This window comes from Achromobacter sp. DH1f (assembly GCF_000633435.1).
GTDB classification, from domain to species: Bacteria; Pseudomonadota; Gammaproteobacteria; order Burkholderiales; family Burkholderiaceae_B; genus Achromobacter; species Achromobacter deleyi.
Map to the genome: position 1 here is coordinate 392,840 of NZ_AYMF01000006.1, position 213,603 is coordinate 606,442.

Sequence of the window (213,603 nt, forward strand, 5' to 3'; positions counted from 1 at the left end):
TTCGAGATTTCGACGTTGGTGCGCAGGTCCTTGATGCGGCTCTGGTCCAGCACGTAGGAACGGATCTGGTGGCCCCAGCCCACATCGGTCTTGGAGTCTTCCAGCTTCTGCTGTTCGGCCATGCGGTTGCGCATTTCCAGCTCGTAGAGCTTGGATTTCAGCATCTGCATGGCTTCGGCGCGGTTGCGGTGCTGCGAGCGGTCGTTCTGGCACTGCACCACGATGCCGGTGGGTATGTGGGTCAGGCGCACGGCCGAGTCGGTCTTGTTGATGTGCTGGCCGCCCGCGCCGGACGCGCGGTAGGTGTCCACGCGCAGGTCGGCGGGGTTCACTTCGACTTCGAAGGAATCGTCGACTTCCGGGTAGACGAACACGCTGGCAAACGACGTATGGCGGCCGCCCGACGAGTCGAACGGGCTCTTGCGCACCAGGCGGTGCACGCCGGTTTCGGTGCGCAGATAGCCAAAGGCGTATTCGCCTTCGATCTTGATCGTGGCGGACTTGAGGCCGGCGACTTCGCCTTCGGATTCTTCAAGGATCTCGGCCTTGAAGCCCTTGCGTTCGGCGTACTTGAGGTACTGGCGCAGCAGCATCGAGGCCCAGTCCTGCGCTTCTGTGCCGCCCGCGCCTGCCTGGATGTCCAGGAAGCAGTTCAGGGGGTCGGCCGGATTGGAGAACATGCGGCGGAATTCCAGGCCTTCCAGTTTTTCCTGGAACGCGTCGGCGTCCGATTCGATGGATTCCAGCGTGGCGTCGTCGTTGTCGGCGGCGGCCAGTTCGAACAGTTCGTTCGAGTCGGCCAAGCCCGTGCCCAGGCCGGTCAGCGTTTCCACGACGTCTTCGAGGGCTTTCTTTTCACGGCCCAGGTCCTGGGCGTGCTTGGGGTCGTTCCAGACGGCCGGGTCTTCGAGCTCGGCGTTTACGACTTGCAGGCGTTCAGTTTTGGCATCGTAGTCAAAGATACCTCCGTAGAGCCTGTTCGCGCTCCGCGTAGTCGGCGAGGCGGGCTGCGAGCTGGTTCTGACGTTCGGCTTCCATGATGATCCTGTCTGATGACTTTTGTGCGAAACCTGGCATTTTACCGTGGATGGAGCCGGCTTGCGGGCCGGGGTGGCAAGAAAGGGGACGGATTGGTCGGAAATGCCTTCTAGGGGTTTGCGCGCAGAGGGGCGAGTTGTTCAGTTTTTTGTCAACTGCGGGATTCTAGGCTTGGTGGCCGGCCCATATGTCCCCTGTCCGGGGACCGGGACCGCGCAAGATGCCGGCAACCAGCCGGCCTATCCCGTTAGAGGAGGAGACGTTGATGGAACACACTATGGCCCCCGGGGTCTCGCCGGCGATCCCGGCGGCTGAGGAGGACCGGATCTACCGCAAGGTGGGGTGGCGGCTGGTGCCGCTTTTGGTGGTTTGCTATGTCGTGGCCTACCTGGACCGCGTCAATGTGGGCTTTGCCAAACTGCAGATGCTGCAGGAGCTTCAATTCAGCGAGACGGTCTACGGCCTGGGCGCAGGGATATTCTTCATCGGCTATTTCCTGTTCGAGATTCCCAGCAACATCATTCTTCATAAAGTGGGTGCGCGCGTCTGGATTGCGCGGATCATGATCACGTGGGGCATCATTTCGGCCTGCATGATGTTCGTGTCCAGCGTGCACATGTTCTATTTCCTGCGCTTTCTGCTGGGCGCGGCCGAAGCCGGGTTCTTCCCGGGCATCATTCTTTACCTGACCTACTGGTATCCCGCCGCCCGCCGCGGCCGCATCACGACCTTCTTCATGACGGCCGTGCCGATGTCCGGACTGATCGGCGGCCCGATCTCGGGCTGGATCATGAGCACCTTCCATGGCGACCACGGCCTGTCCGGGTGGCAATGGCTGTTCCTGCTCGAAGGCATTCCGTCGGTGATCATCGGCGTGCTGGTGCTGATCTACCTGGACGACCGCATCAACAAGGCCAAGTGGCTGACCGCCAACGAAAAGGCCGTGCTGATCCGCAATATCGCGGCCGAAGAGCAGCACAAGGAAGATCCGCCGATCCGCGCTGCGCTGACCCGTCCGCGGGTGTGGGCGATGGCACTGATCTACTTCTCGTTCGTGATGGGGCTGTACGGGGTGGGGTTCTGGATGCCGACGCTGATCAAGAGCACCGGCGTGCAAAGCCCGCTGGCGATCGGCCTGTTGACCGCGGTGCCGAACCTGTTCGCGGTGATCGGCATGATCCTGATCGCGCGCAACTCGGACCGCAACCGCGAACGCCGCTGGCACGTGGCGATTCCGGCGCTGTTCGGCGCGCTGGGCCTGCTGTTCTCTGCCATCTGGAGCGGCAACACGGTGCTGGCGATTCTGGCGCTGACGGTGGCCAACATCGGCATCTGCACGGTGCTGCCGCTGTTCTGGAGCCTGCCGACCGCCTTGCTGGGCGGCACCGCCGCCGCGGCCGGCATCGCGCTGATCAACTCGGTGGGTAACCTGGCCGGCTTCGTCAGCCCGTATCTGGTGGGCTGGCTCAAGGATATGACCGGCACCACCAACACCGGCCTGTACATGCTGTCCGGCTGCCTGGTGGTGGGCGCGCTGGTGGCGCTGGCGCAACCGGCCAAGCTGGTCAACAAGTAACGCGCGGGGCTTGATAAGACAAGGGCGCTTCCCGAGGGAAGCGCCCTTGCTTTTCTAGCCGGCGTGTTCGATGACCAACTGCACCGACACCATCCCGTTCCACACGTTCTGCTCCAGCCGGTACGCCGCCTGGATGTGTTCCGGCAGCGACTGGTCGTGGCCGAACCAGATGGCGTCAAAGCGCTGGTGGCCGCGTTCGAGCGACAGCTTCAGGTGCTTTTCGCCGACCAGGCGCTGGTTGCGCACCACGAATTCGTCCAGGAACAGCGGCGCGGCAAAGCCTGCGCCCCAGACCTGCTGCTGCAGCATGCCGGCCACTTCGGCGTTGGCATAGCCCGATTCCAGCGAGCCGTCGGTTTCGATGACGGGTTCGAAGGTGTCGCGGCCGGTCAGTTCGCGCACGGCGGCATCGAAGGCGGGAGCGAAGGCGGGGAAATCGTCCTTGCCCAGCGTCAGGCCGGCCGCCATGGCGTGGCCGCCGAACTTGCGGATCAGGTTGGGGTGGCGTTTGGACACCAGGTCCAGCGCATCGCGCAGGTGCACGTCGGGAATCGAGCGGCCCGAGCCGCGGATCTCGTCGTCGCCCGCGGGGGCGAAGGCCAGGGTGGGGCGCCAGAATTTTTCTTTCAGGCGCGAGGCCACCAGGCCCACCACGCCCTGGTGCCAGCCCGGGTCGAACACGCAGACCGTGGCGCCGGCCGAGGCGTTGGGTTCTTCCATGGCGGCCAGCGCCTGTTCGCGCATTTCGGCTTCGATGGTGCGGCGTTCGCGGTTGATGTTGTCGAGCTCGCGCGCCATTTCCAGCGCCTGGGCTTCGTCGTCGGTGGTCAGGCAGGCGATGCCCAGGCTCATGTCGGCCAGGCGGCCGGCGGCGTTGATGCGCGGGCCCAGGGCAAAGCCCAGGTCAAAGCCGTTGGCGGTGCGCGGTTCGCGGCCGGCCACGGCGAACAGGGCGCGCAGGCCCGGCTGCAGGCGGCCGCTGCGCATGCGCTGCAGGCCCTGGGTGACCAGCAGGCGGTTGTTGGCGTCCAGCTTGACCACGTCGGCCACCGTACCCAGGGCCACCAGGTCGGACAGCGCGTCCAGCCGCGGCCCGCCGTCGGCCGCGTAGACGCCGCGGCGGCGCAGCTCGGCGCGCAGCGCCAGCATCATGTAGAAGATGACGCCTACGCCCGCCAGGTTCTTGGACGGGAAGCCGCAGCCCGGCTGGTTCGGGTTGACGATGGCCAGGGCCTCGGGCAGCGTGTCGCCGGGCAAGTGGTGGTCGGTGATGACCACGCCGATGCCGGCGTCGTTGGCCGCGGCCACGCCGTCGACGCTGGCGATGCCGTTGTCCACCGTGATGATGATGTCGGGCTTGCCGCTGCGGTGGCGGCAGGCCAGTTCGACCACGGCGGGCGACAGGCCGTAGCCGGTCTCGAAGCGGTTGGGCACGAGGAAGTCGACGTCGGCGCCCATGGCCGACAGGGCGCGCAGGCCGACGGCGCAGGCGGTGGCGCCGTCGCAGTCGTAGTCGGCCACGATCAAGAGTTTCTTGCCGGCCTGGATGGCGTCGGCCAGCACGCCGGCCGCGTGCGCCGAATGCGTCAGCCCAGCGGGCGGCAACAGTGACGGCCAGGCCAGCTTGGTCTGGTCGGGATGGGTGACGCCGCGGGCGGCCCACAGGCGCGCCAGCAGGGGATGGATGCCCGAGGCTTCCAGGACGTGGCAGGCGGACAGGTCGGCCCGGCGGATGGTTAAGCGGGGTGAGACCACCAGGCGCTCCAGTTTTTCTTGGGGGCGGGCAGCAAGCCCAGCAGGCCCCCGCGCGGTTTCAGGGTGAGGGCGGCGCTGCGGTCGTCGCCCAGCAGCAGCAGTTCGGCGGGCGTGGCGGGCAGGCCGTTGGGGCCGGCCAGCGGTTGCAGCTGCGTATCGAGTTCAGCCAGGGCATCGAGCCAGGCGGCCCAGTCGCCCGCGCGTTGCGGCGCGTCCAGGGCGGTCAGCACGTGCGCGCTGGGGGCGGCCGGGCGCTGCGGCCACGGCGTGCCGCCGCCATACAGCCACAGGGCATTGACGGGCGGCAGGCCGCGCGCGGCGCGGGCGTCGTTGACGGGATGCTCGTGCCAGGCCATCTGGATTTCATTGAGCAGGCGGCGCCAGGGGCGGGTTTCGGTGTCCTGGCGCCACCAGTCGTTCAGGCGCAGGCCGGCCACGGCCAGCGGGCTGGCGGTCTGGGGCCGCAGGCCGTCGGGCAGTTGCAGGCGCCAGCGCGCCGCCGACAGCGGTTGGACGGTGAAACCGGTGCCTTCGAACAGCGGGCGGGCGGTGTCCAGCAGCGCGGCGGTTTCTTCGTCGCGCAGGTCCATCTGGGCCGGGTCGAGCAACGTGGCCTGGTCGGTGCCCAGGGCCAGGTGCACCAGCTCGGCCAGCCAGACGGGGCCATTGCCGGCCGAGTCGTCAGTCAGCAGCGGGCCCAGGCCGGCGCCTTGCAGCAGGCCGGGTTCGGGCGCGTAGCCGGCCCGGTCCAGCTGCCAGGATTCGAAGGGGGTACAGCCGTAGGCGCGGATGTCGTGGGCCTGGACCCGGGCGCTGGCGGCTTGCAGCCAGCGGTGCAGCGTGGGCGCGCGCTGGGGCAGGAGCTTGGCCAGTTCGGCGGCAACGGGAAGGGCGGGCAAGGCGCCCGGAATGACGATCAGCATGGGCGCGATTGTAGTCGCTGGCCGCCCGGGGAACTAAGGCCGGCCCCGATTGCCATACGTTGACACGGCTGGTCGTCCAATCCCACATCCGCGGGGCGGTTTTCCAGTCGGTTAATGCCATAATGCGCACGTGCTGAAAATACCCTACGAACTCTGGATCGGCGCCCGCTATGCCGGGTTGGCCCGAATCCGCCAGCGAGGCGGCCGCCGCGATCGCTTCATCTCTTTCATCGCTGCCAGTTCCATGGCGGGCATCGCGCTGGGCGTCGCCGCCCTGATCGTGGTGCTGTCGGTCATGAACGGCTTCCAGAAAGAGGTCCGCGACCGCATGCTGTCGGTGCTGCCGCACATCGAACTCTACATTCCCGGCGCTGCGCCCGAGCGCGTATTGGAGCAATGGCAGCAGTTCTCCGATGCGGCCAAGCGCAATCCCGAGGTCAAGGCCGGCGCGCCCTTCGTGGCGGCGCAGGGCATGCTGGTGCGGGGGCAGGCGCTGCGCGGGGTGCAGGTGCGCGGCATCGATCCGGGCACCGAAGGCAATGTCTCGGACCTGCCGCGCCAGATGGTCTCGGGCAAGCTGACCGACCTGAAACCGGGCGGCTTCGGCGTGGTGCTGGGCAACGAGCTGGCCGACGGCATGGGCGTCAAAGTGGGCGATACGCTGCTGATGATGGCGCCGCAGGGCTCCATCAGCCCGGCCGGCTTCGCGCCGCGCATGCGCCAGTTCACGGTGGTGGGCGTGTTCTCGTCGGGCCACTATGAATACGATTCGTCGCTGGCCTTCGTGGACAACGACGACGCGGCCAAGGTCTTTCGCGACAGCGGCACCGCCGGTGTGCGCCTGCGCATCGCCGACATGCAGAAGGCGCCCGAAGTGGCCGCCGAACTGCGCAAGGTGCTGCCGCCGTACGTCATGGCCAGCGACTGGTCGCGCAACAATCGCACCTGGTTCGCGGCGGTGCAGACCGAAAAGCGCATGATGTTCCTGATCCTGGCGCTGATCGTCGCGGTGGCGGCGTTCAACCTGCTGTCCTCGCTGGTGATGGCCGTCAAGGACAAGCAATCCGACATCGCCATCCTGCGCACCCTGGGCGCGGGGCCGGGCGAAGTGGCCCGCATCTTCCTGGTGCAGGGCGCCCTGATCGGCGTGATCGGCACTTTCCTGGGCGTGGTGGGTGGCATCATCATCGCCTACAACGTCGACGTGATCGTGCCCTTCATCGAGCGCATGCTGGGCGTGCACTTCCTGCCGCGCGAGGTCTATTTCATCAGCGCCTTGCCGTCTGACCCCCAGATGGGCGACATCATGGTCATCGGCCTGACGTCCCTGGTGCTGTCGCTGCTGGCGACCTTGTACCCCAGTTGGCGCGCTTCGCGCCTGCAACCCGCACAGGTGCTGCGCCATGATTGATTCCCTGACGCCGGCGCTGCATGCCGACAACATCGTCAAGGTCTATGACGAAGGCCCGGCCCGCATCGAAGTCCTGAGCAATGTCACCCTGACGGTGGCGCGCGGCGAAATGGTGGCCATCGTGGGCGCATCCGGGTCCGGCAAGAGCACCTTGCTGCACATCCTGGGCTTGCTCGACGTGCCCACCAGCGGCGCGGTCTCGGTGGATGGCCAGTTGGCCGTCGGCCTGTCCGAAGCCCGCAAGAGCGCGGTGCGCAACCGCAGCCTGGGCTTCGTGTACCAGTTCCACCATTTGCTGCCGGAATTCTCGGCGCTGGACAACGTGGCCATGCCGCTCATCGTGCGCCGCGAAAATCGCGACAAGGCGCGCGAGGCGGCACGCGAAGTGCTGGGCCTGGTGGGCCTGGCGGCGCGCGAAGGGCACTACCCCGGCCAGTTGTCGGGCGGTGAACGCCAGCGCGTGGCGTTGGCGCGCGCGCTGGTGACGCGTCCGGTCTGCGTGCTGGCCGACGAGCCCACCGGCAACCTGGACCGCCATACCGCGCACAACATGTTCGAGCTGCTGACCCGGGTCAACAAAGAATCGGGCACGGCCTTTGCCATCGTCACGCACGATCCCGAACTGGCCGCGCGCGCCGATCGCCAGCTGTTGATGGAAAACGGCCGGCTCGTCTGACGTCTCGGCCCCAGGCAGTATCCGCCCGCCCCATGGCGGGGGGATAATCCTCCCAGGAGGCCCCGCCATGCTGATCGACACCCACTGCCACCTGGACGCTGCCGAGTTCGATGCCGACCGCCGGCAGGTCGCCGAGCACGCCTGCGAGGCCGGCGTCCAATCGATCGTCATTCCCGCCGTCGAACGCGCCAATTTTTCGGTGGTGCGCGACCTGGCCGCGCAGGTGGCCGGCGGCGCCTACGCGCTGGGCATCCATCCCCTGTACGTGCAGCGGGCGTCAGAGGACGACCTGGACGCGCTGCGCAGCGCCGTCAAGCAGGCCCTGGGCGATCCGCGCTTCGTGGCCATCGGCGAGATCGGGCTGGACTTCTTCGTGCCCGAGATCGCGTCCGGCGAACCGCGGGCGCGGCAGGAACGCTTCTATGCCGCCCAATTGGCGCTGGCCGTCGAGTTCAAGCTGCCCGTGCTGCTGCACGTGCGTAAATCGCAAGACATCCTGCTGAAGTACCTGCGGCGCCATGACCGCGTCGGCGGCATCGCGCACGCCTTCAACGGCAGCGCCCAGCAGGCCCAGGCCTTTGTCGACCAGGGCTTTGCGCTGGGGCTGGGCGGCGCCATGACCTACGAGCGCGCGCTGCAGATTCGCCGCCACGCCACCGACGTGGGGCTGCAGCACCTGGTGCTGGAAACGGATGCGCCGGATATACCGCCAGCCTGGCTGCACCCGCCCGAGCGGCGCAACCGGCCCGGGGAACTGGTCCGCATCGCCCAGGTGCTGGCGGACCTGCGGGGCCTATCCCCTGCGCAGGTGGCGCAGGCCACGACCGCCAACGCCCTGCGGGTGCTGCCGCGCCTGTCTGCCGCCATTCTGGCCGACGCTGACTGAAATTCCGTCCCTGTTTGATACGGTGCAATGCATGACGTTGTCGTGCGGATGCATCATTTTTGTCTGAAATTTCGTAATTCTGTCTGATTCCTGAATAAATTCTGACATTTAGTTGAATTGGTGAATAGCAATAACTATCATTGCCGTTCCTAGAAAATCAGAACGTTGTCGCGGAGCCTGTCGCGGGGCAGGTTCCCAGGAATCCCATGAAAAAGACTGAATCGGCTGTAGCCAATGCCGGAGGTACCGGCTCGTCCACGATTTATGCCGCCATGTGCGGCGCCGCCCTGATGTCCCCGGGGCTGGTGCTGGCGCAGGGCAGCGCGGCGCCCGGCGCCGTGCACCAGTTGTCGCCCGTGCACGTGCAGGGGCAGGCGGTCAGCGATGGCTATGAAGCCAACGTCGCCTCGTCGCCCAAGATGACGGCGCCGCTGCTGGACACGCCGCGCTCGGTCACGGTGATCACCGAGCAGTTGATGCGCGATCGCGCCGCGACCTCGCTGATGGACGTGCTACGCACCGCGCCGGGCATCACCTTCGGGGCCGGCGAAGGCGGCACGCCGACGGGCGACCGGCCGTTCATTCGCGGCTACGAGGCCAGCACCGACATGATGGTCGACGGCATGCGCGACCTGGGCCGGTTCTCGCACGAGACCTTCAACCTGGAATCGGTCGAGATCCTGAAGGGCCCCAGCTCGGCCTATTCCGGCCGCGGTTCGACCGGCGGCAGCATCAACCTGGTCAGCAAGAGCCCGAAGCTCGAGGATTTCGTCGAAGGCTCGGTGGGCTATGGCACGGACAACAACTGGCGCCTGACCGGCGACGCCAACTGGGCGTTCAGCGAAAGCTCGGCCTTCCGCCTGAACGTGATGAAGCAAGGTGGCGACGTGCCCGGCCGCGACCACGTCGAGACCGACCGCTGGGGCGTGGCGCCGTCGTTTGCCTGGGGCTTGGGCACGCCCACCCAGGTGACGCTCAGCTACTACCACCTGCAGAACGACGACACGCCCGACCTGGGCATTCCGTTCAAGAACGAATCGCGCCCGGGTCGCGTGACGCCGCCCAAGGTCGACCGCGACAATTACTACGGCCTGATCGGCCGTGACTACCGCAAGAACCAGGCCGACATGGGCACGCTGATGGTCGAGCACAAGTTCAGCGACTCGCTGAAACTGCGCAACGGCACACGCTACAGCGAATCGCGCAACGAATACGTGATGACGCGCCCGTCGTTCGACAATTGCGCGGCCCGCGTCAGCAACCGCCCCAATCCGGCCTATGGCAGGGCGCCGTGCTCGACCGAAGCGCCCGGCCTGCAGATCAGCAAGGCCTTGCGCACGCTGAACCAGACCAACCGGTCGTTCATCAACCAGACCGACCTGTTCGGCGAGTTCGCCACCGGCGCCATCCGCCACAGCTACGCGGCCGGCCTGGAATACAGCACCGAAAAGATCATCAAGCGCGACGGCATTTCCAGCGGCGGCTTTGACCGCACGCTGCTCGATGACCTGTACCGCCCGAATCCGCACCAGGCCTACACCGGCAGCCTGGCATGGGGCCCCAAGTACGACGCGGCCAAGACCAGCACGCGCGCGGCCTACGTGTTCGACACGATCAAGTTCAGCGAGCAATGGGAAACCAACGTCGGCCTGCGCTACGACAACTACCGCGTGTCCAGCGGCGGCGCGGACCGTACCGATGACATGTGGAACTACCAATTGGGCCTGGTCTACAAGCCGGCGCCCAATGGCAGCATCTACGTGTCGTACGGCACCTCGTCCAACCCGTCCGGCGAAACTGCCGGGCAGTCGGGCGGCGCGGACGGTGCGGCGGGCGGCCGCCTGACCTCGGCCACCGCGGCGCTGGCGCCGGAAAAGAGCCGCAGCATCGAACTGGGCACCAAGTGGGATCTGTTCGACGAGCGCCTGTCGCTGACCGGCGCGGTGTTCGAGACCCGCAAGACCGATGCCCGGTCGGCCGACCCGCTCACGGGCGACATCACCTTGGCGGGCAGCAACCGGGTGCGCGGCGTGGAACTGAGCGCGGCGGGTTCCATCACCCGCAAGTGGCAGGTGTGGGCGGGCTACAGCTACATGGACCCGACGGTCACGAACTACACCAGCGGCGGCACGGACTTCAGCGGCAAGCAGATGAAGTTCATCGCGCGCCAGAGCGCGAGCCTGTGGACCACGTACAAGTTCCTGCCTGAACTGACCGTGGGGGCGGGCGCAACCTACACCGGCAAGCGCTACGTCGACGATGCCAACGTGTACCAGCTGCCGTCTTACTGGCGCTACGACGCCATGGCGGCCTACCAGTTCAACAAGAACTTCGGCCTGCAGCTGAATCTGAACAACCTGACCGACGAAACGATCTACGAGGCGTCGCACGTGGGCCTGTTCAGTTACGTGGCGCCCGGCCGGTCGGCCATGCTGACCGCGACGTTCCGCTACAACTGAACGGACGGCGGCGCCTCAGGGCGCCGCGCGCGGCAGTTCGATGCGCACGCTGAGCCCGCAAGGCGCGGCGTTGCGCGCCGAGATGCGGCCCTTGTGCGCGGCCACCGCGGCGCGCGCGATGCTCAGGCCCAGGCCCGCGCCGCCTTTGGGGGCGGCCGGGCCTGACTGGCTTTGGTAGAAGGGTTCGAACAGGTAGGCCAGTTCTTTTTCCGCCACGCCGGGGCCGCTGTCTTCGATTTCCAGGCAGGCCTCGCCGGCATCGGCCAGCAGGCGCACCTGGATGCTGCCGCCCGCCGGGGTGAAGCGCAGCGCATTGCGCAGCACGTTTTCGATGGCGCTGGCCAGGCTGTCGCGGTCGGCGGTGACCCAGAGCGGCGCCGGACGCGTCCAGGTGATGCCCAGCTTGCGGTCGCCGGCCTCGAAGCGGGCATCCTGCACCACGTCATCCACCACGTCGGCGAGGTCCAGCGCGTCGGTGGGTGAGGGCAGCGCGCCCATGCGGGCCAGCCGCAGGGTGCTGCCCACCAACGCATCCAGCCGTTCGCATTCGCGTTCGATGCGGTCCAGCTGCAAGTCCTGGCGTTCGTCCTTGCGGCGCGCCAGTTCCACGCCCAGGCGCAGGCGCGCCAGCGGCGAGCGCAGTTCGTGGGCGATGTGGCGCAGCAGTTGTTCGCGCGTGTCCACCAGCGCCTGCAGACGGCCCGCCATGGCGTCGAAATCACGTGCCAGCAGGCCCAGTTCGTCCTTGCGATGCGAGAGTCTTGCGGGCGTGCGGGTATCCAGGCGGCCGGCCGACAGCGTGCGCGCGGCCTGGCGCAATTGGCCCAGCGGGGCGGCCACGTGCCGGGTCAGCGCCCAGCAGAAGGGCGCGGTCACGGCCAGCGCAAACAGCAGCAGCGCCAGCGTCACCGGGGTCAGCCCCAACACCTCCCAGTGCGATGAGTCATAGGGCAGGAACAGCATCAGCAGTTCGGTGCGGTCCGGCAGCACGAGCAACTGCGGGTCCCACCAGGAGACGCGCAGGACGGACGGATCGGCCGGGGTGTCCAGCGCAGCAATCAGGCTGGCTTCGTGCGAACCGCGAAAGGCGGTCAGCCAGTCGTGCAGGCGGGTGGGCAGGCGCCGTCCGAGAATGTCCTGGTCTTGCGCGTCGACCACGTAGATCTTCAGCGCCGAATAGCGGCTGTCCATCGCTTCGAGCCAGCGGCGCAGGCCATCGGCGCCTTCCGCACGGGCGATCTGGGCGGCGTCGCGGGTCAGGTTGCCGGGGTTCAGGCCGTCCAGCGAATCGACGCGGTACCAGGCCACGGCCGCAGTCAGCATCATGCCGCAGACCATGATGACGGCCATGGCGCCCCAGAAGGTCAGGAAGGCGCGCCAGAAGAGGGAACGGACGGGCAGCCAGGCCATTCAGGCCGAGCCTGCCAGCACATAGCCCAGGCCGCGCAGGTTGCGGATGGCAGGGGCGTCGTCGGCGTGATCCAGCCGCAGCTTCTTGCGCAGGCTGCTGATGTGGGTGTCGATGCTGCGGTCATAGCGGTCGGCCGTGCGGCCCAGCGCGTACAGGCTGATCTGTTCGCGTGGCACGACCTGGCCGGGGGCGCGCATCAGCACTTCCAGGATGCGTTGTTCGGCACCGGTCAGCAGCACTTCCTGCGTGTCCAGCCGCGCGCGGCCGCTGGCGGCATCCAGCGAGAGCGTGCCGACGTTCAATTCGGCCGTGGGCGCCTCGGGCGTTTCCTCGAAGCGGCGCAGCACCGCGCAGATGCGCGCCTTGAGCTCGCGCGGGCTGAAGGGCTTGGCCAGGTAATCGTCGGCGCCCAGTTCCAGCCCCAGCACGCGGTCGGTTTCGCCGCCGTGCGCGGTGAACATGATGACCGGGCGGCGCGAGCTTTGGCGCAGGCGCCGCAGCAGATCCAGGCCATTGCCGTCGGGCAGCATGAGGTCGAGCAGGATCAGGTCATAGCCGTCCTGCAAGGCCAGGGGCAGGCCCTGGGCGCTGCTGTGCGCCAGCGTCAGGTCGACGTGGTGAGGGTCGAGATACTCGCGCAGCATCAATGCCAGGTCGACGTCGTCGTCGATCAACAGGATGCGGCGCGTCACCATTTGGGTAGGAATGGACATGCGCTTGGGTTCTGTTGCCGCCGGCAGCATAGCGGGTGTGTGGCTGCCGAAGTGTCAAGAAGTGCGAAGAAGATAAAAGTTGAGGAAAGCGTGTTGCAGCGTTCCAGACCCCTCAATTCTAATATGAGAATAGTTTTCATTAAAAATACGAAGCGGACGGCGGCGCTGCGCACGGGGCGCGGCAGCTGTCCGGGACGGGAGAGTCTGAAACATGAGCAGCATCGATCTGGCCGCGCGGCGCGCATTCGGCCCGCGTACCCGCCTGACCGTCGCCTTGTGCGCGGCGGGCCTGGGCATGGGCCAATCGGCCTGGGCGCAATCGGCGGATTCGGCCGCGCCCAAGGTCATGGACACCGTGGTGGTGACGGCCAGCGGTTACGAACAGCAGATCCAGGACGCGCCGGCGTCCATCAGCGTGATCACGCGCCAGGACCTGGAAAAGAAGTTCTATCGCGACGTCACCGATGCGCTGGTCGAGGTGCCCGGCGTGGTGGTGACCGGCGGCGGCGACCGCCAGGACATCAGCCTGCGCGGCATGGGTCCGAAGTACACGCTGATTCTCATCGACGGCAAGCGCCAGAACTCCCGCGAAACCCGCACCAACTCGGATTCGAGCGGCGTGGAAGGCGGCTGGACCCCGCCGATCTCGGCGATCGAACGCATTGAAGTGGTGCGCGGGCCGATGTCGTCGCTGTATGGGTCGGACGCCATGGGCGGGGTGATCAACATCATCACCCGCAAGGTGCCCAGCGAGTGGGGCGGTGAAATCCGCATGGACACCACCCTCCAGGAAAGCAGCAAGTCGGGCGATATCTACCAGGGCAACTTCTACCTGGCCGGCCCGATCAAGAATGACCTGCTGGGCCTGCAGATCTACGGCCAGGCAACCCAGCGCGACGAAGACAGGATCGTCGATGGCTACCGCAAGCGCAACGCCACCAACATCACCGCCAAGCTGGCGCTGACGCCGAACCGCGACCACGACATCGTGCTGGAAGCCACGTCCAGCCGCCAGAAGTACGAGAACACGCTGGGCAAGACCGTGGCGCCGTTGCCGCCGGGGCAGGCTTGCGCGCGCACCGGTTGCCCGGCGTCGTCCGAGACCGATTACCGCAGCAGCAAGTGGGCGCTGTCGCACACCGGCCGCTGGGGCTGGGCCGTGTCCGACAGCTATGTGCAGCAGGAAGAGTTCGACAACCGCTCGCGCCAGATGAAGATCAAGAACCTGGATCTGCAGACCAGCTGGTCGCTGCCGCTGGGCTCGCACATGCTGACGCTGGGGGGCAGCTACCTGTCGCAGCGCCTGACCGACCAGACCGGCAACCAGCTGGCCGGCGGCCCCAGCAAGGTGGACCGCTACCAGTGGGCCGTGTTCGCCGAAGACGAATGGCGCCTGACCGACAGCTTCGCGCTGACCGGCGGTCTGCGCATGGACCAGGACGAGAACTTCGGCAGCCACTTCAGCCCGCGCCTGTACGGCGTGTGGCACATGGCTGAACGCTGGACCCTGAAGGGCGGCGTGTCCACCGGGTTCCGCGCACCGGATCTGCGCCAGACGGTGGCCGGCTGGGGCCAGGTCAGCCGCGGCGGCAACATGTACGGCAACCCGGACCTGACGCCGGAAAAGTCGGTGACCGAGGAAATCGGCCTGCTGTATGACGACGGCGAAGGCTTCAATGCCGGGCTGACGCTGTTCAACAACAACTTCAAGGACAAGATCACCCGCGTGGCGTGCCCGCTGTCGCAGTGCACCGAGGGGCCGAACCAGTTCGGCGCCAACCCCACGACCTACATGAACGTGGACAAGGCGGTGTCGCGCGGCGTGGAAGCCAGCATGAAGCTGCCGCTGGCGCGTGACTGGTCCGTGACCAGCAGCTACACATTCACGAAGTCCGAGCAGAAGTCGGGCCAGTACGCTGGCCAGCCGCTGAACCAGCTGCCCAAGCACCTGTTCACCACCACGGTGAACTGGCAGGCGTCGGACGCCCTGGAAGCCTGGGCCCGCGTCAACTACCGCGGCAAGGAAAGCCAGCCGATCACCGGCCCGTCGTCGTCATCGCTGGTGGCGCCGTCCTACACCTTCATGGACCTGGGCGGATCGTACGCGGTCAACAAGAAGGTGTCGGTGTACGCCGGCATCTACAACCTGTTCGACAAGCAGGTCGGTTATGACGACTACGGCTACGTGGAAGACGGCCGCCGCTACTGGCTGGGCGTGGGCGTGAAGTTCTAAGCCCTCGGGGAGGGGCAACATCAGCGCGCACCGCCGCCAGGCCGTGCGCGCGCAACATTCAGAGGCAATGACGATGATCAAGCAAGCACAAGCAGGACACGCCGGCCGTTGGCTGGCGCGCTTTGGCGCCGCCCTGGCGCTGGGCGCAGCCAGCGCGGTATGCGCGGCCCAGACCGTGCCGGTCAAGCACGCACGCGGCGAAACCGCCGTGCCGCAGAATCCCGCCAAGACGGTGGTGCTGGACCTGGCGGTGCTGGACACCCTGCACGCGCTGGGCGTGGACGTGACCGGCGTGCCCACGGCGGCCAAGCTGCCGCCCCAATTGAGCCAGTACGCCGACAAGCGCTACCTGAAGGTCGGCAGCATGTTCGAGCCGAACTACGAAGTGATCCACGCGGCCGCGCCGCAGGTCATTTTCGTGGCCGGGCGCTCGGCGCCGAAGTACGACGAACTGGCCAAGCTGGCGCCCACGGTCGACCTGACGGCCGACGCCAAGGACCTGGTGGGCAGCGTGGTGCGCAATACCGAGACGCTGGCCGCGATCTACGGCAAGCAGGCGCTGGCCAAGGAAAAGCTGGACGCGCTGCGCGCCTCGATCTCGGCGCTGCACGGCAAGGCCGCCAACGCCGGCACGGGCCTGATCGTGCTGACCACGGGCGGCAAGATGAGCGCCTACGGTCCGGGCTCGCGCTTTGGCGTGATCCACGATGCCTTCGGCATTGCGCCCGCCGCCAAGGACCTGAGCGTGTCGAACCACGGCCAGGCGATCTCGTTCGAGTTCATCGCCCAGACCGATCCGGACTGGCTGTTCGTGATCGACCGCGACGCGGCCATCGGGCGCGAAGGCACGTCGGCCCAGCGCATGCTGGACAACGACCTGATCCGCCCGACCAAGGCCTGGAAGCAGCAGCGCGTGGTCTACCTGAACGGCTACAACTGGTACCTGCTGGGCAGTGCGGGCCTGACCGCGATGCAGCAGAACGTGGACGATATCGCCCGCGCGCTGTCGGCGGCGAAGTAAACGCATGGCGCGCAACACGGGGTCGGGCAGGTGAAGGCTGGCGGGGCCATCAAGGGCTGGGCGGGGCTGGCGGCGTTGCTGCTGTTGCTGCTGGGGCTGTGCGCGGCCAGCATCAGCCTGGGCGCCGGTTCGTTTTCGTTCGCCGCGCTGACCGGCGGGCAGGACGCCGAGCGCGCCTGGCGCCTGCTGCTGGTCAGCCGCGTGCCGCGCACGCTGGCCCTGCTGCTGGCCGGCATGTCGCTGGCGGTGGCCGGGCTGATCATGCAGATGCTGGTGCGCAACCGTTATGTGGAACCGACCACGGCCGGCACTGTCGAGTCGGCGACGCTGGGCATCCTGGTGGTGACCCTGCTGGCGCCGGACACGCCGGTCATCGGCAAGATGCTGACGGCCACCGGGTTCGCGCTGGCCGGCACGCTGCTGTTCCTGGCGCTGCTGCGGCGCGTGCCGCTGCGCACGCCGTTCATTGTGCCGCTGATCGGCCTGATCCTGGGCGGCGTGATCCATGCGGTGACCACCTTCGTGGCCTATCGCTACGACCTGCTGCAATCGCTGCATGCCTGGACCACCGGTGATTTTTCCGGCGTGCTGCGCGGCCGCTATGAATTGCTGTGGATCGGCTTCGGCCTGGCCGCGGCGGCCTACCTGGCCGCCGACCGCTACACGGTGGCCGGCATGGGCCGCGAGTTCGCCGCCAACCTGGGCCTGAACCACGCACGCCTGACGCTGATGGGCCTATTGATTGTGTCGGCGATTTCCGCCGTGGTGGTGGTGACGGCGGGCGGCATTCCGTTCCTGGGCCTGATTGTGCCCAACGCGGTGAGCCTGCTGCTGGGCGACAACATGCGGCGGTCGATTCCGTGGGTGGCGGTGCTGGGCGGCGTGTTCGTGCTGGCCTGCGACATCATCGGCCGGCTGGTGATCCACCCGTATGAAATTCCGTTGGGCACGGTGGTGGGCGTGGTGGGCAGCATTCTGTTCCTGTGCCTGTTGCGCAGCCGCAGGGGGCGCCGTGGCTGATACTGTGCTTCGGACCGCCTTGCACGCCGTGACCCCGCGTTCGCCGCAGGCGTGGCGCCTGGTCCTGCTGGCCGTGGCGGCCTTGCTGTGCGTGGCCGGCTTCATGACGCTGGGCGCCAACGGCCAGTGGTCGTTCGTGATTCCGTTTCGCGGCGGCAAGCTGGCGGCGATGCTGCTGGTGGCCTACGCGGTGGCGGTGTCGTCGGTGCTGTTCCAGACCATCACGCACAACCGCATCCTGACGCCCGCCATCATGGGCTTCGATTCGCTGTACCTGCTGATCCAGGCGGTGGTGGTGTTCGGCTTTGGCCAGATGGCCGGCGCGGTGAATCATCCCGTGGCGGCCTTCGCGCTGGAAGTGTGCGCCATGACCGCTTTCGCCTGCCTGCTGTTTCGCTGGCTGTTCACCGACGCGGTGCGCAGCCTGCACCTGATGATGCTGGTGGGCATCGTGTTCGGCCTGCTGTTTCGCAGCCTGTCCAGCTTCGTGGTGCGCCTGATCGATCCCAATGAATTCCTGGTGCTGCAAGACCGCATGTTCGCCAATTTCAATTCGGTGCGCACGGGCCTGTTGCCGTTCGCCCTGGCGGCCGTGGCGGCGGCGACGCTGCTGGTCTGGCGCATGCGGCGCCGCTACGACGTGCTGGCGCTGGGCCGCGAGATCGCGCTGAACCTGGGCGTGGACTACCGCCGCACGCTGTTGTTGACGCTGGCCGCGATTGCCGTGCTGGTGTCCGTATCGACGGCATTGGTGGGGCCGGTGACGTTCTTCGGCCTGCTGGTCAGCAACCTGGCCTATCAGGCCATGGGGTCGGACAAGCATCGCTACACCGTGCCGGCCGCGGTGCTGCTGAGCGTGATCTTCCTGGTGGGCGGCCAGACGTTGCTGGAACGGGTGCTGGGTTTGAGCACGACCGTCAGCGTGGTGATTGAATTCGTGGGCGGAGTGATGTTCCTGGCCCTGATCTTGCGCAGGGGACGCCAATGATCGATATCCAGCAAGTCAGCAAGCAATACGACGACACCGTGGTGGTGGACCAGGTGACGCTGGCGCTGCCGGCCGGCGGCGTGACCGCCATCATCGGCCCGAACGGCGCGGGCAAATCGACCTTGCTGTCGATGATCAGCCGCCTGTTGCCGATGTCGGCTGGGCAGATCCAGGTCGATGGCCTGGACGTCACCCGCACCGACAGCCGCGAACTGGCGCGGCGCCTGTCCATCCTGCGGCAGGACAACCACTTGCCGCTGCGGCTGACGGTGCGCGACCTGGTGGCGTTCGGGCGCTATCCGCACACGGGCGGGCGCCTGACGCTGGACGACAAGGCGCACATCGACCGCGCCATCGACTACCTTGATCTGGGTCCGCTGGTGGATCGCTATCTGGACCAGCTGTCGGGCGGCCAGCGCCAGCGCGCCTTCGTGGCGATTGTGCTGTGCCAGGACACCCGCTACGTGCTGCTGGACGAACCGCTGAACAGCCTGGACATGAAGCACGCCGTCGCCATGATGGGCACGCTGCGGCGCGCGGCCGACGAGCTGGGCAAGACCGTGGTGCTGGTGCTGCACGACATCAATTTCGCCTCGGCCTACGCGGACCGCATCGTGGCGATGAAGGCGGGCAGGGTGGCGCACTACGGACCGCCAGCCGATCTGATCCGGTCCGAGGTGCTGGGCGCCTTGTATGAACTGCCGATCGACGTGCACGAGATCGGCGGCAAGCGCATCTGCGTGTATTACCGCTGAAGGGTCGTCATGGCGGCGGCCTGTGCATCGCCGCCGCCATGACGCCGCGGCTTACTGGGTCAGGTCCACCGCGTAGCGCGAGAGCTGCGTCACCGGGTCAGGCGTGGCGTCGTAGACCGACACGTTGTTGACGCCGTGCGCGTTGGCCAGCCCCAGCGTGCCGGGCACCGACGAGAACACCACGGGGCCGGCCAGCGCGGCCAGCGGCTTGAAGCCCCAGCTGCGGGCCAGGCCGTAGGTGGCCAGGTCCAGCACGGGGTGCTTCTTGATGTAGCTGATCAGCACGTCACGGCTGGCGTCCGGCGCTTGCAGCACGATGTCGCCCTTGCCGCCTGCCAGGCCCGGGAAGTCGCCGCCACCGCTGGCGCGGTAGTTGTTGGTGACGACCAGGAACTGCGCCGCCAGGTCCAGCGGCGCGCCCTGATACGTCAACCCCGTGATGCGCGAGCCCTTGGGCTGGGTCACATCGATCTGGTAGCGCAGCGCATTGCCTTCGGCGTACAGCACGTCGAAATTGAAGGTCGGGAAACTGGTGTCGACCAGATCCTGCGGCGCGACCTGGGCGGGATCGATTCGCTTGAACTGTTCGGCGGTCTTCTCCAGCCACTGGCGCACGATGTCGCCGCTGACCCGCACCACCTGCAAAGTGTTGGGATACAGGTACAGGTCGGCGGCGTTGTTGATGGCGATGTTGCCTTGCTGCACGAAGGTGAAGTCGCCCGGCCCGTTGCGTCCGCCCTTGAACGGCGCGGCCGCCGACAGGATCGGCAGGGCGCCATAGGCGGGGTTGTTGCGGGCGATGTAGTCCTTCAGGTAGTCGATCTGCGCCATGTTCACGACTTGCAGCGCCGACACGTCGCCCGTCAGCGCGTAGTAGGTGGCCATGTCGAACTGGCTCTGGCCGATGGGCGTCTTGACGTAGGCGATGGTGGCCGCGTGTTCCGCCTGCACCAGTTGCTGCGTGGCGCTGTCGGACTCGACGTAGGTGGCCGGGGTGTTGCCGCTTTGCGCGGTCAGGCGGGTGGAGATGCGCTGCACCTGGGTGGCGTCCTTCTGCACCTTCCAGCCCTTGTCATAGGCCAGCTTCAGCTTGATCTGGCCCAGGTTGTTGCCCCATTGGCCGGCCTGCACCGCCGGCACGCCGTTGATCAGGCCTTTTTCCAGGTCGATGCCCGGCTGCCCCGCGAATTGCGACTTGGGATTGGTGTCGGGAAACAGCAGATGCTGGTGGCCCGTGATCAGGGCGTCGATGCCCGCGACCTGGCTCAGGTAGCCGGCGCCGTTTTCCATCGACGGGCTGTAGGGCGTGGTCATGTCGATGCCGCCGTGCGCCAGCGCCACGATCAGGTCGGCCCCCGCGGCCCGCATTTCCGGCACGTAGCGCGCGGCCGTTTCCTTCCAGCCGGCGACGGTGACGTGGCCTTCGAGGTTGGCCTTGTCCCACTGCATGATGGGCGGCGGCGCAAAGCCGATCACGCCCACCTTGAGCGACACGTCGATGCTCTTGCCGGCGGGGTCGGTGGCCTTGAAGGTCTTGGTCAGCAGCGTCCAGGGCTTGAAGATCGGTTGCTGCGTGGCGGCCGACACGACGTTGGCCGACACGAACGGGAAGCCCGGCGCGGCGCATTCCTTGGCGCCGCCCGGGTTGGTCTGGGCGGTGCCCTTGGTGATGCCCGCCAGGCCGAAGTCGACGTTGGTGACTTGCGACAGGAAGGGCAGGCCGTAGTTGAATTCATGGTTGCCCATCGTGGCCGCGTCGTAGGCCAGAAGCTTCATCTGCTTGTAGATGGCCAGCATGCCCGAGCACTGCACGGGCGCGACCAGCGCCTGGTAATCGGACAGGGCGGTGCCCTGGATGGTGTCGCCGTTGTCGAACAGCAGCGTGTTCGGGTTCTGCTTGCGGGCGTTGGCGATCAGCGTCGCGGTGCGGTCCACGCCGTAGCTCTTGTCTTCGGCCAGCTTGTAGTAGTCATAGCCCAGCACGTTGGCGTGCAGGTCGGTGGTGCCCAGGATGGCCACGTCCAGCGTCGCGCCCTGGGGCACGGAGACCGCGGGCGGGGTGGCGTCGTCGTCATCGTCGTCACTGCCGCCACAGGCGGCCAGGCCGGCCAGCAGCGTGGCGCTGGCGGTCAGTGCAAAGATCCTTCGGATGGGGTGCTTCACCGTCGTTCCTTTTGTGTCGGGAGAAGCAAAATTCTGGGGACAGGGTGTGACCCGGGCATGACATTCAGCCCGCCGACAGCGTCGCGCCCGCGTGCCATGCACAAGCTGAAAAGCATCTGAATTAGACGGGCGTCTTATTTATCGTGGCCTGCCGGCAACGAAACGATAAAACGATTGCGACCGATTCTCATTGTCAAGAGAATGGCGAATCCTTTGATTTCAAACGACTTCAGAAAGACCTCGCTGGCCATGCACGCCCCTCGCTCCCTCTCTGCCGCCTTGCTTGCCCTGGCGCCCCTGGCCGCCTCGGCCCCCGCCCACGGCCAAAGCGCCGCACCCACCGCCACCTTGCCCGCCATCAGCGTCACGGGGCAGGCGGACCCCGAACAGAGCTATAACCCGCCGGCATCCACCAGCGCCACCAAGATCGACGCGCCGCTGCGCGACATTCCGCAGACGGTGAACGTGGTGCCGGCGCAGGTGCTGCGCGACCAGCATGCGATGTCGGTGCAGGACGCCCTGAAGAACGTGCCGGGCGTCAGCTTTTCCACCGGCGACGGCCAGCGCGACCAGGTGTCGATTCGCGGTTTCACCGCCATCGCCGACCAGTTCGTCGACGGCTTTCGCGACGACGCGCTGTACTACCGTGACCTGTCCAACGTCGAGCGCATCGACGTGATCAAGGGCCCCGCGGCGGTGCTGTACGGCCGCGGTTCGTCGGGCGGCCTGATCAACCGCGTCACCAAGAAGCCGGGCGAAGACATCTCGCAAGTGGGCCTGAGCTATGGCTCGTGGAACGACCGCCGGCTGGACGTGGACCTGGGCCGTTCCAACGAAAGCGGCAGCATGTCGTGGCGCCTGACCGGCGCCGTGGAAAAGGGCGACAGCTATCGCGACAAGCAGTTCATCGACCGCAAGGCCATCGCGCCGTCGGCCCAGTTCAAGCTTGGCGAAAGCACCACCTACCTGATCCAGACCGAATTCCTGGAAGACCGCCGTCTGACCGACTTCGGCATTCCGGCCTATCACGGCCGCCCGGTGGACGTGGACCCGTCCACCTACTACGGCGCCGAGAACGCCCGCGACACCGACTACACCCAGACCCGGGTGCAGTCGTACGCCGGCACGCTGACGCACCGCTTCAACGACAACTGGTCGTTGCGCAACGCCACCCGCTACTACCACTACACGCTGAACCGCAACAACACGCTGCCGGGCACGGTCAACGAGGCGGCGCAGACGGTGTCGCTGACCCACGGCAACGTGCTGCGCGACGAACACGGCTGGACCAACCAGACCGAGCTGATGCAGCGCGTGCAGTGGGGCTCGGTGCGCCACGACATTCTGTACGGCGTCGAAGTGGGCCAGCAGAACAAGGACCTGGTGAACTATTCGGCCGCCAACGTCGCCACGGTGAACCTGTTCGACCCGCAATTGCCTACCTTGCAGCGCCAGGTGAAGGGCGCACCGGGGTCCGACAGCCTGGGCCGCTTCAATACGCTGGGCCTGTACGTGCAGGACATGGTGTCGCTGGGCGAATACTGGAAGGTGCTGGGCGGCGTGCGCCACGACCGCTTCGAGCAGAAGACCGAAGACCGCCGCACCGGCCAGAACCTGTCGCGCACCGACTCGAACCTGAGCCCGCGCCTGGGCCTGGTGTTCCAGCCGGACACGGTGCAGTCCTACTACGTGTCGTGGAGCCGTTCGTATCAGCCGTCGGGCGAAGCCTTTGCGCTGGCCGCCAACAACGTCGACCTGGCACCGGAAAAGACCACCAACTACGAAGTCGGCGCCAAGTACGACTTCCTGGATGGCAAGCTGTCGACCACCGTGTCCGTGTTCCGCCTGGAGCGTACCGACATCAAGGTCACCAACCCCGTGACCAACACGCTGGTGCCGGTGGGCACGCAGCGCACCGATGGCGCCGAGTGGACGCTGTCGGGCGACTTGTCCAACGGCTGGCGCGCGATGCTGGGCTACGCCTACCTGGATGCCCGCGTGACGCAGTCGGTGGCCCGTGACGCCGGCAAGGATGTCGAAGGCAAGCGCGCCACGCTGACGCCGCGCCATGCTGGCAACGTCTGGGTCACCAAGGACCTGGGCGATGGCTTTGGCGTGGGCGCCGGCCTGAACCTGGTGGGCGGGCGTTTCGCCAATCCGGGCAATACGGTCAAGCTGCCGGGCTACGTCACCGCGGACGCGGCGGCATGGTGGCGCCAGGGGCCGTATTCGGTGCAGCTGAATATGTACAACCTGTTTGACGCCGGCTATATCGTGTCGGCGCACGGCAGCAGCCCGAACCTGAACATGCCCGGCGCGCCGCGCAATGCGATGCTGAGCTTGCAGTACCGGATGTAGGAAGGGCTACAGCGCCTGCATGATCGCCTGTCGGTCATGCGGGCGTTTGTGTCGTCTGGGTGCTGTCTGCTTGCCGTTTTCGTGCCGTCTGCGGCGGGCTGGGCAATGGCGTGGGCAGGCTGCCGTTGGCACCTTAGCGCAGCGGCGATTCCCGCGTCAGGCTGTCCGTTTCCAGGGCGGCCAGCGCATCCAGGAACCGCCAGGCGAACGAGCCCGGGCCGTCAGCCAGTTCCCCGGCACGGCGGCCGGCGATGCCGAAGCAGGACAGCGCCGCCACGGCCGCAGCGTAGGCATCGCCTTGCGATACCGCCACGAACGCGCCGACTACCGCCGTCAGCGCGCACCCCGTGGCGGTGACCTGCGGCATCAACGGCGAACCGCCGGTGACGCGCACTTCCCGCGTGCCATCCGTCACGAAATCCACTTCTCCCGTCACCGCCACCACGGTCTGTTGCGCCCGCGCCAGGTCGCGCGCCGCTTGCTCGGCCAACTGCACCGGGTCGCGCGCGTCCACGCCCTTGCTGGCGCTTTGGCCGCCGGCCAGCGCGATGATTTCCGACGCATTGCCGCGGATCACCGCCGGGCGCAGGGCCAGCAGCCGCTGCACCGCGTCGCGGCGAAAAGCCGTGGCATGGTGGGCCACCGGGTCCAGCACCCAGGGCGTGCCGGCATCCGACGCCGCCGCCGCGGTCTTGAGCATGCTTTCCAGCCAAGGGGCCGACAGGGTGCCGATATTGATCACGACCGCGCCGCTGATGCGAGCGAATTCCGGGGCTTCTTCCACCGCGTGCACCATCGCGGGCGACGCGCCGATGGCCAAGAGCGTGTTGGCCGCCGTGTTCATGGACACGAAGTTGGTCAGGCACTGCACCAGCGGCGCGTCGCGGCGCACGGCGGCGTAGAGGTCTTGCGAGGCCTGGGCCAATAGGGAAGGGGTCGATTGCGTCATGCCGGCGGGTCCTTGCGTAAGAGAAGGACTGGGCAGGAAGGGCGGGGATGCGTCGCACCGGGCTTCGGGCGCGCTTGCGGGGCCGCACCATCCCTACGCCAGTATTGTCTGGATCAGGTTCAACGGGTCTACGCGCCGCTGGGGTTGGCGTTTGCACGCCGGCCCCGCTATCGGATTCTCAGCTTCTTGCCGAAGCTCCCCGGGTGGATGGGGGTATGTTCGGAGGGGGCGGAGGGATTGTCAAGGCGAGGTGGCCGGGTGAACCACGATTGCGCGGTGTTCCGGATTGCCATTAGAATGCGAACGCTTCGCATTATCTAAATCAAACCCTCGCATCGCTACTGCCGGACGTGCGGCCGGAGAGAGCTTCCCGTGGCCAGCGCCGAAACCGCCCTGCAAAAACAACTGCATGCCTTCTACAGCAGCCATCACCGATGGCTGCTGGGGTGGCTGCGCCGCAAGGTGGGCAACAGTTTCGACGCAGCGGACCTGACGCAGGATACGTTCGTGTGCCTGCTGGGCGAGGGCCGTACGGCCGATATCCGCGAACCGCGTCCGTTCCTGGCCACCATCGCCAATCGCCTGTTGTTGCGGCGACGCCGGCGCGAATTGCTTGAAGCGGCCTACCTGGACGCGCTGGCGACGCTGCCCGTCGGCACCGCGCCTTCCCCCGAAAGCCTCAGCCTGGCGCTGGAAACGCTGGAGCAACTGGACGCGGCCCTGAGCGAGTTGCCCGTGCCGGTGCGCACCGCGTTCCTGCTGGCCCATATCGAAGAGCTGTCGTATGCCCAGATCGCCGAACGGCTGAAGGTGTCGGCCAGCTCGGTCAAGCAGTACCTGACACGGGCGAATCGGCATTGCCTGTTTGCGCTGGCGGTCTGAGCGCATGAATTCGGATAGCCACGCAGACGCCTTGCGCCGGCCGCCGATGGCGCAGGGCGCGCCGATTGCCGACGAGATCGCCGATGCGGCCGCGCATTGGCTGACGTTGCGCATGTCCGGGGAAATGAGCACGCAGGATGAAGCGCGTTGGCAGGCCTGGTGCGCCGCAAGTCCTGAACATGAGCGGGCGTGGCGGCATATCGAGGCGGCCTTGGCGCGGCTGGGGACGCTGGCGCGACCAGCGGCCCTGCGCAGCCTGGCGTCTGCCGGCCCGCCGACATCGCGGCGGCGCCGGGCCGCGTTGCTGGCCTTGTTGTCGGCGGGGACGGCAGCAGCAGGCGGTTGGTCGGTCTTGAATTCGCAGCGCGGGCGTCAATGGACCGCCGACGTGCGCACGCGCAGCGGCGAGCAGCGCAGCGTGACGCTGCAGGACGGCAGCCAGGTCATGCTCAATACGGATACGGCCATGGACGTTGCTTTCGATGCCCAGCGCCGCGTGCTGCGCCTGGTGGCCGGCGAGATCATGGTGACGACCAGAGCGGGCGACCGCCGGCCCTTCAGCGTGGAAACACGCGACGGTTCGATCCGCGCGCTGGGTACGCGTTTTATCGTGCGCCAGGACGACGCCCAGACGCGGGTGGCCGTGCTGGAAAGCGCTGTCGAGATCACGCCGGTGGGGGCCACGCGACCATTGGCCGTGCTGCATGCGGGCGAACGGCTGGCGTTCGACCGCCAGGGCACCGGGCCGACGACGGCGCTGGACATGCAGACGACCGCCTGGACGCGAGGCCTGTTGATCGCCGAAGACGCGCGGCTGGGGGATTTCGTCGCCGAGCTGGCCCGCTTTCGCCCGGGCGTGCTGCGCTGTGATCCGGCGGTGGCCGACCTGCGTTTTTCCGGCGTGTTTCCGGTGGCCGATACGGACCGCATCCTGGCGCTGCTGCCCAATTCGCTGCCGGTCGCCGTGCATCGACGCACCGCGTATTGGGTCACGGTCGGGCCGGCGGATTGACGGCTGTCCATGCTGTATTTTTTTATTTCAAATTGAGGGGCCCCACGGCCTGCCCGATTCTGTGCCTCGCTGCACCTACTCAAGTGATGGCTTCACTTTATCCATAGCATCCTTTGAGGGGACTTCATGCCACAGCATGAGCAGAAACGGGCCGCGGCGATGGTCGCCGCGTTATTGGCGCTGGGCGGCACTGCGCTGGACACGCGGGCGCAAGCGCCTGCGGCATCGACCCAATCCGCTGGCCAGGCGTCGTACGACATCGCCGCCGGCGCGCTGGCGCCCGCGTTGCGCAGCCTGGCCGCCACGGCCGGCGTTCCGCTGACGTTCACCGCGGATCAGACCGATGGCCTTGCGACGGCGGGGCTGCAAGGGCGCTACACCGCAACCCAGGCGTTCGAGCAATTGCTGGCCGGCACCGGCTTGCAGGCGGTCGTGCTGGGCAATGGCGGCTACGTGCTGCGCAAACGCCCCGCGAGTGATGTACCGGCCACCACGCTGCCCGCAGTGACGGTGTCGGGCCGCAGGCTGTACGAATTGCCCGACGCCTTTGCCGGCGGCCAGGTGGCGCGCGGGGCGCAATTGGGCTTGCTGGGCAATGCCGACTATATGGATGCGCCGTTCAGCATCGTCAGCTACACCGCGCAGACGGTGCGCGACCAGCAGGCCACCAGCGTGGCCGAAGTGCTGACCACCAGCGATTCGTCCGTGCGCGCGTCGATCGGCAGCGGCAACCGCTACGATGCCCTGACCATTCGCGGGTTCCGGGTCGATAACGATGAATTGGCGCTGAACGGGCTGTACGGCCTGGTGCCCGCGTATCGCATCAATCCCGATCCCGTGGAACGCATCGAGTTGCTCAAAGGCCCCGGCGCCTTTCTCAACGGCATGCTGCCCTGGGGCAGCGTCGGCGGCAATGTCAACATCGTCACCAAGCGGGCCGACGACGCGCCGCTGACGCGCTTTACCGCCGAATATGCATCCGACTCGCGCTGGGGCGGGCACCTGGACCTGGGCCGCCGCTTTGGCGACCAGAACCAGTTCGGCTTGCGCCTGAACGGCGCGTTTCGTGGCGGCGAGCCGCGCATCGACGGGCAGTCGACGCAGAACGGCGCCGGTTCGCTGGGCCTGGATTTTCGCAATGATCGCCTGCGGCTTTCCGCCGACATCATCTACCAGGACGACTGGATGCGCGCCGCGGCACGCGGCTACAACGTGGCGCCGGGCGTGGCGGTGCCGGATGCGCCGGACCCCAAGATCAACCTGGCGCAACGCTTTGACAAGTCCAGTGCACAAAGCCTGACCGGCCTGACCCGCGCCGAATACGATCTGTCGGACCGCGTCACGCTGTTCGGCGCCGTGGGCGCCAACCGCTTCGACTATGACAAGCGCGAAGCCCCCGGCGCCACCATCCTGAACGTGAACGGCGATGCTTCGTCCACGTCGACTCACCAGCATGGCAAGACACAAGCGGTGTCGGGCGAGGCGGGCATCCGGGCGCGGATCGAGACGGGGCCGGTATCACACCAGCTGGTCGTGAGCGGCAACCAGCTCGATACCGGCAGCTGGCAGGGGCAGACCCGTTATGCGGCATACCAGACCAACATCTATCGCCCGGTGCGGCTGGACGACCCGGGCGCGCCCATTGCGCATTCGCCGGAATACAAGACCAGCGAAAGCACGTTACGCAGCCTGGCGGTAGCCGACACGTTGTCGGTGCGCGACGGGTTGGTGCAGCTGACACTGGGGGCACGGCGCCAGAGCGTCGATACGCGTTCGTTCTCGGCCACGGGCGAGACGGTCAACCGCTACAAGCAAAGCGCCACCACGCCGTCTGCGTCGCTGGTGCTGAGGCCGGCCGACAAATGGTCGCTTTACGCCAATTACATCGAAGCCCTGACCGCGGGTGCGTCCGCGCCGGTCGATGCCGCCAACGCCGACGAGGTCTTCGCGCCTTACCGATCCAAGCAATACGAGATCGGCGCCAAGGCAGACTACGGCACCTTCGGCGCGACGCTGGCGTTGTTCCGCATCAGCGTGCCCGGCGGCATCGTGGACCCGATCAGCAAGATCTACAGCCTGGATGGCGAACAGCGCAACCAGGGCGTGGAACTGAACGGCTTCGGCGAGCTGGCCAAGGGCGTGCGGCTGATGGGCGGCGTGACCTGGCTGGACGCCGAGCAGCGCAAGACCCAGGGCGGCACCAATGACGGCAAGCGCGCGGTGGGCGCGCCGAACCTGCAGGCCAATCTGTCGGTGGAATGGGATACGCCGTTCGTGCCGGGCCTGACGCTGCTGGGCCGCGCCATCCATACCGGGCGGGGTTATGTCAGCGCCGACAACACCCAGCATGTGCCGGCGTGGACGCGCCTGGACGCAGGCGGCCGCTACACCACGCGCGTCTCCGGCAAGGAAGTCGTGCTGCGCGCTACCGTTACCAACCTGACGGACAAGCGCTATTGGGAAGCCAACCCGTCCGGCTACCTGATCAGCGGCATGCCGCGCACGCTGTGGCTGTCGGTGTCGACGGACTTCTAGGGGGGAGTGTCCCTGCGGCCGGTCCGCAGGGATGAAATGCTGCACTGGCGGCATGCCGTGGCGGATGGACGACCTACGCTGGTTCGTTTCAGGAGACGGACATCAACGGTCGGCTGTTTTGCCTGGCTTTCGTGGCGGGGGCGGGAGGGGTGCAACTGCTGCCTGCGCTGCCTGGCGTGGCGGCGTATGCGGTGGCGGCGGGGGCTTGCATCGTGGCGCTGGTGGCCTGGCGGCGTTGGCCGGGGCGCGCCATCGGGCTTTGCGCGGCCGCGTCTGTCGGCCTGTGCCTGGGCGCCCTCAACGCCGCCGCGCAAGCGCAACTGCGGCTGGACGACGCACTGGCCGACGAACATCAGAACGAGGTCGCGCGGCTGGTGCTGCGGGTCGCGGAACTGCCCGATGGCGATGCGCGCGGGCAGCGCTTTGTCGGCGAGCAGGTGGCGCCCGCGCGTGCCGGCATGCCGTCCCGCATCCTGGTGTCGTGGCTGTCGCCGCCCGGTGGGCAGGCGAACCAACCCCTGTTGATGCCCGGCCAGGTATGGCGCATGGCGCTGGTGCTGCGCCGGCCCAGCGGCTTGCTCAATCCCGACGCGCCCGACAGCGAAGCACGGATGTTCGCGCGCGGCTTGCGGGCGACGGGCACCGTGCGGGGGCAACCCCGCTTGCTGGACGACCAACCCTGGGCGTCGCCGGGCATCGCCATTGAACGCGCCCGCCATCATGTGCGGCAGGGCCTGCGACTAGCGCTGGGCGAACACCGCTACGCGCCGGTGCTGATCGCGTTGGCGATTGGCGACCAGGCCGGCGTGGCGCGTGAGGACTGGCGCCTTTTCAACCGCAGCGGCATCACGCATCTGGTGTCGATCAGCGGCATGCATGTCACGTCCATTGCCGGCATCGCGGGGCTGCTGCTGGCCGCGTGGTGGCGGCGCGCGCGGTGGCGCGGGACGGGCTTGGCGGAATTCATTCCGTCGCGCATCGCGGGCGGCGCTGCGGCGGCGGTGGTGGCCTTGTTCTATTGCCTGATCGCGGGATGGGGCGTGCCGGCGCGGCGCACGTTCTTCATGTTGTCGGTGGTGCTGGCCGCAGCGGTGTCGCGGCTGAGGATGTCTGCCGGGCGCATCCTGGCCTGTGCGGCGGCCGCGGTGGTGGCGCTGGACCCGTGGGCGCCGATGTCGGTGGGGTTCTGGCTGTCGTTCGGCGCGGTGGCGATTCTGCTGCGCATTGCCGACGCGCCGCGCGATGCGGACGCGGGCTGGCGCAAGCGTTGGGCCACGACGCTGGGGCAGGCGACGCGCTTGCAGCTGGTGGTGACGCTGGGCTTGACGCCGCTGTTGGCGTATCTGGTGCACCAGGTGTCGCTGGGCTCGCCGTTGGCCAATGCGGTGGCGATTCCCGTGGTGACGTTTTTCGTGACGCCCCTGGCGCTGCTGTGCGCGGCCTTGTCGGTGGCGCCGGGGTTGGCGGCTGCCGCGGCGCTGGCGGGCCAGGCGGGGCTGTACGGGTTCGACCTGATGATGGTCGTGGTGGCGTGGGTGGGCAATGCGCGCTGGGCCAGTTTTTCAGTGGCGGCGGCGCCGTGGCCCTGGCTGGCGTTGGCGGTGGCGGGCATGGTCTGGGCGCTGCAGGCGCCGGGCTGGCCGGCGCGGCGGCTGGGGTGGCTGTGCATGGCGCCGCTGTTGTGCTGGCGGCCGGACCGTCCCGAACCGGGGTATTGGCGCATGAGTGCGATGGATATCGGGCAGGGCAGCGCGATTCTGGTGGAAACGGCCAGCCAGGCGCTGCTGTTCGATGCCGGGCCGCGCAGTTTCAGCGGCAGTGATGCGGGCGAACGGGTGATCGCGCCGTTTCTGCAAGCGCGCGGCATAGGTGAACTGGATGTGCTGGTGCTGTCGCACGCAGATACGGACCATGTGGGTGGCACGCGGTCGGTGCTGGCGGCGGTGCCGGTGGCGCGCAGCTACGCGTCCTTTGACCTGGCGGCTTTTCTGCGGCGCGATGCGCGCTTGTGGCCGGACGGTGCAGGCTTACCGACGCCGCAGCCGGGCGAGGTACTGGGCTGCGCGCGTGACGTGGGCTGGGAGGTCGATGGCGTCACGTTCACCTTCCTGCACCCGGCGGGCGGCACCAGCGGGCGGGTCGAGGATCGCAATGCCGATAGCTGTGTGCTGCGTGTCGAGGGCTTCGAGCACGCGCTGTTGCTGACGGGCGATATCGGCGTGGCGCAGGAAAGGGAACTGGCGGCGCAGGGCCTGGCCCCGGCGGATATCGTCATGGCGCCGCACCATGGTTCGGCATCGTCGTCCAGTCGGGAATTGGTTGCGGCGTCCGACGCGGCGCATGTGATTGCGCAGGCGGGGTATCTGAATCGATTCCGGCATCCGGCGCGGGCGGTGGAACTGCGCTGGACGCGTGCGGGGGCGGTGTTCTGGCGCAGTGATCGGGATGGCGCGGTGATGGCGCGATCCCGGGCGGGGGCGTTGGATGTGTGGGCGCAGCGGGATGTGGGGCGGCGTTACTGGCATGGCCGTTGATGCGCATCAACGCCGATCCACAATCACCGTATCCCGAATCGCCCGGAACGTCGCCAATGCATCGGGCATGGCGTCGCGCGTGGTGGCGCAGGCCAGGCGGATGCGGCCTTCGGGGCGGACCCAGTCGGCGATGTACTGGCGGGCGTCTTCATGGCCCGGACCGGCTCCCGGCGCAACGATGTAGTCGATGCCGCGCCGGCCGGGCTGGTCGAAGACGTCGAGTTGTTCGATGGTGCCGCGCAGCTTGCGCTGCTGGCTGGTCGCGGCGGCGACCAGGGCGTCAAAGGCCTGCGTGCCCTGGGGGGCCTTGGCCGTGGGGGCGCCGGCCGCCGTGGCCGTGAAGCCTGCCCGGCACAGGAACTTGGCGCCGGGGGTCATGGGCGGAAAGCCCTCGGGGGCGGAAATCTCGATCAGGGCGTCGTAGCGGCCCGACTCGCGCGCCGCGCCGATCTGAAATGGGGCGGATACGGTTGCCCCAAAGCCGGTGGCCGGGTCGACGTAGCGCCTGGGGGCGGCGGCCGGGGGCGCGGGATCGGCGTCTTCCATCTGGAAGCGCACCGGCAAGGTGAGCGAGGTTTTCTCTTCCGTCATGTCCGCGGAAAACACGGGCAGGGGCGCGGCGCGGCGGACCATGGCGATCGTGGCCTTGTCGACCGCTTCGTAGCCTGACGAGCGTGCGATGGTGACGTCGTAGATGGCGCCGTTGCGCAGTACCGTGATGTTCAGCGACAGCGCCAGGCTGCCGCTGATGTGCTCGGCTTCGCGCGGGAAATCCAGGCGGGAGATCAAGCGCCGCTGCACCGCTTTGCTCCATTCGGCCTGGTTGGCAGGCGCGGCCGCCAGGGTCGGGGCAGGGGGGGCCAGTGTGATGGCAAGGATCATGGCAACGCGGGATGCGAGAGACCGCCAGCGCATAGAGAGTTCTCCGGGTGGGGGTGGGCGATGCTGCCCGAGCGTTGTTGCGAGCATACCCGAGGGGACGCGGGAGGCTGCGCCAGTGCGAAGGCGCCACCGCTTGCGGACATGCCGGTTGTGCCACTGCTTACGGGTACAGCCGGTTATGCCACCTCTTACGCAAGCGCTTACGCAAACGCCGCCTGCACCGCCGCGAACGCCGCCGCCACCAAGGGGTCTTCGCGCCGCGACGCCAGGGTGATGAAAGCCAGTTCCGCCTGGATCGCCAGGCCCGGCGCGAGCACCAGGCCATGCGCCTGCGATTCGCGCAGCGCGATGGAGTCCCGCGCCAGCGTCAGGCCGACGCCCGAACGCACCAGGTCCAGCATCGAGGCTTCCTGGTCGACTTCGGCAACCGTATTGGGCGTGACGTCCAGTTCGCCAAATTTTCCGGCCAACAGGCGATGGTGCACGGAGTCGGGCGGCGTCCAGATCCACGGCAAGGCGGCGATTTCACGCCAACCGCGCCCGGCCACCTGCGCGCCCCAGCCCTTGGGTGCCACGACGTAATACGAGAACGCCGCCAGCGGCAGCGCGTGCAGGGCCGGCTGGCCGCGGGTATCTTCTTGCGGCCCCAGGAAAAAGCCCACGTCCAGCTCGCCCGTGCGCACCTGCCGCCCGACGGAACCGGACATGCCGTGGCGCAGGGTGGGGCGGATCTTCGGATAGTGTTCGACCAGGTATTGCAGCGTGGCGCCCAGGCGCAGGAATTCGGGGTCGAGGATGGTGCCCAGGCGCAGTTCGCCCTGCACCGTCGTGCGCAGCGCGCCGATGGCGCGTTCGAAGTCGTCCAGCGCGTCCAGCACGCGCTGGGCCGAAGGCAGCAGCGCGCGGCCGTCGGCATTGGGCGCCAGGCCCTGGGCGGTGCGGGTGAACAGCGGCAGGTCCAGCGCTTCCTGGAAGCTCTTGAGCTGCAGGCTCAGCGCGGGTTGGGTCAGGTGCAGGTGTTCGGCCGCGCGGGTCAGGTTGCCCACGCGCGCCACGGCGGCGAAGGTGCGGATGTGCTTGAAGTCCATGGGGCGAGTCCGGCGGCGATGCCCCAGCGGGGCGATACCCATTATTAAAGAGACTTATAAAGCGCTTTTCAACAATTCATTGGACAGCCCCCGCGGGCTGCGCGACAGTGGCGCAGCCACTACACACCTAAAAGAAGAAGCGCCAATGGAGACATACGACTACATCATCGTGGGGGCGGGGTCGGCCGGCTGCGTGTTGGCCAACCGGCTGAGCCGGGACCCGGCCACGCGCGTGCTGCTGCTGGAAGCCGGCGGCCGCGACAACTACCACTGGATCCACATTCCGGTCGGCTACCTGTACTGCATCGGCAACCCCCGCACCGACTGGATGTACCGCACCGGCGCCGAGCCGGGCCTGGGCGGGCGGTCGCTGATCTATCCGCGCGGCCGGGTGCTGGGCGGGTGCTCGTCGATCAACGGCATGATCTACATGCGCGGCCAGCGGCAGGACTACGACGAGTGGGCCGACATCGCGGGCGATCCGTCATGGCGTTGGGACGAGGTGCTGCCGGTATTCAAGCGCAGCGAAGACCACTACCGCGGCGCGGACGATTGCCATGGCGCGGGCGGTGAATGGCGGGTCGAGGCGCAGCGCCTGCGCTGGGACATCCTGGACGCCTTTGCCGACGCGGCCCAGCAGGAAGGCATTCCGCGGGTGCAGGATTTCAACCGCGGCGACAATTTCGGTGTGGGCTATTTCGACGTGAACCAGCGCCGCGGCTGGCGCTGGAATACGGCCAAGGCGTTCTTGCGGCCGGTGCGCCAGCGCCCCAATCTGCACGTGATGACGGGCGCGCATGCCGAACAGCTGCTGTTCGACGGCACGCGCTGCGTGGGTGTGAAGCTGCGGCGCGAGGGTCAATCCATCAGCGTGCGCGCCGCGCAGGAAGTGGTGCTGGCGGCGGGTGCGGTGAATACGCCGCAATTGCTGGAACTGTCGGGCATTGGCGAACCGGCGCGCCTGCGCGAAAGCGGCATCACGCTGCGCCACGCCTTGCCGGGCGTGGGCGAGAACCTGCAAGACCACCTGCAATTGCGCGTCATCCTGAAGGTGCGGGGCGTGAAGACGCTGAACCGCATCGCATCGACCTGGTGGGGCAAGGCGGGCATCGGCCTGGAATATCTGCTGAACCGCAGCGGGCCGATGAGCATGGCGCCGTCGCAGCTGGGGGCGTTTGCCAAGTCGGACCCGGGCCAGGCACGCGCCAACGTGGAATTCCATGTGCAGCCCTTGTCGCTGGGCGCTTTCGGCGAACCGCTGCACGGCTTCGATGCGTTTACGGCCAGTGTCTGCAACCTGCGTCCGGTGTCGCGCGGCAGCGTGCATGCGCAGGGGGCGGACGGCGCGCAGCCGCCGGTGATCACGCCGAACTACCTGCGCGAGGAACAGGACCTGAAGGTGGCGGCGGATGCCATTCGCCTGGTGCGCCGGATCAGTGCGGCGCCCGCGTTGCAGCGTTATCAACCCGAGGAATGGCTGCCCGGCCCGTCGTACCAGACCGAGGCCGAGCTGCGCGAAGCGGCCGGCAAGATCGGCACGACGATCTTTCACCCGGTGGGCACCTGCGCCATGGGCCGCAAGGCGGACGAGGGTGCGGTGGTGGACGCGCGATTGCGGGTGCACGGCTTGCAGGGCCTACGCGTGGCGGATGCGTCCATCATGCCGACCATCACGTCGGGCAATACCAATTCCCCGACGATCATGATTGCCGAACGGGGGGCGCAGATGATCCTGGAAGACGCCGCCGCATAGCCGGACGGCGTAACCGGGACGCTTGCGCGGTTTGGCCCGCGCAAGCGCCGCCGGGGCGGCAGAATCAGCGCAGCGACCGGTACATTTCCTGGCGCTGCGGATGCGTCAGGATCACTTGCCACAGCTGGCCTTCGCGCGACCGGAAAAAGCCCGCGCAACACATCAGGTAGTACTGCCACATGCGGTAAAAGCGCGTGCCGTAGCGCTCCTGCAGTTGCGGCCATGCGCGCTGGAAGCGGTCCCACCAGGCCATCAGCGTGCGGTCGTAGTCGGCGCCGAAGTTGTGCCAGTCTTCGACGATGAAACGGCCTTCGACGGCGGTGGCGATCTCGCGCGCCGACGGCAGCTTGCCGTTGGGGAAGACGTAGCGGTCGATCCAGGGGTCGGTGCTTTGGCTGGTCGAGGCGATGCCGATGGTGTGCAAGAGGAAGATGCCGCCGGGCGCCATCAGCCGCTGCACGTTCGTGAAGTAGGTGTCGTAGTTCTTGGGCCCGACGTGTTCGAACATGCCCACCGACACGACCTTGTCGAAGCTGCCTTGCAGGTCGCGGTAGTCTTGCAGCAGCAGTTCAACCGGCAGGCCGCGCACGCGTTCCTGGGCCAGCGCCAGCTGTTCCTTGGACACGGTGACGCCAGTGACCTTGACGCCGTAGCGTTCGGCGGCGAACTTGGCCAGGCCGCCCCAGCCGCAGCCGATGTCCAGCAGCGTTTCGCCGGGCTTGAGCTGCAGCTTGCGGCAGATCATGTCCAGCTTGGCTTCCTGCGCGTCTTCCAGCGTTTCGGCGTTTTCCCAGAAGGCGCAGGAATAGATCATGCGGCTGTCGAGCATGGCTTCGAAGACGTCGTTGCCGGCGTCGTAGTGCTGCTCGCCCACTTCGAAGGCGCGGCTCTTGGATTGCAGGTTGAACAGTTTGTGGCGCAGGTGTTCGGCGATGAGCTTGACGCGGGCCAGGCCGAGCGCGGCGGACCCCATGTCGGCGCGCAAGAGGCGGGTGAACAGTTCGTCGAGCTGTTCGCAGTCCCATTCGCCGTCCATGTACGACTCGCCCAGGCCCAGCGACCAGCTGGCGAAGACCCGTTCGTACATGTGCTTGTCATGAACCTGGATGTCCCAGGGGCGCGACCCGTTGATCTGGACGTCCGCTCGCGCCAGTACGTCCTGCAGTACTTTGGGCGGCTCAGGCGGGGCGGTTTCGGTGTGTTGAGTGCTTAGCTGAGATGACGGACTGCTTTGTTGCATAGTGACTCCAAATCAATTCGGGAATGACTGATGTGGCAATGCTCGAAGCGCATAACTCTGGCCGGTTCGGCACAGGGTTTCCAATTTAATGATTGAATCGTGCCGATAGGCAATCTAATTTCAGCGGGCCGTCAGCGCCGCACGCTGGCGGTCGCCGAACCGGGACCCGCCAATCTTAACCAACGTATGCTGCTGCGCAAGGCCCAGACGCATCCTGCCAGCAACAGGGCGGCGGCACCGATAAAAACCATGGAGGCGATGGTGTCGTTCAGGACGATGGCGGCGTCGTAGCGGTGGCGCGACAGATAGTCCAGCAGGCCGAACAGCGCCAACGCCAGGATCACCAGCAACCAGGGTTTGCGCGGCAGCGGGGGCAGGGCGGGATGCCGCGCCTTGAACGCGCGGATGCTGCGCCGCAACCACCACAGCGCCGCCACGGCGGGGATGGCCAGGGCGTAGCGGGCGATCGTCACGACCCCGAAGATGTCGCCGTCGGCGGTCAGTGCCAGCAGCCAGGGCGGCAGCAGGATCAGCGCCAGCAGCCAGGCCAGCAGCAGTTGCCGGCGGGTGCCCGGGCGGGCCAGCTTTCCTGCGGCAAGGCCCAGCACCAGCACGCCGAACAGCACGGCGATGAAGATCAGGGCCGGGGCGACATAGTCGCCATTGAGCATGTATCCGCCGGGCATGGCGCGAGGGTTCCTGAAGACGGGATTAGGGTAACGGCGCCATTCTAGGCCAGGGCGGCAAGGCACCGGGGGGGCTCCTGGTTTGCTCCTGGCTTACGCCTGCCTTGCCCCGGATTCAGGCGTTTCAATGACACAGAAATCGCCATGCGCACCGCTACACTGGCAGGCTTGCCGGCAGGCTCGATTTGCCCGCCGCGTTCATGTCAGTCCTGTTTCAAGGAGATCGCCCCATGGCCACGCGCATCCACCTGTTCGGCGCCTCCGGCAGCGGCACCACCACGCTGGGGGCGGCCCTGGGCGAACGGCTGGGCATCCCGCACCTGGAAGCCGACGACTATTACTGGCTGCCGACCGATCCGCCCTTTACCGACAAATACCCCAAGGCCGAGCGGTGGCGTCGCATCCGCGAGCGCTTGCAGGGGCACGACGACTGGGTGCTGAGCGGCGGCTCGGTCTATAACTGGGGCCCGGGTCTGATTGCGGAATTCACGTTGGCGGTGTTCCTGCGCCTGCCGCCAGACGAGCGCATGGCGCGTTTGCGCCGGCGCGAGGCCGAGCGCTATGGCGCACAGTTGGACAGCGATGCGGCCATCCAGGAAAAAAGCCGCAAGTTCCTGGCCTGGGCAGCCAGCTACGACACGGCGACCGAGGGCACCCGCACGCCCGGCCAGCATCGGCAGTGGATCAGCACGCTGCATTGCCCGGTCCTGACGCTGGATTCGCGCGCCAGCGTGGTGGACCTGGCGGATCAGGTGCTGGCGACGATCCGATAAGATACCGGCCATGCGCGGCGCCGTCATCTGGGCGGACGCCGGCCATTTGGAGCACAACGATGTCGGACGCAAGCCTGGAACCCCGTTTGGAATTCGTCACCTGCGCCAGCCCCGCGGGCCTGCACCGCATGGCGTACTGGGAGTGGGGCGATCCGGCCAACGACCAGGTGGTGGTCTGCGTGCATGGCCTGACGCGCAGCGGCCGCGACTTCGATACCCTGGCGCGCCGGCTGGCTGACCGCTACCGCGTGGTCTGCCCCGACGTGGTGGGCCGGGGCCGTTCCGATTGGCTGGTGAACCCGGCGTTCTATACCGTGCCGCAGTACGTGTCCGACATGGTGACGCTGGTGGCGCGGCTGCGGCCCGCCCGCCTGTCGTGGGTGGGTACGTCGATGGGCGGCCTGATCGGCCTGGGCCTGGCCGGCGCCGCCGCGTTCGCGCGGGCAATGCTGCCGCTGCGCCCGCACGTGGGCATGCTGCCGCCGCAAGCCGGGGTGCGCCTGGACAAGCTGGTGCTCAACGACGTCGGCCCGCGCCTGGAAACCGGCGCGCTGGCCCGCATCGGCCAGTATGTGGGCGAACCGGGCGCGTTCGGCTCGTTCGCCGAGGCCGTGGCCAACATGCGCGCCAATTCCGTGACCTTCGGGCCGCATACCGATGAACAGTGGGAACACCTGGCCCGCTTCGTCTATCCCGAGCAGGACGGCAAGTGGGTCAAGCACTACGACCTGGCGCTGGCCCAGCCGATGGCGATGACGCCCGAGGAACTGGCCGCGGGCGAACAGGTGCTGTGGCGCTCGTATGACGCGATCGATTGCCCGATCCTGATCGTGCGCGGCGAGCAATCCGACCTGCTGACCCGCGCCACGGCCGAAGAAATGCGCCAGCGCAATCCGCGCGCGCAGGTGCTGGAAGTGCCCGGCGTGGGCCACGCGCCGACGCTGATGGCGGACAGCCAGGTGACGCCGGTAGCGGATTTCCTGTTGGCGTGAGGCGGGGGCAGGGCGATGGCGGCGGCGTCGGGCCAAGCGCTCAAGTGACGCGCCGGCCGCCGGTTCCTGCTAATGGGGACACCGCCGGCCGCCCGCGCTATCCAGGGGCACGGGCCTTCTCTACAATAGGCCTCATGAAAACCCCTGTCCTGAACATCGATCTGCATTGCCATTCCACCGTGTCGGACGGCGCGCTGGCGCCGCGCGACGTGGCGCAGCGCGCGCATGCCAACGGTGTCGATGTCTGGGCCCTGACTGATCACGACGAAGTCGGCGGCCTGGCCGAGGCCGCGGCCATGGCACAGGAACTGGGCATGCGTTTCGCCACGGGGGTCGAGGTTTCCGTCACCTGGGCCGGCCTGACGGTGCATATCGTCGGCCTGCGTTTCGATCCTGCCAATACGGCGCTGGTCCAAGGCCTGCGCCAGACCCGCTCGGGCCGCGCCGAACGCGCCAAGCGCATCGGCGACCGACTGGCCGAAATGGGCATGCCCGGCGCCTACGAAGGCGCGCTGCCGTTTGCCGGCAACCCGGAACTGATCAGCCGCACGCACTTTGCGCGCTACCTGGTCGAAGCCGGCTACTGCCCCGATGTGCAGACCGTATTCACCAAGCACCTGGGCGACGATCGCCCCGGCCACGTGCCCATGCAGTGGGCCACGCTGGCCGAGGCGGTGGGCTGGATCCGCGGCGCGGGCGGCATTGCCGTCATCGCGCATCCGGGTCGCTACAAGTACACGCCCTTGCAGTTCGCCGCGCTGTTCGACGAATTCCTGCAGTTGGGCGGCTTGGGCATTGAAGTCACCACGGGCAGCCACACGGTGGAAGAAGCCCGGCAGTACGCCGACGTGGCGCGCCGCTATGGTTTCCTGGCCTCGCGCGGGTCGGATTTCCACAGCCCGAAAGAAAGCCGGATGGACCTGGGCCGCTTGCCGCCTTTGCCGTCCGATCTCAAGCCGGTCTGGCACGACTGGTTCTAGGGGCGACAGGCCCTATGCGGGCGGTGCGATGCCGCCTGGCTCATGGCACGGTGCGACCGTGCCGCCCTTGATCTGAATGTGCGCCCCAGGCGCTGCCGCCATGAACAAAGCTTTTGTCAAAGAATCCGACAACGAGGACGACGACGACCTGCCGCAGGCCCAGGCCTTGCCGGCAGGCACCAAGAACTACATGACGCCCGAAGGCTACGAACGCCTGCGGGCTGAATTGACGCATTTGATGAACGTCGAGCGCCCGTCGGTGGTGCAGGTGGTGTCGTGGGCCGCGTCCAACGGCGACCGGTCCGAGAACGGCGATTATCTCTATGGCAAGAAGCGCCTGCGCGAAATCGACCGGCGCATGCGCTTTCTGACCAAACGGCTGGACATTGCCGAGGTCGTCGATCCGGCCATCCAGCCCAACCGCGACCAGGTCTTTTTCGGCGCCACGGTGCTGTATTCCGACAAGGCCGGCGAAGACCACACCGTCACCATCGTGGGCGTGGACGAGGCCGAACCTCTGGCCGGCAAGATCAGCTGGATATCCCCGGTGGCGCGCGCGCTGATCAAGGCCCGCGAAGGCGATACGGTGGTGCTGCGCACCCCGGGCGGCATCGAGGAACTGGATATCCTGGAAGTGCGCTATCCCGAGTAGCGTGGTCTGAAAGGGCGTGCATGGGGTGAGGGCGGCTTCGCGCGCGTTACCCCAGCGTTACTCCAATCAGACAGCCGCAGTCAGACAGCGACAATCAGACAGCGACAATCAGACAACCGCATCAATCCCACCCTAAAAAGGCGACGGGCGCCGGCTTGTGGCCGGCGCCCGTCTTTTGGTGGGCGGGATCTGGCGTCCCTGCCTCGGTTGGCGGCTTGCGCCGCCGTTCCCCTGGGGCTTGCTGCTTATTTCTTGCGGGCGGCGATGGACTTCTCGGCCATGTTGACCAGGTCTTCGCCGATCTGCTTTTTCCACTTGTCGTAGACGGGCTGGGTGATCTTGGCGAACGCGTCGTGGTCGGCCTGGCTGAGCGAGGTCACGGTCACGCCGTGGCCTTCGATTTCCTTGAGCAGCGACGGATCTTCCGGCGTGACGCCCTTGCGCGCGATCACGATCTGCTGCTTGCCGGCGTCCAGCGCGGCCTGGCGCACGATGTCGCGGTCTTTTTCCGACCACGAATTCCAGACCTCGCGGTTGACCACGAAGATCAGCGGATCGGCCACGTAGTTCCACAGCGTCAGGTACTTCTGGCCCACGGTGTAGAGCTTGGAACCGGTGTAGATGGACAGGGGGTTTTCCTGGCCGTCGACGGCGCCGCTGGCCAGCGCCGGCTGGGCGTCGGCCCAGCTCATCTGCGTGGGATTGGCGCCCAGCGCGGTGAACGTGTCGATGTACAGCGGCGAACCCACCACGCGCAGCTTCATGCCCTTCATGTCTTCGGGGCGCTTGATCTCGCGCTTGGAATTGCTGAGCTGGCGGTAGCCGTTCTCGCCCCAGGCCAGCGGCACCACGCCGGCTTTTTCGATGAGCTTGAACATCTCTTTGCCGACGTCGCCCTGCACCAGCGCGTCGATGGCGGCGTAGTCGGGCATCAGGAAGGGCAGCGAGAACAGGTTCAGCTGCTTGACCTGCGGCGACCAGTTGATGGTCGAGCCCACGGCCATGTCGATCACGCCCTGGCGGATGGCGGTGAATTCGCGGGTCTGGTCGCCCTGCACCAGCGAGGTGCCGGGGTAGACCTTGATGTTGATGCGGCCCTGGGTGCGCTCGCGCACCAGGTTGGACCAGATCTCGGCGCCCTGGCCCCACGGGAAGGTGGTGCCCACGACGATGGAGAGCTTGTATTCGGCCTTGTAGTTCTGCGCCAGCGCAGCCGGCGCGCCGACCACGGCGGCGGCGCACAGGGCGGCGCCGATCAGATTGCGGAATTTCATGTTGCGTCTCCTCTCTTTGCGGGTTTGTCTGTTGTTGTCATGCATGCCATGCCTGCCCGGGCGCATACCCGGCCAGGCGCCCTCAATAGCCCAGCTTGTGCGGCAGCCACAGCGCCAGTTGCGGAAACGCCAGCACCGCCACCAGCACCAGGAACATCGCGCCCAGCAACCACACCACCCAGCGCACCGTGGATTCCATCGGCACGCGCGCAATGCGGCACGACACCATCAGGTTCACGGCCAGCGGCGGGGTGAACTGGCCCAGCGCCACCTTCAGCGTCAGGATCACGCCGAACCACACCGGGTCCCAACCATAGGCCTTGGCGATCGGCATCAGCAGCGGCACGAAAATCAGGAAGATCGAGATGCCGTCCAGGAACATGCCGACGGTCATCAGCAGCAGGATCAGCAGCGCCAGCACGCCCCATTCGCCCAGCCCGGAATTGACGATGGCGTGGGTGATGGGGTCGATCACGCTCAGCGTGGACAGGGCCCAGGCGAAGATGCCGGCCAGCGTCACGACCAGCATGATCACGGCGGACAGCTCGGCGGCTTCGCGCAGGATGGTGTACAGGTCGCGCAGCTTGATGGTGCGGTGGATGCACATGCCCACGAACAGGCCGTAGAACACGGCCACGACCGCGGCTTCGGTGGGCGTGAACCAGCCCATGCGCATGCCGCCCAGGATCAGCACCGGCGCGGCCAGGCCCCACGAGGCCTCGCGCAGGCTCTTCCAGAACGGCGGGCGCGGCAAGTGCGCCTCCAGCATGCCCATCTTGTGCTTGCGCGACAGCCACACGGCCGGCACGATCAGCGCCAGGCCGGCCAGGATGCCGGGCACCATGCCGGCGGCAAACAGCGCCGGCACCGAGGCTTCGGGCACCAGCACCGAATAGATGATGAAGGCGACCGACGGCGGGATCAGGATGTCGGTGGCGGCGCCCGCGGCCACCACGGCGGCCGAGAACGGCCCGGGGTAGCCGGCGCGCGACATGGCGGCGATCATCACCGCGCCCACCGCGGCGGCGCAGGCCGGGCCGGAACCCGAGATGCCGCCCAGGAACATGGCCACGGCAATCGACACCAGCGGCAGCATGCCCGGGCCGCGGCCGACGATGGCGATGGCGAAATCCACCAGCCGCCTGGCCACGCCCGAGCGGTCAAAGATGGAGCCGACCAGCACGAACATCGGAATGGCCAGGAGCGGGTACTTGGCCAGGCCCGCGTAGAAATTCTGCGGTACGGTCAACAGGCCATACCAGGGCGTATCCAGGTTGGACAGCACGATGGCGACGGTGCCGCCGATGCCCAGCGCCACGCCGACCGGCACGCCGATCAGCATCAGCGCGATGAAGACCGCGAACAGGATGCCGGCGATCATGCCTGGCCCCCTTGGCCCGCTGCGTCCTTGCGCCGGATCAGCCGGCGCAGGGTGCCCAGCGTACGCAGCGAGATCGCCGCGGCCATGACCGGCAGCCAGATCGAATACCACCAGGTGGGCACGCCGATGGCCGGCGAGGTTTCTTCGTAGATGTATTCGTCGGCCACCAGCTTGACCGACAGTACGGTCAGGAGCACGAAGAACGCCAGCACGCAGCCATTGGAAATCAGCGCCATGATGCGCTGGCGGCGGGGCGAGCCGTTGTCGGCCAGGATCTCGATGCGGATGTGATGGTTGCGCACGAAGGCGACGCTGCCGCCGACCATGGTCAGCACGATCAGCAGGAAGACCGAGATTTCCTCGGTCCAGGCGAACGACTGGTCGGTGAAGTAGCGCACCAGCACGTTCAGGAAAGTAATGGTGGCCAGGGCCCCCAGCAGGATCACGGCCAGCCAGTCCTCGATGGCCAGCGGCACTTTCACGGCGGGATCTGTTTCGGCGGGGATGATCGGTTCAACAGGCTCGACGGGGGCTTCGGGGCGTGACATGTGAGGCAACGGCCAGCGCGGCAGGGCGCTTTCTAGTTATAGGGTCGCTGCATCCTACCGTCGGGGCGCGGGCGCGGGTGTTCGTGTTTTCCCGCGCTGCGGTATGGCCGCAACATGGTGCGTTGCAATAGCGGGGCCGGCGGCGCGCAGGCGGCTGGCGGGAAAAACCGCGCTGGGGGCGGGGGTTTGTTCGCGATATTGCTTTGCAGCAGGACCGCCGTTGCGTCGCGGAATTCTTTTGTAACATCGGACGGAATACCGTTGTGAGGGGCCGGATCGGGGTTGCGGTAATCCCGGCTCCGGGAAAACCCCTTAAACAGGTAAAATCCCTTCTTTGCTCCCCTCCTTATACGGCGCCCGCATCGTGTCCCTAGTTCAGCATCTGCCTGGTTCCTCTGTCCTGTCCTCCTTTCGTCGTGATCGCCTGCTGGCGCAATTGAAGGAAGCCGGCCTGCCCGTGGCCGACATTTCCGCCCGCTACGAGCACTTCGTCAGCACCGACGCCGCCCTGACGGCCGAACAGCAGCAGCACCTGGCCCAATTGCTCGACTACGGCACCCCCGCCACCGGCGAGGCCCCCGCCAAGAGCCTGGCCCTGTTGGTCATTCCGCGCCTGGGCACCATTTCGCCGTGGGCCAGCAAGGCCACCGACATCGCCCACAACTGTGGCCTGTCGGCCGTGCACCGCATCGAACGCGGCGTGCGCTACACCATCACCCCCGAACGCGGCCTCTTGGGCACCAAGTCGTTCGACGACGCCATGCTGGCCCGCGCGGCAGACTGCCTGCACGACCGCATGACCGAAACCGTGGTCGACGCCAGCTTCGACGGCCAGGCGCTGTTCCAGGCGCTGGCCGGCAAGCCGATGCGCCAGGTCGGCGTGCTGGCGCACGGCGTCCAGGCGCTGGAAGAGGCCAACGTCACCCTGGGCCTGGCCCTGTCCGACGACGAAATCGAATACCTGGCCAAGTCGTTCACCGACCTGGGCCGCGATCCCACCGACGTCGAACTGATGATGTTCGCGCAGGCCAACAGCGAACACTGCCGCCACAAGATCTTCAACGCCCAGTGGGTGATCGACGGCCAGGAACAGCCCAACACGCTGTTCGGCATGATCCGCGCCACCCATAAGGCGCAGCCCGAAGGCACCGTGGTGGCCTATTCCGACAACGCCGCCATCATGGCCGGCGGCCCGGCGCAGCGCTTCCAGGCCGGCGTGCCCGGCGTCACGGGCGAGGGCGTCGACGGCGCCAGGTACATCCGCCGCGACACCACCGTGCACACCCTGATGAAGGTCGAAACGCACAACCACCCCACCGCGATCGCACCGTTCCCCGGCGCCTCGACCGGCGCGGGCGGCGAAATCCGCGACGAAGGCGCCACCGGCCGCGGCTCCAAGCCCAAGGCGGGCCTCACGGGCTTCACCGTGTCGCACCTGCGTTTCGACGACGCCCTGCAGCCCTGGGAAGCCGACCACCACGGCCTGCCCGAGCGCATTGCTTCGCCCCTGTCCATCATGATCGACGGCCCCATCGGCGGCGCGGCGTTCAACAACGAATTCGGCCGTCCCAACCTGCTGGGCTATTTCCGCTCGTTCGAGCAAAGCGCCGGCGGCACGCGCTGGGGCTACCACAAGCCCATCATGATCGCGGGCGGCCTGGGCAGCATCGACGCCGGCCTGACCCACAAAGACGTCATTCCTCCCGGCGCGCTGCTGATCCAGCTGGGCGGCCCGGGTTTCCGCATCGGCATGGGCGGCGGCGCGGCATCCAGCATCAGCATGGGCAGCAACTCGGCCGAACTGGACTTCGATTCGGTCCAGCGCGGCAACCCCGAACTTGAACGCCGTGCCCAGGAAGTCATCGACCGCTGCTGGCAGCAGGCCGAAAACAACCCCATCATCGCGATCCACGACGTGGGCGCGGGCGGTTTGTCCAACGCGTTCCCCGAGTTGGTCAACGACGCCGGCCGCGGCGCCATCTTCGACCTGAAGCGCGTGCCCCTCGAAGAATCGGGCCTGTCGCCCGCCGAAATCTGGAGCAACGAGTCCCAGGAACGCTACGTCCTGTCGATTCTGCCGAGCGACCTCGAGCGCTTTGACGCCATCGCCCGCCGCGAACGCTGCCCCTATGCGGTGGTAGGCGTGGCCACCGAAGAACGCCAACTGCGCGTGGTCGACGGCGAAGGCCTGCCCGGCCTGGATGCCATTCGCCCGCAAGGCGAAGCCGAAGTCCGCCCGGTCGACGTGCCGATCGACGTCATCCTGGGCAAGCCGCCCCGCATGACGCGCGACGTGCGCCGCCTGCCCGGCGTGTCCGAACCGCTGGACCTGGCCGGCATCGACCTCACCGAAGCCGCCTTGCGCGTGCTGCGCCACCCCACCGTGGCCAACAAGTCGTTCCTGATCACCATCGGCGACCGTACCGTGGGCGGGCTGTCCAGCCGCGACCAGATGGTCGGCCCGTGGCAAGTGCCGGTGGCCGATTGCGCCGTCACCCTGGCCGACTACGAAGGCTTCCGCGGCGAAGCCATGGCCATGGGCGAACGCACCCCCATCGCCATGCTGAACGCGCCCGCCTCGGGCCGCATGGCCGTGGCCGAAGCCCTGACCAACCTGGCCGCCGCCGACGTGGCCCGCCTGGAAGACATCAAGCTGTCCGCCAACTGGATGGCCGCCTGCGGCGTCGACGGCCAGGACGCCGCGCTGTACGACACCGTGTCCGCCGTCAGCGAACTCTGCCAGGCCGCCGGCCTGTCGATTCCGGTCGGCAAGGATTCCCTGTCCATGAAAACGTCCTGGCAACAGGACGGCGAGCAGCGCCAGGTGGTGGCGCCGGTGTCGCTGATCGTCACGGCCTTTGCGCCGGTGGGTGACGTGCGCGCCAGCCTCACGCCGCAACTGCGTACCGACGCGGGCGACAGCGTGCTGATCCTGATCGACCTGGGCCGCGGCCTGCACCGCATGGGCGGCTCGATCCTCGCCCAGGCCTACAACCAGGTCGGCGAAACCGTGCCGGACATCGATTCGCCCGAAGCCCTGCGCGCCTTCTTCGTCACCATCCGCACGCTGGCCGAAGCCGGCACGCTGCTGGCCTACCACGACCGCTCCGACGGCGGCCTGTTCGCCACGCTGGCCGAAATGGCCTTTGCTGGCCGCACCGGCATCTCGGTCAACCTGGACATGCTGACCTTCGACCCGCAATCGGCCGATTGGGGCGACTACAAGATCCGTCCGGAACAAGTGGCCGTGCAGCGCGAAGAACTCACGCTCAAGGCGCTGTTCTCGGAAGAAGCCGGCGCCGTCATCCAGGTGCCGGCCGCCCAGCGCGACGCCGTCATGCAGGTGCTGCGCGGCGCGGGCCTGTCGGCCCACTCGCACGTCATCGGCGGCTTGAACGGCGCCGACGAAATCGAGTTCTACCGCGATGGCAAGAAGGTCTGGGGCCAGCCGCGCGCCGAACTCGCCCGCGCCTGGAGCGAAGTGTCCTACCGCATCATGTCGCGCCGCGACAACCCGGCTTGCGCGCAAGCCGAGCTGGACGTCTGGAACGACACGAAAGACCCGGGCATGACGCCTGCTGTCGCCTTCAATCCGCAAGAAGACGTGGCCGCGCCGTTCATCAACACCGGCAAGCGTCCGCGCGTGGCGATCCTGCGCGAGCAGGGCTGCAACAGCCAGGTGGAAATGGGCTGGGCGTTCGACACCGCCGGTTTCGAGGCCGTTGACGTCCACATGACCGACCTGCTGTCGGGCCGCGTCGACCTGGGCCTGGTGCAGGGCCTGGTGGCCGTGGGCGGCTTCAGCTACGGCGACGTGCTGGGCGCCGGCGAAGGCTGGGCCCGCACTATCCGCTTCAATAGCAAGCTGTCGGACCAGTTTGCCGCGTACTTCGCGCGCCCCGACACCTTTGCGCTGGGCGTGTGCAACGGCTGCCAGATGATGGCCGCGCTGGCCCCGATGATCCCGGGCGCCGAGCACTGGCCGCGCTTCACGCGCAACCAGTCCGAAAAGTACGAAGCCCGCCTGTCGCTGGTCGAACTGGCCAAGTCGCCGTCGATCTTCTTTGCCGGCATGGAAGGCGCGCGCATTCCGGTCGCCGTGGCGCACGGTGAAGGCTACGCCGACTTCTCCCAGCAGGGCGACGCCGGCCGCGTGCTGGCCGCCGCGCGCTTCATCGACAACTACGGCAATGCCACCGAGGCCTACCCGTTCAACCCGAACGGCAGCCCGGCCGGCCTCACGTCGGTCACCACGGCCGACGGCCGCTTCACGGTGATGATGCCTCACCCGGAACGCGTGACCCGCAACGTCATGATGTCGTGGGCGCCGGAAAAGTGGGGCAATGCGGATACCGGCGGGGCGTACAGCCCCTGGATGCGCATGTTCCGCAACGCCCGCGTCTGGACTGAATAAAGGCTGTTCCCGCCGACAAAGACCTCACCAGTTTCTGGTGAGGTTTTTTTTCGCCTGCTGGGTAACCCACGATGTAACCCAATGAGATATTTAACTTTTCATTGCATTGGGCCGTAAAGCAGGGGGACAGCCCGTCGCGGCTGCCTCATGCAAACCCGGAAAGGCCCCCCCATGTTCAAGAATCTGAGTATCCGCGCGGTCCTGACGACCGCGCTTGGCGTTTTTTTCGCGCTGTTCCTGCTGACCGGCATTGCCGTCTATCAGCAGCTGACGTCCAACCGTACTTCCATCGAAGTGCTGCTGGACACCAACCTGGTGCGATCCAACGCCATGGACGACGCAGGCGCCGAATTGCTGCGCGCCCGCCTGGTGCTGCTGGCCGCGCAGAGCGCGTTGCTGGAAGGCAAGCGCATCGACAGCCTGGCCAGCATGCAGCGGCTGGACGGCTATACCAAGCGGGCGGCCGACCTGGTGCAGAGCGCGCGCCAGACGCCCGAAACGTCGCCGGTGGGCAAGCCGCTCTTCGAGGCCGCGCTGGTGGCCTATGACGTGTACCTGCGCGACGCGGTCCTGCCGATGATCGCTGCCATTCGCGCCAGCAATGCCCAGGAAGCCAGCCGGCTGAACCTGGACAAGGTGACGCCGCTGGGCATCACCTTCACGCAGGCCAACCAGAAGTATTCCGACTTTGCGGACGAGGTCGGACGCCGCGTGGCGAACGAGTCGTCGACGCGCATCAATGGCGCCATCGCGTTCCTGATCGGCCTGCTGGTCGTGGTGGCGGTGCTGGTTGTCGGCCTGTACGCCGTGTTCGCGCGCTCGGTGTTCCGGCCGCTGCACGACGCCGGCCGCCTGTTCGACCGCATCGCCAGCGGCGACCTGACCAACCGCATCGAGCAGCGCGGCAACAATGAGATCGGCGTGCTCTACGCCGCCGTCAAGCGCATGCAGGACAGCCTGGCGCGCACCGTGGCCGCCGTGCGGCTGGGCGTCGAGGAAATCCATACGGGTTCGCGCGAGATCGCGGCGGGCAATATCGACCTGTCGTCGCGCACCGAGCAGCAGGCCGCCTCGCTGGAAGAAACCGCCGCCAGCATGGACGAGCTGTCGTCCACGGTGAAGAACAACGCCGACAGCTCGCGCAGCGCATCGCAACTGGCCGTGGCCGCGTCCGACGTGGCCACCCGCGGCGGCCAGGCGGTGGGCGACGTGGTGGGCACCATGCGCGCCATTGCCGACAGTTCCAACCGCATCGCCGACATCGTCGGCGTGATCGACGGCATTGCCTTCCAGACCAACATCCTGGCGCTGAACGCGGCCGTGGAAGCCGCCCGCGCCGGTGAGCAGGGCAAGGGCTTTGCAGTGGTGGCCAGCGAAGTGCGCGCGCTGGCCCAGCGCAGCGGCCAGGCCGCCAAGGAAATCAAGGGCTTGATCGACGACTCGGTGCAGAAGGTGTCGATCGGTTCGGACCAGGTGGAAGCCGCCGGCGCCACCATGCAGGAAATCGTGACGTCGGTGCGCCGGGTGACGGACATCATCAACGAGATTTCCAGCGCGTCCGAAGAGCAGTCGCAGGGGATTCAGCAGGTGAACCAGGCCGTGTCGCAGATGGACAGCGTGACGCAGCAGAACGCGGCGCTGGTCGAGCAGGCGGCCGCCTCCGCGGCGTCGCTTGAAACCCAGGCGCAACGCCTGCGCGACGCGGTGGCGGTGTTCAAGCTGCAGGCCGGCCGGGTGATCGATGCCGATGCGCAGGCGTTGGGGCGTGACGGCGAGCCGGTATTGCTGGGCGCCTGAACGGGCGCTTTCCGGTCGCGGAAGGGCGCGTTCAGGCCAGCGCGCGCGCCAGCCAGTCGACCAGCGCGCGGGCGCGCGCCGGCAGGCGCGGCAGGCCGCTCAGCGCGTACAGCGTGACCGGCTTCATCTCCCATTCCGGCAATACCGGTACCAGCCCGGCGCCATGTCGGGCCGCCGTACCGGCGGCATGCAACGCGGCGATGCCGACGCCGCGTGCGGCCAGTTGCATGGCCATCGCGGGTGTATCGACGCCATAGCGCTCACGCACCATGACGACGACGCGTTCCGATCCGCGCCACAACCGCCAACCCACGGGCCGGGGGGCGTCGCCGCGTTGCGGATCGACGTGCAAACCGATGCAATCGTGCATCGCCAGTTCGATGGGGTGTTCAGGCGGCGGCCGCCCCGCCAGGTAGCCGGGCGCGGCATACAGGCAGGTGCGCAGGGCGCCCAGGCGATGCGCCACGCGGGCGGGGTCCGCCGGCGGTTCCAGTCCGATTGAAAGATCACAGGGCCCGCTCGCTCCCCCCGCATTGCCGCCAGCCCGGCCCAGTTGCACGCGCACGTCCGGATGCCGTTCGGCGAAGGCCGCCAACGCCGGGGCCAGCGCATCGTGCACGCGGGCATCCGGCAGGGTCAGGCGCAGCGCGCCGGCTTGGGGTAAATCCATCGTTCCGCTTTTCGATGGGTGTTCAGAAGGCGTAGACCACGCCGACGCTGCCGAACATGTTGGTGCGGCGTTCGGTCAGCGGGCTGTCGCGCGCGTCGCCCAGCAGCGTGGTCACACCCACCGTGGTGAGGGTGCTCCAGCTGGGATTGATCCGGTAAGCCCAGGTGACGTACAGATCGGTGGACTTGAAGCCGGACGAAGGCGAATAGGTCGACAGCCCTTCGCGGCTGCGGGCGGCCTGGCTGGCGGTGACGCCGTACCAGGTCTGCATGGCGTCGCCGTTGGCCCATTGGGTGCTGGCGCCCAGGTTGACGCGGTGGCTGCCGCTCTGCCAGGCGGCATAGGTGGCGCGCAATTCCAGCGTGCCGCCGTAGCCGCTGTGGGCGGCCTGGCGATAGGCGGCGGCCAGCGACCAGCGGCTGGGCGTCCATTCGACGAAAGCCCCGTAGGCGCCGTGGAAATCGATGTCGTCCAGGCCCTTGGTGCGGTCGGCGTCGTTGGAATCGCGGCCCAGCGACATGCCGACGAAGACGCCGGCTTTCCAGTCCGGCGCCAGGTGGGTCTGCAGGCCCATGGCGGGCAGGCCCGCGCGAGGCGTGATGAAGAAGCTGCCGGAACGGTAGTTGATCAGCGGGACGGGCAGACTGCGGTATTCACTGGATCCTTCGTAAACGGGGACGTAACCGACTCCCAGGCCGATAAAGTTGGTCCGCGGTTGATCGGCGTGCGCCGGGGCTGCGGCGCAGACCAAAGCGACGGCGGCGGCGCCTCTTGCTAACATGATCAGCTTCATTGCGGGGAATCTTCCTTTCTGGTGGGCTTGCACGCGGCATCGGCCATCGCGCGGTAAGACGCGCATTGTCGAAGCACGTTTTTAAAAATTCTTTAAAGCCGGGGCGGCACAATGCCGTCCATGGATAGTCAGGGAGCGTTCGTGCAAGTCTTGCTGGTGGAAGACGACGCCATGCTGGGAGATGCCTTGCGCACCAGCCTGGCGGCGTCGGGCATGCAGGTCGATTGGGTCCGCGATGTGCCGGCGGCGCGCCTGGCGCTGGTCGAACACGCCTACGGCGCGGTGCTGCTGGACCTGGGGCTGCCCGGCGGCAGCGGCCTGGCGGTGTTGAAACACCTGCGTTCGCGCTACGACGCCACGCCGGTCCTGATCATCACCGCCCGTGACCGCCTGACCGAACGGGTGCAGGGGCTGGATGCCGGCGCCGACGACTACATCGTCAAGCCATTCCAGCTGGACGAACTGCAGGCGCGGTTGCGCGCCGTGGTCCGGCGCAGCCGCAATTCGGTGGTGTCGGCCTTGCGGTGCCGCGACGTGCTGCTGGACCCCGCCAGGCGCGTGGTCACCAAGGCGGGCGTCGAAGTCGTGCTGAGCGCCAGTGAATACCGCACCTTGCTGGCGCTGATGGAGCGCGCCGGCCAGACCGTCAGCCGCGACCAGCTCGAAGCCGACGTGTACGGCGGCAGCGGCGCCATTGAAAGCAATACCGTCGCGGTCTATATCCATCAACTGCGGCGCAAGCTGGGCGATGACCTGGTGGTGACGGTGCACGGCCTGGGCTATCGCATCGCGGCGGAAGACGGGCGATGACCACGCTGCGCCGGCGCCTGACGGTCATGTTGCTGCTGCCGCTGCTCTTTACCTGGGCCGCGTCGTTCGTGTTCCAGTACCTTGTCATTACCGAGGCACGCACGGGCATCCGCGACCAGTCGCTGGTGGACGCCGCCAACCAGGCCATCCTGTCGCTGCGGAGCAATTTGCTGGCCGGCGAGTCGGACGAACGCTTCGAATTGCCGCCCTCCAGCCAGTATCGCGGCGACCGCAGTGTCATCCAGATCTGGTCATTGAACGATCGCCGCCTGGTGCTGTGGTCGCCGGAGGCGCCACTACAGCCGCTGAACCCGACTTTCAATGATGGCTTCAGCGACGTGGATGTCGGTGGCGAGGTTTTTCGTGTGTATACGATCAGCGACGCCTTCGGCCAGGTGCAGGTGCAACTGGCCCGTGACGATAGTGAACTGCGCTACGAGGCGGTGGCCGGTTTCAAGCGTGGCCTGGTGATTGTGTCTACGCTGTTCCTGGCGTTGGCCGCGGTGGTCTGGATCGTGTTGCGCCAGGCATTCCGGCCGTTGAACCTGGCCGGCGATTCCATTCAGCGCCGCGCGCCGTTCGATCTGGCGCCCTTGCCGCTGGACGGGCTGCCTGGTGAATTGCACCCCTACGTGCAGTCCATCAACGCGCTGCTGCTGCGACTGCAGGCCGCCATGGACCACGAGCGGCGCTTTTTGGCGGATGCCGCCCACGAACTGCGCACGCCGCTGGCGGCCTTGAGCGCCCAGACCGAGCTGCTGCTGCAAGGGATCGCCGGCACGCCGGCCGCCGAGGCGGGCGCCAAGCTGCGCGCCGTGGCGCAGCGCACCGCTCGGCTGGCCGAACAACTGCTGGACCAGGCGCGCATGGACGCGGTCAGCGAAAAGGACTCCGACCTGGAAACCGTGGCGCTGGATCAGTTGGTGGTGCTGCTGGTGCGTGACAGCGAAGCGGCGGCCACGCGCAAGCGCCAGCGCATCCAGCTGGACGTGCAGGCCTGTGAAGTGCGCGGGCGCATGGATACCCTGGGCATGCTGGTGCGCAATCTGGTGGATAACGCCTTGCGCTATACGCCCGAAGACGGGCAGATCGCGGTGGCTTGCGGTCCCGCGGAGGGAGGGGGCGCCTGGCTACGGGTCGCCGACGACGGCCCCGGCATCGCGCCGCAGGAGCAGGCGCGGGTATTCGACCGCTTCTATCGCGGCCCGGGCGTGGGCGCCGGGGACGGCGGCAGCGGCATCGGCTTGTCGTTGGTGGCGCAGATCGCGGCGCGCCATGGCGCCACCGTGACGTTTGCGCCGGGCCTGAATGGCCGCGGCGTGGCGCTGGTGGTGACCTTTCCCGGCGACGCGGCGCCAGCCGGTACATGAAAACACCCCAAGGGGGGACCGGCGTGTCCCACCCTTGAGGTGCGTTCATCGCAGGGCGTCCGCCTGACGACCCGCCGCGCGATCAGGCGCCGCCTCGGGTCCAGTCCAAGGGCGCCACAGGATTACTGATCCAGCTGGATCTTGGCGTCGGCCGCCACGTTCTTCCACTTCTTCACGTCGCTGGCGATCACATTCTTGAACGCGTCCGACGTGCCGGCCACCACCGTGCCGCCCAGGCTGGCCATCTTGGCCTTCACCTCGGGGTTGTTCAGCGCCTTGACCGAGGCGTCGTGCAGCTTCTGCGTCACGTCGGCAGGCAGGCCCTTGGGGGCCAGCAGGCCGTTCCAGGCATTGGCTTCATAGCGCGGCAGGCCGGCTTCCTTGAAGGTCGGCGTGTCCGGCAGTTCGGGCGAACGCGTGTCGGCCGCAATGGCAATCGGGCGGATCTGGCCGCCCTTGATGTACGGCAGCGAGGCCGGCACGGGTTCCCAGATCATCGACACCTGGCCGCTGATCACGTCGGTGAACGCCGGGCCTGCGCCGCGGTAGGCGATGTGCATGAGCTTGGCACCCGTCATCGACTTCATCAGTTCCATGGCCAGGTTGCCCAGGCCGCCCGCGCCCGACGAGGCGTAGGTGTATTTGTCCGGGTTGGCCTTGGCCGTCGCGATCAGCGCGTTCAGGTCGGCGGCCGGAAAGTCCTTGGTCACGCTCAACACGCCCGGCACGGTGACCAGCTGCGTGATGGCGGTGAAGTCCTCTACCGCGTCGTACGTCAGGTTCTTGTAGACGGCGGGGTTGGTGCCGTGGGTGCTGGACGAGGCCAGCAGCAGGATGTAGCCATCGGGCGCGGCATCGGCCACGAAACGCGTGCCGATCGAGCCGCCTGCGCCGGCCTTGTTCTCGACCACCACGGTGGCGCCCAGTTCGGTGCCCAGCTGCGCGGCGAACACGCGGCCGATGATGTCGGCGGTGCCGCCGGGGGCGAACGGCACGATCAGGCGTACGGGCTTGTTGGGGTAGTCGGCCTGCTGGGCCGAGGCCGCGCCGGACAGCAGCGAGGTGCCGGTCAAGAGCGCCACGGCCAGGGTGGTTTTCGTCAATGTCATGAGTGTCTCCAGGCGAAGGTTAGTCGAGGCCGTTGAGCCAGTCGACGATCAGTTCGGCGATGCGGTCGCTGTTGCGGTCCAGCATGCAGAAATGCGAATTGCCGGCGATGCCGGCGGCGGGCAGGTCCAGCACGTCGGCCCGCTTGCCCGCGAGTTGCACGGCGTGCCAATAGGCGTCTGTCTGGGCGCGGTAGCGCTGCCAGGTGTCGTTGGCGGCGAAGTGGTCGCCCCAGATCAGCAACTGCGGGGGCAGGGGGCCGTCGACCGTGGCGGGCGTGCCGGTGGGTTCCACCGCCACCACCGCGCGGATCGGGCCGGGGCAGTCGCGCGCCAGTTGCGTGGCGTAGCCGCCGCCCTGGCTGTGGCCGATGACGATGCAGGGGCCGGCCAGGTCCAGCAGCAGGCGGTAGGCGTCCAGCGCCATGGCGTCATGGTTCAGCCAGCGCGGCACGAATTGCTTGGCGAAGGTATCGAAGGCGTCTTCGGGAAACTGCTGCCCCGGATAGGCGCGGCGCGCCTGGCCGGCGGGCGCGTAGCCGTCGGCCGGGCCGATGCGGAACAACTGCCAGGCTTCTTCCTTGGAACGGAAGATGGGGGCGGTGTCGTAGACCTGCGGCGACATGGCCCACGATGCGCGGCCGCGTTCGGGCGCATCGGCCACGAACACGTCGTAGCCCGATTGCAGCAGGCGCCAGAGCCAGCCCTGGCGGCCGTCGGGCGTGCTTTCCCATTGGGCGCCGGTCATGCCGCCGCCGTGCCAGAGCAGCACGGGGTAGGGGTGGCGCGGCTGGGCCAGCCGGTATTCCTGCACGTAGAGCTGGCCGGCGCTGTAGTTGCCGTTCATATCGATGGCGCGCGCCGCGCCATTGCCGACCACTTGCTTCTGCAGCACGGGCAAGCCGCTGGCCACGGCATCGCTGCCGCCCAGGAAATGGCTGCGCAGGGATTTCAGCAGAACAGGGGCGTCGGGCATCGGCCTCTCCGGGGTGGGACGCCGTAATACTAATTGTAACTGACGCGAGCCTTGTGCAAAATGCGCAGAGGCTGTGCCGGATCGGCACAGACCCAGAAGAAGAGGCAGGAGACAGGATGGACATCAAGTGGCTGGAAGACTTCGTGGCGCTGTCGAAGTCGCGCAACCTGTACCAGGCGGCCGAAGCCCGCAACATCACGCATCCGGCGTTCGGGCGCCGCATCAAGGCGCTGGAGGACTGGGCCGGCGTGCCGCTGGTGGAACGCGGCCATCAGGTTTCCACCTTGAACGCGGCGGGCCGCAGCATGCTGGCGGCGGCCATCGATGTGCTGGATATCCTGCGCGAAACGCGGCAGGGGCTGCAAAAGCCTGAACTGGAACGCAGCCGCAAGATATCCATCGCGTCGGGCAAGACCCTGGCGCATTCCGTGCTGCCGGGGCTGATGGCCAGCGTGCAGCAGGGCATGCAGCCGTTTCAGCTGAAGGTGATCACCACCACGCTGAACTATGGCGTGGACATGCTGGCCGATGGCGAGGTCGATTTCCTGCTGTGCCATGCGCACGAACCGCTGTACGCCCAGATCGACAACCCCGGCTACCGTTGCCGGCGGGTGGGCGCCGACAAGCTGGTGGCGGTGAGCGCGCCGCTGACGCCCGGCAGCAAGCATCCGCGCCATGCCGTGCCCAAGCTGGCGTCGGACCCGGCCGTGCCGTTCCTGGCCTATGCCGACAGCATGTCGCTGGGCCGCATCCTGCGCGACCGGCTGCGCGGGCTGTGCGTCACGCCGCTATTGCAGACCCAGTATGAATCGGACCTGGCCGATGCCCTGCACGCGATGGCCCGCCAGGGCTTCGGCCTGGCCTGGCTGCCGCACACGCTGGTCGAGGCCGACTTGCGCGCGGGCAGCCTGGTGCGCGCCGACAGCGCGCGCAACGACATCCATATGGAAATCCGGCTGTACCAGTCGGTGGACAACGCCAAGCCGCTGGCGCGGCAGGTCTGGAGCCGCATCGAGGCCTACGCGGCGCGCTAGGGGCGACGGCCCCCGCGCCTGGCGGCACCGTTTTTCAGCCTTGCCGCCAGAAACAGGGACAAAAGATGCCGACCACGGATGCCAGCCGCGCCCGGCAGGCATAAAATGTCGGATTCCCTCCGCCATCCCAACTCCAGGATCCCGCGCCATGAACGCACGCATCCCCGACGACGCTCTTCCTCCTACCCTCGATCCGAAGGCTCTGCAGGCTTTTGTCGACGACAAGTGGGACAACGAAATCATCCCCGCGCTGACCGACTACATCGCCATCCCGGCCAAGAGCCCGGCGTTTGACGCCGACTGGGAAAAGAACGCGTTCATCGAACGCGTGGTGCGCGATGCGGCGCAGTGGGTCGAAGCCCAGAAGGTCTCGGGCCTGAAACTGGAAGTGGTGCGCCTGCCGGGCCGCACGCCCGTCATCTTCTTTGACGCGCCGGCCACCCGCAGCGACAACGGCGACACGGTGCTGCTGTACGGCCACCTGGACAAGCAGCCGGAATTCTCGGGCTGGCGCGCCGGCCTGGGCCCCTGGACCCCCAAATACGAAGACGGCAAGCTGTACGGCCGCGGCGGCGCCGACGACGGCTACGCCGTGTACGCCTCGCTGACCGCCATCATGGCGCTGGACAAGCAGGGCATTCCGCGCCCGCGCTGCGTCGGCATCGTCGAAACCTGTGAAGAATCCGGCAGCTACGACCTGCTGCCCTATGTGGACGCGCTGCGCGACCGCCTGGGCAACGTGGCGCTGGTGGTGTGCCTGGACTCGGGCGCCGGCAACTACGACCAACTGTGGATGACCACGTCGCTGCGCGGCATGGTGTCGGGCACGCTGGAAGTGCAGGTGCTGGACGAAGGCGTGCACTCGGGCGATTCCAGCGGCGTGGTGCCGTCGTCGTTCCGCATCCTGCGCCATCTGCTGGACCGCCTGGAAGACAGCGGCACCGGCCGCCTGCTGCCGCAAAGCCTGCACTGCGAAATCCCGGCCGAACGCATTGAACAGGTGTCCGCCACCGCCCGCATCCTGGGCGACGAAGTGTGGCGCCGTTTCCCCTGGAGCTGCGGCGCCGAAGGCGGTTTCGTGCTGCCGATGACCACCGAACCCGAACAGGCCCTGCTGAACCGCACCTGGCGTCCGACGCTGTCGGTGACCGGCGCCGAAGGCCTGCCGCCGCTGTCCAGCGCCGGCAACGTGCTGCGTCCGCGCACGGCCTTCAAGCTGTCGCTGCGCCTGCCGCCGCTGGTCGATGCCGTGGCCGCCTCGCAGGAAATCAAGGAACTGCTCGAAGCCGACGCGCCCTACAACGCCAAGGTCATCTTCAAGGCCAACGAAGGCGCCGCCACCGGCTGGAACGCGCCCGCATCCGTGCCGTGGCTGACCAGCGCGCTGGACGCCGCCTCGCAGCAGTACTACGGCTCGCCCTGCGGCTACATCGGCCAGGGCGGCACGATTCCGCTGATGAGCATCCTGCAAAAGGGCTTCCCCAAGGCGCAGTTCATGGTCTGCGGCGTGCTGGGACCGAAGTCCAACGCCCACGGTCCGAACGAATTCCTGCACGTGCCCTACGGCAAGAAACTCACCGCCGCGGTCGCCCAGACCATGGCGGCCATGCCGACGGCGTAAAGGGCGGGGCGGTAAACGCAACGCGGACCCGTAAGCGGGTCCGCGTTTTTATTGGTCGCTGCACTGATGGCGCAGCCTGAGGCGTCAAGCCGTTGCCCGCGTGGCCGAGCGAGAAAACGCCACACTGAGCGATGTGTTCGAGGTGGCGCGCAATGTGACATCGCTGCGCGGCCGGGCCAACAGGGCTGAACCCCGTGCCATGACCCAGAGCCAACCGATGACGGGAATCATGGGCAGCAGCGTGTCGGTAAACGAGGCCGGCCCGTTGATCGGGGTGAGTTCGACCGTGCTGGACAGGCCGTCGCGCGCCAGCAAGGACTGGATGCGTTGGGTGGCGTCGTTCAGCGTGTCGATGTTCTCGAGAAAGAAATCCTGGCGCTGGCCCAGCAACGAGACCAGTTCGTCGTCGTGCATGCGGTTCAGGAAATACGTGCGCGCTACAGACATCAAGACCTCCGCGATTGGGGTTCCGTCACTCTACACCAGGCGTATCGGCCCCGCTGACCGGTCGCCTATACTCCCTTTTTTCTAGGACTTATCGTCATGATTTCCACCTCCGACGCCTACGCCAATGTGGTCGCAGAAACCCGCCACTGGCTGACCCAGGCCGTGATCGGCCTGAATCTCTGTCCGTTCGCCAAGGCGGTTCAGGTCAAGGACCAGATCCGCTTTGCCGTCAGCGACGCGACCGACGCCGAAGGCGTGTTGACCGACCTGCAGGACGAACTGGCCCTGTTGGCCGAGACCGATCCGGAAAAGATCGACACGACGCTGCTGATCATTCCCGACGCGCTGGACGACTTCCTGGATTTCAACGACTTCGAAGAATTGTCCGACCGCCTGCTCAAGCGCATGCGCCTGGTGGGTGAATTGCAGGTTGCGACGTTCCATCCGCAGTTCCAGTTTGCCGATACGCAGCCGGACGATATCGAGAACTACACCAACCGTTCGCCGTACCCGATCCTGCACCTGTTGCGCGAAGACAGCATCGACCGCGCGGTGGAATCCTTCCCGGATGCCGCCGAGATCTACGAAAAGAATATCGAGACGATGAACCGCCTGGGTCTTGAAGGCTGGAAGCGCCTGATGACCAAGGCGTGATGCCCACCGGGATATCCCTAGATAGCCCCGGCGCCCTATTGCATACAAGATACCGTCATTGAGACCCCCGCCGTTCGGCGGGCGGCCTGTGCCTCCTTCCCCCCTTGTCGTTGATCGCATGGCTCGCCGCGGCCGGATGCCGTGCGCCTGCCGTGCACGCCTGTCCGGAGAGCCTTATGCCGTTCACCCGCCGCCATGCCCTGGGCGCGCTTGCCGCGCTGCCGTTGATGCCTCGCCCCGCCTGGGCGCAGGCTGACTTTCCTGCCCGCCCCGTGCGGCTGCTGGTCGGCTTTGCGCCGGGCGGCCTGACCGACATTGCCGCGCGCGCGCTGGCCGAGCGCATGGCCAAGATATTGAAGGGCAACGTGGTGGTGGAAAACCGCCCGGGCGGCCAGGCCATCATCGCCACCGTGGCCGTGGCGCGGGCCGAACCCGACGGCTACACGCTGGGGTTTGCCGGCACCAACGGCATGATCCTGAACCCCTTGCTGTACAACAACCTGCCGTACCAGGTGTCGGACTTCAAGCAGTTGGGATCGATGGGCAAGTCGCCCATGCTGCTGATCGTGCACCCGGCGCTGGGCGTGAAGAACGTGCAGGAATTCATCGCGCTGGCCAGGAAAAAGCCGGGCGATCTGACCTGCGCGCACGCCGGGCGTGGCGTCATCAACCATCTGGCGCTGCTGCACTTCCAGTCCAAGACCGGTACGCAGTTCCAGGACGTGCCCTACAAGGGCAGCGGCCCCGCGCTGCTGGACCTGATGGCCGGCACGGTGCAAAGCACGTTTGATTTTCCGACCTCGGCGCTGCCCAACATCCAGTCGGGCAAGTTGCAGGTGCTGGCGGTAACGGCCGACAAGCGGCTGTCCAGCCTGCCCGACGTGCCCACCATGAAAGAGGCGGGCGTCGACGGCATGGAGCTGTACACCCGCATGATGATCTCGGGCCCGGCCGCGATGCCCGGCAGCGTGGTCCGCATCCTGGAAAACGCGGTACGCGAAGGCACGCGCGACCCTGGCCTGGTGCAGCAGTTTGCCGCGCAGGGCGTGACGGTGGAATTCACCTCGTCGGCCGACCTGGACCGCGTCATTGCCGAAGAATCCGCGTTGTGGGCCGGCGTGATCCGCGCCAACAACGTGCCCAAGACCGACCTGAAAGGCTGAGAACCCGCCATGACCGAACAGCCCCGCATCACCGTCAGCCCGGAATTCGCGCTGATCGACGTTGCCCGCGAGATCCGCATCGACGGCTTCGCGCCCTATGCCTTCGTGACCGTCACGGCCCGCATGCGCATGTGCGGCGCGCCATGGCAGTCACAGGCCGTGTTCATGGCCGGCCACGACGGCAGCCTGGACCTGGGGCGCGACTGCCCGGTGTCCGGCAGCTACGCCGAGCCGTCGGCCATGGGCATCGTGTGGTCGATGGTGTGCACCGACATGGAACGGGTGGTGTTTCCGCCCGACCGCACCGAGCCGCTGATCGTCGAGTTGCATGCCACCGACGGCCAGCGCAGCGCCACTGCGCAGCTGGTGCAGGACTTCCTGGCCGATGGCGTGACGCACCGGCCGGTGCGCGAACAGGTCGGCGGCATGATCGTATCGGGCGAACTCTACACGCCCGCTGGCCCCGGCCCGCATCCGCTGGTGATCTACATGAACGGCTCGTCCGGCGGCGTCAATGCGCCGCGCGCCGCGCTGTTCGCCGCCCGCGGCTACCAATGCCTGGCGCTGGGCATATTCAACTACGAGGGCCGGCCCAAGTACCTGAACGACATGCCTTTGGAATACTTCGAGCATGCGCTGCGCTGGGCCCGCGACACGTTGCAGCCACGGGACGGCTTCGTGGCACTGTCGGGCATCAGCCGGGGCGGCGAGACCTCGTTGCTGGTGGCGGCGCATTATCCCGAGCGGGTCAGCGCGGTGGTGGCTTACGTGCCGTCGCCCGTGACGCACGGCGTGGTCAGCGCGGGTGAGCCGGGCACCGGGCGCAATGCGCAGGTCTGGCGCAAGGCCGGCGAGCCGCTGCCGCACCTGTGGCAGGACAACGCCACCGCCGATTGGGACGCGGCCTATGCGTCCGACCCGCCGTATCGGCAGACCCACGCTTTTCTCAGCGCCAGCCGCGACGCCGCGGCGTTCGAACGGGCGCGCATTCCGGTCGAGCGCTATCCGGGGCCGGTCATGCTGGTCAGCGCGTCCGACGACGGCTTCTGGCCCAGCACGGCGTATTCCGAAATCGTGATGCGCCAGCGCCAGGCGCATGGCCTGCCCACGTTCCACCATGTCTGCATGGGGGCGGGGCACCACGTGCACTATCCCTATCTGCCGGCCACGCTGATCAGCAAGCCGCACGCCATGTCCGGCCTGCTGCTGGACGCGGGCGGCACGCCGGCCGCCAATGCGGCGGGCAACGAAGGGTCTTACCTGGCGGTGCTGGATTTCCTGGGGCGTGCGTCGGGGGGCGCCCGTTCGCAGCAGGCCTGAAGGCCGGGCAGTGGCGGGCGCGCGGCCCGTGTGCCCGCGGCAGGCTTCAGTCGCCGTGCTTGAATAGTCGTTCGCTGATGAAATCCACGAACACGCGCACCTTGGGCGACAGGTTGCGGTTGGACGGCCACAGCGCCTGAAAGCGGCCTTCGCCTTGCACATGGTCGGCCAGCACGACCTGCAAGGCCCCGCTCGCCACGGCGTCGTGCACCAAGAAGTCGGGCATGCAGCCGATGCCGAAGCCGCTGACGGTAGCGCCCAGCAGCGCTTCCATGTTGTTGCAGGTGAATGCCGTGGCCAGGCGCGGCGGCGCGTCGCCCGCGGGCAAGATCAGCGGCCATTCCTGCAGCGTGCCCGCGTTGGGATAGCGAAAGCGCACGGCGCGGTGCCGTTCCAGGTCGCGTGGCCGCGCAGGCACGCCATGCTGCGCCAGGTAGGCCGGCGCCGCGCATAGCTGCAACCGGTATTTGCCCAACGTGCGGGCCGCCAGGCGCGAGTCGGGCAGGTCGCCGCTGCGGATGGCCACGTCGACCCGTTCGCCGATCAGGTCGACGATACGGTCGTTGAAATCCATGTCCAGTTCGATGCCCGGATAGTGCGCCGCGAAGGCCGGCAGCACGGGCAACAGGAAGTGGTAGCTGACCAGCGGCGCGCTGACGTGCAGCCGCCCGCGCGGCACTTCCAGCGTCTGCGACAGCATGGCGTGGGCATCGTCCAGGTCTTCCAGAATGCGTTTGCAGCGCTCGTAGAACAGCTGGCCTTCTTCGGTGAGCTGCATGCGGCGCGTGCTGCGCTGGAACAGGCGCACGTGCAGGTCTTTTTCGAGCTTGGCCACGGCCTTGCCGACGGCGGACGGCGATAGGTCCAGGTCGCGGGCGGCGGCGGCGAAACCGCCGAGTTCGGCGCTGCGGACAAACGGCATCAAGCCGCTCAAGCGGTCCATGGAGGCTCCATTGCGGAAATTAATTCTCTTGTGTGTGGATTTTTACCCTATTTATCTCGAAGTCGTGCGCAAGTATCTTCAATGCCGTCGCGTCCACTTCTGGTTTCCTCATGTCCTCATCCGCTGTTGCCCCGCTTGCCGCGGCCCGCAAGACCCTGATCCTGATCGCCGTGTGCCTGGCTTGCGCGGCCATGCCGCTCAGCTTTACCGGCCCGGCCGTCGCGCTGCCGTCGATCGCCCGCGCGCTGGGCGGCGAACCGGTGGCGCTGAACTGGGTCACCAATGCCTTCATGCTGGCGTTCGGCAGCGCGCTGCTGGTGGCCGGCGCCCTGGCCGACCGCTATGGCCGCCGCCGGGTGTTCCTGGCCGGCACGGCCTTGTTCATCGCGGCCTCGATCGGCCTGGTCTACGCGCCCGGCATCGTCAGCTTCGATTGGCTACGGGCCGCGCAAGGCCTGGGCGGCGCGGCGATCTTCTCGGGCGGGGCCGCTGCCCTGGCGCAGGAATTCGATGGCCTGCCGCGCATGCGGGCGTTCAGCCTGCTGGGGGCGAGCTTCGGCGCGGGCCTGTCGTTCGGGCCGATTTCGTCGGCCTGGCTGATCGAACACTACGGCTGGCGCAGCATTTTCTTGCTGGTGATCGGCCTGGCGGTGGTGGCGTTCGTGTTGGGTGCGCGCAGCCTGCGCGAATCGCGCGACCCTGACGCGGGCCGGCTGGACTGGCCCGGCGCAGCCGCCTTCACCGCGGCCCTGGCGCTGCTGACGTGGGGCATCATGCGGGTGCCCCAAGAAGGGTGGGGCGATCCGCTGACGCTTTCGATGCTGGCGGGCGCGCTGCTGCTGTTCGTGGCGTTCACGCGGATCGAGCTGCGCACGGCGCGGCCGATGCTGGACCTGACGCTGTTTCGCTACCCGCGCTTTGTCGGCGTGCAGTGGCTGGCGGCCGCGCCGGCCTATGCCTTCGTCGTGCTGCTGATCCTGCTGCCGGTGCGTTTCATTGCCGTGGACGGCCTGAGCGAAGTCGCCGCGGGCCGACTGATGATCGCGCTGTCGGCGCCGTTGCTGCTGCTGCCCGTGGCGGCCGGCTTGATGACGCGCTGGCTGGCGCCCGCCGTCATCTGCGGCGCCGGCCTGCTGGTGTCTGCGGGCGGCCTGGCGTGGCTGGCCGTGGCGATGGCGGCCGGTGAACCCCAGGCCTTCATCGGCCCGATGCTGATGATCGGCGTGGGCATCAGCCTGCCGTGGGGGCTGATGGACGGCCTGGCGGTCAGTGTCGTGCCCAAGGAACGCGCGGGCATGGCGACGGGCATTTTCAGCACCACGCGGGTGGCGGGCGAGGGCGTGGCTCTCGCCATCGTCAGCGGCGTGCTGGCCGGGCTGACGGCGCGGCACATCGGCGCGGCGGTTCCGGGCGGCGCGGCGCACGCCGCCGAGGCCGCCCAGCGGCTGGTGGCGGGCGATTTCGCCGCCGCCGCGCAGTGGCTGCCTGCGGCCGGACGCGCGGCATTGGTGCAAGCCTCGGGGCAGGCATTCGCCAGCCTGCTGTGGGGGCTGGCGGCCGTGACCGTGCTGACCGCGCTGATCGTGTTCCTGTGCCTGGGGCGAACGGAACCGAAGCGCGCGGCGCATCAGCCCAGCCGCATCGACACTTCCACGTCGCCGCTGAACGGCGTCGATAGATAACCCGATGCCGGCGACCGCACGCGGGCCAGGTATTCGGGGCAGTAGTCGGCGTTGTCGGCCACGATCATCGCACCCGGGCGCAGGCGGCTTTCCAGCAGCGCCAGGATGTCGGAATACAAGGCCTTGGCGCCATCGAGCAGCACCAGGTCGATCGACGCCGGCAGGTCGGCGGCCAACGTTTGCAGCGCGTCGCCCTGGCGGAATTCCACCAGGTCGGCCAGGCCGCCCGCCGTCAGGTTCTCGCGGGCGCGCACCACCTTGGACGGCTCGAACTCGCTGGTGATCAGGCGGCCGCCGCCGTTGTCGCGCAGCGCGGCCGCCAGGTGCAGCGTCGAGATGCCGAACGAGGTGCCGAATTCCACGATGTAGCGTGCGTTGCCGCTGCGCGCCAGCATGTAGAGCAGCGTGCCGGTTTCGGGCGAGACGGCCAGCGGCAGGTCTTTCATGCGGCCGTAGAAATCGAGGTAGTCAGTCTTGCTGCGCATCAGCCGGGTCTGTTCGGCATCCGACATCGTGGCCAGGGCCGGGTCGGCGGCGGACCACGACGCGTCGGCCTGCGTGAACAGCAGGTCCAGGAGCGGGGCGACGGGGGAGGAAGTCAGGGTGTTGGTCATGCGAAGGTTCCGATATCAAGTGAGCGGTTGCGGCAGCATCAAAGGGCCTGTCGGATCGGTCCGTTGAAGCGCTGCCAGTGCCGGTTTAGAATACGACGAATTCATCGCATTTCTCTATTCGCATTTCCGGATACCCCATGCCCACCCGCCGCAACGCCCGGCTTTCCGAGCGAAAACAGCCCCAACAGGCCCGTTCGACGGAACTGGTCGCCGCCATTCTGCAAGCCGGGGTTCAGGTTTTGGCCCAGGAAGGGGCGCAGCGCTTCACCACGGCGCGCGTCGCGGAGAAGGCGGGCGTCAGCATCGGGTCGCTCTACCAGTACTTTCCCAACAAGGCGGCCATTTTGTACCGCCTGCAGATGGAGGAATGGGCGCAGACGTCCGGCCTGCTGCGCGGCATTCTGGAAGACGCCAGCCAGCCGCCGCCCGAGCGCCTGCGCACGGTGGTGCGCACGTTCCTGCATTCCGAATGCGAAGAAGCGGTGATGCGCGTGGCGCTCAACGACGCGGCGCCGCTGTACCGCGATGCGCCCGAAGCCAAGGCCACCAAGGAAGAGGGCGCCCGCATCGTCCAGGCCTTTCTGCGCGAAGCGCTGCCGCAGGCTTCCGAGGCCACCCGCGCGCTGGCCGGCGACCTGATCACCACCACCTTCAGCTCGGTCGGCAAGCAATTCTCGGAAAGCCCGCGCACTGCCCAGGAAATCGACGCCTATGCCGATGCGCTGGGCAACATGCTCTGTGCCTACCTGGACAGCCTGGCGTCATCCGCCCGGGGGTAAGATTGCCGCTCATTCCGGCGCCTGCGAGGTTAGGCCATGCATTCTCGTTTTGACGTCGCCAACGGCCATGCCGTGCTGGCTGGCGAAACCGTTGGTCGTGGTGATCCCGTCGTGTTTCTGCATGCGTCCATCTGCGATCGCCGAATGTGGCGGCCCCAGATGGCAGGCATCGCCGCAAGCTGCCAGGCCATCGCCTACGATCGTCGCGGCTTCGGCGACACACGCGGACAGGCCGAGGAACATTCGGCCGTGGCTGACCTGATGGCCGTCATCGAGGCAGCCGCCGGGGGCAAGCCGGTGATCCTGGTGGGGTGCTCGCAGGGCGCACGCATCGCCCTGGACGCGGCGCTGCTGCATTCGGCCTCGGTGCGCGGCCTGGTGCTGATATCGCCGACCGTGGCCGGCGCGCCCGAAGCGGCGCTGCCGCCCGCGCTGCAAGCGCTGATGGCGCCGTTGAAGGCGGCCGAGGCCGCGCGCGATATCGATCAGGTCAACCGCCTGAAAGCGCGCTTGTTCCTGGATGGCCCCCTGGCCGCCGAAGGCCGTGTCGCCGGATCGGTGCGCGAGCAATTCCTGGACATGCATGGGCGGGCGCTGCGCGCAGCGCCCGCGGGTGCCAGCCAGGACAACGTGGCGGCGTACTCGCGCCTGCCGGAATTCACGGCGCCCGCGCTGGTGATGTGGGGCAATCTGGATTTTCCCCACATCCAGGAACGCGCGCGCCGCGTGGCGCAGATGCTGCCCCAGGGCGAGGCGTACGAATCGGTCGACGCCGCGCATCTGCCCAGCCTGGATCATCCGGCGGCCGTCACGGAACGCCTTCTGGCCTTCATTCGCCGCTGTCCGCCAGGCGGCGCCAGCCACGCTTTTTCATAACGGACGCTCATGCCGCATTCCGCTCCCGTCGCGCTGGTCACCGGATCCACGTCCGGCATCGGCGCCGCCATCGCCCGGCGCCTGTCGCGTGACGGCTATTCCCTTGTGTTGCATTCGCGCCGTTCGGCCGATGCCGGCCGCGCGCTGGCCGCCGAACTCGGTTCGGCCGTCTACGTGCAGGCCGACCTGGCCGTCGACGCCGACCGGGTCCGGCTGGTGCGCGAGGCCGTGGCCGCCTGGGGCCGGCTGGACGTGCTGGTCAACAACGCCGGCATCAGCCGCGTCATCCCGCATGGCGACCTGGCCGCCGCGACACCGGAAATCTGGCACGAGATGCACGAAGTGAACGTGGTGGCGCCGTTTCGCCTGGTGGCCGAAGCGCAGCCCGCGCTGCTGGCAGCGGCCGCGGGCGGCAAGCCGGCGTGCGTCGTCAATGTCAGTTCGCATGCCGGGGTGCGGCCCAAGGGCGCGTCCATTCCCTACGCGGCGGCCAAGGCTGCGCTGAACCACGTGACCCGGCTGCTGGCCGTGTCGCTGGCCCCGAACATCCGCGTCAACGCGGTGGCGCCGGGCCTGGTGGATACGCCGCTGACGCAGGACTGGACCGCGGCGCAGCAGCTCTGGAAAGAACGCGCGCCGATGCGCCGCGCGGCCAGCCCGGACGACATCGCGCAGGCGGTGGCGCTGTTGGTGCAGTCCGATTATCTGACCGGGGAAATCCTGCTGTCGGATGGGGGCTTGAACCTGACCTGACGGGTCTAGGTTGCGGCGCCTGGCGCGCGTGGGCCAGCGGCGTCGACGTCATTGGCAGGCGGTACGCCGGGCACGCCACGGCGGATGTTGTGGGAATACTGCGCCGGGTCCGTGGTGGCCCGCGCCCGCTCGGTATAGCGCCCGGCGCGCCGATAGGCCGCCGCGCTGTCCGCGCCTTCCAGCGTGCCCAGCCGGTACAGGTATTCGGGCAGGTAGCCCGACAGCAGCAGCCGGTAGTTCAGCGGCAGGCCGGGCACGATCTTGTCGGCCAGCTGGTAGATGATGGTGATGCAGTTGGCGGTCAGCGTGTTGTAGAAGCGCGGGTGGCGCGCCAGCTGGCTGGCCGTGTCCACATACGACAGCAGCAGTTTGCGCGCCGCGCCGTCGGGCATGTGCACGCGGTACAGGTAGCCGTCTTCTCCGCGGATATTGGTGCGCACGCGCAGGCTGTCTTCTTCAGCCGAGGCCAGTACCGACAGTTCATACTGGCGAAAGAACCCGCCGATTTCCGAAAACTTGTCGTGCCGCTTGCGGCGGATTTCCACCGAAAACACCACCTGCTGACCATCGGTAAAGCCGAACGACACCAGCGCATGCGCGATGGCCGGGCGGCCCCAGTACGACAGCGCCAGATCCACCGAGGCCAGGCGCGACAGGTCATAGGTGCGCGTTTCCCAGCGCACGTCGTAGTCGGTGGCGCTGCGCCAGTTGAAGTTGCGCACGTTGCGCAGCGTCAGCGTGTCGCCCTGCACCGAGCCTTGCGTGATGCGGGCGACTTCCGGAATCCAGTCGCGGTCGTTGGACGGGCGCACGCCCCAGCGCCACCAGGCCAGCAGCGCCACGAGCAGCGCGCCGAACACCCAGGCCGGCCAGGCGTGGCCGGTGGCCAGCCCGACCAGTGCGGCGGCCGCCAGCGTCAGCCAGGCTGCGGGCAGCAAGGGCTGCCGGCGCGTACCCATCAAGGGCTGGAACCACAGCGCCAGCGCGCCCCAGGCCGCGCCCGCCGCAATGGCCAGGCCCGCGACAATGGCCCAGATCATGGCTGGGCCTGCGCGCTGCGGGCGCCTGCCTCGCGGTCCTGGCGGCGCCAGCCGGCGCGCAATGTCGCGATCTGCCGAAGGGCGGCCTGCGACATCTTCCACCAGCCGAACGGCCGCGGGTCGGCCAGCATGCTCAGCGCCCGGGCATAGTCCAGCGTCAGCCCCGGGGTCCAGGCCATGGTCAGGGCGCGCTTGCGGATCTGCGCGGCCACCCAGAGTTCGGGCGTCAAGAGCAGGCGCAGCAGCACGCCCCAGCCGGCGCGCGGGCCGTGCAGGCGGCCCACCACGCCGTCCAGCGCGGCTTCCAGCGCCGCCGACACCGAACTGGAGCAATTGCGGTGCGTCAGGTTGTAGATCTCGGTCTGGCGGTAGACGTCCCAGAACGCCTGCAGCTTGGCCGCGTCGTAGTTGCGGATGCGCACCTGCATGGTGGACGGGCACCAGGCGCGGGATTCGGTGGCGTAATCGGGCTGGTACACGCCGGGCACGTTGTTGTCGGCGGTGGCGCGCAGCAGCGTGCCGAACTGCTCGGGCGAATGGTCGATTTCCTGCGCGGGGTACAGGCTGATGTACACGCCTTCGGGCGATTCCAGCGCGGCGTGGCCGGTGGATACCACGCCGTTGATGTCGACGGCGGCGATGTAGCGGTCCAGCACCGGGTAGTTGCGCGTGGCCGTCTTGGCGGAACCGGACGGTGTCCACACGTGCACCGTCAAGGCGCGTTCGCTGGCCAGCGGCGGGCCGTCGAACACGGTCTGGGCCGGGCCATCGACACGGGTCGGCATGAATTCGGGATGCGGGTTGTCGGCCAGTGCCGGGTTGGAATCCAGGCTGCGCACCCGGCGCGCCAGCCACACCAGCTTCATGCCCGAAAACGCCAGGAACAGGCCCAGGCAGTACGGCACCGTGCCCACGTAATGCGTGGGGTAGGGCTGGAAGAAGAAGATCGCCAGCAAGATCTCGACCACGCCGGCTGCAAACACGTAGCGCCAGCGCGGATAGCGCACCACATAGGCGGCAATGCACTGCAGCAACCCGTCCGCCAGGAACAGCAGGCCGAAGATCATCGACAGCAGGAAATGGCCGTGATGGTGCCCGGCCAGGATCAGGACGCCGGCGGCCAGCACGAACAGGCCCTTGGCGTAGCGCAGCACCCGTTGGCCGCCGACGCCGGACGTGGCGATGGCCAGCGTGGCCAGCCCTTCGATGACGAACAGCGTGGCAAACAGGTACAGCGGAAAATACAGCGCCCCGTCCAGCGCGTCGATGAAGATCGTGATGCCGGCGGCCAGCACCAGCCAGCCGATGATGGCGAGCGTGCGCGCGCGCTTGTGCAGGTAATCAACGCCGAGCAGCAGCAAGACCAGGTGGCTCATGTTCCTAGCGCTCCGTGAGTAGGGGCAGGCATTGCGGTTCGGGCTTGGCGGGCGGCGCTGGGCGGAATAGGTCGCGGCGCGGCTGCCAGGGCGGTACTAAAGTATCACGACGGGTATCCCGGGTATCACGGGCGCCACGCCGTACGGGCGGCGGGCCGACGTCGCCAGGACGCCGGCGTCAGGTCAGCCTAGCGAGGGGTCACGGCCTGCAGCCAGTGGCTGGCCAGGTCGAGCACGATGCGTTCCTGTTCGCGGTGCGGTACGTGGCCGCAGTTTTCCAGCAACGCCTGCTTGCCGCCGGTCAGGCCCGCGATGCGTTCGGGATGGGCTGCCGAGCCGTACTCGTCCAGTTCGCCATGCAGCGCCAGCACGGGGCTGCGCACCTGCCGCAGCGTGTCGTTCAAATTCCAGTCGGCAAAGGCCGGCGACAGCCAGGTGTCGACCCAGGCGGCCAGCACCCAGGAGGCCTTGTCGCCGTGGTATTTCTTCAGCCGGTCCAGTTGGCCGGGTTCGGCGAAATTGCGCTGGGCGGCGCGAATGCCGTCCAGCGTACGGTCTTCGGCGAAAGCCTGGGCCGACTCGGTGATGAGCGCCACACAGTCGTCGGGGTAGGCAGCCGCCGCGCAGATCGCCATGCCGCCCCCCACGCTGTGGCCCAGGCCGATGTAGCGGCCGATGGCCAGCGCCTGGCGCAGGTCATGAAAGCCCTCGTGGGCCTCGGCTTCGACGAAACCGGTGGCAAGCGTGGCGGGGTTGGGGTCCGACTGGCCGAAGCCCAGCCGGTCATAGGCGATGACGCTGCGGCCGGTGGCCGCGGCCAGGTGCTCGGGAAAATCGCGCCACAGGTCGACGCAGCCCAGCGAGTCGTGGAACAGCACGATGGGGGCCAGGTTTGCCGCCCCGGGATTCCCAACCCCTTCGGCGCCCTGGCCCGCGGGGTCCCAGCGGCGCGCGAAAAGGCGGCCTTGCCGGGTGGGCACGTGGATATCCTGGCGGGCAATCGGAAGCATGTAGGGGGTCCTGGGGGCTAGGGCGCACCGTGGCGCCGTCCGTGGGTAGCCCCCGATTATAGGAAACCCGTGCCCCGTTTATTCCTCGCTGGCCTATTCGACCTGCACGCCCAGGCTGCGCAGGTTTTCGACAAAGCGCGGGTGGGCGCGGCGGATGGGCGTGGCGTTGCGGATTTCCGAGCGGCCGTCGATGCTGCTGGCGATCATGAACAGCGCGATCGCGACCCGGATGATGTAGGGGCTTTCGACCACCGCCGGCGTCAGCGGATTGCCGCCAAAGGTGATGACCCGGTGCGGGTCCGACGAAAACACGTGGGCGCCGAACTTGGACAGCTCGCCCGTCCAGCCCAGCGCACCGTCGTAGACCTTGTTCCAGAACATTGCGTTGCCTTCGGCGCACACGCCCAGCGCGATGAAGATCGGCAGCAGGTCCACCGGAAAATACGGCCACGGCGCAGCTTCGACCTTGGTCAGCACATTGCTGGTGAAGGGCGTCTGCACCTTCAGCGGGCCGTTGCGCAGCGCGCGCGACCAGCCGTTCTCGTGCACGATCTGCACGCCGAACTTGGCGAAGGTGCGGTCGATCAGCGGGAAATTGCTGGGCGTGCTGTTGCGCACCACCACGTCGCCGCCGGTGATGGCGCCCAGCGCCAGGAAGGTGGTGATCTCGTGGAAATCTTCTTCGAAGGTGAATTCGCCGCCCCGCAAGGTGGCGCCGCCGCGCACCGTCAGGCGCGAGGTGCCGATGCCGTCGATGTCGGCGCCCATCATGGCCATGAAGCGGCAGAATTCCTGCACGTGCGGTTCGGACGCCGCGTTGGTCAGGGTCGATTCGCCCGCGGCGGCCGCCGCGCACAGCACGAAGTTCTCGGTGGTGGTGACCGACGCGTAGTCCAGCCAGTGGTGCGTGGGCTTGAGCGGGCCGGCGCTGCGCACCAGCAGCGAACCGCTGGCGCGTTCGACTTCGCCGCCGAACGAACGGAAGATGTCCACGTGCGGGTCGATCTCGCGCACGCCCAGCGTGCAGCCCTTGACGTTGTCTTCCAGCCGCGCCACGCCAAAGCGCGCCAGCAGCGGAGGCACCAGCATGATGGACGAGCGCATTTCCTCGGGCAGCCGGTGCTGCGCCGCGTCGAACGCGGTGTCGCGGTGGTGCAGGTCCAGCGTGCGGGTGCTTTCGTCCAGCCGCACCTCGCTTCCCAGCGTGCGGAAGATGTCCAGGATCTTGCGCACGTCGGTGATGTCGGGCACGCCATGCAGCCGCAGCGGCTGGTCGGTCAGCAGCGTGGCGCACAGCACGGGCAGCACGGCGTTCTTGTTGGCTGACGGAATGACGCGGCCGCGCAGGGGCGTGCCGCCGTGGACGATGAGATTGGACATGGGCGAGGAGCTTGGACGACAGGAACAGCGGTTTGGGGGAAGGGCGCGGGAAATTGTACCGGGCGGGCCTGGCGGGCGCTGAGCAGCCCTGGGGAAAATGGTGTCAGACTGCAAACCGTGTTGCCTGGCTTTGCGGGGGCGCGCGCCGCGCTAACCTTTCGCGCCCGAGGCGGTCGGCAGCAGCAGCCCGTCGGCGCCGAACGCCCGCTGCGCGAAACGTTCGCCCATGCGGCGGTGCGACGCGCCGTCCGGATGCAAACGGTCGGGCAGGGGCAGTTCGGCAAAGTCCGCCGGGCCATACAGCGTCATGCCGTCCAGATAGCGCAGCTGCGGGTCGGTGGCGGCGCGCTGCGCGACGATGCGGCGCAGTTCGTCGCGAATCACCGTCAACGTCAGTTTGCCGGCCTGCCGCTCGGTCGGGTTACCAGTGGCGCGAAAGGCCAGCTTGCCGACGGCCAGGGCGTCGGTATCGAAGGCCCCGGGGCCCGGCGTGTCTTCATGGATCGGGCAATGGATCGGCGACACCACCAGCAGCGGCGTATCGGGATGGCCGTCGCGGATCGTGTCCAGAAAGCCATGCACTGCCGGGCCGAAGGCGCGCAGCCGCATCAGGTCTGCGTTGACCAGGTTGATGCCCAGCTTCAGGCTGATCACATCGGCCGGCGTGTCGCGGATGACGCGCGCCATGAAGGGGTCCAGCAAGGCGCTGCCGCTGAAACCCAGGTTCAAGAGTTCCATCCCGCCCAGGCGGGCGGCCAGCGCCGGCCAGATGGCGGTGGGACTGTCGCCGTTGGACCCGTGGCTGATCGAACTGCCGTGGTGCAGCCACACGGGCCGGCCATCGCTCTGCACCGATTCAAGCGGCGCGTCGCTGCGCAAGCCGGCCAGTTCAGTGGTTTCGTTATGGGGCAGCCAGATCTCGACCCGCTTGGCGTGGCCGGGCAAGTCGGCAAAGCGCAGCGTGGCGAGTGCCCCCGTGTGCCGCGAGACTGCGCCCGTAGCCATGTTGATCGTGATCACATCGCCGCCATCCGCGCTGGCCTGCGCGGCCAGTCGGCCGTCGATCCGCAGGTCGTAGATGCCCACAGGCCGCGGCGGTACACCGGCATAGACGTAGCGCGTGGGGGCAACATCCAGTTCAATCCGCGTGGCGGTGGTCTGGAACACCAGGCGCACACCCGACGGCTGCGATTCGGCCATGGCCAGTTGCGGGTCCGGGCACTGCTGACGCGCCCACGCAGGCAGGCGATGCGGCAGCAGGCCGCGCGCGGTCGTTTCCAGTTCCAGGGCCCCGCGCACCAGCGCCGGGGCGATCGAGGTGGCGTTCAAGGCAGGGCGCGGCGCTTGCGGATCAGCACCGTACCGCCGATGGTCAGGAGCAACCCGCCGCCCAGGTAGGGCAGCCCGAAGATCAGCACCCAGAAGAAGAGCGCGGTCTTGGTGTCGTTGGCGGCCTGCGCACCGGCCGTGGCGGCGTCTTGCAGGCTGGGGTTCATGGTCAGCACGCTGGCCGCCAGCGTCAGCAGCAGCGTCACGCCGAGCAGCACGCAGCCCCAGCCGGCCCGGCCGCGGTTGTCGGCAATGCGGAGCAACGCCGCCGCCACCCCAATCGTGATCAACGCGCTGATGATCGTGCCGGTGATCAGCATGCGGTCCAGCACGTCAGGGGCATCGGCCACATAGGGCTGCCCTGCCGGATGGTTCAAGCCGAACAGCACGATCAGGATGGGATTGACGACGCCAAATGCCGCCCGGCCGACCAGCAGGCCGAACACAACGCTGGTCATCCATTTGATCAGGGTGGGGTTCATTCAGGGGTCCCGTGTATGCCGAGGTGGCAACAGGATACCGCTAATCGGCGCATCCCTTGGCGCCGGCGGTGGCGCGGGCCAGCGCCGCATTCGCCTCCCAGTAACGCGACAGGGCTGCTACGGCCGTCTCGGGCGCCGTGTCCCGGGAGGGGTATGGCAAGACGTATTCCCTGGACGTCGCCGCATAGCGGGTGCGCGAGCCCTTGCGGGCGTCCCTGGGCGGCTGATAGCCCGCGGCCATGGTCAGTACGATCCGCTTGCTGACGAGGGCGCTGGTGCCCGCCGACAGGTTCAGTTGTTCTTCCGTGCTGACGCCGGTGATCTGGTCCCAGGAGACCAAGGTGTTCAGGTCCGGCAGCCAGACGCCCTTGTGCGACAGCACGGCATAGGGCTGGCGCTGCAGCCAGAACGCCCGCAGGGCTGCCTTGGTCAGGTGCAAGCCGCTGATGACGCCAATGGCGCCCATGAGCCACCGCTTCAATTCCAGGCCCGCCAGCAGGCCGGCAACCAGCAGCAATCCCCCTGCCAGGCCGCAGAGCAGGGCGGCGCCCCAGCCGTGTTCGTAGAGTTTGACCGGCGCGGCGCCTGTCAGGGACTGACGCCGCAGCGAAGCGATGTCTTGCGCAAGCGCTTGCCTGGCCAGGGCGCGGTAGTCGAATTCGGGGAGGGTATCGAAGGACGAAGCATTCTGGGCGCCGGCGGCGCCCAGGGGTACAGGGGATTTCATGAGAAGAATCGAGGATTGCGGAGAGCAACTGCAGGTGGGCCAAGGCCTTGCAGATTACGCAGTGCAATCCCCCGCGAACATTGGAATGTTCTGATTTTTGCCGTGCCACGGCAGGGCGCCGCTAGGCTCGTTCTTCGACGTCAACGGCGCGGCAGGCCGCCGCGCCGCAGGCACTTCAATAGTAGATATCGACGTAGTCGGTCAGGCCGCCGCACGCTTCCATCTGCTGCAGGCGCCAGTATTTGCGCTTGCCGGTGGCGCGGAATTCATAGTCGCCCGTGCGTTCGCAGCGACGGCCCGGGTCGGGCGCGTTCAGGATCAGGATGGTGCCGCGGAAAGTGAAGCGGTCGGCCGAGATCGAGACCACTTCACCGCGCAGTTCCACGGAGCGGTCGCCGTTGACCTGGCCGCCTTCCAGGCTCACCACGTCGCGGTCGTCACGGGCCGTCAGGTGGCCACGATTGTCGCTCCAGAGCCACTGCAAGGTGACGCCGCTGTTGTTGAGCAGGCGCTCGTAGGCGGCCTGGTTCAGGATTTCGGTCTTCTGCACCCGTTGCAAAGACTGGCCCGGGGCTGCGGCCTGGCCGGATTGCGGCTGCGCCTGTTGCGGCTGGGCCTGGGGCTGGGTCTGCGGCTGCCGGGGAGGCAACGTCGGCGATTGGGACTGCGGCTGCGTTTGTGGCTGCGTTTGCGGCTGAACCTGGGACTGGGGGCGGGGCGGAAGCTGGCCCGGCGCCAATGCCGGCGCATCCCCCGGCGCCGCCATGACCGGCGCTGCCGCCACAAAAGCCAGGCCCAGGGCAACAGCGTAAATGCCGGACATCAACCGCTTCTTGGCGGGCGTGAAAGCCGGGGCGCGATCGGGGATCATGTGCATAGGGGGAGTCTTGTAGGAAGTGGGAAATGCGTTGTCGGTATGGCGACGCACGTTTTACTGGGTAGGTATTACCGGGTACCTATTACCAGGCACGTACTGCCGGGCCGTAAATTAGCACGCGTCATGGCGTGCGCGAATTGCCGATTTTCTGTCTTATGTATCTATTCGTTAACAGGAAAATGACGGCCCCACGCTCGCCTGAACGCCAGGGTTTCAAGGCTTGGGCTTGCGATTCATTTCGTATTTAGGCCGGCTGCGAAAATTCTTCATCGCATAGTCCAGAAACTCGGCCTTGCTGATACGTCCGTCGCCGTCGGTGTCCATCGCGGCCACCTGTTCCGAGGTCGCTTCATTCAAGAGCGGACCGCGCGTGAGATAACCGTCGCCGTTGATGTCCTGCTTGTCGAACGCCGCTTCCATGCGGGCGTAGTATTCCTGCTCGGTCATGGGGCGGTTGACGGCGTCGGGGGCCGGATTGGTGCCGGCTTTGCCCGCGCCCGTTTGGCTTTTGTCGGTTTTACCGGCGTCAGTCTGGTTTTCGCCCGCCTTGGCTGGCTCGGCGGTTTTGGCGTCCGACTTGCCAGGTTGCGCAGCAGCCGGGGCAGGGGCCGCGGGCGCCGATTGCGCCATCGCGCCGCCCGTCAGCAAGGCAAGCAGCAATGCTGCGGTCAGGCTGCCGGTCCGGGTGACATTTTTCATGGTTATCCTTTTAGGCATTCAAGCGGCGCAAATCATATCGCTGACTCGAATAACCCGTGTTGCCATATGTTTTCGAATACTAAAACCTGGTAATCAACGCTGAAGGTTGTTGATATTCGGCGCGGCAGCCCTGCATTGCCTACTGCGGCAGCCCTGCATTGCCTACTGCGGCAGTAACCGCATTCCCGTGCGTTTCACGAACTCTTCATAGCTGATCGGCGGGCCGGCCTTGGTGCTGGCGCTGTTGGCCTGCCAGTGCACCCACGACCGCCCGCTGGTGGCGTCGTACACCACTTTGTAGATATAGGTCGGCACGGCCACGCCCGATCCGATGGTCTTGGGCCGGTCGGCATAGACCGGCCCGGTGAACACGTACACGTCGCCCGCCGCCCGCATCACGTATTGGCGCGTGTCCTGTTCGATGCGGCTCCAGGGGCCGGCGTTGTGGGTCTGGTCCTGCGGCACCATGTTCGCCAGCGAAAAACTCTGCGCCATGGCTTCGGGCGTGGCCATGTCGCCAGCCGGCGCCATGTGGCCGCGCGAATAGCCCGATCCCCGGTAATCGTCCAGCTCGGACCGCTCGGCGCGCGGCAGCCGCGCGTCGGCGTAGAACTTGTCGGTGCGGTGCAGACCCTTGGCCTGCGCCAGGTTCTGCCGGTTCAGCCGTTCGGCCACGAACACGGGCGTCTTGGTCTGGCCATTGTGCAAAATCGCGAACGACGAAAAACACACCTCGCGCAGCCGCTGGCTGGCGGGCACCGCAGGCGGGCGCGCATTCGGGAAGAACTGCGGGCAGTCGGTAAAGGTGGTCTGCACCAGCGCCGAATTGGGCGTGGGCAAGGCAACTGGCGCCGTGCGCTCTTGCGACGGCCAGCCCAGTCGCGACAGCAGGTCGCTGGCCGATGCCGGCATCCGCCAGTGCGGATTGAGCATGTAGGTGGCGGCGCCGAAGCTGGCCAGCGAGGTCACGACCAGCGCCCGTAAAAAACGGGGAATGCGGCCGGCGGACCGGGAATTCGTTCGAGAGGGGGTGCTTCTCTTTCTGGGAGCGGGTTTCTTCGCGCGCGTCATGCTACCTGGGGCTACGGACCGGCCGCCAGAGGCAGCCAATGTGACCCCGGATTGTAGATGAGTGATGAATTTGTCACTTGGCGGCGAGCAAGCGACCGCGCCGCCGGCTTTGGCCGGGCCTCGGGTCTAGCGCCGAATCACGGTGTCAGTTCGGGCCGCGCGATCTCGATGACCCAGTCCACGAAGGTCTTGACCGCCGCCGTGGCGCGGGCCTGGGGGTAGACGATGGAAATCGGCACCGGTGCGCAGCGGGCATCGGCCAGTACTTCGCGCAGCCGTCCGCTGCGCAGGTAGACGGCCGCCGCCAGTTCCGACAGCTGGATCAGCCCCAGCCCTTCCAGCCCGCAGTGCAGATAGGCCTCGGTCTCGTTGACGGCGTAACGGCTGGGCAGGGCGACCGACATGGCCTTGCCCGCCACACGAAAGCGCCAGTCCAGCGGCCGGCCGGTGGCGTTGGACAGGTAGTTCACGACGCGGTGCGAGGCCAGCGCCGCCACCGATTCCGGTTCGCCAAAGCGTTTCAGGTACTTGGGCGACGCGCAGGTCAGCCAGGTCAGTTGGCCCAAGGGGCGCGCCACCAGCGTGGAATCGGCCAGCGCGCCGCTGCGGATCGCGCAGTCGATGCCTTCGTAGATCAGGTCCGCCGGCCGGTCGCTCAGGCCCAGCACCACTTCGATGTCCGGGTAGCGGGCTTCGAATTCAATCAGGCGCGGCACGACGATGGCGCGCCCGATGGTGCCCGGCATGTCGACGCGCACCCGGCCGCGCGGGGCCAGGGTGGCGGCGGACACGTCGTTTTCCGCGGCGGCAATATCGGCCAGGATGGCCTGGCAGGCCGCCAGATAACGTTCGCCCGCCTCGGTCAGGCTCAGGCTGCGAGTGCTGCGCCGTAGCAACGGCGTGCCCAGGTGGGCTTCCAGGTGCTTGATGACGGTGGTCACCGACGAACGCGGCATTGCCAGCGATTGCGCCGCGCGGCTGAAGCTGCGCGCCTCGACGACCCGCACGAACGTTGCCATCGCTTGAAGTTTGTCCATGGGCCATGCCTGCTGAAAGGGCGTGCGCCGACGGAGCGGCGCCTGCCGCTCGCCGAATGCGGCGGGGATGGCGCGATCTTAACAACGCCCCGGTTTTTACGGGCGGTTGGTCCCTGCGATGTGTATTCAAGCAGCGCGAACAATGGCTGGTGCGCGCGCTCCTACACTGGCCAGCCCATCACCGCCGCGTTGTGTCGCATCGCTCTGGCGATCGGCCGCAGGCTGCCTCCAACAGACCTCCGTCTTCACTCCATCGACTCATCCCTCGGGGACTCTCATGTTGAATCACACCACTATTCTCGTCCTGGGCGCCGGCCAGCTTGGCATGGCCATGCTGCGCGCCCTGGCGCCGCGGGCCCGCCAGGCCGGCGATGTTTCGTTGTCGGTGCTGCTGCGCCCGTCGTCCGCAGCCTCCGACGACCCGGCCCGCCAGCAAGACCTGGCCGAACTGCATGCGCTGGGCGTCGACCTCGTCCACGGCGACCTGGCCGAACAATCGGCCGCCGAGCTCGCCGCTACCTTCGGCCGTTTTCACACCGTGATCTCGTGCACGGGCTTTGTCGGAGGCCCCGGCGTGCAGCGCAAGATCGCGCGGGCCGCGCTGGATGGCGGGGTCAAGCGCTTCGTGCCGTGGCAGTTCGGGGTCGACTACGACGCCATCGGCCGGGGCAGTCCGCAGGACCTGTTCGATGAACAGCTGGACGTGCGCGACCTGCTGCGGGCGCAACAGGCCACCGAATGGATCATCGTGTCCACCGGCATGTTCACCAGCTTCCTGTTCGAACCTGCCTTCGGCGTGGTCGACCTGGCCGCCAACCGCGTCAACGCGCTGGGCAGCCTGGACACCGCCGTGACCCTGACCACGGCCGACGACATCGGCGCGTTGACGGCCGAGATCCTGTTCGCCCAGCCGCGCATCGCCAACCAGGCGGTGTTCGTGGCCGGCGATACGGTGACGTACCGCCAGGTGGCCGACGCGCTGGACCGCGTGCGCGGCGGCCAGGTCGAGCGCCACGAATGGACGGTGCCCGAACTGGAACGCCTGCTGGCTGCCGAGCCGGACAGCGCCATGCGCAAGTACCGTGCCGTGTTCGCCCAAGGGCGCGGCGTGGCCTGGGACAAGACCGAGACCTTCAATGCCCGGCACGGCATCCCCGTCACAAGCATGCAAGACTGGCTGCGCGCCAATGCCTAGGGCCTGTCACCCCTGAATCCAGCCTTGCACAGGCCGGTGATCGCCGGCCGCCAGGCCCGGACATTTGCCTACGCTTGGTAACGCCTGCCGGCCGGGGGCGCGCAGTATTCTCGACGACGCAGCCTTGTTCAAGCGGCCCGTGCCCGCCGACGCGTCGCAAGCCGCGATGCGTCATCGACAGGAGAACCCGAATGGTCAGCAAAAACACGATTTGCCTCTGGTATGACGGCGGCGCTCTGGAAGCCGCCCAGTTCTACGCCAAGACGTTTCCCGACAGCGCCGTGGGCCGGATCATGCGGGCCCCCAGCGATTTTCCATCCGGCAAGCGGGGCGACGTGCTGACGGTGGAATTCACGGTCATGGGCGTTGCGTGCCTGGGCCTGAACGGCGGCCCGGGTGTCAAGCACAACGAAGCCTTTTCGTTCCAGGTCGCCACCGACGACCAGGAAGAAACCGACCGCCTCTGGAATGCCATTGTCGGCAATGGCGGCAAGGAAAACGTCTGTGGCTGGTGCCAGGACAAATGGGGTTTGTCGTGGCAGATCACCCCGCGCGTGCTGACCGACGCCATCACCGACCCGGATCCGGGCGTGGCCCAGCGCGCCTTCGAGGCCATGATGCAGATGGGCAAGATCGACGTTGCCGCGATCGAGGCGGCGCGCCGGGGGTAGATCTTCTGGCGTTAGCGCTGGCGCGCTTCGTATTCGCTGCGGTTGAACAGCTCGAAATACAGCACGTCCGACCATTCCAGGCCCAGCGGATATTCCGTGGCGCCGCTGCGGGTGCTGTCGAATTCATTGTCCAGCCGCAGCCCGAACAGCACGTCCAGCGGTTCGGCGGCCTGCTGTACCGAGGCGCTTTTCAATTGGCGTGCGGCCTCGGCGATATCCGCAGGCAACGCGTCCAGCGCCGCGCCGGCATGCTGGCAGCGCGCCAGTTCCTGCTCGACGCTGGCCTTCAGTGCTGCCTCGCCAGACTCGCTCATGATGTCCAGTTCGATGGTTTCCAGCAGCAGGTATGCGTCCCGGTGCGCCTCGAGAAAGGCAAGGGTTTCGTCCATCGCCACCAGCAGGTTGGACGGCGGCGCGTACGATGTGGTGGCCGCCTGCACCGGAATCGACGAACCGGGTTTCTTGCCCGCCGAGAACAGGCGCTTGACGCGTTCCAGGAACGACACCGGTTGCGGCGCGGTCGGGGCCGGCGAGGCGGTGGGCAGCGGCACGGCCACCGCGACGCGCAGGATGTCCAGGAAGCGCTTGACCCGCTCGAAACCGGGTTCGAACGGGCTGCTGATGGCGTAGAGCCGGGTGCGGGAACCGGGCTCATCGTCGTCCAGGCCATCGGAAACGAGCGACGCGCACAGCTGCGGGTCGCCCGACATCAACAGGCGGTAGATGAACGGCACGTCGTAGGGCCATTCGGACAAACCCGAAATCGTCTCGGGCCGGTCGGCGTAGGACGTGGGGCGGTTGCTCAAGCTGTAGAGATACGAACGGTTGGCCATGGCGGCGGGAATCTCGCAAGCGTTGGGGACGCTAGTTGACCTCAATTCGCGCGCGGGCGGGGTGAAATTGCGGGTTTGCCTGCAAAAAATAGGGGCGTATCACCTTCGTGGTTCCCCGGACTCGTCACATCCGTGCGAAGGTTTTCCCCCTAAAATTGCGACTGCCGCCGCCTCTCCCGGCGCAAACCCTCCCTATTCGAGATGTACGTCGATCTCCTCACCCTGTATCTCATTACCATCGGAACGCTGCTGGCCAGCGCCGGCCTGACGTTCTGGGAGCATCGAACCCATCCCACTCGCAGTCGTTCGCTGCGCCTGCTGGCCGCGGGCTTTGCCACGCTGGCGGTCGGCTGTACCTCGGTGCTGTTTCGCGCCGACCTGCCTGCCGTGCTGGGCCCGGCCTTGAGCAACCTGGTCATCCTGAGCGGCTACCTGCTGGTGCTGAACAGCGTGGCCTCGCTGAGCGGGCGGCGTTACCGGGTCCGCGCCTTTGCCTTGCTGGCCGTCATGGCCCTGATCTGGCTGGTGGCCGGCGCGGGCGGGCAGGATCTGGTCTGGAAATACGTCAGCGCTTTTCCCATCGCCCTGGTCAGCGGCCTGACCGCGTGGGAACTATGGCGGTGCGATTCCCTGAAAGCCTTCAAGACCCGCTACATCGCCGTGGCGGTCGCGGGCATCCATGCGCTGATCTATCTGGGCCGGGCCTTCATCCTGCCCTGGTGGGTTGCGGCCCACGGCCCGGCGGCGCAACTGCTGGCCAGCAACATCACCATGTACGAAGGGGTGCTGTATTCGGTGATTCTGCCGATGACGCTGATCAAGCTCATCCGTGAAGAAACCTTGAGCCGGCTGGTGCTGGAATCCCAGACCGACTACCTGACCCGCCTGGGCAACCGCCGCTGGTTCTTCGAGCAGGGCGCGCGGGCCATCGACGACAGCGTCGCCCGCGGACCGGTGGCCGTGCTGGCGTTCGACCTGGACCAGTTCAAGGCCATCAACGACCGCTACGGCCACCAGACGGGCGACCACGTCCTGAAAGCGTTCGCGCAGATCGTGCGCGACGTGCTCGGCCCCGACGCCATCCTGGCCCGCATCGGCGGCGAGGAATTCGCCGCCTTGCTGTCGGGGGAAGCGGCCGGCCAGGCCCAGGCATTGGGCGAGGCCGCCGCCCGACGATTCGCCGACACGATCGCCGATCCGGCCAGCGGCCTGGGGCTGCGCGCCAGCGTCAGCATCGGGCTGGCGCGCTATGACCGTGATGCGCCGTCGCTGGCCGATGCGCTGGCGCGGGCCGACCAGGCCTTGTACCGGGCCAAGGCGCTGGGCGGCAACCGGCTGGAACCGGCGTTTGTGCTGGAAGCCGCGGCGGCGGATTAAGCACGGGGCCGCCGCAGCCTGCCCGGCTCAGCGCGCGGGCCAGGGCTTGTCGGCCATGCCCAGCTTCGGTTCCCCCAGCAAGGGCGTGGACAAGGCGTACGCGCCGTTCTCGGTAAAGGCCCAGATGATGTTGCGGTCGTACTCGGTGTAGATCGAGAACACGCCTTTGCCCAGGGTATAGACGGGCAGCTCGGACTCATCGGCCAGCGCGGGCACGAAGTACCCGGCGATGGTGGGCTTGGCGGGATCTTCCACATTGAAGATCTGCACCCCTGCGTTGTAGAACGAGTAGGGCACGATGCCCTGGCGCCACTGGCCCGGCTGGCCGATGGCGTTGGCGCGTTTCGGACCGAAGTTGCCGCCCCGCTGGCAGAAGCTGGTGAACGGCGCGCCGGCCGGCACTTCCGGTTGCGGCATCTTGGCCGCGACCTTCAGGTGCGAAGGGTCGCGGGCGTCGATGACGAAAATGTCCTTGTAGGGCTCATAGCAGTCGCGGTTCATCGGGTAGCCGTTGGCGAACACGTAGCCGGTGCGCGCGTACTGGCTGACGTCGGCATTGTCGAATTCGGTGCCGGCAAAGCTGGGCGCCGTGTTGACGCCGCTGAGCAATTTGGGCTTGGCGGGGTCCGACAGGTCGAAGGCGTACACGCCCAGGCCGCCCATGGCGCCGAAGCCGACCTTGCCGCCGTTTTCCAGCGGCTGCGACAGGAAGATGGGGTTGCGCGACCCCATCCAGGACGTGCGGTTGCCCGCCCGCGGATTCATCAGGTAGGCCTCTTCGTGTTCCTTGTCGCCCAGGATCTGGCCCGGCACGGCGATCTGCGATACGAACTTGGGATCGGCCGGATCGCTCATGTCCCAGACCTGGTAGCCGGGCGAATACAGGTAGTTCGGGTATTCGGTCAGGCCGTAGGTGTCGTCCGGCGCGGCCGACAGGATCATGTATTTGCCGCCGTAGTACTCCGGCGAATCCAGCGAACCGGACCCGCGCTGCTGGCCGACCGGCGCGTCCGGATGCTGGTAATCCGTGGTGCGGGTGGCGATCAGGCGCCACTGGCTGGGCAAGGGGCCGTCCATGACGAAGACCTTGAAGCCCTTGAGCGAGTTGTACTGGCGCTGCGCGGCGACCTTGTCGGGCTGCTCCAGCTTTTCGTTCATCAGGCCATAGCGGCCGATCTCGAACGAGGCGACCAGCACCGGCTTGCCCAGCTTCTTGCTCCAGGCGATGGTGGCGCCGCCCAGATAGTCCTGCACGGTATTCGGATCGTACTTTTCGCTGGACCCTTTCGGCCCCCATACGCCGCCCTTGGAATAGACGATCTTGCCGTGGGCCGGATCGGTGACATCCAGGATGCGCAGGTAGTCGCGGTCGTGCACGTACAGGTAGCGGCGGCCCTCGAAGTCGGCGATGTTGTTCCAGGCATGGAAAGGCGAACCCACGCCGGGGTAGAAGGCCAGCACCTTGACGTTCTTGGCGTAGCTTTGCTTGTCCCAGCTTGTCATTTCGCCGGGGAATTTCTGCCCGGTGTGCACTTCGGGCGTGGCCTTGGGCCAGATGAACTGGCCGGTCGCCGGGTCCATGCCGTAATCCACGCCGGGCTTTTGCGGCACGGGCCGGCGCTCGGGCGTCAGGCGCAACCATTGCGCCAGATAGGGGTCCTGCACATTGGGCGTACCGGGCGTGGCGGCCGGCGCAGCAGGCTTGTTCGGTGCGGCCGGCGCGGTCTGGGCGCAGGCCGGCAGCGCGGCGCCGGCCAGCAACAGCGAAGCGAAGGCCGGGCCCGCGAAACGGGCAGGCCAGTGGGGGCGGTGAATGGACATGCAATCTCCTTGGGGACGAGGACGCTCGCCGGATGCGGCAATGGCGGCGGGCATTCAGAAGGCGTGGCGGATGCCGACCTGGTAACCGGTCGGGTTCTGGCCGGCGTTGGGATAGTTCTGGAAGGTCACGGGATACGGCACGGGCGCGGCGCGGCGATGCTGCACATGGGCCACGCTGGCGTACAGGTCGGTGCGCTTGGACAGGCCGTGGATGAAACCCAGGACGAAACCGTTGGCGCTGGACAGGCTCTTGTTGTCGTCGTCGTGGCGGTGCACCACGCTGGCGTAGAGGCGGTTGCGGCCGTCGATGTTCCAGCGCGCGCCCAGCTGAACATCCCACCCGCTGGCGTTGAAGGCGGTGTAGGGTGGGTAGGCGTAATAGCCGTTGTAGGTATGGAAGATGAACGTGGGTTCGACCGAGCCGATGCGATAGACGGCCGAGAAATAGTTGTCGCGCGAGGAATGCACCTCGGACGAGCGGAAGATGTCGCGGGTGTATTGCTGCTCGCTGGCCACGCCCAGGAACAGCGGGCCTTCGCGGTATTCGAGGGCGGTGCTGATGAAGCGCCCGGCCTTGGAGCTGCCGCCTTCGCCGTTGGTCATCATGAGGCGCCCCGTGAGGCCATGGAACGCTGGCGTCTTGTACTGCACCGCGCCGTCCACCCGGTACGACGCATAGAAGAATTCCATGTTGTTGACCATGCTGAACTCGGCGGCCCAGCTCGGGTCGGCATAGCCGGCGATCCAGTACGACGGCGTGAACTGCCGGCCCAGCGTCAATTCGCCCCAGTCGCCTTTGAGCCCCACGAACGACTGGCGAAACTGCGCAGCCTGCTGGCCGTTGTTGGCCGAGAACATGGGTTCGATCGTGAACACGGCCTTGTTGCCGTCGCCCAGTTCTTCCACGCCGCTCAGGTTGAAGCGCGAATTGTTCAGGCCGCCGCTGGACATGCGCGTCGTCGAACCGGGGCCGGACGACTGCAGGTGCTTGATGTTCATGTCGACGTAGCCGGACAGCCAGACGCGGGTCTGGGCCTGCACGCTGGAACCTGCGCATAGCGCCACCACGGCCGCCAGTGCCGAAATCCTCTTCATTGGACTTTCCCCTCCTCGGTGAGCCGGTCCGGCCGCTTTGCGGTTCGGGCCTGTCGCTCGGGTCAACGTTGGACTTTTGTTGTATACATTTATTGATAAAAGTATACGAAGAGGGGGAATAGGTTTATTGAACTGTCTGCTTATAGTGACGGGCGATTTGGTTATAGCGGCCGTATTTCAAGATGTATACATCAGGGCCTTCCTGGATAGGCGCGGGGCGGCGAATGCACCAGAATCGCGGCAGGCCGCGAGCGGCCGGGCCGCGGGGCCTGTACCCTCGGGCTTTGGACAAGAGGAACCCACCATGCATGCCGCGGAAGCGCTTCCCTTGAATGACCTGTCGCTGATCCGCCGCTTGAAGCTGAACCAGCTGATGATCTTCGGGCGGGTGCTCGAAGCCGGCTCCGTGATCGGCGCGGCCCAGGAATTGCGGCTGTCGCAGCCGGCGGTGACCAAGGTCATCCAGGAACTCGAGGCCTGCTTCGACGGCCCGCTGTTCGAACGGTCGAACCGTGGCGTGGCGCCGACCGCGCTGGGCGCGCTGCTGGGCCGCCGGGTCAAGCTGCTGATGGCCGAATTGCGCGGCATGACCGACGAACTGAACGATTTCCGCCTGGGCGCCAGCGGCCACGTCACGGTGGGCACGCTGATCTCGGCGTCGGCCCGCCTGCTGCCCAACGCGATCGCGATGTTGAAGGCGCGTGCGCCCGGCGTATTGGTCACCGTGCGCGAAGGCGCCACCGCACACCTGTTTCCGGCGCTGGCCGCGGGCGACGTGGATATCGTCGTCGGCCGCCTGCCCGAACCCGAGCTGCCCCTGGCCAACGCCCATGCGCTCAGCCACCACGCGCTGTTTGACGAGGCCCTGTGCGTGGTGGTCGGCAAGGGCTATGGCCCGGCGGCCGACCGCGTCACGCATCTGGCCGAGCTGATCGGGTCGCCGTGGATCCTGCCCACGCCGGATTCGCCCGCGCGACTGGCGGCCGAGCACCTGTTTCGCGGTGCTGGCCTGCCGTTGCCCACGGACATCGTCGAATCGTTGTCGATCCTGACCAATATCGGTCTGTTGCTGCACACGCCGCACGTGGCGCTGATGCCGCGCGCCGCGGCCCGGCAGTTCTCGGATGCCGGTCTCTTGCGCATCCTGAACCTGCCCGAGACCGGCGCCTTCGGCACCGTGGGCTATTCGCTGCGCCTGAACCGCGAGCCCGGCGCCGCCTGCCAGACGTTCATTGCCTGCCTGCGCGAGGTGGCCGCGCCGCCGGGCGGCGGCGCGGCGGCGATGCGCTACTGAGGCTCGATGCCGGCGGCTTCGATCACCGGCTGCCAAAGCCCCTGTTCCGTCTTGATGCGGGTGGCGAAGGCGTCGCGCAGTTCGCCATAGGGTGTGATGCCGGCTTCTTCCAGCCGCGTGCGAAAGGCGGGGTCAGCGACGATGCGGCGGCCCTCGTCGGCCAGGCGGGCCAGCACCGCTTCGGGCATCCCCGTGGGGCCGACCAGGCCGTTCCAGGTTTCCACGACATGCCCGGGATAGGTTTCGGCAATGGCCGGCAGGTCGGGCAATTGCGCCAGCCGCTTGGCGCTGGACACCGCCAGCAGCGACAGCTTGCCGGTGGCCGCATGCGGCAGCACTTCGGACACGCTGGCGCTGTACAGGTCGATCTGCCCGGCCAGCACGTCCGCCAGCGCTTGCGCGCCGCCGCGGTACGGCACCATCGTCGCCTGCACCCCCGCACGCGTCAGGAAGAGCAGCGCCGACAGGTGCGTCAGCCCGCCGGTGCCGGCGTGGCCCACGTTCAGGGCGCCGGGGTTGGCGCGGCCGTAGTCCACCAGGTCGGCCAGCGTCTTGAAGCCGTGGCGGGCGCTGGCCGCCAGCACGAACGGGTTGCCGCCCACATTGATGATGGGCGCGAAATCGCGGATGGGGTCGTAGCGGATCTTGTTGGTCATGGGCGCCGTGACGATCTGCGTCATGGTCGACATGAACAGGGTCTGGCCGTCGGCCTTGGCCCGCGCCACGTATTCGGCCGCGATCAGGCCGCCCGCGCCGCCGCGGTTGTCCACGATGAACGGCTTGCCGATGCGCTGGCCCAGCTTCTCGGCCATCATGCGCGCGATCAGGTCGGTGTTGCCGCCGGGCGAGAACGGCACCACGATGGTGACGGGCCGGTTGGGCCAGCTGTCTTCGGCCCGCGCCACGAAGGGCGCGCCGGCCAGCAGGGTCATCGCGCCCAGGCTGAAGCGCCGCCTGGCCGGGTTGATGGGGGTTGTCATGATGTCTCCTCGTTTTCTAGGTATGCGCCCGGCGTTGCCGGGTCGGTCATGCAATCCGGCAGGCCTGGGCGAAGTCCAGCCGCGGCAAGCGCGCAAAGAGCTTGTCGGGATCTCCTTTGCCCAGGTTGCACAGGAAATTCACGCGCCAGGTGCTGTCGGCAAAGAACGCCTGGTTCACGGCGTTGGCGTCGAAGCCGGACAGCGGCCCGCAGTCCAGGCCCAGGGCGCGCGCGGCCAGGATCAGGTAGCCGCCTTGCAGCGAACTGTTGCGCAGCGCGGTTTCCTCGGCCAGCGCCGCATTCGCCGCATAGGCGTCGTACTGCGATGGCCGATGCGGAAACAGCGTTTCGCCCCACTGGTGAAAGGCGCTGTCGTACGCAACGATGGCCGTGACGGACGCGCCCAGCACCTTGGCCACGTTGGCGGGTGCCAGCGCCGGCACGAGCCGGGCCTTGGCCTCGGCAGTCTTGACGAACACCAGCCGCATGGGGCTGGTGTTGGCGCTGGTGGGGCCGTGGCGCACCAGTTCGTACAGGGCGTGAAGCTCGGCGTCGGTGATGTCGCGGGGCAGCCAGCCGTTGTGGCTGCGCGCCTGACGGAACAACTGATCCAGCGTGCTGGATTCGTTCATGTGCGGCCTCCTTGGCAGACGCCGGCCGTCATGCCTGCAGCGCCGGCAACGCCGCGCGCATGCGGGCTTCGACCTGCGCGGCGGTGTCGACATCCAGCGGCACCAGCGGCGCACGCACGTGGCGCCAGCCGTCGTCGCCCGTCAACAGTGACAGGGTGTGCTTGACGGCCGCCACCATCGGGAACTGCTCGGCGGTCTTGCGTACCGCCGTGATGCGGTCGCCCAGGTGCGCGGCTTGCTCGGGTGAGCCGTAGGCCAGCGCAATGTCGCGTGCATTGATATTGTTGGTGGCCGAAATGCAGCCCGCCGCGCCCCGTTCCAGGCTGCGCAGCATCAGCACTTCGGATGCCGGGAAAATCGACAGCTGCGGAAAACGCGCCAGCATGGCGGTCAGGTTGTCCCAGTCGCCCGAGCTGTCTTTCACGCCGACGATGTGCTGCGGGTACGCCGCCGCCAGCCGCTCGATCAGCGGCAGGGTGATGGCAACGCCCGAGACGGCGGGGATGTGATACAGCACGATGCGCAGGGCGGGGTTGTCCACCCGCTCGATCAATTGCCGGTAATAGGCAAACACGCCGTCTTCCTGCACGTTCTTGAAGAAGTAGGGCGGCAGCACCAGCGTGCCGGCGCAGCCCCGTTCCAGGGCATGGCGTGTCAGGACGACGGCGTCGTCGACCGCGCAGCAGCCCGTGCCGACCAGGATGCGGTCGGGGGCGATGCCCGCGTCGATCACGGCATCGACCAGCGACATGCGTTCGTCAAAGGTTTCCGAGCAGGCCTCGCTGTTGGTGCCGGAAATCGCCAGGCCGGCGCCATCGGCGACCAGTTGCTTGCAGTGCGCGACGAACGCGGGCAGGTTCAGTGAAGCGTCCGCGCGAAACGGACTGACCACGGGCGCGAACACGCCGCGCAGCGAAGGATGTGACATGGAAGGTTCCTCAGGATGAACGGCCCGGCGCCGGGGCAGCGGGAGCGGTGATGGGCAAGGGGCCGGCATGCATGGCGACGAAATCGAGCAGCGCGGCGGCAAAGGCGCCGTCGGCGCTGCCCAGGTGCGCCACCACGGATGTGTGGTTGTGTCCGGGCACCTGGACGATGCGAGGCATCCGCCCGGCGGCGGCGACGCGCGCCGCGTATTGCAGCGCGTAGCGATCCAGGTAAGGGTTTTCGTATTCGGCGATCGCGATCAGCAGCGGCACGGCCATGGCCTCGGCATGCGCCATCGGGGCATGGCGCCGCTGCAACGCGGGGTCCGGGCCGTAATAGGCCACCACGCCGGCGGCGTTGGGGTTGCCGGGCAGGGTGTCGGCCTCCAGGCGGGCGCTGATCAGCGCCGCGCCGGCCACGCCTTCTGCCTGGCCCCGGTAGCGCGGGGCGGTCAGGAAGGTGGCGACGTGGCTGCCGCCGGCCGAGTGGCCGATCAGCACGATGCGCCGCGGGTCGCCGCCCCAGGCCGCGGCATGCCTGCGCAGCCAGTCCACCGCCGCGGCCACGTCGTCGGCGCCGGCCGGGTAGGGCGCTTGCGGCGCCAGACGGTATTCCACGTTGACGCCGACGCAGCCGGCGCGTGCGAACAGCCTGGGCACGTTGGCGTAGATGTGCGGCGTGGCGTCCTTGCTGCCGCGCAGGAACGCGCCGCCATGCACGAAGGCCACGATGGGCCGCGCCGCGCCGTCGGCTGCGGCCGGCAGGTATAGGTCAAGCTGCTGGCGCGGATCGTCGCCATACGCCTGCGCGGGCAACGTGCGCAGGCCGTCCGCGGGCAGGCCATCATGGACGGCGTCGTAGATCTCGCAGACCTGGCGCCGGTTGCCCTGGATGTCGCTGGCCCAGGCCGGGCCCAGGGCCAGCATGGCGGCACGCTGCGCGTCGTCCAGCCCGGGAAACGGCGCGTGCAGGAAGGGGAATGTCATCGCGCGCCTCGGCTCATTCGGGCTTGTCTTTCTTGCCTGGCGCGGGCCGGCCTTCCTTGGCCGCCAGAATCGCCGGCGACGGCTGCACCACGAAATGCGCCAGGCGGTGCCGGTCGAACGATTCGAGGTCGCGGGCCCAGGTCTGCGGTTCGTGTTCGGCGCTGGTCGGTATCTGCTCCATGTCGGTGTAGATCTCGACGTTGTTGCCGTCCGGGTCCTTGAACACCAGGAACCAGTTGCTGCCGGGGCCGTGCTGCCCGATGCCGCGCTCGATCTCTACGCCCAGCGCGCGCGCCACGTCCACCGCGCGCTTCATTTCGTCCAGCGATTCCACGTAGTACGAGAAATGCTCCAGCCCCGGGCGGGTGTAGCGCGGCAGGTCGTCGCGGTCGGGGGCGTCGGCCGGCAGGCGCGACAGGGCCAGGTCATGGTGGTCTTGCCCGGCGCGCAGGAAGACCATCTGGTCGGCGATGCGGTCCGATATCTTCAGGCCCATCACCTCGGTGTAGAAGCGCGTCGAGGCTTCCAGGTCACGCACCATCAGCACCAGGTGCCCGAGCTTGCGGGTCCGGATGGGTGCGATGGCCTTTGTGTCTACGGCATTCACGGTTGTCTCCTCGCGAGGCTGTCGGCCCCGTCGTTATCAGGTTGCGTAGCAAGCTACCGGCTTTCCAGCGCCACCGGGTTTTCGATGGTGCCGATGCCTTCTACCCAGGCCGTCATCGTATCGCCAGGCTTGAGATACACGCCGCGGCCCATGCCCACGCCGTCCGGGGTGCCGGTGGCGATCAGGTCACCGGGTTGCAGCGTCAGGATGCGCGACAGGTAGGCGATCTGCTCGGCCACCGAAAAGATCATCTGCGAGGTGTTGCCGTCCTGCATGGATTCGCCATTGACGCTCAGCGTCATGCGCAGGTTCTGCGGATCGGCGATGCAGCCGGCCGGCACCAGCCATGGCCCCATCGGCCCGAACGTGTCGAAGCTCTTGCCGCGAAACCAGTCGTGCTTGAAGGGGTAGTCGGTGCGGCGGTTGAGGTCGCGGGCGCTGATGTCGTTGAAGACCGTGTAGGCGGCAATGACCGACAGCGCGTCTTCCACCGACACATGGCGGCAGGTCTTGCCGATGATCACGCCCAGCTCCACTTCCCAGTCCAGTTTCTCGGTTTCAGGGGGCATCAGCACCGTGGCCTGGGTGGGAATGACGCTGCTCTGCGCCTTCATGAAGACGTAGGGCTGGCTTTCGGCGCGGGCGGCGAGCTGCGTGCCCATTTCGTCGGCGTGTTCGTAGAAATTCGAGGCCACCCCGAAGATGCGCCGCGGCCGATAGGGAATGGCGTAGGCCGCGCCGTCGATGGCGGCCACGCGGCCTTGGGCGGCCAGGCCACGAGCCTGTTCGGCCAGCGACGCCAGGCGCGGGGCGGTGGCATCCCAGTCGTCCAGCATGCCGTCCACGGCGGGCAGGTCGCCGGTCTGCCCGGCCTGGCTGGCACGGGCCAGTTGCGCCAGGTCATAGAGCGTGTTGTCAACCACCAGGCCGGGTTGTTGGACGCCGTTCAGTTCATAGGTTGCTAGGCCGTGCCAGATCACGGGGATCTCCTTGTTGTGATGATGAGGTGAAGCGGCGGTCTGCGTGTTCTCACTGCCGCCTTTGTGAATACTTTAAAGCTTACGTGTATACACGTCAAAGGATTTGTGATAATTTTTGCCCCCTCATCGTTTCACCCCCGTATCACTCCCTGAGGAGGCAAGCGCCGTCATGAACGGAACCCCGAAAGACCCGAACACCGACGCGGGCCACGCCGGCCCGCTGCACGTGCTGACCCGGCTGCCGCTGGACGCGGACTGGCTGGCCGCCGTGGCCCCCCGCTACCACGTGACCCCCTGGGCGCAGGCCGACGCCGACGTCCGCGCCCGCGCACGGGCGGTGGTCACCAATGGCTCGACCGGGCTCAGCGCCGACGAGCTGGCCACGCTGCCCGCGCTGCAGCTGGTGGCAAGCTTTGGCGCCGGCTACGAGAAAATCGACCTGCATGCCGCGCAGGCACGGCAGGTACGCGTTTGCCATGCGCCCGACGCCAACGGCCAGGTCGTGGCCGACCATGCGCTGACCCTCATGCTGGCGCTGGCGCGCGGCATCCCGGCGCTGGACCGCGGCGTCAAGGCCGGCGGCTGGGAAGCCCTGCGCGCGGCGCGGCCCGGCCTGCGCGGCAAGACGCTGGGCATTGTCGGCCTGGGCAATATCGGCCACCGGCTCGCCAGGCTGGGGGCGGCGGTGGGCATGCAGGTGGCCTACCTGTGGCATGAAGGCACGCAGGGCGGCGACGGCTACGCGCCGCATGGCGACGCGGTGTCGCTGGCCGCCGCGTCCGACGTGCTGGCCTTGACGTGCCCGGGCGGCCCGCAGACGCATCACCTGGTGAATGCCAGTGTGTTGCAGGCGCTGGGTCCGGCCGGCTTTCTGGTCAATGTGTCGCGCGGCACGGTCGTGGATACCGACGCGCTGATCGACGCGCTGGCGCGCGGCGTCATCGCCGGAGCCGCGCTGGATGTGCTGGAAACAGAGCCTGTCGTGCCGCAAGCCTTGCGCACGATGGACCAGGTCATCCTGACGCCGCACCTGGCGGGCCGTTCGCCGGAAACGCGCATGGCGCAGCACGCGGCGCTGGCCAGCAACCTGGATGGCTGGTTCGAGCGGGGCGCGCCCGCGCATCCCGTTCGCTTGCCCGCCTGATTGCAGGCAGGCAACCGGCGATGCCCCGGCGGGGCATCGCTGCGCAAGCGTGGCCTCAAAGGCCGTTGCGATCGGCTTTCAGGTCGGGGTTGCGCAGGGCCGGGCCGGCATCGCCGTCACCGCCCGCGCGGGACGCGCCGCCCCAGCCGTGGTCGGTCAGGTCGATGATGATGCCGTTCGGGTCGCGGTACTTCACTTCATAGAAGATGTTGCCCTTCACCGGCACCTCGCCCATGTAGTAGTTGCCGCCCGCGGCCTCGACCGTCTTGCGGGCTTCGGCGATATCTTCGACCCAGACGCCGATATGGTGCAGGCCGACGAAATCCTTGCCGCGGTCTTCGCCCGCCGCGTGGTCGCTCTTGTAGTTCAGCAGCGCGATGCTGATGGTGCCGTCGGTAAGGTACACGCCGCGCGCCAGCGACGAATCCGTTTCGCCGACCTTGCGAAAACCGAATGCGTTCTGATAGAACTCGGCGGCGGCCCAGGGGTCGGGCACGGACAGGGCGATGTGGCGCAGTTTGTTGCTCATGGAGATGCTCCTGGTTGGAACCGGGTGGATGAAAACGGTGGCGGGCGGCATCAGAACTTGTGCGTGATGCCCACCCCGAAAGCGGTCGCGGCGTCGCCCGCCGTCAGTTGCGGCAGCGGATTGCCGGACAGGTTGTAGCGAGCGGTCTCGCCGTTCACCAGCCGCGTGAACGACGTCCAGACCTCGGTGCGCTTGGACAGCGTGTAGCCGTAGCCCAGCGAGATCTGCCAGGCGCCGGATCCCGAGCCCGGCACGCCGATGCCGCCCACCGCCTTGGTGGTGTCCCCGTGCGCGTCGGCGCCGTAGGTGTAGGACGCGCGCAATTGATGCGGCCCGAAGCTCTGGGTGGCGGCCAGTTGCCAGGCATCGCGATATACCGACTGCCCTGGGGCGGGCTGGTAGCGCAGGCGTTCGTAGGCGCCGCGCAGCTTGGTGCCGCCAAAGGTGTAGGTCACGGCCAGGCGGTCGGCATGGTCTGCCGAGCCGTCGTAGAAGTAGTCGCGGTGGTACTCGTGGCCCCAGGCCACGAACCAGTCGCCGCTGGCGTAGCTGGCCAGCCCCGACCACGCCATGGGATTGCCCGTGGGCATGCGTTCGGGCAGCGTCACGCCCATCTTCAGGCTGAAGCCGCGCCAGTTTGGCGTGGCGTATTGGAAGAGGTTCTTCTGGCGCCGGTCGAACGAATGCGGCGCCACGCCATTGCCGGCGGTGGTGAAGCCGTTGCCCATGATCGAGTTCGACGCGAACACGCCGGCCGTGAACGGGTCCACCGTATAGACCGATGCAAAGCGCAGCGGCATTTCCCATTGCCCCATCAGGAACTCGCCCCAGGGGCCGCGCAGCCCCAGCCCGGAATTGCGGTCGGAGATTTCCGACGTGCCGGTGCCGGTCATGCGCAGATTGGTTTCGATCTGGAAGAACGCTTCAAGATCGCCGCTGATTCTTTCCTGGCCGCGAAAGCCCAGCACCGACAGGTCGTTCACCAGCCGGGTCAGGGATTCAGAGCGGCCATTGCCCGACAGCCTGACCGTTTCCACGTCTTCCTTGATGAAGCCGTAGATCTGCACGCTGCTGTCGGGCTGGGCCAGCGCAGGGCTTGCGGCGCTGGCCGCCAGCACGGCGGCGGCCACCCGCCCTCGGTGGGGCCGGCGCGCGGTGCGCGAACCCGATCTTGTGACGCCCCTGAAAACGGCTGAAGTCGATGCCATGTGGTTGGTCTCCCCTTGTCCTGTTTAAGGTACATAATTTTCTCAAAGTGTACATTGTTATTGATGTGTATACACAAAGGATTTTTGGGATTTCTAGATCACATGCAGGGGAAGCGGGCCTGTGATGAGGAAAATCCCTGGAAAGACGTGACGGAAACGGCCGGAACGGGCGTGCCTGTCCAAGGCGGACACGAAGTTGTGTTCACTCAATGTGTACAAAAATAGGGATATGCACTCAGATGGCGTCGTTGAAATATTTTTGGCCAGAAATCAGGCCAAAAAATGGGGGCGTGTATAATTTTTGCCACTCCCGACACTGATTCGAAGGACATTAGTGCCAACCATCGCCGCCCAAATCAGCCAACAGCTCGCCGAAGACATCATCTCCGGCCTCCTGCCACCCGGTGAGAAGCTCGAAGAGCCCGCTCTGGCGCAACGATTCCAGGTGTCGCGCACACCCGTCCGCGAAGCATTGCGGTTGCTGGACGCGCGTGGCCTGATCGAACTGGTGCCGCGCCGCGGAGGCGTCGTCATCAACACCAGCCCCGACCAGTTGGCCGACATGCTCGAAGCCCTGTGCGAACTGGAATCGCTCTGTTGCCGCATCGCCACGCAGCGCATGAGCGCCATGCAGCGCCGCCAGCTGGAACTGCTGCACGAAGAGGCCGAGTCGGTGGCCGACAAGCGCGACGCCGAGGCCTATCTCGAACTGAACTCGCGCTTTCACCAACTGATCTGCCAGGGCACCCAGAACGCCACGCTGGTTGCCGCCGTCGAAAGCCTGCGCGAACGGCTGGCGCCGTTCCGCGCTGCGCAATCCGGGGTCGAGCGCCGCTTCGAGGTCTCGCACCGCGAACACCAGAAAATCGTCGAAGCCATTCTGGCCGGCCAGCCGGAACAGGCTTACCTGGCCATGCGCAGCCACACCACGCGCCTGACGCTCAACGTCATGGAACTCATCCAGGCCCAGCGCGCGGGCAAGGCGGCGTAGCTTGCCGGCTGAACGCGAGGGCTTCTGGTTCGATGCGCCGGACGCATCGCTTTGCCTGAATCGATCGGGCCACCGGGTCAGCCTGGCGCAGGCCGTGCCGCCCTGGATGGTGGTCGAGCAGTCGGTGGCCGGCATCACGATCGGCAGCCGCTGGCCCGGCCGTCTGTGGCGGGTGCGGGTGACGCAGTTGGGCGATATGTCGGGTCTGGTGGCGCAGCCTGGTTACTGGCGCGCCGCCGCGATCGAACTGCTCGAGGAATTGCCCGTCTCGACGTTGTTCGGCCCGCAGGGCGGGCCGGTGGTCAGCCTGCTTGAGCGGATACGCCACCTGTCGCGCCCGCAGGCCGAGCAACTTGCGGCTGGCGTGCCGCCGCAGGCGTGGCGGGCCTGGGGCCGCGCCTGGGTGCGCTGGTCTGCCGATGATGGCGCCGCGCCATCCGGGTACGCCTCCGGCGCCGATACGTCGTCCGGATCGCCTTCCGGCGCCGCGCCCGAGACCGATGGCGCCCTGCAAGCCTGGGACGGCGTGCTCTCGGCCACGCGTCGCCTCGACAAGCAACGTTCGCCCATCCACGCCGGCTTTCTGCTGATACACACGCTGGTGCGCGAACGCGCCCAGGCGCTGGACGGCGACGCCGCTTTCGAGCTGATCGAAGACGACGGTGAAATCGAACAATGGCTGGCGCCGATGTGGCGCGATGTCAGCGATGCCTGCCTGTACGCCGCCATGGCGCTGGGCGGCGCGCAGTGGGTCGCCCATGGGCAGGCCGCGGTGTTGACGCACGCCTGGCGCGGCGTGTTCGGCGATTCCGTGGATGCGCCGGCCACGGCCGGATAGGCCGCCGAGCTAGCCGGCGAGTCCCATAACGGGCAGGGCCTCTGGCAAGTGCGAAGTCCCCGCGCCGGTCGGCCGTGATGGCTGCGGCGCGCCCCAATTCTGCAGGCTTTCCCGCAGCAACGACACCGCGGCGCGGCCGCTGTCGTTCAGCCGCTTCGATGCATACATGCCGAACTGCGCACGCAGACTGGGCGGGCTATCGGGCCCGAGCGAAATGATGCGCATGGTGTCGGCCCGCAGGCATTCGCTGGACAGCAGCGCCACGCCCAGGCCGTTTTCCACCGCGGCAATCGTGGCGCCCACGTTGTGGCTCGTCAGCGTGACCCGAAAATCGCGGCCCGCGGCGGTCAGCGCATCAAACGCCAGGCGGCGCCACGAGCACGGTTCGGCATACACGATCACATCCAGCGGCGCGTCCGGGGCGGGCGTCTCGTCGATGGCGCAGACCCAGTGCAGGTCCACCGCCCAGGTCTGCACGGGTTCATCCACGAACGCCGCGCATACGCCCACCGCCACATCCAGCGTGCCTTCCTGCCAGCGCGCCGCCAGCCTTTCACCGTCGTCCACCACGACCTCAAGGTGCAACTGGGGGCAGGCGCGCCGCAGGCGGCCCAACGCGGCGGGCAGGGCGGCTACGGCCACGTCTTCCGACAGCCCGATGCGCACGCTGCCCGCCACCGCGCGTTCCCGTAACCGGGCCGCCGCGGCTTCGCCCAGGGCCAGGATGCGGTTGGCATAGCTCAGCAGCAGTTCGCCTTCGGTGGTGGGCGCCATGCCGCGGCCGGTTCGGTGCAACAGGCGCTTGCCCACCTGTTCTTCCAGCCGCCGGATCTGCGTGCTGAGCGCTGATTGGGCACGCCCGGCCTGGTCCGCGGCACGGCTCAGGCTGCCGTGGCGGCAAACGGCCACGAAAGTGCGTAGCAGGGCGGGGTCGAAGTCACCGGACAGGGCAGGGTCTGACATTATCAATCTGTTAAGTCTGGATTATGAGAGTTCAGTCTACCTGTATCTCTGCGGCGCTCCTAGTATCCCCGTATCGCGAAACCGGATGCCCTTCGCGTCCCCTTGAATCGCGTTCCCTTGAATCGCGTTCCCTTGAACTACGGAGAAACTTCCATGTCCGCCCCTCAGAATCTGCGCGTCGTCCTGGCTTCCCGCCCCGTCGGCCGGCCGCGTCCCGACGATTTTCGCTTCGAAGCGGCCCCCATCCCCGAGCCGGCAGACGGCCAGGTGCTGCTGCGGGTTCAGTACCTGTCGCTGGACCCCTACATGCGCTGGCGTATCAGCGCGGCCAAATCCTACGCGCCGCCCATCGAGATCGGCGACGTGATCGTGGGCGGCACCGTGGCCCGCGTGGAAGTCTCCCGGCACCCCGATTGGGCTGAGGGCGACGTGGTGCTGTCGGCGGCCGGTTGGCAGCAGTACGCGCTGTCCGACGGCAGCGACTTGCGCCGGCTGGACCCCGCCATGGCCGCGCCGTCCACCGCCCTGGGCGTGCTGGGCATGCCGGGCTTCACGGCCTACGCCGGCCTGCGCAACATCGGCCAACCCAAGCCCGGCGAAACCGTGGTGGTCGCAGCCGCCAGCGGCGCGGTCGGCTCGGTGGTGGGCCAGATCGCCCGGATTCAGGGCGCACGCGTCGTGGGCATTGCCGGCGGCCCCGAGAAGTGCGCCTTCGTCAAAGACGAGCTGGGCTTTGACGCGGTGGTCGACCACCAGGCGCCCGACTTCGCGCAGCAGCTGGCCCAGGCGTGCCCCGACGGCATCGATGTGTATTTCGAAAACGTCAGCGGCCATGTGTGGGACGCGGTGCTGCCGCTCTTGAACGACTTTGCGCGCGTGCCGGTGTGCGGCCTGATCGCCAACTACAACGACGACCCGGCGGCCATCAGCGGCCCTGACCGCCTGCCGGCCACCATGCGCGAGATCCTGGCCAAGAGCATCACGCTGCGCGGATTCATCCAGCACGAATTCGTCGACGCGCAGCAGGACGACTTCCTGCGCGAGGCGGCGCAATGGATCAAGACAGGCCAGCTGCGTTGGCGTGAAGACATCGTGAACGGCCTGGAACAGGCGCCGCAGGCGTTCATCGGCCTGCTGGACGGCAAGAACTTCGGCAAGCTGGTGGTGCGGCTGGACCGCTAGGCATCGCAGGACCCGGGCGCCGTCTGTGGAGCATTGCGCAGGGCCGCCAGCCCCTGGTCGCAACGCGCAATGACGGCGCCGGGTATCGAAAATTTCGCCATGCCCCCAGCGGAAATTTCCGGGCGCATGGGCCCGGTCGGCCTGATCTTTGGCGATATCATGGCGGCGCCGTCGCGGCCTTGAAGTGGCCTTGATGTGGCTTTGAAGCGGCTTTGAGGCTGCCCTGTAGCGGCCCTGTTGCCGCCTTGTGGCGGCGTTGAAGCCGCTCTCAAGCCGCACTGCGACGCGCCCCTGCAGCGTTGACCAAGGACCCCGCAATGCGTCTGACTCAGTGCCAGAATTTCCACGACTTTCGCCGCATGGCGCGCCAGCGGCTGCCCGGCCCGATCTTCAATTACATCGACGGCGCCGCCGACGATGAAACCACCTACCGCCGCAACACCGGCGCCTTCGAGGCCTGCGACCTGGTGCCCGACGTGCTGCGCGGCGTGGCCCAGGTGGACATGTCCGTCACGGTGATGGGCCAGAAGCTGGCGCTGCCGGTGTATTGCTCGCCCACGGCCCTGCAGCGCCTGTTCCACCACGACGGCGAACGCGCCGTGGCGGCCGCTGCCGGCAAGTTCGGCACGATGTTCGGCGTGTCGTCGCTGGGTACGGTCAGCCTGGAAGAGGCCCGCCAGATCAGCGGCGGCCCCCAGGTCTACCAGTTCTACTTCCACAAAGACCGCGGCCTGAACCGCGAGATGATGGCGCGCGCCAAGACTGCCGGCGTGCAGGTCATGATGCTGACCGTGGACAGCATCACCGGCGGCAACCGCGAACGCGACAAACGCACCGGCTTTGCCATTCCGTTTCGCCTGAACCTGGCCGGCATCGCGCAGTTTGCCGCCAAGCCCGCCTGGGCGCTCAACTACGTCACCCACGAACGCTTCCGGCTGCCGCAACTGGACACCCACGTCGACATGGGCGGTGGCGCCATGTCCATCAGCCGCTACTTCACCGACATGCTCGACCCCGCCATGAACTGGGACGACGTCGCGGCGATGGTGGCCGAGTGGGGCGGCCAGTTCTGCCTGAAAGGCATCATGTCCGTCGAAGACGCCAGGCGCGCCGTCGACATCGGCTGCACCGGCATCGTGCTGTCCAACCACGGCGGGCGGCAGCTGGACGGCTCGCGCAGCGCCTTCGACCAACTGGCCGAAATCGTCGACGCCGTCGGCGACCGCATCGACGTCATGATGGACGGCGGCGTGCAACGCGGCACGCACGTGCTCAAGGCCCTGGCGCTGGGCGCCAAGGCCGTGGGCCTGGGCCGCTACTACCTGTTCCCCCTGGCCGCCGCCGGCAGGCCCGGCGTGGAACGGGCGCTGGACCTGATGCGCATTGAAATCGAACGCGCCATGAAGCTGATGGGCTGCCAGACCGTGGCGGACCTGCAGCGGCGGCACCTGCGGTTTCGGTGAATCGCGCGCGTGCCACGGCCGCTAGCTTCAAACAAGCATCAACAAACAGGGACGCAACTATCGGTGCATCCCTGCAACACGAACGTACATGAGAAGCGTTTGCATTACACTTCCTTGCGATATGTTGTTTCAGTCCGTGCAAGGAAGCCATCATGCAAGACCCGCGGCCCGTCGGCCAGACTCCCTCCGTTCGTCCCCGCGCCGCACTGCGGCGTACCACCAGCCTGGTGCTGATGGCGCTTGCCAGCAGCGCCGCGTTCGCACAGCAAGCCGACGTCGCCACGTTGCCCGCCGTCAAGGTTGAAGGCCAGGGCGATCTCACCACCACGGAAGGAACCGGTTCGTATACGCCGCGCGCCACCGCCGCCAGCACCGGCTTGCCGATGTCGCTGCGCGAAACCCCGCAATCGGTCACCGTCGTCACGCGCCAGCGCATCGATGACGAAAACATGCGGTCGCTGGCCGACGTCATGGCCAGCACGCCGGGCATTTCGGTGCAGAACTACGACAGCGAGCGCTATTCGTTCAACTCGCGCGGCTTTGCCATCAGCAACTACATGTACGACGGCATCCCGACGTCGTTCGATATGGGCTACGCGGGGGGCGAGTCATCGCAGGACCCCATCATCTACGACCGCGTCGAAGTCGTGCGCGGCGCCACGGGCCTGTTGACCGGCGCGGGCAACCCGTCGGCATCCGTCAACCTGGTGCGCAAGCACGCCACCAGCCGCGAGTTCACGGCCGACATGAGCGTCAGCGCCGGCAGCTGGGATACCTATCGCGCCACCGTTGACCTGTCGTCGCCGCTGAATGCCAGCGGCAGCGTGCGCGGTCGTATCGTGTCGGCCTACCAGGACAACCATTCCTTCCTGGACAACTACGAGAACCGCAAGAAGGTCTTCTACGGCGTGGTGGATGCGGACCTGACCTCGCGCACCACCCTGAGCGTGGGTTTCAACTACCAGGACAACCAGCCCAAGGGCAGCAGCTGGGGCGGTTTTCCGCTGTGGTACGCCGACGGCGGCCGCACGGACTGGAAGCGTTCGCTGAACACCGGCGCGGACTGGACCTCGTGGGCCAGCACCACGCAGGGCGCCTTTGCCAGCCTGGAACATCGCTTCGACAACGACTGGCGCATCCAGACGACGGCGTCCTATTCCAAGAACGAAATGGACGGCAAGCTGCTGTATCTGTATGGCCTGCCGGACCGCAATACCGGCCTGGGCGTGAACGGCTCGCCGGCCTGGTACTACGGCGACCGCCAGCAGAACAGCCTGGACGTGAAGGCCTCGGGCCCCTTCAACCTGTTCGGCCGCACCCATGAAGCCGTATTCGGCGCCAGCTTCAGCCGACAGTATGCCGACTTCCGCGGCCGCTTCCCGGCGGGCGCCGCCGCGCCGGTGGGCAATTTCTACGATTGGGACGGCTCGTATCCCGAACCGCAGTGGGGCGAATCCAGCACCGCCAGCCGCTACACCACCAAGCAGACCGGCTGGTACAGCGCGCTGCGCTTCAGCTTGGCCGATCCGCTGAAGCTGATCGTGGGCGGGCGCTACAGCACCTGGAAGACGGACTCGGTGGGGTTTGCCGGCGGCAACAAGCAGGCCTTCGACAAGGACGCCTTCACGCCCTACGCCGGCCTGCTGTACGACATTAACGAGAACTACACCGCCTACGTCAGCTACACCGGCATCTTCAACCCGCAAAGCTATCAAGACCGCAACGGCAGCTGGCTGGACCCGCTGGAAGGCAAGGCCTACGAGGCCGGCGTCAAGGGTGAATTCCTGGAAGGCCGCCTGAACGCGTCCGCCGCGGTGTTCCAGATGAACCAGGACAACGTGGCCCAGATCGACCCGGGCCAATTCGTGCCCGGCACCATCAACCAGGCCTATCGCGCCGGCCAAGGCACCCGCAGCCGCGGCTTCGATCTGGAAATGTCGGGCGAAGTCTCGCCGGGCTGGAACGTGGCCGCCGGTTATTCGCACTGGACCGCGCGCGACGGCGACGGCAACGGCATCCAGACCGACCAGCCGCGCAGCCTGGTGCGCCTGTTCACCACCTACCAGTTGCCGGGCAGCTGGAACCGCCTGACCGTGGGCGGCGGCGTCAACTGGCAGAGCAGCATCTACACCCTGGCCAGCGGCCCCAACGGGCAGGAACGCGTCGGCCAGGGCAGCTACGCCCTGACCAACCTGATGGCCCGCTACAAGTTCGACCGCAGCCTGTCGGCGCAGTTGAACGTCAACAACCTGTTCGACCGCAAGTATTACTCGCAGGTGGGGTTCTACAACCAGGGGGCGTGGGGCGCGGGGCGTAGCGCAACCTTGACGGTGCGCTACCAGTATTGAGGCGATTCCACCAAATGTACGGAGTCGCTCTGCTGGAGCAATTGGAGAGCTTCTGGATCAAGCCAAGGGGTTCATGGCTGTGCGGCTCAGGAAAATACACAACAGGATTAGGAGAGCAGCGCAACGCCCGGACGTATCCATGCATCGAATGGGAGCATGCGGCGACGGGGGCTAGTGGGGTGGTTGCCGAACTATGGGCAAGCTATTCCGCGATTGGCTCCGCAGGGAGCATCGCTTAAGCAGTTCAAGGCGTTTGCAGATTGGAGATTTCCTGCGATGGTGCCTAAAAGCCGCCTGTTATGACTGACGTAGGTGCAATGCGCTGGCTCGCTCCACAATTGAAATCTCTCGCGGATGCAACCGTCATCCGCTTGCCTACGTTAGGCGCTTCGTCGATTGAGTGGAAGCATTTGCGAGCACTGCAGACGACGCGCATCGCTGAGCCTGTTTGAGGGCGTGCATTTGAGCGGATACTAGGGCAGTAGAATCAAAGTGCCTGATCTATTTGGTTTGATGGGATTCCTGTGTACGTTCCCTAGATTGATCGGTTCGTGTGCCCCAAACGGGGCGTTCCTGCAGAGACGCGTTGCGAGCTGCGCCAGGTTGAAAGCTCTGATACCAGCCGTATGTCTTCGTGACCGAGAGCTGTTGTACCTGCGGCATGGACGACAGTAAGTGATTCGCAGTCTTTTGTGAGTCCATCAGAATTGACGTTGGGAGCAAATTGGGTATAACCCCCCAGTCTATATAGCCTGCATCGTTGATGAACGCGTCATGCCATTTATCCTGGATTTGGTACTCGACGATATAGATTGCTTCGGGCGAATATACCTTGCCATTGAACGTCATCGTTGAAACAAAAGCGACTTGTAATGGGCGTCTACGCCTTCTCAATAGCGTGTGTAGCCCAGGTGGTGAAATCGGTTTGCAAGTTTTTATGGTCTCCAGAGTGGAATAGCAAATTTTGGTGGTGAAGTACTGGTCATCTTTTACGGCGCTAAAATCGTATGGCTTTCCATTGACGAAGTATTGAGACACTCTTGGAATGTCAATTCGCACAGATTCGAACGATTTGAGTACGAGGGGGGTGTCGAATTTGATGAGTTCAATGATCACATCTTTCTGAATTGCATATAGTGCGAAAATTGGCGTGGAGCGATCCTTCAGGTTCGTCAAGGTGACTTGAGCAATGCCGTTGGCCACGAATCGCCTTGAGGAATAGGAGTAGTGCGCCCCTAGCTTATATCCAAACTTCAAGTGGCCGAAGTAGAGAGCTAACAATGCGCTCGGAACACCCATGAACTTCAGAATTTCTATCCAAGTGGACATCGTTGCAACGCTTCCATGAAATATTCGTGAGGGCATTATGCCCCGCGCTGGGGCTAGGCTTGGCTTGGAAGGTCGAGATTCTTGAGCTTGACAATAAACCTCTATCTGGGCGAGTCGATAGGCATGTTGTCATTGTGACGTGATCATCACTAAACCCAGAAAGCGAGTTTTATTCAATGTTCAAGAACACAACTCGTCATTGAGGACATCTAGCTAGGGATTTGACGGTGGAGGCGGACGTGATTCGTACTCCGGAAAGCCTGTCTTCGGGCCGCTAGGGTACGCCCCCACTGGGTTGTGATGCTGTGTGAATTCAGTGGCCGGTAACTGGCGTAGGTAAAAGCCAGCTTTACGACGGTCTGAGGCGTCAAAACCCTCAGTCCTCGGCGCGCCACGATTTGCGCCGCCGGGCCCGCGGCTTGGGCACCACGCCCAGTCGCGGGTCGCGCGCCAGCGCCAGTTCCACCAGCTGCGCCGCGCGCGCCTCGAAGCCTTCATCCGTCTGCGGCAGGTACAGCCACTTGCTCAATTGCGGATGCGGCACCAGCCCGGGCACATCTTGCATCAGCGCCGCCTGGCGATCGTGCGAGGTGCACACCATGACCCCATTCCAGGGTTCGTCCCGGTCGGCCACCACCAGGTACAGCGACCCGTCCAGGTAGGCCGCATCGCAGCCGAACATCTTGCGATGCGTGAAATTCGCGTCCCGTTCCAGGGGCTCGATGATCCACAGCAGCGAGTTCTGGCGAACGGGGCGCGGCTTTCTGGGCGGGGCGAACGGGTCGGGGGCGTGGCGCATGGGGCAAGTGTAGCGAATCGGGCTGCGCCAACGGGCCAGGGGCCGCACTGCCTATAATCATCCCTGATCCCCGCTTTGACGGCAGTCTTGCCGTGCCTCATGTCCCCTAAGCCTTTACGCGTCCTGTCGGTCATTCCGCCGATGACGCAGCTCAACACCCCATACCCGTCCACGGCCTACCTGACCGGCTTTTTGCGTTCGCGCGAGGTCCCGGCGGTGCAGGAAGACCTGGCGCTGGCCCTGGTGCTGCGCCTGCTGTCGGCCGACGGCCTGCGTGCCGTCGCCGCCCAGATCGACGCCTTGCCCCTGGAAAAGCACACCCCGCCCATCCAGGCCTTCATCGCCATGCAGCCGCGCTACCTGGCCACCATCGGCCCGGTCATCGCCTTCCTGCAAGGCCGGGATTCCACCCTGGCGCACCGCATCGCCGGCCGCAACTTCCTGCCCGAAGGGCCGCGCTTTGCCACGCTGGACGTCTATATGGACGAAGACGGCGGCGATCCCCTGGGCTGGGCCTTTGGCGCCCTGGGCCTGCAAGACCGCGCCAAACACCTGGCAACGCTGTACCTGAACGACCTGGCCGACGTGCTGCGTGACGGCATCGACCCGCGCTTCGAATTCGTGCGCTACGCCGAATCGCTGGCCGGCAGCCAACCTACCTTCGACCCCCTGGCCCAGGCCCTGGCCGCGCCGCTGAACCTGGTTGACGAAACCCTGCGCGACCTGACCCGCGAAGCCCTGGAGCGCCACGCGCCCACCATGGTGCTGCTGTCAGTGCCGTTTCCCGGCGCCGTCTATGCCGCCTTTCGCATCGCCCAGGCCATCAAGGCGCACGACCCCGGCATCATCACCGTGCTGGGCGGCGGCTTCGTCAACACCGAACTGCGCGAATTGAAAGACCCGCGCGTCTTCGACTACATCGACTACGTCTGCCTGGACGCCGGCGAACGCCCCTTGCTGGCCCTGCTGGAACACGTGCAGGGCAAGCGCTCGCGCCAGCGCCTGGTCCGCACCTTCCTGCGCGACGCCGAATCCGGCCAGGTTCGGTACATCAACATGGTCGAGCCCGACGTCGCCTTCGCCGAAGTCGGCACCCCCACCTGGGATGGCCTGCCGCTGGACCGCTACCTGTCGCTGCTGGACATGCTGAACCCCATGCATCGTCTCTGGAGCGACGGCCGCTGGAACAAGCTCACCGTTGCCCATGGCTGCTACTGGAAGAAATGCAGCTTCTGCGACGTCAGCCTGGACTACATCGGCCGCTACGAAGGCGCGTCCGCCACCGTGCTGGCCGACCGCATCGAAGCCATCGTCCGCGAAACCGGCCAGACCGGCTTTCACTTCGTCGACGAAGCCGCGCCGCCCAAGTCGTTGAAAGCCCTGGCCACCGAGCTGATCGAGCGCAACGCCGGCATCTCGTGGTGGGGCAACATCCGCTTTGAAAAGACCTTCAGCCCCGAGCTGTGCGAACTCTTGGCCGACAGCGGCTGCATCGCCGTGTCCGGCGGGCTGGAAGTCGCGTCCGACCGCCTGCTGAACCTGATGAAAAAAGGCGTCTCGGTCGACCAGGTCGCCCGCGTCACCCGCGCCTTCACCGACGCCGGCATCCTGGTGCACGCCTACCTGATGTACGGCTTTCCCACGCAAACTGTGCAAGACACCGTCGACGCGCTGGAATACGTGCGCCAGCTGTTCGAGAACGACTGCATCCAAAGCGGCTTTTTCCACCGCTTTGCCTGTACGGTGCATTCCCCGGTGGGCAAGAACCCCGAGGAATACGGCGTCACGCTGCAGCCGCTGCCCGAAGTCACCTTCGCCAAGAACGACATCGGCTTTCACGACCCCACCGGCGTCGATCACGACGCGCTGGGGCGGGCGCTGAAAAAAGCGATCTACAACTACATGCACGGCATCGGGCTGGACGAAGACGTGCGAACCTGGTTCCCGTTCAAGGTGCCCAAGACCACGGTCGCGAAGAACCGCATCAGCCGCGCGTTGAGCCAGCGGGGGTAGGGCGGGTCTGGACGACCCGCCCGGGGGCTACAGCAGCAACGGCGAGATCTTGCTGCCGTCCACCGACACCCCGGCGACCAGGCCGCCGTTGTTCAACACGAAGCCGACGATGGGCTGCTGGATGGTGTACGAATCGATATTGCCGTTCACGCCCAGATTCGCCACGGCCACCGTCGCGTCGGCGCCCACCGTCCAGCCACTGCTGTTGCGGAACTTGGCCAGGGCATCGTCCGTCATGAACATGACCACCATGGCCTTGGACTGCGCGCCGATCTGCAGGCCGATGGACCCGCCCGTGATGCTGTAGTACCCGGTGTCCTGGCCATTCACACGCAGAACGCCCGAACCATGCTGGGCGCCGACGATGAAGCTGGCGCTCAACACGGCCGGAAACACCAGCACGCCGCGAGCCTGGGCCACCAGCTGCTTGGATTGGGGCGCGGCCTCGTACAGCTTGGACAGGGTTGCCGTGGCGGCGGCGTTCAATTCCTGGCGCTTGTCGGCGGCAGACGCCGTCGATTGCGGGCCGGTGGTGGTGCAGCCGGTGAAGAGGGCGCTGGCCAGGCCCAGGGTCAAAGCGGTCAGGGCGATGCGGCGCGATTTCGACGAGAGATCAAGCATGGCGATTCCTTTGGGTCGGTAAGACCCTTGACGACGCGTCAGGGAGCGAGTGCTCAGGGGCAGGATACCCCGGCTTTGGGTGGGCCGTGTGGATTGTGGGCCGGCATCGCACGGTATGATCCCTAGCTGTTTCCAGGCCGGCCGGTTCAATCGCCAGAGGGTTCATCGATGAAAAAAAGCCTCCCGCTCTTGCTTGGCGTGTCCGTCCTGCTGACGGCCTGCGGCCCCAACAAGATCATCGTCGATCTGCCGTCGCCTGACGGCAAGTACCACGTCGAAGTGCGCAAATGTCCGCAAGCCGGATCGTTGACGTGGACGGAAAAAACGCAGGTCTCGATTCTGGATCGCGGTGTGTCCGAAGCGTGCCAGTCCGCCGTGAAATCCCTGGCGCAGTTCGATGCGCCCACCCCGGAAGATCAGCTGCAATTGGAATGGCTGTCGGACACCGAACTGCGTGCATGGCACCCGTCTTTCAACCCGGAATATGGTCCGCAGTCTGCGAATTTCAAGCCGGGTACGCCGATCAAGCTGGTGTACGCGCCGAAGAAATAGGGGGCGGGCTTTTGTAGGCACAACAGGATCGGCGTGCCGCGAGGCAGGTCATATACTGGCCCTTCCGATGGGAGGGTGCCATGTGCAGCCACTACCAGACCCTGAAAGACGCCGAACTGCTGCTGAAGCTATTCGGCGTGCCGATGCCCGAAAAACCGTATGCGCACGACATGCATCCGGGCGTGAATGGGATGTTCGTGCGCCGGCTAGTCAAAGGCGATGGCAACGGCAATCGTGAACAGCGCGAAGCCGTGGTCGGACGCTGGGGCCTAGCCCGGCGCGGCACCGCGCCCTTGCCAAAACTGTCCACCTTCAACGCCCGGTCTGACCGACTGGAAACGGCCCGCACCTTCCAAGCCGCCTGGTTCGACCGGCAACGGTGCCTCATCCCGGCCGACGCCATCTTCGAACCGGACTGGCGTCAGAAATTCCAGATACCCACGCGCTTCACCCGAGCCGATGGCCACCCGCTGGGCCTGGCGGGTATCTGGGAGCGCGGTCTGGATGCCGAGGGCGGTGTTGTGGAGACGTACAGCATGATCACGGTCAATGCCGACGACCACGCATTATTCCAGCGGTATCACCGCAGCCATGAAGAAAAGCGCATGGTCGTGTTGCTGGCCGATACCGCCTACGACGCGTGGCTGGGCGCCTCGCCTGAGGAAGCCATGTCCCTGCTGCGGGGGGCACCGGCAGAAAGTTGGTGCGCCACCCCGATGCCGCAAGGGAATGCGACCAATCTATCGTTGTTTTAGTCGCGCGGTGCTGCACGGGGCCCGTCGTTGACGGTCAATGTGGCCGCGCAATCCCGCGTAGGCAATCAAGTTCTCACGACGCGCGGTTTCAAAGCCCCCGCGCTAGCCCCTTGGCCGTGTCCTCGACCGACCGGCCTTCATTCACGGCATCCTTGAGTTCGCTGACGAACCACGGCAGCACCAACTTCGTGTCGCTGTCCGACAGTCCGATCCGCAGCCGCTCTTTCGGCTCGCAGACCTCTGCGCCATTCTGCGACGAACCTTCGCCCTGCACGGCGGCGGGCTTGGACAAGCCAAGTGCAGGGGTGGAAAACACCGGGTCCGTCGTGATGGCTGATGCGGTGGCGGCTACGCCAAGCAGCATAGCGCCGGCAAGCAATTGGATTCGGAAGGTCGGCATGGTGCGCATCCTTTGAAAACTCGGGGGGCTGCACGGGCGACCGGTCAGTTTCGCGGGTGCGCCGTGATGGAGATATTTCGCTATTGTGCAGCGCGCAGAGGCGATCAGGTACGGGAGAGTTGTGATCGTCTGTGAAGATCTGCGCGGCGTTGGGCCGAATTGCTTGATTTCGCTTGGTGCCGCACTACATCCGCAGTCGCGAAAACTATGCCTTAAACAAAAGGCTGTTCCTAATCACGAGAGAGATATTACGGCCAATAGCTGCAGAATCATTGCCAGCAACGGACTCAGGCTAATAAAAATTATTTTTGCCAAAAAACGAACTGAAAGCGTGCCGATCTAGCGGTGCTGATCATAGGCTGAGAAGAATGTGCCGCGACGGATAGTTGGCAAATATGCCTGAACTTCTAATCAAGGAAACTTTGGACAGCTTTGAACTCTCGGGAGGGCATCTCCGGCATTGATGTATTGGACAAACCACTGCTTGACCAGAGAACATACGATGTAAGGTTTCCAAATGTTGAATAATACTATAAAGTAGCTTTTGGGTGTCTTCCCTGGAATTGACTCGACGGACCACTAATCCAAGGAACCTCCGCAGCATGTTGGATTTTGTGTTTTGTCGACATTTGGGGGTGGGAATCGTTTCACTATCTATAGGTTTTATCTGAAAGGGTGCGCTGCCATTCAATGGTAAGTCTGGAATTAATCTAACGCCAAAAGCCTTATTAAGCCTATTAATGGGAGGTAGTGGTGGGTCTGAAATATGCGAATTTGAGTAGCCGTACTCGTGCATTCATGCTGGAGGAAATTGACAGAGATAACTCCGCAGGCACGCTATATATCAGCAATAGGCTAACTCGATCGGGGGCCTTAGGTTGGCCTTCTCTTATGCGGGAAGCCGCCGAAAAATACGACGACTCCTGGCTGTCGGAGGAGCTGAAGAATAGACGTCTTTTAAAGACTCAGGAGGAGCGAAAAAAGCCTTCCGGCGGTATTGCGATTGTCAGAGTTCCTATTAATGCGCACATTACATTATCAGAAAGTGAATTTAATCGAATGTACGTGCGTGGAATTTGTCTTACAGCGATAGCTGATAATTTGCCATACGTCGTAGTCTATCGCGCACGAGATTCAGAGAATCCAAGACAAGAATCTGCGGCCTTAATCGGCAAAAAAATTAACCCCGTAGTTCTTTTAAATGACATACGTTCGTCAGTAGGAATCGATACAGCATTGGGTGTTCCACCTGGGCCTAACTCGGGGCTTTCTGTGCGAATTCATTGAGCCATTGTCAAGCTCAATGAATAATGGAGATGCCCCACTCATGTCGTCATGATCGGTATGGTCCTGGTGGTGATAAATTAAATTGGAGTGTTCTCCATTAGAAAGTTTTGTGGTGGAAGGGTGTGAGTTTTTTGGCTTATTATTATTTTTAATATTTTAAATATTATTTAATGGCTGTGATTAATTTTTTTAAATATTAATGTGAAAAAAATGGAATATGTTTTTGATGTTTCTTGTTCTGATCTGAGTGATCTGCAATCATCACTGCAGCGAGAGAATTCTTCGCAATTTAGCGGTATTTCAGACATATGGGCGAATATTCATCCATTCTATGTGGCGGTTAAAAATTCCGACGTGATTGTGGGAGTTTGCTCGTTGAGTTACCAAGAAGGAGCGAATAGCGCAGAAATTTTCAAACTGTATGTCGTTCCCGAGTTTCGTGGGAGAGGAGTCGCGAGGGCTCTAATTAAAGAAGTAGTTAAATTTTTAAAACGCAATAACGTTGATGAAATTTTTGTTGAGGTGATCGATGAAAGTCAGGACTTTTGGGAAAAAATTCTCGTAGAGTTGGAACATAAGCATTGGTTTGAAAATAAATATTCATTGGTTATTTGATAAAAATTTATGAATGTTGTGCCGCGCATTAATTGCGCAGGATGAAATAAATAACGCTCTTTGGCAGTCATTGCTAGAGTGTGTATTTTTGCAAATTCTAAAATTGTAGGAATATCGATGTCTGATACTGATGTTGTGTTTCGCTATGACGGTATGAGTGCAGATCAGGGAGAGTTGAGTCTTTATGATTCTGCAGAAGCGTTAAAAGGAGTGGCTACTCTAATAAATCAGGTGAGTCATGCCTTTGCCAATGATAATGAAGTACGGGATAGGATCGCCAACCCTCAAGAAGTTGTCACGACGATGGTTGGTGCAAAGCGGGGCTGCTTTGAATACATCGTCAATGTGAGATTTTCAGATAGAGTGGTTGGAAGAATTGGAAAAAGCGTCGTCCTAAAGCATTTTTGGGACTATCTAGATCTCAGTGTGCTACTCGCGACCGGTTCAGAGGCCGAGAGTAATAATCCGCATATAAGAAAAATTGCTTCTTCGGATGATACCCCATTTGAAGAGTTAGCTATTCGGCTGGAGCAACCGCTTAAAAACATACTTCGCCCTATTTACACTAGCGGGGCAGAAATTCTGACATTAAATCGACCGTACGCAGGTGATCGCCTTTTTTTAGATTCTTCAAGTTATGATTATGTGAGTACGTCTGAAACAGACGACGCGCTGGGACATTGGAATGGAAATGTTACGAAATATAATATTTTGACTGGATATGGCAGAGTTTACTTAGACAGTATTCGCCGCACTATCCCCTTTAATATTGTTGATTTTCCGGCCAATCAGCGAGCTCACCAAGCCGCTACCGCATCTATGAACGATCGCGCTCAAGGGGTTGCTGAAGGTAAAAGGGGGTTTGTTGGCCACAAAGTGTCCAATGCCGTTGGACGTATAAAGCGCATATTGGTCACCGAAATTAATCAGCCATATGACAGCTGAATCAGTGTTCTGCAGCAGCTTCAAAATTCCATTTATTGATAGGTGTATGCTTATGTCAGAATGGGCTGCGCATTGGCAAGGATTTGGAGTTGCTGTCGGCTTGCTTTTAGCATTTGGTGGGGCGTGGAAATTTTGGTTGGAGCTACGACGCCATAAAAAACAGAAGGAACAAGAGGAAGCTCTTAAACGGACAGAATTCTTTTTGTCTCAGCATAGACGCTTATTTGATGATTCAGATCTTTCTTGGGTTTTATCTCATATAGATGGGGATTATTCTGCGTTTCGTGATGAAAAAAATTGGGATAAAAACAGGAAATTTTTAACATTTATTGAGGAGATAGAGTTTCTTGTGCGGGCGGAAAAGATAAAATCTGATGCTGCATGTTATATGTTTGGGCATTATGCGGATTGCGCGCGACGAGGAGAAAATTTTAAGTTTGGTATAGATATGTCTCGTTGCCACTGGGCAGTATTTTACGAGTTTTGTGACCGTTATGATGCTTACAGGACGAAATATCCTAATGGGCCGATGGGGCAGGTAAGCTTATAAACATCTACCTCGGAAATGGTTCTGGGCGTGTTTTGTTGCAATAATGGTGTTGGGCTGCTCTTTCTTAATCGAAACCATAGCCACGGGAGCTTGGGGCTGGAATGCTAGAGACGTGGCTCGGCCTACGGACGTAAAAAAGCCGCTATTGCGGCGGCTATGCGCTCCTGTTAACTCCGGCGGACAACCCGGGCGATCATTGGTGTGATCGCAGGGCGAGTACACGGTGTATCAGGTTGCCAAAGTGCGTAGCGGTGTGATGTCCTTGTCACGTTGGACTCGGAATCATGAACTGCTTATTCGCGGTTATGGCGCTGCCGCACCCCCCAACGCATCCATCACCCGCGCCGAATAAACCATCGCCGCACCCGCATTCATCGCCACCGCAACGCCCAACGCCTCGGCAATCTCTTCGCGCGACGCGCCCAGTTTGACGGCCGTGTCGGAATGCACCGCGATACACCCATCACAGCGCGTCGTGACCGCAACGGCCAAGGCAATCAATTCGCGAGTCTTGGCGTCCAGGTGTCCGGTCTTTTTGCCGGCACCCGACAGCGTCCGATAACCGCCCAGGGTGTCGGGTGACAGTTTGCCGAATTCGCCGATGCGGCCCATGAGTTGCGTGCGGTATTCGTTCCAGTCGAGCATGTTCGTTCCTTTTCATCAGGGGGAGGGCGTTGATGTCCAACGCCATGAGGGAAAGTGTAGGACGATGAAATGCGATCTATGGCATAGTTAAGTCTTGATATTTAGCGAATTCGTCTCATGGATGCGTTGAGTCAGCTGCTGGCCCTGGCGCAGGGTGAAATCCGCTTGGATACGCGTTGCGCGCTGAGCGGCAGTTTCATCCTGCCCCACGAGCCCTTGCCCCCCGGGCAGGCCGTTTTCCATCTGGTGCTGGACGGGCGGTGTCGGGTGCAGTCGTTGCCGGGCACGTTTCTCGATCTGTCGCCGGGCAGCTTTGTGTTGTTGCCGCAAGGGCAGGCGCATACGCTGAGCGGCATGAACGCTGGGGCGGGGCAAGCGGCATCGAGGGTGACGCAAGAGCAACCGGTCGACGCGCTGTTGCCCGTGACTCGCACCGCGGATGCCGATGGTGACGGCGAAGTGGATCTGCTTTGCGGACGGCTTCTTTACAGCCAAAGCGGCAGCACGTTGTTGATGCAGCAATTACCGTCCGTCTTGCAGGTGTGCCTGCATCAGACGCCCGGCATTGACGCGTTGCGAACGCTGACCCAGTTGTTGAGGCATGAGGTGTCGGCCAGGCAGCCCGGCGCGTGGGCGATCGCCAATGCGCTGGCGCAGGCGTTGCTGGCCTATGCGATGCGTGCCTATGGCGAGGGTGAGTCATCTGACGCGCCCCAACCGAGCTGGCTGGCCCTGATTGCCGACGAGCGCCTGTGTGCGTCGTTGCAGGCGATGCTGGCCGACCCGCAGCATCCCTGGACGCTGGATACCCTGGGCGCCGCTGCGGCGATGTCGCGAGCCACCTACGCCAGGCGATTCAAGGACGCCTCGGGCATGACGCCCGGCGCCGCGTTGCTGGCGGTGCGCATGATGCACGCGAGCAAACTGATGCTGCAGACGCGCCGGACGCTGGCGGATATTGCCGAGGCCGTGGGCTATCAATCGGAAGCGGCGTTTGGCAAGGCGTTCCGGCATGCATTGGGCAGCACGCCTGGGCAATGGCGCAAGAGCAGGGCGAACGCGTGACGCCGCAGCCATGTGAACCGGCGGGCTTGACCTGCCCAGGGCAATACGCCTTTGCGTTGAGATAAGCCGAGCAATTGAGTGCATCGGAATCGATCCTCACGCATTCATGTACTATCTTCCATCGATTCTGTCGTGTCCCCAAATTCTGGCTACGGCACATGCCAACCCTTGAAAGGCGAGTCTTGCAGTGCGCTGCGGCGCTGTTTTCGTGACAGCGCCTGGCGGGATCGGCTCGCTGGACCGCGGTTCGCCCACACGTCAAACCCATCAAGAAAAACGGAGAAAGTTGATGCGCTTAAAGGCTCTTGCACTCTGCATGCTGGCAGGATTTGGAACGTCGGCAGTAGCAAAAGACAGCACGCAAACGTTGCAGCAGGCCTTCAAGCAAATTCCGCAGGCGGTGTTGTCTGCCCCCTGGGCGATGCAGATTGTCTTTCTGGATGTGCAGGCCTGGCGCGCACTGGAGCCATCCGGTCCGACGGCCGACGGGATGCGCAGGCTGAGCCTCGCACAGCCGATCCGTCCGCTCGAATCCGTGGGCTATGGCCTGGACCAGTGGTCGCTGAATGCGAAAGTCGCTTTTGACGAGGTGTCGTATTTCGCCGGGTTTGGTCAGGCGCCGTCCAATGTCAGTTATTGGGGGCTGAAGAATAAGCAGGCCGTCGGAAAACTGGTCACCAGTCTGAAGCAGGGCGATTTTGCGGACGTGGATGGCGGTGTGCCGGGCCTGATCGCCAATGGCGCCGAGGGGGTGATGGATATGCAGAAGGCCAATCCGAAGGATCCGTGGCGAGGCATGATGGGCAAGGCCAGCTTTGTCCTGCCGCTGGATGCCACGCTGATCCAGGCGTCGTCGGGGGCGGCTATGCAGAGTCTGGCACAGACCGCGCCGTCGGTGGCCGACAGCGAAGTCGTGGCGGCCGCGCTGGCGGGTTTGAAAGAGGCGGTGCCTGCGAACAGCGGCCGCATCGTTCAGGCCGCGGTGATTTCCCCGGTGATGGGGCTTAACGCGGTGGATCCGGCGAAGGTGTTGCTGTCGACCCATGGCGATATCGACATCGCCAAGCAGAATCTCAAGGCGGCGACTGAGGCCAATGGGCGCGGTATTCCGCCTTACTTCTCGGGGATTCTTGCGGACGCGCAGATCGACGATGTGCCGGCGGTGGTGATTTCGCTGGCCTACGCGGATTGCGCGACCGCCAAGCAGGCGGTTGATGGTATTGATGCGGCCTGGAAGGCGAGCATGGCGGCTGCGGTGCCGGCCAAGTTCTCGGGCAAGACGGTCCAGGCCGGCAAGCTGTGCGCGGCGGTGGTGAACCTGACGGCGCCGAAGGCGGAAAATGCCGGCAACCCGATTTTGGCGCAGGTGATGAACCGCTATATGCGGCGCGACTTCACCGTGTTGCAGATCGGCGCGCCGCGCTGATCGCTCGCCTAGGCCGTTTGCGTCTAGGCCTCTTGCGTCAACAGCTTCAAGGGCGGCCCATTTGCCACGCCAGTGGCACGTGGGTCGTTCTTTGCAGGGGCAGGGACGTGTCGGCGAAGCGCGCTTCGATGCGGTCGCGTTCGCGGGCGTCGACGCGTTCGCCCAGTACCAGCGGAAGCTGCCGGCAACGGTTCAACGCTTCGGCTGCGTTGATACCCAGCAGTTCAGCGGTTGCCTTGGCGGCAGCCAGCAGGCGGTCTGCCGGGCATGCGGTCAGGTGCAGGTCGTATTCCGCGTAGATGTCGCGGGATAGCCCCGGCGTCGGCTCGGGTTCGTTGCCGCCGCTATAGAACTCGCCTCGGTCCAGGAACGCGTCTTGCTCGGCATAGTGTTCAAGCGCGACGGCATAGTCTTCCAGCTGCGATGACGGCTGCTGCCGTTTCTGCACACTCAATACGTCGGCGAAGGTGGCGGCTTCCAGGTAGTTGACCAGTCCGTGCGCCATGGCGAAGGCGGGGTGTTCCTCGCCGTCTTCATCGACGGCAGGATCGTCTTCGTCTTCGCGGGTCGACAGATAGAGTTGGGCGTCGACAAGCGGCACGCCATCGGTCACGTAGACCCAGCAATAGCGGTCCCAGACGTCGCCGTCGTCATGACACGCGGCGATGGCTTCGATGCCGTCGCGAAGGCAGAGGAGTTTGCGCATGGGAAGGAGTTCGCCGAAAAGGGCGATGATGCCAGATTCCGATGCATGGACGGCGCGCCAGCACGAAGATGCAGGGTCCCACTTTCATTGATTCACACCCCCGCCACAAAGGCAGGGCCGTGTCTTTCATTGACCCGCCACCAGCGTTTGACACCATTTTTTACTGCGTTTCGCGGCCGTAGCCGTCATCCTCACCCGTACACTACCGGGAACATCAAGGAGCAATATGTCGATTCAAACGTTGGGCCGTTACGGTGTGGTGCTGTTTCTCGCGGTGCTCAGTTCGGGCTGCGCCAAGGTCGTTGGCGAATGCGGCTGGGTTCGCAGCAGCTGCATGTATGACGGCAAGTACGAAGAGGGCGAAGAAGACTACGCCGAAGCCGAAGCCAAGCGGCTGAACAAACAATCCACGGATCGGCTGCGTCGCAGCAATTGATTCTCGGGCGCGGGCTTTGAACCGGGTGAGGCCTTAGCCTGCGGCCTGCCAGTTACGAAACTGTTCGAATAGGCGAAATCCAACATAGGATTCGCCTTTGGGCCGAAACCGCCGGTAGTAACAATCCCAGTAGCTGATCATTCGTTGCTGTGCCAAATCCAGGAACGCTGGATTGGACCGCAGAATCGTGCCGTAGAGGTGTTTGTCCAGTAACGGCAAGCATGCTTCGATTTCATGCAGGATTTCGACAACGTACTCGCTGCCAAGCTGGACTAGAAACGGCACCACCCATGGCTCTGCCCCGCAGGCCAACCGTCGAATTTGGCGCTGACGCACATAGCCGTCCAAATGACGTGACCGTATGCAGGCGTAGATCAACGCTTGATGTGCGTTCAACTGAGGAAACAGGGAATCGTCGTTGGTATGTTCAATGCGATAGGGTAGCTGCAGTGGCTCGTTCTGCACGATCACAAATACCCCATGACCTTCCATGCCACTAGGGCAAATGGCGTTTGAGATCAGTGTGACGTCGGACCGCAGTGAAGAGGGAAATGCCCTAGTCAGTCGCTCTGTCCGTTCTCGATCAGCCCCGCCGTCGCGAGAGAGCATCTAGACCATCCTGTTTGAACGTCTTTCGGTGTGCCGCCTGGCCTCGAGTAAAACAACGACCGGGATCTACGCCGCCACCGCCGCTTCCGGCAAGAAAAACCGATCCTTCAATTCCTGCAGGCCGATCCGGTCCAGCATCTCGGTCAGGCGTTCGGCCGGCTTTTTCTTCGGCAGGTTCTTGTACTGCGCGATGATCAGTTCGTTCTTCATCGAGTGTTCCCAGCCGACCAGCTCGGTCACGCTGACCTGGTAGCCGTGGGCTTCCAGTTGCAGGCAGCGAAGCACGTTGGTGATCTGGCTGCCGAATTCACGCGTATGCAGCGGGTGGCGCCAGATTTCGGCCAGGGGGTCGGCCAGGGCGCGGGCCTTGTTCTTTCTCAGCACGGACGCCACTTCGGCCTGGCAGCAGGGCACGACGACGATGTACTTGGCCCTTTTTTCCAGCGCGAAATGAATGGCGTCGTCGGTGGCGGTGTTGCAGGCGTGCAGGGCGGTGACGACGTCGATGGTCTTGGGCAGTTTGTCCGAGGTGATCGATTCGGCCACCGACAGGTTCAGGAACGACATGCCGTCAAAGCCCAGGCGCTTGGCCAGTTCTTCGGATGACTTGACGAGTTCTTCGCGGGTTTCGATGCCGTAGATGTGCGAGCCGCTCTTGGCGGCGTCTTTCTGTTCCTTGAAGAACAGGTCATACAGGATGAAGCCCAGGTACGACTTGCCCGCGCCGTGATCCGCCAGGGTGACGGCGCCGCGTTCCTCTTGGACGTCCTTGAGCAGGGGCTCGATGAACTGGAACAGGTGGTAGACCTGTTTCAGCTTGCGGCGGCTGTCCTGGTTCATCTTGCCGTCGCGGGTCAGGATGTGCAGGGCCTTGAGCAGTTCAATCGACTGGCCGGGGCGGATGTCGTGGGTTTTTTCGGACATGGGGCAAGGCAATGCGCCCCGCGGGCAGCGGGGCGCAAAAGAAGGCGGGAAAGCGTCAGTTTAACGAAATCCCTAGGCCGCAGGCGCGACCGCGGCGCCCTCGATGCCATGGCGGGCCAAGGCCTGCTCGACGAATCCGCTGCGTTTCATGTCTTCGACGAAGGCGGCCAGCACCTGCTGCGCGGCCTCGCCGCGGCGGCGCGGCAGGCCCATGGCCTGGCGGATGGTCATGAAGCTGCCGGGCAACAGGCGCAGGCCGCCCAGGCGGGCGGCGTCGGCTTCGAGCTGCTGGCGTACGCCGGCAGCGACTTCCGTGCCGTCTTGCAGGAAGGTGTCGACGACGGTGGGCGAGGTGGCGGCGCGGGTGATGGCGGCGTGGCGAAGTTCACGCGTCAGGTACAGGTCGTAGGCGCTGCCTTGGCCGACGGTGACGCGGTGGCGCGGGTCGTCGACCTGGGCCATGTCGTGCAGGGGCGAGTCGTGGCGCACCAGGTAGGCGCCTTCGATCAGCACGTAGGCGTCGGTGAAGGCGATGTCGGTGGCGCGCTTGGGGTCGATGGCGAAAAAGCCGATGTCGGCGTCGTTCTGGCTGACGGTGTCGACGGCCTTGCCGGCGCTGTCCAGCACGACCAGGGTCAACGGCACGCCCAGGCGGTCGGCGAAGGCCCGGGCCAGGTCGACGGAGACGCCCGCGGCATGGCCTGCGGCATCGCGCCGGGCCAGGATGGGGTTGCCCAGGTTGATGGTGGCGCGCAGGGTGCCGGTGGGGGTGAAGGCTTGCAGGATGTGGGGGGCGATGGCGGTCATGGTGAATGGAAAAAAGGAATTCGAAAAGAGAGCGTCAGGGGGATAACCGGCGTCAGACCGCGTGCCGCCCCGCTTTTGCCGCACAACAAAGATCAATCCGCGTGGGCTGAAGATCTTCGCCAAACCAGGCATTGATCGCGGCGCGGCGCTCGCCGACGTAGACGGGCGCGCCGGTGTCATCGAGCGTCATGCCCAGGTCATGGCCCGGCACCAGCAAGGTGCCGGACCGCTTGCGCCACCACGCCCAGATGCGTTGCAGGCTGGCGTGGCTGGCTGCGGCATCGGCGGTGTCGGCGACTTGTCCGGAAAGCAGTTCGGCCCGGTTCTTGGCCGCGTCGCCGGTGAACAGCACCGCCTGGCGGGGATCGTCGACGTAGAACAGCAGATGGCCGGGCGTGTGGCCCGGCGAGGCGATGGCGGTGATGCCGGGCAGGAAGGTGTCGCCGTCCCCGATACGGCGAACGCGCGCCTGGCGGTTCAGTTCCTGCACGTACAGCTCGGGCAGGGGGTTGAAACCCGGCGGTTGCGCAGCGGCCCATTCCAGTTCCTGCTGGCCGATCCACACCGTGGCGTTGGGAAACAGGGTGAAGTTGACGGCGTGGTCGTAGTGGGCGTGGGTGAGTACGACGTCGGTGATGTCGGCGGGCGCGACGCCACAGGCATCAAGGTGCGTGGCCAACTGGTGCCGCACGCCAAAGGCGCCGACGTCGACCAGAATCTTGTGGTTGGCCGAGCGCAGCAAAGTGCTGGTGCTCCAGCCCAGGCCGCCGTGGCAGACGGCGCGCCCCGGGTAGCCCTGGATCAGGATGTCGATCTGGTACATGGCGTCATTCCGCGGTGATGTGGGCGTGGGTGATCAGCGTGCGGTAGCGTTGCAGGTCGTCGCGCAGCTGGCGCGAGAAATCGTCGGGCGTGCCGGCGACGATTTCGTTGCCGCCTTCGGTGGCCAGTTTACGTATCACCTCTGGGTCTTGCACGGCCTGCATCACGGCCTGGTGCAGCGTGGCGAGGATGCCGGGATCGGTGCCGGCCGGGGCCAGCAGGCCCTGGAACTGGGTGACGACGAAGTCGCGGTAGCCCAGTTCCTGCAGGGTGGGCACATCGGGCAGGCTGGAGGCCCGCCGCGGGCCGGTGACGGCATAGGCGCGCAGTTTGCCGGACTGGATGTGCGGGGTGGCGGTCACCGTCGTGTCGAACGTGAAGGTCAGCTGGCCGCCCAGCACGTCGGTCAGGGCCTGGGCGTTGCCCTTGTAGGGCACGTGCGTCATCTGGGTGCCGGTCTGCAGCGCCAGCAGTTCGCCGGCCAGGTGGCCGCCTGCGCCCAGGCCGGCCGAGCCATAGGTGACGGCGCCGGGCTTCTTGCGGGCAGCGGCGATCAGGTCGTCAAGACTGTGCACGGGCGATTGCTGCGGCACGACCAGGGCGTACTGGTAGCTGGTGATCTGGCTGATGGGCGCGAAGTCCTTCAGCGGGTCATAGGGTGTTTTCTTGTACAGCGACGGGTTGACGACCAGCGGGCCGCTGGCGTCCAGCAGCAGCGTGTAGCCGTCTGGTGCGGCCTTGGCGACGAAGTCGGTGCCGATCATGCCGTTGGCGCCCGGCTTGTTCTCGACGACCAGGGTGCCCTTCAGCGTCTTGCCCATGTGCGCGGCGATGACGCGCGCGGTGATGTCGGCGGCGCCGCCGGCCACGTAGGGCACGATCAGGCGGATGGGCTGCCTGGGGTAGCCCGCGGCCGCGTCCGCGGCGTGGGACGCGGGGGCGGCCAGGGCGGCGAGCAGCCCCAGTGCAAAGAAGGCTGAGCCTTTCATGATGTGTCTCCTCCGGGATGCGGGGCCGCGTCAGCCGTGGGGCTGGCCGGCGTGGCGGCGCAGCAGCGCCAGCACGTCGGGGGCGATGTCGATGCCGTGCTGGCGTTGGCGGGCCAGCTTGGTCAGTTCGATTTCGCCGGGCTGGATCACGGGGCGCTGCGGGTCGGCCGGCGGGCTGTCGTGCAGGATGGCGGCAAAGTCGTTCATGCGCTCGGCCAGCCATTGCGTCGAGCCCAGGCGGCGGGTGTCGATGAGCAAGAAGAAATGCCCCAGGTTCTGCGGTTCGTCGGGCGCGTCGACCCAGGATTTGACGTGGGTCAGGTAGGCCGCGTTGGAGAGCAGGCCGGCGAACAGGTCCACCATCAGCGCCAGGCCGTAGCCCTTGTGGCCGCCGATCGGCAGCAGGAAGCCGTCCAGGGCTGCTTTGGGATCGGTGGTGGCCTGGCCCTGGGCGTCAGTGGCCCAGGTGTCGGGGATGGCTTGGCCGGCCTTCAGGGCGTTGCGGATCTTGGCGCGGGCCACCACGCTCATGGCCATGTCCAGCAGGAAGTGCTGGCCGCCCGGGTTCGGCACGGCAAAGCCGATGGGGCTGTTGCCCACGCGGGCGTCGGTGCCGCCCCACGGGGCGATGGTGGTGGTGGCGTTGCTGCCGATGATGCTGGCGTAGCCGGCTTCGGCGGCGATCAGGCCGTAGGGCGAGATGGGGCCGAAGTGGTTGCTTTGACGGGCGAAGGCGATGCCGACGCCGCATCCGCTGGCGGCCTGCATGGCGGCGCGCAGCGCATGCATGCCGACCAGCGGGCCGACGCCGTTGTCGCCGTCCACCAGGCGCAAGGCGGGCGCGGGGCGGGTGACCTGAATATGGGCCTGGGCATTGATGCCGCCGACCTGCAGGCGTTCGCCATACGATTCGATGCGCGACAGGCCGTGGGTGGACAGGCCGAACAGGTCGGCCAGCACCAGCACGTCGACGACGTCGGCGGCATCCTGGGGCGGCAGGCCCAGGGCCTGGAAGGCGCGTACGCCCAGGTCACGCAGGTCGGCTTCCGCGATGACGGCGGGGGCAGGGGAACGAGCAGGGGCGGTCGTGACGCCGGTGGGGGCAGCCATGGTCAAAGTCCTTGTGCAAACAAAAGAGGGGGCGATGGGGGCGGGGCTATTGCGCGGAAATGTGCGCGTCGCGCACGACCTTGCTCCAGCGGCGCTCTTCGGCGTCGATGAAGGCGGCGAACTCGGCGGGGCCGGCGCCGGACGGCTCGGCGGCGTCGTGGGCCAGGCGCTGGTGCACGGCCTCGCTTTTCAGGGCGGTGTTGGCGGCGGCCTGCAGGCGCGCGACGACGGCATCCGGGGTGCCGGCCGGGGCCAGCAGGCCGAACCATTGCGAGCTCTCAAACCCGGCAAAGCCTTGTTCGGCCACGGTGGGCACGTCGGGCAGGATGGGCAGCCGGTGTTCCGAGCCCACCGCCAGGATCTTGATCTTGCCGGCCTGGGCGTGCGGCAGCAGCCCCGGGATGCCGGCGGCGGCCGCGTCGATGTTGCCGGCCAAGAGGTCGGTGACCTGGGCGCCGGTGCCCTTGTAGGGCACGTGCACCACATCGATGGCGGCGGCGGTCTTGAGCATTTCGAAGGCCAGGTGGCCGGCGCTGCCGTTGCCGGCCGAACCGTAGTTCAAGACGCCAGGCTTGGCGCGGGCCAGGGCGACGAATTGCGGCAGCGTGGCGGCCGGCACCTTGTCGCCCACGGCAAACACCATGGGCAGCTTGGCCAGCAGCACGATGGGGGCGAAGTCGCGGCGCGGGTCGTACGACAGATTGGGCATCATGGTCGGGTTGACCGCCAGCGTGCCCACATGGCCCAGGATGAGCGTGTAGCCGTCGGGCCGGGCCCGCGCGACTTCCTGGGTGGCGATGGTGCCCTGGCCGCCGCCTTTGTTTTCGACGATGACCTGCTGGCCCAGGTCGCGCGACATTTCCACGGCCACGGCGCGGGCCACGACGTCGGAACTGCCGCCGGGGCCGTAGGGCACGAGCAGGCGGATGGGGCGCTGCGGCCAGGCATCGGCGGCGTGGGCGGACGGCATGGCGGACAGCAGCAAGGGGGCGGTCGCAAGGGCCAGCGCGGTGCGCAGGCAGGCTCTCCGTAATGGCTTCATGGGGTGGGGTCTCCTGGTCTGGGCCGCTATTGGTTGCGGCTGGAAGACATCGTGCCCGGCGCCCGGAATCGAGTAAAGTGCAAAAATTAGTTCAATTCTTGATGAAAACGCATGAATTTCGATCTCGCGGATCTACGCGCTTTTCTGGCGGTGGCTGACCTGGGCAGTTTTCGCGCGGCGTCCGAGGCGCTGCATCTGTCGCAGTCCGCGCTGTCGCGGCGGGTGGACAAGCTTGAGGCGGCACTGGGTGTGCAGCTGATGACGCGCACGACCCGCAAGGTGGAGCTGACGACCATCGGCCGGGGCTTCGTGCCCAAGGCCCGCAGCGTGTTGAACGAACTGGAAAGCGCGTTGATCGGCATTCGCGACGTGGCCGAACGGCTGTCGGGCATGGTGACGATTGCCTGCGTGCCGTCGGCGGTGGCGTATTTCCTGCCGGATGTGATCCGGGAATATCACGCGCAATACCCGCGCATCCGCATCCGCATCATCGACGAGTCGTCGTCGCAGGTGCTGACGGCGGTGGCGCGGGGCGATGCCGATTTCGGCCTGACCTACATCGGCGCCAACGACGCCGAGATCGAATTCAAGCCCTTGCTGGAAGAGGCCTTCGTGGCGGCCGTGAGCCGCAAGCATCCGCTGGCGCGGCGCAAGTGGGTGGGCTGGGCCGACCTGGAAGACCACCCGTACATCACGCTGGCCCAGGGCAGCGGCAACCGCTTCCTGATGGACCAGGCGCTGGTGCACAGCGGCTGCCGGCCGCGCCATTTCTGCGAAGTGCAGCACGTGCCGGCGCTGGTCAGCATGATCGAGGCGGGGCTGGGCGTGGGCGTGGTGCCGCGCCTGGCGATGCCGGGGCCGGAACATGGCACGCTGGTCAGCGTGCCGCTGCGCAACCCCACGGTGACGCGCACCATCGGCCTGATCCACCCGCGCGGCAAGGCGCTTAACCCGGTGGCGCGGCTGTTCTATGACCTGTTGGCGCAGCGGGTGGAAGCGCGCCAAAAATAACAGGCCGCCCGAAGGCGGCCTGTGTTTGCGGTGCCGGGTGCGATGCGTGGTCCGATATCTACCGAACTTGCATCGGCGGCATCAAGCCGGAAAAACCGGCTCGCCCAGGTTCAGCATCAAGCGGTTGGCCCACGCAAAGATCGCGTCCGAATGCAGCAGGTCCAGCACCTCGCCTTCGGTCAGGCCCACATCCTTGAGCGCCTGGATGCTGTCGGCATTGACGGCGGCCGGCGCGTCGGTGATCTGGATCGAGAACTTGCCGATCGCCAGCTCGCGCGCGGTGGTGCCGGCGGTGGCGGGGTCTTCGAACACCTGGGCGATCACGTCATTGCGCTTGGCCAGTTGTTCGAAGCGCTGCGCATGTACCGACGCGCAATACACGCAGCCGTTGATGCGTGACACCACGGTGGCGCCCAGCTCGCGCTCGGCGCGCGACAGGCCGCCCGGCGCATACATGATGGCGTTGAACGCCGTGGAGCGCTGGCGCAGGATTTCCGGCTGGTGCACCAGAAAGCGGTAGTAGTCCGAGACCTTGGCCTTGGGGTGGCTTTCTTCCAGCACGGCGATCTGGTCGGGCGTGGCCTTGTCCAGGTCGATGACGTCGAGCCAGGCCTTCCATTCCAGCGATTCGTTGGTGAAGCCGTGGTTCTTGATGACGTCGCCGGGGGCGGTGGCGGCGGTGTTGGCCGGGAAGGGCGCGGCGGGCGTGCCGGCGGCGCGGCCGGGTTGCTCGGCCAGCGACTTCATGGCGTCCAGGCCCGCCACCAGGCGCACCTGGTACGACAGGAAGGCGATCAGCTGCGACAAGGTCACCACGGCCGGCGTCGAGACGCCCGCGGCCGGCAGGGTCTTGAGCGCGGCTTCGTCGCCTTCGACGGGCTTTTCGATCAGCTTGCGCGTGAATTCCAGGATGGCGGCCAGGCGCGGATCGGCGGCGTCCGCGGGCTTGCCGGATTCGGCCACCTGGATGTCGGCGGCGTTGGCGCCCGCATCCACCAGACGCTGGCGGTAGTGGGCGGCCAGCGCAGGCGACGGCGTCAGGCGTGACGCGTACAGCGCGACCAGCAGGCGCTCGGCCAGGGTCAGGCCGGGCAGCGCCGGGTCGAACAGGGCGTCGTAGCTGCCTTGCGTGGCGGCGGCGACCTTGTCGCGCTGGTGGCGCGCGGCGTAGGTGGTGCTGTCGGCCTTCAGGCCGACGAGCTGGTCAACGAGGTCTTTCGCGGCGTCGTAGACGATAGGTTGTTGTGCCATTGAGGGTGTCTCCTTGGATGTCATTGAGCCGGCTTGGCGGCCGCGCGAGCCTTCACCGCCGCGTCCAGGAACGCCAGCACGCCTTCCCAGGATTCCTGGTCGGCGCGGGCGTTGTCCTTGGGGTTGCCGCCACTGGTGCTGATCTTGCCGGACACGGGGTGGGCGTAGACCAGCTGCGTGGTGGGCACGTACGGGAACAGGATGGAATGCCCGCCGTTCTCGTAGTCCAGCCACTTGACCGGGTACGGGTGCTGTACGTCGGCCAGCTTGTCCTGCACCATCTTCGAATACAGGCTGGACGGCCACGAGCCGTCGTCCGTGGCGGACAGCAGCATGACCGGGCCCTGGATGTCTTCGACGCGGATGCGGGCTCGCGCCACGGCGTCCGGGTCCTGCAAGGCCGTGAGGATGGCCTTTTCGTGGCGATGCGGCGACGGGCCTTCGTCGAACGGCGCCCAGGTGGCGGTGCGGTTGTTTTCCCAGACGTGGGGCAACGGCTTGCCGCCCAGCAGCCAGGTCGGGCCTTCGCGGCCGATCTTCGGGTCGCAGGCGTTCTGGCCGCTGTGCACGACGGCGCCGGGCACATAGGCCACCACCGCCGACACTTCGGTGGGGAAGGTGGCGCCCAAGAGCAGCACCAGTTCGCCGCCGCGCGACTGGCCGCTGATGGCGACGAAGTCGTGCTTGGGCTGGACCTTCTTGCGCAGCCAGCGCAGGCCGGTCTGGAAGTACTCCAGCGGGGTGTTCGAGATGTAGTCGGACAGGCCCGGCGCCTTGAAATACGCCAGCGCAAAGGCGGCATAGCCGCGCGAGGCATACAGCGCCGCGCGCGGTTCGTTGATGCCGCCGCCCGAGCCGTTCAGGATCATCACGGCCGGGTGCGAGCCGGGCGTGGCGCCGGCCGGCAGGTACAGCGTGCCGACCAGGCCTTCTTCACGCACGTCGATGCGGGTGACGCCGTCGGCGGCCAGGCGCTGCACGAAGCGGCCCTGGGCCTGCGCACCCGCGGCGCGCACGACGATGTCGGTGACCAGGGCCTCGGTGACCGGGTGGTTGAAGTGTTCGCGGCTGGGCGAGTCCACGGGCGACTGCGACCACACCAGGCCCATGGGCGACACGCCGGCATAGTCGCCCGACGCCGGGGCGTCGCGCGACAGGTCGACCACGCCGTCCTCGCCCGCCACGAAGGCGGCGTGGCTTTGCCACAGCACGCCGTTGCGGCGGGTCAAGGCGGTGATCTCGACCGTCTGGCCGGGCGCGACGTGCTCGACCCGGATGTGGCGCGGCACGTCGATCAGGGCGTCCGCGGGGGTGATGGAAAGGGTCGGGACCATGGTCTTACTTGCCCGTGTCCTTGGTGACCATCATGGCCGCGGTGCGGTCGCTGGTCATCGGGGTGACCTTCAGGCCCTTCTTGGTGGCCCAGATGTTCTTGTAGTGGTACAGCGGGATGATGCCGACGTCATCGGCCACCAGCTTGACCGAGTCGCGCAGGATGGCTTCACGCTTGGCCACGTCGAATTCCGAGGTGGATTGGTCCAGCGCGGCATCGACCTTGGGGTTGCTGTAGTGGCCCCAGTTGGACGCGCCCAGGCCCTTCTTGGCGTCGACGGTGGCCAGGATGTTGACCAGCGCGTAGCTGGCTTCACCCGTGCCGTTGCCCCACGCCAGCATGCTGACGGCGAATTCGTTCTTGTTGGCGCGGCCCGAATACACGGCCCACGGCACGACTTCCACCTGCGTCTTGACGCCGATGCGGGTCCAGAACTGCGCCACGGCCTGGGCGGTTTCCGGGCCTTGCGGGTAGCGGTCGTTGGGCACGTGCATGGTCAGCTTGAAGCCGTCCGGAAAGCCCGCGGCCGCCAGCAGCTTCTTGGCCTGTTCGACATCGTTGGGGATGTCTTTCACGTCGGGGTTGTAGCCGAAGGTGCCCTTGGGCATCCACTGGTTGGCTTCGGTGGCGGCGCCTTGCAGGATGCGGTCGGCGATGGCCTTGCGGTTGATGGCCAGGTTCAGCGCCTGGCGCACGCGCACGTCCAGCAGCGGGTTCTTGTCCAGCGGCTTGCCGTTGTTGTCGGTGATGTACTGGTTGGGCGCAGGGTTGAAGCTGGGCTGCAGGATCATCACGCGCAGGCCGTCGTAGGGGTAGACGGACACGTTCGGAGCCTTTTGCAGCTTGGCCAGGTCAGACACCGACACCTTGTCGATCACGTCCACGTCGCCGGCCAGCAGGGCGGCGGTGCGGGCGGCGGCGTTGTTGATGTAGCGGTAGTTGACCTTGTCCCAGGTGGCCTTTTCGCCCCAGTAGCCGTCGTTGCGTTCCATCAGGACGCGGTCGCCGGGGGTGTAGGACACGAACTTGTAGGGGCCGGTGCCGACCATGGCCTTGCCCGAGTTGTAGTCTTCGGTCGTCGACTTTTCGCCGACGTGCTTGCTGACCACGTGTACCGACGCCAGGTTCAGCGGCAGGTCGGGGTTGGGCGCCTTGGTCTTGACGATCAGGGTCAGCGGGTCCTTGGCGGTCATCGTGTCGATGGTGCGCAGGTAGCCGGCGTAGGTGGCCACGCTGCCGGGCACGGCGCGGGCGCGGGTGTAGGAATAGATCAGGTCGTCGGCGGTGAACGGCGTGCTGTCCTGCCACTTGACGCCTTCGCGCAGCTTGAATTCCCAGGTGGTGCTGTCCAGCGGCTTCCAGCTCACGGCCAGGCCGGGCTGCAGCTTGTTCCACTTGTTCTCGATCAGCAGGTCCCAGAAGTGCAGGGCCACCGAGCGGTCGCCGGCATGGTTGTTCAGTTGCGGGTCCAGCGACGACAGCGGGTCGGCGAAGCCGATGGACAGGTTGTCGGCCGAGGCCGCGGCGGACACGCCCAGGATGGCGGCGGTCAGGGTCGAGAGAATCAGGCGTTTCATGTTCGGAGTCCTTGGTGAGGGGGAACGAGCAGTAAAGGTTCCATGGATCGCGGCGCAGGCGCCGCGGTCCGCGAGCGTCAGGCCATGTCGTTCAGGTGACAGGCGCTCAGGTGGTTGATGGCGATTCCCTTCAAAGTGGGAACCTCGGTTTTGCAGCGCGGCATCGCATGCGGACATCGCGGATGGAAGTGGCAGCCAGAGGGCGGGTTCAGCGGGCTGGGAATCTCTCCCTTGATGGCGGTAAAGGTCTTGTGGCGCGATTTCAGGTTCGGAATCTCGGCCAGCAGCGCCTGGGTATAAGGGTGGTTGGGGCGCTGGAACACCTCGTCGACCGTGGCCGTTTCCACGACACGGCCCAGATACATGATGACCACGCGGTCCGACAGGTGCTCGACCACGCCCAGGTCGTGGCTGATGAAGAGATACGTCAGGTTCAGCTGTTCGCGCAGGTCCATGAACAGGTTCAGGATCTGCGCCTGGATGGACACATCCAGCGCGGCCACGGCTTCGTCGCACACCAGCATCGACGGCTGCACGGCCAGGGCGCGGGCAATGCCGATGCGCTGGCGCTGGCCGCCGCTGAACTGGTGCGGATAGCGCTGGCGCAGCGCGGGGTCCAGCCCGGCGCGCTGCAGCTGGGCGCTGACGTAGTCGTCGAACTCGCCGTTGCCCACCAGGCCGTGGATGCGGGCCGCTTCGCCCACGATCTCGTCCACGCGCAGGCGCGGGTTGAGGCTGGCGTAGGGGTCCTGGAAAATCATCTGCACTTTCAGGCGGGCGGCGTGGGCTTCGGCCGACGTCATCTCGGCCGGACGGCGGCCGTTGATCAGTACTTCGCCGCCGGACGGCGTGAGCAGGCCCGCCGCGATCCGGCCCAGGGTGGACTTGCCGCAGCCGGATTCACCGACCAGGCCGACCACTTCGCCAGGGTTCACGATCAGGTCGACATGGTCGACGGCGCGCGTGACGGCCGGCGGTCTGGACAGGCCCAGGCGCTGCAAGGCGCGGCCGGCGGCGCCCACGGGGCGTTCGCCAAAGCGCTTGCTGACCTGGCGCAGGTCGATCAGGGGCGTGACGCCGGCTTGCGCGCCGGCCGTCGTGTTGTTGCCGGCCGGCGTGTCAGGCTTTGCTTGCAAGGACGTGCCGATAGCGGATTGCTGGCTCATGCCGCCACCTCGCGCAGTTGAATCGTCGGGTGAAAGCAGCGCACCTGGTGGCCGGGCAGCACGTCGGTGATGGCGGGCGCCTGGCCGCACTGCGCCGTGGCGCGCGCGCAGCGCGCCGCGAAGGCACAGCCGGCGGGCAGGTTGAGCAGGTTGGGCGTCATGCCGGGAATCTGGCGCAGGCGTTGGCCGCGCTGGTTGTTGCTGGGCAGGCTGTCGATCAGGCCCACCGTATAGGGATGCTGGGGACGATCCAGCACGTCGTCGACCTTGCCGTGTTCGACGATGCGGCCGGCATACATCACGGCCACTTCGTCAGCGAGGCCCGCCACCACCGACAGGTCGTGGGTGATCCAGATGAGGCTGGTGCCATGCTGCTGCGCCAGCTTCTGCACTTCGGACAGAATCTGCGCCTGGATGGTGACGTCCAGCGCGGTGGTCGGCTCGTCGGCAATGATCAGGTCGGGGCGATGCAGCATGGCGATCGCAATGGCCACGCGCTGGCGCATGCCGCCGGACAACTGGTGGGGGTAGGCCAGCAGGCGTTCTTCCGGGCTGGGAATGCCCATCATGCCGAGCGTGTCGCGGGCCAGTTCGCGGGCCTGCGACTTGCTCATCTTGTTGTGGGCGCGCACCGTTTCGATCATCTGCACGTCCACCCGCAAGACGGGGTTCAGCGTCATCATCGGATCCTGGAAGATCATGGCGATGCGGTTGCCCTGCAGCTTGCGCAGTTCGCGCGGGGCCAGTTGCGTCAGGTCGCGGCCCTGGAACAGCACCTGGCCGCCGACCACGCGGCCGGGGGCGTCCACCAGGCCCATGATGGAAAAGCCGGTGACGGACTTGCCCGAGCCGGACTCGCCGACCAGGCCCAGGATCTTGCCGCGTTCGAGCGTGAACGACACGTCATCCACGGCGGGCAGGGTGCCGGCGCGGGTGAAGAAATGGGTGCGCAGGTTGCGCACTTCCAGCGTGGCCGGTGCGGCCGGGTTCGATGCGGCGGCCGGCGCCGCGACGGGGCGGACGGCGGTCATTTGTGGGTCCTCGGGTTCAGCACGTCGCGCAGGCGGTCGCCCACCAGGTTGATCGCCACGATGGTGACGAGCAGCGCGATGCCGGGGTAGAAACTGATCCAGTATTCGCCGGACAGCATGTATTGGAAGCCGTTGGAAATCAGCAGACCCAGCGACGGTTCGGTCACCGGCACGCCCAGCCCCAGGAAGCTCAGCGTGGCTTCCAGCGTGATGGCGCGCGCGATCTGCAAAGTGCCGATGACGATCAGCGGCGGCAGGCAGTTCGGCAAGATGTGCTTGAGCATGATCCGCCAGTTCGGAATATCCAGGCAGCGGGCGGCTTCGACGTATTCGCGGCGGCGTTCGACCAGGGCCTGGCCGCGCGCGGTGCGGGAGTAGTAGGCCCATTCCAGGATCACCAGCGTCAGCACCACGTTGCCCACGCCCTTGCCCAGGTAGGCCAGGATCATCATGGCCACCAGGATGGACGGGAACGACAGGATCAGGTCGACCAGGCGCATGATCAGTGCATCGACCTTACCGCCCGCGTACGCGGCCAACAGGCCCAGCAGCGTGCCGATGATGCCGGCGATCAGGGCCGAGCCCACGCCGACCATCAGGCTGATGCGCAGGCCATACAGAATGCCCGACAGCAGGTCGCGGCCCTGGCCGTCGGTGCCCAGCCAGTAATGGAAAGTGCCCAGGCCGTTCATCGACCCCGGCGTCATGCGCGAATCCAGCACGTCGATCTGCAGCAGGTCGTACGGGTTCTGCGGCGAGATCCACGGCGCCAGCACGGCCGCCAGGATCAGCAGGGTGGCGATGACCAGGCCGAACACCGCCGTCTTGGACGACAGGAATTCCAGCAGGTTGCGGCGCCAGGGCGATTCACGGCGCAGAGCGGGCGTAGGGGTAGGGGTAGATGCGGCACTCATGCCGAGGCCTCCAGCCGCACCCGGGGGTCCAGCACTTTATAAAGAATGTCCACGATCAGGTTCAGCGTCACGAACAGGCACACCACCACGATCAGGTAGGCCACGATCACGGGGCGGTCCAGCGCGTTCAGGCTGTCCAGGATCAGCTTGCCGGCGCCGGGCCAGGCGAAGATGCTTTCGGTGATGACGGCAAACGCGATGGTCGAGCCCAGTTCCAGGCCCAGTACCGTCACCAGCGGAATCATCGTGTTGCGCAGCACGTGCACACAGACCACGCGAAACGGCGACAGGCCCTTGGCGCGCGCGAACTTGACGAAGTCCAGCGGCATCACGTCGCGCACGCCGGCACGCGTCAGGCGGATCACCAGCGAGATCTTGAACAGCGACAGGTTCAGCGCCGGCAGGATCAGGTGGCGCCAGCCGTCGGCCGTCAGCCACGACCACTGAAAGCCCAGGAATTCCACCGTCTGGCCGCGGCCGCTGGCAGGCAGCCAGCCCAGCGACACGCTGAACGTCATGATGAGCATCAGCGCGACCCAGAAGGTCGGCAGCGAAAAGCCGACGATGCTGCCCGCCATCACCAGCTTGGAAAAGCGGCTGTCGGGGTACAGGCCGGCCAGAAGACCCAGCGGCAGCCCGATGATGACCGCCAGCAGCAGGGCGGCGATCGCCAGTTCCAGCGTGGCCGGCAGGCGCTGGATCACCAGTTCCACGGCGGGGATGTTGTAGACGAAGCTGTTGCCCAGGTTGCCGTGCAGCGCGCCGTTCAGAAAGCCCAAGTACTGCTGCCACAGGGGCTTGTCCAGGCCGAGTTCGGCGATGATGCGGGCGCGGTCGATCTGGTCGACGTCCTGGCCGATGAGGATGTCCACCGGGTTGCCGATCGCGTGCAGGCCCACGAAGACGATCAGCGTCATCAGGAAGACGACCACCGCGGCTTGCGCGATGCGTCGCAGCAGCCAGCCGGTCATTGCGCGGTCTCCGGGTGCGCGGGCTGCGTCGAGGCAGGTGCCCGGGCTGGGGTCCATTCATCGCCGAATACTTCGGGTTCCGAGAACGCTTCCATGTTGGCGTAGTGCACCGCCACGTCTTCGCGGTAGAACAGGCCCGCGATGCCCTGCGCCAGGCGCTTGGCGCCTTCGCTGATGGCGGGAATGTCGCCGGACACGGTGCCCTGGGTCAACGCGGCCGGGTACGAGAAGCAATGCACCCGGTCCAGGCCCGGACAGGCGCCGGCAGTCTTTTCCTGCAGTTCGAACACGGGGCCCAGGTCGGGCGAATCGTGCAGTTCCTGGTCCTCTTCGCCGGTGGGCGGGGTGTAGCGGTCGCCCCAGGCGCGCACGTGCGGGGCCAGCGCCGCGAATTCCGGACGCACGGTCCAGTCGATGCGAAAGCCCGTCGAGAAGATCAGGAAGTCCAGCGTGAACACGCCCTTGGGCGTGGTGACGCGGATGTCATCGCCCGCCAGTTCCACGTCCTGCACGCCGCAGCCCAGGTTGAAGTAGGCATTCGGGTGGCGCGACACGCGCAGCGTGCTGCCGCGCGGGGGCGGCACCTGGGCGGCGTTGATGTAGTGGCGGATCTTCCACTTCCAGTCGTCGGGCAGGTTCAGGTGGCCGTGGGTCAGGCCCGGGTTGCCGGCGCCCTTGCCCTTGTTGATGCGGGGAATGTCGTTGCGGCGGATCAGCAGGTCCACGCTGGCGGCGCCGGCTTCCAGTGCGGTCGCCGCGCTGTCCATGGCCGACGCGCCCGCGCCCACCACGCCGACGCGCTTGCCGGCCAGGGTGGCGTAGTCCATCACGTCCGACGAATGGGCCCAACGGTCGCGCGGCAGCTTGTGCGCAAAGGCCGGCACGTAGGCGCCGCCCAGGCCGTCGCGGCCGGTGGCCAGCACCACGCGGCGCGCCAGCACCGTGCTGCGGCCCGCGGGCGATTCGATGTCCAGCTGCACCAGCTGGTCGGCGCGTGGCAGCACGGCCAGGATGCGGTGTTCGTTGCGCACGTCCAGGTTCAGCACGCGGCGGTACCAGCGCAGGTAATCCATCCATTGCAGGCGCGGAATCTTGTCCAGCGCTTCCCAGGCCTGAAGGCCGAACTGCGCCTCGAACCAGGCGCGGAAGGTCAGGGCGGGCAGGCCCAGCGCGGGGCCGGTCAACTGCTTGGGCGAGCGCAGCGTTTCCATGCGGGCCGTGGTGGCCCAGGGGCCTTCATAGCCTTCGGGCGCCTGGTCGAAGATGGGGGCGACAATGCCCAGGTGCGTCAGCGACGCCGCCGCGGCCAGGCCGGCCATGCCGCCGCCCACGATGGCCACGTCCAGCACCGGCTGGCCGTCGACCATGCGCGGCGTGACCCAGTTCTTGGCGGGAATTTCCAGCCAGGACAGGTCCTGGCGCAGGCGGGCTTCCAGATTGGCCAGGCCTTGCGGCGCGGGGGCCGGGCTGGCCGGGTTGGCAAGCGGCAAGTTCATAGTGCGGGGGTATCCGTAAGGGGGGCTTCATCACCGTAGATGGATTGCAGCAGCGCGCCATGCTGGCAGGCGTCGTGCAGCACGAAGCCGGGCAGCAGCGCCGCTGCGGCCTGCGCCAAGGCATCGGCCAAGGCCTGGCAGGCCGGCGTCGGCGCTTGCGACTGCGGGGTGATGACCCCGAAGAAAAAAGGAATGTCCAGGTCGATCGGCCGGATCACCACGCCCGCCATTGGCGCACCGTAGGCGGTAATGGGTTCCAGCACCGACACGCCCAAACCGGCGCGCACGGCGGCCAGGGCATTGACGGACGAATTGGTTTCAATGGCGCCCAGCGGGTTGCCGCCAGGCGGCAGCGCGGCGTCCAGGCGACGGCGCAGGCGGTACGGGTTGGCCATGGTGATGACGCGGCGTCCGGCCAGCTCGGCCACGGGCACCACGTCATGGCGTGCGGCCGGGTCGTTTTCCGGCAACGCGACCACACAGGGCGCCTGCCCGATCCAGTGCACCGTCAGGCCGCGGTGTTCCAGCGGCAGGCTGGTTGCGCCCAGCTGGGCCGCGCCGCTCAGCACCGCGTGCACCACGCGTTCGGGCGATGCGCTGCGCAGTTGTATGCGCGCGGCGCCGCTTTGCGCTTCGATGCGCTTGAGCGCATCGGGCACCAGCCCGGCCGCTAGCGCCGACGTGGCGGCCAGCAGCAACGGCTGCGCCTGGCCGCGCGCGATTTCCTCGGCGCGGCCGCGTATCTGTTGCAGGCTGGACAGGGCGCGTTCGACGTCGTCGTACAGCAGGAAGCCCTGGTCGGTCGGGGTCACGCGGGGGCCGCTGCGGGTGAACAGGGCGTAGCCGATCTCGGCTTCCAGTTCTTGCAGCAGCCGGCTGATCGCCGGTTGCGAACGGCCGAGCAGCCGCCCGGCAGCGGTGACGCTGCCTGTGGACATGACGGCCGCGAAGGCCTCGAGTTGGCGAAGTTCCATCTGGGGTGCTTTATGCTCAGAACGAATTCTTGCCCACTCAGTATGCGCTTTACAAATAATTAAAGGGCATAAGCAAATTCCCTAATGGGGATTTCCTGATGGCTTTTCATTACTGCGAGTTATTTCAATGACTTAGGGGATATCCCTAGGCGGCAAGCCCTGTGCCGGGGGAATTTTGGGGGACTTTCTTTTACCGAGGCGCCATGCCCTTGCGCACCGGCAGGGACGTGTCCAGCAGCTCGGCGGTGGCCTTGTCGCTCTCTTGGATACAGGGTTCCAGGGCCAGGCTGGCCAGCAGTTCATCGTAGATGTCGCCCATCAGGCCGGCCGGCCGTTTCAGGTCACAGGACACTTGATGCACGCGCAGCAAGAGCGAGCGCATGCGTTTGACCTCCCAGAGCAGGGCAAGGACATCGGCGTTCCAGGGCTGGCGCTCGCGGATGACGCGCAGCTCGGCATGGGTAAGGGGGACTTTGAACGGCATGGTGAAAAACACTGGTTATATATCCAGTATAATCCGCCAAAAACAGGGCCGGGTTTGTTGCAGGCCGGCCAAGTGTTACGAGCTGCAGGCGTCAGGCCACTGCCGACCGCAGGCGCGCCATGCTGTACACGTCTGCATAGCCGCCGTCGCGAATGGCGTAGTCGCGCAGTTGCCCTTCGACTTCGAAGCCGTGCTTGCGGTACAGCGCCACCGCGGCTTCGTTGTCGCAATAGACCGCCAGTTCGACCCGGCGCAGGTTCATCCAGTTGTCGGCGATATCCAGCAGTTCGCCCAACAGGCGGCTGCCGATGCCCTGGCGTTGCCAGGCGCTGGCCACGCCCATGCCGATGGACCCGCAATGGCTGCGGCGCACGCGCGCAAATTGTTCCAGCGTGGCGTTGCCGATGACTTCGCCCTGGTGCGTGGCCACCAGTGCCACCAGGCGCTCGTTGTCGGGGGCCAGCAGCCGGCGCCAGCGTTCGGCCGGCTGATAGGGCATCTGCAATACCTGGCGCGCCATGGCCGGGTCGTTGTACAGCGCGGTGATGCCGGCCAGGTGGGCGTCGGCGAAGCGTTCGATGAGGATGTTCTGGGTCACGGGAAAGCGGTCGTCGGTGTGGGGGCTATCTATATATAGAGGGCAGGGCCATCAGCGCCGCTTGTCGGTTCGCCGCGGCGCCGGCAGCGGCGTGCCGACGTGGCTGGCCAGCCAGTGTTCGATCTTGTCCTCGCGGCGGGCGGCCCAGTCCTTGCCCAGTTCCAGCACCAGCATGTTGCGGGTGTCGCCGAAATCCTGGCCGGGCGCCTTCTGGAACATGGCTTGCCAGATTTCCGAGGCGACCAATTCGGTGGTGAGCAACACGCCGATGCCCTTGGCATCGATCCATAAGGGCGCTGCGCGTTCGTCGACGTGGGTCTTCAGGTTTTCCAGCAGCTTCTGGGCCATCGACGCATTGTCTTTCGAGGCCGCGATCAGGACCAGGTACTGGCGCCGGTTGCTGGACGGTTCGTCCGAATCGCCAAAGGGATTTTCCATGGTCGTGCCTTCAGGGGAAGTCTTGGGGGGCGGCCGGTTATCGGCCGTCATGTCCGCACCATAGCACCGCGGCGCCCTGGCGTCGGATCAAGCGGTGTTTTTTTCGCGCGAATCCAGCCAGGCGCGTCCCTTGGGCGTCAGCACCGCAACGGCCGGGCCATTGGCTTCGCCGCGTGTCAGGTCGACCAGGCCGTTGGCCGTGGCGTCTTCCCAGGCCGACAGCCGGGGGCAGGATGTGCGCCAGGCGTCCATGATGTCGGCGTAGGTGCGCGGGTGTTCGGACACCCAGATGAGAAACTGCGCCAGGTTGCCCAGTTGGGACGCGCTGGCTTCGATGGCGGGACTGTCAGGCATGGCCGGCTCCTTTTCGAACAGCCAATGCCACGATACTCCCGTCAGGAAACCGGCGTCACCGTGTCGCCGGGCCGGGCCAGCTCGTGATAGATGTCGTCCAGATAGGCGGGCAGTTCGTCGGCGGCCACGTCCGCCGGAATCACCAGGTTGTTGCGCACGCGCTTGCCGGGCTGGGCGTCATAGACGACCCACTGATCGTCTTCGCGCAGAATGACCAGCTGGAAGCGGCGGTAGATATCGAATTTCACGGTGTTTTTCCGCCTGCGTCTTTGTCGATGATTTTCTTCATCGACGGGGCCGGGTGCAGCGCGTACTTTTCGCGTTCGTAGAAAGCCACCGCATCGGGTCGGGCATCCAGGAACACGGCGCCCATGTCGCGGGCCCGGGCATCGGCTTCGGCGTACGCCATCAACGCCCGTCCGGCGCCGCTGCCGCGGATGGCTTCGTCGACCACCAGATCGTACACGTGCAGGTGCGCGCCGCGGGCCAGGGTATGCACGGGCCGGATGCCCATCACGCCGACCAGCTTGCCGTCCAGGTACGCGCCGACCAGCTCATAGCCTGCGTGCGACTGGCGCCGCACGCGATGCAGGAATTCCGCTTCGTCCAGCTTGCGCAACTGCGCGATCAGGGGATAGGCCTGCGACCAGTTGGACGGCTCGATTCTTTGCACGGCAATCATGGAATTCCCATCGATGTTCTGTCGGGCGGTCAGGCCACCATGGCCTACCCCCACCAGGAGCGACCATGGAAGAACAGGACGGTTTTCAGATCACGCGCGGCGCCGTGCAGGTGCAGGATGGATTCGTGCCGGTCATCGAGGCGCAAGGCCAGGGCCCGGACGGCCGGACGTTGCGGGGCGCCGTGACGGTGACCGAGTACGGCGTCTTCGACGACCAGGAAGAAGCGATCAACGCGGGGTGGACGATACGCGTGCGGTCGATCGAGGTGCAAGGCGACGGCTTGTCGATACGGATCGACGGCTGACGCATCGGGCGGCACGCCGGTCGATGCAGGGCGGATGGCGCCTGGTTGACACCAAACGGCAAAAAAAATCCGGCCCGAAGGCCGGAAAAAGTTACAACAACAAGCACAACGGCTCGCCGGCACGAGCCAGTGCGGTGAGAAATTTATCAGATATGCGATAGATTGCAATCCCCTGTGTCCACAAGTCGGACACATTTACCTAGACCACCCGCGTCACCGTCGTGCCGTTCCGGAACCAGCCGTCCAGATTCGCCAGCATCAGGTCCGCCATCGCGCGCCGGGTTTCGTGCGTGCCGCTGGCGATATGCGGCAGCATCACCACATTGTCCATGCCGTTCAGGGCAGGGGGCGTGGCCGGCTCGTGTTCGAACACGTCCAGGCCCGCCCCGGCAATGCGTCCATCGCGCAGCGCGGCGAGCAGCGCGGTTTCATCCACCACGCTGCCGCGGGCGATATTGATCAGCCAGCCTTGCGGCCCCAGCGCGTCCAGCACGGCGGCGTTGACCAGGTGGCGCGTCGCGGCGCCGCCCGGCACGGCCAGCACCAGGAAGTCGCTCTGCGCAGCCAGTTCCAGCACATTCGCGCAGTATTGATAGCGGGCAGGGGCATCTGCCCGCGGTTTGCGGCTGGTGTACAGAATGGGCATGTCGAAGGCCTCGGCGCGGCGCGCGATCTGCAGCCCGATGTTGCCCAGGCCCACGATGCCGCAGCGCTTGCCGCTCATGCGGGTACCCAGGCCGAAGCCTTCCTGCGGCCAGCGGCCTGCACGCACGAAACGGTCGGCTTCGGCCAGGCGGCGCGGGGCGGCCAGCATCAATGCCAGCGCCGTGTCCGCGACGCAGGCGTCCAGCACGCCGGGCGTATTGGTGACCAGCACATTGCGCGCCTGCGCCGCCGCCACGTCGATGGTGTCGTAGCCCACGCCGAAACTGAACACGCCTTCCAGCGCGGGCAGCGCGTCGATCAGCGAACGCGGCGCGCCAAAGCGGCCGCTGGTGGCGATGCCGCGGATCGTCGGGCCGTGTTCGCGCAGCAGCGCGGCCTGGTCTGGGCTTTCCCACCAGCGGTGCACGCGGTAGCGCGATTCCAGGTCGGCGGTCAGTTCGGGCAGCAGAGGGCCGACCATCAGCAGGTCGGCGGCGGGGGCGGTCAAGGTGGATGTCATGGCGGTGTTGCGGGGTGAAGGGCGGCCTGCGGGATCGCGGGCCGCCAAAGGTTGAACTACTGGACTTGAATATGCCGGGTCTTGATGATCTGCCCGTAGTGTTCGCGCTCGCTGGCGGCCAGGGCTTCCAGTTGCTGGGGCGTGGAACCATGGGCCACGGCGCCCTGCGATTCCAGCTTGGTTTTCATGGCGGGGTCGTTGGCCACCTCGCGGATCGCGGCCGACAGCTTGTCGATCACGGCTTGCGGCGTGCCGGCCGGGGCCAGCACCGCCGTCCACGAGCCTGTCTGCGCATTCTTCACGCCGGCTTCGTCGATGGTCGGCACGCCGGGCAGGGCGGGCGAGCGCGTGGCACCCGTCACGGCCAGTGCGCGCAGCTTGCCGGAATTGACGTAGGGAATCGTCTCCAGCACCGACGCGAACAGCATGTCGACCCGGCCGGCCATCAGGTCCGTCATGGCCGGGCCGCCGCCTTTGTAGGGCACGTGCATCAGGTCGACGCCGGTAGCCTGTTGGAAGATTTCGCCGGACAGGTGCGGCGCGCCGCCCGTGCCCGAACTGGCATAGGTGTGCTTGCCCGGCTGCGCCCGCGCCAGGCTCACCAGTTCCGTCACGTCCTTGGCGGGCAGGCTGGCGGGCACCACCAGCACGAACGGCAGGTCCGAGAACAGCGACACCGGCGCAAAGGCCTTGGCCGGGTCCGAGTGCAGCTTGTAGATCCACGGGTTGATGGCCAGCATGCCGGAATTGGCGAACAGCAGCGTGTAGCCGTCGGCGTTGGCGCGCGCCACCAGGTCGGCGGCGATCTGGCCGCCCGCGCCGGGGCGGTTATCCACCACGACGGACGCGGACAGCTTGTCGCCCAGCGCCGCGGCCAGCAGCCGCGCCGAAATATCGGTGCCGCCGCCAGGCGCGAACGGCACGATCAGGTTGATGGCGCGTTCGGGGTAGGGCGCAGCCTGCGCCGCGCCCGGCAGGACGCTGCTGGCGGCCAGGGCCAGCAGCGCGGCAATGAGCCGGATGCGCGGGTGCGCGGGTCGGTTTGTCTCCATGGATTTTCTCTTTATGGTGGATGGGTGGGCAACGAAGGTCGGGCGATTCCGTCCGCGAAAACACGGCTGCGGCGGTTCGCCTCGAGGTGTGGGGGCAGGGCCCGCCGACACGGCGCGAAGCCTCCTTTTGTGTCGGTGGACCGGGGTCTGGTCCCTGCGGCCGAGTATAGGAATGCCTGTCGATGGATGACTGTTCGAGCTATAAATAGCATTGATCAATTCAAGGATTGAATCGATGGAATTCCGCCAGCTTGAATGCTTCATCGCCGTGGCCGAAGAACTGCACTTCGGCCGCGCGGCGCAGCGCCTGTGCATGACGCAGCCGCCGCTGTCGCGGCAGATCCAGTTGCTGGAGCAAGACCTGGGCGTGACGCTGTTCGAACGCAGCAGCCGCCAGGTGGAACTGAGCGCGGCGGGCCGGCGCTTCTTGCGCGATGCCCGCCACCTGCTGGAATATTCCGCGCGCGCCGCGGCCATCGCCCGGCGCACGTCGGGCGGCGAGGCCGGCCACATCACGCTGGGGTTCACCGCGGTGGCGTCGTACCGGCTGATGCCGTCGCTGGTGGTGCGGGCGCGCAAGCGGCTGCCCGGCGTGGACATCCAGCTGCGCGAAACCGTCAGCACTGATCTGTCGCGCCTGTTGGTGGCGCGCGAGGTGGATGCGATCCTGGCGCGCAGCGTGCCGCAGCAAAGCGGCATCGAGGCCCGCCTGATCGAACGCGAGCCGCTGGTGCTGGCGCTGCCAGCGGGGTCGCCGCTGTGCGCGCACGCCGTCGTGCCGCTGCGCCTGTTGCAGGGGCAGCCGTTCGTGCTGTATTCGCCGCGGGAAGGCAAGTACTTCTATGACCGCATCGTCGGCGCCTTCGGGCTGGCCGACGTGCAGCCGGAATACGTGCAGCGCGCCAGCCAGACGCACACCTTGCTGGCCTTGGTGCGCGCCGGGCTGGGTGCAGGCATCGTGCCGGATTCGGCGCGCGAGCTGCGCCTGCAAGGCGTGGAATTCCGGCCGCTGGGCCAGCGCGATCTCTATGCCGACATGTACCTGGCGTGGCACGCGCAGCACGACAACCCCGCGCTGGCCGCGTTTCTTACGCAGGTCGCAGAAACGGCGTGACGCGCAGGCGGCCTACCAGCGATGCGTGTACATCGCCGTCAGCACCGTGCCGGCGGCGGGCAGGCGGCTGCTGTTCAGGCTGTTGCGCATCAGCTGGCTGTACTGCGGGTAGTAGTCGCGGTTGAACAGGTTTTCGATGCCCAGCGTCAGCGTGTCCTGCTTGCTCAATTCATAGCGGCTGATCAGGTCCACCGTGGTGTAGCTGCTGACCTCGCGGCGCCCGAAACTGTTCACGCCGTCCAGCCGGTAATCCTTGCTGCCGAAATACGTGACCTGCACGCGGTTGCTCCAGCGCTCGTTGGGGCGGTATTGCAGGTAGCCCGTCAGCTTGAGCGGCGGGATGCGGTAGCCGGTCATGGGCTGGCTGGGCTGGCCGTCCGGTGTTTCGCGGCCGCGCGTCCAGGTGAAGGTGCCGCCGGCGCCCCAGCGGTCATCGTCGGTGCTGTAGTCCAGGCTGCCTTCGACGCCGAAGATCTTTTCTTCCGTGCGGGTCAGGATCAGCCCGTTGTTGAAGCTTTGCACGTCGCCCAGCTTGGACGTCGAATAGAACACCGCCAGCGTCGCCGACGTATTGCCGAAGCCGCCTCGCCAGCCCAGCTCATAGTTGTTGGTCTTCACCGGTTGCAGATCCGACGACGCAATGTCGAAGCCCGGGCGGGCATTGCGCATCTGCACGCCGATATCCGGCAGCTGGAAGCCCTGGCTGAACGAGGTATAGAACTCTTGCCCGCGCACCGGCGAATAGGCCAGCCCCGCATTGAACAGCAGCGCGTCGTAGCTGACCGAGCCGCCCTTGATCGTCTGCGGATTCGCCACCCGCGACTGCGACAGCGGCACGAAGTCGTCGAAACGGGCGCTGGAATACTCGTAGCGCACGCCGCCTTGCGCGGACCACTGGTCGTTGAACTTGTGTTCCAGCTGGCCGAACAGGCCGGTGCTGCGGGTGGTCAGCTCGGGCATGTAGGTCACGGTGCCGGTGCGGCGAAACACCCGTCCGCCGCTGGCGTCGTACGCCGCCGGGTCGAAGATGTCGTTCGGCATGTCGCTGCGTTCCTGGTTGAAGTCCAGGCCCCACAGCAGCTTGGTGCGCTTGGCATCGCCCAGCGGCGTGTCCACCGTGATGCGGCTGCCGAGCACGTGCGAATTCTGCATCACCTGGTCGACGTTGTTGCCGCGCGTGACCACGGCGCGCGCATCGAACGGCGTGAAGCGAGTGTAGTAGTCGCGGTAGTACACCTGGGTGCTGAGCTTGCTGCCCCACAGCGACTGGTGCTGGTATTCCAGGTTCACCAGGGTATTGCGGATCTGGTTCTGGTCGTCCAGCTGCAGCCCGTCCAGCGGGCGCGCCGTGGCCGAGCCCGGCGGCAGGCGCGCCACCGCGGGGTCTGACGCGTAGCGGGTGTCCTGGTCGGCGTTGTAGTGGCTGACCGACAACTGCACGCGCTGGTTGTCGTCCAGCCGCACGCCCAGCTTGGCGCCCACATTGAAGGCGTTGGCGTTGAACATGTCGCCCTGGCTGGGCTCGGGGGCGATGCGGTTGCCGTTGGCGTCGTACGAACTGCCGATATGCCGGCCGCCCACGTCGAAGGCATAGTCCAGCTTGCCCTGGCTGCCGGCAAAGTGCTGCTGCAACTGACCGCCCAGGCCGTCGGCGCGCAGGCGCGTCAACGGCGACGTGGCGCTGAGCGTCGTCTCGGCCACGTCGGGGCCGCCGGCCGGGCGCGTGGTGATGGACACGATGCCGCCCGTGGCGCCCGCGCCGTAGATCGCGCTGCTGCCGCGCAGGACTTCCACCCGTTCGATCAGTCCGGGGTCGATGTTGGCCAGGTTGCGCGCGGAATCACGGTTGGTGTTCAGCGGAATGCCGTCCACCAGCACCAGCATGCTGCGCCCGCGCAGCGTCTGGCCATAGTCGGTGATGGTGCGGCTGGAATCGGCCATGCCTGGCACCGCCTTGGCCAGCACCGTGGCCAGGCTGTCCGAACCCGTGCGCAGTTCCTGCAACTGCTCACGCTCGATCACCGTGGTCTGCCGGGTCGGGCTGGCCAGGTCGGATTGGGTGCGCGATGCGCTGACTTCCACCGCGGCCAGCGTCACGGGGCCGGCCTGGGCGGCCGCGGCCCGTTGCAGCACGATGGCATTGCCTTCGCGGCGCTGTTCCAGGCCGCTGCCGCGCAGCAACTGCGCCAGCGCCTGTTCGGGCGTATAGCTGCCCGACAGGGCCGGCGCTTGCAGGCCCGCCACCACCTCGGGCGTGTAGAACAATTGCAGCGGCGTGCGCTGCGCCAGGCTCTTGAGTGCGGCGTCCAGCGGTTGCGCGGGCATGCTGAAGACGATCGGGGCGGCGGCGGGCTGTGTCTGCGCGGCGACCGGTGCGCAGGCGCAAGCCAGCGCCAGGGCAACGGGCGCCAGGCGTAGCACGCCGGCTCGCATGCCGCGGCGCGATGGGCGACGCGAGTCCATTGCGGAGTGCTCCAACCCCAAGTGTTCCAACCATGCCTGCACGTTCCTGCTCCTGTTCTTTGCCGTAGGGGTGTCCGCCGCTTTTGCCGCCCGGGACAGGCGTGATGAAGCGGGGTTGCTTCTGCGGAAGACGCAATCCGGCGAAAAAACCTGAATGGAAATTTGTAACGACGGCGCGAAAGCCGATGCCTGCCGCGCCGGCAAGATCAGCGCGCGCTTACCTGGGCCGTGCCGTCCGGCAGCCGGCGCACGGCCACCGGCAGCAATTGGGGCAGGGCGGCCAACAGGCTGTCGGGGTCGGCCGTGTTGAACATGCCGGTCAGGCGCAGGCGGGCCGACGCGGCATCGACCACGATCGGCATGGGTCGGTAGCGCGACACTTCGCGCGCCACGTCGGCCAGCGCTGCGTTGGAAAACACCAGCTTGCCATTGCGCCAGGCCAGCACCGCGTCGACATCGGCGGCCGTCACCGGCCCCAGGCGGCCCTGGGCGTCCAGCGCCACGCGCTGTCCGGCCGTCAGCGCGGCGGTCGCGCCCGTGGGGCCGGGCGCGCCGTCGACCCGCACCGACCCGGACTCGACCACCACGTCGGCGCCGCCGTCGTCGCGCCGCACCTCGAAGCGCGTGCCCGTGACGGTGACCGACCCGCGGCCCACGTCAACGACAAACGGACGCTGCGAATCGTGCGCCACCGTGAACATCACCTGGCCCGCTACCAGTTCCACCTGGCGCTGCGCTTTGCCCAGCCGCACCCGCACCTGGCTGCGCGTGTTCAGTTCCAGCAGCGAGCCATCTGGCAATTGCAGTTGCTTGCGTTCGCCGATGCCCGTGGCCAGTTCCACCATCTTGTCACCGGGCATCATCAGCACGACGCCGCCCGCCACGGCCAGCGCCAGGGCCAGCGTCGCGCCCGCGCCCACCAGGAATTTGCGCCGACGCGGCGCGGCGGCCTGGCGTTGCACGCGTTCGGGCTGCACCTGGGCAGACGCTTGCCACAGGCGCTCAAGAAAATCGTATTCGTAGCGGTGGCGCGGGTCGGCCTCCAGCCAATCGCGCAGCGCCTGCCGCTCGGCCTCGGTCATGTCGCCCGACTGCGTGCGCGCAAACCAGCGTGCGGCGGCTTCATCCGGAGAGGGCGGGGCGGGCAGCATGTGCGTCATGGCAGTGGCGCGCGGCTAGTGCGGCGCATGCGCGCTAAGGCGCTGGCGCAGGTGGCGCAAGGCGCGGATCATGTGTTTTTCGACCATGTTCTTGCTAAGGCCCATGCGTTCGGCGATCTCGGCCTGGGTCAGGCCTTCCAGCCGTTGCCACAGGAACACCTGGCGGCATTTTTCGGGCAGCTCGGCTAGCGCGCGTTCCAGGTCTTGCGTCAATTGGCCCGACCGGGCCTGCGACACCGGGTCGCCCAGGCGGCTGGGGTGGGCCGCAATGATATCAAGCGGCAGCAGCTCGACGCCGCCTTCGCGCCGATGCTGGTCGATGACCAGGTTGCGCGCCGTCTGGTGCAGATAGGCGCGCGGCTCCCGCACGGCGGCGTCATCCGCCTCCAGGCACTTGAGCAGGGTGTCGTGCGACAGGTCTTCGGCCGCGGGCCGGTTGCCCAGGCGTCGCGTCCACGTGCGCAGCAATTCCTCGTAGAAGGGCAGGAATCCCTTCGCGCGTGATAAGCGGCTTGCCATACCGGTGGCCGTAAAGTGGGACCGGAATGATAATGCGTTGCATTTGATTGTGGCAAGCGGGTTTGGCCGGCAACGCCCGCCCGTTCAGGCCGGCATCTTCTTCTTGCCCATCAACGCCAGCGTCAACGCGCGCCCGCGCCGCATGAACGGATACAGCGCAGCCGACAGGCACGGGTTGCGAAACACCGCGGCATTCACTTTATTGAACAGGTCGTTGTCGGTGCTGATGAGCGCCAGCCGGTTGATGCAGTCGGCGCCCCAGTAGGTCCTGCCGTCCAGCCGCAGCAGCATGCCTTCGTTCAGGTCATAGCCTTGCTGACGAAAGGCGGCGGCCAGGTCCGGGTGCTCGCGCATGTTCAAGAGCGCCACCGGCCCCACGGCCTTCTGCAACTGCAACATTTGCACGTAATTCGTGCAGAACGGGCAGTCGCCGTCGTACAGCAGGAAGTTCTGGGGAGTGGTTTCCATATAGAGAGCTTACTCCGTCCTGCACGGAACCCTTATTCGGCCCACGCCAGATGCATGGCGTAGTCGCGCACATCCTGCGGCCAGTCGGCCAACTGCCGCGCGAACCGCTCGCGGTCACCGGCATACAGGGCGCGCGTGGCTTCTTCAAAGCCCGCCAGGTTGCCCGCCATGCTGGACATGAAGTGATAGGCGGCCTCCTGGCGCTGGCGTTGCTGGTCGCGCGCCTCGTTGTCGCGGCGCGCCTGTTCCACCAGCTTGCGCAGCGCCACCGAGGCGCCGCCGGGCTGCGCGCCCAGCCAGTCCCAGTGGCGCGGCAGCAGCGTCACTTCGCGCGGCACCACGCCCAACTTGGGCCGGCCGCGGCCGCGCGGGGCAGCGTCGGCGGCTTCCGCCGCGTCTTCCTCTGGCGCGGCGCTGGCGACGGGCTGCGGCTGGTAGCGCTGGCGAATCTGCGCGTCGTCGCCGCGCAGGTCCAGGTCGACCTGCTTGCCGGTCTGGTCATCGAACACCAGGATGGCGGCATCGCTGCCGGCGGCCGAGGTCTGCCGCACGGTCAGCGCTATATCGGCCAGCGGCCCGCGCGCCAGCAGGCGGTGGCCTTCAAAGGCGGTATGCAGGGTGGTCGCTGGCGTTGCGGCGGAGAAGGGAATCGTGGTCATGGCGGTACGGGTTAAATTTTGCCCGGGTAAATTTGATGGAATGCATTGTGATCCGCCGAAAAGCGTCTGTCAATATAATCCGGGTAAAAATAGTCGCGGCCGCGCCACGCCCATGAAAAAAGTCGCAAAAATCCTGCGCCGACCTAGGGTCAATACCTAGTCAAAACACACAGGCGGCGTATAATCTTGCTTTGCGCCCGGAGTTACCCATGCGTCTCGTTCAAAAAGCGCTCACCTTCGACGATGTGTTGTTGGTGCCTGCGTATTCCGAGGTGTTGCCGCGCGACACCTCCCTGGCCACGCGCCTCACCCGCAACATCAGCCTGAACATCCCTCTCGTGTCCGCCGCCATGGACACCGTCACCGAGTCCCGCCTGGCCATCGCCATGGCCCAGGAAGGTGGCATCGGGATCATCCACAAGAATCTGTCCGCCGACGCCCAGGCCCGTGAAGTCGCCCGCGTCAAGCGCCACGAATTCGGCATCGTGATCGATCCGGTCACCGTCACCCCCCAGATGAAAGTGCGCGACGCCATTGCGTTGCAGCGCCAGCATGGCATCTCGGGCCTGCCGGTCGTCGAAGGCCGCAAGCTGGTCGGTATCGTCACCAACCGCGACCTGCGCTTCGAAGAAAACCTCGACCAACCCCTGCGCAACATCATGACGCCGCAGGAACGCCTGGTCACCATGAAAGAAGGCGCCACGCTCGATGAAGCGCAGGCCCTGATGCACAAGCACCGCCTCGAGCGCGTGCTGATCGTCAACGACGGCTTCGAGCTGCGTGGCCTGGCCACCGTCAAAGACATCGTCAAGAACACCGAACACCCGCTCGCCAGCAAAGACACCCAGGGCCAGTTGCGCGTCGGCGCAGCGGTCGGCGTGGGTGCCGGCACCGAAGAGCGCGTGGAAAAGCTGGTGGCCGCCGGCGTCGACGTCCTCATCGTCGACACCGCCCACGGCCACTCCAAGGGCGTGCTGGAAGGCGTGCGCTGGGTCAAGCAGAACTACCCCAAGGTTGAAGTCATCGGCGGCAACATCGCCACCGCCGCCGCCGCGCGCGCGCTGGTCGAGTACGGCGCCGACGGCGTCAAGGTCGGCATCGGCCCCGGCTCGATCTGCACCACCCGCATCGTCGCCGGTGTCGGCGTGCCGCAAATCCATGCCATCTCCGAAGTCGCCAAGGCGCTCGAAGGCACGGGCGTGCCCCTCATCGCCGACGGCGGCATCCGCTACTCGGGCGACGTCGCCAAGGCCCTGGCGGCCGGCGCTTTCTCGTGCATGATGGGCGGCATGTTCGCCGGCACCGAAGAAGCCCCGGGCGAAGTCGTGCTGTTCCAAGGCCGTTCGTACAAGTCGTACCGCGGCATGGGCAGCCTGGGCGCCATGACCGACGGCTCGGCCGATCGCTACTTCCAGGACCCGTCCAACAACGCCGACAAACTGGTCCCCGAAGGCATCGAAGGCCGCGTCCCCTACAAGGGCAGCGTGCTGGCCATCATCTACCAACTGGTCGGCGGCATCCGCGCCTCGATGGGCTACTGCGGCGCCGCCACCATCGACGACATGCGCACCAAGGCCGAATTCGTGGAAATCACCTCCGCCGGTGTCCGCGAATCCCACGTGCACGACGTACAGATCACCAAGGAAGCGCCCAACTACCGCGCCGACTGATCCCCGTACAGTCAACTACAATGTCATGCATCACGCACCGGCAGAACCGCAAAATCAGTCAGCGGGTCTGCCGGTGCGGTTTTATTTACAGCGATTTCATTCCTTACCGGTAGAGTCTCCATGCACCAGCGCATCCTCATTCTCGACTACGGTTCGCAAGTCACCCAACTGATCGCCCGCCGCGTTCGCGAAGCCGGCGTCTATTCCGAAGTGCACCCGGGCGACGTCGACGACGCCTTCGTGCGCGACCAGATGGCGCAGGGCCTGAAGGGCATCATCCTGTCGGGCAGCCACGCTTCGGCCTACGAAGAAGGCTCCATGCGCGTGCCCCACGCCGTGTTCGAGCTGGGCGTGCCCGTGCTGGGCATCTGCTACGGCATGCAGTCCATGGCGCAGCAACTGGGCGGCGTGGTCAGCTTCTCTGACCACCGCGAATTCGGCTACGCCGAAGTCCGCGCCCACGGCCATACCAAGCTGCTGGAAGGCCTGGAAGACTTCACCACCGCCGACGGCCACGGCATGCTCAAGGTCTGGATGAGCCACGGCGACAAAGTCACCGAGCTGCCCCCGGGCTTCAAGATCATGGCGTCCACGCCGTCGTGTCCCATCGCCGGCATGGCCGACGAAGACCGCCGCTTCTACGCCGTCCAGTTCCACCCCGAAGTCACGCACACCGTTCAAGGCAAGGCCATGCTGGCCCGCTTCGTCAACGAGATCTGCGAATGCCAGGGCGACTGGAACATGCCCGACTACGTCGCCGAAGCCGTCGCCCGCATTCGCGAGCAGGTCGGCACCGACGAAGTCATCCTGGGCCTGTCCGGCGGCGTCGATTCGTCGGTGGCTGCCGCGCTGATCCACAAGGCCATCGGCGACCAGCTCACCTGCGTCTTCGTCGACCACGGCCTCTTGCGCCTGGACGAAGGCAAGCAGGTCATGCAGACCTTCGCCGAGAACATGGGTGTCAAGATCATCCACGTCGACGCTACCGCCCAATTCATGGGCAAGCTGTCCGGCGTGGCCGACCCTGAAGCCAAGCGCAAGATCATCGGCCGCGAATTCGTCGAAGTGTTCCAGGAACAAGCCGGCAAGCAGCAAAGCGCCAAGTGGCTGGCCCAGGGCACCATCTACCCCGACGTCATCGAATCGGCAGGCGCCAAGACCGGCAAGGCCACATCGATCAAGTCGCACCACAACGTGGGCGGCCTGCCCGACACCCTGAATCTGCAGCTGCTCGAACCCCTGCGCGAACTGTTCAAGGACGAAGTCCGCGAACTGGGCGTCGCCCTGGGCCTGCCGCCGCAGATGGTCTACCGCCACCCGTTCCCCGGCCCCGGCCTGGGCGTGCGCATCCTGGGCGAAGTGAAGCACGAATACGCCGAACTGCTGCGCCGTGCCGATGCCATCTTCATCGAAGAACTGCGCAACACCAAGGACGAAGCCAGCGGCCTGACCTGGTACGAGCTGACCTCGCAAGCCTTTGCCGTGTTCCTGCCGGTGAAGTCAGTAGGCGTGATGGGCGATGGCCGTACGTATGAATACGTCGTAGCCCTGCGTGCCGTGCAGACGTTTGACTTCATGACGGCAGATTGGGCGCCGCTGCCGCATCCGCTGCTGGCTCGGGTGTCTTCGCGGATCATCAATGAGGTGCGCGGGATCAATCGGGTTGTTTACGACGTGTCGAGCAAGCCGCCGGCGACGATTGAGTGGGAATAAAGCTGCGGTAGTTTCGCGGTGAATGAAAAAAGGCGCCTCGGCGCCTTTTTTCGTGGGGGATGGAGTTCGGGGAGAATAACCAACTTACCACTCCAATCCCTTTGCACCTCTACGGCTTTAGAGCAGCTAGACCGAGGGAAAATGTAGTCTGACACCATAATCGCTCCGTGGAGATATCAATCACAGGCTTCGCAGACCTTGAGCAGGCAAAGCCTGTGATCGTTCAGGCGTACGAAGGTCGGGGTTGAAGTTCGGCGACCTCAGCGGTGTAGAGTGAGCTGAGAGCATCGCGCCCGGCCTCCACAACCAACGTAGCAACCCTGATCCGTTGAGGCGCTGCAGGCGATTCCATCGACGCCACTGGGTAGCTATTGTGGAAGTGGCATCTGTTCTTGCTCGCGCTCGGTGATCGTCTGGATTGGAAGCAGATCCATGACATCACAGAACAACGCCCGGTTCTTCCAGTCGCAGCTGTCGCCGATCACGTAGAAGCGTCGCTTGGCTCGCGTCGCAGCCACGTTCAGGAGATTGGGTTCTGAAACGGCCCAGTTGCGGGCTCCCGATCCGGCTGTGTTGCCGCCCAGCACCAAAATCACGACCGGCGCTTCCTTGCCCTGCATCGTATGGATCGTGCCGGACACCATCTTGCTCCGAAGCATGCGCTTAAGGTTCTGTTGCACGGCTTTGAAGGGCGTGATGACTGAAATATCTTTCGCCTCCACCCCATCTTCGTGCAACAGCGCGAGCAACGTTTTCAGTGCCTGCCCTTCAGCCGGTACCCAGTTCCCTTCTGATGTCCCGCTAGCTTGTATCCATCCCGTCAACAGGCTGGCGCGCGTTTCTTTATCGGGGCGTGGCGCTAGCGTGCCATACACCATCGCGCCGTCATAAGCGATACGGTTGGCCAACTCGTACATTGGGCTGTCACAGCGGCGGTGCACAACCAGCGGTAGACCCACCCACGTTTTGCTATCGGTCGGTCCGGCCATTCGTCCCCACGGCGTGGCCTCATCGGCGAGCGTTTGCGCGGATTGTCGATTGGGAAGCCAATGAGCATCGACACGGTAGCGCGTACGCATATGTTCGAGGACGGCGTCGGATACGGTGACGATGGGCTTGAGTTGTAAAGGATCACCTACCAGCAACGCCCGCCGGGACCGCCATATCGCGCCCACCGCGGCTTGCGGGGGAGCCTGACCCGCTTCATCGACCAGAAGCCAGCCGATCTCGCTGGCTCCCAACGTGCCGAATGAGCGGGCAAACGACGCGAAGGTGCTGCTCAATACCGGAACGACCATGAACAGCGACGCCCAGGCCGATCGGATAACGTCATGCGAAAGCCCCTCGAATCGCGAGCCCGTCAACAGGCCATTGATCAGATAAAGGTTGTAGCGCATTCGGGAGGCCTCCAACTCGAAGAACGTCTGATGGAGTTTCAGTGCCTGAATGAATACGCGTGCGCGGGCCTGTCGCCAACCTTCAATGCGCCATGGCTCGGCCAGTTCGATGGCATCGCCGCGCCCGATGACACCACTGTCCAACCACGCAAGCAGATGATCGGCCTGGCAAATGTTTGCCACGTGGGTGGCGTCTCGTGTCAGGGCTTGCTCGTTGTTCTGCAATCGCTCAAGCGCGAGCCGGGCATCGGCAATCTGCTTCTCCAGGCGCTCTCTCGATGCATCGAGTTGCTTCGTGACGCGGGCGATGCGAGCGAACTCGGTCTGGGCCAGATCGCGTTGACTTGCCAGCAATTCCTGTGAGGTGTTCCAATCGCGTTGAGCCCTCCAGAGGCTGAAAAGATTTGCCCAGAAGCTCGGCTTCCGGGACTGATGCTGTCCAAGCGCATCCAGACACCGCCTTAGCGCGATGTTGGCGGGACGACTCTCGTCGGCGTCCAAGCGCGAGAGCTGATCCACTACATCAGTTTGTTGATGTTCAAGCGTTTGAATGGCTTCGGAGTTGTCGGATATCGACTTCCTGGCCTGAGCGATGGACTGAATCAGTTCGCGGATGCGACTGGCGTCGGCAGATGCGTTTTGTGCTCCGACTTTGGCCGCTTTGTAGTCGGAGACGGCCTGTTGCCACGAGGCGTGGCGTTCCTCCGACGATCGGTTCGCATTGGTTTCGGCGTTCGCGCTGAGCCACCCGAGGAAGCCCTTCGGGCCTTGCGACTTCTCGGAGGCTGCGTCGTCCTCCTGATCGTTACTACGGTCGCTGCCGTCGCCGCCATCGCTACTTTCCGCTGGGGATGAAGGGCTGGGGAATAGCCCGTCCACGATGCTGTCCGTGTCGTCGTCCGACTCAAGATCGGTATCGTCCTCGACCTTCGGGCCATGGTTCCCTGCGCTGCGGGATGGGCGCTGACCATAAAAATAGCGCTCTACGAACTTGGTACGCCGCGTCTTGCTGCCCAGTGCGCCGGAGATCAGTCCCCAGGCAGGCTTGTCAGCGACCAATTCACCCAGCTCGGCGAAATATTCGGCATCGGGCAGCCAGCTTTCGTCGATCTTGTCACGCTGCGGCAGTTCGAGCGTGACGTTTTCCACGGCGCCATTGTTGGACGAGGCGACTACGATTTCAAAGCCATACAGCGCCGGATTGAGCTTGAAACCGAACTGTTGTCTGCCGCCGTCGTTGGCGACTTCCCGGCCATTGTTCACAAATGCGTCGGAAGCACGCCGCAGTTTCGCGAGCGCATCGGCACGCCCCGTGATGATGGCTGCAATCAAGTCCCGCAGCAGCGTCGTCTTCCCGGTGCCAGGCGGGCCGTTGACGCCAAGCAGCCCTTGACCATTGGCCAGCGTGGACAGGATCGTGTTGACGGCCAGTTGTTGGGAATGCACAAGGCCAAGATGCCGCTCCGTGGGCCAGCAACTGTCGGCATAAGCGTCAGGCAGCAGTTGGCCAATAAGCGGCAATGAGGCGCGATGATCGTCCACATGCTGACGCTGCTGAGCGTCGTGCCTTCGCAGATACTGGTTCAGTGCTTCGCTTTTCACGCCCGCGCCGATGTGCGCTGCGACACCGGCAAGATCGCTGAGAAGGAAGCTGTTGAGCGGGTCGTCTTCCGATTCCGACTTGTCGAGCTTGACGGGCTGAGAGCGGAAGCGAAACCGATGCTGATTCATGTCACCGAAGAAGCTCGCCACCCCGAGAAACTGGAGAATCCATTGCGTCAATTCACGCAACGCACCGCCAGATACCTCGCCTTCGAGCATCGTCTTCGCTCGATCTCGAATCTCCTTTTGATCTTCCTCGAATCCACTGCTCCAGTCCTTTCCCGTCAGAACTTGACCAAGAAACCAAGCCTCGCTGGAAAGCACAAGACTGTCAGGTGCCATCCGGCCAGACATGGCGAACTTTGCAGCGAACAGCGCGGATTCACGGAACTGCGGCTCCCGATAACCGTGATCGGCCCCATAGATCTCTTTGAGCTTTTCCGCGACGAGTCGGCTGTCATACAGGTGGGCATAGAGCGTGTGACTCCAGGCGCGCTTCTTCGGCAATGCTTGTTTGCTGACTACGCTTTCTGCCGCCCACGGAACAATAGGGCGCTGGATGGGAGTGTCATGAATGAACGCCTCATATTGGTTGTTGCGCGTCTTCAATTTAGGCGCCGATTGCGGTTGTAGCAACTCGACTGCATGCCAATATCGGACGATGCTTTCTTGTTCCGTCAAAATTTCTCCCCCTCAATAGCCAATCTGGTCTTTACCTTTGGTTAGCAAGGCCCAATCCCTTATTCGCATCGTAGAAGCCGTATTGGTTTTTCCGGCCTGGACGTCTTACATCGCAGGGATGCGCAGACCCTAGATGATCGCATGAGGTAAGGCGCAGAAAAGCTCCACTGTTCGTCGCTGACTAAGTACGCTCCAGGAAGGTTGCGGCCGTTTTTCAACCATTTGAGTAATCCTTTGGGAACAAATGTTCAGCCATGAAGTCGACGAATGCGCGAATCCTTGGCAGAAGTTGCCGATTGGATGGCCACAATACCCAGAACGTGCTGGACGAACCGGTCCATTCGTCCAGTGCCGTCACAAGTTCCCCCCGATCGAGCGCTGACTTGACCGCGAAATCCGGCAGGTAGGCAATACCGTGGCCCTGGATGGCCATATGCCGCAGGGTCTCAAGGTGATTGCTCGTCATGCTTGCCGCGGGGCGTATATCGGCGTCCTCGTCACCGCGCCGCAGGCGCCATTTTTCCAGCAGGCCGGTGCTGGGGATGCGATGCAGCAGGCACGCGTGCCGGGCGATGTCTTCGGGCCGTTCGGGCGTGCCGTGCTGCTCAAAATAGCCTGGCGCGCCCACGCAGACAAAGCGGCTGATCCCCAGGCGCTTGCTCATCAGGCGCGAATCGCTCAAGTCGCCAGTGCGCACTACGGCATCGAAACCTTCGTCCACGACGTCCACCAGCCGGTCGCTGAAATCCAGGTCGAGTTCGATCTGCGGATAGTGGCTGGCAAAGGCCGACAACACCGGCCACATCAATCCGCTGACCAGCGGCAGGCTCACCCGAAGCCGGCCTTGCGGGCTTGCCGTCGTGCTGGCGAGTTCATTCTCGGCCGCCGTGATCTCGGAAAGGATACGTCGGCAACGGTCGAGGAACAGTGCGCCTTCCGCGGTGAGGCTCACGCTGCGGGTACTGCGCTGAAACAGGCGTACGCCTAACTTTTGCTCCAGCCGCGCCACGCCCTTGCTGACCGCCGACGCGGAGATACCCAACCGCTGTCCCGCCGCCGCGAAGCTGCGCAATTCAGCCACCTGCACAAAGATCGTCATGCCGCCGTGGCTATCCATTGCGCCCTCCAATTGATGACAATTTAGTCATGTTAATCATGATGTCTGCGCTATTTTTCCATGAATAGTTCTTTTCTATCATCAATGATTCAACAGAGCCGTCGCGGCATTGCCGCGGCAGCCATGACTCCGAGGGCGTGACCCCCTCTCAGCGCAAGCCGGGCGTGACTCGCCATCTTCAAGGGATACCTGATGAGTACCACTACCACCACCGCATTTGCGCCGGACGCGAGGGTTCACAAGATCCCGTTGATCGTGACTGGCTGCCTGACCGCTGCGGTCATTCCGTTGAGCATCGCCAGCCCCGCCGTCGCTGTACCCTCGATCAACCAGGCGCTTGGCGGCAGTGCGGTCGAGCTGACCTGGGTCATCAACGCCTACATCCTGACCTACGGCAGTGCGACACTGGCCGCAGGCAGCCTGGCCGATACCTATGGGCGCAAGCAGGTCTGGCTGTCGGGCATGTTGTTGTTCGCCTTGATAACCGCGGCGATTCCCTTCATGCCGTCCGTGTTCTGGATCGACATCCTGCGACTCATCCAGGGCCTGGGCGCGGCAGCTGCGTTTGCGGGCGCGATGGCTGCGCTGACACAGGAGTTCGACGGGCACGCCCGCACGCGCGTATTCAGCCTGATCGGTACAACTTTCGGCGCGGGAGCGGCATTCGGCCCATTCCTGGCCGGACTGCTGATTGACACCCTGGGATGGCAATGGGTGTTCTTTCTACCGGCGCTGCTCGCGCTACTGGCATCCGCACTCATTGCTGCATTTGCCCGCGAGACACGCGACCCCGACGCCACGAGACTGGACTGGCCCGGCGCCATCAGTTTCACCACCGGTCTGGCCCTGCTGACCTATGGCATTATCCTTGCCCCCGAGCGGGGCTGGGGCCATGCGTGGGTACTGGCATGCCTGGCGAGCGCCGCCATGTTGCTGGCCGCCTTTGTCGTCATCGAACGGCGCCAGGCCAAGCCCATGCTCGACCTGTCTCTGTTCGCCAATGCCCGGTTCGTCGGCGTGCAGGTGCTGGCGATTGCGCCGGCCTATGCGTACATCGTGCTGCTGGTCATGCTGCCAGCCCGATTCATCGGGGTCGAGGGCTACAGCGCACTGGTAGCCGGGAAGATGATGATTGCATTGTCCGCACCGCTGCTGGTGGTGCCCTTCATTGCCGGCTTGCTGGCGCGCTGGATCAACGTTGGCGTGCTGTCTGGCATTGGCCTGGCCATTGCGGCAGCCGGACTTGCCTGGTTGGGTTTGACGCTATCTGGCGATGCGCAAAACGCGCGTTTGCTGGCGATGCTGGTGATTGGCATCGGCATCGGCCTGCCTTGGGGGTTGATGGATGGTTTGGCCGTGAGCGTTGTTCCCAAGGAACGGGCGGGCATGGCGGCCGGCATCTTCAATGCGGTACGCCTGGCCGGCGACGGAATGGCCCTCGCCGCCGTGGGGGCCATGATGTCCGCCAACATTTTCTCTGGACTGGTAGCTACCGTGCCGAATGGCACATCAGGACAAGGGGCTAATGCCGACCTGGTCGAAGCATCGAGCCGCTTGGCGATGAGTGATCTACAGAATGCCCTGGTGCTTTTGCCGACGGCTGGACGGTCGCTGCTGTTGCAGGCATACGAAGGCGCATTCCGTTTTCAGCTTCTTGTCCTGGCGGGTGCTGCGGCAGTGACGGCGATCCTGGTGCTCGTGCTGTTGGGCAGGGTAAGGCGGAACGACTGAGCGCAAGGGAATTTGGACACTTGCGTGGCTTCCCGGGCGTCGCTGAAGAACGACACTTCGCCTGCGCCGCTGTGCAACTGGGTGGCCGAAGTCACCCCGCAAGCGGTGGTGGGTTTGGAGAACAATCAAGCTACCGCTTCAATCCCTCCACCCCCATCCCGCTTCAGTGGGCTATCAGTATCAGCCCTGCAGTTCCTTCCGAACAATCTCCGCGCCTTCGCTCAGCGCCAGCAGCTTGCCCTTCGCAATGGCCCGCGACAACGGCGCCATGCCGCAGTTCGTGCACGGATACAGCTTGTCCGCATCCACGAACTTCAACGCCTTCCTCAGCGTATTGGCCACTTCTTCCGGCGTCTCAACCTTGTCGCTGGCCACGTCGATGGCGCCGACCATGACCTTCTTGCCGCGGATCAGTTCGAGCAGATCGATCGGCACGTGCGAGTTGTGGCATTCCAGCGAGATGATGTCGATGTTGGATTGCTGCAGCTTGGGGAACGATTCTTCGTACTGGCGCCATTCCGAACCCAGGGTCTTCTTCCAGTCGGTGTTGGCCTTGATGCCGTAGCCATAGCAGATGTGCACGGCGGTTTCGCATTTCAGGCCTTCGATGGCGCGTTCCAGGGTGGCGATGCCCCAGTCATTCACTTCGTCGAAGAAGACGTTGAAGGCCGGTTCGTCGAATTGAATGATGTCGACGCCTGCGGCTTCGAGTTCGCGGGCTTCCTGGTTCAGGATCTTGGCGAATTCCCAGGCCAGCTTTTCGCGGCTCTTGTAGTGGCCGTCGTACAGCGTATCGATCATCGTCATGGGGCCGGGCAGGGCCCACTTGATGGGCTGCTTGGTCTGCTGGCGCAGGAACTTGGCGTCTTCCACGAACACCGGCTTCTGGCGGCTGACGTCGCCCACGACGGTGGGCACGCTGGCGTCGTAGCGGTCACGGATGCGGACGGTTTCGCGCTTTTCGAAATCGACGCCGCTGAGGTGTTCGATGAACGTGGTGACGAAGTGCTGACGGGTTTGCTCGCCGTCGCTGACGATGTCGATGCCGGCCTGTTGCTGTTCTTGCAAGGCCAGGCGCAGGGCGTCTTGCTTGCCCTCGACCAGTTCTTCGTCTTGCAGCTTCCAGGGCGACCAGAGCTTTTCAGGCTGGGCCAGCCAGGAGGGCTTGGGCAGGCTGCCGGCGGTGGAAGTGGGCAGAAGTTTTTTCATGATCTGTGGTCTTGTGTGTTTCGAGTGATTAGAGGGCGGCGTTGGCGGCCCAGTTTTCGAGCGTCTTGGCGTACGGCTTGATGAAGTGTTCTTCCGTGAACTTGCCTTGCTTGACGGCCAGCTGGCTGCGTTCTTCGCGGTCGTAGACGATCTGCGTCAACGAGTAGTCCTGGTTCTTCAGGCTCGGTTGATAGAGCTTGCCCGCGGCGGAATTGGCGTTGTAGATCTCGGGGCGGTAGATCTTCTGGAACGTTTCCATCGTGCTGATGATGCTGATCAGCTCAAGCGTGGTGTAGTGGCCCAGCAGGTCGCCCTGGAAGTAGAAGGCCAGCGGCGCGGCGCTGCCCGGGGGCATGAAGTAGCGGACCTGCAAGCCCATTTTTTCGAAGTACTGGTCGGTCGACGAGAATTCGTTCTGCTGGTATTCAACGCCCAGAATGGGGTGCTGGTTTTCCGTGCGCTGGTAGGTCTTGCTGCTCGAGGCGCTGATACAGATGACGGGCGGCTTGCTGAAGTTGGCCTTGTAGGCGCTGGAATTGACGAAGTGCTTGAACAGTTTGCCGTGCAGTTCGCCGAAATTGTCGGGCGTGCTGAAGGTGGCTTTGTTGTTGTTGTGCTCGGGCAGCAGCACGCTGAAGTCGTAGTCGCGCACGTACGACGAGAAGTTGTTGCCGACGATGCCTTCGATGCGTTCGTTGTTCTTCTTGTCGACGATGTTGGTCTTCAGGATCTCGATCAGCGGGAAAATGGCATCGCCGCCTTCGGCGCCCATGTTCATTTCAACGGAAATGATCTCGACTTCGACCGAATAGCGATCACCCGTGGGGTTGTCCCAATGCGCCAGGCTATTGAAGCGCTTGTCGATCATCTTCAGGGTGTTGCGCAGATTCTCCTGGCGACTCGTACCCCGGGCCAGATTGGCGAAGTTGGTCGTGATGCGCGTACTGTCAGACGGCTGATAATTTTCATCAAAATTGATGCTTTTGATGCTGAAGGTGAACGCGTTGCTCATTTTGATTGGGTGTGCCAGTTTTTAAAAAGGTCTGCAGGGCGGTAACGCTGGGTTGGGCGGTGGGGGCCAGGCTTTCAGGCCGCGACCGCTTCTTGCGCCAGGGCGGCGCGTAGATCGCGCGTCAGTTCGATGAAGGGCAATGCCCGCTGGATGGCCAGCTTGGCCCGTTCGATCAGGGCCGGGTCTTGCAGGCGGTAGTCGACGAAATCCTTGTCGGTGGCGTAGACGCCCAGCGGCAAGGTGCGCGCCTGGAAGAAGCTGAACAGCGGCCGCAGTTGATGGTCGATCATCAGGGCGTGGCGTTCGCTGCCGCCGGTGGCCGCGAGCAGGACGGGCGTGTCGACCAGGGCGTCCTGGTCGATGAAGTCGAAGAAATGCTTGAACAGGCCCGTGTAAGAGCCGCGGTAGACGGGGGTGGTCACCACCAGGATGTCCGCTTGCTCGACGAGGCTCAGTTCCCGCTCGACCGTGTCGGGCAGTTGCGAACGCCAGACCGCGCCCGCCAGTTGCGGGGCAAGCTGGCCCAGTTCGACCAGGTGCTGTTCGCAGGGGAATTCGTCAGCGATCAGGTCCAGCAGGTGCTCGGCCAGGGCCGCAGACTTGGAGGGGCGTTGCAGTCCGCCGGAAACTGCGACTAGACGGAGGGGGCGTGTCATTTTTGCTTCACTTGAAGGGATCTACGCGGCGCCGCATCTGCTTTTGTGCAGGTGCAGCAACAAGCCGGAAGCGCATGCTAGAGGAGGGGGGTGATGAAGTAAAATGGTTTTATTTCACGAATCCATGAGCGAGAATCATCTGAATGCTTGAGCGCATCCACCTCAGCATCGTCCAGCAGGTCGAAAAACAGGGGTCACTGACAGCCGCCGCGGGCGTGCTGAACCTGACCCAGTCGGCCTTGAGCCACAGCATGAAGAAGCTGGAACAGCAGCTGGGCACCGACGTCTGGCTGCGCGAAGGTCGCAGCCTGCGCCTGACGCAGGCCGGCCAATACCTGCTGGCGGTGGCCAACCGGGTGCTGCCGCAGCTGGACCTGGCCGAAGAGCGCCTGGGCCAGTTTGCGCAGGGCGAACGCGGCGCGCTGCGCATCGGCATGGAATGCCACCCGTGCTACCAGTGGCTGCTCAAGGTGGTGTCCCCCTACCTGGCGGCCTGGCCGGACGTGGATGTGGACGTCAAGCAGAAGTTCCAGTTCGGCGGGATCGGCGCGCTGTTCGGCTACGAGATCGACCTGCTGGTCACGCCCGACCCGCTGTTCAAGCCCGGCCTGACGTTCGAGCCGGTATTCGACTACGAACAGGTGCTGGTCGTGGCCAAGGGCCACCCCCTGGCGGGCGCGGCCTATGTGAAGCCCCAGCAGCTGACCCAGGAAGTGCTGATCAGCTACCCCGTGGACATCGAGCGCCTGGACATCTACAACCAGTTTCTGTTGCCGGCGGGGGTTACGCCCAGGCGGCACAAGGCCATCGAGACCACCGACATCATGGTGCAGATGGTGGCCAGCGGCCGCGGCGTGGCTGCGTTGCCGCGCTGGCTGGTCGAGGAATACGCCGCCAGGATGGACGTGGTGCCCGTGCGGCTGGGCGTGCGCGGCATCGCCAAGCAGATCTTCCTGGGCGCGCGAGAGGCCGACACGGCCATCGACTATGTGCGGGCCTTCATCGAACTGGCCCGCCATCCCGCCGCCGTGCCCGTCGCCGCCATTGCGCCGGAAGCCATTGCCTGAACCCTATCGCTGAACGCAGACCGTCCGCTGAGCCGTTCTGCGGGCCTTTCACTGATTCCCTGATGCATCCCAGTACGCCCAAGTCCCTTCGCCACATCACCGACGGCTATTCGTTGGAAGTCAGCACGAAGGACATTGCCGCGCTGACCGCCGCGGCGCCCCGGATATTGCCCGGGTCGACCATGTCCATTCCCTACCTGCCCGGCCAGGACGACCAGGCGCGACTGGCTGCCGCGCGGGCCGTGCGCGGGCTGGGCTTCGAGCCCATGCCGCATCTTTCGGCACGCCGAATCGCGTCGCTTGCCGAGCTGGATGCGTTCGTCACGCGCGCGGTGGCTGAAGCCGGGGTCGAGCGCTGCTTCGTGATCGCAGGCGACCCGTCGACCCCGGTCGGGCCGTTTGCCGACAGTGCGTCGTTGATCGAAACCGGCGTTTTCGAACGCGCGGGCATCCGGGTCGTTGGCGTAGGCGGGCATCCGGAAGGGCATCCGGTCATGAGCGCGTCCGATCGGTGGGAGGTGCTGGAACGCAAGTGCCAGATGATTGCCCGCCGCGGCATGGCGCCCTTGATCATCACGCAGTTCGGATTTGATGCCGATGTGGCGCTGGCGTGGCTGCAAACGCTGCGCGAGCGGGGCATTGACCACCCCGTGCGGGTGGGGGTGCCGGGGCCTGCGGGTATTGCGGTGCTGGCGCGCTATGCCGCGCTGTGTGGCGTCAGCGCCTGCGCGTCAATGTGGTCCAAGTACGGTATCTCGCTGGGCAAACTGTTTGGCACGGCGGGGCCGGATGTGTTTGTGGATCGCCTGACCGCCGGGCTGACGGACACCCATGGACCGGTGAGCCTGCATTTCTTTCCGTTCGGGGGAATCGGGCAGTCGGTGAAATGGATCGAGCAGTATCGGGCGCGGGCCCCGGCGCTGGATCGCGCTGGTTCGGTGGTGTCGTGATGCTAGGCGGGGCAGGGCGCCGTGATCCTGCCAGGCGCTGTCAAAGCTGATCGTATTTCGTGCTGCGGCCCTTGGCGCGGTCAGCCGGGTATTTCTGCGCGTTGACCAGAATCTTGGCCTGCGCGGCTTGCACGGGATCGATGCCCAGCTCGTTGCTCAGCTGGACGAGATAAAGCAGCACGTCGGCGATCTCGCTGCCGACTTCCTCGAGTTTTTCAGGCGAGAGCGACCGGCTTTGCGCTTCGGTCATCCACTGGAAGTGTTCGAGCAATTCGCCCGCTTCCACGATCAGGGCAGACGCCAGATTCTTGGGCGAATGGAATTGCTCCCAATCGCGATCCTGGGCGAATTCGCGTTGTTGTTGGCTAAGGTGTTGCAGCGTATCGGTCATGAATGAATTCTCGGCGGCGTAATACGGTGGGCGGATGGATGGTTTTATCAGAGGTGGCGTAAGCGCGTAAACGGACGCCCCTCACACAGCCTCCCGCAACATCTCAATCAACGCCCGCAACCCACCCGACACATGCCGGTGCCCCGAGTAATACAGACACAGCCCGGGATATGCCGGGCACCAATCCTCCAGCACCCGTTCCAGCCTGCCGTCCTCCAGCGCCTGCACCGCAAGATGGTCCGGCACGAAGGCAATGCCGATGCCATCCACTGCCGCGTCCACCATCAGCGGCTGGTCGGTCAGCGTCAGCGGCCCGTTCACGTTGATGCTTTCTTGCACCCCATGCCGCGCGAACTCCCAGCGGTACAGGCCCCCGCTGTCAAAGCGAAACCGGATGCAGTCATGCTGATGCAGATCCTGCGGCGCCGTGGGCCGGCCTCGCGCGGCGAGGTACGCCGGGGAGGCCACGGCCGCGAAGCGTACCGGGTCGCCGACTCGCACCGAGATCATGTCCTGCGGCACGGCCTCGGCCAGCCGGATGCCGGCGTCGAAGCCTTCGCCCACCACGTCGCTCAGCCTGCCGTCGCACACGATATCCAGATGCACCTGCGGGTACGTGCGCAGGAAACGCGCCAGCAGCGGTCTGAGAACCAACCGCACCGCGCCTTCGCTGGCGTTGATGCGTACCGTGCCGCTGGGCGTCTCGCGCAGGTCGTCGATTTCCTGCAGGGCGTCGCTGAGCGATGACAGGGTCGGGCGCAGCCGCGCCGCCAGCCGCTCGCCGGCGTCGGTCAACGACATGCTGCGGGTGGTGCGGTTGAGCAGCCGCACGCCCAGGCGTTGTTCCAGCGTCTTGATCGAATGGCTGACCGCGGATGCCGTGATGTCGACTTCCTTGGCCGCCGCACGAAAGTTGCGGTGGGCGGCGACGGCCAGGAAGACGTTCAGGGCCAGCAGGTCGCAGCCTTTGAATTGGTGAATGAGATTCATCGAGTCGCCAAGCATTGATGTGATTGTTTTGATAGTAGCGGCTTCCTACACTGGCTGGCAGGAATTCACACCAGCACGTAAGGAATGCAGACCATGTCGCAAAAGATCTTGATTACAGGCGCCAGCTCGGGTTTTGGCCGGGGCGCGGCGATTGAATTGGCGCGTCAGGGCCACCAGGTCGTGGCCACCGCCGAAACCTGGCCGCAGGTGCGCAGCCTGCGGGCAGATGCCGCCGAGGCGGGCGTGGCCATGGAGGTCATCAAGCTCAACCTGCTGGACAGCATCGACATCGCGCACGCCGGCCGCTTTGATCCCGACGTGCTGGTGCTGAACGCGGGGGTGATGGAAGGGGGCTCGATTGCGGATATCCCGATGCAGCGGGTCCGTGAATCGTTCGACATCAACGTGTTCGGGCATTTGCAGCTGGTGCAGGCCATCGTGCCCAAGATGGTGGCGCGCCGGTCGGGCAAGGTGGTGTGGACGTCGTCGATGGGCGGCATTCTGGTGGTGCCGTTTCTGGGCATCTACTGCGCGACGAAGCACGCGATCGAAGCGATTGCCGGATCGATGAAGGCCGAGTTGGAACCCCATGGCGTGAAGGTCGCCACCGTGAACCCCGGCGTCTTTGGCACGGGTTTCAACGACACGGGCGCAGAGAGCTTCGTGCAGTGGTACGACGCCGACAAGGCGGTGGTGCCGATGCCGGACTTCAGCGCAAGCCTGCTGAACCAGGCCGATCCGCAGGAAATGATCGACGCGATGGTCGAGATCATTCCTGCCGAGAAACACCTGTACCGCACGATGCGGCCGCTTGCGACGATCGATGTGGCCAAACAGTGGCAGGCGACGGAGTGGTCGCAGAATGCCTGACATCGCCATTGATCACGCGCATCGCCTGGTGGCCCGGGGCCGCCAGGCTGCCGAGCAGGCCGGCGTGAAGGCGGTGTTCGTGGTGCTGGACCACGGCGCTAACCTGGTCACGTTTACGCGCATGGATGACGCGTGGCTGGCGTCGAACGAACTGGCGCTGGCCAAGGCGCGGGCATCGGTGATGTTCCGGATGCCGAGCGAGGCGTTGAATGCGCCGTTGCAGGTGGGCGTGCCGGCGCCGCACTTTGATCATGTGCACGCAGGGGGCCTGTTGCTGATGGGCGGGGGGATGCCGTTGTTTGACGCGCAAGGGGCGTTGCTGGGGGCGCTGGGAGTGTCTGGCGGGACGCCGGAGCAGGACGCGGCGATTGCGCGGGCAGCCATCGATGTCTCGGCAACGTAGCATCCCTCAGGAAAACTCATCCAACCCCCGCCTGTGCGCGTGGGCATCTTTCACGTTTATGCTTGCCACAAGGGGGCACAAGTCGCCTATCGACTGTTGACCCGACCCCTGGGGCCACCCTCACGCTAGCGGCTCTTGGTCAACATAAAGGGTGATGTATGCGTGCTTCTCAATCGTGCATGAGTGCTTCCGAGGCCGCCAGGCGGCTTGGCGTGTCGGTCAAGGCGTTGCGGCTGTATGAGCGCCAGGGCTTGGTCAACCCGGGCCGCAGCGAGGCGGGGTACCGAATGTACGCTGCCGCAGACATGGCGCGTGCGGCGAAGGTGGCGGCGTTGCGCGGGTTGGGGCTTAGCCTGGCGCAGGTGGCCGGGGTGCTGGATGGCGATCCGGCCAGTCTGCAAGCGGCGTTGGCGGCGCACGATGCGGCGCTGGCCGGCGACATCCAGGCGCTGGCGGGTAAATTGGACAAGGTGCGGAGCATTCAGGCGGACCTGGCACAGGGTCAGATGCCATCGGGCGCGGCGCTGGCCGGCTTGCTGGGTCGGCCGACAGACATTCGTGCGGCGTTTGCGCTGCCCTGGCCGTGGGGCGGCGAATGGTTCGAACTGCGGGACGTCCGGCCCTTGAATTACCTGATCGGCTCGTTGGGTAGCGGCAAGACCCGGTTGGCGCAGCGCCTGGCCCAGGCCTTGCCCAATGCCGCTTTCCTGGGGGTGGATCGCCTGGACGACGGATGCGCTGCCGCCAAGGCGCAACTGGCGGCCGATGCCGCGCTGCAGGCACGCGTCGAAGAGGCACTGACGTGGCTGGTCGGCGAGGGGGCGACGCGATCCGACGCCCTGGTGGCGTTGCTGGCCAGCCTGCTGGCCGACGGGCCCGACGTGTGGGTGGTGGATATGGTGGAGCAAGGTCTGGACCACGCCACGCAGCAAGCCCTGATGTCGCATCTGCGACATCGCGCCCGGCATGCGGGACCGCCGCTCTTTTTGATGACACGCTCTACGGCTATTCTTGATCTTGCTGCGGTCGGCCCGGACGAGGCGATTCTGCTTTGCCCGGCCAATCACAGTCCGCCGCGCCGCGTCGCGCCCTATCCTGGCGCGCCGGGCTACGAGGCGGTGGCGATGTGCCTGGCATCGCCCGAGGTGCGGGAACGCATCGCGCGACACTCACCAGACCATCCCTAGGACGCCCCATGCAAGTCAAGCGCATCATCGCCAATATCCCCGCCGCCGACCCGGCCGTGGTGGACCGGTTCTACCGGGAAATCCTGGGTTTGGATCTGGCCATGGACCATGGCTGGATCCGCACCTACGCGGGGTCGGCCAAGATGACGGTGCAGCTCAGTGTCGGCAGCCAGGGCGGCGCGGATACGCCGCTGCCGGCGCTGTCGATCGAGGTGGATGACCTGGCCGAGGCGCTGCGCCGGGTCGAGGCGGCCGGTGTTGCCGTGGAGTATGGCCCGGTCAGCGAACCCTGGGGCGTGCGCCGGTTCTACGTCAGAGATCCGGTGGGGACGTTGGTCAATATTCTGCAGCACGAATAGCGCGCGCTGCGATCAATGCGTTGATGCCACGGCCTCCAGTTGCGCCGCCGGCAACAGCGCGAACGCGAATTTCATTTCCCGCGCTTCTTCCCCCGGGCTGCGCCCGAATTGCCGCTTGAATTCCCGGTTGAACTGCGATGCGCTTTCGTAGCCGACACGGGCGGACGCGGCGGCGGCGGTGAGGTTGTCGCGAATCATCAGCAGCCGCGCCTGGTGCAGCCGCACGGACTTGATGTACTGGATGGGCGAGGTGCGCGCGATGGCCTTGAAGTGCGCGTGGAAGGCGGGCACGCTCAGGCCGGCTTCGCGTGCCAACAGGCTGACGTCCAGGGGCCGCGCGTAGTCGTTGTGGATGCTCTGCAAGACACGCGAGATACGGCCGAAGTTGCCCTGGCTGGCCAGGGCGGCGCGGATGGCGCCGCCTTGTTCGCCTTGCAGCACCCGAAAGCACAGCTCGCGCACGATGCCGGGCGCCAGTACCCGGGCTTCGATGGGCGAAGACAGGGCGCGCAAGAGGCGCAGCGTCGTGTCGGCCAAGGTGGCGTCCAGCGGGGTCGAGACGATGCCTTCGGGCGCGGCATTGCCTGGCGTTCTTGAGCCAGGCGCCGGCCGCGGCGCGTCGTGCGCTTGCCGCGCGAGGTCGTCGCCATCCACTTCGATCGCCAGGTCTGCCACCGTCGTCATGTCCAGGCGCACGGACACCGCCAGCAGCGGTTCGTCGGTGGTGGCGTCGGTTTCGGTGGAAAACGGCAGCGGCACGGACAGCACCAGGTAGTGCTGCGCGTCGTAGTGGTAGACCCGGTCGGCCAGATAGCCCCGCTTGGACCCCTGGCAGACGATGACGATGCTGGGCTCGTACAGCACGGGGGTGCGGCCGACGGGCCGGTTGGCACGCATGAAGCGCACGCCGTCCAGGCGCGACCGGGTGTAGCCCTCTTGGGGGGCCAACTGGGCGAGCAGGGCGGTCATCTGGTGCTGGGCGGCGGTGGCAGTGGCCATCGTGTGAATCTCCGGCTAAGAGTCTTAGGCATGATTCTGCCCGGTATTGGGCAAGAGTGGGGGCTTGAGTTTAGGAATAGGCAATCATCCGATAGCTGTGTGCCTATTCGGCCCAGGCGGGCGCGCCTAGCATCTGTTCCTGCAATCCCTCACCTCAGGAGCACGGCAACATGCAAAATCATCAAGGCAATAAAGTGTGGTTCATTACCGGCGGCGCCCGCGGCATCGGGCTGTCGCTGGCTCGCCAGCTGCTGGCGCGCGGCGACAAGGTCGCGGCGACGTCGCGCACGCGGGACAGCCTGCACAAGGCGCTGGGCAACGACACCGCGAATCTGCTCGCGCTGGAGGTCGACCTGGTGTCCGAAGCCAGCGTCCAGGCCGCCATCGAACAGACCATGGCCACGTTTGGCCGCATCGACGTGGTGGTCAACAACGCGGGCTACGGCCAGCAGGGCGCGGTGGAAGCGCTGACGGACGACGAAGTGCGCCGCAATTTCGAGGTCAACGTGTTCGCGCCGCTGCACGTGCTGCGTCACAGCTTGCCGCATCTGCGCCAGCAACGCAGCGGGCATATCTTCAACGTGGCGTCCATCGCCGGTTTCATGGGCGGTTATGCGGGTTGGGGCAGCTACGTGGCGACCAAGTTCGCGCTGGCGGGGCTGACCGAGACGTTGGCGGCCGAGGCAGCCGACCTGGGCATCAAGGCCACGGTGGTGTATCCGGGGCCGGTGCGCACGGAATTCCTGACCAATAACAGCCTGGTGATCGCCCAGCGTTCGATTGCGGATTACACCGCGGCGCAAGCCTCGCTGGATCTGCATCAGGGTTTGGACGGCAAGCAGGACGGGGACCCGGAAAAGGTGGCGTTGCTGATTCAGCAGGCCGCGTCGGTGGCCGAACCGCCGGTGCATCTGTTCGTGGGCAAGGTCGCCAATGGCTATGCCGACGAGAAGCAGGCCGCGGCGCGCCGGGACATCGACGCCTGGCGAGGCGCGTCCGAGGCGACGGACTTTTCGAACTGACGGCGTGCTGCGGGCCGGTGTTGCACCGGCCCGCCTGGCCTTCGGGTATCGTCTACGGCTGCGACGGTCGGGCAACGGGCGCGCATCGATGATGAAAGGCGATAGGCATGTCTGGTTTTCATTCCGTTTTCAAGCTGGGCGCGCGGTTGGCGCAGGGGGCGTTGCTGGCGGCCTTGCCAGCTGTCCACGCGGCCCAGGCTGGCCCCTACACCCATGCCAACGACATTCCGGCGCGTCAGCAGTGGACGGCGAACTACGGCTATTGCGGCGAAGTCGGGCTGATCAGCGCGGGGCTGTATTACGGGCAGTATGTGTCCCAGTACGACGCCCGTGCGCTAGCCAGCCGCAACCGCGACCAGGCCGCGCAGGGCAGCCAATTGCTGTTGGGTGTCAATGACACTGCCGCGGCCGCGCGCATGCATTTGCAGGCCGTGCCGTGGAAGGGCGGCCCCGGGGCGGATACGAATGCCTTCCTGGCGTGGGTCAAGACCCACGTGGCGTCCGGCCATCCCGTCCTGATCGGCGTGTATGAAAACCTGCGCCTGTTCGAGGATACGGACGACGACGACGCGGGCGATGCGCAGTATGACCATATCGTGTCGGTGACCGGCGTGTCGTCGACGCGGCCTGTGACGATACCGGCGGCCTATGCCGCCGATGATGTGTTGACGTTCAGCGACCACGGCCTGTGGTCGCCGGACGGCAAGCCGGATTATCGGTACCGCTATGCCTTCGGGGCGTTTCAGGCGACGCGCCAGGAAGCGAATGCGCAAGACCGCGCGGTCTATTCCTTGCCGCGCGGTGCCGGCAATCATGGCCTGGCCATCACGGGGATCATCGACCGCGATGGGCAGGCGTTGCCGGTGCGCGTGGCCACGAGCGCCAACGACGAGCAACCCGCAATGCCGGAAGGCGGGAGTGCCCGGCCCGCGTCCATGCCGCTGACCCTGACGGTGACGGTGTCCGGCCTGAAGCCCGGCGTGCCCTACACCCTGTACCGTTACGACAGCTTCCAGGCGGTGCCGGATGCGGCCTTCAACGGCAATGCGTCCAAAGCCAGCAAGCAGTGGAAGCTGCAGGGCGATGGCGGGTCCACGTACACCTTGCAGGAATCGATTCGGTCCGACCAGGTGGCGGTGTATCGCGCCGTGCCGGACTCGGCACCCTGAGGCGCGCGGGCGTCGTCAAAGGTCCACGATGCCGTCGGGGCGGATCGTCAGCGCAGCGTCATCCGCCAGTCCGGTCAGCGACTGCCAGGTGACGCCATCGTCGGTGAATCGGAAATCCGACCCCACCCGGTAGCTGGTCCCGGCAGCCGGCCGGGGTGCCTGGGCGCCGCCCAAGGTCACATAGCCTTCACCGAATAGATCCAGCGTCGAACGGCGCTGCCCCAGATGTTCTATCCAGGCGTGCGGAAAGCGCGTGCCGGGTTGCGCACGCAGGGCGGGCACCGTGTCGTCGGCGCCGTAGCGGGTGCGCATCTGCAGTTCGCCATAGTCGACCAGCCGGTCAAAGAAACCGGCGTTGCCGTCCGTGCGAATCTGGAAGCGGGCGTCGAAGTCGGTGCGCAGCCAGGCCTGCTCGCCGTTGCGGCGGGCAACGGGGCGGCGTTCGCGCTCGTAGGTGTCGAGCACGGCGGGGGTGGCAAGGCCTTGCAGGACATGGGCGATCTTCCAGGCCAGGTTGTGCGCGTCGGCGATGCCGGTGTTGGCGTTGAAGCCGCCCCAGGGCGGCATGAGATGCGCGGCGTCGCCCATCAGGAAGACGCGTTGGTCGCGGTAGCGGTCGGCCACGCGGACGCGCGTGTTCCACGGCGACCGGTGCAGCAGGGTCACGGGGATATCGGCGCCGATGGCGGCCTGCACCAGGCGGGTCAGATGGTCGTCCGACCATTGCTCGGGCTGCTGCGTGGCGGGGTCGTAGGCCAGGTGAAACGACCAGCGGGTGGCGTTGTTCATCGCCAGGAACAATCCGCTGACCGCGTCGTTGTGCACCTCGCATTGGCTGAAGGTGCGGTCGGCGACCTGGCGGGTCAGGTCGGCTTCGAAGAACACGTTCAGGTAGTGGCGGTTGGCGTCAATGCCCTGGCGTTCGATGCCCAGGCGCCGCCGGATGTCGCTGCGGCCGCCGTCCGCGGCGAACAGGTAGTCGGCATGCAGGGTGTGTTCCGTGTGGCTCGCGATATCGCGGACCGTTGCGATGACGCCGTCTGCCTGGTGTTCGAAACGCAGCAATTCCCAGCCGAAGCGCACGTCGCCCTCACGCGCTTGCAGGGCCTGGCGCAGCACAGGTTCGACCAGCGTCTGCGGGCAGGCGGTCAGTTCGCATGGCGACGGATCGGCCAGGGCGTGCAGCTTGGCGATGTCTGCCAGCGGCAGCGATTCGGCTTCCAGCATTGACCGGCCGCGCCGTGCGCCGCCGAATTTGCCTTGCTTCCAGGCCGTCTTGGCGACGGCTTCGATGGCGTCCTGCAGGCCGACCGAGCGATAGAGCTCGAGCGTCCTGGCCGAAAAGCCGCGGGCGCGCGGCAGCGGCGAACCCGCCTGGCTGCGTTCGACCAGGATGAAAGGGACGCGATGGCGTTGCAGGAACAGGGCGGCGGACAAGCCGACGATGCCGCCGCCGACGATCAGGACCGGAACCGTATCAATGTGTTGTGGTGTCATGCCGATGGCTCTCAAGCGGGCGTTGGCCCGATGAGCGGCACTATAATTTATCAATGATAAATTTTCAACAACGCAGGGTTGCGGCGGGGCTATCCCGTCATGGCGGCATCCTGTCCCTATCTCTGGATCGCGACGTTTCTCTCATTCCCGTCGCTCGGCCATATAGCGCCCTGGCGACGTTCCCAGCGCCTTGCGGAACATGGTGACGAAGCTGCCCGCGCTTTCGTAACCCAGGTCATTGGCCACGCGCTGGACTGACGCGCCGCTGCCCAGCCATCTCACCGCCAGCATCAGGTGCAACTGCTGGCGCCAGCGGCCAAAGCTCATGCCGGTTTCCTGCGTGAGCAGGCGGGCCAGGGTGCGTTCGCTCAGCCCGACGCGCCGGCCCCAGGTCTGCAGGGTGCCGCGGTCGGCGGGATCGTCCAGGATCAGGTCGACGATCTTGCGCAGCCGGGCATCGGCGGGCATGGGCAGGTGCAGGGTGCCGATGGGGGCAATCGCGATTTCATCGAGCAGCAGCGTGGCCAGGTGCGCTTCGATGCCGTCGTCGGGATACAGCATGGGCAGGTTGGCGGACCGGATCATCAGCTCGCGCAGCAGCGGCGTGGTGACCAGCGCGCAGGCGTGTTGCGGCAGTGCTGCGGCGGCGTCGGGGGCGATGAAGACCACGTAGCATTCGATGGTGCCGGCGCCGCTGAACTTGTGCGGCATGCCGCCAGGCACCCAGATGGCGCCCTGCGGCGGCACCAGCCAGAAGCCGCCTTCGACCTCGCAGGTCAGCACGCCGCGCAGCGCCAGCAGCAGTTCGCCCTTGTGGTGCTGGTGGAAATCCACGGTGTGGCGATGGCGTTGCAGGCGCGGATCATCATCATCCATGGCGTCCATGACGATGCCGGCGGCGCCGTAGGTGACGACGGGGCGGGGGACCAGGTCCGGATCCGTCCAGTCGTCGGCGGACGAGCGATCACTGAAGACAGGCATGAGGGGCAGCCAGGAAAAGGGCGCGGCGTGATTTGGCAGGAATTCCAACTATTTTGGCTAACTTTCCCAATGCCGCCAAATAGCGCGCTCTCTACCATGCCTGGACACGGCGCGCGGAATGTCCCGCCGCCGTGTTTTTCAGTGGTGAGGCTATGGATTCATTGAGCACGGGGCGCGTCGCCCAAACCCTGCAACGACTGTTCCAGGAAGCGGAAGCAGCGGATCGGCCGTTGATGGCGCAGTTCGACGGCGCCGATCTGTCGGAACAAGTGATGACCGATATGGTCGCCCATCACTTCGAGGAAGAACGCCGCGATATCCGCGGGTTCTATCGCGGCTACGCCGATAACTTCCTGAACGTCGCGCCGGAATACGGCCGCTTTCTTTACCAATGCGCGCAGGCCCGCCGGGCGACGCGCATCGTCGAGTTCGGCACGTCGATGGGTATTTCCACGATCCACCTGGCCGCGGCGTTGCGCGACATGGGCGGCGGCCAGGTGATCGGTTCCGAACTGGAGCCTGGCAAGGCGCTGCGCGCGCGCGCCAACCTGGACGCGGCGGGGCTGGCAGATCTAGTGGACGTGCGGGTAGGCGATGCGCGCGAGACGCTGGCCGACATCGAGGGCGAGATCGACCTGGTGCTGCTGGACGGCGCGTTCAGCCTGTACTTGCCGATCCTGAAGCTGCTTGAGCCGCGCCTGAAGACCGGCGCGCTCATCCTGGCCGAAAACGCGTTTGACCACGACAACGAGTATCTGGCCTACGTGCGCGACCCGGCCAACGGGTATGTGTCGCAGCCGATTCCGATCAGCCCGGGCCGAGGCAATGAGTTCACGGTGGTGACGCGGTGACGTAGCCCGGCGCCGGAATGGCAAGCCGGGCGGGTTTCACATCAATTGGGTTGCACTTCAATCGGGTTGCGCGGCGCCGATGGCGCCGCGCGCGCCGGCATCCTTGGACACCAGCTTGCGCCACCACGGCGATCCCGCTTGCGGGGCGGCGATATCCAGGCGCTCGCCCATTTCCGGCGTGGTCAGCGCCACGCCTTGCGCCGCGGCCAGGGCCGTGATGCGTTCGAAGGGTTCCTGCCAGGCATGCATGGCCAGGTCGAAGGTGCCATTGTGTATCGGCAGCAGCACGCGGCCGCGCAAGTCCAGGTGGGCCTGCAGGGTTTCTTCAGGCTGCATGTGCACGAAGGCCCAGCGCTTGTCGTAGGCGCCGGTTTCCATCAGCGTCAGATCGAAGGGGCCATAGGCATCGCCGATGGCCTTGAAGCCGTTGAAGTAGCCCGAGTCGCCGCTGAAGAACACGCGCAGGTCGTCATCCTGGATGACCCACGACGCCCACAGGCTGCGGTCGCTGTCGGTCAGGCCGCGGCCCGAGAAATGCTGGGCCGGGGTGGCGGTCAGGCGCAGGTCGTCGACCACGGTGGATTGCCACCAGTCCAGCTGTTCGACCTGCTTGGGGTCGATGCCCCAGGCGATCAGCTGGTCGCCCACGCCCAGGGGCGTGATGAAGCGCCCGGTCTTGCCGGCCAGTTGCAGGACGGCGGCATGGTCGAGATGGTCGTAGTGGTTGTGCGACAGGATCACGCCGGCCAGCGGGGGCAGGTCGTCCAGGCTGATGGGCGGCGCATGAAAGCGCGCTGGCCCGGCCCATTGCACCGGCGATGCCCGCTCGGAAAACACCGGGTCGGTGATCCAGTAACGGCCACGCAGTTTCAGGAGGATGGTGGAATGCCCCAGCCGGTACAGGCTGCGGTCGGGGGCGGCATCCAGGTCGGCGCGGGTCAGGGCGCGCACCGGCACCGGCTGGTCGGGCACCGTGCCGGTGGGCTTGTCGAACAGGAAGGCCCACGTCAGTTTCAGGCCGTTCCACCAGCCCATGGGCGGGCGCGGCGACGGGTTGGTGAAGCGGCCGTCACGGTGCTGGGGGGAATCGGGGTAGCTGGGGTTGCGGCTGCTGCACAAGGCAAGGCTGGTCAGGGCGGTCACGGCAAGAATTCCTAGCAGGAGAGCGGCGAAAGTGCGCTTCATGGATGGCGTCCAAAATTACACTGCACAGTGTAGTTTCGTTTTTCTGAAAAGTACACTGACCGGTGTAAAATCGTTCACATGCCAGCAACCCGTTCATCCCCGCCCCAGCCTGCCCGACGCCTGACCGACCGCAAACGCGAAGCCATCCTGCGCGCGGCGGTCGAGGAATTTCGCAGCGCCGGGTTCGACGCCACCAGCATGGACCGCATTGCCGCGGCGGCGGGCGTGTCCAAGCGCACGGTCTACAACCACTTTCCCAGCAAAGACGAATTGTTCGGGCTGACGCTGGAGCATCTGTGGGCAAGCAGCGCCGAAAGCGAAGACATGGCTTATCGGGCGGACCTGCCGCTGGACCAGCAACTGCGCCAGTTGCTGATGCAAAAGCTGGCGCTGCTGGGCGACGCCAGCTTCATTGACCTGGCGCGCGTGGCGATCGCCGAGGTCATTCATTCGCCCGAGCGGGCGCAGGCAATGATCTGCCGCATCGGCGAAAAGGAAACCGGCGTCACCACATGGATCCGCGCGGCCATGGCCGACGGACGGCTGGTCGAGGTGGATGTTGATTTTGCCGGGCATCAGCTGCAAGGGCTGGTGAAAAGCTTTGCGTTCTGGCCGCAGGTCACGCTGGGGCAGCCGCCGCTGGCGCCGGCCGAGCGGCAGCGGGTGGCAGATTCGGCGGTGGCGATGTTCTTGGGGTGTTATGCGCGCCAACCGGTGGGCGACAAGGCCTGAAGGGGGCTGCCAACTGGACGACTGCTAATGAGGTAACGCCGGTTTGACCGGGATAATGCAATCAGGCGCTTCGGCGCCTTTTTCATGGTCGAAAAAAATATTTGATTTAGACCCCTAAACTGATTTCGGACCGGGGGGATAACTTAGGAATGTAGCGGCGCGAAAGGCGCGCCGCGTGTGCTTGCCTGGTTTATCCATGTCCCGCGAAATCCAATGGTTGTGGCCCACTCCGATCATGCATTACAACCTGCGCGAAAGCGGCCAGGTGGATGCGGGTCTGCATGACGCATTGCAGGCGTTCTCGGAACGTAACCAGAGCCGCCTGCTGAACGACGAGAAGCGCTCGGCCACGCTGGAAACGCTTTATACCCGCTATGACACGGGCATATTCAAGCGCACGCGAAATCCCCAACTGAAAGCGATCCGCGAACTGATCCTGTCCGAATGCGACGACTATGCGGCAGAGGTCTACGGCGATCAGGTGCGGCAAGCCCGGCGTGACCATACCATGTGGTTCGTGGTGCAGCGCTCGGGCCAGGCCAAGGACGCTGTGCACGCGCATTATCACGAAGGTTCGGACCTGGCCTTCGTCTATTACCTGACCATGCCCAAGGACGGCAGCGGCCAATTGGTGCTGATGGACCCCCGCGGCACGGTAGGCCGGGGCGGCTTCGTCGTGCCGCGCCACGCGCTGGTGAACATCATCCAGCCGCGTGAAGGCGACCTGATCCTGTTCCCGCGTTACCTCATGCACTACACCACGCCCAATACCGACAATGTAACAAGGCGGGTGATTGCAGGTAGCGTCAAGTACGAAAGACCGCAGTAGATAAGGCTGAACGCAATGTTCTGCCAGGATTTTTGCGTTTGTTGACAGTTACAACATACATGTTCGGCAAATATAGGTTTCGTCTTGATATGGGTGCCCAGCGCCTTCAAGCCTCCAAGAATTCGCGCTGATACACCGCAGTCGCCGTTTGCTCCGGGTTTTACATGTACTTCCTGTTCCGTCCCATCAAGCATCTGCATCCCATCCGTGAATGGGCGCTTGCACATGGCGCGGACGCTTCATTGGACCCGTTGACGTTCGAGATGACGCTGCGCTGCGGCGGCCGCACGGTCGTGCTGTATCCGCGCTTCGTGCGCCAGCACGAAGGGCGCACGACGTATCAGCGCCCGTTCGCGGGGGATGGCGATTTTATCGGCTGGATGCCGTATCCGGTGAAGTCCTGGGGCTTGTCCACGGACAAGACGCTGTTCAAGAACTATGCGCTGGCCAACGGCCTGCGTGTCACGGCCAGCTGGACCGACGGGCCCGAACTGGTGCCGGACTACATCGTCAAGCCGGCCATCAGCTCGTTCGGCGTGGGCATACGCGGTCCGTTCGGCCCGCTGGCGCCGCCGGTGGGCGGCCTGGCGCTGGAGTCGGGCGAGTTCTGTGAACAGTTCATCCGTGGCCGCAGCGCCAAGGCCTGGTTCTGGAATGGCGAGCCGGCAGCGCTGGAAGTGCTGACGCCGCCGCAGATCATCGGCGATGGCCGGCGCACGCTGCGCGAGATCGCCACGCAACCGCGCGGCAATTTCGATCTGGTGATGGACCTGGACGCGTCCGTGCAGATCCTGGCGTGGCAGGGCTATCACCTGGATTCCGTGGTGCCAGAGGGCGTGGAAGTGATGTTGGATTTTCGTTACCTGACGCCGCACGATCGGGTCACGCTCAAGAACCGCGACGTCTGGGACGCCGTATCGACCGAGATCGCCACGCAGTTCTGTTATGCCGGCCCGCTGCTCCATCGCGGCATCGACGAGCCGCTGCGGCGCAATTCGGTGTTCACGCTGGATGCCGTGATCGACGCCGACGACCGCGTGTGGCTGCTGGAAATGAACAGCCATCCCATGATCCATCCCAACGTGTACCCGCTGATGTTGGCGTCCGTCTTCGCAGACGAGCCGGCACAGGCGGAGCCGGCGTTGGAAATCGGGAGCACGCATGCGGCCTGATCTCGCCATTCAGCTGATGAGCGACCTGTTCTGGACCGGGTTGATGATCTGCGCGCCCGTGCTGCTGCTGACGCTGGCGGTGGGCGTGGCCATCAGCATCCTGCAGGTGGTGACCCAGGTGCAGGAAATGTCCCTGACCTTCATTCCCAAGATCGTGGCGGCCGTGGTGGCCATGGTGATCTTCGGCCCCTGGATGCTGCGCACCCTGATGCAATACGCGACCACGCTGTTGCGGGACGTGCCGGGACTTCGCTGAGAGCGCCATGCTTGCCATTGATATTCCTGTCCTGGCGACGGCCGCCCTCGTGTCGATCCGCATCGCGGCGATGTTGGCGTTTACGCCCGTCTTCACGCAGTTTCCGATTCCGGCGACCGCCCGCGTGCTGTTGGTGGCCATGCTGTCTATGACGCTGGCCATGGCCTTGCCACGGACCGGCCAGCCGGTGCCGACCGACCTGGGCGGCTTCATCCAGGCCGCCGCGCTGGAATTCTCGTTCGGTCTGCTGCTGGCCTGCGGCATCTTCTGCGCCTTCTCGGCGATTGCCTTTGCCGGGCGCGCGCTGGATATCCAGATCGGCTTCGGTATCGGCCAGGTGTTCGATCCGGTCAGCCGCGCGCAGGTGCCGATCATGACGTCGGTGTTCCTGTACACCGGCGTGCTCGTGTTCTTCCTGCTCGACGGCCACCATGCCTTGTTGCGGGGGCTGGCCTACACATTGACGGTCGTGCCGGTGGGCGGGTTTTCACCGCAGGACGTGAACGTGCGCGCGGTGATCGCCGCCTGGGGCAACGTGTACGGGCTAGGCTTCATGCTGATCGCGCCCGTCGCGGCGCTGTTGCTGCTGGTCGAACTGGGGCTGGGCATCCTGGCGCGCGGGCTGCCGCAGATGAACGTATTCGTGATCGCGCTGCCGATCAAGATCATGGTGGGCCTGGCGGCGCTGGCCGCCTGGGCGCGTTTCATGCCGGCGGGCCTGTCGCGCATTTTCGGCCTGACGTCGGATGTCTGGAACGGGGCGGTGCGCTGATGCAGGAATTCGACAAGAGCGAAGCCGCCACCCCATTCAAGCTGCAGCAGGCGCGTAACCGCGGGTCGGTGGCGCGCAGCCCCGACCTGACGGGCGCGGTGGCCATGCTGACGGCCGCCGCGGCGATGTATGCGTGGGGCTGGGAAGCCGTGCAAGCGCTGGCGGCGCTGGCGCGTGCGGCCCTCATCCATGGCCTGGGCATGCAGGTGTCGGCGGCGTCGGTGGTGTCGTTGATCGGCCGCGTGGGGGGCGATGCGCTGCACATCGTTGCGCCGTTCGCGCTGACGGTGGGCGCTGCCGCGCTGATCGCCAACGTGGCGCAGACAGGGCCGGTGTGGAGCGGGTTTCCGCTCAAGCCGGACTTCAATCGCATCAATCCGGCCAGCGGCCTGAAGCGGCTGTTTTCGCTGCGCACGGTGTACGACGCCGTCAAGAGCGTGCTCAAGGTCACCGTGCTGGCGTGGGTGCTGTACCTGGTGATCAAGGACCTGCGGTCGCTGTTCTATCTGCTGGGCGAACGCACGCCTTTCGTGGCGTTGAGGCAGTTGCTGGAAATGCTGACCTCGATGGCGTTGAAGCTGGCGTTCGCGGCCTTGCTGCTGGCGTTGCTGGACCTGGGCTACACGCGCTTCGAGTTCAAGCGCAAGATGCGCATGAGCAAGCGCGACGTGAAAGACGAGGTCAAGAACCGCGAAGGCGATCCGCGCGTGCGCTCGCGCCTGCGTGGGCTGCGCATCGAGATGCTGCAAAAAGCGGCGTCCGTGCGCCAGGTGGGCCAAGCCGATGTGCTGATCGTCAATCCCACCCATATTGCCGTGGCCCTGCAGTACAAGCGGGGCGAGATGGCCGCGCCCGTGATGCTGGCCAAGGGTGCCGGCACGCTGGCCGCGCGCATGCGGGCCGAGGCCGCCCGCTGCGGCGTGACGGTGGTGCGCAGCCCCGCGTTGGCGCGGGCGCTGTTCTTCCAGGGCGACATGGGCCAGGCGATTCCGACCGCGCTGTATGCCGACGTGGCGCGCATCATGGTGTGGCTGATCGCCCAGCGCAATGCGCGCAACGCGCTGGGGGTGGCGGCATGAACCGGCTGTCTCAATGGCTGGCGAGCAACCGGGACATCGTGATGGTCCTGGTGGTGATGGGCGTGCTGATCGTCCTGTTCATGCCGATTCCGCCGGCGGCGCTGGATTTCCTGATCCTTGCCAATTTCAGCTTCGCCTTCCTGATTCTGCTGCTGACGTTCTACATGACGCGGCCGGTGGAGTTTTCGACGTTTCCGTCGCTGCTGCTGATTGCCACGCTGTTCCGCCTGTCGTTGAACGTGGCCGCCACGCGCCTGATCCTGTCGGAGGCGAATGCCGGCAGCGTGATTTCGGCCATCGGCGGCTATGTGGTGGGCGGCAATTACGTGATCGGGCTGATCGTGTTCCTGATCCTGATCGTGGTGCAGTTCGTGGTGGTGACCAGCGGCGCGCAGCGCGTGTCCGAGGTGGCGGCGCGTTTCACGCTGGACAGCATGCCCGGCCAGCAGATGAGCATCGACGCGGACCTGAACATGGGTTTCATCACCCAGGAACAGGCGCAGGTGCGCCGCAAGACGCTGGAAAAAGAGGCCGCCTTCTATGGCGCGATGGACGGGGCGTCCAAGTTCGTCAAGGGCGATGCGATTGCCGGCATCCTCATCATGGCCATCAACATCATCGGCGGCCTGGTGATCGGGGTGATGCAGCTGGGTATTCCCTGGAGCGAGGCGATCCGCATCTACACCCTGCTGACGATCGGAGATGGCATCGTCACGCAGGTGCCGGCGCTGGTGATCGCGGTGGCTACCGGCATCATCGTGACGCGTTCGGCGTCGGACGGCAATTTCAGCCAGGAAGTGGCGCGCCAGATCACGCTGTTTCCCAAGACGCTGTTCCTGGTGTGTGCGGCCCTGTTCGCGCTGATGGCGTTGCCGGGCATTCCGGCGCTGCCGGCGTTCCTGCTGGCGGTGACGGTGCTGGCGCTGGGCTGGGCGGCGCATCGGGCCGCCCGTGCCAAGCGCGCCGCGGACAGCCCCGCCCAGGACGCGTTGCCGGCGGCGGCCGCGGCCGGTGACCCCTACGACGCCTTGAAGGTCGAAGCCGTCGAGATCCAGGCGGGCGCGCACTTGCTGCCGTCGGTGATGGATCACAGCGGCTTCGCCGACCGCATCGCCGCATTCCGCAATCAGTACGTGCAGGAAATGGGCATGGTCATTCCCACGGTCAAGGTGCGCGCCAGCACCCGGTTGGGGCCGGACGACTACGAGATCGTGGTGTACGGCGTGCCGGCGGGCAAGGGCCAGGCCATGGCCGACCGCTGGCTGGCGATCCACCCGGCAGGCGTGACCAAGACCGTGCGTGGCATCGAGACGCGGGACCCCACCTACGGTCTGCCGGCCGTGTGGATCGAGGAATCTGAAAAGGCCAATGCGCAGCAGGGCCGCTACACGCTGATCGACGGGCTGACCGTGTTGATGACGCACCTGACCGAGGTGCTGCGGCGCGAGTCCGCCAATCTGTTGACGCGCGCCGAGACCGACCGGCTGCTCGAGCGTGTGCGCTTGGCGCAGCCCGGCCTGGTGGAAGAGCTGACGCCGGGAATCCTGTCCATGACCGAAGTACAGAAGGTGCTGCAGGCGCTGGTGCGCGAGAAGGTCAGCATCCGCAATCTGGAAGCGATCCTGGAAGTGTTGGCCGACGCGGGCCGCAACCAGCGGGAACCGGGCTTTCTGGCCGAACAGGTGCGCCAGCGTCTGGGGCAGGCGATCTGCCGCTCGCTGTCGGGCGACACCAGCACGCTGCACGTCATCACGCTGGACCCGCTGACCGAAGCGCATATCGGCAATTCCCTGCGCCATACGGCCGAAAACGGCGGCCGCCTGGCGATCGAACCGCGCGTGGCGGACCAGTTGATCGGCAGCCTGGTGCAGCAGGCGGAAGCCATGATGAAGGCCAATCTGCTGCCGGTACTGCTGTGCTCGCCGGACCTGCGGCGCCATCTGCGCATGTTGACCGAGCGGGTGTTGCCGCATCTGCGGGTGCTGTCCATGGCCGAGATCCCCGGCAGCATCGACCTGAAGGCGTTCTCGGCGGTTTCCGTTGCCGCGTTGCAGGAAGCCGCGAACCGCGCCTGAGCGGCGTCGGCGCGACTGAATCAGAAGGAGTGAACCATGGAAATAATGAATCTGATCGGGCAGGGCATGGGCGTGGATCAGGACCGCCTGACGGCGATCGCCGTGAATCTGGCCAACGTGCGCACCCCCGCCTACAAGCGCGAACTGGTCAACGGCGCCGCCTTCGAGACGCAGATGGACGCGCTGGAACGGCGCAGCCAGGGCGCTGACGTGCCATCGCCATCGGCCACGTATTCCGACATGCGGCCTGGCGCGGTGCGCTACACCGGCCGTCCGCTGGACCTGGCGCTCACGGGCGAGGCCGCCTTTCTTGAATTGTCCCGCGACGGCAAGACGCTGTATGGACGGCAGGGGGCATTGCATGTGGATAGCCAGGGTCGTCTGGCGACGGCGGGCGGCGATCTGGTCATGGGGCAGGGCGGCGAAATTCGCCTGACCTCGACCGCGCCGCGGATCGACCCGATGGGCAACGTGTACGACCAGGGCCGCTTTGTCGACAAGCTGAGCCTGGCGTCGTTCACCGATCCGCAAGGCCTGACGCGCTTGGGCGGGGGCGTCTACGCGGCATCGCAAGGCCGCGCGCAACCGGCGCGCGAAGGCGAATCGTCGGTGCTGCAAGGCTACCAGGAAGGCTCGAACGTGGACCCGGCGCGCGAGATGGTCGGCATGATCGACGTCATGCGCCACTTCGAAAGCCTGCAAAAGAGCGCCCAGTTCATCGACGAGATGACCGGCCGCGCCGTCCAGAAACTGGGCGAATTCTAAGGAGAACCCGAATGATCGATTCCCTGTACATCGGCGCCACCGGCATGCATGCGCAGCAGACCGGCGTGGACGTCGTGGCCCAGAACCTGGCCAACATGAATACCACCGGCTACAAGAAATCGTATGTGGTGTTCGAAGACCTGATGACGCGGGCCGCCACCGGCGGGCAGCCCGCCGGCGTGCTGGGCACGGACCCGGCCTCCAACATGGGGTTGGGCGTGGCGATTGCGCGCAATGCGAAGTCGTTCACCACCGGCGAGATCAAGCAGACCGGCAAGCCCTTGGACCTGGCCATTCGGGGCGACGGCTTGCTGGAAGTCAGCATGCCGGACGGCAGCGTGGCCTACACCCGCGGCGGCACCCTGAAGATCGATCAGGACGGCATGCTGTCGACCCTGGCTGGCTTGCCCTTGAAGGCATCGATTTCGGTGCCGGCCGATACCGAAAAACTGACCATCGCGCCCGACGGACGCGTCACCGCCTGGCGCAATGGCGGCCGGGATGCCGACGAACTGGGCAAGCTGGAACTGGCGCGTTTTAACGCACCGGAAGACCTGAATTCGCTGGGCGACGGCCTGTACCAGGCGACGGAACGGTCGGGCGAGCCCGTGCAGGGACGCCCGGGCGAAGACGGTCTGGGGCTGTATGCGCAAGGTTTTTTGGAATCTTCCAATGTGCAGCTCAATGAGGAAATCGTCAATTTGATGGTGGCGCAACGCGCCTACGAGGCCAACGCCAAGGTCGTGCAGGCGTCGGACGACATGCTCGGCCTTGTCAATAACCTGCGACGCTAGGCGACAACGTGCGCAAGCTGTTCTTCCTGTTGATGCTGTGGCCATGTGTGGCCGGGGCGGTGCCGCAAGAGGGCGATGCGGTGCTGTTCCTGCGCGCACAGGTACGGGTACCGACGGCGGTGCTGACGCTGGGCGATGTGGCGCGCATCGAGGCGTCCGCTGACAGGCTGCCGGCCTTGGCGGGCCTGGCCATCGGCGTCGTGCCGCCTGCTGGCACAACGCGTGAGATCGGCCGCGAGGAACTGCAGCGCTGGATCGATACCGCCGGGCAAGACCTGGGTCAGGTGCAGTGGCGCGGCAACGCCTCGGTGCGGGTGGCGCGCAAGACGGCTGCGCTGGACGCCGACGCCGTGCTCAAGGTGGCCCAGGACGCGGCGCACCGGGCGTTGCAGGCGCGCTTTGCAGAATTCTCGGTGGAAGCGGCGGGCAATCCGTTGCCGGATGTCGTCTCGGCAGGTGTCTTCGACCTGCGGGCGCGTCCGGTGGCGGCGAGCGACACCCTGGCCTCGCGCCTGGTGGTGTGGGTCGAGTTGTGGCAGAAGGGCCAGTTGTACCGGGCCGTGCCGGTGGCATTGAAGGTACGGGCCATGGCGCCGGTGCTGCGGGTCAATGCCGGGTTGCCGGCGGGGGCATCGGTGTCGATGGCGGACGTGACCGTCGAACAGCGTGACGTGGCGGCCCTGGTCGGCGCGTATTGGCCGGCGGATGAACCGCTGGGCGCGGTACGGACGCGCCAGGCCGTGGCCCCGGGGGCCGTGTTGCTGCGGTCGCACCTGGACGCGTTGCCGGATGTGGAACGCGGCGACCAGGTGGCGCTGCGCGTGCGCGCAGGCACGGTCACGATCGAGACCACGGCGCAGGCGATGCAGGACGGCTGGGCCAACCGCACGTTGCGCGTGCTGCCGGCCAATGCCACGGACACGATACAGGCGCGCGTGATACGCGGCGGGCTGGTGGAGGTAGTGCAATGAAGTTGAACGCTGTCTTGACGCGCGCAACCGCCGCGCGGGCAATGGGCCTGGCGCTGGCGCTGGCATTGGCGGCGGTGGCCGCGCAGGCCGAAAGCCTGTACGACCCTGCGCTGTACCGGTCGCTGGGCACGGACCGCAAGGCCGCCCGGATCGGTGACGTGCTGACCATCCAGGTGGTCGAAACGTCGTCGGCGACCAGCTCGGCAGACACCTCGACGGGTCGCAAATCCAGCATCGAAGCGGAGTTCCGCCTGTCGCGCCGGCCGACGACGGCCGGCGGGTTCGAGATCGACAACGATTTCGAGGGCGGCGGCAAGACGCAGCGCTCGGGCCGGTTGCTGGCGCAGATGTCCGTGAACGTGGTGGATATCGCGCCCAACGGCGACCTGTACGTCCAGGGCGACCAGTTGCTGACCGTGAACGACGAGCAGCAGAAGATTCACGTCAAGGGCAGGGTGCGGCCGCAGGACATTTCGCCGGGCAACGTGGTGCTGTCCACGCGTCTTGCGCAAGCCGAAATCATATACATGGGCGAAGGCGAGCTGGCCGGTCGGCAGCGTCCCGCCTGGTGGAACCGTTTTCTCAATTGGCTGGGCTTCTGATGCGCGCGTGGATCGTGGTTCTGATGATGGCAGGGATGCTGGCGGCGTCGCACGGCGCCGTGGGGGCGCGCGCAACCGATACCGAGGTGGTGCGCATCAAGGACCTGGGCAAGCTCAAGGGCTGGCGCGAGAACTCGCTGGTGGGCTATGGCATCGTGGCCGGCCTGGCCGGCACGGGCGATTCGCCGTCGAACAAGACCACGCGGCAGGCGATGGCGAACGTGTATTCGCAGTTCGACCTGACCGTGGCGCCAGAGCAGGTGCAAAGCCGCAACGTGGCCGTGGTGATGGTCAGCGCCATGCTGCCGCCTTTCGCCCGGCCGGGCGATGCCATCGACGTGGTGGTGACGTCGGCCGGCGACGCTCGCAGCCTGGTGGGCGGCAATCTGCTGGTGACGGCGCTGAAGGCGCCAAACGGCAAGATCTACGCGCTGGCGCAGGGCTCGCTGTCGGTCGGCGGCTATCGCTACGACATGAACGGCAACGTGGTGCAGAAGAACCACCCGACGGCGGGCTCCATTCCCGGCGGGGCGATGGTGGAAGTGGGCGTGAACGCACAGATGCTGACGGACGAGGGCACGATGACCTTCCTGTTGGCCAATCCTGACTACACCACGGCCGGCCGGGTTGCGGCCGAGATCAACCGCGCGCTGGGCCGGCCGCTGGCCAAGGCGCGCGATGCCGCGGGCGTGGATATCCGCGTGCCGGAATTCGAACGCGACGATCTGGTGGCATTCGTGTCGCGTATCGAAGCGCTGTCGATCACGCCCGACCAGCGCGCCAAGGTGATCCTGGACGAACGCACCGGCACGGTGGTGTCCGGCGGCAACGTGCGGTTGTCCAAGGTGGCGATTTCACACGGCGACCTGCGCATTTCCATCGTGACCGACAACCAGGTGTCGCAACCCATCTTCGTGCGCCAGGGCGATGGCGGCGGCATTCGCACCGAAGTCGTGTCCAACTCCAGCATCGACGTACGCGATGGCGAGGCCAGCGCCTTTGTCATGTCCGAAGGCAGCACCGTGGCCGATCTGGTCCAGGCGCTGACCAAGATCCGCACCAGCACGCGCGACATCATTTCCATCCTGCGCGCCATCAAGACGGCCGGCGCGCTGCATGCCGATCTCATCATCCAGTAAATCCAATGAGCCCATCACGCCATGATTGATCCCGTTACGCTCGCCGCCCTGGGCGCTGCCCTGGATGCTGCCAGCCTGCGCCAGCAGGCTGGCGCGGCCAATATCGCCAACGTCAATACCGCGGGCTACGCGCCGGTGCGGGTGAAGTTCGAGGAACTGATGCCGTCGGCCGCCGCCGCGCTGGATCGCAATGGGCGCATCGCCCGGCAGGACCTGGCCGCGCCGCGCCTGGCGGTCGAGAGCCGGGCGTCGAACGTGCCTTACGGCGCCAATGGCGTGGCCATCGACCAGGAAGTGGCGGGCCTGGCCCGCAATGCCTTGCACTACCAGGCGCTGGTCAAGTCGCTCAATGGCCAGTATGCGCTGGTCGAGTCGGCCCTGAACGACGGGAGGCGTTGAGCATGGACTACCAAAGTGCATTCGCCATCAGCGCCGCCGGCATGAGCGCCGAGAAGCTGCGCGCGGACGTCGCCGCCCTGAACCTGGCCAACGCCAATACGCCGCTGTCGGCCAAGGGCGCGGGCTTTCAGCCGCTGCGGGTGATGTCGTCGGCGCGCGCAACGCCCGCCGCCCGCAGTTTCGGCGCCATGGTCGAACAGGGCCTGTCGGTGGACCAGAGCTTGAGCGTGGCGCCGTATCGGGCGCCGGCTCGGCGGGTCTACGAGCCCGGGCATCCCCAGGCGGACAAGGACGGCTATGTGTCTTATCCGGGCGTGGACACGCTGACCGAGATGATGACGCTGATGGTGGCCAGCCGCGCCTACGAGGCTGACGTCGCGGCCTTCAATGCCGCCAAATCCATGGCGATGAAGGCGCTGGAGATCGGAGGCCGTCAATGACCGTTGTTGCGATCGATGCGTTGCAGTCCGCCGCGGCGCAGGTCCAGGCCCAGGCGCCTGCCGCGGCAGCCCCCGTGGCGGCGCAGTTCGACGCCCTGGTGCATTCCGGCCTGACGGGCGTGAACCGCGCACTGCTGCAAACCGAAACCGACGCCCAGCGACTGGCCGTCGGCGATGTACAGAACCTGCACCAAGTCATGATCCATATGGAAGAGGCCAAGGCCAGCTTCCAGTTGTTCCTGCAAGTGCGCAACCGTCTGTTGGACGCATATCAGGAAGTCATGCGTATGCAGATTTGAACCGGGGTTGACCTGAAATGTCTTTATCGGAGTTTTGGACGCGCCTGGACCGGCGTAACCGCTATACCTTGATCGCGGGGGCCGTGGTCATCGTGGCAGCGGTGGCGGCAGCGGGGTGGATGCTGACTCGCGCCAATTACCAGGTGCTGTTTTCCGGCATGAAGCCGCAGGACGCCTCGGTGATGCTGAGCGAGCTGGACAAGCAGAAGATCCCTTATCGCCTGGAAGCGGATGGCACGGCCATCCTGGTACCCCAGGAGGTGGTGCACAAGACGCGCATCCGCCTGCTGGGCCAGGATCTGCCGCTGCATGGCGCGGTGGGGTTCGAGCTATTCAACAATGCCGACTTCGGCATGACGGAGTTCGCCCAGCGCATCAACTACCAGCGCGCGCTGCAAGGCGAAATCACGCGCACGATCCTGTCGCTGGCCAATGTGGAATCGGCGCGGGTGCTGATCGCGATGCCGGAACAGGGGCTGTTCCATCGGGGCGCGGGCGTGCCCACGGCGTCCATCGCGGTGGCGCTGCGCGACGGCCGCAGCCTGTCGCCCGAGCAGGTGCTGGGCATCCAGCGACTGGTGTCGGCGTCGATTCCGGATATCGAATCGCGCAACGTCACGATCGTCAACCAGAACGGCGTGGCGCTGACGGCGGGAGCGGGCGAACCGGATGGCGCGGCGTCTGCCGACACGCGCCTGGCGCTCAAGCGTTCGACCGAGGAATACCTGGCCCGCAAGGTCACCGGCATGCTGGACCAGACCTTTGGCAGCGGCACGGTGGTGGCGACGGTGGACGTGCTGTTGAACATGGACCGCATTCGGATCACGACCGAAGACGTGCTGCCGTATTCGCCCGCCGGCAAGGGGCAACCCACTGGCGTGGTGGTGCGCGAGCGGCGTTCGAACCGCGACGGCGAGCCTGGCACCGGTGTCAACAATGGCCGTCGGGCCGGCGCGGGCACGGATAACGAAACCGACTATCAGGCGGGCCGCAAGGTCGAAGAGATCGTGTCGACGCCCGGCGTCATCATGAAGATGGGCGTGACCGCCGTGGTGCGCGGGCCCATGGACGGTGTGGCGCTGGAACGCTTGAAGACGCTGGTGGGCAACGCCGCGGGCGCCCAGGTCGAACGCGGCGATACGGTCATTGTCTACAGCACGGAACAGATGGCCGCGCGCAGCGGCGTGGTGGTGCAGGACGTGGGCATGACGGTGGCCAAGGCGGCCGAGCCGCCGCCGCTGCGCACGGAATTCGAATGGACGCCGCGCCTGGCGATCGCGCTGCTGCTCGCGGTGGGCGGGGTGGGATTGATCCTGTTGCTGCTGCTGGGCCGCCGCCGGGCCCAGGCGCCCAGGCTGTCGGCCGAACAGCGCGAAGTACTGCTGCATCAGCTGCGCGGCTGGCTCGAACCCGGCAAGACGCCCGCCGACGCGGAGAAGCCGTAATGGACGGCCTGCGTCTTTGCGCCCTGGCCCTGCATGCCGTCGCGAGCCGCGATCGGGCCTGGCTGCTGTCGCGTCTGCCCGATGGCCCGCGCCGCCAACTGACGGCGCTGGTGGACGAACTGCGCGGCACCGGGATACCCGCCGATCCCGAGCTGGTGCGCCAGCTGGTGCGCGAACGCGAGCTGTTGGCGCGCGATCCGGCGCAGCACCCCACTGGCGCGCGGCTATTGCGCGCCAGCGCGCAGGATGTCTGGGCCTTGCTGCGCGGCGAGTCGGATGCGTTGGTCTGCCGGGTGGTGCGGCGCCACGAGTGGCCCTGGAAGGCGGAACTGCTGGACCTGTGCGGCCTGGCGCGAGCCAAGCGGATCGACGCGCTGGCGGCGCAACTGGCGCCCGCGGCGGCGCTTGAGCAGGCCATCGTGGATGAGCTGGAGCAGCGCCTGGGCGCACGTCAATCGGCGGCAGGCCGGCCGCGGCCGGCACGCTGGCAGTTCCTGCGGCGCGAGGGGAGATCGGCATGAAGACCGCCGCCATCCTGCGCCAGATGCCGGTCGCGCCGTCGTCCCGCCTGCTGGGGCAGCGGCCTGCGTTGGCGCCGCGCGCGCCGATTCTCGCCCATCCGCCCGCCGCGCGAGCGGCGCCGGATGCCGTTGCGTCGCCGGCGCCAGCCGCCACGCCGCCCGCGGTGGCGCCCGTGGACCCCGCGTTGACCGAAGCCGAAATCGAGCAGCGCAGTTTGGCGCTGGCTCAACGGATGATGCAGGCCGAGTCGGATCAGTTGCGCAAGACCGCCCGCGAAGAAGGCCTGCGAGCCGGTCGCGAAGAAGGGCTGCGCCAGGCGCAGACCCAGGTGGTCGAACAGCTGGCGGCGCAGCAGGCGCGCTTCCAGGAAGTGGCGGACGCGCTGGTGCAGGCGCTGGCGCGAGACCGCCAGGCCACCGAGGACGCCGCGCTTGAGCTGGCCGTGGCGGCCCTGGCGCGCATGCTGGGCGAGGCGCCCGACGCGACGCGGGTCGCGGCGGTCGTGCGCCAGGCGGGTGCGCAACTGCGCGACCCCGGCCAATGGCGGGTGCGGATGGCCCCGGCAGACATCGAACTTCTGAAAGAGGCCGGCATCGATCCGGCCGCTTTGGCGCCGCAGGCGGCCGATGTGCAGTGGGTGGCAGACCCCGCGGTGCAGGGCGGTTGCGTCTTGCAGACGGCCACCGGCAATCTGGACGCGCGCCTGCACAAGCAGGTCGCTGCGCTGGCCGATGCCCTGTCGCAGGCCTACCGCACGCGAGGAGCCCCGGCATGAGCACGCCGGCCCTGGCGCCCTATCTGAAGGCCATCGACACCGCGGCGCTGTATGCGCGCGACGGGGCGGTGCGCCATGTCGCCGGCCTGGTCGTGACCTGCGCCGGACCTGACGCCAGCCTGGGCGAACTGTGCCGAATCACGCCCCAGGGCGGCGGCACCGACATCCTGGCCGAGGTGGTCGGCGTGCGGCCGGACGGCGTCGTGCTGATGCCTTATGGCCGTCTGGATGGCGTGGCGGCGGGCTGCCGGGTCACGGTGGCAGGCAGCCTGGCGGGCGTGCCGGTGGGCCAGGCGCTGCTGGGCCGGGTGGTGAACGCATTCTGCGAGCCGCTGGATGGCGGCGCGCCCGTGGCCACGGACGTGCTGGCACCGCTGAAGGCGGCGCCCGTCAATCCGCTGCACCGCAAACCGATCGATGCGCCGCTGGAAACGGGGGTGCGGGTCATCGACGCCATGTTGCCGCTGGGACAGGGCCAGCGCATCGGCATCTTCGCCGGCAGCGGCGTCGGCAAGAGCACGCTGCTGGGCATGCTGGCCCGGGGCGTGCAGGCGGACGTCAACGTGATCGCCCTGATCGGCGAGCGTGGCCGCGAAGTGCGCGACTTCATCGAGCGGCAGCTGGGACCCGACGCGCTGGCGCGCTCGGTCGTGGTGGTGGCGACGTCGGACGAACCCGCCTTGATGCGCGCCCGCGCCACCTATGCCGCGATGGCTGTCGCGGAGTACTTCCGCGACCGGGGGCAAAGCGTGTTCCTGACCATGGATTCGGTGACGCGCTACGCCATGGCGCGGCGCGAGATCGGGCTGGCCGCGGGCGAGCCGCCAACCGCTCGCGGTTACACGCCGTCGGTGTTCGCCGATATTCCTGAACTGTGCGAGCGCTGCGGCCGGCTGGAAAACGGCGGATCGATCAGCGCTATTTTCACGGTGTTGGTGGAAGGCGACGATTTCAATGAACCCATTGCGGACAGCTTGCGGGCCACGCTGGACGGCCATATCGTGCTCACCCGTGACCTGGCCCATCGGGGGCATTACCCGGCCATCGATGTGCTGCGCAGCGTCAGCCGCCTGGCCGGCGAACTGGCCACCAAGTCCGAACGGGCCCTGATGGCCGAGGCGTCCGCCAGCCTGGCGCTGCTCGAGCGCAATCGCCAGATGGTGGACATCGGCGCCTATCAGGCAGGCACCAATCCCGCATTGGACGCCGCGCTGACGCTTGCCCCCGCGCTGGACGGCTGGCTGCGCCAGGAGACCGACGCGCCGGACACCCGCCGCGGCGCCTTCGAGGCGCTTGCGGCGATCGTTGCCGGCGGCCAGCGGGAGGCGTCATGACGGCCCAGACCCGCTTCAAGTATTCGCTTGCCGCGTTGGAGTCCTTGTATACGCATCGGCTGGAACAGGCGCGTCTGGTGCTGGCCCAGGCGCAACGGCGGCTGGATGCGCATCAGGACGTCCTGCAAGGGCTGCGCCAGGCGTTGGCGCGGCATCACGCGGATTGGGCATTGACGGCGGCCGGCGGTTTCGACCCGGCGCGCCACGAGGTGGTGCGTGCGGCCTTGAGCGTGATGCAGGGGCGGCTGGACGCCGCCCGCGGCCATGAGGCGGCCTTGATCGAGGCCGTTCAGGCATGCCGCGAACAGGTGCTGCATGCCCATCGGCGCAGCGACACCCTGGACCGTCACAAGCAGGACGCCGCGCGCGATTTCCAATTGGAGTCCGCGCGCAGCGACCAGCGGCAGGCCGATGACGCCTGGCCGCTGCGGAGAGGCAACCATGACCGCCTTTGATGCACTGATGTCGAGTGGCGCCGGCCCGTCCGGCACGGCTGCTGGCGGCACTCGTCCAGGCGGTGGCACAGGCGATTGGCGCCAGGCGGTGGAACAGGCCCAGGCCCGGTCGTGGCTGCGCGACCGGACCCCGACGGCGGGGCAAGAGCGGGCGCCATCGGGATCGGGTCCGTCTGCGCCGCCCGCCCGGCCCGGGGCTGAGCGCGTGGGGCAAACAGATGCGCCGCTTTCCGGCTCGCAGGACGAGGCACCCGCTTCGCCCAGCGCCTCGGGCGACGGCGGGCCGGCCACAGCGGCTGCGCGCCTGACGATGGGTGCGGGCGCTGTAGCGCAAATGGGGTTGCCGGCGCAGCTGACCGCCTTGCCCCAGCCTGCCGCCATGTCGACCCACTCGCAGGGCAACGCGGCGCTGCCCGCTGCCACGGCTGGCCAGGGGGAAGTCTTGCGCAGCGCCCGCGCCCGCAAGCAGTCCATCCATGCAGAAAGCGGCGAGCAGGGCGTATCCGTCTGGATTCGGGACGCCTCGCTGAATAGCCGCCAGGCCAGCCATCTGGCCGCTGCCATTGCCGCCAGCCTGTCGTCGGGGCGGCAAGACGTGGCATCGCTGTATCTCAATGGCCGTCCGGTGGTGGACGGTCCGCAATTGTCCTCACCCAAATCGTCGGAGTAAGCATCATGGCAATCGATTCGACCGCGGCGGCATCCGCCTCGACCCAACTGGGCATGCAGGACCTGCTCAAGGTGCTGCTGGCGCAGCTGACCAACCAGAACCCGCTGAAACCGATGGAGAACCAGGATTTCATCGGCCAGATCGCGCAGTTCTCGTCCCTGGAGCAAAGCCGCCAGACCTACGCCAAGCTCGACCAGCTGGTGGGCCTGCAATCCACCCTGCAATCGGTGGGGCTGATCGGCAAGACGGTGGACGTGCAGTCGGCCACGGGCAGCATCACCGGCGTGGTGACGGCGCTGAGCCTGGCATCGGGCAGCCCCATGCTCAGCGTGCGGACCTCCAGCGGGTCCATCGTCAATGACCTGAGCCTGGGCTCGGTGTCGGCCATCCGTTAAAGGAGAAGAGCATGCTCGACAGCATCTGGCTCAGCCTGGCGGGAATGAACGGATTTTCCAAGGGACTGCGCACCATCAGCAACAACGTCGCCAACATGAACACGCCGGGCTTCAAGAAGTCCCAGTTGCTGTTCGAAGAGCAGTTCAATGCCAGCGTGCCGTACAAGCACGACCGGCAAGGACTGGGCGGCGAGGGCAGCGGCGGCGGCGTCAACGCCTACGCCAGCCGTATCGATTTCTCGCCGGGCGAGGCCCGCCAGACGGGTGCCAGCCTGGATATGGCCGTGGATGGCGCCGGCTATTTCATGCTGCGCGCACCGGACGGTGAAGTGCGCTACACGCGGGCCGGCCAATTCGACTTCGGCGATGACGGCATCCTGCGCAACAAGAGCGACGGGGCGATCGTGTTGGGCACTGGCCGCAAAGGCGAAGGGCCCCTTGGGCCGATCTCGCTGGCGGGCATGACGACGTCGCCCGCCAACTCCACCTCGTCCATCCGGTTCACGGGCTATCTGTCATCGACAGGCACCGACCACCAACTGGCTGCCGTCAAGATCTACGACCGCAGCGGCGCCGAACATCTGCTGAAGGTGTCGTTCGCCAACATGGGGGCCACGCAGCCGGGCGCCTGGAAGGTCACCGTGGAAGACGGGCCGAACAAGATCGGCGAAGGCATGCTGGTGTTCAAGGACGGCCGGCTGGACCCCGCCTCGGCCAAGATCGGCGTGACCTATGCGTTGCCGTCGCTGGCGACGCAGTCGATCACGCTGGATTTCAGCGAGGGTGTGACCTCGTTCGCGTCGGGCACCACGTCCACCCTGACCGTGTCCGGCCAGGACGGCTACACCGCCGGCACCGCCACGGGCGTGACGTTTGATGCCTCGGGCACGCTGTCGGTGGCCTATTCCAATGGTCAGTCCGTGCAGGGTTCGCGTATCGCGCTGGCGCGCTTTGCGTCAGACGACGTGCTGTCGCCGCTGGGCGCCAGCCAGTTCGTGCTGGTGGACGCGCGCGGCCGTACGGTGGGCAATCCCCGCGAGGGGGGCTTCGGGCGCTTGCAGACCGGCCGGGTCGAAGGGTCCAACGTCGACCTGTCGCAGGAATTCAGCGACCTGGTCGTGATGCAGCGCGGCTACCAGGCGGCGTCGCAGACGATCTCCACCGCAAACGACCTGATCCAGTCGCTGTTCGACCTGAAAGGCAGGCGCTGATGACGACCTGGACGATAGCGTGGTGGACGCAGGCGGAACGCGACCGGGCCGCAGACCAGGTGCGGCAGGCGTTGCGCGACTGGGCGGGGCAATGGGGCGCCGACGAATCCACGGTGGCCGGCGGCGCCGTCGCCGAGGCAGAGGCAGCCGTCGCGGGCTGGTTGCGCCTGACCGGCAACGGCGATCGGGATGGCGTCTGGCTCACCCACCCGGATGCCACGGCGCGCGGACTGGGCGCGGCCCTGTGCGACGACGCGCGAGATCCGGACACGGTGACTCGGCACGGCGGTCCGGTGTCGCAGGCCGTGGCGCGCCAGGCCGCGCGGGCGCTGGCCGCGGCGCTATGCACCCATTTCGACTGGACCGCGGCCGAGGACGAGGCTGCATGCGCCTTGCCTGCCGGGTTGTTGCGCGGCGGCCTGGCGCTGTCGTTGTCGGTGGCGGGTGCGCCGCTTGTGCTGGTGTGCAGCGCAGGCGTGGCGCGCAGCGTCGCCGCGCGTCTGCCTGACGCGCTGGAAGCACCGCTGGTGCCGTTACCGCAGGTGATCGGCCGGCGTCCGGTCACCCTGTCCGTTGCCTTGCGCTCGGTGCGGCTGGACATCGGCAGTCTGTGTTCGTTGACGGCCGGGGACGTGATCGCCCTGGACCACAAGCTGGATGAACCGGTGGCGCTGCTGGCCGGTGATGCGTCGCCGGTCGCCGACGCCCATCTGGCCAGAATCGGCCCGCAAAAGGCCATCAGGTTTGGACGGGCGGCGCCCTAGGCGACGTCCGAAATATTAGAAAAACTCTTCAGGAGTACGAATTTGACTACGCAACACGGAGACATTGCCGGCGCAATGGCTCAACCCATCGATTTCCCGGAAGGCGTGGACGCCCAGGTCGAGCAGCAGCCGCTGGCGATCCGCAATCTCAACCCCATCCATAGCGTCAAGGCGACGTTGTCCGTGCGCGTTGGCGAAGTGGAACTGACGGTGGGAGACCTGATCAACGCCAAGAGCGCGCAAGTCTTTGCGCTGAATCGGCGGGTCGATCAGCCGGTGGACCTGCTGCTGGAAGGCAGCGTGGTGGCGCGAGGCGAACTGGTCGCGGTTGGCGACCACTTCGGCATCCGCGTCATTGAGCTACCCCTGGATCTGCGTTCGCTCGCATGAGCGCCGGCACGCCCCTGGAGTGGGCGCGAGAAACCGCTCCAACGACGGGATTGCAGTCGTGGTCGTGGGTGCTGGCGATCGTGCTGGCGCTGGCCGCGTGCGGCATCGTGCTGTGGTGGCGCGCGCGCACCGGCTCGCCGGCAGGCCGCCGGACGTCCGGCCCGGCACTGCGGCGCCTGGGCGGCACGCGTCTGAGTCCGAAGGTGACGCTGGAGGTCATCGAGTTCGGCGGCCAGCGCCTCTTGCTGTCGGTCAGCGACGCCGGCGCCCGCGAACTGGCCCGTGAGCCGGTGGCGGACGCGCGGAGCGCACCATGAAGACGCGTCATCTTGCCGCCATCATGGCGGCGCTGCTGTCGTTCGCCTATGCGGCAAGCGCCGTGGCCGCCGGCCAGGCGCCTGCCGCGGGATCGCTGGTGTCCGCCAACGCGGCGCCCGAAACCGCCATGGCACTGCGGGTGGCCATCGGCCTGACGGTGCTGAGCCTCTTGCCCGCCATGCTGGTCTGCATGACGGGGTTTCTGCGCATCATCATCGTGCTGTCGATGCTGCGCCACGCCTTCGGCATGCAAGAGACGCCGCCCAACGCCGCGCTGCTGGGCCTGTCGCTGTTCCTGACGCTGTTCGTGATGGCGCCCGTGGCGCAGGACGTGAACCAGCACGCGCTGCAGCCCTTCATGCAGGGCACGCTGTCGATCGAAGACGCCTATGCCCGCGGCGCCCAGCCGCTGCGCGCCTTCATGGTCAAGCAGACCCGCGAGGAAGACCTGGCGCTGATGCTGGAACTGTCGGGCGCGCCCAAGCCGAACACGCTGGAAGAAGTCAGCAACGTGCAGCTGATTCCCGCCTTCATGCTGTCTGAACTGCGCGTGGCGTTCCAGATCGGCTTCGTGATTTTCCTGCCGTTCCTGTTGATCGACCTGATCGTCTCCAGCGTCCTCATGGGGCTGGGCATGATGATGATGCCGCCGGTCACGGTTTCCCTGCCGATCAAGATCCTGCTGTTCGTGCTGATCGACGGCTGGGGGCTGGTCTTGCGTTCGACGATCGGGTCATTCCATTGAGCGCCCTGGCTATGAGCACAAGCTCCTACGAATCGGACTGGCCGCATCTACCCGAAGAGGACCGGTTGTGGCTCGCCTACCGCGAGACGCCCACCCAGACGCTGCGCGACCGCCTGGTGACGCGGTATCTGCCCTATGCCCGCGCCATCGCGGCCCGCATGTATTCGCGGCGGGGCGGGCAGGACTTCGAGTTCGACGACTACCTGCAATATGCGTCGCTGGGCCTGATGGAATGCGTGGACCGTTACCAGCCCGGGCTGGGCGCGTCTTTCAAGACGTATGCCACGACCCGCATGGCCGGCTCCATCCTGAACGGCCTGGAGAAGCTGACCGAGCGCCAGCAGCAGCTGTCGATCCAGCGCCGACTGACCGCCAACGAAGACCGCATGGCGTCGTGGGCCGAAGACGACGGCGAGGACGACGGCATGGAGTCGACCGAAGCCTTGTTCCGCCGGCTGGCCGCCGTGGGGGTGGGCGTGGCGCTGGGCGTGCTGCTGGAAGGCTCGGGCCTGATCGAGTGGCAGGCGGGTCAGGCGGCCAACGGCCTGGGCGCCTACGAACAGGTTGAGCTCAAGCAGTTGCGCGACCGCGTGCTGGCGCTGGTGACGGCCTTGCCCGAGCGCGAACGCCACATCGTGCGCGCCCACTATATGCAGGACGTGCCTTTCCAGGACATCGCGGCCGAACTGGGGCTGACCAAAGGCCGGATTTCCCAGTTGCACAAGCGCGCCTTGGAAATGCTGCGCAACGAACTGGCGAAGTACCGGCAATCGTCGGCCGATTTCTGACCGCCGTGGATCGCGCTACGCTAACCCCTTGAACGAATTTCGCAATATAGGAACCCTTGCCATGTCGAACCCCACAGACCGCCTGGACCGTTTTGACGGCTACCTGCGGCAGGACCCGGACAACACCGCCTTGGCGGTCGAAGCGTTCGAGCTGGCCCTGAGCCTGGGCCTGCACGAGCGGGCCGGGGCCTACCTGGACGCGGCGCAGGCCAGCGCGGGCGACGACCCGTACCTGGCGTACCGGCGCGGCGCCTGGTTGGCGGCGCAAGGCCGTTGGGACGAGGCGCTGGCGTTGCAGCAGTCGCTCTGCCAGCGCTATCCGGACGATGCGGATCTGGCCGTGGGGCAAGCCAATCTGCTGCATTACGCGGGCCGCCATGATCAGGCCGAAGCCGCCTGGTCGGCACTGCAAGCATCCGGCCGCCTGCCTGACCACGCCTGGGCCAACCGCTTGCGCACGCTGCATTTCCTGGGGCGCCTGAAAGAAGGACTGGCGCTGGCCGGCATGCGCGCCGACCTGCTGCGCACCCAACCCGAGGCCGCAGGCGTGCTGAGCCTGATGGCGGTGGACGCGGGCGATTTCGCCGCGGCCCGCCTCTGGTCCGACCTGGCGCTGGCTGGCGAGCCGCCGTCGCTGGAAGCGTTGACCACGCGGGGCGCCTTGGCCTTGGCAGCCAAGGATGCGCCCGGCGCCTTGGCGGCGCTGGCGCCGGTGGTGCAGGCGCGGCCCAACGAAGGCCGGGCCTGGTCGTCGATGGGCATCGCGCATCTGCTGCTGCAGGACGCCGGTGCAGCCCAGACCGCATTTCTGCGGGCGACGGCCTTGATGCCCGAGCATATCGGCAGCTGGCATGGATTGGGTTGGGCCCGACTGCTGGGCCGCGATGCGGCGGGCGCCGCCACGGCGTTCCAGCAGGCCCTGGAACTGGACCGCAACTTCGGCGAAAGCCATGGCGCGGTGGCCATCGGTCTGGCCCTGGCCGGCCAGCGTGACCAGGCCGAACACCATATCGAACTGGCCCTGCGCCTGGATCCGGCATCACTGTCTGCCCGTTTCGCGCAGGCGGTGTTGAGCGGCGCATTGCAGAATCCGGACGAATTCCAGGCGCTGGCGGCGCGGGCGCTACGCGGCGTCGAAGCGCCAGACGGCCGGTCCCTGGCGGACTGGATTCGCCAGTGACAAGCGGCGCCCTCGGGCGCCGCTTTATTTTTCGGCCGTGTCCTTGGGCATGGCCAGCAGCAGACGCGCGGCGCGCCGGCTGGCCGCCAACAGCTCAGGCTGCGCTTCCATGCGCTGCTGCACGATGTCCACCAATTGATGGAATTTGGGGTCGTTGATCAGGTTCGTGCCCAGGTCCGAGAGCAGCGCGGCTTCCAGGAAGTAGCGAAAGGCCTTGCGCTCCCTGCCGGGATCGTCGGGGTTCAAGGCCCCGACACGGGTCACGAGTTCGGTGAATGCGGGCGGTTCCGCGGTCTTGGCTGCGCCGTTGGCGCGGGTGGCCTTGTCGGCCTTGCCGGTGTTGCCCGCGCGTCCGCCTGCCGCGGTCCGCTGCTGAATAAGCTGGGCCAGGCGCCCAATGCCGTCAATCATCGTGGGGCCTACAGGTTCTGCTTGTAGGATGCCAGCACGAACTGGGTTGCGGCTTCGTCTTGTTCCCCGGGGGCGGGGTCGTCGGCACGGCCTTGCAGAGCCTGGATATGCGCGGCGACCATGCGCATGTCGTGGTTCAGCGGCGCGTTCTCTTGATTGTTGGCGATGCCTTTTTCAATCAGCAGCAGCGCGTCGTCGAAGGCGTCGATCGCCAGCGCCGCGAAGGCGCGCTTGAACAGCACCAGGAAGTGGACTTCGCCCAGGTCCTCGAGCGGTTGCCAGGTCTGGAACGCAGCCAGGGGCCGCGCACTGGTGAACTGCAACAGGCCCAGCTGAAAGCGTGCCGTAGCCAGCGCGGGTTCAAGCTGCAAGGCGCCGATGAACGCCGCTTCGGCCGCATCAGGTTCGCCGCGCTGCATGTGGTGGGCAGCCATTACCGCCAGGACTTCGCCGGAGCGAGGCTGCGCCTGTCGGGCGTGCTGCAGCACGGCCAGCGCGGCGTCGTCGTCGCCGCGCTCCAGCGCTTGGGCGTACTGTTCGAGAAAGGGTGGGGGAACGGGGGCTTGGGTCATGGCAATGGCGCGGCAGAGGAAGATCAGAGAGGGGCGATGGCGGACAATTGCAGATTGCCTGCCAGGGATTCGGCAAGCTGGGCGCAGTGCGTCGCATCGTGCCCGGTGACCGCAAACATGGGCCATGCGTGGCCAAGGTCGTAGGGGCGGCTCGAATCGTACGCCAGCTCTCGAATCAACGGTACGCATCCCGCACCGAATGCCGCCTGGCGCCGGCCATGCTGCAAGGGTAACACCAGTCGCCGGATGCCTACATAGGGGGTTGGCCAGGAAAATTCCAGGGTGTGCGCCAGGCCCAGCATGTAGGCCAGCGCGGCAGAATAGAAGGGCAGGCCCAGGCCGTGAAAGGCCCGGTCCGGCATGGTGCCGGGCCGCAGATTGATGTCGATGGGGCACAGTTCGCCGTCTTTTTCCACGCACTGGATATAGATGATGGACTGGCGCAGGCCGATGTCGTGCAGCGATTGGATCATGTGCCCGATCTGCTCGTGGCGGGGGTGGCTTTGGCCCAGCAGCATCCATTCGCACTGCATCGAATCGCGTGTGAACCGCAGGCGGCCGCCTTCGTGGATCACGATCTTTTCCGGACCGGCCACGGCCGCCGCGGTGTACACGTCGCTGTCGCCGATGTACTCCATCGTCAGATATCGGCCGTACCAGGAGTTGGGATCATTCTGGTAGGCCAGGAAGGCCTCCAGCAGATCCTGGGCCACCAGCCAGTCATGAAAGTGCCGCAGGCTGTCATAACGCTGATAGGCCCAGGGGTGCTCGGCGAACGAGCCGCTGCCCTTGTCCGGCTTGACGATGATGGCGTAGGGCAGGTCCAGCAGCAGGTCTTCGGCGCGCAGGGGGGCATGCGTCCAGAGCGTGCTGAAACCACAGCGCGCGAAATGGCGATAGGCCAGGGACTTTTGCGTGGCGATGGCGGTGGCCAGCACATCGGGGCCGGCTACCCGGTGCAGCGCGGCAAGATTGGCGGCGTCCACGCTGCGAAAGTCGCTGCAGGCGAACACGCCCAGCGTGTGGGCGTCGGGGTAGGGTACGACCTCCAGGTCCAGCGCGTGGGCCGCGGCGTGGTATTGCTTTTCCTTGGCGGCGCTTTCGCGGCTGTGCGAGGCGAGCAGAACGATATTGTGTTTCATGTGGATGCCTTCAGGTCGGGGTGCAGCATGCCGCCGCGCAGCAGGTCAAAGGGATGCGTCGTGCCGAAGTGCCGGTTGGCCTGCCAGCTGTCGCGCTGGGCGTCATGGTCGAACCAGGGCGCAAACCCCAGTACAAGGTGAATGCGGGGCGTATTGCTGGGTTCTTTCACGTACACCCGGTGGGGGATGTTGGTATTGAAGGTGTAGGCATGGCCGGGCGCCAGGAAGTGCTCGGTCATGGTGTCGGAATCGGCCTGGGGTGTGTCCTTGGCGTGCTCGATCTGCAGGCGGTACGCCGGGTCGGACGTCAGCGGGATGTTCAGCCGCAGGTTCTCGAACACCGGCTCGTCGCGGTGCCAGCCGTCCATGAAATCCGCCGTGATGCCGCGTTCGCCGATCAGCACCGACAGCCGGGAACGGATCAGCGTCAGGCCACACTGATCCAGGAACGTTCCCAACGCGCCCAGCCGGGCCGCGGGCGTGCGGACCCGAAATCCGTACGAATCGAAGTAGGTGTTCTTCAAGGTGCGATGGCGCTCGACCGAGTTGTAGTAGAACTCGCTGATCGGGTTCATTGAGGTGCCCAGCGTGGCCTGGTGCACGTCCTGCACGCCGGGGTCGTGCATGTCGGGGTTGTGCACCAGCGACAGCGACTGGTAGTTGTGATCGTCGTAGCGCCCTTCGGCCGACAGCCAGCCGTGCAGGCCGTGCGCCTCGATGGCCTGGATCGCGGCGTCCTGCAATCCCTGGTACAGGCCGGGTGGCAACGCAATCGCCAGCAATTGCGACGATGTCTGGCCCTGCATCGCCGCGCAGGCGTCGGCAAACGGCGTTTGCGCCTTCAGGTGCTGGACGATCGTCAGCGCCTCGGGCGCATCGTGAACCGGAAACGGAGTCATGGCGGGGCCTTTCAATTGAAGGGATGGGGGAAGGCGTGCTGGCGGCGGGGCGCGCCTGCGGCCAGCAAGGTGTGCTGATAGGCGGGATGCCCCTCTGCCGCGTTGCCGGCGCCGAACTTCAGGGGAATCAAGCCCGGTATGAACGCGCGCACGGTGGGCGTACGCAGCGGCGCGCCCTCGCTCAGGTCGACGGCAATCAGCCGTTGGCCGTCGCGGCGCAGGCGTGCGAGCAAGTCGTTGCCGTTCCGTGCGCCGTCGCCACGAGGCATCGGCGGCAACGGCATGGACACCAGATGGTCCGCACGGCGGAAATACGCTTTCTGGCGGTACAGCTGGGCATGGCAGGCGGCTTCTTGCACTTGCGCCGGGCGCAAGGGCGCTGGCTGGGGTTGATGCATCGTCACGTAGACCTGCGCTTCCAGTTCCATCAGCGCATGGTCCATGGCCGCGTCAAGCGTGTAGCCTGCACTGCTGGCGACCCGCGTGAATGCGTGCGCTGCCGATTGCGCAAAGCCGAAGGCGACCTGGCAGTACGGCGATGACAGATGACGCAGTTCGATCCGCATTCCAGCCGCCCGCAAGCGCTGCACGCGGGTTTGTACAAGCGCAGGCAGCACGGTTTCGTCCACGGCATGGGCGGCCTGCCCCAGCCACAGGCGCACAAAGGCGTCACGTTCAATCAGTTCCAGCACGGCGTTTTCCAGCGCAGCTTGCATCGAGGCATGACTGGCGACGCCGGACGTATTGCCGCTGGTGTAGACGGTGGGGCGGTGCAGATCGGACAGTGCGTCTTCCAGGTACACCAGGTCTGCCAGCATGAAGCAGGGCTGGTCGGCGAAGACGTCGCGGGCCGCTTTCCACCAATAGGTGGCTGCGTCGTCGAAACGTTGGTAGGGAAAGCCCCGCCGACGGTACTGGGCGTCGCGATAGCGCAGCACGTCGGTCGGGTGCACGGCGCCTGGCAGGTCGCGGCGCCGCGCCGCCACCAGGCCGTGCGGATGCAGCAGTGCCGCGCGTTCGCGGCTTTCCATCACGGCTTTCAGCCGGGCCTGGGCGGGTTGGGCATCGCGGCCCCACGACCACGGGTGCGAGGGATCGCATCGGGCGCGGCCCAGATAAAAGCTCGCGTCGCCGGCGGCGTGCAAGTCGACCCAGTCGAATTCGCCTTCGGTCGGCGCGTCAGCTTCTGCGCTGGCCGAACCGATGAACACGCTCGTGATCGGCACGATGGCGGCGGACAAGCCCAGCAGGCGGCCCAGCTCGCGTTCGATGAAGCCGCCGATCTCCACCGCGTGGCACCCGCTGGCGGCGGCTGCCAGCAGCGTGTTCTGGGCAGCGTGGCCCGCTTCCAGCGGAACATATGACAAGGCCCGGGGCCCGTACTTTGTCGCGCTGACGGAAAAACCGGCCGCGATCACCAGCACGCCCTGGGCGTGATCCAGCAGTTGCGGCGAGGAAAATGCGGCGCAACTGCGCGACAGGTCGGCATCGATAGGCCCGTAATGCAAACGCCCGGCGGGTGCGGCGGTCAATCGGTACACCCCGGCAGGCAAGAGCGTCGGGCAGGGCGCATCCGCGGCGCCGCAGTCTCGTAGATTGACGTAGAAATATTGCAGGGGATACAGCGCGCCCGCGGACGGACTGGTGGTGCGCGTGGCGTCGGCGTCGGCAACGATGCCGGCCGCCGCCCACAGAATCGCCGTCAACGTCGGCGCGTCGATGACATCCGGGCCAAAGCTGCGCCGCGATCGGCGCGTGGCCAGCAGCGCATGCAGGGTCGTGGCGGGGCCGAGGCTGTCGATCGCAATCGCATCGCGTTGCGGCGCGGCATTCAAACGCTGTTGGGCAGCCAGCACCAGGGCTTGCTGCGCCTGCGCATCGGGCAACGCGCCCAAGGTGCGCGGGTTTTCGGCATAGGCCCACCAATGCCGCGGCGCATCGTGAAGGCTGACCAGCGCGCCTTCGTCGATCAAGGCCTGCAACAGGCCCGTGACGGAATCGGCATGCCAATGCTCGGCTTGCCGACGTTGCAGCCAATCGCGCGGGGTGAGCGTGCCGTCGAATTCATGCAAGGCGCGCAAGACGCGCGCCGGCGCATCCAGCGACAGTGTGCGCGTCGGCAGCCGGCATTGCAGGCGATCGCCATGCAGCAGGCTTCCGGGCATCAACACATAAGGAAGATCCAGTTGCATGGGCGGCGCCTGCGCGGGGCTGCCGCCGCAGGCCTCGGTCTGCTTACTTGCCGCTGCTGCCCGCGGGAACGGGCACGGACTGGCCACGACGCTGCTGGCTGGACGCGGTCCAGGTGAAGCGCTTGGGATCGTTCTGGCCGGCGACGGGCTGGGGGGTGGTAACGGGGGTCTGGCTCATGGTGGCTCCGGTTTCAGGACATCGGCACGCCTTGCGGCATGCGTTGGATGAAGAGTCCGGGTATCAGCCGGCTCGCATAACTTGTCCGGGTGAAGACGGGGCGGTTTAGGGCGGGGAAGGAATTGATGAAAGGCAAGCGGCGGCGCTAAACCCGCGGCGCGCCGGTCGGAGAAGTTGAGCACGGATAGTGTGCCCAGAAAGTTGCTGGGGCCGACAACGACATCAAGGACTACCTAGAAATGGTCGCAATCGTAAGTGGATATAGCCTGGGCCTTAACCTGACCTCGCTCGGATCGATCGGGGATCGGGGCATGTTCGGCAACGCGGGTCTTGGGCGTAGTTCCGAACAGGTCTATGTCAATGCGGCCACCGGCAACCTGGTGTTCCGCAATGTCGATGATCAGTTGGCCGGCGTAGGCGCGATGTTCGGATCTACGCGTACCTACAACAGCCAGAGTGCGGGCGGTCATGCCGACGCATGGGCCGTTGGTGCCGCGCTGAAGAAAGTGCGGCTTGAAGGCCAACTGAATACCGCCGGCAGCAAGGTGTACCGCACGGACGAAGATGGCTCTGAAGAGGTATATGGCTACGACGCGGCCAAAGGACAGTACGTCAATGCGGGCGGCGGGGTTGCTCGCAATAGCCTGTGGATGGATGCGGGTACGGGGCAGTTTGTCTGGAAGAAGGGTACGACGGGGCTGACGGAGCGTTACGAAGGGAGCGGCGCGGGTCGAATCCTGACCTCTACGGACACCAGCGGCAATACCCGCAGCTTTGCTTACGGCGCCAATGGGAAACTCGCCAGCGTGACTGACGCGGGCGGTGGCGTCACTTTCTACGATTACGTCGGCCAGAACCTGACGCAGATTCGCACGGCGACAACGGAAGCTGGGGTACAGGTCATCCAGACCCGGGTGCGGTACGGCTACGATTCGCTGGGACGATTGTCGGCAGTGGTGGTTGATCTGTCTCCTGCGGACAACTCGATCGCGGACGGCAAGGTCTTCCAGACTTTCTACACCTACGACGGCAACAGCGATCGCATCGCTTCGGTGTCACAGAGCGACGGTTCACAGCTGTCGTTCCAGTACATACAGGTCGGCAACAACTACAAGGTCTCGCAAGTGACCGACGCGTTGGGCCGCGTCACACGGTACGTATATAACCCGGGCAGCAACAGCACTTTCATTGTCGATCCTGAAAACGTCCAGACCTACGTCCATTACGACGCGGCGGGCGCGATTGTGGCGCTGCGCACGGTTGGGCAGGGCAGCAATCCGGACGTCATGACGAAGTACACGTATGGCTGGTACGGAGAACTGTCAAAGATTGAAGAGCCCGGCGGCAGGGTCATTAACATCGGCTATGACGCTCAGGGTAATCCGGTCAACTGGAGCGACTCGGGCGGCACCGTGATGTCGCGCTCTTACGACAGTGAAAACCGGGTGCTGACCGAAACGGTCTACACCGTGCCGCAGACGCCCACGGCTTGGCCTTCAGGGCCGTTGGTGACGCGGAACGTCTATGACACTGCTGGCCGCTTGCGCTTCCAGTTAAGCCCGGCGGGCAATGTCACCGAGTACCGCTACAACGCTCGCGGCGAACGTGTGTCGACCTTGAACTATGCCGGCGATGTCCATCCCCTGACAGGGTTCGGCGCGTCCAATGTGCCCACTGAAGCGCAAATGACGACCTGGGCGGCCGCCGCCAACCTGAAGCGTGTGTCCCGCGTTGATGCGGTGTACGACTACCGCGGCATGTTGCAGCAGACCATTGCGTACCAGGAGGTCACCAGCGCGGGCGAGGGCATTCTGGACGGCAATCAGGTGCTGACGCGCTACGTCTACGACCAGGCTGGGCGTTTGCTGTCCACCGTGTCGCCCACCGGAGGAGCGACGTCTTACACATATGACGGCTTGGGTCGAGTGCTTTCGGTGCAGGACGCGCTGGGCAATATCACGTTGACGCAGCATGACGATGCCGGCAACCGCGTGGTGGTGACGCAGGCCAATGGACTCAAATCCATCTCGACTTACGACAAGGCGGGGCAACGCGTCAGCTTGATGATGCAGGACGCGGCGGGGCTGAATTTGGGAGAAACCAAATACGCCTACGACAAGAATGATCGTCTGATAATGACGACAGACCCCAGTGGGGCGCGTACCTTCATGGTCTACGACACCTTGGGACGCAAAGTCGGGGATGTGGACGCCAGCGGAGCGTTGACGCAATACATCTACAACACGGCAGGCAAGCTGTGGCGCACGACGACCTACTTCGGCAAGGTGATCCAGGAATATCTGGTCGACGCGCAGGGCAAGGCGCTGAAGCCATCGATTGACCAGTTGCCGCCCAACACGGGCGGATCGGCCACCGTCTGGAACCTGTATGACAGCGCAGGTCGATTGGCCAAGACCATCGATGCGACCAACGCGATCACCGAATATCGCTACGACGGCACGGGTCGTCTGGTCAGCGAGACCAAGTATGCGCAGCGGATGACGACCTGGTATGTCGCCCAACCGAAAAACCCGGCGGATGCGGTCGTTACCGCCAGCGCGGGCGACGCAACCACCTACAAGTTCTACACCCCCGACGGCAAGCTGCGCGGCACGGTCGATGCCGAAGGCGCGGTGGTCGAGTACCTGTACGACGGCGCGGGCCGCCTGGTGCAGCAGATTGCATACTCGGCCAAGACCACCGCAACCATCAAGGCGACCACGACCTTCGAGAGCATTCGGCCCGCCGCGGCGTCCGCCGACATCAACGACTACAAGATCTACAACAACCTTGGCCGCCTGGTCGGCACCATCGATGGCGAAGGCTACCTGACCGAACTGGTCTACGACGCGAGCGGCAACCTCACCACCAAGATCCGCTACGCCACGTCGCTGACCGGGGCCAACAACCCTATCCGCAATACGCTGATCTTCACGCCGGACCTGGCCAAGATGCGGCCGGTGTCTTCGCCGCAGGATCAGGTCTGGACCTACTCCTATACCCGCCTGGACAAGGTGTCGTCCGAGCGCAACGCCGAAGGCACGCTGACCCTGTACGTCTATGACGACATGGGCCGTCTGACGTCCACGGTGAAGGCCGCGGGCACCTCGACGTCGCGCAGCGTGCTGTCGCGTTACGACGTGCAGGGGCGGTTGATCGGTGAATTGTCCGGCGAAGGCGCGGCCAAGCTCGACGGCAACCAGACCCAGGCCGAGATCGATGCCATCTGGAAGACCTACGGCACCACCTACACCTACGACGCCCTGGGCCGCCGCACGTCCATGATGGACGGCGCGGGTCAGCGCACGCTGTATTACTTCGACGCCAGCGGCCGGGTCACGCATACGATCAACGCGCTGGGTTATGTACAGGAGCGGGTCTACGACAACATCGGCCAGCTGGTCGAAACCATCCGCTATGGTGCGCCGATCGCGCTGCAAGGCTTGAATGGGGGCCTGGTCAACGACGCGCTGCGCCTGGCCATCGCGGCCACCAGCAACGCCGACGTGGATATCCACGCCACCTACACCTACACGGCGGACGGCCGGGTGGCCAAGGAGACCGACGGGGCGGGTGGGGTGATCGAGCGCAGCTACGACGCGTTCGGCAATGAAATCATGCGGCTGACCAAGATCGCCGGGGCGATCAGCCGTACCGACAAACGGGTGTACGACCGCATGGGGCGGTTGACGCAAACGATCGACGATCTGCAATACGGTCGCAAGACGTTCCGGGAGTACGACGCGTTCGGTCGGGTCACGACGACGCGCGACGGCAACGGCGTGTCTGTCAACTATCAGTACGACAAGCTCGGTCGCGAAGTGCTGACCTACGACAATATTGGCCGCAAGACCACCGCCTACGATGCGTTCGGCAACGTGCTGTGGCGTATCGACGAACTGGGCCGTCGGACCAGCTATGCCTATGACGCGCAGAACCGCAGCGTCACGATGACCACGCCGGATGGCGTATCGGTCACGACCGTTCACAACGCCTTCGGCCAGACGGTGGAGGTACGCGACGGCAACGGCAATGTCACCAAGCATACCTACAACGCCGATGGCAGCCTGGTGCGCAGCGAGCAGGGCGGCACGGTCGTCACGCAAGGCTACGACAGTCTGAACCGCCTGATCGAAATGGTCGATGGCCGCGGCGTCAAGACCGTCTATACCTATGACGCCGTCGGGCAGCGTCTGAGCCGCACGGTCGATCCGACCGGGCTGAATCTGCAGACGCAGTATCGTTACGATGCCTTTGGCCGCCAGTACCAGACCACGGAGCCGGGCGGAAACCAGACGGTGGTGACGTTCGACAAGGCGGGGCGCGTCTTGTCGTCCACGGTGGACGCGAACGGCCTGAAGCTCGTCACGCGGTACACCTACAACGAGGCCGGCCAGCAACTGACGGTGACGGCCCCCAATGGCGTTGTCACCGTCTATACGTATGACAAGCTCGGTCGCCGAGACAGCGAGACGGTGGACCCATCCGGCTTGGCGCTCAAGACTGTCTATACGTACGACATGAGCGACAACCTGACCACCAAGGTGGATCCCGGTGGCGCCAAGACGCAATACGTGCGTGACGATCGTGGACGCGTGGTGTTTCAGGTCGATCCGGCCGGCTATGTGCTGGAGACCCGGTATGACGCTGCCAACCAGGTTGTCGGCACCATCGCCTATGCGACGCCGTTGGACAAGAAGCCCACGGGCTGGTTCAGTGCCTTTGAACTGCGCGGCCTGCTCAAGCCCAACGCCGCCGACATCGCCGAATACCGATACTACGATAGCGCCGGCCGCCTGGCGATGACCGTCAGCGGTACCGGCAACGTCGTGGCCATGCGCTACGACGGCAACGGCAACCTGATCGAGCGCACCGCCTACGCTGCCCGCCTGCCAGCAGCCAGCATCGGCGCGGCCCAGATGCCCGCGGCGCCCACGGCCAGCCCGACCTACGATCAACGCCAGCGCACCGTCTACGACGCACTGAATCGCGCCGTGTTCCAGATCGACGGCCTGGGCGGTGTGGTGCGCCAGCGCTACGACGCCAATGGCAACGTGGTGGAGCGCGTGGCCTATGCCGGCCGCATTCCGGTGGAAACGGCCATGACCGAGGCCGCCATCAACACCGCATTGGCCGCCGTGGCCGACAGCGCGCGCGACCAGCGCGCGGTCAATGTGTACGACAGCGTCGGCCGCCTGACCTACACGATGAACGGCCTGGGCACCGTGACGCGCAACGTCTACGACGCCTCGGGCAACCTGCTGCGCCAGACCGTGTTCGCCACGCGCCTGGCGCCGGGCAGTGACCCGGCGTCGGTGCCGGCCGCGGCAGGCGACATCACCGTGTCGCGGGTCTATGACAGCGCCAATCGCCTGGTGGCGTCCTTGGATGCCAACGGCAACACCACCCGCTATGTGCGGGATGCCGCTGGCCGCACCGTGTTCCAGATCGATCCGGCGGGCGCTGTGGTCGAAAGCCGTTATGACGCCGCGGGCCGCGTGGTGGCCACGCTGGGCTATGCCACGCCGATCGTCCTGCAGGGCCTGGGCCAGCAGGTAACCGACGCCCAGGTGCGCACGCTGCTCAAGCCGCAAGCCGGCGACCAGGCCGAATACCGCTACTACGGCGCGGATGCTCGCCTGGCGATGACGGTATCGGCGCTGGGCGCGGTGGTGACCTACCGCTACGACGCCAGCGGCAACCTGGCCGAACGCACGGCGTATGCCAACCGGCTTCCCGCCGCCAGCATCGGCACGGCGGCCATGCCCGCGGCCCCGGCCGTGGACATGGCCTACGACCAGCGCCAGCGCACCGTGTACGACGCCCTGGGCCGCGCCGTGCTGCAGGTGGACGGCACCGGCGCCGTGGTGCGCCAGCGCTTTGACGCTAATGGCAATGTCATCGAACGCATCGCCTTTGCTGCCCGGGTGCCCGCCAACGTCGCCCTGACGTCGGCCGCCATCGAGGCCGCCCTGGCCACGGCGGCCGATGCCGCGCGCGACTTGCGTACGGTCAATGCCTACGACGGCATCGGCCGCTTGACGCACGTGATGGACGGCCTGGGCGCCGTAACGGAAAACATCTACGACGCCGCCGGCAACCGGACGCGCCAGATCCAGTACGCCACCCCGGTGGCGGCGGGCGGCGATCCGCGCAGTGTGCAGGGCAGCATGAAGGACCGCGCCAGCGACTGGGTCTACGACGGCATGGGCCGCCAGATTGCCAGCGTCGACCCCACGGGCGCGGTGACGCGCCGGGTGCTGGACGCCAATGGCAACGCGATCCAGGTCATCAGCTACGCCGTTCGCCTGGGCGCCGGGGTGCCGCGCACGGGCGAGGCCATTCTGGCTTCGTTGCAGCCCGGCGCGCTGGACCGCGCCACCACCACCGCGTTCGACGCCGCCGGCCGCGCCGTGCTGGTCATCGATGCCGAGCGGGGCGTGCAACGCAATACCTACGACGCCGCGGGCAACCTGCTGGAGTCCTATCGCTATTCCGCGCCGCTGACCGGCGCCGATCTGGCGGGCGTGGCGCCGGCCAGCCTGACGCTGGCCGCGCTGACCGCGCGCCTGCCGGCCGCCGACAGCCAGGGCCGCAGCACCCGCAGCGTCTACGGCGCCAATGGCCTGCCGGTCTACAAGATCGACGCGGCCGGTTTTGTGACGCAATTGACCTACGACACCCGGGGCAACGTCACCAGCAGCCGGCGCTATGCCAATGGCGTGCTGCTGGGCAGCACGCCGTCGGCCGCGGACGTGGCCGCCGTGCTCAGCGCGGACAACACGCGCGACCGGGTGGATACCTTCGTCTTCGACGCGGCCGGCCGCCTGCTGGGCTCGACGGACTCGCTGGGCAAGTCCGAGTCCTATGGTTACGACGGCGTGGGCAACAAGGTCCGCTTCGTCAACAAGGCCGGCAACGAGTGGACGTACGAATACGACGCCGCGGGCCGCCTGCTGGTCGAGCGTACGCCGCAGACCAGCGTGGTGGAGACCAGCTGGTCGGGCGCGGGCGACCTGGTGGTGGGCGCCACCAAGTCGATTTCCATGGTGACGCGCAACGTCTATGACGGCCTGGGCAACCTGGTGTCGCGGACCGAGGCCGACGGCCAACCCCAAGCCAAGACCACCCGCTACGTCTACGACGCCGCCGGCCGGCAGATCCGGACGATCTTCGCGCCGGTCAATGTCTATGACGCGGCGGCCGACAACCTTTTGACCAACGGCGCTTCGGGCGTGGCCGCGCGCAAGGAAGGCGCGCCGATCTCGCTGACGTCCGACGTGCTGTACGACGCCTTCGGCAACGCCGTGGCCGGCCGCGATGTGGCCGGGGCCATCAGCTACAAGGTCTACGACAAGACCGGCGCGTTGAAATACGAGGTCGACGCCGAAGGCTTTGTCACCGAATACGAACGCAATGCCCAGGGCGACGTGACGCTGCGCCTGCGCTACGCCACCAAGACGGCGCTGACCAGCCACGGTTACGCCGGCATCACCGCCGAAGCCGTGTCCGCCGCCGTCAACGCCGCCGGCATCGACCACAGCGGCGACCGCGGCGTGGTGACCCAGTTCGACCGCCTGGGTCGCGCGGTCGAGACCAGCCAGTCGCAGATCTACGCCTACGATTCATCGGCCGCGGCCGGCGCGCAGTATTTCACCAGCAACAAGCTCACCCGTACGGAATACGACGCCTTTGGCCAGGTGGCGGCAGTGCGCGAGCTGGTCAACCCGGTGTCCCAGGTGTGGGCCACCACCACCCAGTACTACGACCGCGTCGGCAACATGACGGCCCGGGTCGATGCCCTGGGCTATGTCACCACCATGTCGTACGACGGCCTGGGCAACAAGACGTCGGTACGTGAATACGCCACGGCCACCAACATCTGGAACGCACAGGGCTACGGCCTGCCGGTCACGCATGCCAACGACCGCCTGACCACCTACACCTTTGACGCCCTGGGCCGCAAGGTCGCGGAAACCCGCGTCAACGTGGAATACAGCAACCAGTCCAACGGCACCGTGCAGCGCGGCGACCTGAAGACCACCTTCGGCTACGACGTCCTGGGCAACCAGACTTACGTCGCCAACCCCAACGGCGGCCGCACCTACAGCTATTACGACGCCCTGGGCCGCGTCACGGCAACCGCCGAGCCGATGCGCACCGATGCGTCGGGCAAGGCCTATGCGCCGCTGACGACCTTCCACCGCGATGCGCTGGGCAACACCGTGCTGACGATCCAGCACGCCAACGGCGCCTCGACCGTGCTGGAATCCGGCTATACGGCCGGCGCGGCCAGCAACCAGGACCGCTACAACTACGTCGGCTACGACAGCCGCGGCAACAAGATCCAGACCATCGACGCCAACGGCGCGCGTACCAATTTTTCTTACAACGCCGCCGGCCTGATGGCCAAGCAGTGGCGCGGGGTGACGGGCAACGACGGCAGCGTCAAGACCTGGTTCCAGGCCTACGAATACGACAAGCTTGGCCACCAGACGCGGGTCATCGACCCGGCGTCCACCGCCGTCCTGAAAAACGGCATCCAGACCGGCTTTTCATCGGCGCCCAAGGAATTCCGCCAGCGCGAGAAATACGTCGTCACCGGCGACAGCGCGATCAACCTGAACTGGTCGTCGCTGATCGATGCCGGCGGCGGCCTGGTGCGGGTGCAGGTGTACTACAGCACGGTCAGCACGCTCTACAGCGAAACCACCCCCACCGAAAGCGGTGGCGGCGGCGAAGGCGGCGAGGGCGGCGTGTCCACCGGCGGCACCACCATCACCTACGGCTCGGCCAGCGTGGCCACCAGCCGCACGGTGGACTTTGGCGCGGCGTCGGCCGCCTCGGGCGTGTCGATCCGCTGGAACGACTACCGTTCCCGCCAGGGCGGCATTGCCGAACTGAGCTATATCCGCATCTGGCAGCAGGATGCCGCGGGCAACTGGATCAGCAAGTGGGAAGGCAGCAACGCCCAGGCCAACGGCTCGGGCATCTTCGACGTGTCGCAACAGGAAGCCGGCTGGTCGGACACCGTCACGGAATACAACGCCTTTGGTGAAATGGTGCGCCGCGGCGTCAATGGCGGCCGCCAGGAAACCTACCAATACGACAACGCCGGCAACGTGGTTCGCACCAACGCCAAGGACGGCAAGGACCAGATCACCCTGTACAACCTGCAGGGCAACGCCACGGCCAACCTGACCAGCGGCGGCGCGGGCGGCGGCAACGTCAACGTCGCGGCCATCGGCTCGATCCAGCAGGCCGCCAATATGGGCAACCTGCGGCGCGAAGACACGGTCTACAACCTGCTGGGCAACGCGGTCAAGACGCTGGCGCCGGAACGCTCGGTGTACGAAGGCGGCGTGACCGTCAACCGCGACTTTACCGGCGCGGCGATCACCTCGTCCGCCACCCTGTACTACATTCCCAAGCCGGAAACCGGCGGCGGCTCGGAGATCGGCGAAGGCGGCAATGAAGGCGGCAATGGCCCGGTGGACCCGGGCACGCCGGCCTGGCGCGGTACCAACAGCGTGCAGCTGAGCTGGACCAGCCTGGCCAACCTGGGCGACGGCGACGTGCGCGTGGTGATGACGTACCAGAGCGCCGGCGGCACGCGCCGCAGCATTACCCAGAACTTCGCCGCGGCCTCGGCCACGTCGGGCGTCCTGATGAGTTGGGACGGCACTGCCACCAACACCACCGACGGCGGCGTGAGCCGCGTCGTGGCCATGGTGGTCTACAAGAAAGACACCAACGGCACCTGGCAGGCGGTCATCAACCAGCAGGGCACCTTTGGCAATACCGGCAACTTCATCGACATTGCCGCGCCTGTCGACCCGGGCCTGAAGGTGCGGCTGGAAATCCGCGTGCCCAACGGCGGCTGGAGCGAAGTCGGCCTGGTCAACTACGGCAATTCGCTGCGGTACGACGCCGAAGGCCTGGCCATCGGCAACTATGAATATCGCGTGTCGCAGATTGGCCGAGATGGTGTCGTCAAGGTGACCGGCAACGGCACCCTGTCGCTGACCGCACCCAGCCTGGCATCCATCGGCAGCGCCATGGGCTTCGGGGCCGTCGGCAACGATGTCTTCAGCTGGCCGTCGTTCGGGGCGGGCGTGGATGCGCAGTTCCGCTACCGCGTGCCGGGCGGCGGCTGGGTGCAGCTGCCGGTGTCGGCGCGTGCATCGGGCCACGATGGCGTGGACTGGGTCAACATGGGCCCCGGCCGCTTCGAATACGAATTGCTGCTGATCGACCGCAGCTCGGGCGCGGCCTATGCCCACGCCACCGGCTACATCGACAAATCGGCCGCCGTGCCCGACCGCTGGGTGCCGCAAGTGGGCTATCCGCCCATCACCCAGGCCCTGACGCTGGATTCCAGCAACACCGGCATTTCCTGGACCACCATCGGCGACTGGCGCGAGCTGGAAGGCACCGCCACGCTGCTGTACCGCCTGCAGGGCAGCGGTGGCGGCTGGTCATCGGTGGCCATGAACAAGGTTCCCACCACCGTGCCGTTCGGCCCGGTGGGCACGGGTGGCGGCGTCACCGAAGGCGGCAACGAGGGCGGCGAGAACGGCACCGGCTTCATGACCTATTGGGTCAAGCTGGGCACGCTGCCCGCGGGCAACTATGACTTCGACCTGGTCTACACCCGGCCGGGCTCCAGCGAACCGTACAAGCACCGCATTGGCGTCATTTCCCAGGGCGCCACCACGGGCGGTTACTACTACACCCGCTACTACAACGTCAGCGTCCCGTACCAGGTGTGGGTCCCGCCCGTGCCCGGCACGGGCGAGGGCGGCGAAGGCGGCGAGAGCGGCGGGACCCCTGGCTACTGGAGAACCGAGTACCGCACCGAGACCCGTTCCGAACAGGTCTGGGTCCCGGCGGTCACTCCGCGTCCCGGCATGTCCCAGACCACGGCCACCTACGTGCCGGGCTATACGGTGCCGGGGCGTCCCCCCGCGTATTCGCTGTCCAGCACCACCGGGTCCAACCCCAACCCGATCAGCACCAGCGTGTCGGGCTACCTGGGCGTGGCCGCCTCGTGGACGCCCGTGGGCGCCAACGGCGGCGTGCAGTCCAGCCGTCCTACCGTGGAACGCACCTTCGACCGCTGGGGCAACGTCGCCACGGTCACCGACCCGCGTTCGCCGTACTGGATCACACGCTACACCTACAACGCCAACAACCAGATCACGTCCGAAGTGCGGCCGTCGGCCGATGGCGTGGCCGGCGCCGGCCCGTCCACGACGCTGTACTACGACGCCCTGGGCAACAACGTCGCCACGCGTGACGGCAACGGCAACGTCAACGGCATCCAGTACGACGCCGGCGGCAACCGTATCGCCGAACTGCATGCCGATGGCGGCGTCTACCGCTACGGCTACAACGGCTTCGGAGAAAAGACCACCTGGGTCGATGCGCTGGGCAACACCACCAGCTACACCTACGACAAGCTCAGCCGACTGGTGCTGACGTCCAACGCGGCCGTCACCAGCTACGTCATGAGCAACGGCACGACGCTGGCGGTCACCGGCACCAAGACCGTCACCGAGAGCGTGCGCTATGACGAACTGGGCAACAAGCTCAGCTCGACCAACGGCGCGGGCGACACCGTGTACTTCCGCTACGACCTGCGCGGCAACGTCACCGGCGTGCGCAAGCCCGGCATGTCCACGGAACTGCGCACCGCCTACGACGCGCGCGGCAACAAGACCTTCGAGGCCGACGGCAACGGCAACGCCTCGACCTGGGCGTACGACTACTTCGGCCGCCTGGTCGCGCACACCGACATCGGCGGCGCCAAGTACTACTACAGCTACGACAACGCGCGCCAGCTGCTGCAGCAGACCAACACGCGTGGCCAGAACCTGAACTACACCTATGACGCCACGGGCCAGGTCACGCGCATCTACGATGCCAGCCTGGGCAAGATCACCGACTTCTCGTACGACCACGCCGGCAACAAGGTGCGCGAGCGTACGAGCCAGGGCGGGGTGGTGTACCAGAACAACATCATGGCCTACGACGCGCTGGGCCGCCTGCGAGAGGTGTCCGACGGTTACCTGCGCCAGAGCATCGACTAC

Annotated in this window: 194 protein-coding genes and 1 riboswitch (1 of these 195 running past the window's edge); of the genes, 98 read left to right on the plus strand and 96 right to left on the minus strand. The window is 66.1% G+C overall.

Features of this window, described 5'->3' with window-relative positions; translation table 11 throughout:
* Nucleotides 1-1,038 (minus strand): peptide chain release factor 2 gene (gene prfB / locus U858_RS0104630; protein ID WP_115596926.1). Its coding sequence is split into 2 segments (ribosomal slippage): nt 1-956 and nt 958-1,038, totalling 1,104 coding nucleotides (it extends 67 nt beyond the left edge of the window); the frame shifts between segments, so codons are not numbered across the junction.
* 265 nt (nt 1,039-1,303) lie between these two features.
* Between prfB and U858_RS0104635 the strand changes: the two genes are divergently transcribed.
* Nucleotides 1,304-2,614, plus strand: coding sequence for an MFS transporter (locus U858_RS0104635; RefSeq protein WP_025136019.1), 1,311 nt, complete (start codon nt 1,304-1,306; stop codon nt 2,612-2,614).
* 54 nt (nt 2,615-2,668) lie between these two features.
* Here the strand turns inward: U858_RS0104635 and recJ are convergent, their stop codons facing one another.
* Nucleotides 2,669-4,369, minus strand: a complete 1,701-nt coding sequence (recJ, locus tag U858_RS0104640; protein WP_025136020.1) for a single-stranded-DNA-specific exonuclease RecJ — start codon at nt 4,367-4,369, stop codon at nt 2,669-2,671.
* Entirely contained in the window at nt 4,351-5,292 is a 942-nt protein-coding gene (locus U858_RS0104645) for a hypothetical protein (RefSeq protein WP_025136021.1), read from the minus strand. The genes recJ and U858_RS0104645 overlap by 19 nt, the downstream gene beginning before the upstream one ends.
* A gap of 178 nt (nt 5,293-5,470) precedes the next feature.
* Here U858_RS0104645 and U858_RS0104650 point away from each other — a divergent pair, with 178 nt between their 5' ends.
* From U858_RS0104650 to U858_RS0104665, 4 genes are all read left to right on the plus strand, one after another.
* Nucleotides 5,471-6,703: a lipoprotein-releasing ABC transporter permease subunit gene (locus U858_RS0104650; RefSeq protein ID WP_025136022.1), complete on the plus strand. Its 1,233-nt coding sequence runs from the start codon at nt 5,471-5,473 to the stop codon at nt 6,701-6,703.
* Nucleotides 6,696-7,379, plus strand: coding sequence for an ABC transporter ATP-binding protein (locus U858_RS0104655; RefSeq protein ID WP_025136023.1), 684 nt, complete (start codon nt 6,696-6,698; stop codon nt 7,377-7,379). The genes U858_RS0104650 and U858_RS0104655 overlap by 8 nt, the downstream gene beginning before the upstream one ends.
* 67 nt (nt 7,380-7,446) lie before the next feature.
* The gene (locus tag U858_RS0104660; RefSeq protein ID WP_025136024.1) at nt 7,447-8,265 is read left to right on the plus strand and encodes a TatD family hydrolase; all 819 of its coding nucleotides are present in this window, start codon (nt 7,447-7,449) and stop codon (nt 8,263-8,265) included.
* A 206-nt stretch (nt 8,266-8,471) separates the two neighbouring features.
* Nucleotides 8,472-10,724: a TonB-dependent siderophore receptor gene (locus tag U858_RS0104665; RefSeq protein ID WP_025136025.1), complete on the plus strand. Its 2,253-nt coding sequence runs from the start codon at nt 8,472-8,474 to the stop codon at nt 10,722-10,724.
* A gap of 15 nt (nt 10,725-10,739) precedes the next feature.
* Here U858_RS0104665 and U858_RS0104670 read toward each other — a convergent pair whose 3' ends face one another.
* Together U858_RS0104670 and U858_RS0104675 are read right to left on the minus strand one after the other, a co-directional pair.
* Nucleotides 10,740-12,134, minus strand: a complete 1,395-nt coding sequence (locus tag U858_RS0104670) for an ATP-binding protein (protein WP_025136026.1) — start codon at nt 12,132-12,134, stop codon at nt 10,740-10,742.
* Nucleotides 12,135-12,830 carry a response regulator transcription factor gene (locus tag U858_RS0104675; protein WP_081821535.1) on the minus strand — a complete coding sequence of 232 codons (696 nt, stop codon included), beginning with the start codon at nt 12,828-12,830 and terminating at the stop codon, nt 12,135-12,137.
* A 229-nt stretch (nt 12,831-13,059) separates the two neighbouring features.
* On the opposite strand from U858_RS0104675, the gene U858_RS0104680 reads away from it, so the two are divergent.
* The 5 genes from U858_RS0104680 (at nt 13,060) to U858_RS0104700 (ending at nt 18,865) form a co-directional block, all read left to right on the plus strand.
* On the plus strand, nt 13,060-15,081 hold the full coding sequence (locus U858_RS0104680) for a ligand-gated channel protein (RefSeq protein WP_025136028.1): 2,022 nt from the start codon (nt 13,060-13,062) through the stop codon (nt 15,079-15,081).
* Nucleotides 15,082-15,154: 73 nt separating this feature from the next.
* Entirely contained in the window at nt 15,155-16,102 is a 948-nt protein-coding gene (locus U858_RS0104685; protein ID WP_029953532.1) for an ABC transporter substrate-binding protein, read from the plus strand.
* Nucleotides 16,103-16,132: 30 nt separating this feature from the next.
* The gene (locus tag U858_RS0104690; protein WP_025136030.1) at nt 16,133-17,122 is read left to right on the plus strand and encodes an ABC transporter permease; all 990 of its coding nucleotides are present in this window, start codon (nt 16,133-16,135) and stop codon (nt 17,120-17,122) included.
* Nucleotides 17,115-18,110, plus strand: coding sequence for an iron chelate uptake ABC transporter family permease subunit (locus U858_RS0104695; RefSeq protein WP_025136031.1), 996 nt, complete (start codon nt 17,115-17,117; stop codon nt 18,108-18,110). Before U858_RS0104690 ends, U858_RS0104695 begins: the two co-directional genes overlap by 8 nt.
* Entirely contained in the window at nt 18,107-18,865 is a 759-nt protein-coding gene (locus U858_RS0104700; protein ID WP_025136032.1) for an ABC transporter ATP-binding protein, read from the plus strand. Before U858_RS0104695 ends, U858_RS0104700 begins: the two co-directional genes overlap by 4 nt.
* 51 nt (nt 18,866-18,916) lie before the next feature.
* On the opposite strand, the gene U858_RS0104705 is transcribed toward U858_RS0104700, so the two are convergent.
* A complete protein-coding gene (locus U858_RS0104705; protein WP_025136033.1) occupies nt 18,917-21,028 on the minus strand; it encodes a 5'-nucleotidase C-terminal domain-containing protein in 2,112 nt (703 codons plus the stop codon).
* Between the two features lie 249 nt (nt 21,029-21,277).
* On the opposite strand from U858_RS0104705, the gene U858_RS0104710 reads away from it, so the two are divergent.
* Nucleotides 21,278-23,386, plus strand: coding sequence for a TonB-dependent siderophore receptor (locus U858_RS0104710; protein ID WP_025136034.1), 2,109 nt, complete (start codon nt 21,278-21,280; stop codon nt 23,384-23,386).
* Nucleotides 23,387-23,519: 133 nt separating this feature from the next.
* Here U858_RS0104710 and thiM read toward each other — a convergent pair whose 3' ends face one another.
* Nucleotides 23,520-24,335 carry a hydroxyethylthiazole kinase gene (thiM, locus tag U858_RS0104715; RefSeq protein ID WP_025136035.1) on the minus strand — a complete coding sequence of 272 codons (816 nt, stop codon included), beginning with the start codon at nt 24,333-24,335 and terminating at the stop codon, nt 23,520-23,522.
* Nucleotides 24,336-24,407: 72 nt separating this feature from the next.
* A riboswitch (TPP riboswitch) is annotated at nt 24,408-24,547 on the minus strand.
* Between the two features lie 160 nt (nt 24,548-24,707).
* On the opposite strand from thiM, the gene U858_RS0104720 reads away from it, so the two are divergent.
* From U858_RS0104720 to U858_RS0104735, 4 genes are all read left to right on the plus strand, one after another.
* The gene (locus U858_RS0104720) at nt 24,708-25,217 is read left to right on the plus strand and encodes a sigma-70 family RNA polymerase sigma factor (protein WP_025136036.1); all 510 of its coding nucleotides are present in this window, start codon (nt 24,708-24,710) and stop codon (nt 25,215-25,217) included.
* 4 nt (nt 25,218-25,221) lie between these two features.
* The gene (locus U858_RS0104725; protein ID WP_025136037.1) at nt 25,222-26,229 is read left to right on the plus strand and encodes a FecR domain-containing protein; all 1,008 of its coding nucleotides are present in this window, start codon (nt 25,222-25,224) and stop codon (nt 26,227-26,229) included.
* 126 nt (nt 26,230-26,355) lie between these two features.
* Nucleotides 26,356-28,764 (plus strand): TonB-dependent receptor, encoded by a 2,409-nt coding sequence (locus U858_RS0104730; protein WP_025136038.1) that lies wholly within the window; start codon nt 26,356-26,358, stop codon nt 28,762-28,764.
* A gap of 158 nt (nt 28,765-28,922) precedes the next feature.
* Nucleotides 28,923-31,298 carry a DNA internalization-related competence protein ComEC/Rec2 gene (locus U858_RS0104735; RefSeq protein ID WP_081821548.1) on the plus strand — a complete coding sequence of 792 codons (2,376 nt, stop codon included), beginning with the start codon at nt 28,923-28,925 and terminating at the stop codon, nt 31,296-31,298.
* Nucleotides 31,299-31,304: 6 nt separating this feature from the next.
* Here U858_RS0104735 and U858_RS0104740 read toward each other — a convergent pair whose 3' ends face one another.
* Nucleotides 31,305-32,180 carry an energy transducer TonB gene (locus U858_RS0104740; protein ID WP_025136040.1) on the minus strand — a complete coding sequence of 292 codons (876 nt, stop codon included), beginning with the start codon at nt 32,178-32,180 and terminating at the stop codon, nt 31,305-31,307.
* A 200-nt stretch (nt 32,181-32,380) separates the two neighbouring features.
* On the minus strand, nt 32,381-33,268 hold the full coding sequence (locus U858_RS0104745; RefSeq protein WP_025136041.1) for a LysR family transcriptional regulator: 888 nt from the start codon (nt 33,266-33,268) through the stop codon (nt 32,381-32,383).
* 145 nt (nt 33,269-33,413) lie between these two features.
* Between U858_RS0104745 and U858_RS0104750 the strand changes: the two genes are divergently transcribed.
* Complete coding sequence (locus tag U858_RS0104750; RefSeq protein ID WP_025136042.1) at nt 33,414-35,021, plus strand: GMC family oxidoreductase; 1,608 nt, start codon at nt 33,414-33,416, stop codon at nt 35,019-35,021.
* Nucleotides 35,022-35,085: 64 nt separating this feature from the next.
* On the opposite strand, the gene cfa is transcribed toward U858_RS0104750, so the two are convergent.
* Nucleotides 35,086-36,261, minus strand: coding sequence for a cyclopropane fatty acyl phospholipid synthase (gene cfa, locus U858_RS0104755; protein WP_025136043.1), 1,176 nt, complete (start codon nt 36,259-36,261; stop codon nt 35,086-35,088).
* A gap of 131 nt (nt 36,262-36,392) precedes the next feature.
* A complete protein-coding gene (locus U858_RS0104760) occupies nt 36,393-36,947 on the minus strand; it encodes a hypothetical protein (RefSeq protein ID WP_025136044.1) in 555 nt (184 codons plus the stop codon).
* Nucleotides 36,948-37,177: 230 nt separating this feature from the next.
* Here U858_RS0104760 and U858_RS0104765 point away from each other — a divergent pair, with 230 nt between their 5' ends.
* The 4 genes from U858_RS0104765 (at nt 37,178) to greB (ending at nt 40,344) form a co-directional block, all read left to right on the plus strand.
* The gene (locus U858_RS0104765) at nt 37,178-37,720 is read left to right on the plus strand and encodes an AAA family ATPase (RefSeq protein ID WP_025136045.1); all 543 of its coding nucleotides are present in this window, start codon (nt 37,178-37,180) and stop codon (nt 37,718-37,720) included.
* Nucleotides 37,721-37,779: 59 nt separating this feature from the next.
* A complete protein-coding gene (locus U858_RS0104770; protein ID WP_025136046.1) occupies nt 37,780-38,712 on the plus strand; it encodes an alpha/beta fold hydrolase in 933 nt (310 codons plus the stop codon).
* A gap of 134 nt (nt 38,713-38,846) precedes the next feature.
* Nucleotides 38,847-39,692 carry a 3',5'-nucleoside bisphosphate phosphatase gene (locus U858_RS0104775; protein WP_025136047.1) on the plus strand — a complete coding sequence of 282 codons (846 nt, stop codon included), beginning with the start codon at nt 38,847-38,849 and terminating at the stop codon, nt 39,690-39,692.
* 100 nt (nt 39,693-39,792) lie between these two features.
* Nucleotides 39,793-40,344, plus strand: a complete 552-nt coding sequence (gene greB / locus U858_RS0104780; RefSeq protein ID WP_025136048.1) for a transcription elongation factor GreB — start codon at nt 39,793-39,795, stop codon at nt 40,342-40,344.
* A 245-nt stretch (nt 40,345-40,589) separates the two neighbouring features.
* On the opposite strand, the gene U858_RS0104785 is transcribed toward greB, so the two are convergent.
* The 3 genes from U858_RS0104785 to U858_RS0104795 all read right to left on the minus strand — a co-directional run bounded on the left by U858_RS0104785 (nt 40,590) and on the right by U858_RS0104795 (nt 43,547).
* Nucleotides 40,590-41,618 (minus strand): DctP family TRAP transporter solute-binding subunit, encoded by a 1,029-nt coding sequence (locus U858_RS0104785; RefSeq protein WP_025136049.1) that lies wholly within the window; start codon nt 41,616-41,618, stop codon nt 40,590-40,592.
* A gap of 82 nt (nt 41,619-41,700) precedes the next feature.
* Nucleotides 41,701-42,999, minus strand: coding sequence for a TRAP transporter large permease (locus tag U858_RS0104790; protein WP_025136050.1), 1,299 nt, complete (start codon nt 42,997-42,999; stop codon nt 41,701-41,703).
* Complete coding sequence (locus U858_RS0104795; RefSeq protein WP_025136051.1) at nt 42,996-43,547, minus strand: TRAP transporter small permease; 552 nt, start codon at nt 43,545-43,547, stop codon at nt 42,996-42,998. The genes U858_RS0104790 and U858_RS0104795 overlap by 4 nt, the downstream gene beginning before the upstream one ends.
* A 364-nt stretch (nt 43,548-43,911) precedes the next feature.
* On the opposite strand from U858_RS0104795, the gene purL reads away from it, so the two are divergent.
* Nucleotides 43,912-47,961, plus strand: coding sequence for a phosphoribosylformylglycinamidine synthase (purL, locus tag U858_RS0104800; RefSeq protein ID WP_025136052.1), 4,050 nt, complete (start codon nt 43,912-43,914; stop codon nt 47,959-47,961).
* A gap of 171 nt (nt 47,962-48,132) precedes the next feature.
* On the plus strand, nt 48,133-49,758 hold the full coding sequence (locus tag U858_RS0104805) for a methyl-accepting chemotaxis protein (RefSeq protein ID WP_025136053.1): 1,626 nt from the start codon (nt 48,133-48,135) through the stop codon (nt 49,756-49,758).
* Nucleotides 49,759-49,789: 31 nt separating this feature from the next.
* Here U858_RS0104805 and U858_RS0104810 read toward each other — a convergent pair whose 3' ends face one another.
* Complete coding sequence (locus tag U858_RS0104810; RefSeq protein WP_025136054.1) at nt 49,790-50,428, minus strand: LysR substrate-binding domain-containing protein; 639 nt, start codon at nt 50,426-50,428, stop codon at nt 49,790-49,792.
* A 22-nt stretch (nt 50,429-50,450) separates the two neighbouring features.
* Complete coding sequence (locus tag U858_RS0104815) at nt 50,451-51,221, minus strand: MipA/OmpV family protein (RefSeq protein WP_025136055.1); 771 nt, start codon at nt 51,219-51,221, stop codon at nt 50,451-50,453.
* Between the two features lie 141 nt (nt 51,222-51,362).
* Here U858_RS0104815 and U858_RS0104820 point away from each other — a divergent pair, with 141 nt between their 5' ends.
* Nucleotides 51,363-52,031 (plus strand): response regulator transcription factor, encoded by a 669-nt coding sequence (locus tag U858_RS0104820; protein WP_025136056.1) that lies wholly within the window; start codon nt 51,363-51,365, stop codon nt 52,029-52,031.
* A complete protein-coding gene (locus U858_RS0104825) occupies nt 52,028-53,401 on the plus strand; it encodes an ATP-binding protein (protein WP_025136057.1) in 1,374 nt (457 codons plus the stop codon). The genes U858_RS0104820 and U858_RS0104825 overlap by 4 nt, the downstream gene beginning before the upstream one ends.
* A gap of 122 nt (nt 53,402-53,523) precedes the next feature.
* Here U858_RS0104825 and U858_RS0104830 read toward each other — a convergent pair whose 3' ends face one another.
* A complete protein-coding gene (locus U858_RS0104830; RefSeq protein WP_025136058.1) occupies nt 53,524-54,510 on the minus strand; it encodes a tripartite tricarboxylate transporter substrate binding protein in 987 nt (328 codons plus the stop codon).
* Nucleotides 54,511-54,529: 19 nt separating this feature from the next.
* The gene (locus tag U858_RS0104835; protein ID WP_025136059.1) at nt 54,530-55,483 is read right to left on the minus strand and encodes an alpha/beta fold hydrolase; all 954 of its coding nucleotides are present in this window, start codon (nt 55,481-55,483) and stop codon (nt 54,530-54,532) included.
* 116 nt (nt 55,484-55,599) lie between these two features.
* Between U858_RS0104835 and U858_RS0104840 the strand changes: the two genes are divergently transcribed.
* Nucleotides 55,600-56,517, plus strand: a complete 918-nt coding sequence (locus U858_RS0104840) for a LysR family transcriptional regulator (RefSeq protein ID WP_025136060.1) — start codon at nt 55,600-55,602, stop codon at nt 56,515-56,517.
* A 148-nt stretch (nt 56,518-56,665) separates the two neighbouring features.
* Nucleotides 56,666-58,138, plus strand: a complete 1,473-nt coding sequence (locus U858_RS0104845; protein WP_025136061.1) for a M20 family metallopeptidase — start codon at nt 56,666-56,668, stop codon at nt 58,136-58,138.
* A gap of 84 nt (nt 58,139-58,222) precedes the next feature.
* Here the strand turns inward: U858_RS0104845 and U858_RS0104850 are convergent, their stop codons facing one another.
* Nucleotides 58,223-58,585, minus strand: coding sequence for a hypothetical protein (locus U858_RS0104850; protein WP_025136062.1), 363 nt, complete (start codon nt 58,583-58,585; stop codon nt 58,223-58,225).
* 96 nt (nt 58,586-58,681) lie between these two features.
* On the opposite strand from U858_RS0104850, the gene U858_RS0104855 reads away from it, so the two are divergent.
* The 3 genes from U858_RS0104855 to U858_RS0104865 all read left to right on the plus strand — a co-directional run bounded on the left by U858_RS0104855 (nt 58,682) and on the right by U858_RS0104865 (nt 61,722).
* Nucleotides 58,682-59,239 carry a DUF1415 domain-containing protein gene (locus U858_RS0104855; RefSeq protein ID WP_025136063.1) on the plus strand — a complete coding sequence of 186 codons (558 nt, stop codon included), beginning with the start codon at nt 58,682-58,684 and terminating at the stop codon, nt 59,237-59,239.
* 176 nt (nt 59,240-59,415) lie between these two features.
* The gene (locus tag U858_RS0104860) at nt 59,416-60,402 is read left to right on the plus strand and encodes a tripartite tricarboxylate transporter substrate binding protein (protein ID WP_025136064.1); all 987 of its coding nucleotides are present in this window, start codon (nt 59,416-59,418) and stop codon (nt 60,400-60,402) included.
* A gap of 9 nt (nt 60,403-60,411) precedes the next feature.
* Nucleotides 60,412-61,722, plus strand: coding sequence for an alpha/beta fold hydrolase (locus U858_RS0104865; protein WP_025136065.1), 1,311 nt, complete (start codon nt 60,412-60,414; stop codon nt 61,720-61,722).
* A 46-nt stretch (nt 61,723-61,768) separates the two neighbouring features.
* On the opposite strand, the gene U858_RS0104870 is transcribed toward U858_RS0104865, so the two are convergent.
* Nucleotides 61,769-62,665, minus strand: coding sequence for a LysR family transcriptional regulator (locus U858_RS0104870; protein WP_025136066.1), 897 nt, complete (start codon nt 62,663-62,665; stop codon nt 61,769-61,771).
* Nucleotides 62,666-62,775: 110 nt separating this feature from the next.
* On the opposite strand from U858_RS0104870, the gene U858_RS0104875 reads away from it, so the two are divergent.
* Nucleotides 62,776-64,347: an MFS transporter gene (locus U858_RS0104875; protein WP_025136067.1), complete on the plus strand. Its 1,572-nt coding sequence runs from the start codon at nt 62,776-62,778 to the stop codon at nt 64,345-64,347.
* Here the strand turns inward: U858_RS0104875 and U858_RS0104880 are convergent.
* Nucleotides 64,293-64,961, minus strand: a complete 669-nt coding sequence (locus U858_RS0104880; protein WP_025136068.1) for an O-methyltransferase — start codon at nt 64,959-64,961, stop codon at nt 64,293-64,295. The genes U858_RS0104875 and U858_RS0104880 overlap by 55 nt on opposite strands.
* Before the next feature lie 137 nt (nt 64,962-65,098).
* On the opposite strand from U858_RS0104880, the gene U858_RS0104885 reads away from it, so the two are divergent.
* From U858_RS0104885 to U858_RS0104895, 3 genes are read left to right on the plus strand one after another with little or no spacing between them, the layout of a single operon-like run.
* Complete coding sequence (locus U858_RS0104885) at nt 65,099-65,740, plus strand: TetR family transcriptional regulator (RefSeq protein ID WP_025136069.1); 642 nt, start codon at nt 65,099-65,101, stop codon at nt 65,738-65,740.
* A gap of 36 nt (nt 65,741-65,776) precedes the next feature.
* Nucleotides 65,777-66,616: an alpha/beta fold hydrolase gene (locus tag U858_RS0104890; RefSeq protein ID WP_025136070.1), complete on the plus strand. Its 840-nt coding sequence runs from the start codon at nt 65,777-65,779 to the stop codon at nt 66,614-66,616.
* A 9-nt stretch (nt 66,617-66,625) separates the two neighbouring features.
* Nucleotides 66,626-67,369 carry an SDR family NAD(P)-dependent oxidoreductase gene (locus tag U858_RS0104895; RefSeq protein WP_025136071.1) on the plus strand — a complete coding sequence of 248 codons (744 nt, stop codon included), beginning with the start codon at nt 66,626-66,628 and terminating at the stop codon, nt 67,367-67,369.
* A gap of 5 nt (nt 67,370-67,374) precedes the next feature.
* On the opposite strand, the gene U858_RS0104900 is transcribed toward U858_RS0104895, so the two are convergent.
* The 11 genes from U858_RS0104900 to U858_RS0104950 all read right to left on the minus strand — a co-directional run bounded on the left by U858_RS0104900 (nt 67,375) and on the right by U858_RS0104950 (nt 78,397).
* Nucleotides 67,375-68,409, minus strand: coding sequence for a DUF4105 domain-containing protein (locus U858_RS0104900; RefSeq protein ID WP_025136072.1), 1,035 nt, complete (start codon nt 68,407-68,409; stop codon nt 67,375-67,377).
* Entirely contained in the window at nt 68,406-69,785 is a 1,380-nt protein-coding gene (locus U858_RS0104905; protein ID WP_025136073.1) for an HdeD family acid-resistance protein, read from the minus strand. The genes U858_RS0104900 and U858_RS0104905 overlap by 4 nt, the downstream gene beginning before the upstream one ends.
* A gap of 188 nt (nt 69,786-69,973) precedes the next feature.
* On the minus strand, nt 69,974-70,795 hold the full coding sequence (locus U858_RS0104910) for an alpha/beta fold hydrolase (RefSeq protein WP_025136074.1): 822 nt from the start codon (nt 70,793-70,795) through the stop codon (nt 69,974-69,976).
* A gap of 93 nt (nt 70,796-70,888) precedes the next feature.
* Nucleotides 70,889-72,175: a UDP-N-acetylglucosamine 1-carboxyvinyltransferase gene (locus U858_RS0104915; RefSeq protein ID WP_029953538.1), complete on the minus strand. Its 1,287-nt coding sequence runs from the start codon at nt 72,173-72,175 to the stop codon at nt 70,889-70,891.
* 150 nt (nt 72,176-72,325) lie between these two features.
* The gene (locus tag U858_RS0104920; RefSeq protein ID WP_029953539.1) at nt 72,326-73,504 is read right to left on the minus strand and encodes an SGNH/GDSL hydrolase family protein; all 1,179 of its coding nucleotides are present in this window, start codon (nt 73,502-73,504) and stop codon (nt 72,326-72,328) included.
* Nucleotides 73,501-73,986 (minus strand): hypothetical protein, encoded by a 486-nt coding sequence (locus U858_RS0104925; RefSeq protein ID WP_029953540.1) that lies wholly within the window; start codon nt 73,984-73,986, stop codon nt 73,501-73,503. Before U858_RS0104925 ends, U858_RS0104920 begins: the two co-directional genes overlap by 4 nt.
* A 40-nt stretch (nt 73,987-74,026) precedes the next feature.
* Nucleotides 74,027-74,713 carry a hypothetical protein gene (locus tag U858_RS0104930; protein WP_025136076.1) on the minus strand — a complete coding sequence of 229 codons (687 nt, stop codon included), beginning with the start codon at nt 74,711-74,713 and terminating at the stop codon, nt 74,027-74,029.
* Between the two features lie 175 nt (nt 74,714-74,888).
* Nucleotides 74,889-75,536 (minus strand): hypothetical protein, encoded by a 648-nt coding sequence (locus U858_RS35320; RefSeq protein WP_232786491.1) that lies wholly within the window; start codon nt 75,534-75,536, stop codon nt 74,889-74,891.
* 267 nt (nt 75,537-75,803) lie between these two features.
* A complete protein-coding gene (locus U858_RS0104940; protein WP_025136078.1) occupies nt 75,804-76,289 on the minus strand; it encodes an EF-hand domain-containing protein in 486 nt (161 codons plus the stop codon).
* Nucleotides 76,290-76,451: 162 nt separating this feature from the next.
* Nucleotides 76,452-77,360 (minus strand): DNA/RNA non-specific endonuclease, encoded by a 909-nt coding sequence (locus U858_RS0104945; protein ID WP_081821537.1) that lies wholly within the window; start codon nt 77,358-77,360, stop codon nt 76,452-76,454.
* 137 nt (nt 77,361-77,497) lie between these two features.
* Nucleotides 77,498-78,397 (minus strand): LysR family transcriptional regulator, encoded by a 900-nt coding sequence (locus U858_RS0104950; protein ID WP_025136080.1) that lies wholly within the window; start codon nt 78,395-78,397, stop codon nt 77,498-77,500.
* Nucleotides 78,398-78,674: 277 nt separating this feature from the next.
* On the opposite strand from U858_RS0104950, the gene U858_RS0104955 reads away from it, so the two are divergent.
* Together U858_RS0104955 and U858_RS0104960 are read left to right on the plus strand one after the other, a co-directional pair.
* Nucleotides 78,675-79,592, plus strand: coding sequence for an aromatic alcohol reductase (locus U858_RS0104955; protein ID WP_029953542.1), 918 nt, complete (start codon nt 78,675-78,677; stop codon nt 79,590-79,592).
* Nucleotides 79,593-79,783: 191 nt separating this feature from the next.
* Nucleotides 79,784-80,263, plus strand: coding sequence for a VOC family protein (locus tag U858_RS0104960; protein WP_025136081.1), 480 nt, complete (start codon nt 79,784-79,786; stop codon nt 80,261-80,263).
* Nucleotides 80,264-80,274: 11 nt separating this feature from the next.
* Here the strand turns inward: U858_RS0104960 and U858_RS0104965 are convergent, their stop codons facing one another.
* A complete protein-coding gene (locus U858_RS0104965; protein ID WP_025136082.1) occupies nt 80,275-81,096 on the minus strand; it encodes a hypothetical protein in 822 nt (273 codons plus the stop codon).
* A 201-nt stretch (nt 81,097-81,297) separates the two neighbouring features.
* Here U858_RS0104965 and U858_RS0104970 point away from each other — a divergent pair, with 201 nt between their 5' ends.
* Nucleotides 81,298-82,473 (plus strand): diguanylate cyclase, encoded by a 1,176-nt coding sequence (locus tag U858_RS0104970; RefSeq protein WP_025136083.1) that lies wholly within the window; start codon nt 81,298-81,300, stop codon nt 82,471-82,473.
* Between the two features lie 27 nt (nt 82,474-82,500).
* Here U858_RS0104970 and U858_RS0104975 read toward each other — a convergent pair whose 3' ends face one another.
* Together U858_RS0104975 and U858_RS0104980 are read right to left on the minus strand one after the other, a co-directional pair.
* Nucleotides 82,501-84,294, minus strand: a complete 1,794-nt coding sequence (locus U858_RS0104975) for a hypothetical protein (RefSeq protein WP_025136084.1) — start codon at nt 84,292-84,294, stop codon at nt 82,501-82,503.
* 54 nt (nt 84,295-84,348) lie between these two features.
* On the minus strand, nt 84,349-85,389 hold the full coding sequence (locus U858_RS0104980) for a porin (RefSeq protein WP_025136085.1): 1,041 nt from the start codon (nt 85,387-85,389) through the stop codon (nt 84,349-84,351).
* A gap of 304 nt (nt 85,390-85,693) precedes the next feature.
* Here U858_RS0104980 and U858_RS0104985 point away from each other — a divergent pair, with 304 nt between their 5' ends.
* Nucleotides 85,694-86,683, plus strand: a complete 990-nt coding sequence (locus U858_RS0104985) for a LysR substrate-binding domain-containing protein (protein ID WP_025136086.1) — start codon at nt 85,694-85,696, stop codon at nt 86,681-86,683.
* Here the strand turns inward: U858_RS0104985 and U858_RS0104990 are convergent.
* The 6 genes from U858_RS0104990 to U858_RS0105015 all read right to left on the minus strand — a co-directional run bounded on the left by U858_RS0104990 (nt 86,677) and on the right by U858_RS0105015 (nt 91,794).
* Nucleotides 86,677-87,663 (minus strand): tripartite tricarboxylate transporter substrate binding protein, encoded by a 987-nt coding sequence (locus U858_RS0104990; RefSeq protein WP_025136087.1) that lies wholly within the window; start codon nt 87,661-87,663, stop codon nt 86,677-86,679. The two genes, U858_RS0104985 and U858_RS0104990, sit on opposite strands and share 7 nt — an antisense overlap.
* 46 nt (nt 87,664-87,709) lie before the next feature.
* Nucleotides 87,710-88,294 (minus strand): malonic semialdehyde reductase, encoded by a 585-nt coding sequence (locus tag U858_RS0104995; RefSeq protein ID WP_025136088.1) that lies wholly within the window; start codon nt 88,292-88,294, stop codon nt 87,710-87,712.
* 28 nt (nt 88,295-88,322) lie between these two features.
* A complete protein-coding gene (locus U858_RS0105000; RefSeq protein WP_025136089.1) occupies nt 88,323-89,222 on the minus strand; it encodes a dihydrodipicolinate synthase family protein in 900 nt (299 codons plus the stop codon).
* A gap of 10 nt (nt 89,223-89,232) precedes the next feature.
* Entirely contained in the window at nt 89,233-90,207 is a 975-nt protein-coding gene (locus U858_RS0105005) for an alpha/beta hydrolase (RefSeq protein ID WP_025136090.1), read from the minus strand.
* 13 nt (nt 90,208-90,220) lie between these two features.
* Entirely contained in the window at nt 90,221-90,790 is a 570-nt protein-coding gene (locus tag U858_RS0105010) for a VOC family protein (RefSeq protein WP_025136091.1), read from the minus strand.
* A gap of 77 nt (nt 90,791-90,867) precedes the next feature.
* Nucleotides 90,868-91,794: a fumarylacetoacetate hydrolase family protein gene (locus U858_RS0105015; RefSeq protein WP_025136092.1), complete on the minus strand. Its 927-nt coding sequence runs from the start codon at nt 91,792-91,794 to the stop codon at nt 90,868-90,870.
* A 169-nt stretch (nt 91,795-91,963) separates the two neighbouring features.
* Between U858_RS0105015 and U858_RS0105020 the strand changes: the two genes are divergently transcribed.
* Nucleotides 91,964-92,938: an NAD(P)-dependent oxidoreductase gene (locus U858_RS0105020; protein ID WP_025136093.1), complete on the plus strand. Its 975-nt coding sequence runs from the start codon at nt 91,964-91,966 to the stop codon at nt 92,936-92,938.
* 55 nt (nt 92,939-92,993) lie between these two features.
* Here the strand turns inward: U858_RS0105020 and U858_RS0105025 are convergent, their stop codons facing one another.
* Nucleotides 92,994-93,467, minus strand: a complete 474-nt coding sequence (locus U858_RS0105025) for a VOC family protein (protein ID WP_025136094.1) — start codon at nt 93,465-93,467, stop codon at nt 92,994-92,996.
* Nucleotides 93,468-93,517: 50 nt separating this feature from the next.
* Entirely contained in the window at nt 93,518-94,597 is a 1,080-nt protein-coding gene (locus tag U858_RS0105030) for a porin (protein WP_025136095.1), read from the minus strand.
* Between the two features lie 412 nt (nt 94,598-95,009).
* Between U858_RS0105030 and U858_RS0105035 the strand changes: the two genes are divergently transcribed.
* Both U858_RS0105035 and U858_RS0105040 read left to right on the plus strand, forming a co-directional pair.
* A complete protein-coding gene (locus U858_RS0105035) occupies nt 95,010-95,666 on the plus strand; it encodes a GntR family transcriptional regulator (protein WP_029953547.1) in 657 nt (218 codons plus the stop codon).
* A gap of 1 nt (nt 95,667) precedes the next feature.
* Nucleotides 95,668-96,504: a hypothetical protein gene (locus tag U858_RS0105040; RefSeq protein ID WP_025136096.1), complete on the plus strand. Its 837-nt coding sequence runs from the start codon at nt 95,668-95,670 to the stop codon at nt 96,502-96,504.
* Nucleotides 96,505-96,513: 9 nt separating this feature from the next.
* On the opposite strand, the gene U858_RS0105045 is transcribed toward U858_RS0105040, so the two are convergent.
* A complete protein-coding gene (locus tag U858_RS0105045) occupies nt 96,514-97,467 on the minus strand; it encodes a LysR family transcriptional regulator (protein ID WP_232786492.1) in 954 nt (317 codons plus the stop codon).
* A gap of 153 nt (nt 97,468-97,620) precedes the next feature.
* On the opposite strand from U858_RS0105045, the gene U858_RS0105050 reads away from it, so the two are divergent.
* The 3 genes from U858_RS0105050 (at nt 97,621) to fhuE (ending at nt 102,460) form a co-directional block, all read left to right on the plus strand.
* Complete coding sequence (locus U858_RS0105050) at nt 97,621-98,649, plus strand: NADP-dependent oxidoreductase (RefSeq protein ID WP_025136098.1); 1,029 nt, start codon at nt 97,621-97,623, stop codon at nt 98,647-98,649.
* 317 nt (nt 98,650-98,966) lie between these two features.
* The gene (locus tag U858_RS0105060; RefSeq protein ID WP_025136099.1) at nt 98,967-100,112 is read left to right on the plus strand and encodes an alpha-hydroxy acid oxidase; all 1,146 of its coding nucleotides are present in this window, start codon (nt 98,967-98,969) and stop codon (nt 100,110-100,112) included.
* A 152-nt stretch (nt 100,113-100,264) separates the two neighbouring features.
* Nucleotides 100,265-102,460 (plus strand): ferric-rhodotorulic acid/ferric-coprogen receptor FhuE, encoded by a 2,196-nt coding sequence (gene fhuE / locus U858_RS0105065; protein ID WP_025136100.1) that lies wholly within the window; start codon nt 100,265-100,267, stop codon nt 102,458-102,460.
* A gap of 501 nt (nt 102,461-102,961) precedes the next feature.
* Here fhuE and U858_RS35570 read toward each other — a convergent pair.
* Together U858_RS35570 and U858_RS0105070 are read right to left on the minus strand one after the other, a co-directional pair.
* The gene (locus U858_RS35570) at nt 102,962-103,663 is read right to left on the minus strand and encodes a hypothetical protein (protein WP_157838774.1); all 702 of its coding nucleotides are present in this window, start codon (nt 103,661-103,663) and stop codon (nt 102,962-102,964) included.
* 502 nt (nt 103,664-104,165) lie between these two features.
* On the minus strand, nt 104,166-104,588 hold the full coding sequence (locus U858_RS0105070) for a hypothetical protein (RefSeq protein WP_025136101.1): 423 nt from the start codon (nt 104,586-104,588) through the stop codon (nt 104,166-104,168).
* Between the two features lie 99 nt (nt 104,589-104,687).
* Between U858_RS0105070 and U858_RS0105075 the strand changes: the two genes are divergently transcribed.
* Nucleotides 104,688-106,601 carry a B12-binding domain-containing radical SAM protein gene (locus U858_RS0105075; RefSeq protein WP_025136102.1) on the plus strand — a complete coding sequence of 638 codons (1,914 nt, stop codon included), beginning with the start codon at nt 104,688-104,690 and terminating at the stop codon, nt 106,599-106,601.
* Between the two features lie 27 nt (nt 106,602-106,628).
* On the opposite strand, the gene U858_RS0105080 is transcribed toward U858_RS0105075, so the two are convergent.
* Nucleotides 106,629-107,222 (minus strand): YSC84-related protein, encoded by a 594-nt coding sequence (locus U858_RS0105080; RefSeq protein ID WP_025136103.1) that lies wholly within the window; start codon nt 107,220-107,222, stop codon nt 106,629-106,631.
* Between the two features lie 168 nt (nt 107,223-107,390).
* Between U858_RS0105080 and U858_RS0105085 the strand changes: the two genes are divergently transcribed.
* Both U858_RS0105085 and U858_RS0105090 read left to right on the plus strand, forming a co-directional pair.
* The gene (locus tag U858_RS0105085) at nt 107,391-107,774 is read left to right on the plus strand and encodes a hypothetical protein (protein ID WP_025136104.1); all 384 of its coding nucleotides are present in this window, start codon (nt 107,391-107,393) and stop codon (nt 107,772-107,774) included.
* Nucleotides 107,775-107,854: 80 nt separating this feature from the next.
* Nucleotides 107,855-108,529: an SOS response-associated peptidase gene (locus U858_RS0105090; protein ID WP_025136105.1), complete on the plus strand. Its 675-nt coding sequence runs from the start codon at nt 107,855-107,857 to the stop codon at nt 108,527-108,529.
* Between the two features lie 88 nt (nt 108,530-108,617).
* Here the strand turns inward: U858_RS0105090 and U858_RS0105095 are convergent, their stop codons facing one another.
* Nucleotides 108,618-108,929, minus strand: a complete 312-nt coding sequence (locus U858_RS0105095; RefSeq protein WP_157838775.1) for a hypothetical protein — start codon at nt 108,927-108,929, stop codon at nt 108,618-108,620.
* Nucleotides 108,930-109,820: 891 nt separating this feature from the next.
* On the opposite strand from U858_RS0105095, the gene U858_RS34685 reads away from it, so the two are divergent.
* The 4 genes from U858_RS34685 (at nt 109,821) to U858_RS35580 (ending at nt 112,326) form a co-directional block, all read left to right on the plus strand.
* The gene (locus U858_RS34685) at nt 109,821-110,216 is read left to right on the plus strand and encodes a hypothetical protein (RefSeq protein ID WP_198529698.1); all 396 of its coding nucleotides are present in this window, start codon (nt 109,821-109,823) and stop codon (nt 110,214-110,216) included.
* Nucleotides 110,217-110,426: 210 nt separating this feature from the next.
* Nucleotides 110,427-110,831: a GNAT family N-acetyltransferase gene (locus U858_RS34690; protein WP_081821540.1), complete on the plus strand. Its 405-nt coding sequence runs from the start codon at nt 110,427-110,429 to the stop codon at nt 110,829-110,831.
* Between the two features lie 117 nt (nt 110,832-110,948).
* Nucleotides 110,949-111,776: a hypothetical protein gene (locus U858_RS35575; protein WP_157838776.1), complete on the plus strand. Its 828-nt coding sequence runs from the start codon at nt 110,949-110,951 to the stop codon at nt 111,774-111,776.
* A gap of 46 nt (nt 111,777-111,822) precedes the next feature.
* Nucleotides 111,823-112,326, plus strand: a complete 504-nt coding sequence (locus U858_RS35580; RefSeq protein ID WP_157838777.1) for a hypothetical protein — start codon at nt 111,823-111,825, stop codon at nt 112,324-112,326.
* A 303-nt stretch (nt 112,327-112,629) separates the two neighbouring features.
* Here U858_RS35580 and U858_RS0105105 read toward each other — a convergent pair whose 3' ends face one another.
* Entirely contained in the window at nt 112,630-112,971 is a 342-nt protein-coding gene (locus U858_RS0105105; RefSeq protein WP_025136107.1) for a carboxymuconolactone decarboxylase family protein, read from the minus strand.
* Between the two features lie 117 nt (nt 112,972-113,088).
* Here U858_RS0105105 and U858_RS0105110 point away from each other — a divergent pair, with 117 nt between their 5' ends.
* Entirely contained in the window at nt 113,089-114,036 is a 948-nt protein-coding gene (locus U858_RS0105110; protein ID WP_025136108.1) for an AraC family transcriptional regulator, read from the plus strand.
* Nucleotides 114,037-114,325: 289 nt separating this feature from the next.
* Complete coding sequence (locus tag U858_RS0105115; protein ID WP_025136109.1) at nt 114,326-115,462, plus strand: hypothetical protein; 1,137 nt, start codon at nt 114,326-114,328, stop codon at nt 115,460-115,462.
* A 46-nt stretch (nt 115,463-115,508) separates the two neighbouring features.
* On the opposite strand, the gene U858_RS0105120 is transcribed toward U858_RS0105115, so the two are convergent.
* Nucleotides 115,509-116,168: a hypothetical protein gene (locus tag U858_RS0105120; protein WP_025136110.1), complete on the minus strand. Its 660-nt coding sequence runs from the start codon at nt 116,166-116,168 to the stop codon at nt 115,509-115,511.
* 226 nt (nt 116,169-116,394) lie between these two features.
* Between U858_RS0105120 and U858_RS0105125 the strand changes: the two genes are divergently transcribed.
* Nucleotides 116,395-116,604 carry a hypothetical protein gene (locus U858_RS0105125; RefSeq protein ID WP_025136111.1) on the plus strand — a complete coding sequence of 70 codons (210 nt, stop codon included), beginning with the start codon at nt 116,395-116,397 and terminating at the stop codon, nt 116,602-116,604.
* Nucleotides 116,605-116,637: 33 nt separating this feature from the next.
* Here U858_RS0105125 and U858_RS0105130 read toward each other — a convergent pair whose 3' ends face one another.
* From U858_RS0105130 to U858_RS0105160, 7 genes are all read right to left on the minus strand, one after another.
* Nucleotides 116,638-117,213, minus strand: coding sequence for a hypothetical protein (locus U858_RS0105130; RefSeq protein WP_025136112.1), 576 nt, complete (start codon nt 117,211-117,213; stop codon nt 116,638-116,640).
* A 66-nt stretch (nt 117,214-117,279) separates the two neighbouring features.
* On the minus strand, nt 117,280-118,137 hold the full coding sequence (locus tag U858_RS0105135; protein ID WP_025136113.1) for an SAM-dependent methyltransferase: 858 nt from the start codon (nt 118,135-118,137) through the stop codon (nt 117,280-117,282).
* Between the two features lie 72 nt (nt 118,138-118,209).
* The gene (locus U858_RS0105140; RefSeq protein WP_025136114.1) at nt 118,210-118,944 is read right to left on the minus strand and encodes a transporter substrate-binding domain-containing protein; all 735 of its coding nucleotides are present in this window, start codon (nt 118,942-118,944) and stop codon (nt 118,210-118,212) included.
* A 52-nt stretch (nt 118,945-118,996) separates the two neighbouring features.
* Nucleotides 118,997-119,767, minus strand: a complete 771-nt coding sequence (locus U858_RS0105145) for an MBL fold metallo-hydrolase (RefSeq protein WP_025136115.1) — start codon at nt 119,765-119,767, stop codon at nt 118,997-118,999.
* A 4-nt stretch (nt 119,768-119,771) separates the two neighbouring features.
* On the minus strand, nt 119,772-120,755 hold the full coding sequence (locus U858_RS0105150; protein ID WP_025136116.1) for a tripartite tricarboxylate transporter substrate binding protein: 984 nt from the start codon (nt 120,753-120,755) through the stop codon (nt 119,772-119,774).
* 30 nt (nt 120,756-120,785) lie between these two features.
* Nucleotides 120,786-121,865, minus strand: coding sequence for an Ldh family oxidoreductase (locus tag U858_RS0105155; RefSeq protein WP_025136117.1), 1,080 nt, complete (start codon nt 121,863-121,865; stop codon nt 120,786-120,788).
* A gap of 46 nt (nt 121,866-121,911) precedes the next feature.
* Nucleotides 121,912-122,907, minus strand: coding sequence for a tripartite tricarboxylate transporter substrate binding protein (locus tag U858_RS0105160; protein WP_025136118.1), 996 nt, complete (start codon nt 122,905-122,907; stop codon nt 121,912-121,914).
* A 111-nt stretch (nt 122,908-123,018) separates the two neighbouring features.
* Between U858_RS0105160 and U858_RS0105165 the strand changes: the two genes are divergently transcribed.
* On the plus strand, nt 123,019-123,918 hold the full coding sequence (locus U858_RS0105165) for a LysR family transcriptional regulator (protein ID WP_025136119.1): 900 nt from the start codon (nt 123,019-123,021) through the stop codon (nt 123,916-123,918).
* An 81-nt stretch (nt 123,919-123,999) separates the two neighbouring features.
* On the opposite strand, the gene U858_RS34695 is transcribed toward U858_RS0105165, so the two are convergent.
* From U858_RS34695 to U858_RS0105240, 15 genes are all read right to left on the minus strand, one after another.
* Nucleotides 124,000-125,169 carry a CMD domain protein gene (locus tag U858_RS34695; RefSeq protein WP_025136120.1) on the minus strand — a complete coding sequence of 390 codons (1,170 nt, stop codon included), beginning with the start codon at nt 125,167-125,169 and terminating at the stop codon, nt 124,000-124,002.
* A 20-nt stretch (nt 125,170-125,189) separates the two neighbouring features.
* A complete protein-coding gene (locus U858_RS0105175) occupies nt 125,190-126,503 on the minus strand; it encodes an acyl-CoA thioesterase/bile acid-CoA:amino acid N-acyltransferase family protein (protein WP_025136121.1) in 1,314 nt (437 codons plus the stop codon).
* A 4-nt stretch (nt 126,504-126,507) separates the two neighbouring features.
* Complete coding sequence (locus U858_RS0105180; protein ID WP_025136122.1) at nt 126,508-128,079, minus strand: ABC transporter substrate-binding protein; 1,572 nt, start codon at nt 128,077-128,079, stop codon at nt 126,508-126,510.
* 77 nt (nt 128,080-128,156) lie between these two features.
* Nucleotides 128,157-129,245, minus strand: a complete 1,089-nt coding sequence (locus tag U858_RS0105185; protein ID WP_025136123.1) for an ABC transporter ATP-binding protein — start codon at nt 129,243-129,245, stop codon at nt 128,157-128,159.
* Nucleotides 129,242-130,276, minus strand: coding sequence for an ABC transporter ATP-binding protein (locus U858_RS0105190; RefSeq protein WP_025136124.1), 1,035 nt, complete (start codon nt 130,274-130,276; stop codon nt 129,242-129,244). Before U858_RS0105190 ends, U858_RS0105185 begins: the two co-directional genes overlap by 4 nt.
* Complete coding sequence (locus tag U858_RS0105195) at nt 130,273-131,190, minus strand: ABC transporter permease (RefSeq protein WP_025136125.1); 918 nt, start codon at nt 131,188-131,190, stop codon at nt 130,273-130,275. Before U858_RS0105195 ends, U858_RS0105190 begins: the two co-directional genes overlap by 4 nt.
* Nucleotides 131,187-132,161, minus strand: a complete 975-nt coding sequence (locus tag U858_RS0105200) for an ABC transporter permease (protein WP_025136126.1) — start codon at nt 132,159-132,161, stop codon at nt 131,187-131,189. The genes U858_RS0105195 and U858_RS0105200 overlap by 4 nt, the downstream gene beginning before the upstream one ends.
* Complete coding sequence (locus U858_RS0105205) at nt 132,158-133,657, minus strand: NAD(P)/FAD-dependent oxidoreductase (RefSeq protein ID WP_025136127.1); 1,500 nt, start codon at nt 133,655-133,657, stop codon at nt 132,158-132,160. The genes U858_RS0105200 and U858_RS0105205 overlap by 4 nt, the downstream gene beginning before the upstream one ends.
* A complete protein-coding gene (locus U858_RS0105210; protein WP_025136128.1) occupies nt 133,654-134,631 on the minus strand; it encodes a LysR family transcriptional regulator in 978 nt (325 codons plus the stop codon). Before U858_RS0105210 ends, U858_RS0105205 begins: the two co-directional genes overlap by 4 nt.
* Before the next feature lie 190 nt (nt 134,632-134,821).
* A complete protein-coding gene (locus tag U858_RS0105215) occupies nt 134,822-135,115 on the minus strand; it encodes a hypothetical protein (protein ID WP_025136129.1) in 294 nt (97 codons plus the stop codon).
* Between the two features lie 91 nt (nt 135,116-135,206).
* Nucleotides 135,207-135,713, minus strand: coding sequence for a GNAT family N-acetyltransferase (locus U858_RS0105220; RefSeq protein ID WP_025136130.1), 507 nt, complete (start codon nt 135,711-135,713; stop codon nt 135,207-135,209).
* A gap of 51 nt (nt 135,714-135,764) precedes the next feature.
* Nucleotides 135,765-136,151, minus strand: a complete 387-nt coding sequence (locus U858_RS0105225; RefSeq protein WP_025136131.1) for a hypothetical protein — start codon at nt 136,149-136,151, stop codon at nt 135,765-135,767.
* 87 nt (nt 136,152-136,238) lie between these two features.
* Nucleotides 136,239-136,505: a hypothetical protein gene (locus tag U858_RS0105230; protein WP_025136132.1), complete on the minus strand. Its 267-nt coding sequence runs from the start codon at nt 136,503-136,505 to the stop codon at nt 136,239-136,241.
* A gap of 41 nt (nt 136,506-136,546) precedes the next feature.
* Nucleotides 136,547-136,753, minus strand: coding sequence for a hypothetical protein (locus U858_RS0105235; RefSeq protein ID WP_025136133.1), 207 nt, complete (start codon nt 136,751-136,753; stop codon nt 136,547-136,549).
* Complete coding sequence (locus U858_RS0105240) at nt 136,750-137,187, minus strand: GNAT family N-acetyltransferase (RefSeq protein WP_025136134.1); 438 nt, start codon at nt 137,185-137,187, stop codon at nt 136,750-136,752. Before U858_RS0105240 ends, U858_RS0105235 begins: the two co-directional genes overlap by 4 nt.
* A gap of 65 nt (nt 137,188-137,252) precedes the next feature.
* Here U858_RS0105240 and U858_RS0105245 point away from each other — a divergent pair, with 65 nt between their 5' ends.
* Nucleotides 137,253-137,492 carry a hypothetical protein gene (locus U858_RS0105245; RefSeq protein WP_025136135.1) on the plus strand — a complete coding sequence of 80 codons (240 nt, stop codon included), beginning with the start codon at nt 137,253-137,255 and terminating at the stop codon, nt 137,490-137,492.
* 199 nt (nt 137,493-137,691) lie between these two features.
* Here the strand turns inward: U858_RS0105245 and U858_RS0105250 are convergent, their stop codons facing one another.
* Together U858_RS0105250 and U858_RS0105255 are read right to left on the minus strand one after the other, a co-directional pair.
* Nucleotides 137,692-138,657 (minus strand): 2-hydroxyacid dehydrogenase, encoded by a 966-nt coding sequence (locus U858_RS0105250; RefSeq protein ID WP_025136136.1) that lies wholly within the window; start codon nt 138,655-138,657, stop codon nt 137,692-137,694.
* A gap of 56 nt (nt 138,658-138,713) precedes the next feature.
* Nucleotides 138,714-139,709 carry a tripartite tricarboxylate transporter substrate binding protein gene (locus tag U858_RS0105255; RefSeq protein ID WP_025136137.1) on the minus strand — a complete coding sequence of 332 codons (996 nt, stop codon included), beginning with the start codon at nt 139,707-139,709 and terminating at the stop codon, nt 138,714-138,716.
* A gap of 235 nt (nt 139,710-139,944) precedes the next feature.
* Between U858_RS0105255 and U858_RS0105260 the strand changes: the two genes are divergently transcribed.
* A complete protein-coding gene (locus tag U858_RS0105260) occupies nt 139,945-140,823 on the plus strand; it encodes a LysR family transcriptional regulator (RefSeq protein WP_029953553.1) in 879 nt (292 codons plus the stop codon).
* A gap of 12 nt (nt 140,824-140,835) precedes the next feature.
* Here the strand turns inward: U858_RS0105260 and U858_RS0105265 are convergent, their stop codons facing one another.
* The 5 genes from U858_RS0105265 to U858_RS0105285 all read right to left on the minus strand — a co-directional run bounded on the left by U858_RS0105265 (nt 140,836) and on the right by U858_RS0105285 (nt 146,092).
* On the minus strand, nt 140,836-143,286 hold the full coding sequence (locus tag U858_RS0105265; RefSeq protein ID WP_025136138.1) for a TonB-dependent receptor: 2,451 nt from the start codon (nt 143,284-143,286) through the stop codon (nt 140,836-140,838).
* 206 nt (nt 143,287-143,492) lie between these two features.
* Nucleotides 143,493-144,446 (minus strand): FecR family protein, encoded by a 954-nt coding sequence (locus tag U858_RS0105270; protein WP_232786493.1) that lies wholly within the window; start codon nt 144,444-144,446, stop codon nt 143,493-143,495.
* A 15-nt stretch (nt 144,447-144,461) separates the two neighbouring features.
* Nucleotides 144,462-144,965, minus strand: coding sequence for a sigma-70 family RNA polymerase sigma factor (locus U858_RS0105275; protein ID WP_025136140.1), 504 nt, complete (start codon nt 144,963-144,965; stop codon nt 144,462-144,464).
* 84 nt (nt 144,966-145,049) lie between these two features.
* A complete protein-coding gene (locus U858_RS0105280) occupies nt 145,050-145,433 on the minus strand; it encodes a DCC1-like thiol-disulfide oxidoreductase family protein (RefSeq protein ID WP_025136141.1) in 384 nt (127 codons plus the stop codon).
* A gap of 32 nt (nt 145,434-145,465) precedes the next feature.
* Complete coding sequence (locus tag U858_RS0105285) at nt 145,466-146,092, minus strand: DUF2239 family protein (protein WP_025136142.1); 627 nt, start codon at nt 146,090-146,092, stop codon at nt 145,466-145,468.
* 209 nt (nt 146,093-146,301) lie between these two features.
* Here U858_RS0105285 and guaB point away from each other — a divergent pair, with 209 nt between their 5' ends.
* Both guaB and guaA read left to right on the plus strand, forming a co-directional pair.
* Entirely contained in the window at nt 146,302-147,762 is a 1,461-nt protein-coding gene (gene guaB, locus U858_RS0105290; protein WP_025136143.1) for an IMP dehydrogenase, read from the plus strand.
* A 120-nt stretch (nt 147,763-147,882) separates the two neighbouring features.
* A complete protein-coding gene (guaA, locus tag U858_RS0105295; RefSeq protein WP_025136144.1) occupies nt 147,883-149,475 on the plus strand; it encodes a glutamine-hydrolyzing GMP synthase in 1,593 nt (530 codons plus the stop codon).
* 368 nt (nt 149,476-149,843) lie between these two features.
* On the opposite strand, the gene U858_RS0105300 is transcribed toward guaA, so the two are convergent.
* Together U858_RS0105300 and U858_RS0105305 are read right to left on the minus strand one after the other, a co-directional pair.
* Nucleotides 149,844-153,155 carry a DEAD/DEAH box helicase gene (locus U858_RS0105300; RefSeq protein ID WP_025136145.1) on the minus strand — a complete coding sequence of 1,104 codons (3,312 nt, stop codon included), beginning with the start codon at nt 153,153-153,155 and terminating at the stop codon, nt 149,844-149,846.
* A 214-nt stretch (nt 153,156-153,369) separates the two neighbouring features.
* Nucleotides 153,370-154,272, minus strand: coding sequence for a LysR family transcriptional regulator (locus U858_RS0105305; protein ID WP_025136146.1), 903 nt, complete (start codon nt 154,270-154,272; stop codon nt 153,370-153,372).
* 192 nt (nt 154,273-154,464) lie between these two features.
* Between U858_RS0105305 and U858_RS0105310 the strand changes: the two genes are divergently transcribed.
* On the plus strand, nt 154,465-156,003 hold the full coding sequence (locus tag U858_RS0105310; RefSeq protein ID WP_081821541.1) for an MFS transporter: 1,539 nt from the start codon (nt 154,465-154,467) through the stop codon (nt 156,001-156,003).
* Between the two features lie 180 nt (nt 156,004-156,183).
* On the opposite strand, the gene U858_RS0105315 is transcribed toward U858_RS0105310, so the two are convergent.
* The 3 genes from U858_RS0105315 to msuE all read right to left on the minus strand — a co-directional run bounded on the left by U858_RS0105315 (nt 156,184) and on the right by msuE (nt 158,880).
* The gene (locus U858_RS0105315; RefSeq protein ID WP_025136148.1) at nt 156,184-157,212 is read right to left on the minus strand and encodes a methionine synthase; all 1,029 of its coding nucleotides are present in this window, start codon (nt 157,210-157,212) and stop codon (nt 156,184-156,186) included.
* Between the two features lie 28 nt (nt 157,213-157,240).
* Entirely contained in the window at nt 157,241-158,224 is a 984-nt protein-coding gene (locus U858_RS0105320) for a DUF1852 domain-containing protein (RefSeq protein ID WP_025136149.1), read from the minus strand.
* A gap of 74 nt (nt 158,225-158,298) precedes the next feature.
* Nucleotides 158,299-158,880, minus strand: a complete 582-nt coding sequence (gene msuE / locus U858_RS0105325; RefSeq protein WP_025136150.1) for an FMN reductase — start codon at nt 158,878-158,880, stop codon at nt 158,299-158,301.
* Nucleotides 158,881-159,023: 143 nt separating this feature from the next.
* Here msuE and U858_RS0105330 point away from each other — a divergent pair, with 143 nt between their 5' ends.
* Entirely contained in the window at nt 159,024-159,947 is a 924-nt protein-coding gene (locus U858_RS0105330; RefSeq protein WP_025136151.1) for a LysR family transcriptional regulator, read from the plus strand.
* A gap of 62 nt (nt 159,948-160,009) precedes the next feature.
* The gene (locus U858_RS0105335; RefSeq protein ID WP_042884341.1) at nt 160,010-160,897 is read left to right on the plus strand and encodes a methylenetetrahydrofolate reductase; all 888 of its coding nucleotides are present in this window, start codon (nt 160,010-160,012) and stop codon (nt 160,895-160,897) included.
* A 40-nt stretch (nt 160,898-160,937) separates the two neighbouring features.
* Here U858_RS0105335 and U858_RS0105340 read toward each other — a convergent pair whose 3' ends face one another.
* Both U858_RS0105340 and U858_RS0105345 read right to left on the minus strand, forming a co-directional pair.
* Nucleotides 160,938-161,288 carry a nucleotide pyrophosphohydrolase gene (locus tag U858_RS0105340; RefSeq protein ID WP_025136152.1) on the minus strand — a complete coding sequence of 117 codons (351 nt, stop codon included), beginning with the start codon at nt 161,286-161,288 and terminating at the stop codon, nt 160,938-160,940.
* 81 nt (nt 161,289-161,369) lie between these two features.
* Nucleotides 161,370-162,278: a LysR family transcriptional regulator gene (locus U858_RS0105345; RefSeq protein ID WP_025136153.1), complete on the minus strand. Its 909-nt coding sequence runs from the start codon at nt 162,276-162,278 to the stop codon at nt 161,370-161,372.
* 93 nt (nt 162,279-162,371) lie between these two features.
* Here U858_RS0105345 and U858_RS0105350 point away from each other — a divergent pair, with 93 nt between their 5' ends.
* The 4 genes from U858_RS0105350 (at nt 162,372) to U858_RS0105365 (ending at nt 165,097) form a co-directional block, all read left to right on the plus strand.
* Nucleotides 162,372-163,148 carry an SDR family oxidoreductase gene (locus tag U858_RS0105350; protein ID WP_025136154.1) on the plus strand — a complete coding sequence of 259 codons (777 nt, stop codon included), beginning with the start codon at nt 162,372-162,374 and terminating at the stop codon, nt 163,146-163,148.
* Nucleotides 163,141-163,551 carry a heme-binding protein gene (locus U858_RS0105355; RefSeq protein ID WP_025136155.1) on the plus strand — a complete coding sequence of 137 codons (411 nt, stop codon included), beginning with the start codon at nt 163,141-163,143 and terminating at the stop codon, nt 163,549-163,551. Before U858_RS0105350 ends, U858_RS0105355 begins: the two co-directional genes overlap by 8 nt.
* A gap of 158 nt (nt 163,552-163,709) precedes the next feature.
* Entirely contained in the window at nt 163,710-164,738 is a 1,029-nt protein-coding gene (locus tag U858_RS0105360) for a MerR family transcriptional regulator (protein WP_025136156.1), read from the plus strand.
* A gap of 8 nt (nt 164,739-164,746) precedes the next feature.
* Entirely contained in the window at nt 164,747-165,097 is a 351-nt protein-coding gene (locus U858_RS0105365; RefSeq protein ID WP_025136157.1) for a VOC family protein, read from the plus strand.
* A 12-nt stretch (nt 165,098-165,109) separates the two neighbouring features.
* Here U858_RS0105365 and U858_RS0105370 read toward each other — a convergent pair whose 3' ends face one another.
* Nucleotides 165,110-166,096 carry an AraC family transcriptional regulator gene (locus tag U858_RS0105370; protein ID WP_042884344.1) on the minus strand — a complete coding sequence of 329 codons (987 nt, stop codon included), beginning with the start codon at nt 166,094-166,096 and terminating at the stop codon, nt 165,110-165,112.
* Nucleotides 166,097-166,266: 170 nt separating this feature from the next.
* Here U858_RS0105370 and U858_RS0105375 point away from each other — a divergent pair, with 170 nt between their 5' ends.
* On the plus strand, nt 166,267-167,118 hold the full coding sequence (locus tag U858_RS0105375; RefSeq protein ID WP_025136159.1) for an SDR family oxidoreductase: 852 nt from the start codon (nt 166,267-166,269) through the stop codon (nt 167,116-167,118).
* A 107-nt stretch (nt 167,119-167,225) separates the two neighbouring features.
* Nucleotides 167,226-168,287, plus strand: coding sequence for a hypothetical protein (locus tag U858_RS0105380; protein WP_025136160.1), 1,062 nt, complete (start codon nt 167,226-167,228; stop codon nt 168,285-168,287).
* A 15-nt stretch (nt 168,288-168,302) separates the two neighbouring features.
* On the opposite strand, the gene U858_RS0105385 is transcribed toward U858_RS0105380, so the two are convergent.
* The gene (locus tag U858_RS0105385; RefSeq protein ID WP_025136161.1) at nt 168,303-169,784 is read right to left on the minus strand and encodes an FAD-dependent monooxygenase; all 1,482 of its coding nucleotides are present in this window, start codon (nt 169,782-169,784) and stop codon (nt 168,303-168,305) included.
* A 141-nt stretch (nt 169,785-169,925) separates the two neighbouring features.
* A complete protein-coding gene (locus U858_RS0105390) occupies nt 169,926-170,765 on the minus strand; it encodes a helix-turn-helix domain-containing protein (RefSeq protein ID WP_025136162.1) in 840 nt (279 codons plus the stop codon).
* Nucleotides 170,766-170,917: 152 nt separating this feature from the next.
* On the opposite strand from U858_RS0105390, the gene U858_RS0105395 reads away from it, so the two are divergent.
* On the plus strand, nt 170,918-171,616 hold the full coding sequence (locus tag U858_RS0105395; RefSeq protein ID WP_025136163.1) for an O-methyltransferase: 699 nt from the start codon (nt 170,918-170,920) through the stop codon (nt 171,614-171,616).
* Nucleotides 171,617-171,673: 57 nt separating this feature from the next.
* Here U858_RS0105395 and U858_RS0105400 read toward each other — a convergent pair whose 3' ends face one another.
* Entirely contained in the window at nt 171,674-172,801 is a 1,128-nt protein-coding gene (locus U858_RS0105400; RefSeq protein ID WP_025136164.1) for an MBL fold metallo-hydrolase, read from the minus strand.
* Between the two features lie 78 nt (nt 172,802-172,879).
* On the opposite strand from U858_RS0105400, the gene U858_RS0105405 reads away from it, so the two are divergent.
* The 29 genes from U858_RS0105405 (at nt 172,880) to U858_RS0105545 (ending at nt 196,117) form a co-directional block, all read left to right on the plus strand.
* Nucleotides 172,880-173,533, plus strand: a complete 654-nt coding sequence (locus U858_RS0105405) for a TetR/AcrR family transcriptional regulator (protein ID WP_025136165.1) — start codon at nt 172,880-172,882, stop codon at nt 173,531-173,533.
* A gap of 196 nt (nt 173,534-173,729) precedes the next feature.
* The gene (locus tag U858_RS0105410; RefSeq protein WP_025136166.1) at nt 173,730-174,362 is read left to right on the plus strand and encodes a putative 2OG-Fe(II) oxygenase; all 633 of its coding nucleotides are present in this window, start codon (nt 173,730-173,732) and stop codon (nt 174,360-174,362) included.
* Nucleotides 174,363-174,526: 164 nt separating this feature from the next.
* Nucleotides 174,527-175,534: a hypothetical protein gene (locus U858_RS0105415; protein WP_025136167.1), complete on the plus strand. Its 1,008-nt coding sequence runs from the start codon at nt 174,527-174,529 to the stop codon at nt 175,532-175,534.
* Complete coding sequence (fliQ, locus tag U858_RS0105420) at nt 175,524-175,790, plus strand: flagellar biosynthesis protein FliQ (RefSeq protein ID WP_025136168.1); 267 nt, start codon at nt 175,524-175,526, stop codon at nt 175,788-175,790. Before U858_RS0105415 ends, fliQ begins: the two co-directional genes overlap by 11 nt.
* 7 nt (nt 175,791-175,797) lie before the next feature.
* Entirely contained in the window at nt 175,798-176,562 is a 765-nt protein-coding gene (locus U858_RS0105425; protein ID WP_025136169.1) for a flagellar biosynthetic protein FliR, read from the plus strand.
* Nucleotides 176,562-177,641, plus strand: a complete 1,080-nt coding sequence (locus U858_RS0105430; protein WP_025136170.1) for a flagellar biosynthesis protein FlhB — start codon at nt 176,562-176,564, stop codon at nt 177,639-177,641. The genes U858_RS0105425 and U858_RS0105430 overlap by 1 nt, the downstream gene beginning before the upstream one ends.
* Nucleotides 177,638-179,716, plus strand: a complete 2,079-nt coding sequence (locus tag U858_RS0105435) for a flagellar biosynthesis protein FlhA (RefSeq protein WP_025136171.1) — start codon at nt 177,638-177,640, stop codon at nt 179,714-179,716. The genes U858_RS0105430 and U858_RS0105435 overlap by 4 nt, the downstream gene beginning before the upstream one ends.
* A 36-nt stretch (nt 179,717-179,752) precedes the next feature.
* Nucleotides 179,753-180,481, plus strand: a complete 729-nt coding sequence (locus tag U858_RS0105440; protein WP_081821542.1) for a flagellar hook-basal body protein — start codon at nt 179,753-179,755, stop codon at nt 180,479-180,481.
* An 11-nt stretch (nt 180,482-180,492) separates the two neighbouring features.
* Nucleotides 180,493-181,275: a flagellar basal-body rod protein FlgG gene (flgG, locus tag U858_RS0105445; RefSeq protein WP_025136173.1), complete on the plus strand. Its 783-nt coding sequence runs from the start codon at nt 180,493-180,495 to the stop codon at nt 181,273-181,275.
* A gap of 8 nt (nt 181,276-181,283) precedes the next feature.
* The gene (flgA, locus tag U858_RS0105450; protein ID WP_025136174.1) at nt 181,284-182,246 is read left to right on the plus strand and encodes a flagellar basal body P-ring formation chaperone FlgA; all 963 of its coding nucleotides are present in this window, start codon (nt 181,284-181,286) and stop codon (nt 182,244-182,246) included.
* Nucleotides 182,243-182,848 (plus strand): flagellar basal body L-ring protein FlgH, encoded by a 606-nt coding sequence (locus U858_RS0105455; protein WP_025136175.1) that lies wholly within the window; start codon nt 182,243-182,245, stop codon nt 182,846-182,848. The genes flgA and U858_RS0105455 overlap by 4 nt, the downstream gene beginning before the upstream one ends.
* Nucleotides 182,849-182,871: 23 nt before the next feature.
* The gene (locus U858_RS0105460; protein WP_081821551.1) at nt 182,872-183,987 is read left to right on the plus strand and encodes a flagellar basal body P-ring protein FlgI; all 1,116 of its coding nucleotides are present in this window, start codon (nt 182,872-182,874) and stop codon (nt 183,985-183,987) included.
* Between the two features lie 21 nt (nt 183,988-184,008).
* On the plus strand, nt 184,009-184,386 hold the full coding sequence (gene flgB, locus U858_RS0105465; protein WP_025136177.1) for a flagellar basal body rod protein FlgB: 378 nt from the start codon (nt 184,009-184,011) through the stop codon (nt 184,384-184,386).
* 2 nt (nt 184,387-184,388) lie between these two features.
* Complete coding sequence (flgC, locus tag U858_RS0105470) at nt 184,389-184,826, plus strand: flagellar basal body rod protein FlgC (protein WP_025136178.1); 438 nt, start codon at nt 184,389-184,391, stop codon at nt 184,824-184,826.
* Entirely contained in the window at nt 184,823-185,125 is a 303-nt protein-coding gene (fliE, locus tag U858_RS0105475) for a flagellar hook-basal body complex protein FliE (protein ID WP_025136179.1), read from the plus strand. Before flgC ends, fliE begins: the two co-directional genes overlap by 4 nt.
* 17 nt (nt 185,126-185,142) lie before the next feature.
* Nucleotides 185,143-186,570, plus strand: coding sequence for a flagellar basal-body MS-ring/collar protein FliF (fliF, locus tag U858_RS0105480; RefSeq protein WP_025136180.1), 1,428 nt, complete (start codon nt 185,143-185,145; stop codon nt 186,568-186,570).
* The gene (locus U858_RS0105485) at nt 186,570-187,091 is read left to right on the plus strand and encodes a hypothetical protein (protein WP_025136181.1); all 522 of its coding nucleotides are present in this window, start codon (nt 186,570-186,572) and stop codon (nt 187,089-187,091) included. The genes fliF and U858_RS0105485 overlap by 1 nt, the downstream gene beginning before the upstream one ends.
* Nucleotides 187,088-187,867 carry a FliH/SctL family protein gene (locus U858_RS0105490; RefSeq protein WP_025136182.1) on the plus strand — a complete coding sequence of 260 codons (780 nt, stop codon included), beginning with the start codon at nt 187,088-187,090 and terminating at the stop codon, nt 187,865-187,867. The genes U858_RS0105485 and U858_RS0105490 overlap by 4 nt, the downstream gene beginning before the upstream one ends.
* A complete protein-coding gene (locus tag U858_RS0105495) occupies nt 187,864-189,201 on the plus strand; it encodes a FliI/YscN family ATPase (RefSeq protein ID WP_025136183.1) in 1,338 nt (445 codons plus the stop codon). Before U858_RS0105490 ends, U858_RS0105495 begins: the two co-directional genes overlap by 4 nt.
* Nucleotides 189,198-189,656, plus strand: coding sequence for a flagellar export protein FliJ (locus U858_RS0105500; RefSeq protein ID WP_025136184.1), 459 nt, complete (start codon nt 189,198-189,200; stop codon nt 189,654-189,656). Before U858_RS0105495 ends, U858_RS0105500 begins: the two co-directional genes overlap by 4 nt.
* The gene (locus tag U858_RS35585) at nt 189,643-190,326 is read left to right on the plus strand and encodes a hypothetical protein (RefSeq protein ID WP_157838778.1); all 684 of its coding nucleotides are present in this window, start codon (nt 189,643-189,645) and stop codon (nt 190,324-190,326) included. Before U858_RS0105500 ends, U858_RS35585 begins: the two co-directional genes overlap by 14 nt.
* Before the next feature lie 5 nt (nt 190,327-190,331).
* On the plus strand, nt 190,332-190,721 hold the full coding sequence (locus tag U858_RS0105510; protein ID WP_025136186.1) for a flagellar hook assembly protein FlgD: 390 nt from the start codon (nt 190,332-190,334) through the stop codon (nt 190,719-190,721).
* 11 nt (nt 190,722-190,732) lie between these two features.
* Nucleotides 190,733-191,932 carry a flagellar basal-body rod protein FlgF gene (gene flgF, locus U858_RS0105515; RefSeq protein WP_025136187.1) on the plus strand — a complete coding sequence of 400 codons (1,200 nt, stop codon included), beginning with the start codon at nt 190,733-190,735 and terminating at the stop codon, nt 191,930-191,932.
* Entirely contained in the window at nt 191,932-192,696 is a 765-nt protein-coding gene (locus U858_RS0105520; protein WP_025136188.1) for a FliM/FliN family flagellar motor C-terminal domain-containing protein, read from the plus strand. Before flgF ends, U858_RS0105520 begins: the two co-directional genes overlap by 1 nt.
* A 75-nt stretch (nt 192,697-192,771) precedes the next feature.
* Nucleotides 192,772-193,086, plus strand: a complete 315-nt coding sequence (locus tag U858_RS0105525; RefSeq protein ID WP_025136189.1) for a FliM/FliN family flagellar motor switch protein — start codon at nt 192,772-192,774, stop codon at nt 193,084-193,086.
* Between the two features lie 50 nt (nt 193,087-193,136).
* Complete coding sequence (locus U858_RS0105530; RefSeq protein ID WP_025136190.1) at nt 193,137-193,403, plus strand: flagellar biosynthetic protein FliO; 267 nt, start codon at nt 193,137-193,139, stop codon at nt 193,401-193,403.
* A complete protein-coding gene (fliP, locus tag U858_RS0105535) occupies nt 193,400-194,149 on the plus strand; it encodes a flagellar type III secretion system pore protein FliP (protein WP_025136191.1) in 750 nt (249 codons plus the stop codon). The genes U858_RS0105530 and fliP overlap by 4 nt, the downstream gene beginning before the upstream one ends.
* Nucleotides 194,150-194,160: 11 nt before the next feature.
* Entirely contained in the window at nt 194,161-194,937 is a 777-nt protein-coding gene (locus tag U858_RS0105540) for a sigma-70 family RNA polymerase sigma factor (protein ID WP_025136192.1), read from the plus strand.
* A 61-nt stretch (nt 194,938-194,998) separates the two neighbouring features.
* Complete coding sequence (locus U858_RS0105545) at nt 194,999-196,117, plus strand: hypothetical protein (RefSeq protein ID WP_051593522.1); 1,119 nt, start codon at nt 194,999-195,001, stop codon at nt 196,115-196,117.
* A 24-nt stretch (nt 196,118-196,141) separates the two neighbouring features.
* Here the strand turns inward: U858_RS0105545 and U858_RS0105550 are convergent, their stop codons facing one another.
* The 6 genes from U858_RS0105550 to U858_RS36345 are packed head-to-tail and all read right to left on the minus strand — an operon-like array spanning nt 196,142 to nt 201,511.
* A complete protein-coding gene (locus U858_RS0105550; RefSeq protein WP_025136194.1) occupies nt 196,142-196,528 on the minus strand; it encodes a hypothetical protein in 387 nt (128 codons plus the stop codon).
* 8 nt (nt 196,529-196,536) lie between these two features.
* Nucleotides 196,537-197,100: a hypothetical protein gene (locus U858_RS0105555; RefSeq protein WP_025136195.1), complete on the minus strand. Its 564-nt coding sequence runs from the start codon at nt 197,098-197,100 to the stop codon at nt 196,537-196,539.
* A gap of 23 nt (nt 197,101-197,123) precedes the next feature.
* Complete coding sequence (locus U858_RS0105560) at nt 197,124-198,242, minus strand: hypothetical protein (protein WP_025136196.1); 1,119 nt, start codon at nt 198,240-198,242, stop codon at nt 197,124-197,126.
* A complete protein-coding gene (locus U858_RS0105565; protein WP_025136197.1) occupies nt 198,239-199,141 on the minus strand; it encodes a hypothetical protein in 903 nt (300 codons plus the stop codon). The genes U858_RS0105560 and U858_RS0105565 overlap by 4 nt, the downstream gene beginning before the upstream one ends.
* An 11-nt stretch (nt 199,142-199,152) precedes the next feature.
* Nucleotides 199,153-201,333, minus strand: coding sequence for a YcaO-like family protein (locus U858_RS34200; RefSeq protein WP_025136198.1), 2,181 nt, complete (start codon nt 201,331-201,333; stop codon nt 199,153-199,155).
* A gap of 43 nt (nt 201,334-201,376) precedes the next feature.
* Nucleotides 201,377-201,511: a hypothetical protein gene (locus U858_RS36345; RefSeq protein ID WP_255358774.1), complete on the minus strand. Its 135-nt coding sequence runs from the start codon at nt 201,509-201,511 to the stop codon at nt 201,377-201,379.
* A gap of 311 nt (nt 201,512-201,822) precedes the next feature.
* On the opposite strand from U858_RS36345, the gene U858_RS33610 reads away from it, so the two are divergent.
* A partial coding sequence (locus U858_RS33610) for an RHS repeat protein (protein ID WP_025136199.1) occupies nt 201,823-213,603 on the plus strand: 11,781 nt, incomplete at its 3' end.

Coding starts and splice junctions, on each gene's coding strand:
- U858_RS0104775 (WP_025136047.1), top strand. CDS start 38,847: ATGAAAACCCCTGTCCTGAACATCGATCTGCATTGCCATTCCACCGTG.
- U858_RS0105110 (WP_025136108.1), top strand. CDS start 113,089: ATGGATGCGTTGAGTCAGCTGCTGGCCCTGGCGCAGGGTGAAATCCGC.
- U858_RS0104680 (WP_025136028.1), top strand. CDS start 13,060: ATGAGCAGCATCGATCTGGCCGCGCGGCGCGCATTCGGCCCGCGTACC.
- flgG (WP_025136173.1), top strand. CDS start 180,493: ATGATCGATTCCCTGTACATCGGCGCCACCGGCATGCATGCGCAGCAG.
- U858_RS0105145 (WP_025136115.1), bottom strand. CDS start 119,767: ATGTACCAGATCGACATCCTGATCCAGGGCTACCCGGGGCGCGCCGTC.
- U858_RS0105410 (WP_025136166.1), top strand. CDS start 173,730: ATGTCCCGCGAAATCCAATGGTTGTGGCCCACTCCGATCATGCATTAC.
- U858_RS0104960 (WP_025136081.1), top strand. CDS start 79,784: ATGGTCAGCAAAAACACGATTTGCCTCTGGTATGACGGCGGCGCTCTG.
- U858_RS0105485 (WP_025136181.1), top strand. CDS start 186,570: ATGGACGGCCTGCGTCTTTGCGCCCTGGCCCTGCATGCCGTCGCGAGC.
- U858_RS0104950 (WP_025136080.1), bottom strand. CDS start 78,397: ATGGACAAACTTCAAGCGATGGCAACGTTCGTGCGGGTCGTCGAGGCG.
- U858_RS0105135 (WP_025136113.1), bottom strand. CDS start 118,137: ATGTCCGAAAAAACCCACGACATCCGCCCCGGCCAGTCGATTGAACTG.
- U858_RS0104900 (WP_025136072.1), bottom strand. CDS start 68,409: ATGATCTGGGCCATTGTCGCGGGCCTGGCCATTGCGGCGGGCGCGGCC.
- U858_RS0105335 (WP_042884341.1), top strand. CDS start 160,010: ATGCATCCCAGTACGCCCAAGTCCCTTCGCCACATCACCGACGGCTAT.
- U858_RS0105210 (WP_025136128.1), bottom strand. CDS start 134,631: ATGGAACTTCGCCAACTCGAGGCCTTCGCGGCCGTCATGTCCACAGGC.
- U858_RS0104675 (WP_081821535.1), bottom strand. CDS start 12,830: ATGGTGACGCGCCGCATCCTGTTGATCGACGACGACGTCGACCTGGCA.
- U858_RS0105340 (WP_025136152.1), bottom strand. CDS start 161,288: ATGACCGATACGCTGCAACACCTTAGCCAACAACAACGCGAATTCGCC.
- U858_RS0105050 (WP_025136098.1), top strand. CDS start 97,621: ATGTCCGCCCCTCAGAATCTGCGCGTCGTCCTGGCTTCCCGCCCCGTC.
- U858_RS34695 (WP_025136120.1), bottom strand. CDS start 125,169: ATGGCACAACAACCTATCGTCTACGACGCCGCGAAAGACCTCGTTGAC.
- U858_RS0105125 (WP_025136111.1), top strand. CDS start 116,395: ATGTCGATTCAAACGTTGGGCCGTTACGGTGTGGTGCTGTTTCTCGCG.
- U858_RS0105025 (WP_025136094.1), bottom strand. CDS start 93,467: ATGAGCAACAAACTGCGCCACATCGCCCTGTCCGTGCCCGACCCCTGG.
- U858_RS0105345 (WP_025136153.1), bottom strand. CDS start 162,278: ATGAATCTCATTCACCAATTCAAAGGCTGCGACCTGCTGGCCCTGAAC.
- U858_RS0104665 (WP_025136025.1), top strand. CDS start 8,472: ATGAAAAAGACTGAATCGGCTGTAGCCAATGCCGGAGGTACCGGCTCG.
- U858_RS0104845 (WP_025136061.1), top strand. CDS start 56,666: ATGAACGCACGCATCCCCGACGACGCTCTTCCTCCTACCCTCGATCCG.
- U858_RS0104890 (WP_025136070.1), top strand. CDS start 65,777: ATGCATTCTCGTTTTGACGTCGCCAACGGCCATGCCGTGCTGGCTGGC.
- U858_RS0105075 (WP_025136102.1), top strand. CDS start 104,688: ATGTCCCCTAAGCCTTTACGCGTCCTGTCGGTCATTCCGCCGATGACG.
- U858_RS0104740 (WP_025136040.1), bottom strand. CDS start 32,180: ATGATCCTTGCCATCACACTGGCCCCCCCTGCCCCGACCCTGGCGGCC.
- U858_RS0104980 (WP_025136085.1), bottom strand. CDS start 85,389: ATGAAGAGGATTTCGGCACTGGCGGCCGTGGTGGCGCTATGCGCAGGT.
- U858_RS0104795 (WP_025136051.1), bottom strand. CDS start 43,547: ATGTCACGCCCCGAAGCCCCCGTCGAGCCTGTTGAACCGATCATCCCC.
- U858_RS36345 (WP_255358774.1), bottom strand. CDS start 201,511: ATGAGCCAGACCCCCGTTACCACCCCCCAGCCCGTCGCCGGCCAGAAC.
- U858_RS0104850 (WP_025136062.1), bottom strand. CDS start 58,585: ATGTCTGTAGCGCGCACGTATTTCCTGAACCGCATGCACGACGACGAA.
- U858_RS0105500 (WP_025136184.1), top strand. CDS start 189,198: ATGACGGCCCAGACCCGCTTCAAGTATTCGCTTGCCGCGTTGGAGTCC.
- U858_RS0105430 (WP_025136170.1), top strand. CDS start 176,562: ATGCAGGAATTCGACAAGAGCGAAGCCGCCACCCCATTCAAGCTGCAG.
- U858_RS34685 (WP_198529698.1), top strand. CDS start 109,821: ATGCGGGAAGCCGCCGAAAAATACGACGACTCCTGGCTGTCGGAGGAG.
- U858_RS0104645 (WP_025136021.1), bottom strand. CDS start 5,292: ATGCTGATCGTCATTCCGGGCGCCTTGCCCGCCCTTCCCGTTGCCGCC.
- U858_RS0105225 (WP_025136131.1), bottom strand. CDS start 136,151: ATGGAAAATCCCTTTGGCGATTCGGACGAACCGTCCAGCAACCGGCGC.
- U858_RS0104810 (WP_025136054.1), bottom strand. CDS start 50,428: ATGGATTTACCCCAAGCCGGCGCGCTGCGCCTGACCCTGCCGGATGCC.
- U858_RS0105160 (WP_025136118.1), bottom strand. CDS start 122,907: ATGAAGCCATTACGGAGAGCCTGCCTGCGCACCGCGCTGGCCCTTGCG.
- U858_RS0105205 (WP_025136127.1), bottom strand. CDS start 133,657: ATGAACTTGCCGCTTGCCAACCCGGCCAGCCCGGCCCCCGCGCCGCAA.
- U858_RS0105130 (WP_025136112.1), bottom strand. CDS start 117,213: ATGCTCTCTCGCGACGGCGGGGCTGATCGAGAACGGACAGAGCGACTG.
- U858_RS0104860 (WP_025136064.1), top strand. CDS start 59,416: ATGCCGTTCACCCGCCGCCATGCCCTGGGCGCGCTTGCCGCGCTGCCG.
- U858_RS0105060 (WP_025136099.1), top strand. CDS start 98,967: ATGCGTCTGACTCAGTGCCAGAATTTCCACGACTTTCGCCGCATGGCG.
- U858_RS0104760 (WP_025136044.1), bottom strand. CDS start 36,947: ATGCCCGGCGGATACATGCTCAATGGCGACTATGTCGCCCCGGCCCTG.
- U858_RS0104840 (WP_025136060.1), top strand. CDS start 55,600: ATGGACATCAAGTGGCTGGAAGACTTCGTGGCGCTGTCGAAGTCGCGC.
- U858_RS0104970 (WP_025136083.1), top strand. CDS start 81,298: ATGTACGTCGATCTCCTCACCCTGTATCTCATTACCATCGGAACGCTG.
- U858_RS0104685 (WP_029953532.1), top strand. CDS start 15,155: ATGATCAAGCAAGCACAAGCAGGACACGCCGGCCGTTGGCTGGCGCGC.
- U858_RS0104925 (WP_029953540.1), bottom strand. CDS start 73,986: ATGAACCCCACCCTGATCAAATGGATGACCAGCGTTGTGTTCGGCCTG.
- U858_RS0105455 (WP_025136175.1), top strand. CDS start 182,243: ATGAAGTTGAACGCTGTCTTGACGCGCGCAACCGCCGCGCGGGCAATG.
- U858_RS0105355 (WP_025136155.1), top strand. CDS start 163,141: ATGCCTGACATCGCCATTGATCACGCGCATCGCCTGGTGGCCCGGGGC.
- U858_RS0105045 (WP_232786492.1), bottom strand. CDS start 97,467: ATGTCAGACCCTGCCCTGTCCGGTGACTTCGACCCCGCCCTGCTACGC.
- U858_RS0104700 (WP_025136032.1), top strand. CDS start 18,107: ATGATCGATATCCAGCAAGTCAGCAAGCAATACGACGACACCGTGGTG.
- U858_RS0104750 (WP_025136042.1), top strand. CDS start 33,414: ATGGAGACATACGACTACATCATCGTGGGGGCGGGGTCGGCCGGCTGC.
- U858_RS35585 (WP_157838778.1), top strand. CDS start 189,643: ATGACCGCCTTTGATGCACTGATGTCGAGTGGCGCCGGCCCGTCCGGC.
- U858_RS0105095 (WP_157838775.1), bottom strand. CDS start 108,929: ATGCCGACCTTCCGAATCCAATTGCTTGCCGGCGCTATGCTGCTTGGC.
- U858_RS0105510 (WP_025136186.1), top strand. CDS start 190,332: ATGGCAATCGATTCGACCGCGGCGGCATCCGCCTCGACCCAACTGGGC.
- U858_RS0105175 (WP_025136121.1), bottom strand. CDS start 126,503: ATGGTCCCGACCCTTTCCATCACCCCCGCGGACGCCCTGATCGACGTG.
- U858_RS0104940 (WP_025136078.1), bottom strand. CDS start 76,289: ATGAAAAATGTCACCCGGACCGGCAGCCTGACCGCAGCATTGCTGCTT.
- U858_RS0105540 (WP_025136192.1), top strand. CDS start 194,161: ATGAGCACAAGCTCCTACGAATCGGACTGGCCGCATCTACCCGAAGAG.
- U858_RS0105525 (WP_025136189.1), top strand. CDS start 192,772: ATGGCTCAACCCATCGATTTCCCGGAAGGCGTGGACGCCCAGGTCGAG.
- U858_RS0104990 (WP_025136087.1), bottom strand. CDS start 87,663: ATGACAACCCCCATCAACCCGGCCAGGCGGCGCTTCAGCCTGGGCGCG.
- U858_RS0105215 (WP_025136129.1), bottom strand. CDS start 135,115: ATGCCGTTCAAAGTCCCCCTTACCCATGCCGAGCTGCGCGTCATCCGC.
- U858_RS0105280 (WP_025136141.1), bottom strand. CDS start 145,433: ATGGAAACCACTCCCCAGAACTTCCTGCTGTACGACGGCGACTGCCCG.
- U858_RS0104975 (WP_025136084.1), bottom strand. CDS start 84,294: ATGTCCATTCACCGCCCCCACTGGCCTGCCCGTTTCGCGGGCCCGGCC.
- U858_RS0104985 (WP_025136086.1), top strand. CDS start 85,694: ATGCATGCCGCGGAAGCGCTTCCCTTGAATGACCTGTCGCTGATCCGC.
- U858_RS0105310 (WP_081821541.1), top strand. CDS start 154,465: ATGAGTACCACTACCACCACCGCATTTGCGCCGGACGCGAGGGTTCAC.
- fliP (WP_025136191.1), top strand. CDS start 193,400: ATGAAGACGCGTCATCTTGCCGCCATCATGGCGGCGCTGCTGTCGTTC.
- U858_RS0105560 (WP_025136196.1), bottom strand. CDS start 198,242: ATGAAACACAATATCGTTCTGCTCGCCTCGCACAGCCGCGAAAGCGCC.
- U858_RS0105460 (WP_081821551.1), top strand. CDS start 182,872: ATGATGGCAGGGATGCTGGCGGCGTCGCACGGCGCCGTGGGGGCGCGC.
- U858_RS0105385 (WP_025136161.1), bottom strand. CDS start 169,784: ATGACACCACAACACATTGATACGGTTCCGGTCCTGATCGTCGGCGGC.
- U858_RS0105255 (WP_025136137.1), bottom strand. CDS start 139,709: ATGGAGACAAACCGACCCGCGCACCCGCGCATCCGGCTCATTGCCGCG.
- U858_RS0105435 (WP_025136171.1), top strand. CDS start 177,638: ATGAACCGGCTGTCTCAATGGCTGGCGAGCAACCGGGACATCGTGATG.
- U858_RS0104910 (WP_025136074.1), bottom strand. CDS start 70,795: ATGCTTCCGATTGCCCGCCAGGATATCCACGTGCCCACCCGGCAAGGC.
- U858_RS0105195 (WP_025136125.1), bottom strand. CDS start 131,190: ATGAGTGCCGCATCTACCCCTACCCCTACGCCCGCTCTGCGCCGTGAA.
- U858_RS0105285 (WP_025136142.1), bottom strand. CDS start 146,092: ATGACCACGATTCCCTTCTCCGCCGCAACGCCAGCGACCACCCTGCAT.
- fhuE (WP_025136100.1), top strand. CDS start 100,265: ATGCAAGACCCGCGGCCCGTCGGCCAGACTCCCTCCGTTCGTCCCCGC.
- fliQ (WP_025136168.1), top strand. CDS start 175,524: ATGCGGCCTGATCTCGCCATTCAGCTGATGAGCGACCTGTTCTGGACC.
- U858_RS0105440 (WP_081821542.1), top strand. CDS start 179,753: ATGGAAATAATGAATCTGATCGGGCAGGGCATGGGCGTGGATCAGGAC.
- flgF (WP_025136187.1), top strand. CDS start 190,733: ATGCTCGACAGCATCTGGCTCAGCCTGGCGGGAATGAACGGATTTTCC.
- U858_RS0104745 (WP_025136041.1), bottom strand. CDS start 33,268: ATGGACTTCAAGCACATCCGCACCTTCGCCGCCGTGGCGCGCGTGGGC.
- U858_RS0105245 (WP_025136135.1), top strand. CDS start 137,253: ATGGAAGAACAGGACGGTTTTCAGATCACGCGCGGCGCCGTGCAGGTG.
- U858_RS0105350 (WP_025136154.1), top strand. CDS start 162,372: ATGTCGCAAAAGATCTTGATTACAGGCGCCAGCTCGGGTTTTGGCCGG.
- thiM (WP_025136035.1), bottom strand. CDS start 24,335: ATGACGCAATCGACCCCTTCCCTATTGGCCCAGGCCTCGCAAGACCTC.
- U858_RS0105070 (WP_025136101.1), bottom strand. CDS start 104,588: ATGCGCCACGCCCCCGACCCGTTCGCCCCGCCCAGAAAGCCGCGCCCC.
- U858_RS0105180 (WP_025136122.1), bottom strand. CDS start 128,079: ATGAAACGCCTGATTCTCTCGACCCTGACCGCCGCCATCCTGGGCGTG.
- U858_RS0105380 (WP_025136160.1), top strand. CDS start 167,226: ATGTCTGGTTTTCATTCCGTTTTCAAGCTGGGCGCGCGGTTGGCGCAG.
- U858_RS0105000 (WP_025136089.1), bottom strand. CDS start 89,222: ATGTCACATCCTTCGCTGCGCGGCGTGTTCGCGCCCGTGGTCAGTCCG.
- U858_RS0104955 (WP_029953542.1), top strand. CDS start 78,675: ATGTTGAATCACACCACTATTCTCGTCCTGGGCGCCGGCCAGCTTGGC.
- U858_RS0104945 (WP_081821537.1), bottom strand. CDS start 77,360: ATGACGCGCGCGAAGAAACCCGCTCCCAGAAAGAGAAGCACCCCCTCT.
- U858_RS35575 (WP_157838776.1), top strand. CDS start 110,949: ATGTCTGATACTGATGTTGTGTTTCGCTATGACGGTATGAGTGCAGAT.
- U858_RS0105360 (WP_025136156.1), top strand. CDS start 163,710: ATGCGTGCTTCTCAATCGTGCATGAGTGCTTCCGAGGCCGCCAGGCGG.
- U858_RS0105495 (WP_025136183.1), top strand. CDS start 187,864: ATGAGCACGCCGGCCCTGGCGCCCTATCTGAAGGCCATCGACACCGCG.
- U858_RS0105140 (WP_025136114.1), bottom strand. CDS start 118,944: ATGACCGCCATCGCCCCCCACATCCTGCAAGCCTTCACCCCCACCGGC.
- U858_RS0105155 (WP_025136117.1), bottom strand. CDS start 121,865: ATGGCTGCCCCCACCGGCGTCACGACCGCCCCTGCTCGTTCCCCTGCC.
- U858_RS0104995 (WP_025136088.1), bottom strand. CDS start 88,294: ATGAACGAATCCAGCACGCTGGATCAGTTGTTCCGTCAGGCGCGCAGC.
- U858_RS0105090 (WP_025136105.1), top strand. CDS start 107,855: ATGTGCAGCCACTACCAGACCCTGAAAGACGCCGAACTGCTGCTGAAG.
- U858_RS0104830 (WP_025136058.1), bottom strand. CDS start 54,510: ATGACATTGACGAAAACCACCCTGGCCGTGGCGCTCTTGACCGGCACC.
- U858_RS35320 (WP_232786491.1), bottom strand. CDS start 75,536: ATGTCCGGCATTTACGCTGTTGCCCTGGGCCTGGCTTTTGTGGCGGCA.
- U858_RS0105250 (WP_025136136.1), bottom strand. CDS start 138,657: ATGACATCCACCTTGACCGCCCCCGCCGCCGACCTGCTGATGGTCGGC.
- U858_RS0104905 (WP_025136073.1), bottom strand. CDS start 69,785: ATGAGCCACCTGGTCTTGCTGCTGCTCGGCGTTGATTACCTGCACAAG.
- U858_RS0104725 (WP_025136037.1), top strand. CDS start 25,222: ATGAATTCGGATAGCCACGCAGACGCCTTGCGCCGGCCGCCGATGGCG.
- U858_RS0104895 (WP_025136071.1), top strand. CDS start 66,626: ATGCCGCATTCCGCTCCCGTCGCGCTGGTCACCGGATCCACGTCCGGC.
- U858_RS0105375 (WP_025136159.1), top strand. CDS start 166,267: ATGCAAAATCATCAAGGCAATAAAGTGTGGTTCATTACCGGCGGCGCC.
- U858_RS0105120 (WP_025136110.1), bottom strand. CDS start 116,168: ATGCGCAAACTCCTCTGCCTTCGCGACGGCATCGAAGCCATCGCCGCG.
- U858_RS0105520 (WP_025136188.1), top strand. CDS start 191,932: ATGACGACCTGGACGATAGCGTGGTGGACGCAGGCGGAACGCGACCGG.
- flgC (WP_025136178.1), top strand. CDS start 184,389: ATGGACTACCAAAGTGCATTCGCCATCAGCGCCGCCGGCATGAGCGCC.
- fliE (WP_025136179.1), top strand. CDS start 184,823: ATGACCGTTGTTGCGATCGATGCGTTGCAGTCCGCCGCGGCGCAGGTC.
- U858_RS0105315 (WP_025136148.1), bottom strand. CDS start 157,212: ATGAAAAAACTTCTGCCCACTTCCACCGCCGGCAGCCTGCCCAAGCCC.
- U858_RS35580 (WP_157838777.1), top strand. CDS start 111,823: ATGCTTATGTCAGAATGGGCTGCGCATTGGCAAGGATTTGGAGTTGCT.
- U858_RS0105555 (WP_025136195.1), bottom strand. CDS start 197,100: ATGACCCAAGCCCCCGTTCCCCCACCCTTTCTCGAACAGTACGCCCAA.
- guaA (WP_025136144.1), top strand. CDS start 147,883: ATGCACCAGCGCATCCTCATTCTCGACTACGGTTCGCAAGTCACCCAA.
- U858_RS0105005 (WP_025136090.1), bottom strand. CDS start 90,207: ATGACATTCCCCTTCCTGCACGCGCCGTTTCCCGGGCTGGACGACGCG.
- U858_RS0105405 (WP_025136165.1), top strand. CDS start 172,880: ATGCCAGCAACCCGTTCATCCCCGCCCCAGCCTGCCCGACGCCTGACC.
- U858_RS0105185 (WP_025136123.1), bottom strand. CDS start 129,245: ATGAGCCAGCAATCCGCTATCGGCACGTCCTTGCAAGCAAAGCCTGAC.
- greB (WP_025136048.1), top strand. CDS start 39,793: ATGAACAAAGCTTTTGTCAAAGAATCCGACAACGAGGACGACGACGAC.
- U858_RS0104770 (WP_025136046.1), top strand. CDS start 37,780: ATGTCGGACGCAAGCCTGGAACCCCGTTTGGAATTCGTCACCTGCGCC.
- msuE (WP_025136150.1), bottom strand. CDS start 158,880: ATGACACGCCCCCTCCGTCTAGTCGCAGTTTCCGGCGGACTGCAACGC.
- U858_RS0105265 (WP_025136138.1), bottom strand. CDS start 143,286: ATGGACTCGCGTCGCCCATCGCGCCGCGGCATGCGAGCCGGCGTGCTA.
- U858_RS0104805 (WP_025136053.1), top strand. CDS start 48,133: ATGTTCAAGAATCTGAGTATCCGCGCGGTCCTGACGACCGCGCTTGGC.
- U858_RS0105330 (WP_025136151.1), top strand. CDS start 159,024: ATGCTTGAGCGCATCCACCTCAGCATCGTCCAGCAGGTCGAAAAACAG.
- U858_RS0105085 (WP_025136104.1), top strand. CDS start 107,391: ATGAAAAAAAGCCTCCCGCTCTTGCTTGGCGTGTCCGTCCTGCTGACG.
- U858_RS0104865 (WP_025136065.1), top strand. CDS start 60,412: ATGACCGAACAGCCCCGCATCACCGTCAGCCCGGAATTCGCGCTGATC.
- U858_RS0104915 (WP_029953538.1), bottom strand. CDS start 72,175: ATGTCCAATCTCATCGTCCACGGCGGCACGCCCCTGCGCGGCCGCGTC.
- U858_RS0105200 (WP_025136126.1), bottom strand. CDS start 132,161: ATGACCGGCTGGCTGCTGCGACGCATCGCGCAAGCCGCGGTGGTCGTC.
- guaB (WP_025136143.1), top strand. CDS start 146,302: ATGCGTCTCGTTCAAAAAGCGCTCACCTTCGACGATGTGTTGTTGGTG.
- U858_RS0104825 (WP_025136057.1), top strand. CDS start 52,028: ATGACCACGCTGCGCCGGCGCCTGACGGTCATGTTGCTGCTGCCGCTG.
- U858_RS0105565 (WP_025136197.1), bottom strand. CDS start 199,141: ATGACTCCGTTTCCGGTTCACGATGCGCCCGAGGCGCTGACGATCGTC.
- U858_RS0104660 (WP_025136024.1), top strand. CDS start 7,447: ATGCTGATCGACACCCACTGCCACCTGGACGCTGCCGAGTTCGATGCC.
- U858_RS0105550 (WP_025136194.1), bottom strand. CDS start 196,528: ATGATTGACGGCATTGGGCGCCTGGCCCAGCTTATTCAGCAGCGGACC.
- U858_RS0104875 (WP_025136067.1), top strand. CDS start 62,776: ATGTCCTCATCCGCTGTTGCCCCGCTTGCCGCGGCCCGCAAGACCCTG.
- U858_RS0105400 (WP_025136164.1), bottom strand. CDS start 172,801: ATGAAGCGCACTTTCGCCGCTCTCCTGCTAGGAATTCTTGCCGTGACC.
- U858_RS0105490 (WP_025136182.1), top strand. CDS start 187,088: ATGAAGACCGCCGCCATCCTGCGCCAGATGCCGGTCGCGCCGTCGTCC.
- U858_RS0105260 (WP_029953553.1), top strand. CDS start 139,945: ATGGAATTCCGCCAGCTTGAATGCTTCATCGCCGTGGCCGAAGAACTG.
- U858_RS0105370 (WP_042884344.1), bottom strand. CDS start 166,096: ATGGCCACTGCCACCGCCGCCCAGCACCAGATGACCGCCCTGCTCGCC.
- U858_RS0105275 (WP_025136140.1), bottom strand. CDS start 144,965: ATGGCAAGCCGCTTATCACGCGCGAAGGGATTCCTGCCCTTCTACGAG.
- U858_RS0105150 (WP_025136116.1), bottom strand. CDS start 120,755: ATGAAAGGCTCAGCCTTCTTTGCACTGGGGCTGCTCGCCGCCCTGGCC.
- U858_RS0104635 (WP_025136019.1), top strand. CDS start 1,304: ATGGAACACACTATGGCCCCCGGGGTCTCGCCGGCGATCCCGGCGGCT.
- U858_RS0105390 (WP_025136162.1), bottom strand. CDS start 170,765: ATGCCTGTCTTCAGTGATCGCTCGTCCGCCGACGACTGGACGGATCCG.
- U858_RS0105190 (WP_025136124.1), bottom strand. CDS start 130,276: ATGACCGCCGTCCGCCCCGTCGCGGCGCCGGCCGCCGCATCGAACCCG.
- U858_RS0104965 (WP_025136082.1), bottom strand. CDS start 81,096: ATGGCCAACCGTTCGTATCTCTACAGCTTGAGCAACCGCCCCACGTCC.
- U858_RS0104670 (WP_025136026.1), bottom strand. CDS start 12,134: ATGGCCTGGCTGCCCGTCCGTTCCCTCTTCTGGCGCGCCTTCCTGACC.
- U858_RS0104765 (WP_025136045.1), top strand. CDS start 37,178: ATGGCCACGCGCATCCACCTGTTCGGCGCCTCCGGCAGCGGCACCACC.
- U858_RS0105415 (WP_025136167.1), top strand. CDS start 174,527: ATGTACTTCCTGTTCCGTCCCATCAAGCATCTGCATCCCATCCGTGAA.
- U858_RS0104930 (WP_025136076.1), bottom strand. CDS start 74,713: ATGAAATCCCCTGTACCCCTGGGCGCCGCCGGCGCCCAGAATGCTTCG.
- U858_RS0104710 (WP_025136034.1), top strand. CDS start 21,278: ATGCACGCCCCTCGCTCCCTCTCTGCCGCCTTGCTTGCCCTGGCGCCC.
- flgB (WP_025136177.1), top strand. CDS start 184,009: ATGATTGATCCCGTTACGCTCGCCGCCCTGGGCGCTGCCCTGGATGCT.
- U858_RS0105425 (WP_025136169.1), top strand. CDS start 175,798: ATGCTTGCCATTGATATTCCTGTCCTGGCGACGGCCGCCCTCGTGTCG.
- U858_RS0105305 (WP_025136146.1), bottom strand. CDS start 154,272: ATGGATAGCCACGGCGGCATGACGATCTTTGTGCAGGTGGCTGAATTG.
- U858_RS0104880 (WP_025136068.1), bottom strand. CDS start 64,961: ATGACCAACACCCTGACTTCCTCCCCCGTCGCCCCGCTCCTGGACCTG.
- U858_RS0104870 (WP_025136066.1), bottom strand. CDS start 62,665: ATGGACCGCTTGAGCGGCTTGATGCCGTTTGTCCGCAGCGCCGAACTC.
- U858_RS0105115 (WP_025136109.1), top strand. CDS start 114,326: ATGCGCTTAAAGGCTCTTGCACTCTGCATGCTGGCAGGATTTGGAACG.
- U858_RS0105240 (WP_025136134.1), bottom strand. CDS start 137,187: ATGATTGCCGTGCAAAGAATCGAGCCGTCCAACTGGTCGCAGGCCTAT.
- U858_RS0105165 (WP_025136119.1), top strand. CDS start 123,019: ATGAATTTCGATCTCGCGGATCTACGCGCTTTTCTGGCGGTGGCTGAC.
- U858_RS0105320 (WP_025136149.1), bottom strand. CDS start 158,224: ATGAGCAACGCGTTCACCTTCAGCATCAAAAGCATCAATTTTGATGAA.
- U858_RS0105270 (WP_232786493.1), bottom strand. CDS start 144,446: ATGACGCACATGCTGCCCGCCCCGCCCTCTCCGGATGAAGCCGCCGCA.
- U858_RS0105020 (WP_025136093.1), top strand. CDS start 91,964: ATGAACGGAACCCCGAAAGACCCGAACACCGACGCGGGCCACGCCGGC.
- U858_RS0105105 (WP_025136107.1), bottom strand. CDS start 112,971: ATGCTCGACTGGAACGAATACCGCACGCAACTCATGGGCCGCATCGGC.
- U858_RS0104785 (WP_025136049.1), bottom strand. CDS start 41,618: ATGAAATTCCGCAATCTGATCGGCGCCGCCCTGTGCGCCGCCGCCGTG.
- U858_RS0105365 (WP_025136157.1), top strand. CDS start 164,747: ATGCAAGTCAAGCGCATCATCGCCAATATCCCCGCCGCCGACCCGGCC.
- U858_RS34200 (WP_025136198.1), bottom strand. CDS start 201,333: ATGCAACTGGATCTTCCTTATGTGTTGATGCCCGGAAGCCTGCTGCAT.
- U858_RS0105545 (WP_051593522.1), top strand. CDS start 194,999: ATGTCGAACCCCACAGACCGCCTGGACCGTTTTGACGGCTACCTGCGG.
- U858_RS0104790 (WP_025136050.1), bottom strand. CDS start 42,999: ATGATCGCCGGCATCCTGTTCGCGGTCTTCATCGCGCTGATGCTGATC.
- U858_RS0104855 (WP_025136063.1), top strand. CDS start 58,682: ATGATTTCCACCTCCGACGCCTACGCCAATGTGGTCGCAGAAACCCGC.
- U858_RS0104835 (WP_025136059.1), bottom strand. CDS start 55,483: ATGCCCGACGCCCCTGTTCTGCTGAAATCCCTGCGCAGCCATTTCCTG.
- cfa (WP_025136043.1), bottom strand. CDS start 36,261: ATGCAACAAAGCAGTCCGTCATCTCAGCTAAGCACTCAACACACCGAA.
- fliF (WP_025136180.1), top strand. CDS start 185,143: ATGTCTTTATCGGAGTTTTGGACGCGCCTGGACCGGCGTAACCGCTAT.
- U858_RS34690 (WP_081821540.1), top strand. CDS start 110,427: ATGGAATATGTTTTTGATGTTTCTTGTTCTGATCTGAGTGATCTGCAA.
- U858_RS0105230 (WP_025136132.1), bottom strand. CDS start 136,505: ATGCCTGACAGTCCCGCCATCGAAGCCAGCGCGTCCCAACTGGGCAAC.
- U858_RS0104885 (WP_025136069.1), top strand. CDS start 65,099: ATGCCCACCCGCCGCAACGCCCGGCTTTCCGAGCGAAAACAGCCCCAA.
- U858_RS0104730 (WP_025136038.1), top strand. CDS start 26,356: ATGCCACAGCATGAGCAGAAACGGGCCGCGGCGATGGTCGCCGCGTTA.
- U858_RS0105080 (WP_025136103.1), bottom strand. CDS start 107,222: ATGCTTGATCTCTCGTCGAAATCGCGCCGCATCGCCCTGACCGCTTTG.
- U858_RS0105395 (WP_025136163.1), top strand. CDS start 170,918: ATGGATTCATTGAGCACGGGGCGCGTCGCCCAAACCCTGCAACGACTG.
- U858_RS0104815 (WP_025136055.1), bottom strand. CDS start 51,221: ATGAAGCTGATCATGTTAGCAAGAGGCGCCGCCGCCGTCGCTTTGGTC.
- U858_RS0104655 (WP_025136023.1), top strand. CDS start 6,696: ATGATTGATTCCCTGACGCCGGCGCTGCATGCCGACAACATCGTCAAG.